Raw genomic sequence first — 209,073 nt, forward strand, 5'->3', positions numbered from 1 at the left:
ATAGGTAAGGATTGCAGGATAATGAATGTGCTGTATCGTTTAAGACCGGAATCGGCGATGAAATTAATTCGAAAGGTGATGGCAGCCAACAGTCATTGACGGTAAAAAGGAGAAAACCAATCATGCGAAAAATTTGTGTAATAACGGGTGGAGGCAGCGGTATGGGGTTCGCTGCTGCAAAGATAATGGGAAAAAATTATTATATTATCATCTGCGGGAGAAATACAGAGAAGCTGGAAGCTGCAGTAAATAAATTGAAAGCGGAAGGAATACAGGCGGAAGCATATTCCTGTGATGTCTCTGATCTGGCCAGTGTAGAGAAGCTGGCTTCTTATTCGAAAGCCAAGGGTACTGTGGCAGCAGTGATTCACGCAGCCGGTATGTCACCTCATATGGGAGATGCAAAAACTATTATGGAGGTAAATGCGCTTGGTACCATTTATATTAATAATGCTTTTTACAAGGTGATGGAAGAGGGATGCTGTTTGATTGATGTGTCATCTATGTCTGCATATTTAACTCCCAAAATGGTAATGCCGGTGGGAATATATAAGTACAGCCGGAACGACCCGGAAAAATTTATGAGAAAAATGATGCGTCGCATCAGGTTCTATCCTGAAAAATATCAATCCGGTATCGCATATGGAATTTCAAAAAACTTTGTTATCTGGTATGCAAAGCAGGATGCCGCCAGATTCGGAAAGATCGGAGCCAGAGTACTTTCGGTGTCACCCGGCAATTTTGACACGCCTATGGGAGAAATTGAAAAGGAAGAAGCCTCGGCTTACGTAAAATACTGTGCTGTTAAAAGAGTTGGAAGAGTGGAAGAAATAGCAGGTCTGTTTGCATACTGTGTCAGCGAAAGTGCCGGTTATCTGACTGGAGTGGATATTTTATGCGACGGAGGTTTGGTAGCATCGGGTATCAATGTGCTGCAAAAAAAAGTTGTGTAATTGAACGAAGGATCCCTGTAGATAAAACAGGACCATATAAAAATTAATTTTTAAGGAGCAGAAAATGAAAAAAAAAGTACTATTACCTGGAGTGATCGCAGTGATATTGTTTACGGTGATATTGGTTCGGATTAATGGAATGAAAGTTCCCGTCAAGGCAGATACTCTGCCTGTTGTGGAAACCGTTAATCCGGAAGTTGGCACAATTGAGTTGTACACCAGTCTGATTGGAACCATAGAACCTGAGACTGTTGTCAGAATATCCCCTGAAGCATCAGGAACAGTTACGCAGGTAGCCGCAAAGGCTGGTGATATGGTGCAGCAGGGACAGCTTCTGTGCGTAATTGACACTAATAAAGTACAGAATGCAAAGAATACCATGGACAATGCACAAGTTACTTATAAAGAAGCACATGATACCCTGGGGCGTATGTCAGTGCTTTATCAAAGCGGTGCTGTCTCGGAGCAGGATTATCAGGGATATGTAAATTCAGCAAAAAAGTCGGAGATTGCATACAAACAGGCGAAGGAGGAGTACGAAAACCAGGTCTCTTACAGTAATGTCAAGTCTCCCATCAGCGGAAAGATAGAAAGCTGCAGTATTGAGCAGTTTGATAAGGTGTCCACCAGCGATCAGATCTTTGTCATATCCGGAGAGGGAAATAAAATCATCTCTACAAGCCTGACAGAGAAATTGAAACGCCAGGTAAAGCCTGGTGATCCGGTTACTGTTGAGGAAGACGGAAACAATCTGCAGGGAACTATTTCTGAAATAAGCGGGATGGCAGATGATAAGACCGGTTTGTTTAAGATTAAGATACAGCTAGCCGACGCAAACGATTTATCTACCGGAACCAGTGTCAAGCTGTCTTTGTGCTCTGAGAGGGCAGACCAGGTCATTACAGTACCCGTAGATTCTGTTTACTATGAGAACAGTAAACCATATGTGTATACGTATGAAAACGGTACAGTACATAAAATTTTTATTGAAGCTGGTATCTACGATTCAAGCCGCCTGGAGGTAAAGGAAGGAATACAGAAAAATATGGATGTCATTACCACCTGGAGCCCTGAGCTTTATGAAGGAGCAAAAGCATCGGTAATGAATTCAGGAGAAGAAATAAAAGGAGAATCCAAGGCATGAATCAATTAACAAAAATCGTCTTAAGACGGCCGGTTACCGTTATCATGTGTCTTCTATGTCTGGTGGTATTTGGTGTTTCTTCTGTAATCAATTCCAGGCAGGAACTGACTCCGGAGATGAGCATGCCCATGCTTATGGTCGTGACCGCATACCCCGGAGCTCAGCCAAAGGATGTAGATGAATTAATCAGTAAAAAGATTGAAGATGCAGTTGGTTCACTCGGCGGTATAAAAAAAGTAACGTCTAAATCCTCTGAAAACCGTTCTACAGTAACAATACAGTATGAATATGGCACAGATTTAGATAAGTCCTATAATGATTTGAAAAAGAAAATAGACGAAGTTTCTTCAGAACTGCCGGGTGAGGCCAAAACGCCGGTTGTAATGGAACTGGATACCGGATCTTCCGCTGATATAAAATTAGTTGTTACCGGGGCAGAGACGACAAATCAGTATGACTATGTGAAGCAGGAGATTGTACCGGAATTTGAAAAGCTGTCCAATGCAGCCGAAGTATCCATAGCGGGAGGCAGCGAGGATTATATTAAAGTAGAACTGAATCCAGAAAAAATGCAGCAGTATAAGATATCCATGTCCTCCATCGCGAATGATATTTCCGCATCGGATGTAAAGATGCCTGGCGGTACAATCGAAGTGGGCAGAAAAAAAGCCGCCATATCATCACGGCTGAAGTTTGATACAGAAGATTCCCTGCAGAATGTACCGCTTACGGTGCCGGGCAATAATATTGTTTATCTTGGAGATATAGCAGATATTTATACAACAAGTGAAAAAGAAGGAAGCGTAGCCCATTATAATGGGAAGAATACCGTTTCCCTATCTGTCAGCAAGCAGCAGAGTTCCACTGCAGCAGAGCTTTCAAAAGAAGTAAATCAGGCAATTAAGACACTTGAGGCAACAAAACCTGATCTGGATATTCAGATAGTTAATGACAGCTCCAAAGATATTTTGGCTTCTCTGGAATCCATTGCAGAAACCGTTATTCTTGCTATCCTGATCTCCATGGCGGTTATCTGGCTTTTCTTTGGGGATTTAAAAGCTTCCTTAATCGTTGGAAGCTCCATACCTGTTTCGATTCTGACCGCACTTATTTTAATGAAATTTATGGATTTTTCATTAAATATGCTCACACTGGCAGCACTGTCCATGGGAGTCGGTATGATGGTGGATAATTCAATTGTGGTAATGGAAAGCTGTTTCCGTGTGACATCACAGGAAAAGAAGGATTTCATTGATTATTTTCAGGACGCCTTAAAAGGAACCGGAATTGTGGCAGCTTCCGTTTTTGGCTCCACACTGACTACCTGTGTGGTATTCCTTCCCCTGGCTTTTTTGAACGGTATGGCAGGACAGATGTTTATGCCTCTGGGATTTACCATTGTATTCTGCATGGGAGCTTCCCTGATATCAGCCATTACGGTGGTACCCTTATGCTATCTGATGTATAAGCCGGAAGAGACCCCGGCACCCTTATCAGCCCCGATTAGCAAGCTTCAGAATCTGTATAGAAACGTGATGCGTCATATCCTTCCTAAGAAGAAAACGGTCATGGCAGTCTCGGTCCTTCTCCTACTGGTATCTTTTCTTATGGCCGGACAGCTTAAAGTAAGCCTGATCACTGCCGATGACCAGGGGCAGATTGCTGTTACAGTGGATATGGCTCCCGGACTAAAGACAAAAGATGCGGATGAATTGCTGAAAAAAGTAGAAGATTCCTTTTCCGATTATCAGGAGATGGAGTCCTATGTAACCAGTTATGGAGGAAGTGGTGTAAGCGCAGGAAACTCTGCATCAATCATTGTTTATTTGAAAGAAAACAGAAAAACACCCACGAAACAGGCGGTGGATATTTTTAAAGAAAAGCTTGGCAGGCTGACGGATTGTAAGATTACGGTAAAAGAAAATTCCTATGCAAGCATGATGAGTTCAGAAGATTCTTATGAGCTGGTCCTGAGAAGTACAGACTACGATCAGTTGAAAAACTCATCCCAGCAGATTGTATCAAAATTAATGGAAAGGCCTGAACTTACCCGTATCCACTCGTCTCTTGAAAATGCGGCACCTGTTGTGGAGGTAGGGGTCGATTCGGTAAAGGCAAAGGCAAAAGGGATCAGTCCTTCCTCAATCGGCCACAGTATATACCAGGCTATTAATGGAGTGACTGCAAAAACCATAGAAGTAAATGGAGATGATGTGGATGTAAAAGTCCAGTATCCGGATGATGAATTTAAGTCAGTGGATCAGATCCGGAATATGACACTGTCTCTTTCAAACGGAGGGTTTGCCGCTGTTAATGATGTTGCAGAAATAAGCTTTCAGGACAGTCCGGCAAGTATTACAAGAGAAAATAAGGAATATGTAGTATCCATAACCGGGGATTATACGTCATCAGCGGATAAAAATACAAAATCCGTAATCAACAGGGAGATTGTAACACCAAATTTAAATTCTTTCGTAAGCTTAGGATCCAGTGCAATGGATGATCAGACGACAGAGGAACTTACTTCTCTTCTGTATGCAATTATGCTGGCAGTATTTCTGGTATTTGTGGTAATGGCTGCTCAGTTTGAATCACCAAGATTTTCTTTTATGGTTATGACAACCATTCCATTCAGCCTGATAGGGGCTTTTGGCCTGATGTTTTTTGCAGGCTGCGAATTAAGTATGGTTGCCATGCTTGGATTTTTAATGTTAATCGGAACAGTAGTAAACAGCGGTATTCTTTATGTGGATACGGTCAACCAGTATAGAGCAGAAATGTCTCCAGAAGAGGCGATGATTGAAGCTGGAGCGACCAGACTCCGGCCAATATTAATGACAACCTTAACCACTGTACTTTCTATGATCCCAATGGCGCTTGCATTAGGACATTCCGGTGAAATGATGCAGGGACTTGCAGTTGTCAATATTGGAGGATTGACGGCTTCCACAGTTTTAAGTCTTCTTATGCTTCCGGTATACTATAATCTTATGAGCAAAAAAGAGAGAAAAAAAGTTTCAAAGACAGGAAAGGAATAAAAAATGAGAAATATAAAGCGGATTGCCGCATTCAGCCTTGCTGCTGTGCTCTCTTTTTCCGGCCAGGCGTTAAACGTCTGGGCCGGCAGCCCGGAGTTTGCCAGGACACAGGAGGAGTGGATGAAGCTTAGGGATAATGTGGTGGAATATGAGGAACTGGCTGATCTGATCCATGAATACAATGTAACTGTTCAAAAAAACCAGCTGGATTTAAATGATAAGAAGAAAGATGATCTGATTACCAGTGACCAGTATGCCCAGTATTACAGGGATGCAGCAAATGATGCAAGAAGTGCCATATCAGGAGATGATCCGGTCACTGATGCAAAAAGTGCAGTGAGCGCTGCAAAGGCGGATAAAGCGGCGGATGATAATACGGAAGATCTGGAGGTATACAGACTCACCTATGATCAGACTGAGGCAAATTTGGCAGCGCAGGCTCAGACCTTAATGATTACCTATTTTCAACAGAAGAATCAACTGGAAAGCTCTCAATTACAATTAGAGCGTTCTGAGGCAGATTATCAGACAATACAGGCAAAGCAAAGCGCGGGTATGGTAACCCAGGCTGATATACTTGCAGCTCAGGAAACCATACAAAGCACCAGTGTCGAGATTGAGAAGCTTCGTGCATCGGTGGAAGAAACAAGACAAAAGCTCTGCGTAATGCTGGGATGGAATTACAATGATTCTCCTGAAATCCGGGAGCTGCCGGCAGCAGACTCAGGACACATTCAATCATTGAACCCGGAGGCAGATAAGGAAAAAGCTCTGATGAATAATTATACTTTAAATATAAATAAGAGAAAGCTGGAAAATGCCAGTGCAGATATTACAAAGGAGACGTTAAAAAGAACCATATTAAGCAATGAGCAAAACATCAGCACAGCGCTTGTAAAGGCTTATCAGGCAGTTATGCAGGCAAATGCCGCCTATGAACAGGCAGTTGCGGAAGCTAATCTGGAAAGTAAAAACATGGATATCATGAAACAAAAATACCAGCTTGGCATGGTTAGCCCTCTGGTGTATCAAAAGCAGGAGAATGCATGCAAAACAAAAAGTATTGCGGTAAAGTCCGCACAGCTTACTCTTTTCTCCTCTGTCCAGACCTATGATAATACAGTGAATGGTCTTGCTTCTACAGGAGGATGAGATGAAAAAGAAAGCTATTTTATCTTTCTGTATGGCAGCAGGACTTGCGGTTTCTTTCGTCATTCCTGTTTACGGTTCAACCGGACCCGGTCAGAAGGAGAATCCCATTCCAAATGGAATAACAAAAGAGCAGTGGGATAAATTAAATGATCAGACAATTGAATTTGATGAACTATCGGATCTGGTACGTTATTTTAATCCGGGTATTCAAAATACAACAGATACTATTTATGACTCTCTGGATAATCAGCGATATATACAAAATGAAATGAAACGTTACATTATGGATTTAAATGATGAAGCGGATGAATTAAAAGATTCGGGTGCGGCAAACACTGCCAATGGAATGGAACAGTATATGATTCTGAGCCAGACGGTAAAGAGTATGAAAGCGTCGGCAGAAAAAATGGGAAGATCACTGGATTATATGGACCGGTCCAATTCCTCGGTTCAATCAAACATTACACAGGCAGTAAAATCAAATACATATTATGCGAATCAGGTTATGATCAGTTATAACAATACACTGGCGAACCGAAATACACTGATAAAGGCAGCAGAATTAAGCAATGCTGCACTGGAAACTCAGAAAATAAGCGTAAAGCAGGGTATTTCAACAGAAACAGATGTATTGTCTGCTCAAAAGGAGGTTCAGTCAGCTCAAAATTCGCTTCTAAAGCTTGATCAAACCATTGACAGTTTGCGTAATTCCCTTTGTCTTATGACCGGATATTCTAAGGATAAAACTCCTTTAATTGGTAATCTTCCAGCCATCGATCCCGGTGCAATTTCTGCCATCAGCTTAGAAGCTGATACTGCAAAGGCGATAGGAAATAATTACAATCTATTATCAGAACGGCATACAGACTCCAATCACTCCACAACCGGAATAAATAACAAGAAAGCCCGTGTTTCGGAGGGAGAACAAAACGTCGCAATTACGATGCAGTCCTATTATCAGGCGCTGCTGCAGGAAAAAAATGCGTATGAGGCTGCCTGTACCTCTTTTGAAAAGGCAGTATTGGAAAAAGAAAAAGCAGATCGTTCCTATCAGATTGGAATTTTAAGTAAAATCGGTTATATACAAGCCCAGTTATCATATTTGAAAGCAGAAAGTGCAAAACTAAATGCCTATGGGTCTCTTTATCAGGCCTATGATACCTACCAGTGGGCGGTGAATGGAGTCATTATGAAATAAAGCATAAGAACGGAACGAGGACATTGAATCGATAATGTCCTCGTTTCTTTATTACATTTAGCCAGTGGGGGAAGATATCTGTTCAGCATTGAAACGCTATTTTATGCAGTTAATGGAAGGGGGAATACTTTGGGGATAATGGAAGACATTTTCCGGATCGTATTTGGCCTTGACTTCAGTCAGTCTTTTGAAATTCCTTCCATAATAGGCTTTAGACCAGTTTCTTAAGGACAGGTCAGGAGTATTGACATATACCCCTTTGGTAAAGGGTTCCATATCCTTGCGGAAATCCTTCACCCAACGAATTCCCGGGGCTGCCCCCTCCGGTTTATTCCAGGTAGAGTAGAAAGAGATATTTGAGAGTGCCTTACGGTAAAAATATGCCGTGGCGTCATTTGGAATTTCAGCGACTGCTCCGCCCAGTCCGTGAAAAAACACAGAGGCAGAATAGGTGGGAGGCTCGTTTATATAACGTTCAATAATATCGATTGCTTCATCAGGCAGCAGTTCGTAGAGGAAAGGCCCTACGCTTTTAAATGGTTCCGGTGAGTCTGGCTGAGTGGAGGCGATTTTAGCAGCGGCTTCCACCCAGGGGATCTCCTCAATAAACACCGCTTGAGGAGATCCGGCCTCAAGCAGAGGATTCAAAAGTGATTGAAGCGCTGTTCGTGATCCGAGAAAAATTCCCTGCATCATAAGCAGAGTATTATCTCCCGATGCAATGGTAAGCAGCGGGGTAAGCCGTTTGTCTGAACAGGGAAGCGTATATTTCTGCCAAATCTTAAGAACTGGTCTTAAGTCAGAAAGCGGCCAGGTGATTTGTGCATATGCTACAGTGTCAATTCTGTGAGTACGGAAACGAAACGAGGTACAGGCTCCAAAATTGCCCCCTCCGCCTCCTCTCAGTGCCCAGAACAGATCCGGATTTTCATCTGCACTGGCATGAAGCAGACAGCCGTCGGCATTTACTATTTCCGCTTCCAACAAGTTATCAATAATTAGCCCCCAGGGACGCGACAGACTGCTTTGACCTCCGCCCTGTGTAAATCCTGCTATTCCTGTAGTCGGACAGAGACCTGGCGGGACGACAAGGCCCTGTTCACCCAGCAGAATTGCCAGTTCATAATCCCTGAGGCCTGTCTGAACCGTAGCAGTACCGCATTTCTTATCAATCTCTGCCTGTTTCATTTCACTGACATCAATGACAAGACCAGCATTAATGACTGATAAACCTTCGTAATTATGCCGGCCGGAGCGCAGCCGTATGGGGATATCCTGACAGCGGGCCCATTTTATTGCATTGCTTACATCTTTTGCTTCCTGCGCAAAAACAATAATAAGCGGATATTTACTAAAAAAGGTGTTAAATACCTGTCGTGCAGATTCATACTGAGGATCTTCCGGCAAAACCACCCGCCCAGTCAGTCTGGGACATTTTTCAATATACATGTTACCACCTTCCTCTTAGTTTGCTGTTTTACTTTTTATTATATGAATGAAATCCATTCGATGTCAGCCTGTCTGTATGCGCCTGCTTTGTATTTTTCAGATTGAATGAAAAAAAGTTGTAAATACAACGTATTTGTTATAATTCCTATGATATGATTTCATAGGAAAAACATTTTTTTTATAACAAATTACAAATTGACAGATCTGGAGAAAAAATGAATACATCAGCAGAATCAGAGTCTAATGAATATAATCATGTCCTGTTGTTTTCCGGAATCAGCAATCAGGAACTGCTGCCCATGTTAAACTGTCTTGGAAGCTACAAAAAAAGCTACAAAAGCGGCGAGATCATTATTCTGACAGAAGATGCGGTAAAAAGTCTGGGCATCATTCTGAGCGGTTCCGTAAAAATGATTAAGGAAGACATATGGGGAAATAAAACTCTTCTGGCAGTCATGGAAGAGGGGGGGCTGTTTGGGGAGATCTTTACCTGCAGCCATGCCCAGACAGCAACGGTAACCTTTATCGCCGGGAGGGAAGCAAAAATTTTGTTTCTTCCCTTTGAAAAATTATGGAGCTCCTGCACCATTTCCTGCGCCTGTCATCATAAGCTGACTGGAAATCTGATTTCCCTTCTTGCGGATAAGAATGTCCAGCTGATTGAAAAGCTTGAGGTAACCACAAAGAAAACACTCCGCGAGAAGATCAGCTGTTTTCTTTCCATAGAGGCGCAAAAGAATAACAGTAAGTATTTTACTGTGAATATGGGAAGAATGGAGCTTTCTGAGTTTCTTTGTGTAAACAGAAGTGCACTGACAAGGGAGCTGAAATCCATGAGGTCGGAAGGGCTGATTGATTTTGACAGGAATACATTTAAAATAATAAAAAATAAAAAAAATTAAAATAGATGTTGTTGTGTTGTAATAACAACCGACATAAATGAGGTTCGATGATATTCTTAATGAGCAACAGGGCAATAGCACATTGTTGAAAAGCGCACAAACTCCCAAATGGGGTGTGTATAAATTTACTTTAGGAGGTAAGGAATATGAGCATGTTTTGCTATCAGTGTCAGGAGACAGCAAAGAACACAGGATGTACAGTGAAAGGCGTATGCGGTAAGACGGAAGAGGTTGCCAAGCTGCAGGATCTGCTTATCTATGCAGTAAAAGGAATTTCTGAGGTGGTGGTTAAGACAGGAACCAGTGCAGCTGAGATCGCAGAAATTAATCATGAAGTAGTAAAAAGCCTGTTTATCACCATCACAAATGCCAACTTTGATGCAGCGGCAATTGAAGCACAGATTTTAAAGGTACTTGGCTTAAGAGATGAGCTTGCAGCAAAAAAAGGTTACACAGGTAATCACGATGCAGCCGTTTTCCATGTGACTACAAGAGAAGCGATGCTTGATAAGGCAGCTACAGTAGGCGTTCTTGCCACAGAGAATGAGGATGTTCGTTCCTTAAGAGAGCTGATTATCTATGGTATTAAAGGTATGGCTGCTTACGTAGAGCATGCAATGAATCTTGGCAAAGAAAACACCGACATTTATGGATTTATGTATAAAGGGCTGGCAGCAACTCTTGATAACACCCTTTCTGCAGATGATCTGGTGGCTTTAACATTACAGACAGGAGAAGTTGGCGTAACAGCCATGGCACTTCTTGATGAAGCCAATACTTCCCGTTATGGTAATCCGGAAATCACTTCCGTTAATATTGGTGTCAGAAAGAATCCGGCCATCTTAATTTCCGGTCATGATTTAGCAGATATGGAACAGCTTTTAGAGCAGACTGCCGGAACAGGGGTAGATGTTTATACCCACGGCGAGATGCTTCCTGCCCATTACTATCCTGCATTCAAGAAGTATGATCATTTTGCAGGAAACTACGGAAATGCATGGTGGAAACAGTTAGAAGAGTTTGAGTCCTTCCATGGTCCGGTTCTCTTTACAACCAACTGTATCGTTCCTCCAAGAACACCGGAGGCAGCAGCTAAAATCTTCACAACCGGCGCTACCGGCTTCCCAGGATGCACACATATTGAAGCAGATGAAAATGGAAAGAAAGATTTCTCAGCAATCATCGAGCTTGCAAAGACGCTTCCAAGTCCGGAAGAAATTGAAACTGGTTCTATCATAGGCGGATTCGCGCATAATCAGGTATTTGCACTGGCTGACCAGGTGGTTGATGCTGTAAAATCCGGCGCCATTAAGAAATTCTTTGTAATGGCAGGCTGTGACGGCAGAGCGAAATCAAGAAACTACTATACAGAGTTCGCAGAGAAGCTTCCAAAGGATACGGTAATCCTGACAGCAGGCTGTGCAAAATATAAATACAACAAGCTGAATCTGGGCGATATCGGCGGTATTCCGAGAGTCCTTGATGCAGGTCAGTGTAACGATTCCTATTCCCTTGCAGTTATTGCAATGAAGTTAAAGGAAATCTTCGGACTGGCTGATATCAATGAGCTTCCAATCGCTTATAACATTGCCTGGTATGAGCAGAAAGCGGTTATCGTGCTTCTTGCACTCCTTCATCTTGGCGTAAAGAACATTCACTTAGGACCGACATTACCAGGATTTTTATCTCCTAATGTTGCAAAGGTGCTTGTAGATACCTTCGGTATTGCAGGAATCGGAGAAGTGGATGATGATATCGAATTATTTATGAATGCATAATTAAAAATATTAAAAAAAGTCCATCGGATCTGTTGTTTGAAACAGCAGTCTGATGGACTTTTTTTATTTACATATAGTACAGTTTTGGCCGTTATCCATATTTTGACAGCACTATCAAAGTTAACAACATAAGACGGCAGTTGGAAATTCATTCATAGAACGGTTATCTAATGCATTTTGCCGAATAAAGTATTTTGCTGTAAAAAGTGCACAAAATGAATGGCATATTTTTATGAAATTTCACATCTTGAATAAAATCCGAATGTAAAGTAATATATGTATAAATTAAATTAATTAATTAATTGCTTTTACATTTTTCAGAGGTGAAATATGAAAGAAATAAGTATGGAATTGATAGACGGTTCCTCATGGCTTACGCCTGAGGAAATTACAGGCAAAATGGAGGAATACGCCTCTTACCTTGATGAAGTAAAGTACGGGGAAGAGCAGTATGAAGAAAACCTTGGCTGGCTGGATGTAGAAGAGTGGGCAGGTGAAAAGTGGATCACTTACTATCAGAAATTAGCAGCGGATGTACGGAAGAATGCAGATGTGTTCGTAGTGATCGGTATCGGCGGATCGAATCAGGCGGCGCGTGCGGTGGTGGATGCCATTGGGGAAACGGGGCCGGTCACAATTGTATGGGCGGGAAACAGTATTTCTGCAGACAGTATCCGTAATGTCCTGCAGGAATTAAAAGGAAAAAGTGTTTACATAAATTTAATCGCTAAAAATTTCGAAACGCTGGAACCTGGCATCGGATTTCGCGCTCTTCGCAGTTTTATGAAAAAAGAATATGGGGAAGAATATGCAAAGCGCGTGATCTGTACCGGAACGGAAGGAAGTCATCTGGAAAAGCTTTGCAAGATGAACGGATTTTACTTTTTGCCGTTTCCTGTTAATATCGGAGGACGATTTACGGCCCTTTCCCCGGTAGGACTGTTCCCTATGGCTGTGGCTGGAATTGATATTGGAGCAATTGCCGCAGGCGCACAGTGCATGCGCCAGAGGCTGCTTAAGGAAAGTGCTTCTGAGAGTATGGCTCTGAAATATGCGGTTATAAGAAACCTGCTGTATCAGAAGGGATTTGGCATGGAGATGCTTTCTTATTTCGAGCCGCGTTACTTCCGCTTCGCAAAGTGGTGGATGCAGCTGTTTGGCGAGAGCGAAGGAAAAGACAACAAAGGGTTATATCCTTTATTTGGAAATTTTTCTGAGGATCTGCATTCGATTGGCCAGTTTTTACAGGATGGATCCAATATTATTTTTGAGACCTTTTTAGATATTCAGAATACGGGTGCATCTTATGTTTTACACAATGATAATGTGGACGATCTCTTTGATTATTTAGACGGCAAGGATTTCGATGAAATAAACCGGGCAGCATTTGAGGCGACAATAACAGCACACAGTAAAAAGTTTCCCTGTGTGAAAATAAGTGTTCCTGCTGTTGATGAGGAGACGTTTGGCCAGCTGTTTTATTTCTTTGAGTTTGTCTGCTATTTATCTGCAAAGATACTGGGCGTTAACCCGTTTGACCAGCCAGGAGTGGAAGCGTATAAACAGCACATGTTTCAGGCTCTGGGAAAGAACAGACAACGGACTCAGGCAAACAGTTATGGGGCAGCTGTCGGTGACAGAAGTGCCGGAGGTATCTCTTTTTAATATCAGGTGCATGAAACACACTTGAAATAATAAGGCATCAGAGAAGGAGGAATTTTTTATGAAAAAAGGTTTTAAGAAGATTTGCTCGTTAGCCCTTGCTGTGGTAATGACAGCTTCTACACTGGCAGGCTGCGGCGGTTCTAAGTCAGAAACATCTGAAAGCAGCGCAGGCAGCAGTGCAGCATCTGAAAGTACAACAGCAGGCAGCGGTGATACTCAGGCAGCAGCAACAGGCGGCGATGGTGTATTGGATATTGGTTACGCATCACTGGTGGAAAGCTTAACCCCATTCCGTGGTAATACTTTAAGAAATGCCCCATTTATGACCCAGTTATATGAATCCCTGGCAGTTGTAAATGAGATCCGGGAAATGGAACCACTGGTAGCAAAATCATGGAAAACAGACGATGACGGGTTTACCTATAATATTGAAATCTGGGACAGAGTAAGCGATTCTGCAGGAAATAAAATTGATGCATCTGATATTGTGTGGTTTATGCAGGAATCCATGAAACGGGCATTAAAGCCTGTATTTGCAAAGGTTGAAAGTGTGGAACAGACTGGCGACTATACATTAACAGTTAAGATGAAATCCAATATCGTCGGTACCTTTGAATCTCTTTTAAGAGATACATACGCCATATCCAAAAAGGCTTTTGAAGCCAGCCCTGATGAATTTGGCGCATCACTGGTTTCCACGTCACCTTACATGATCACAGAATATACGGCAAATTCAATCCTGACGTTTGAAAAGAGAAGCGACTACTGGCAGGATGAAGCCAACATGCCAAAATGTGTACGTCCAAATGTTAAGAAACTGAGCTATCACTGTATTACAGAATCTTCCCAGATGGCAATCGCTCTGGAAACCGGTATTGTGGATATGGTAATTGCCTTAGATCCGTCTTCTGCCAAACAGTTCGTTGATAACAAAGATTATACGGTTGAACTGGCAGATGGTTCTCAGGGATATCAGATCTTCTTCTCTGGTGCAGATAACAGTGAGGTTGCAAACAATGTGAAACTTCGTCAGGCAATCTGCTATAGTATTGATGAAAATGGTATGATTACAGGCCTTCTTCAGGGTTACGGTACTCCGATGTACGATGTTTGTCCGCCTATGTTTAATGGATTTAATCAGAAGTGGCTGGAAGAAGATTACTACAATTATAATATTGAAAAGGCGAAACAGCTGGTTGCTGAATCCGGTTATAATGGTGAAACTATTACCATTCTTGGAACCAGCAATACATTAACACAGAGAATGGCGCAGATGCTGCAGAGCTATATGATGGCAATCGGCATCAAGGTTGAATTAAAACTTGTTGATATGGCTTTATATACTTCTATCCGTCTTGATGGTACACAGTATGACATTGTAATTAATACAATCGGCGGAACTTTCTTAAGTGACCACTGGTCAATCCGGTATGATCCGGCTGCTTATAAGACTGGAGACGCAACAAGCCGTCATGACAATACTCTGGCAGAACTTTTATATAAGGCCTGGACACCAAGCGGTTATACAGAAGAGAACATTGATGCAGTTCATAAGTATTTAAAAGATAATGCCATTGCTTATGGAATGTTTAATCCGCAGACAATTTGTGTCATTAGAAAAGACGCAGGTCTGGAAAAAGAAGTGCTTGAGTACCAGGGGTATATTGCTCCGGCATCCAGTAGCTTCACTAATTATTAAAAATATCAGAAGCAGAACAGTTTTATACTAATTCTAAGCTGGGGTGCGCAGGAAACGTGAGGGCTGCGCACCAGTCAGCTTCAATGGAGAATAATATATGTTAAAATATGTATTGAAACGATTAATCTGGATGATACCGATTGTTCTGGGAGTTGCAATTCTTGTTTTCATTATGATGACCTTTTGCCCAGGAAAGCCGGAGCAGATTATCCTTGGTCCCTCGGCGACGGAGACAGAGCTTGCAGCAAAACGTCTGGAACTGGGACTGGATGATCCGCTTGTGCTTCGTCTCGGCCGGTATATGAGTGATGTTTTTATCCATTTTGACCTGGGAAAATCCTGGCTGACTAATGTGGATATAATCAGTTCTATTAAGGAACGTCTTCCCAGAACATTGATGCTGACCGTTACTACCTTATTAATATCCGTTGGTATTGGAATTCCATTGGGTGTAATAGCCGCAATTAAGCAGAATAAATGGCAGGATTCCATGTGTATGGTGCTCGCCCTGGTCGGTGTGGCAATTCCTAATTTCTGGCTTGCTTTGCTGTTGGTTATACAGTTTTCCGTAAAACTCAACTGGTTACCTGCTTTGGGAATCGGAACAGGACTTGCCGGAATTAAATATTACATTCTGCCAGCTATTTCCGGAAGCACCGGAGGTCTTGCAAGCTGTGCGAGACAAACCCGGTCTGCCATGTTAGATGTAATCCGTGCCGATTATATTACAACTGCCCGTTCAAAAGGTGTGCCGGAACGGGACGTAATCATGAAACATGCCTTAAAAAACAGTTTAATTCCTATTATAACTGTTATGGGAACGATGTTTGGCCATTTTCTTGGAGGCGCGATGATCATTGAAACTATTTTCGCAATTCCAGGTATGGGCACCTATATTATTGGTGCTGTAAACAGCCGTGATTATCCCATCGTGCAGGGCGGCTCCATTTTCCTTGCAATTACATTCAGCTTCTGCATGCTTATTGTAGATTTACTTTATGCTCTGGTAGATCCGCGAATTAAAGCGCAGTATGCATCAGGCAGGAAGAAAAGGAAGGTGAAAGCAAATGCCTAAGACAACCGGACATGCTAAAAAACAGGGCGGATTTGCAACTGTTATGAAGCAGATGAGCAAGAATAAAGCGGCAATGCTTGGACTTGCAATCCTTTCAACTGAAATTATCCTGGCAATCCTGGCACCTTATATAATCCCTTATGATTATTCCTTTATGGACATGGCATATATGTTTGCCAAACCATCACCTTCCCATCTGTTTGGATGTGATGATATGGGAAGAGATATATTCAGCCGTGTGCTTTATGGTGCCAGATATTCCATCTCCATCGGTATCGTAGCTGTTACCATCGGTTCCGCTATTGGCTGTACCATTGGTGCAATCGCCGGTTTTTTCGGTGGGCAGGTGGACAATCTCATCATGCGTTTATTAGATATTATTCAGGCAATTCCCGGAATGCTTTTAATGATCGTTATTTCTGCCGTACTGGGGCCTGGTTATTTTAATACAATTGTCGCATTATCCATTGGAAGTATTTCCGGTATGGCAAGAATGCTGCGTGCCCAGATGCTTAAGGAGAGGGAAAACGAGTACATTGAGGCAGCCCAGTCCATTAACTGCAGTAAATTCCGTATCATTACAAGCCATCTGATTCCCAACTGTATTTCCCCCATGATTGTATCTGCTACAATGGGAGTGGCGCAGACCATAACGGTTGCGGCTGGTTTAAGCTTTATCGGTCTTGGTGTTCAGCCACCGATTCCTGAATGGGGTGCTATGTTATCAGCAGCCCGCCAGTTTATTCGTGAGGCTCCACATCTGGTTTATTTCCCTGGGCTTGCGATTGCGGTGACGGTACTTGCATTGAATTTATTGGGAGACGGCTTAAGAGATGCTCTGGATCCCAAATTGAAGAATTAAGGAAGGAGGAACAGCTGTGCATCAGAAAGAAATTAATACAGAAATGCCGTTCCTTTCGATAAAGGACTTAAAGGTGGAATACAAGTCGGATGGACAGATTGTACATGCCGTAAATGACGTAAGCCTTCAGCTGGAGCGAGGAAAAACCCTGGGGCTGGTTGGTGAGACCGGTGCGGGTAAAACCACCATAGCAAAATCTATCCTTAGGATTTTACCTGATGTGGGCAGTCATATTGCCAATGGTGAGATTTACCTGGAAGGGGAAAATCTTTTGAAGCTGTCGGAAACCGACATGAGAAAGATCCGGGGCAACAAGGTTTCCATGATTTTTCAGGATCCTATGACAGCGTTAAACCCTGTCCTGCGTGTGGGCGATCAGATCGCCGAGGTAGTGAGCCTGCACAGTGATAACAACAATCGTGCAGAACATGAAAAAAGAGCAAAGGAGATGCTTGAAATAGTCGGTATCCCTGCAGAACGTTATTATGCATACCCCCATCAGTTCTCCGGCGGTATGAAGCAGAGAGTTGTCATTGCCATTGCTCTGGCATGCAATCCCGACCTTCTGCTGGCAGATGAACCCACAACCGCCCTTGATGTGACCATACAGGCACAGGTTCTTGATTTAATTGCAGAGTTAAGAAACAAATATAATACAGCCATGCTGTTAATTACCCACGATATGGGTGTTGTTGCACAGGTGTGTGATAAAGTGGCAGTTATCTATGCAGGCAGCATTATTGAGTACGGAACGAAGCAGCAGATTTTTAAACATCCCTCCCATCCATATACCATCGGTTTGTTTGGGGCAATCCCTGATATGAATGAGGATGAAGAGTGGCTGCACCCAATTGACGGACTGCCGCCGGATCCAACCAACCTGCCTCAGGGCTGCTCGTTTGCTCCGCGGTGCAAATATGCAACGGATGCGTGCCGGAAGGAACCAATCAGCATGTACAAAACTCAGGATGGACACGACTGCCGCTGCTGCCGTATCGAAGCCGTTATGAAGGGGGAGGATTAAATGAATCCGGTTATTGAAGTAAAGAATTTAAAAAAATATTTTACAACCCCCCGCGGCATGCTTCATGCTGTTGATGACGTCACATTTACCATTGAAAAAGGGCGTACTCTGGGCGTTGTAGGAGAATCAGGCTGCGGGAAATCCACCCTTGGAAGAACGATAATTCATCTCCATGAGAGTACAGATGGACAGATTTTATTAAATGGACAGGATGTCACAAACTTAAAGGGTAAAAATTTACGGCAGGCCCGTGAAAAAATGCAGATTATTTTCCAGGATCCATACTCCTCTCTTGATCCCCGTAAAACCATAGACAGTACGATTCGGGAACCCTTAATCGTATCAAGGCGTTTTACAAAAAACCAGATTGATCAGAAGACACAGGAATTGATGGATCTGGTTGGTATAGATGAGCGGTTGAGAAAAGCATATCCCCATGAACTTGACGGCGGTCGCAGACAGAGAGTGGGCATTGCCCGTGCTCTGGCATTAGAGCCTGAGTTTGTGGTATGCGACGAGCCGGTATCTGCTCTTGATGTATCAATTCAGGCACAGGTACTCAACCTTCTAAAGAAGCTACAGAAGGAAAAGGGACTGACCTATATGTTTGTGACTCACGACATGTCTGTGGTCCGTCACATTTCCGACGATATTTGTGTTATGTACTTAGGACAGGTTGTTGAAAAATGCTCCTCTAAGGAGCTGTTTCAGAATCCGCTTCATCCTTATACAAGAGCATTGCTTTCCGCAATCCCTTCCACAGATATTGATAAACCGAATAAGCGTGAGATTTTGCGCGGTGAAATTACATCGCCGGTCAATCCAAAACCAGGATGCCGCTTTGCGGCCCGCTGTCCCTATGCGAAAGAGGAGTGCTTAAAACAGCAGAAGCAGGCGGAGGTATCCCCTGGACATTTCGTGACATGCTGCCGTCTGCACGAAATTAATTCCTCGTATAATTAACGAAGAAGACTCCAAAAACGCTAATGATGAATCAGTGTTTTTGGAGTCTTTATAGCAGGATCAGAGATGAATGTCACCTGCATTATAGGTCTGTATCTTATTGCTGAAACGCATTTGAATTTCATCCAGGCGCTGTTTTGAGTAGGTAAGAAAAATCATGTTCTTCGGCGGCCAGTTAAGCATCAAATCAAACCGTTCTTCGTCTGTGAAAGCAGTTTTTGAAAGGTAGATATAGAGTGCTCCTGTATTTTTGGCATCTTTTCTGGTAAACAGCTTCGTTCCTGCAACACCCACTTCCCCAATTTCATCCCAGGTGAAGGTTTGAAGCGTTTTCCAGGGCAGAAAGCAGCGGACACCTGTCTGGTCCACTGAGACTGAGGCACCATAGGTGAGCATTGGTTTTATAAAGACAAGACCGACCAGGAAAAAAGCAGCGGCTGACCCAAATCGATGAAGGATTATCAGACTGATAACAATGATGAGAGAAAAAAGGATAGTGGCGATGCTGACTGCCGCCTTAAAGGTATCAACAAGGTATGTTTTTTTCATGTAGTAATATTCCTCTCTTTAAATTAAACAATTTAAATAATTAATATTATTATAACCAGATAACTGCATTGTGTCAAATTATAAAGATATAAACTGCACATTCTTTTAATCCGGACTCAGATTCTGGATATAAGAATAAAATTATAAATATAATTGGAGGTATTTGATATGGAATTATACAAGGACCCACATCAGCCGATCGGGGCAAGAGTGGAGGATTTGCTTTCCAGAATGACTCTTGAAGAGAAAGTTGCCCAGTTATGCGGTGATTTACCGGCTTCCTTTATTGAAGACGGGAAAGTAAATACAAATCTGTTAAAAGAAAAATTCCCTGATGGCCATGGACGTTTCACCCAGTATTCCATTGTGGGTCTGGTGAGTCCGGAGCAGATCGCCAGAATCAGTAATCAGGTACAGCGTTATTTTGTTGAAGAAACCAGACTTGGAATTCCTGTTGCATTGCAGGCAGAGAATCTTTGCGGTTATCCTGCAGCAGGCGGTACACTTTTCCCGGCAATGATTAACATGGGGTGTACCTGGGAGCCGGAGCTTGCACAGAAGATGAGTGAGATTATCGGTCAGGAAAGCCGCAGTGTGGGAATCACCTCTGCCATGAGCCCGGTAATCGATGTGGCTCAGGATCCCAGGTGGGGAAGAACCTATGAGACCTTTGGTGAAGATCCCTATCTGATCAGTCAGTTTGGCATTCACTACGTAAAGGGAATGCAGGAGCAGGGCGTCAGCTGTATAGCAAAGCATTTCTTAGGGTATTCCTCAACACAGGGCGGTTTAAATACATCCGCATGCCGTATGGGGAAACGGGAGCTTTATGAAATATTCGCAACGCCTTTTGAAGCAGCGGACAAGATGGCGGGCCTGGATGCCATGATGGCGAATTACGGAGAGATTGATGGACTTCCGGTGATTGTTAACAAGGACATTATTGAAAATCTGCTGCGTAAAACCATGGGCTTTGACGGCGTTTTAACGTCCGACGGTGCAGCTGTACTAAAGACCTGGCAATTCTTCAAGGTTGCAAAAACCTATGAAGAAGCTGGATATCTGGCGAAAAAGGCAGGTACTGACACTGAGATTCCGGTAGGAGCCGCCTTCCGCCAGCTGCCGAAGTACGTACGTTCCGGAGAACTGAGTGAAGAGTGCATCGATGCTTCTGTGCGCCGTATACTGACTGTAAAATTCAAACATGGCCTGTTTGAGAATCCTTATTGTGAGGAAGAGAAGGTTATGATGGCTTTGGGCAATGCTTCAAAAAATAAATTAAGTGAAGAAATTGCAGCAAAATCAATGGTTCTTTTAAAGAATGACGGTGTGCTTCCCCTGAAAAAAGGAACAAAGATAGCGTTGATTGGCCCCCATGCGGATTCCCTGAGATATCCGGTGAGCGGTTACACCTACCCGGCATACGTAGAAATGATGAAGGCCGGTGCCGGCGGTCAGGCAACTGGTTTTAACGGCCTGGCTGATGAGCAGGAAAAAGCCCAGAGCAGTGAAAAGAAATACAAAGGGCCATTTGCCGTTATGTTTGATATGTTCTCAAAGGAAGAAAAGGATTCCATGAATGATATGGAATCAGCTCTGAGGAGAACGGGAACCCGCAGTCTGAAAGAGGTTCTATCAGAGCGTTTCTCCGTATCCTATGCACAGGGCTGCAGCATTACAGGAGAAGAGACAGATGGCTTTGACAAAGCAGTGGCAGCTGCAGAACAATCAGATGTGATCGTAATGGCATGCGGCGGCAACTGCGGCTGGGTCAATGTAACCGGAGGAGAGGGCAAGGACCGCCAGTTCCTTGATTTACCAGGCGTTCAGCAGGAGCTGCTGGAAGCAGTAGCAGCGACAGGAAAACCAGTTGTTCTCGTACTTTATGGGCCGGGCGTATTTGCCGTTAACTGGGCTCAGGAAAACTGCGGAGCGATTTTGCAGGCATTTATGCCGGGACCATTTGCCGGAAAGGTTATTTCTGATGTGTTAGACGGAACATTAAATCCCGGAGGAAAGATGACAATGACTGTGCCGAGAACAACCGGGCAGATTCCCATCTATTACAATCACCGCATCGGATCCGGTTATAACAGCGGAGGAGATATCACTGCTTCCTCCATCTTCTCAGGGGGATATGTGGATGGTCCTGCTGATCCGCTGTACTGTTTTGGTCATGGTCTCAGCTATACCACATTTGAGCTTTCCGATATGGAAGTATCGGCCGCTGAAATTCCCACCGACGGAAAACTGGAAATCAGCTGTAAAGTAAAAAATACCGGTGATGCAGCTGGTGATGAGGTAGTACAGCTGTATACCAGTTTCTCTGAGGCACATGTTACACGTCCAGGCAAACAGCTTACCGGGTTCCTGCGTGTGTCTCTGAAACCAGGTGAGGAAAAAGAGGTGGTATTCTGTCTGGATATGGCACAACTGGGGTATTACAACGAAGGTATGGAATTTGTGGTTGAACCGGGAACGCTGCACCTCATGGCGGGCACAAGCTCCGCAGATCTTCCGTTAAACAGCAGTGTGACGCTGACTGGAAAACCGGCAGATGTAGCGGGTAGACGTTCTTATGTATGCCATGCCAGAGTGCATTAGTATACTTTTGCTGCTTTGCGAGAAAGGAATAAAAACGAATGGAGAAAAGACCACATATTATTATCTTTAATCCGGATGAAATGCGTTCGGACAGCCTTGCTCATCTGGGGCAGAATAGGGCCGCCCAAACTCCGTTCTTAGATGAATTTGCCCGATCGGAAGCCGTATCGTTTCGAAATGCCTTCTGCCAGAATACGGTATGCGTTCCCAGCCGCTGCAGCTTTTTTACAGGTCTCTACCCCCATGTCAACGGACATCGTACCATGCAGCATTTGCTGCGGGGTCATGAACCGAGCCTGTTTTCCGAATTGAAGGCTGCAGGTTATTATGTTTGGATGAACACCCGGAATGATCTGATTGCAGGACAGATACCCGGTCTTATGGAAGAACATGCAACGGAGATCTATTATGGGGAGGAATGTCGTAAGCCGCCGGGGCCGGAAAAGAAAGATTTCAGAGGGCAGATGGGAGATAAGAACTATTACTCTCATTATGAAGGCAGGTTGCTGACAGATGAGAACGGAATCCATTATTCTGATGATGACGGAGTCGTGGATGCAGCGATTGACCGGATATTTCATCGGGTGAATGACCAGCCGCTTTGTATGTTTCTTGGCTTAATGTATCCGCATACACCCTATGCAGTGGAGGAACCCTATTTTTCAGCGATTGACCGAAGCATGCTGCCAAAACGTGCTGCCGCCGGAAAAGATAAGCCAGAGATGGAGTTAGCCTTAAAAAATCTGATGGCTATGGATTCTTATACGGAGAAGGACTGGGACGAGCTGCGCGCCTGTTACTTAGGGATGTGCATGAAGGTGGATGAACAGTTCAGACGCTTATGTGATGCGCTGAAAGAAGCGGGAATCTATGACGATTGCGCGATCTTTTTCTTAAGCGATCACGGTGATTATACCGGTGACTTTGATTTGCCGGAAAAATCCCAGAATACGTTTGAAGATTGCCTGACCAGGGTTCCTCTGCTTATAAAACCGCCCATGGGAGAGCCTGTTGATGCGGGAATTTCTGATTCTCTGGTAGAACTGGTGGATTTTTATGCCACTGTGATGGATTATGCAAAAGTCCCCCCCAGCCATGATCATTTTGGAAAGGTCTTAAAACCTGTTCTCGGGGACCGGAGCAGACAGCTGCGTGAATATGTCTTTTGCGAGGGCGGCAGAATGCCGTGGGAGACACAGGCTGATGAGTATCATCCGGCAGCCGGCAGTTCCGGTGTGATTCCAAAAACAAGCATGTACTGGCCCAGGCAGACAGCCCAGCTTAATGCAGATGCCCACTGTAAAGGGACTATGATACGGGATCATTTTTATAAATATATTCACAGATCAAACGGAAAACATGAGTTTTATGATCTGCGGTCTGATCCTCTGGAGGAAAATAATGTCTATGGGGACCATAAGTATGAAGAGAAAACAATTGATTTAAGATTGCGCCTTCTGGACTGGTATCAGCAGACCTGCGATATTGTCCCAAGGGATTGTGACAGACGCATGAGCGATCGGATGATGTGGGCCAAGATAAAACAGGATTGTCCGCCGAACCTGGAGGAACAGGCCTTCGAAATGATCCGGGATGGAAAGGGCATGGCATATATCAAAGCCCAATTGGCAGTAATGCAGACGGAGGAATAAGATTAAAAATGCGGTTCCCATCATTTTTCCTGAATAGAAAGATGATGGAAACCGCATTTTTTTGATGTGGAAATTAATTGCCGCTATTCAATGAATGTTTTTAAATCATTTTGAACTGCTACGGCTGCTGCACCCACAGCCCCGCTGAATTCATCAGGCTCAACAAAGATATAATTGGTATCCATATTTGTAGCAGTATATAAGTTTTGCGCAATCACATCCATAAGCTGGTCTTTATTCTTCTGGTTCTGGAAAATATGACCATCAATCAGGATACACTGGGGTCTTACAAAATTGTCAATATTGGCGATGCCGATCCCCATATGGAAAATCGCATCCTTCAGGATCGCATTCACACTTGGATCACCTTCTGCCTGTGCATTCAGTATTTCATATATTGTGGGAGAAGCGGTGCTGCTGCATAATCCTCTGAGTATTTCTGCCTTACCTTTCCTTAGTTCGTTCACACAATTGGAGATGATTGCACGTTCACTGGAAAATGCTTCAAGGCATCCATGGTTTCCGCAGTTACAGAGAGGTCCCTTGGAATCGATGATCATATGTCCCACCTCTCCCTGTCCGATAATGGATTCATGAAAGCGGAGATGAGTATACATCAAAGGACAGGCGATACCTGTTGATACGAAAAAATAAGCGAAGGATGGATACTGGTCCATAAGCTCATGGCTGAATAAATAGGAACCATAGGCTCTTGCGCAGGCATTATTTTCTATTGAAACAGGCCCGTCGTAGTTAAGAAGCCTGGCTACATCATTTTTCACATTTTTATTCTCCCAGTCATATCCCGGGTGAACGGTCAGAATACCCTCGCTGCGGTCTACCAGTCCAGGCAGACACAGACCGATACCTGCTATTTTAGCTTTTGCCATTTTGCTGGAACGAAGGAGCTTTTTCACCAGCTCACAGGTTTCGGTTATTGTTTCATCATAGTCACTGTAGGGGGTATCATCTGATATGGATTTGATGATATTACCGCGGTAATCTGTGATGCAGGCACGGCGGAGTGCACCGCGCATCTCGATACCGATAAAATAGCCGCAATCGTCTGAAATATCAATTAAAGATGCCTTACGGCCAAGTGTCTTACCGGAAGCCTTCGTATTTTCCACTTCTTTTATCAGACCTTTGGATAGAAGAAAATTCACAGTGGTGGTGATTGTCGGGAGTGTGAGAGACAGTTTTTCTGATATTTCAATTCTGGAAATCGGGCCATCGTGATAAATCATCTGGCGAATCGCGGACTGGTTTGTGACCTTAACTCTTGATAGATTATTTCCATTGGCAATCTGCATGTTGTTTTGTTCCTTTCTGTATATGTATCATAGATTGATTTATTATTTTAAATGAGGATATCTTGGTATGATATGTTTCTGTGTTGCCAGGTCAACCTCGTTTAGGTCGTCGATCACCTGCTGGGGGTGAAAGAAGCGGATAAAATCATCAATCATTTCCGTCCCTTTAAGAGCAAGAGCATCCCGCTCGGCAACGGAGCGGCAGCCTTCCCCGCCGCCATGATCTGAAAACTCTTCATAGAAGAATCCCGCATTGCCAGGTGAAGTAGCCAGGGAGTTCAGCCTTTGAACTGCAGATTTCAGGGGATTGTCCGAAGAAACTGAAAACGGATCTTCCTTTTGCACCACTTCCGGGTCAACGTAAAGATAATCCAGCTGGTTCATCTGCTTATAAGCACCGTATATAAGCTCTTTTAAAGGAATTCCTTTTACCTGCCACCCGTTATCTTTTGCAATATGTATCGCCTGCAGCAGACTTATATGAACAAATGGGACCTTTTTATCATGAAATGCATCCATAATAAAGCTGTTGATTGTTAAATAGGCAGGACCATGACCGGAAACATAAATCTGCTTGCGAAATCCCTGTTTTAACAGGCTGTCAGATAGTTGTCTCAAATAAGAGGCTCCTTCTGCGATGCTCATGTATACAGTGCCCCGTCCAGTCCGTGTCGCACCTGGATAGAAGAACGGAAGACCGGTTAATGACAGACTGTCGGTGGCTTCAGCCATTTTTTCAGCAATCGCTTCCACATAAACCGTTTCACAATCAAGTGGTAAATCACCATGAAGTTCCACAGTTCCCACAGGGATGAAAATAACATCTCTGCCGCGGTTTAAATATTCCTCAACTTCAATATTTCTCATTTTATTTAAAATATGTGTTTTCATATTTCCTCCCGGGCTGTTTGGCAATAATTAAATTAATTAATAGTCATAATAACAGAATAATTATGAAAATACAAGTTTTAGAAAATATTTGTTTACGGTAGATATTGAAATTATTACTTACTGATGATATAATAAATTAAATTAATTAAAAAATAGAACGGAAGGGATAATTGATGTTATGAAGGACGTTTTGCTCTACATGTCGGATCAGCATTCCTATAATCTGCAGGGGTATGCCGGAAACAAAATAGTAAGAACTCCCAATTTAGATCTCATTGCCAGGGAAGGGACTGCGATGACAAATGCATATACGGCATGTCCGCTGTGTGTACCGGCCCGCGCATCCATGATTTCAGGACAGCTTCCCAGCAACAATGGTGTTTTATTTAATTTTAACTCGATTAACTCTGACTGCGCTACGTTTCTTCACAGTCTGACTGCATCCGGTTATGAGACGGTTCTTTGCGGCCGCATGCATTTTGTCGGACCGGATCAGCGTCATGGTTATGCAAAGCGTATCGCAAAGGAGCGAACTCCTGTATACCACAATCATGTCCCAAAAGCGAAAGGGGAGATGGAAAACAAATCGAAGGTAACAGGGTTTGATGAGAACAGCTCCCTTTACTATATCGGCGGTGGCGATTCTCCGGTTCTGGCTTATGACCGTTATGTGGTAGAAGAAGCACTGGAATATTTAGGGCAGGAACATGAAAGACCGCAGTTCATCACAGTAGGTACGTATGGACCCCATTTCCCGTATGTCGCTCCAGAGGAACTTTATGAGTATTACTATGACAAAGTCAGCCTGGAGGATGTTTCAGAAACCTATCAGGGGCACCCGGCTCTTGACGGTAAGTTTCAGGAGGCAGATCCGGAGGTGGCCAGAGCGGCACGTGCGGCCTATTACGGACTGGTGGAGCAGCAGGACCGGCATATTGGAACGGTATATCAGGCATTTAAAGAATATTTAAAACGTACGGGGCATGAGGGAGTATTTATCTATGTATCCGATCATGGTGACATGAATGGCACACATGGTTATTACGGCAAGCAGGTGTTTTATGAACCGTCTGCCCACATTCCATTCTTAATTCAGGGACATGGGATTCCAGCCGGACGAACGATTGACAGTCCTGCCAGCCTTTTAGATATAGGCCCGACTGTCTGTGGTCTGACTGGAGCGGAGGTTTTAGAAGGGGATGGAAAAGATATTTCTGAACAGATTCTGGAAAGCAGCCAGGATGAAGACAGAATGGTGGTCAGTGAGCTATATAGCTATCTGAGTAATGGAGAGACAACCCTGGGAAGGCTGGTCCGTTTTAAACAGTGGAAGTATTTTACTTATTCCGGCTTCCCAGAGGATGATGTGCTATATGATCTGGAACACGATTCCAATGAAGAGAATAACGTAATCACCCGATTTCCTGAGATTGCAGAAAAGCTCAGGCAGAAGGCCAATTCCTATAAGAGCTATGATGAGGTAATGGAGCATGAAAACTGGGTGATGAAGCAGCTTCGCATCCTGATGAAGTGTGATTACGATAACCCGGATGAAAGATGGATTCCATCCGGCCTTAAGGAACTTGATCATCCAGTTAAAAGCAAAAAACCATTTCAGCCGACACCCTGGGCAACACAGATGAGAAAACGGCTGAATGAGATATAGTCACAAAAAAGGGAGGAAATTACAATGAGAGTAAAACAGATTAAAGATGTCGACGCTTTTTTTAAGGCGCTGGCAACCTGTCAGGGCAGAGTGGAGCTGATTACAGATGATAAGGATGTACTTAATTTAGCTTCCAAGCTGACGCAGTTTATAGGTCTTACCAGAGTATTCAGCAATCCTGAAATAGAATCCTATGAAATCGTCTGCTACAACGGAGAGGACTATCAGAAAATTAAAGAATATTTAGTACCGGCAGATCAGATATAAGAATAATTAAATTCAGATGAACATTCGAAAGGGGAAAAAACTATGCCAATCATACCACTAAGACCTCTCTTGGAGGCAACCGAAAAATATCAGTTTGCGCAGGGTGCATTCAATGTAAATGCAGTATCCCAGATCAAAGCAGCAATTGAGGTTCATGAAATGTTAAGAAGTCCCGTCATATTACAGGGGGCAGATTTAGCCAATGGTTTTATGGGCGGAAGAACCGATTTTTTAAACTCAACCATTGAGGATAAACGCATTGGTGCAAAGAATATCGGAGCTGCCGTTCATAAATACGGCGCATATTCTCCGGTTCCGATTGTACTGCATTTAGACCACGGAAAAGATTTTGACTCAGTAAAAGCGGCGATCGACGGTGGTTATACTTCGGTTATGATTGATGGTTCGTCCCTTCCATTTGATGAAAATGTGGAATTGACCCGTGAGGTTGTAAAATACGCGCATGAACGCGGTGTATCGGTTGAAGGAGAGCTGGGGGTTCTGGCCGGAGTGGAAGATCATGTATTTTCCGATGCATCTACTTACACCAATCCGATGAAGGCAATTGAATTTTTCAAAAAAACGGAGGCTGACTGTCTGGCTATTTCTTACGGAACCATGCATGGAGCTGTAAAAGGAAAGAATGTAAAGCTTCGGAAAGAAATCGTGATTGCCATCAAAGAATGCTTAAGACATGAAAAAATATTTGGAGTATTGGTATCCCACGGCTCCTCAACCGTTCCCAAATATATCGTAGATCAAATCAATGCCCTTGGCGGAGAGATCACCAATGCAGACGGAATTTCACTAAACGAAATTAAACAGGCAATTGCATGCGGAATCGGCAAAATCAATGTTGATACAGATTTACGTCTGGCAGTAACAAGAAATTTACGGGAATATTTCTATCATCATCCGGATAAGAAAAGCAGTCCTTCCGTTGGTAAAATATATGATCTGCTGGAAGAAAAGAAATCAGCATTTGATCCAAGAGTTTTCCTGACACCCATCATGGATACAGTGATGAAGGGGATTGAAACGGATGACGACATTCGATCACTGGGAGAGAGCATCGAACAGGGCGTAAAGGAAGTTGTGGGAACCCTGATTGTCGAATTCGGTTCTGCAGGCAGAGCATCTTTGGTTGAGCAGCTGACAACCGATGATATGATCAGAAAATATAAAAAGTAATTGGAAAGGAATACCATGAAGCATATTTTTTTGAATCTAAAACGATTTGATATTCCAAGGGAATACAGCGGAGTAAACAGTATTGCCAGGCCAGGTGAATGGGGATCCTATATCGTTAATGAAGTGCAGGAAGAATTAAAACAGTATAACAAAGATGAAGTGGAATTTGTGATGTATATGCCGGAAGCACATATTATCACTGCTGTAAACGAAAGAAAAGAAGATTCCAACCTTAAAATCGGCTGTCAGAGCGTGTTTCGTGAGGATACCGCACCAGGTGGAAACTTTGGCGCTTTTACGGCGCAGAGAACCGGTAATTCCATGAAAGCAATCGGCTGTGACAGCACAATGATCGGTCATTTTGAAGAAAGAAAGGACAAGTCAGGCATTTTGTCCGAAGCCGGAGTGAATGACTCTGATGCAGTTAACCGGATTTTAAACGGGGAGATCAAGGCAGCAATAAAGGCAGGACTGGACGTGCTTTACTGCATCGGTGAGACGGCAGACCAGCAGGAAAACTGGAGGGAAGTTCTTAAAAGACAGCTGACCATTGGATTAGATGGAGTGGATATCAGCAAAGTGGCAGTCGCCTATGAGCCTGTATGGGCCATCGGACCTGGTAAAACACCGCCTGACAGAGAATATATCAGAAAAATAGCATGCTTTATCAAAGAGGTGAAAAACGGGATTGCAGTAACCTACGGCGGAGGACTCAAAACGGACAATGCCGCCATGCTGGCCTCCATACCTGAAATTGACGGCGGGCTTATCGCACTGACAAGATTTTCGGGAGAGATCGGTTTTTACCCGGAGGAATATCTTGAGATTATACGTACATATTTAGGATAGATGAAAATTCGTTATGAAAGAGAGGAACCTGAATGAAATTACAGTTTGAATATGGACATGGTTTTGTAAATGCCGAATTGCCGGACAGCACAGATGTATTTATACCAGGAGAAACAGTGGCGGATCCGCCTTATATACCGGAGGACCAGCTTGAGGCAAAGACTCTTGAATCCATCCGCAATCCCATTGGAATGGAGCCGTTAACGAAGCTGGCTAAAAAGGGATCGAAAGTAACAATTATATTCCCTGACAGAGTAAAGGGCGGAGAACAGGCCACTGCTCACCGCAAGATTTCAATAAAATTAATTCTTCAGGAATTGTACAGTGTCGGAGTAGAAAAGAAAGACATTCTTTTAATCTGTTCCAATGGTCTGCACAGAAAAAACACCAAAGAAGAGATTTATAATATTCTTGGAAAGGAATTATTCCATGAATTCTGGTTCACCCATCAGATTATCAACCACGACAGTGAAGATTATGATCATCTGGTTGACTTGGGCGTTACAGACCGGGGCGATCCGGTCATCATGAATAAATACGTGTATGAAAGCGATTTGGCGATCCTGATCGGGCATACCCAGGGAAATCCTTACGGCGGTTATTCCGGCGGCTATAAGCATTGTTCTACCGGTATTACCCATTGGAAATCCATTGGTTCCCATCATGTTCCTGAGGTTATGCACAGGGATGATTTTGTTCCTGTCAGCGGAAAATCATTAATGAGATCCAAGTTTGATGAGATCGGCGAGCATATGGAAAAATGTATGGGCAAGAAGTTCTTTTGCTGTGATGCAGTGCTTGATACCTACTCAAGGCAGATTGAAATTAACAGCGGTTACGCAAAAGAGATGCAGCCGGTTTCCTGGAAAACAGCGGATAAAAGAACCTATGTGCCGTTTGCTGAAAAGAAATATGATGTAATGATTTTTGGTATGCCCCAGTTCTTCCATTATGGAGATGGTATGGGAACGAATCCGATCATGCTGATGCAGGCTCTTTCTGCCCAGGTGATCCGTCATAAGAGAGTCATGAGTGACAAGTGTGTCATTATCTGTGCATCAACCTGCAATGGCTATTTCCATGATGAATTATGGCCTTATACCAGAGAAATGTATGAGATGTTCCAGACAGATCATATGAATACACTCCCTGACATGAACCGCCTTGGGGAATATTTTGCCACTAATGAGGAGTATATCAGAAAATACCGCTATACTAACGCATTTCACCCGTTCCATGGCTTTTCCATGATTTCCTGCGGACATCTGGCAGAGAAAAACACATCAGCCATTTACATTGTTGGCGCAGAGCAGCCAGGCTATGCCAGAGGAATGGGATTAAAGACAAGGGCAACGATTGAGGAAGCACTTGCTGATGCAAAACTCAAATATGTGGGAGCGAATCCAAATATTCTGGCTCTGCCAAAAACATTTAAAACAGCAGCCGTTCATCTTATGATGAAGGATGAAATATACACCGGAGACAATATGTTTCATCATCACTAACAGATTAAAACTTGGAATAAGGATTGGTGGATTAATGCAGCGTAGTAAATGGGATACGATTGAAGAAGAGATTTTAGAAACGTATATACGGAATCTTAGCGGAGAAATTGTTCTTGGAATAGATGGATTTATTGATCAGGTGTGGCAGGTGGTTGAAACAAGAACACCGGATAATAACTGCATTCTGATTGAAAAGATGCAGGAGTTTGGAAATCTGATTGTCAGCCGCAGGGAAGGCGGTATGGCAAATGAGCTGATTAAAAAGAGGCGAAGCTACGGAGGATTTACTGCCAATACCGGAAATGCTCTGGGAAATATGGATTTGTCAACGACCCTGATTGGAATGTATGGTAAAGAAGAAGTTGATAAGATATTTCATGATCTGAAAGAGAAGTGTAATTTAATATCCGTTGGAGATCCTGTAGTCAGTACAATTCTTGAATTTACTGACGGAAAAATCATGATGCCAAATTTAGACGAACTGCTGAATTTTACATGGAATGATTTCCTCAGCATACTCGGACATGATCAATTACAAAAGATATTATTAAACGCTGATATTGTATCATTAGGGTACTGGTCCAATATGCCTGATTTTGACACGTTTATCACGAAACTTGATGAGAATTATTTTCATACAGACAGGCCGAAACGGTTGTTCTTTGATTTTGCCAATATTAAGAAACGAAGTGTGGAGGCAATCAACGGCACCTTCCGGGTTTTAGAGAGAGTAAATGATAAAATTCCTGTAAGTCTCAGCTTAAATGAACATGAAGCTGTTATATTGTTCTCTTATTATGACCGGAAATTTTCTGATGACTGTGAAGAGGTGGCAAGGGACACGGAATATATCAGAAACATCATAGGGCTTGATGAGCTGATTATACACACGCCCCAATATGCGGTCTTATCTTCCAAAACAGAGGGAGTGGAGTTATTAGAGCAGGATTACTGTGTAGCACCCGTGATAACCACGGGGGCCGGTGATACATTTAACGGCGGATACATTGCCGCCTGCCTTGGTAATCTGAGCGCGGTGGAACGTCTTGCCATAGCAAATGCAGCCACCAGATTCTATATAAGCAACAGTCATACGCCGGACAGGCAGGAGCTGATTTCAGAGATAAAACGGATAAAAGAAGTTTTAAGCTGAACTTTTTGAAACAGAAAGGAGGGTAACAGGTATGGATAACATATTATATCTGGATTGCAGTTTTGGAATCAGCGGGGATATGTTTGTCGCTTCCCTGCTGGATTTGGGAGCTGACCGGGAGGTTATGCAAAAAGCGCTAGACAGTCTTCTGGTTCATGGGTTCGAAGTAAAAGTAAGCAGAGTGGAAAAATCAGGACATAATGCCTGTGATTTTTGTGTTGTTTTAGATGAAAAGCATGAAAACCATGATCATGACATGCAGTATCTTCACGGCAGAGCAGAAGACCATTCCCATAAGGAAGCCGCCCATCATGACCATGAGTGCAGGGGAATTATTGAAATAAATGAAATTATTGAAAAAGCCGATATGACACCGGGTGCAAGAGCACTGGCTGGAAAGATATTTTCAATTCTGGCAGAAGCGGAAGCAAAGGCCCATCAGGTTCCGGTAGAAAAGGTACATTTTCATGAGGTAGGAGCAGTTGATTCCATAGCGGACATTGTTGCGGCGGCGGTCTGCTTTGACAATCTGGGAATCAGCAGAACGATTATTCCTCAGATTTGTGATGGAACGGGCACCATCCGCTGCCGCCACGGACTGCTGCCTGTTCCGGTGCCGGCGGTGAAAAATATCGATCTGGCACACAATCTGAATCTCCATATAACAGACGTGGAAGGGGAATTAGTTACTCCGACAGGAGCCGCGATTGCCGCTGCAATCCGTACCGATGAACAGCTGCCCGATCATTTTACCATAAGAAGGACCGGTTTGGGAGCGGGAAAGAGAACTTACAAATGTCCGGGCATACTCAGAGCTGTCTTTATAACAGAAGATGAAACAGCGTTCATCAGCCAGTTACCAGTTTAAGAAAAATTCATTAAAATAAAATGGAGTCGGTGGAAAATTATGAAGCTGCATGAATACATATTGTTTGGACTGATTGGTTTAAGTGCTTCCACAGCAGGGGCGGTCTGCGGAATAGGAGGCGGGGTGATTATAAAGCCGCTTTTAGATGCGTTTGGTTTGCTGAGTGTGGAAGCCATAAGCTTTCTGTCCGGATGTACAGTGCTTGCCATGGCCTGCTTTTCTGTGATAAAATCAATTTCAAGCGGAGATTCTTCTGTTGATAAAACAATTGGTACGCCTTTGGCAGTCGGTGCAGCAGCAGGAGGTGTGGCAGGAAAAATATTGTTTCAAATGGTTGCTGGTAGTTTTAGTGACCGGGACCGGGTGGGGTCCGTACAGGCAGTCTGTCTTTTGCTTATTACAATGGGAACATTAATTTATACAATAAAGAAAGACAGTATTAAAACTCATCAAATCAGAAATAAGGGATTTTGTATCATCATCGGATTTGTTCTGGGTATTTTCTCTTCCTTTCTTGGGATCGGAGGAGGACCCATTAACCTGGTGGTACTGTTTTATTTCTTTTCCATGGATACGAAAACAGCTGCCCAGAATTCCCTGTACATTATACTGTTTTCCCAGGCAGCCAGTCTTGTCAATTCCATCGCAGCAGGTCAGATACCGGAATTCAGTTTCCTGCTCCTTGCTGTTATGGTGTTCAGCGGAATTGCAGGAGGAGCAATTGGAAGGAAGGTCTGCAAGAGACTCAGTGAGATTACAGTGAATAAACTTTTTATTATTTTGATGGCAGAAATTATGATGATCTGCTGTTATAATATCTATCAGTTATCTTAAATGGCAAGGAGGAAACGGTTGTATGCCGCCAGTGAATTTACTGATAAAACCAGCTTCCGGACTGTGCAATATGGAATGCGACTACTGCTTTTATTGTGATGAGACAGAAAAGAGAAAGCAGGCCTCTTATGGATTTATGTCAAAGGAGACCCTGGCCAATGTGATACGTAAGGCACTTTCTTATGGAGAGCAGAGTGTTGGGATTGCATTCCAGGGAGGAGAACCGACTCTTTGCGGAATTGATTTTTTTGAAGAGGCAGTCCGGTGTGTAAAACAGTACAACGTGAATAATTTAAAAATTGAATATGCACTTCAGACCAATGGATATGCAATTACTGATGAATGGTGTGAATTCTTTAAAAAAAACCACTTTCTTGTAGGCTTATCCGTCGACGGAATGGAAGAGACTCATGATAAGTACAGGCACAGCAAAAGTGGAGAAGGAACATACCAGAAGGTTCTCCAGGCAGCCAGGCTTATGAAGAAAAGCGGTGTGGATTTTAATATACTCACAGTGGTAAACAGGGAAACAGCAGAAAATATCGTACCCATTTACAAGGAATACAAGAGAAATGGCTGGGAATATTTACAGTTCATTGCCTGTCTGGACCCCCTTGGGGAAACCCGCGGGCAAAGGGAATATTCCCTTACTCCAAAGGCGTACGGGGAGTTCTTAATCAAGCTTTTTCACCTGTGGTATAAAGACTGGAAACGGGGAAAACAGCCTTATATCAGACAGTTTGAAAACTATATCGGCATTATGCTTAAGTATGAACCAGAATCCTGTGAACAGAGAGGAGTATGTGGGATCCAGTATGTAGTGGAGGCGGACGGAGGAGTCTACCCCTGTGATTTTTATGTTCTGGATGAATTTAAGCTGGGAAATCTAAACCAGGATACAATGGCGAAAATCCAGGAACGCAGATCAGAGATTGGCTTTATTGAGCGGTCTCAGAATCATTCCGAAGACTGTAAACAGTGCCGCTGGTTCTCTCTCTGCCGCGGCGGATGCTACCGCTGCAGGGAAGGCGTGAAGGATAATTATTTCTGTGAAAGTTACCGGATGCTGTTTGAAAGCTGCTTTGAGCAGATGGAGGAAATAAGCCGGTTTCTATATACAACCCGGTATTAAGTGTATTGCATCCATCCGGATGTTGCGTGTGCAACATCCCGGGTGGACTTTTTTTGTTATTATAGAAAAGTAAGAGCTGACTTACTAAAATGATAATAAACTATATGGAGGCATACATGAAAAAGGTAAATGTAAATTATGAAAAGCTATATTATGGATTTCCTGTTATTCTTGTAAGTTATTATGATACAGACGGAACTCCAAACGTGACAACTGTGTCTTCATCCTACACCTTAAAGGACATGATGGCACTGGGCTTTTCATCAAAGGGACATGCCATAAAGCGAATTAAAGAAGTATCGGATTTTGTGGTGAACCTTGCAGACAGCAGTATGGCGGAGGCAGTGAATTTCTGCGGCAGCAAAACAGGAGCGGAGTGCAAAAAATTTGACAGCATTGGTCTCACACCAATCTCCTCCAAGGTAATTCATGCCCCAGTCATTGAAGAGTGCCCCATTTCTATCGAATGCAGCCTGACTGATGTGATTGAAAGCGGGAATTATATAGGAATTACAAATATACTGGCGAAAATCAGGGGGCGACTTGTGGCGGAAGAATATTTAAACATTACCGGAAGGCTTCATGTATCCGCATTTGATAATATTTTGTATATCGGAGACGGAGACAGCCGCGGATTCCGTAATATGAAATAAATTTTTAAGTATATCTGCGGTTAATAATTTTGTCTGCATATTTTCCTGATGACTACAGAAACTAATGTCACACAGGAGGTAAGACTATGGCAAAAGCAGGAATGAGAAGACCGAGTCCTTATGATCCCAAAAATCATGGAACGGAAAATCACGAAAAAATGCATCATCCAAAGAATGAACAGGCCAGGGTTCCCGAGATTCAGGGAGCTGCAAAAAACAGCAGTGAAAAGGCAGGTCCTATCAATGCTCCAAACTGGGCAAGAGACGATTACAAAACGGGAAATAAGAATGAAGACTGATGAGGAATATATTGCTGATCAGATCAGTCACAGTTTTAAAATCACAGCCGCCGTATGGCGGCTGTGATTTTATATACATAAAGTGTGTATTTTGTCTGTTTCAAAACGGTGTTTAATTAAATTGAAATATATGTTATACTAATGCTGAACAAGCAGGATATGAGGTGAATAATTATGAATTTACAACAACGCAACATGATTACAAGTGAAGAAATATATGAAGATTTATGCTCTAAAATAGAAAATCTGGATTATATGCCAGGGGAGGCTATCAGCGAGAATGAACTCTGCGAGCGTTATGATACTTCAAGGCATATGATACGAGGTGCTTTTGCCATGTTAAGGCAGAGACGTTTATTAGAAGTATATCCGCAAAGAGGGAGCTTTGTAAGCCTGATCGATAAAAAATATATATCTGATATTATTTACATGCGGGAATCAATTGAACAGGAAGCGCTTCAACTTGTAATAGAATCAGGGAATGTAGATGAAACATGTGATAAAATGAGTGCTAACCTGGAACTTCAAAAGAATAATAGAAAGGACAAATACCCGAATGAAGATTTTTTCCGTCTTGACAGAGAGTTTCACACTTATTATCTGGAAGCGGCGGGTCATGGGGATATTATGGATATGATGTCCGATTCTTATATTCATTTTAGAAGATGGCGTAATCTGGAACTTCGTTCCATGCTGAGAATGGATGAGCTGATTGAACAGCACGAAAATATAATTGTGAATTTAAGGAATAAAGACCGGCTTGCAGTGAGAAAGAGCCTTCATGAACATATTGATACGATCAGGCTGTTTAACTCTGTAATTGAGAAAACAAAAAACGAATATTTCTATAAAAGGTAAAATATTCAGGATAAATGCCCGCAGCACAGTCACTTTAATACTTGAAAAAGCAGTATTAAAGTGGTAATATAAAAATAAACTTGTAGACAAGAATACAAGTACTGCGATTGGGGGTGATTATACAGATGAAGATTCATTTGCAGGGGAATGTTGCAACCGAAGCGGTTATAGAGATGGAAGAATCAAAAAGTAATTATGTATTCAGGGGGAGTGCTGTTTGCTGTAAAGATTTAGATATGTTATCCGAAGTAATAAAAAACATTGGGAGCAGCAATAATAAAGTGATAGTTCTTAGAAAACGGGATAATAAGAATTTAGAGAATTATTTAAATAAATACTCACAAATATCACATACTTTTGCCCCGGATCATGTCTATCATATTATTTCTAATGTAAAATTACCAGAAAGGGAAAACGTTCATTCCATCTACATCAAGACTCCTGAATTCAGTTTTGAGGAACGGTTGTTTCTGATTGAAGATGGGGATAACTTTTTACTGGATATTCCTGAACATGTATTATATCTGTATATTGCGGATATAGAAATAATACATAGAAAATATGAACTCATGAAGATTAACAATATTTTACAGAAATGATGAGGACAATATGATATTATCGAAGAATATGGAGCGATTGGTTGCAGGAAGTTCAACCATAAGAAGGTTATTTGAAGAGGGAATTGAGCTGTCTAAAAAGGTCGGAAGTGAGAATGTATATGATTTCAGTCTGGGTAATCCGGCATCCCCGGTTCCTGATGAAGTGAAGCAGTCCATCTATAGAATTCTGGAGAACTGCGATTCCAACTATGTACATGGATACATGAAGAATGCAGGATACGATGATGTGAGACAAAAGGTTGCGGCATTTATGAATAAAAAATACGGCGCAGCCTTTGAAAAAGATGATATCATTATGACGGTGGGAGCTGCCGGCGGAATCAACTGCATTCTGCGCTCCCTGCTGGAGGAAGGCGATGAAGTGATGTGCTTTGCTCCATATTTTGGGGAATACCGAAGCTATGTTGCGAACTATGCCGGGGAATTAACGGTTGTACCGGCTGATTACAGCAGTTTCCAGCCAAATCTCAGAGAATTCAAAAAATATGTGAATCCCAGGACAAAAGCGATTATATTGAATAATCCGAATAATCCTTCCGGAATCGTATATAAACAGGAGGTTTTCGAGGAACTGCAGCGGTTACTGGAAGAGGCGGAACGAGAAATTGGGCACCCGATCTATGTAATATCGGATGAACCTTACAGAGAGCTCGTTTATGATGGCTGTGAACTTGCTTATGCACCCGATTTTATTAAAAACTGTATCGTAGTTTATTCCTTCAGCAAATCTTTGTCTCTGTCCGGAGAACGAATCGGTTATATGGCTGTGAGCAGGCAGATTGATTATTACGATGAACTCATTAATGCCCTGATTGTAGCCAATCGCTGTATCGGTTACATCAATGCACCATCTCTGTTTCAGCTTGTGGTGGCGGATTGTCTCGAAGTAAAAACAGATGTGTCTTTCTATGACCGCAATCGTATGCTTTTATACCAGTCACTTACAGATATGGGATTTGAATGTGTGAGACCCCAGGGGGCGTTTTATTTATTAGTGAAGTCTCCTGTGGAAGATGAACAGGTTTTTGTAAAACAGGCCAAAGAATATCATATTATTATGGTGCCTGCATCAACGTTTGGCTGCCCTGGCTATGTAAGGCTTGCATATTGTGTTTCCTTTGATATGATAAAGCGTTCCATTCCCGCTTTTGAAAAGCTTGCAGGAGATTATTTCAGTGTATAAATGGATGTGACTTATGGGCAGGAGGTACTCAATGGATGGACTTTTTACAATTGGTGAAGTCTCTAAACTGTTTCATATCGATGTACGTCTTCTACGCCATTATGATAAGATCTCCCTGCTGAAACCGGAATACAATGATAAAAACACCGGGTATCGGTATTATTCAACGAGGCAGTTTGAATGTCTCAATACGATTCGTTATCTGCGCTCGCTGAATATACCATTGGCTAAAATACGAGAGTTCTTTGAGAACCGGGACGATAAAAAGATGCTGGAGATTCTTTCAGAACAGGGAGATCTAGTCAGAAAAGAGCGTGAAAATCTGGACCGGATAGAACGAAAGATTCAAAGCAGAATCCTCCAGATCAAAGATGTTTCCCAGACTCAGTATGATATCATAGAAGAACGGAAGTTTGAAAAAAGGAAGATAGCCGCTTTGAAAAAGGAAATTTCGGTCTCGGAAGACTTAGAGCATCCGATCCGGGAACTTGAACTGGTGAATGGTCTCAATTCAATTATGTTTCTGGGAAAAGTCGGAGTTTCCATAGCCAGAGAGAACTTAATGAAATCAGATTTTGAAAGCTTCTCTTCTATATTTGTTCTCATTGAACCGGATGATGAATGCGGTGAATGCTCCTCCGTCATCGGGGAGGGGGACTATCTCGTTGAACGGTTCCATGGGATTCACAAAGACTCCCAGCCTGTATATGGGCATTTATTTGATTATATGAAAGAAAAGGGGTACGAACTTGCCGGGGATTCTCTGGAATTTGCGTTAATTGATTCCGGAATTACCTTAGATTCGACAAAATTCACCACAGAAATACAAATTCCTTATAAAAAATGTTGACCCTCCAATTATTGGAGGGTTTATTATTTACTGGTTAAGGGCTGACGGTACATAAGAAAGGAATGAAGAGAGTTATGATTGGGACGTTTGTTAATACAGCTGCAATATTAACCGGCAGTATTATCGGTACCTGTATACAAAAAGGAATCGGCGAAAAGTATCAGGATGCGTTATACAATGCAATGGGCCTTGCTGCCTGCGGTCTGGGCCTGAATGCTGTTGTACAGAATATGCCCAAGAGTGATTTTCCTGTACTTTTTATAGTCAGTCTTGCATTAGGGAGTCTCATAGGGTCCAGGTTTGATTTAATGAAGCGATTTGATGAAATTACCGCACGCTTTTCGAAAGGGAATTTAGGACAGGGGCTTTCCACCGCAATTCTTTTGTTCTGCATTGGAACTTTATCCATTCTGGGACCTATGGAAAGCGCCCTTCATGGAGATAATACCTATCTGTTTACCAATGCAACTCTGGATTTTGTCACCTCACTGGTTCTTGCATCTGCCTATGGTATTGGCATTGCCTTTGCTGCCATTGTCCTGTTTTTTTGGCAGGGAAGCATTTATATGCTTTCTTCATACCTTGCCGGTTTTCTTACAGAAAATTTACTGGTAGAGATATCTCTGGTAGGGGGCTTTTTAATTTTTAGTTCAGGTCTTTCCATTTTGAAAATTAAGGACTGCAAAACTTTGAACATGCTGCCTTCGTTAGGAGTACCGGTTTTGTGGTTTTTAATAAAAAGATTTTTTTAACAATGAGTTTTTGGAGGGGCAGAAAGGAGATGATCCAACACAAGAGAGGGTATCACAGCAGATTTATCACACAATAATATTTACACGAAGGAGTTGTAATATGGAAAAAGGAGCTATTTGGTTTAAACGAAGTATTATTTATTTAATTGGTCTTTTTACGATGGCGTTTGGGGTATCAGTATCCAAGATGTCGGATCTGGGCGTCTCCCCCGTAAATTCCATACCCAGTGTACTCAGTGAGATTCTTAATATTGATATGGGAATCTGCACCACAGGAGTATTTACTATGTTTATAATACTTCAGATTTTAATTTTACGAAGAGATTTTAAAAAGTTCTATCTGCTTCAGATTTTCTGTTCTGTCATATTCGGCGTTTTTGTCAGTGTGACCAACAGACTGGCAGCTGCGGTCCTGCCGGTATGCACAAATTATGGAATGAGGCTTGTATATGTGGCAGTCAGCATGGTATTGATCGCACTGGGTATTTTGCTTTATCTGGAGGCGGATATCTTATCCCTTCCTGGCGAAGGTGTCATGAAAGCAATCAGCCACAAAACCGGCATACATATTTCCACTTCCAAACTGTTTTTTGACTGGTCGGTAGTAATAATTGCCGCAGCTTTATCATTTGCCTTTATGGGTGAATTCATTGGTGTAAGAGAGGGTACTATTTTTGCGGCATTCGGTGTGGGAATATGCTTAAAGTTTATGAATAAACATTTACAGAAGCCATTACGTGGATTTCTGGTGCCGGTTGCGGAAGAATTTTAGGAGGAACGTTGATTAATACTTTAGTTGCAATTTTTGATTTAACAACTCAAATACATGTACATGTTGCATAATGGTTTTCGAAAATACTCCTGGGGAATCTTGACATAGTGCTTAAAATGTGTTATTATTCAAACAGTTATTAGTCGTTTTTTGTCGATAACTTTTTTTAAAGCCTTACATGTCGACAAGGCGACAAGTAGAACAATCTGATACTTGGCTGTAAGGAGAAGAAGATGGAATTTATAGATAAAGTCCTGAAAGAAGGGAAAAAGAATTTTGTCTTTCTGGGTGAGGCAGGCTGTGGAAAGAGCGAAATCTCAATAAATTTTGCAAAAGTTCTGTCTGAGAGCGGAAATAAAACCGTACATTTTTTTGATATGGATATGACAAAGCCTCTGTTCCGTTCCAGAGATCTGTGCAGCTGTATGGAGGATCAGGGAATTAAGGTGCATTTTGAAGAGCAGTTCATGGATGCACCGACTCTGGTTGGAGGCGTAAGTAATATACTTCGGGATGAGAATTCTTATGTAGTCCTCGATGTTGGGGGTGACCATATCGGTGCCAGGGCAATCGGCGGGTTCATGTCAAGACTGGACCGGAAGAATACCGTTATCTATTACGTTTTGAATGCATTCCGGCCATGGTCATATGATATCGAACATATAGACAGAATACTGGGAGAGATTTTGCAGGTTTCCCATATTCGGGTGAACGAACTGCATCTGGTTAACAATCCCAATTTCGGACACACAACAAATGCGGCCGAGGTACTGGAAGGCTGTAAGCGCATGGCGGATATGGTGACTTTATATATGCCGATGGATTTTGCCTGCGTAAAGGAGGATTTATATGAGGAGGTAAAGGCAAAGGCTGATATTGAGATTTTGCCGCTTCACCTCTACCTTACTTACCCTTGGGTCACCGGAGAGGATTTCCGTGAATTGGGTAATATCAAATAATATTAATCTTAGGTTAATATACAAAAACAAGAGGAGGGTTTTGCTATGGCAGAAATTAAAGTGGTAGCTGAACGGTGCAAAAGTTGCGGATACTGCATTAAATTTTGTCCAAAGAATGTGTTGGCATTAGGGCAAAAAGTAAATTCTAAGGGTTATGAATATGTGGAAGCAGTTCATATGCAGGATTGCATTGCATGCTGCATGTGTGGTCGTATCTGTCCGGATGGAGCAATTGAAATATACAAATAGGAGGAGAAGGCAATGTCTAGAGTATTTATGAAAGGCTGTGAAGCAATTGCGGAGGCGGCTGTGAGAGCGGGCTGCCGTTTTTTTGCCGGCTATCCAATTACACCGCAAAATGAAATTCCGGAATATTTCGCAAGAAGAATGCCGGAGGTTTCAGGTACTTTTGTTCAGGGAGAGTCAGAGGTAGCATCAATCAGCATGGTATATGGTGCGGCTTCCGCAGGTGCGAGGGCGATGACCTCTTCCTCCAGCCCAGGTATCGCTTTAAAGAGTGAGGGAATCTCTTATTGCGCAGCAGCCAGAATCCCAATGGTATACTCAAACATTTCCAGAGGGGGTCCGGGTGTAGGGTCAATACAGCCGGCACAGATGGATTATTTACAGGCAACCAAGGCCTCAGGAAACGGCGGCTTTGAGATGATGGTATTTGCTCCTGCTTCTGTTCAGGAAGCAGTTGATATGACATATAAAGCATTTGATTATGCGGACCGTGACAGAAATCCGGTGCTTATTCTGGCTGATGGTGTAATAGGAACCATGATGGAACCTGTTGTTCTTCCTGATATGAAAACAGAGGAAGAAATTGCTGAAATAAAAAAAGCGAAAAAAGTCTGGTCATGCACGGGGCACAAACTTGACTATAAAAACCGCGCATGGATTGAGCCGGGACACTGGCTTACCAGTGATATGCAGCGTGCCAACGAAGAGGCAGAGAAGCTTTATGAATCATGGAAAGCAGATGTTATGGTAGAAGAGTATGAGACAGAGGATGCGCAGGTGGTAATTACTGCTTATGGAATTTCAGCCCGCATCGCGAAATCAGCTGTTAACATTCTTCGTAAAGAAGGAATTAAGGTAGGATTGATCCGCCCCATTACCCTTCACCCGTTCCCCTATGATTCCTTTGATAGATTGGACTACAAAAAGGTGAAAGCAGTTCTTGATGTTGAAATGTCCATTCCTGCACAGTTTGTTCAGGACGTTGAGATTGCAGTCAAGGACCGGTGCCCGATTCATACCTGCCTGTGTTCAGGCGGAAATATCATGAGCCGGGAATCAATTATCGAGTCAGTCAGAAAGATTTATTCATAGGAGGGATGAACATGGAACAGATATATGCAAGAACAAAAACAATCCAGGAAGATAAAGTTTCCGGCTTTTGTCCCGGCTGTATGCACGGAACGGTCATGAAGCTGATCGGTGAGGTTCTGGAAGAAATGGATCTGGTGGATAAAGCAGTTTGCACACTTGGTATCGGCTGCTGTGGTTTGCAGATGGATTACATTGCTTACGATAACATTACATCTCCCCATGGCCGTGCATGCGCAGTTGCCACAGGCATTAAGAGAAGCAATCCGGACAGCCTGGTATTTACCTATCAGGGGGATGGAGACTTTGCTTCCATCGGTCTGGCTGAATCCGTATCGGCAGCAAACCGCGGGGAGAATATCAGTGTAATTTTCATCAATAACGGTATTTACGGTATGACAGGCGGACAGATGGCACCTACCACACTGGTTGGTATGAAGGCATCCACTGCACCAAACGGACGTGATCCGAAAGAACATGGATATCCGATGCATATGTGCGAGGTGCTTAATGAACTGACAGCACCTGTTTATTTAGAGAGAACCAGCTGCAATACCCCGGGTAATGTAGTAAAGACAAAAAAAGCAATTCGAAAAGCGTTCCAGAACCAATTAGACGGCAAGGGCTTTTCCATGGTGGAAGTCGTTACAAGCTGTCCGACCAACTGGGGAATGGATGCATTAAAGGCTCTTGATTACATAGAGGAAAATATGCTTCCGGAATTTCCTCTTGGCGTGATTCGGGATCGATAAGGGGGAGAAGGAAATGGAGACAAATTTATGCGTTGCAGGCTTCGGCGGTCAGGGAGTTATGACACTTGGGAAATTTCTGGCTACGGCAACCTGCGATTCGACTGACAAAAACGTTACATTTTTCCCGTCCTACGGAGCAGAGCAAAGAGGAGGAACTGCCAATTGCTTCGTTGTTATTTCCGATGAAGCCGTGGGTGCACCTCTTGGAGATGTGATGGATGATCTGATTGTAATGAACGGTCCATCTTTAAACCGTTTTATTAAAACTTTGAAAACCGGAGGAACCTTATTTATCAACAGTTCTATTGTTTCAGAGGAAACCGGGCGCACAGATATTAAGGTTGTAAAGGCGCCTGTGACAGAGATGGCACTGGAGATGGGCAATTCCAAGGTTTTAAATATTATCATGTTAGGTGTTTATATTGGGTTTACAGGTGTTGTATCACCTGAAGTGGTATGGGATACAATCGAGCATAAGCTTGGTAAAAAACCAAAGCTGCTGCCTTTAAACAAAGAGGCATTTGAGAAGGGCCTTGAGATGGGCAGAAGCCAGAGATAAGAAATCTCTAAGGAGGACAGAATGGTATTTCATAATTTTGATGAGTTGATTGATAAGGTAAAGGGGGCACCCACCCGCAAGCGTATGGCGGTAGCTGTGGCCGGAGATGAACACACACTGGAGGCTGTACTCCATGCGAGAAAAGAAGGGATTATAGTTCCCGTACTGGTTGGGGATAAACCGGTTATTATGGATGTCCTGAAAAATCTTGGAGAGAATGTACCGGAAGAAGATATCTACCATATTGCCGATGAAAGAGAAGCGTGTGAAAAGGCAGTTTCCCTGGTGAGAGAGGGAAAGGCCGACTTTCTCATGAAAGGTAAGGTAGATACAGGCGTTATTTTAAAAGCAGTTGTGAACAAGGAAAACGGACTTGGAAAAGAAGGAGGCATCATGTCTCACTTCACCATGTTCGACATTCCAGGTTATCATAAGATTTTACTTCCGGTAGACGGTGGAATGGTTACTTATCCCACATTGGAACAGAAAAAAGGGATTATCGAAAACACGGTGGAAACCCTTCGTTCCATGGGCTATGATTGTCCGAAAGTGGGTGTACTGGCATGTATCGAAAAGGTTAATCCCAAGATGCCTGAGACCATAGAAGCAAGAGAACTTCAGGATATGAATGAAAGAGGTGAGATCAAAAACTGTATTGTGGAAGGTCCGATTTCCTATGACTGCGCGGTGGATCAGGAGATTGCCAGGTTCAAAGGACTGGACAGTAAAATTGCGGGAGATGTGGATGTACTGGTTGCGCCAAACATTCATGCAGGCAATATTATGGGTAAGATGCTTGCGTGTACCTGTAAAGCCAGACTGGCAGGGTTTATAGTAGGGGCAAAGTGTCCAATCGTATTAACTTCCAGGGGATCTTCAGCAGAAGAAAAATACTTATCAATTGTAGTTTCAGCAGCGGCAGCAAACTAGAAGGAGGGCATAATGGCGGAGAAAATATTAGTAATAAATCCTGGCTCTACGTCTACTAAAATAGCGGTATACGATGGAAATGATGAGGTGTGGGTAGAAAGCATCAATCACAGTCTGGAAGAAATTAAGGTTTTTCCAACTGTATTTGACCAGCTGGATATGCGAAAGGATTTAATTCTGAAATGTATGGAAAAGCATGGAGATGCATTAGATACGTTTCAGGCAATTGTTTCAAGAGGCGGATGCATGCCTCCGGTAAGCTCCGGCGCTTATGAAGTCAATGATTACATGGTAGACTGCCTTCACTATCGTCCGGTCGACCAGCATGCATCAAACGTAGGCGCTGCCATAGCTCTTATATTTGCCCGTGAAATCGGCGTTAAGGCATATACTTATGATGCGCTGACCGTAGATGAAATGCTCCCCATTAATACAATTACAGGTTTAAAAGGAATCCGCAGACCAGCGAGAGGCCATAATTTAAACACAAGAGCAGCGGCTTTAAAGCTTTGCAAAGACAAAGAAATCAGTTATCCTGATACAAATATCATTGTAGCTCATTTAGGAGGCGGAATCACAATTAACCTTCACAGCGGCGGAAAAATGATTGATATGATCATGGATGAAGAAGGTCCTTTCTCTCCGGAACGTGCCGGTGGAATGCCTGTATATTCCATTGTAAACATGGCATACAGCGGAATGTATACAAAGGAAGAACTGATGAAGCAGCTGCAGAGAAAAGGGGGCATGGTTTCCTACTTCGGAACTTCCGATATGCGGGAGGTGGAAGCAATGGCAGAGGAAGGGAACCAGGAAGCGAGAATGATGTTTGCTGCAATGGCATTGGCAGTTGCCAAAAATATTGCAAAAATTGCTCCATCGGTAAATGGAAAAATTGATTATATCATCCTGACCGGAGGACTGGCTTATTCCAAAATGTTCACAGATCTGGTAAAAGAGCGGATTAGTTTCCTTGGGACAGTTGAATTAATACCCGGAGAGAATGAAATGAAGTCTCTTGCGCAGGGGGTTGTAAGAGTCATGCGGGGAGAAGAACAGGCGAAGGTTTTGATGCCTGACTAATAAATACTTAAATTAGGAGAAAAAGTATGAAAACGGAAAATGAAAGTAAAGCTCTAAGAAAAGTTTTAGCTGTTTCTTTGTTGCTGGTAGTTCTGACTGTCTTATTGTGGGGGATCCAGTCAAATTGGGGAGCTGTTAAAATCAGCCGCTTTAACATTCAGGGCGATAATGGAACAAAGATCAGCGGTATTTCCTATGTGCCTAAAAATGCATCAAATGAAAAACCGCTTCCAACAGTTGTTATTTTTCATGGTCGTTCCAATCATGCTCACAGCAATGATACCTGGAGCATGGAACTTGCAAGACGCGGATACGTTGTATTCAGCCCGGACCTTTCCGGAGGCGGGGAATCTGATGTAAACAGCCGTGAAGAGCAGGGGGCCAGCGTTTTACAGTATGTAGGTAATCTTCCGTTTGTTGATAAGGCAAACTTAAATATTGTAGGCTATTCTGCAGGCTGTGCAACTACGCTGTATTCCCAGCAGAAGCATCCGGAACTTGTTAACGGCGTGGTAACCGTATTCGGTCCGTTTATGGTTCAGATGACCACTAAAAATCAGCCGGTTGATCTGGATTGCAATTACGGTATGATCAAGGCAAAAGCAGATCAGTATGATTATAACTTTATTGGCGATCCGGCAGCAAATGAAAAATACATAACAACTGCCTTCGGATTACCGGAGAATGTACAGTACAATAAGACTTATGATTATGGAAACGGCAACGTTTTCCGTTACGATATGGTAAATGATGCCCTTCATCAGACCGGTAATATCAGCGGACAGACAATTACCTATATCATTGAAGATATTGAACTGTTCTCAGAAGCTCCGATCAAACTGGCTTCTACCGATCTGGTATGGCTGCCTCAGCAGGCAGTAAGCCTTGCCTGTGCAATCTGTGTCATTTTATTTATTGCATTTATGGCTAATTTATTAATGTATAATCCATTCTTTGCAGTAATGAAAGCTCCTTTACCACAGAACAAAGGCTTGAGAGGCAAGAAGCTTGGAATGAGAATCTTCATGGATATTGCCATTCCAACCGTTTTATTCGTTCCGGTTTCTGCATATGTAATGATGTGGACTGCAAAAAGCAAAATATTTACCTCAACGAACTTAAACGGAATTATGGGCTGGTTAGTCATTCTCGGCATGATCTCCGTTGTAACTTTGTTCTTTAACGTTCAGAAAGCGAAAAAAGAAGGAAGAAAGATTCCGTTTTGCGATCTGGCACTAGGAGCAGAAGGGGAAGAAAAATTTGTCTGGACCCGTGTAATTAGATCTTTTATTATGGGATCTCTTGTTGTAGGGATTGTTTTAATCTGGCTTGCAGCAATTGAAGGCTTTGCCGGAGTAACTTATCAGTTCTGGAATATTGCTACAATGCTTCGTGTAAACCATATGAGGTTTGTTCGTGCAATTCCATATATTTGTATCATCTTCTTTGCAATGATCACCGGCGGTATGGGCATGCTTGTGACAAGACGTCTTCCGGAAACAGGAAACGAAAAGAGAGATATGTTTGTTGCTGTTTTAGTAAATCTGCTGATATCTGCTGCCTGCCTGGCAATCCTGCTGACACTTCAGTATGGCGGAAGTTTGATTATCGGAACCGGTCAGACGATTATTCCTCAGATGGATCTTTACGGAACAGGAAAGAATACCTCTGTAGGTGCATTGGATTTCGCATTTGGATACTGCTTTATGATGGGAACAATGAATGCGGTTATTACCTATCTGTATCGTAAGAGCGGAACAATCTGGCCAGGTCTTGCAATGTGCTGTATGTTTGCAGGCTTTATCACAACAGCAAGCTTTACGCTGGTTCGGTAATTTCATTATGGATAAAAGCATTCAAAAGGAGCATGTGCTCTTTGGATGCTTTTATTCAGTTTCAAAAGTATGTTAAAAATTTAATTTGTCGACAAGTCGACCAGGAGGATATTCATGGGATATATAATTGGTGAGGAAGCACAGGATCTTCTTCGGGATGTAAGGGAATTTTGTGAGAAAGAAGTAAAAGAACAGATCAAAGAGTATGATGTTTCGGGAGAATGGCCTCGTCCGATCTATGAACAGGCGCAGGAAATGCAGCTGCACATGATGGATGTTCCGGAAGAATACGGCGGTCTTGGGCTGGATCATATTACTCAGGCAGCTCTGGTAGAACAGATGGCGTGGGCAGACGCAGGCTTTGCGGTAACCATGAATGGAAATGGTCTGGCATTAAAACCGGTTCTGATTTCCGGTAATGAAGAGCAAAAGAAGAAATGCTGTGAAATTATTGTCAATGGTGGCTATGGGGCGTTTGCACTTACAGAACCTGATGCCGGCTGCGATGCATCAAATGGAAAAACCACTGCAGTGAGGGAAGGCGATGAGTACGTTCTTAACGGACGGAAATGTTTTATCACCAATGCAAGTGTTGCTGATTTCTTTGTTGTCACTGCTATGACAGATAAAACAAGAGGAACAAAGGGAATGTCCGCATTTCTGGTATATAAGGGGACTCCCGGACTCAGCGTGGGCAACCATGAAAACAAAATGGGTGTACGTACATCGACCACAAGTGACCTTGTGCTTGATGAGGTGAGAATTCCGGCTGAAAATCTTCTGGGAGAAGAAGGTACCGGATTTGTTACAGCAATGAAGACTCTGGATCTTGCCCGTATCTGGTGTGCTGTGATTGGAGTGGGAGTTGCAAAACGGTGTATCGATGAAGCGGCTGCTTACGCTCGCCAGCGTGTTCAGTTCGGGGCCCCCATTGGTAAAAATCAGGCAATCCAGTTTAAAATGGCTGATATGGAAATCCGTACGGAAGCTTCCCGGCAGTTAATTGTACATGCATTGACGCTGGCTGACAAAGGCCTGCCATTCAGTAAGGAATCAGCAGAAGCAAAATGCTTTGCAGGAGATTCTGTTATGCAGACATCGATTGATGCGGTCCAGATCCTGGGAGGTTACGGTTACAGCCGCGAATATCCAGTTGAAAAACTCATGCGTGATGCCAAGATATTCCAGATTTTTGAGGGAACCAATGAGATCCAGCGTATGGTAGTAGGCAGGTCGGTAATCGGCAAGATTTGAGAAAGGGGTAACTAATAATGAATATCTTAGTATGTGTAAAACAGGTTCCTGATGATTTTGCAAAGGTTCATTTAGGAGAGAATGGAAAACCTGCATTGGATGGGATTGATAAGGTTGTGAATGCATTCGATACCTATGCTGTGGAAATGGCAGTACGTCTCTGTGAAAATCATGGAGGCAGGGTCGTGGTTGCAACGATCGGAGCAGAAGAAGAGGTCCGCCCCAGCATGGTGCAGATGATTGCTGTCGGCGCAAATCAGGCTTATATTTATGCTCCCTCCACTGCTGATGCGGATGAGAGTGCAGTTGCCGCAGGGCTTGCTGAGCTGGTGAAAAAAACAGAAGAAACCGTAGGCGAAAGCTTTGACCTCATTATGTGCGGAAAGGAATCCACGGATGAGATCAGTTCCCAGGTAGGTGCTATGCTGGCGGAGAAACTGAATCTTTCATTTGTCTCAAGCGTAATTGATGTAAAACCAGCCGAAGCAGGTCTTTGTGTCAGGCAGGAAACAGAAGAAGGCTCTGCCAGCTATGAAGTATTCTGTCCCGCTGTAGTAACCGTGGCAAAACCGGAATATGATCCCCGTTACCCCAATCTGAAAAGCAAGATGGCTGCCAGAAAAGCAGTTATTCCATATTTTACAGATACCCTGTCCCCAGTGCAGCCCGCAGTAAGATGTATTAGCTACTCAGAGCCTGCAAAGCGTGAGGCCGGTGTAAAGATACAGGAAAAAAATGCCGTGGATGCAGTTGCCAGAGCTATTGCGCTGATGGCTGATGATAAAGTGCTGTAAGGAGGCAGAAAAGATGAAAACGCTGGTTTATATTGAAATAAAGAATAACAAACCTTTAAATGGCTTTCTGGAACTCATTCATGAAGCGATGGACTTAGGAGAAGGAACGGCTGTTCTGATCGGCAATGACTGTGAAGACAGCGCAAAAGAAGTCAGCCGTTATGGAATTCCGGTATTGGTACTTGATACGGAGGCGGTATGCCAGGATACCGTTTTAGCAGCACTTGTTTCGGCTGCAGCCGATACTCAGAGTGAGCTGATTCTGATGAGTGCCACACAGACCGGAAAGGATTTAGCACCCCGCCTTGCAGCCCGTTTAGACACCGGCTGTATCACAGATGTGGTGGGAATCAGGAAAGACGGAGAAAGCCTGATTTTCACACGTCCGGCATACGGCGGAACTGTTTTAGAGGATATGCAGTTTGCAGAAGGGAAAAAGGCGGTCGCTACCGTGAGGGGCGGAAGCTTTACAAAAGCAGAGGCGGCACAGGCAGGTGATATAACTGTAAAATCAATTGAAATTCCAGCGGATGCAGTAAAAGCAAAACTGGTGGAGACCGCAGTAGAAATTACAGAGCTTGTGAATCTGGAAGGTGCTGAGGTTATTGTAGCAGGCGGAAGAGGATGCGGTGATGCGCAAACCTTCGGGCTCGTGGAAGAACTGGCAAAGTTATTAGGAGGAGTAGTAGGTGCCTCCAGACCTGCAATCGAAGAGGGATGGGTATCAAGAGCACACCAGATCGGACAGTCCGGAAAAATTGTTTCTCCTAAATTATATATTGCATGCGGTATTTCCGGCGCGATGCAGCATGTATCCGGCATGATTGGCTCTGATTATATCGTTGCGATTAACAAAGACGAGGATGCTCCTATCTTTGATGCAGCCGATATCAGCATTGTAGGAAGATGCGAGGAGATTCTGCCTCTGATGATAGAAGAGATCCGCGCACGAAAAGCTTAATAATAGTTTGAGGGAGGTCAAATGATGGAATACAAGAAACCAACAGCTGAAATGATAGAACAGCTGAAAGCAATCATGCCGGGGCGGGTATTTACCGGCGATGATATGAATAGTGATTATTCTCATGATGAAATGGCATTCTACGGGAAATACCAGCCGGATGTGGCAGTTGAGGCGATAAGTACGGAAGAAGTATCGGCAGTCTGCAGACTCTGTTACGAGAATGATGTACCATTTGTACCCAGAGGAGCGGGTTCCGGTCTGTGCGCCGGCTGTGTTCCCATCGCGGGAGGTGTGGTAATCGGAACACAGAAGATGAATAAAATTCTGGGATACGATCTGGAAAACTTCATTATCCGTGTTCAGGCAGGTGCATTTATAAACGACATTGCGGAAGACTGCCAAAAGCATGGAATGCTGTATCCGCCTGATCCCGGTGAAAAGTTTGCGACAGTAGGGGGAAACGTCTCCACCAATGCAGGGGGCATGCGTGCCTGCAAATACGGAACAACCAGAGATTATGTACGTGCGATGACAGTGGTTATGCCAAATGGTGAAATCATGCGTATGGGTGCGGAAGTAAGCAAAAACTGTTCCGGCTACAGTCTGATTAACCTGCTGTGCGGAGCAGAGGGCACACTGGGCATCATCACAGAACTGAGCATGAAAATCATTCCGCAGCCGAAAGTAACGGTCAGCCTGTTAGCGCCTTTTGTGGACCTTGATACCTGTATTTCCTGCGTATCAAAGCTAAAGATGGCAAATTTAAATCCTCAGGCTCTGGAATTTTTAACCAGAGATAATGTTCAGGCGATTGAGACATTTCTTGGGAAGACCGTATACCCGGCAGTCTGTGACGGGGAAACAGCAGGTGCTTATCTTCTGGTTTCCTTTGACGGTTACAGCCAGGAGGAGCTTGATTCCACTCTTGAGATAGCAGCAGAGGTATTCTCTGAAAATGGTGCACTGGATGTCATAATCTATGATACACCTGACGGACTTCGCAATGCATGGCTGGTTCGCGGATCCTGTTTAGAAGCCCTTCTGGCAGATTTTAAGCTGATGGATGAGTGCGATGTAGTTGTACCTATTTCCCATATTGCGGACCTGGTGAATTATGCAACCGGTCTTCAGGAGAAAGTGGGGCTGGTAGTTCGCACAGCGGGGCACGCAGGTGACGGTAATGTTCATATTAATGTATGCTCCAATGATTTAGAAGAGGAAGAATTTATAAAGCGTGTAGACCTGTTCATGGATCTTGTGTATGCAAAGGGCATTGAACTGGGTGGGCTGATAAGCGGTGAACATGGGATAGGCAGCGCAAAAGTAAAATACTTAGAAAAGAATCTGGGTGCAGAACAGCTGCAGCTTATGAAAGGAATTAAAATGGCGTTTGATCCCAAAATGCTGCTAAATCCTGGAAAAGTCTGCTACTCTTTATAAGATAAAATTTTTAGATAATACAGTATTTTTGAAAAATGAAATGGGCTGGTGTTTTGCAATTATTAATTTGGCAAAACATCAGCCCTTACAATTAATAATGATAAACATTCTCACAACAAACGTTAATAAAATAACAAGAATCTAAGGGGCAATAGAATAAACATAATACAATATAAGGACATACAATTAGAAAACAATCAATAATGATATAAAATAAAAATATAATAATGAAAATATATCGTAATTATAAAATATATATCTATTATTACATGTTATATTCAGAATGGATTTTGATCAGTTTTATCGTAATTATTTACCAAAACATTTATTATTTTTTTAACAATATTTGCATCAAATACTTGAAAAATTTGTCGATAAGTGGTATTCTTTAGGTAAGTTGTCGACAAGATAACAAGAATACAAGAAGCAAGCCAGAAAGGACTGGAACCTATGATATATACATTAGGAATTGATATTGGCTCAACAACTTCAAAGGGAATGATATTAAAAAATGGTTCAGATGAAATAGCGTCCTCCATCGTTTTGGCAGGAACCGGAACTGCCGGTCCTAAGATGCTTATGGAACAGCTTTATGAGCAGTCCGGATTAAAATCAGAGGATATTGCCTTTACAATAGTCACCGGCTACGGAAGAAAGACCTTTCAGGAGGCAGATGATCAGTTAAGTGAATTAACCTGCCATTCCAAAGGGGTTTCATTTTTGTTTCCCCAGGCAAGGACTGTGATTGATATCGGAGGCCAGGATGCCAAAGTTCTGGCTTTGAATGATCAGGGTAAGATGACTAATTTTATTATGAATGACAAATGTGCAGCTGGTACAGGAAGGTTTCTGGATGTAATGGCTCAGATCCTTCAGTTAAAAATAGGAGATCTGGAAAAAGAGGCTGAAAAGGCTGATAATCCGGCTAAAATATCAAGCACTTGTACAGTGTTTGCGGAATCAGAGGTGATATCGCAGCTTGCTATGGGAGTAGACATGCCGAATCTCGTAGCAGGTATTTGCCAGTCAGTGGCCAGCCGGGTCGCAGGGCTTGCAAAACGAATTGGGATTCACGAACAAGTATGCATGAGCGGGGGCGTCGCACAGAATGGAGGTGTAAGAAAGGCGCTGCAGAATGAACTGGGAGTTCCGATTTTGTATTCGGAACAGGCACAGCTCATGGGGGCTTTAGGAGCAGCTCTCTATGCATACGAGAGAGTCATGAATAAATAAACAAAATGGAGGTTTCTTATGAGTCAAGAAGTCAAAAAGGAAAGACCGGCACCTGATCCGAATTCAGCGAAATATAAACTGAATGCGATTGCCATGAAGGCTTATGCGGATGCCCAGGCAGCTAAGGACAGAGGCGAATTGATCGGCTGGTGTTCCAGTAACTTTCCGGTGGAGATACCGGAGACCCTTGGAATTGCAGTCTGTTATCCTGAGAACCAGGCAGCAGCGATTGCAGCCAGAGGAGCAGGAGCCAGGATGTGTGAAATCAGTGAGGCAGATGGATATTCAAACGATATCTGCGCTTATGCACGTATCAGCCTTGCTTATGCCAAGATCAAGGATGCACCAGAGCAAAATATGCCTCAGCCGGATTTTATGCTGTGTTGCAATAATATCTGCAACTGCATGATCAAGTGGTATGAGAACCTGGCAAAAGAGCTGAATATCCCCATGATTATGATTGATATTCCTTTTAATCCTGACTATGAGGTGTCTGATGCAGAAGTAGAATACATTAAGGCTCAATTTTGGGATGCCATCCATCAGCTGGAAGAAATTACCGGAAAGAAATGGAGCGATGAAAAGTATAAAGAGGTTATGGAGTATTCAGGCCGTACCAGCAGAGCATGGCTGGCAGCAACTTCCTGTGCAAAATACACTCCGTCACCTTTTAACGGATTTGATCTCTTAAATCATATGGCTGTCATGGTTACGGCACGCGGCAAGGCAGAAGCGGCAGATGCGATGGAAACGCTTCTAAAGGAATATGAAGAGAATCACGCAACAGGAAAATCAACATTCCGGGAAGAGGAAAAACACAGAATCATGTTTGAAGGTATTGCATGCTGGCCCTGGCTGCGGGCAACCTCTACAGGCTTAAAGAGCCGTGGGATCAATATGGTTACAACCATATATGCAGATGCATTCGGCTTTATCTATAAGGATTTTGATGATATGTGCCGTGCTTATGCCAAGGTACCCAATGCAATTAATCTGGAACTTGCAAGAGATAAGCGTGTTAAGCTGTGCAAGGAGAACCATGTAGAAGGTCTTCTGGTACATACCAACCGTTCCTGTAAGCTTTGGAGTGGCTTCATGTACGAAATGAGCCGTCAGATCGGAGAAACCTGCAATATTCCGGTGGCGAGCTTTGATGGCGACCAGGCTGATCCGAGAAACTTCTCAGAGGCTCAGTACGATACCAGAGTACAGGGGTTAACCGAGATTATGGAAGCGAATAAGGGGGTTTAAGCATGAAGAGCGTAACAGAAATTTTAGAACAGTTAAAAGCAATTGCTGAAAATCCGAGAGCACAGAAAGATGCACTGATTGCTTCCGGGAAAAAGGTGGTTCTGACCGCCCCTGTGTATACTCCGGAAGAACTGGTGCATTCCTTAGGCATGGTTCCCATGGGGGCATGGGGTGGCGATATTGAGTTGAGAGAAGCAAAACGGTATTTTCCGGCATTCATCTGCTCCATTGTACAGTCTTTGGTGGAGCTGGGAATCAAAGGGGTATACGATGGAGTGAGCGCTGTTATTATTCCAAGCTTATGCGACAGCTTAAAAGTTGTTGGTGAGAACTGGAAGTATGCAATTCCCAATATTCCATTCCTTCCTATGACATATCCTCAGAACCGAAAACCGGAATATGGAAAAGAGTTTACCAAAAAGGGATATGAGAGAATGATTGAAGAGCTTGAAAAAATATCAGGTGAAACCTTCGATGATGAAAAACTTGCCAAGTCAATCCGTATTTACAATGAGCATAATACCCTGATGAGAGAACTCTCAGAGGTACTGGCAGAGCATCCGGAAGTGACTGCTGCGCAGCGCAGCGCAGTATTTAAAAGTGCTTTCTTTATGTTAAAAGAAGAGCACAGCAAAGTGATTCGCGAATTGCTGGAAGCATTAAAAGAGCAGAAACCAGGAGAAGCGAAGATCAAAATCATGACAACAGGTATTCTGGCAGATAGTCCGTCTCTTCTTAACATCATTGACAGCAACGGTCTTCAGATTGTTGCTGATGATGTAGCAGCAGAGAGCCGTCAGTACCGTACAGATGCTTTGGAGGATATCACTGCTTTGGACAGTCTTTCTGGAAAGTTCTGTGCAATGGATCACTGCTCTGTGCTGTATGATGTGGAGAAGAAAAGAATTGACCTGATTGTAGAAACTGCAAAGAGCCATGAAGCTAAGGGGGTGCTTGTGGTTCTCACAAAATTCTGCGATCCGGAAGAATTTGATTATCCGTTACTTAAAAAAGCTTGTGACGCAGCAGGACTTCCGATTATTCTGATCGAGGTAGACCGGCAGATGGAAAACTATGAGCAGGCTGGAACAATGATTGAAACATTTAAAGATATGCTGGGAAAAAACTCATAAGACTGGGGGACTTTTAAAATGGAGAAGAAAGTCAATAAATTATCGATAGCAATGGGGATTACATTTGTATGGTTTACAACACAGTTCGGCGGAGGTTTTGCTTCAGGAGCTCAGCTGAAAAGCTATTTTATCAGATATGGGATCATGTGCCTCATTACGTGTGTGGGAGCGCAGGCGATCTGTGCGGTTTACAATGGTTACATTGCATATTACGCAAAAAAACATGATGTTTATGATTACAGCAGCTTTAACAAAAAGTTTTACGGAAAATATTCCGCTATTTTTTCCAATTTATTTGAATTAGTTTATATCTTCGTGCTTTTAGTAGTACCTGCAGTTGCCTTTTCCACAGGAGGAACAACGCTGTCAAAGATGATTGGAGTACCCTATTTTGCCTGTACGGTTGTGATTGGTATTTTCATTTTTATTGTAGCTATTTATGGTACAGCCATGGTACGTAAGGTTGCAACAGCTCTGTCGATTCTCATTGTAGTTGGACTTTTGCTTGTATTTATTCCTAATATTATTGTTCAGTGGGATTCAGTCGTATCAGGAATCGGATATCTGGCAGATCAGAAGGCGCCAGTGGGGCCCGCAATCTGGAGCATGATCGTATATGCTGCATTCCAGATCGCTTCTTCCCCTGCCATTCATTCTCAGCATGCGGAAGCATTGGATAAGCCAAAGGACGCAGTTTATACCTATGTTGTTGGTTTCATCGTAAACAGTCTTATGATTTTTTTATCTACATTAGGACTTCTTGCAATCGTACAGACTACGGAATACGCCAAAGCTTCCCTGCCTGTTATTGTACTGGTAGAAAACGGCGTAGGAGGCGCTTTACTGACACCAATTATTTCTATATTGATCATTTTAGGTTCTGTATCCACTGCAGTAAACATGGTAGCTGCCGGAACGGTGCGTGTCTGCAATATGCTTGACAAGAATTTTGATCCGGATGGAAAACCAACCTCAAAAGTTATTATTACAACCCTTATTTTATGTCTGGTTGGTCTTGGCGTTGCACAGTTCGGACTGCTTCCGCTGGTTAATAAGGGATATGGTATCCTTGCATACCTCACATTCCCGGTTATTATAATTCCTTACATTATTCATATGATTCATACAAAGTTTGATACAAAAAGTGACAATTAAAGGAGACAAAAAATGAGTGAAATGAGTCGCCCGTTAGAAGGCGTAAAAGTTTTGGAACTGGCAACTTTTATCGCAGGACCCTGCTGTGCAAGGTATCTGGCAGATTTAGGTGCTGAGGTTATTAAAGTGGAGGCTCCAAACGGTGATCCGCTTCGATTCACCGCTGTCAATGAAGGCCGTCCGTTCGGTGACCAGGAGGATACCAGCTTTTGCCTGGAGAATGCAGGTAAAAAGTGTGTAACTCTGGATACAAAATCTCAGGCAGGCCGTGATGTACTGGAAAAACTGCTTGCTGACTGCGATATCTTTATTACCAACTGGCGTCAGCCTGCTTTAAAGAGAAGCGGACTTGATTATGAGACCTTAAAAGTGAAATATCCGAAGATGGTAATGGGCTATGTCAGCGGCTACGGAGAGAAAGGCCCTGATAAGGATCTTCCTGGATTCGATTTCACCGCATTTTTTGCAAGAGGCGGCGTCATGGGTACCATGTATGATGTGGACTCGTCACCAATGCTGCCAATTGCAGGATTCGGTGATCACCAGGTCGGTATGTACCTTGCAAGCGGCGTGCTGGCAGCACTTTACCGTGCACGGGAGACGGGAAAAGGGGATCAGGTAACGGTAAGCCTGTTCCACACTGCTCTCTGGGATATCGCTCTGTTCCTTCAGTGCAACCAGTATGGTGATCCTTCCACACAGTATCCGGTGAGCCGTAAAAAGATCGCCAATCCGTTAAATGTAGCTCATAAAACAAAAGATGGATATTGGGTACAGTTTGCAATGCCAAGATACGATTTCTACTATCCTACCTTTATGAAGGCACTTGGCCGGGAGGATTTAATCGGAGATACCAGATTTTTCCCACAGACTGCACTTCAGGATCACTTAGTAGAATTCTATGAGATGCTTCATGATGAGGTTCTGAAAAGAAGCCTGTCTGAAGTTGAGGTTATGATGAAAGAAGCTGATTTACCATATGCGGTGTGCCAGACCTGGAATCAGATTCTTGTAGATGAGCAGGCATGGGCATCAGATGCTCTGGCAAAAGTGACATTCCCCAATGGGGCGGAGCGTACCATGGTACGAACTCCCGTTATTTTCTCTGAAACCAGTCTTTCTTCCTATGAAAGGGCTTCCTTCTTAGGAGAAGATACGGAAGCTGTGCTTGCGCAATTAGGATATAGTAAAGAACAGGTCAGTGCTATGATTGCAGCAGGCGAGGCAACCGGATGCAAGAGGATTGGCTAAAATCTTCCTAAGTAAAGTGGTGGGTAGAAATGATATTGAGCCGTAAGACAATAGGGATGTGCCTGGCTGAAAGAGCCAGGCATACGCCTGATGAAATTTCGATAATATACGAAAATGTTTCCTATACCTGGAATGAACTTGACAAAATCAGTGACTATATGGCTTATCGTATGCATAAAATTGGCATCACCAAAGGGACTCATGTGGGGATATGGAGTGTAAATAATCCCAATTGGATCATTATTTTTCTGTCATTACAGAAATTAGGAGCGCTTCCTGTTCTGATTAATACCTGCTACAGGGAAAAAGAATTGACAGAGGTTCTTCAGTATGCTCATGTAGAGTATCTCTATTATGGTGACGTTTATAAAGATATCCATTACTCAGAAATCGTTGATACCATTAAAGAAGATCATGTCTGTAATATTAAAAAATGGCTGTTTATGGGAAAAGACAAGGCGGGTTCATGGTTGAATTTCAATAGTTTTGTCAGCAGCGAGAAAACAAAAAAGGCTTATGGGATAACCAAAAGCCTGCAAAATAAGGTTAAATCTGACAGCATTGCCTGTATGCTGTTCACATCAGGAACGACATCCCGGTCCAAGGGCGTCCTGTTGACCCATGATAATATAGTGAATTCTGCTTTGGCAACCATCCGGCATATGCAATGGACAAACGATGACAGAATGTGCGTAACGGTACCGATGTTTCACTGTTTCGGTGTTACTTCCAGTCTTCTGACCACGATATTACTGGGAAGTACGATGTGTATCCTTCCCTATTATAAGACAGTTGATGTATTAAACTGCATTCAGAAAAATCAATGTACCATTATTAACGGGGTACCATCCATGTTTCTTGCAATGCTGCGAAATGAGCATTTCAAAGAATATGATTTAAGCAGTTTAAAATCAGGAATCATAGCCGGTTCCCCTATTCCTCCAGAAGACTATCTGACAATATGCTCGCAAATCCCAGGCCTTATGCTCCTTCCTTCTTATGGTCAGACAGAGACATCGCCTGCGGTGACTTTTTCGCTGTCCAGTGACCCGGTGGAAAAACGGGCATTGAGTGTAGGCAAGGCGATAGAAGGCATTGAAATTCAGATTGTAGACAACGAGAAAAAAAGTCTTCTGCCTGCGGGAGAGACAGGGGAAATCATGGTAAGAGGTTATAATGTAATGCACGGCTATTACAATATGCCTGCTGAGACAAAGCAGACTCTTACTGACGCCGGATGGCTTCACACTGGAGATATGGGCTTCCTTGATGCAGAAGGTTACTTACACATAAAAGGAAGAAAAAAAGAAATTATTATCAGGGCAGGCGAAAATATATCGCCCTGTGAGATTGAGGATTATATAAAAAAAATCCCCTGGATCGATCAGGCAGTTGTGATAGGGGTGCCTGCAGAAGTGATACAGGAAGAGATAGTGGCGTGCCTTGTATTAAAAAAAGGGGAAACGCTTCACGAGGAATATATAAGGCAGTATCTGGCCAGCAGAATTGCACATTATAAAATTCCGGTTAAATTTTTGGAATTTGAGGAGTTTCCTATAAATTCCAGTGGAAAAATAAAACTGGCTGAAATCAAAAGCAGTGCTATTATGCAGTTGAATCAGTCTGACAAATAGGAGTAGGAGGAGAAATCCATGTTTTTTACGGAACAACACGAGCTGATCAGAAAATTAGCCAGGGAATTCGCAGAAAAAGAATTGACAAAAGAGCTTCAGGAAGAGGTTGAGGAAAGCGGAGTGTTCCCCAAAGAAGTACTGGATAAGATGGCAAAAGCAGGTTTCTTCGGAATCAAGATTCCGAAAGAATTAGGCGGACAGGGAGCTGATGCCAGATCTTATGTGCTTGTAATGGAAGAGATTTCAAGAGTAAGTGCGGTTGCAAGTCTTTATGTATCTTCCCCCAACTCACTGTCCGGAGGACCGCTTCTTTTATCCGGTACAGATGAGCAGAAAGAAAAGTATCTCCGCCCTGTTGTTACCGGTGAGAAGATTCTTGCATTTGGTCTCACGGAACCAGGAGCAGGTTCCGATGCAGGCGGTATGACGACGACTGCAGTTGAGGACGGAGATTACTATATTTTAAATGGTCGTAAGACATTTATTACCATGGCGCCTCTTTCCGATTTTGCGGTTATATATGCGAAAACGGATATGTCAAAAGGAAGCAAGGGTATCACTGCATTTATCGTAGATATGAAGCAGGAGGGCGTATCCTGCGGAAAACCGGAAAACAAGATGGGACTTCACGGCTGTGCCACCAGTGATATTATACTGGAGCAGGTAAAGGTACATAAAAGCAATGTTCTTGGTGAAATCAACAAAGGCTTTATCAATGCGATGAAGACTCTGGATACAGGACGTATGGGTGTTGCAGCTCAGTCCATCGGAGTTGCACAGGCATGTCTTGATGAGGCTATTAAATATGCAAAAGAAAGAAAGCAGTTTGGAAGAAGAATCGGTGATTTCCAGGCGATCGGCTTCATGATTGCAGACATGGCCACAAAGCTTGAAGCAGCAAAGCAGCTGGTTTATAAAACTGCATATTTAATGGATACCAGACAGGATGCATCAATGAATGCGTCTATGGCAAAGTACTATGCAGCAGAGGTCTGCAATGAAATAGCAGCAAAGGCAGTGCAGATCCATGGCGGTTACGGATACATCAGTGATTACAAGATTGAACGGTTATACAGAGACTGTCGTGTATTTACAATTTATGAAGGAACTTCACAGGTTCAGCAAATGGTAATTGCGGGCAAGCTGCTGAAAAAGTAGGAGAGGGGAAAAGTTAAAATGAAGATTTTGGTTTGTGTAAAACAGGTACCGGACACCAATGAGGTGAAAATTGATCCGGTAAAGGGAACCCTGATCCGGGATGGTGTTCCAAGCATCTTAAACCCAGATGATGCCAATGCCCTGGAAGCAGCACTTCAGATAAAGGACCAGAATAAAGACGTGACAGTAGCGGTACTGACGATGGGACCGCCTCAGGCTTCCTATATGTTAAGAGAGTGTCTGGCTATGGGAGCGGATGAGGCATATCTTTTAAGCGACCGTGCATTTGGCGGAGCGGATACGTGTGCAACTTCCACTACCATCGCTGCAGGCATTCATAAGGTTGGAAATGTTGATGTGGTATTTGCAGGACGTCAGGCAATAGACGGTGATACGGCGCAGGTTGGACCCCAGGTAGCGGAGAGACTTGGAATACCGGTGGTTACTTACGTTGAGGATATTGAGTTGAGAGACGGCAAGGTCACTGTACACAGGCAGATGGAAGACGGCTACGAGGTGATTGAAGTCCAGACACCATGTCTCTTAACTTGTGTGAAAGAGTTAAATGAACCCAGATATATGAGCATTGGTAAAATTGTAGATGCATATAAAAAAGAAATTCCGGTTTGGAATCACCTGGATGTAGAACTGGATCCAAAGGACTGCGGCCTTAACGCTTCTCCGACTCAGGTATTCCGTTCCTTTACTCCCCCTGCAAAAGGCAAGGGTGAGATGCTTTCTGGCTCAATCGATGAAATGAGCAGCAAACTGGTTGACAAATTAAAAGAGAAACATTATCTGTAAGGGAAGGGTCGGTGTATAGATATGGCTGTTAATGTTATAAAAGAAAAATGCAAAGGCTGTTCCATCTGCGTGAAGAACTGTCCGTTTGATGCCATTACCATGGAAGGCAAGCTGGCAGTAATCGGTACTGCCTGTACGGGCTGCGGTGTCTGTGTAGAGAAATGTCCGTTTATGGCAATCGAAAAGACGGAAGAAATAAAAGAAGTGAAAGATTTAAGTGCCTACAAAGGGGTATGGGTCTTTGCAGAGCAGCGTCAGGGTGAAATTATGCCTGTAGCAATTGAACTTTTAGGCGAAGGAAAGAAACTGGCTGCAGAGATTGGCACTGAGTTATGCGCGGTGCTTTGCGGAAACGGAGTGGCTGGGCTTGTGAGTGAATTATTTGAGTATGGTGCAGACAAGGTGTATCTCGCAGAGGCACCGGAACTGGAACATTACACCACTGACGGCTACGGCAAGGTGATTACTGAAGCAATCAATGAGTACAAGCCTGAAATCGTGCTTCTTGGAGCTACCCACATCGGCCGTGATCTGGGCCCGATTCTTGCAGTGAAAGCAAATACAGGACTGACAGCTGACTGCACCAGGCTGGAGATTGATCCGGAGGATAAAAAAATCAGACAGACGCGCCCTGCTTTCGGTGGAAATCTGATGGCTACCATTGTATGTCCGAATCACAGACCTCAGATGTCTACAGTAAGACCGGGGGTTATGGCAAAGGCAGAGCGTATACCGGGAAGAACTGGAAAAGTAGTGGAATTGAAGACTGAATTTTTAAATGGGGATATTCGTACAAAGGTGCTTGATGTAGTCAGAAGTGTAAAAGAAATGATTGCAATCTCAGATGCGGAAATCATCGTATCCGGCGGTATGGGTTTAGGAAAAGCAGAAGGTTTTGAACTTTTAAAGCAGCTTGCAGACAAGCTTGGCGGTGTAGTTGCAGGTTCCAGGGCTGCGGTAGATGCAGGCTGGATTGACCACGCCTATCAGGTTGGACAGACAGGAACCACTGTAAAGCCTAAGATCTATATCGCATGCGGAATATCTGGAGCGATCCAGCATGTAGCTGGTATGCAGGGTTCTGAACAGATCATTGCGATTAATACCAATGAAAATGCACCTATATTTGAAGTGGCGGATTATGGGATTGTCGGCGATCTCTATAAAGTGATACCATCAATCATTCAATCTCTGGATTGACAGAGAATGGAATCGTAATACAAAGAAGAGGGAGTGTTCTGTTAAATAAGAGCATTCCTTCTTTTTTTCCCTGGAAGCCGGAATACCTTATTTGAATTGTACTGACTTTTTTCAGGGGATTTTTCTATTTGCCTTGCTTAATTGCTCCAATTGCGGTATCTATTATATAGAGATGGATTTATAATCCTGATAATCATAACAAAATAGGAGAATGACATGGCAGAGTTTATTCAGAAACTTGAAAAATGGGATACCTGGGAAATTACCTGTCCCGGTTACACGGATAAAAATCCGTTTGTTGATTATAAGATCCAGGGAACCTTCACCGGCGCTCATGAATGCAAAACAGTGGATGGGTTTTATGACGGAGACGGGAACTATGTGGTTCGGTTTATGCCTTCCTTTGAAGGAAGCTATGAATTTTTGATCTTCGGAAGCTTTTCTGAGAAGACCTGGGAAGGAACCTTTGAAGTACTTCCGGCTTCCGGCAACAATCATGGACCTGTCCGTGTTGCAAATACATATCATTTTGCTTATGAGGACGGAGTTCCTTATTATTCCATTGGAACGACCTGCTATGTATGGGAGCTGCAATCGGAAGAATTGCAGAAACAGACACTTGAGACTCTTAAGAAGAGCGCATTTAACAAAATTCGTTTCTGTATTTTACCGAAACATTATGATTACAATTTAAATGAACCGATATCTTATCCATACATAGGGGCACCCTGCGACAGCACAAAATTAACCAGTGATAATTTTCAGCTGTTTAATGGAAGAGCGGAGGGAAACCAGTGGGATTATTACCGCTTTAACCCGGAACATTTCCGGCATATTGAAGAATGTATCAGACAGTTGAGAGAATTGTCCATCGAAGCGGATTTGATCGTTATGCATCCTTACGACAGGTGGGGATTCAGTCTTATGAGCAGGGAACAGGACGAATTGTACTGGAACTATGTGATTGCCAGATTTGCTGCATACAGGAATGTCTGGTGGTCACTTGCCAATGAATATGACCTTATGCCTCAGAAATCGGTGGAGGACTGGGAAAATTTTGCAGGAATCATCTGCAGAAATGACAAATACAGTCATCTGAGATCCATTCATAACTGCATGTCTTTTTATGATTATTCCAGACCGTGGGTCACCCACTGCAGTATACAGAGACAGGATATCTATAAAACGGCTGAATACGTGGATGAATGGAGAGAAAGGTATAAAAAGCCGGTAGTACTGGACGAAATAGCCTATGAAGGAAACATTCAGCATGGCTGGGGAAATATTAGCGGTAAGGAATTGGTGCGCAGATTCTGGGAAGCCAGCTTAAGAGGGGGATATGCCGGTCATGGAGAGACTTATATGAACCCGGATGGGATACTGTGGTGGTCCCACGGCGGCGTTTTACATGGAGAAAGCCCTGACAGGCTGAAATTTCTGTATCGGATATTATCGGAAACGCCGGGCTATGGTCTGATGCCGTTAAAACAGGCCTGGGACGAGGTATGCGCAACCGCTGAAGGTGTTGGCTCCATGATACTGAAAATTAAAAGCTATTATCTATACTACTATGGATTTAACAGACCTTCCTTCCGGGAATTTAACTTTGATGATACAACGGAATTTGATGTGGAAGTTATTGATACATGGGATATGGAAATTCAGGACATGGGAGTATTTAAGGGGAAATTTAAAGTGGAACTGCCGGGGAAGGAATATATGGCGGTCCGCTTCAGGAAGCATCAGGCATAGAGATAGGGGTTTCCATTATGCTGAAAGAAATTAATAGAAAAATATGAATGTTTATTCAAGAAAAAGAGGTCTGACGGTGTTCAGACTTCTTTTTTATTGAGATATACTGGTGGTTAAGGTGATGTAGTAAAACAAATAAAAGAAATAAAGTTATACATTATCTGACAAAATATTTAGTTAAATTTTAGAAAGAAAACTGAATATTATAAGATAAATGATAATACTCTGAAAATATCTTATGCCATAAAATAGTATAATTCTGAGATTTTTTATTCACTTCTTTTCAGTTATTAACATTTAAAAATATATAATCAAATACAATGTGTCTATTGTCATATACTTAATTTTATATAATTATTCATTAATGCGGTTTGCAAATTTCGGTATTTATACATATTGAATCAACGAAAAAAAATATTCATTAATTATTTTTTTACAAATGCACAAGAAACTCATTTTTTTATAATAATAAACAAATCGTTTTTAAAGTGATTATTTTTATAGTTTCCTCACATGAGGGCAACGTTTTTGTAAATAAAAATTTTGTCGAAAGGTGCGATAAAAAAGAGTTTAATATTTAAAAAGATTGCAGTAGGATAAGCTATAAAATAAATATATTGTTAGAAAATAACAGATATCATACAAAAATGACTAAAAACAAAAATAAACAAATATTAAATGGAAAAACGAGGAAAAAATCAAAAATATAAAATGAATCGATAAATTTATTGATTTAGGAGGTGAACTCATTGCTAAACATTGCATTATTTGATGATGGTACAAAAATAGTAGATTTTATTGAAAAAGTTACTTTGGAATTTTTTAATGGAGAATTTATTCCGTTAAATATTATCCGTTTCAAGAATGCAAACAATTTACTTTATGATATTGCTGACGGTTATAAGTTTGACTTGTTTTTACTAGAGGCAGTATTACCTGATATGAGCGGGGAAGAACTGATTAAGAAAGTCAGAAAAACGAATCCAAACGGTTATTTTGTATTTATTACTTCCCAGCTTAATTATGCCATTGATGGTTATGGATTAAAGCTGTTTCGATTTATACCTAAGGATGAAGTCAGCAGAAAGCTTATATCAGTACTAAGGGATTTCAAGTATGAAGTATCTTTGAAAGATAGAAATAGTTATATAATCACCACGAATATTCGCCTGGAAAAGCTGCCCTATAAAAATATTTATTATATCTATAAAGAGAAGAAATATTCCATATTTGTTACCACAGAAGGCAAAAGTAAAGAAAGGAAGGGAATTGCTGAAGTATATAATTCTTTAAATAGAGATGAATTTTTTTTCATTGATAAGGGGTATATTGTGCATGCTTTTTATGTAAGTAAGCTAATAAAGAATAATCTATATTTATTAAATGGAATAGTATTGACAGTTAGCAGAACTCATATTAAGGAGATTAGAAAAAAATTAATACAGTATTGGAAAAATAATTACAGAAAGGAGAATCATTATGAACAATGTGTTTGAAAAATGTACTACTTGCGGATATGTTCATGATAGTAAAAAACTAAAACGTGAACTGTTTATTTGTAACAATTGTGGTTCTTATAGTAAGATGCCGTTTCGGGATAGAATAGACTTAATAGTAGATTCCAACTCGTTTAAGGAGACTAATGGCAATTTGGCTTTTCATGATCCGTTGCACTTCCCAGGATATGAAGAAAAATACAGGAAAGCAAAATCAGTTACAGAATTAAATGAAGCAGTAGTGACAGGCTGTGCAAAGATTAGTGGAGAAGATGTGATGTTAGGAGTTATGGACTCAAGATTTATGATGGGAAGTATGGGTGTGATTGTCGGATATAAAATTTCCAGTTTATTTAAAGAAGCATTAAGTAAAAGACTGCCCGTAATCATTTTTGCTGCATCAGGCGGAGCAAGAATGCAAGAAGGCCTTTTTGCGTTAATGCAGATGGCCCGTACTGCTTCGGCGGTACAGGAATTTAATGAAGCAGGAGGTTATTACATAAGTGTGCTGACGAATCCTACAACCGGAGGTGTGAGTGCCAGTTTTGCTTTCTTGGGAGATACTATTCTGGCAGAACCGAATGCTTTAGTAGGTTTTGCAGGTCAGCGGGTAATCAAGCAAACAATAAGAGAGCAATTACCAGAAGGATTTCAAACCTCGGAATATCTATTAAAAAATGGATTTATTGATGCCATAATAAAAAGAGCTGATTTACGGGAAAAATTGGCATGGCTCTTGAAATTTCATAAAGGTTCTTCACTGAATAATAGTAACTAAAGGTAATTATTTGTTGAACTGGAGGCAATATATGAAAAAATTAGATGAAGATGAAAAATCGTTATTACAGAAAAGAATATGTAACGTAAGCACAACCTGGAGAAATATTCAGGCCATTAGAAATGAAAAAAGATTTAAGAGTTTAGATCTGGTAAAAAATATCTTTACGGATTTTTTCGAACTACATGGGGACCGCTATTTTGGTGATGATAAATCAATAGTTGGAGGAATCACCTATCTTAATGATATTCCTGTCACATTAATTTGCCAGTATAAAGGGAAAGGTTTGCCGGATAGTCAGGACAGACAGTTTGGAATGCCTTTGCCTGAAGGATATAGAAAAGCGCTGCGGCTTATGGAGCAGGCTGAAAAATTCAACCGTCCTATTATTTGTTTCATTGATACACCAGGGGCTTATCCTGGAGTTAATGCCGAGGCAAGAGGCCAGGCAGAAGCAATCGCTAGAAATTTAAAAGAAATGTTTTCATTGACAGTACCAATTATATCACTGGTCGTAAGCGAAGGCGGAAGCGGAGGCGCGCTCGCATTGGGGGTAGCTAATAAAGTATACATGTTAGAAAAGGCAATATATTCGGTGGTATCACCAGAAGGGTGCGCAAGTATTTTGTGGAAGGATTCTCAAAAAGCAGAGTTGGCATCGGAATATTTGAAACTTACTGCAGACGAGATTTATAATGCCGGTATTGTGGATGGCATTATCAGTGAAAAAGGGTCATTTATAGAGTTATGCGGGAGGATTGCAGAAACTTTTTATAAGGATATCCTTCAAATGCGGTGCAGATCCCGGGAACAACTGAAAAATGATAGGAAAATCAAATTTATAAATATTGGAATGTTGAATGATAAGTTGGATACGGCAGATATGGTTTGAAGAAAGTATTTCATTTCTGAAATAAAATAATTATAAGAAAAAAGAGAGGTCTAAATATGGATGAAAATAAAATATTAACTATTTTAAACATTTTTGAAAGTTCTACTCTTTGCTATTTTAAATATTCCATGGATGGCAATGAAATCATATTTAGCAAAGAAAGTGATAATACGTTTGCAATCAATTCCTTTAATATGGAAAATTCAAAGCAGCATGCTACAGTAAAAGGGGTACATGAAGAAAATGAAAAACCATCTGTTAGGATACAGGAAAAAGAAAATGTGAAAGCAGAAAATGTTGATGCAGATAACAATAAGATTTCTGTAAAATCAAATTTTGTAGGTATGTTTACGTTGTCTGATAATTTAAAAAAAGCAAATGCAAGTGTTAAAAAAGGTGATGTTTTAGGAAATATAGAAGCTATGAAAATCTATAATGATATTATTTCTCCGGCAGATGGTGATATAGAACAAATACTTGTCGAAGATGGCAGTTTGGTTGAATGTGAACAGGAACTGATGATTATTAGGGTGAACTCAATATGAAAAAATTTGAAAAGGTTTTAGTAGCAAATCGCGGAGAAATTGCACAAAGGATTATTAAGGCTTTAAAAGAACTGGGGATAAAAACAATTGCGGTTTATTCAAATGTAGATAAAGATGCACCATATGTACGGCTGGCGGATAATAGAGTTTGTTTGGGGGATGCGAAGGATTCCTATTTGAATACATATAAACTGATATCGGCTGCAACGGCATATAAAGTGGATGCGATCCATCCTGGAATAGGTTTTATGGCTGAGTCCGGAGAATTTGCTGAACTTTGTAACCAGTGTAATATTGTATTTATCGGGCCGGGGTATGATTTGATTAATGCTATGGGGAATAAAAGCAGGGCAAAGCAAATTGCCAGGGAATGCCATATTCCCATAATCGAAGGGAGCGAGGAGCCGGTAGCGGATATTGAAGAGTGTGAAGAATTTGGTGAAAAGGCTGGTTATCCGATTTTACTCAAAGCCACTTATGGAGGCGGAGGAAAAGGAATAAGGATTGTAAATAGAAAGGAAGAACTAAGTGATTGCTATGAGTTATGTGTGAAGGAGGCCAAAACAGCTTTTAATAATGGAGAATTGCTGGTAGAGAAGGCGGTCCAAAATTTCAAACATTTTGAAGTCCAGATTTTAGGCGATACACAAGGAAATATCATTCATCTGGGTGACAGAGAATGTACGATCCAGCGGTCCAATCAGAAAGTTATTGAGGAGGCGAGATGCCAAAATATCAGTGAAGATTTACGCCAGAGAATATATGATGATGCATTGAAGATTGCGAAGTATATCCATTATGTGGGACCTGGGACTGTGGAGTTTTTGGTTCAGAATAATGAAAAATATTATTTTATGGAAATAAATACCAGACTTCAGGTTGAGCATACTATTACAGAGTTAATAACTGGAATTGATATAGTAAAAGAGCAAATTAAAATTTTTGAGGGTTGTAAATTAGAACTAAGTCAACGTGATATAAAGTTTGACGGATATGCATTACAATGCAGAATTCTTGCAGAAAATATGACTCAAGGAGGTTTCCCGTCTTTAGGTAAAATTACAAAATGGAATATGCCGGGGGGATTGGATGTAAGAGTGGATAATGGTTATGGCTGCGGTAATAAAGTAACCCCTTATTATGATTCTCTGATTGCAAAAATATCCTGCCGGGCTTCCAATAAAGAGCAAGCAGTAAAAAAAATGCTGGTAAGTCTTGAAGAAACTGAAATAGAAGGAATAAAAACAAATGTAGAATTTCTTAAGTACATACTTAAAAAAGATGAATTTTTAAGTGGTGATTATACAGAAAAATTCATGGGTAAGGCTGTGGACAGGTACAATAAGGAGTATAAATATTAATCTATGTTTCGGCTAGTTAATATTTAAATGGAATACAAACTGATAGAAAAGGGTTCTGTGTATTGAAAACCAATGGACAGGAGGCTTCATGGCGAAGCTATGTCTTTTCAACCAAAAAAACGAAATATGCAAAAGGAGGTGAACTTTATGAACTATTGTGGAAAATGTTATGATGATAAAAAGCATTATGCTTTTTTTGTTAATTTAACCACTATCCCAAGTTCAGGAGTGGGTGATTTATTTCAATATTTAAGCCCTGAAGAGTTGGAATATATCAATACGATCAAAAGTAAAAAGAGGTTGGAAAGTTTTATAAATGGACGTATTTCTTTAAAAATAGCGAGTTCACTGTTTTGCATGGATCGTAAGCTGAAAGATATATCTGTCAGTAACGGTATTTTAGGCCAGCCGGTCATAACAGTAAAAGGCCGGAGCAACATTTCAGGAAGTATATCACATTGTGATAGCTGTGCCGCATCTATTGTATTTGACGAAGAGTTAGTATTTGGAATTGATATAGAAGATAAAAATAGAGATATTAGTAATATTTTGATTCATTTTGCAGAGCAATCTGAAATAGAAGCTGTTAAAAAACTGGATTGTTCAGAAACTCTGGGCTGCCTGATCCTTTGGACTTCCAAGGAATCCTTGTCTAAATGCTTAAAAACCGGTTTTACTATCCCATTGGAAATTTTCAGAATAAAGTCAATTGAGAAAACCAAAGATTGTTACAGAGTATTATATGCAAATTTCAATCAATTTGAAACAAGAGTATATGTATTGGAAAATAATATATGTTCACTAACGTATCCTAAGAAACTGATTGTATCCTTGAATATGGATGCCAGTAAAACAAATCTATAATTAAGAAAGAAGGAAAATTTTATGATAGCTTATGTATTTCCAGGACAGGGGGCGCAATACAAGGGTATGGGAAAAGATTTGTTTGATGAATTCCCGGACATTGTAGAGAAAGCTGATAATATATTAGGATATTCTATTCGGGAATTATGTTTAGAGGATCCCTGCTCAAAATTGGGATTGACCGAATATACTCAGCCGGCAATATATATAGTTAATGTTTTGTCATACTTAAAAAAGATTCATGATGCTGGAATAAGGCCCGATTATGTTGCCGGGCATAGCTTGGGTGAATATAATGCTCTTTTTGCAGCAGGCGCTTTTGACTTTGAAACCGGGTTAAAATTAGTGAAAAAAAGAGGAGAATTGATGGGACATGCCTCCGGAGGCGGGATGGCAGCAGTTATAGGTTTAGATGAAAAACAGCTTAAAGATTTATTAGCCGCTAATAATTTGAACAGCATAGATATTGCCAATTATAATAGTCCGACACAAATTGTAATCTCCGGACCGAAAGAAAGTATTGTACAGGCAAAAGAAGTATTTGAACATGATCCTGATGTGAAATACTTTACCATACTAAATGTCAGCGGTGCGTTCCATTCAAGGTATATGGAGGAAGCAGGAAATCAATTCAAACAATTCCTGGAAGAGTTCGTTTTTGATAACATAAACATTCCTGTTATTTCAAATGTATATGCAAGACCTTATACAAATGCAGATATTAAGGATATTTTGGTCAAGCAGATTTCCAATTCTGTGCGTTGGACAGACAGCATTCGTTTTTTATTGGGGAAAGGAGAGGTTCAATTTGAGGAGATTGGAATTGGAAGAACGTTGACCGGTTTAATACGCCATATAGCAGCGGAAACAGAACCCCTGATAATGGAAGAAAAGTTTACAAAATATTCTTTAGGCAGTGAGGAATTTAAGAACAAATATAACTTGAAATATCCATATATTGCAGGTGCAATGTATAGAGGCGTTGCATCAAAAGAACTTGTAATCAGTATGGGAAGAGCCGGCATGATGGGCTTTTTGGGAACAGGAGGAATAAGTCTGGATGATATTGAAACTGATATTCAATGCATTCAAAAAGAACTTCCCAATGGGCAGCCATATGGATTGAATTTTTTATATAACCCAAACAACCCTGCAAAAGAAGAAGATACTATTAACTTGTATTTGAAATACGGAATTAAGGTAATAGAGGCATCGGCTTTTATGGGAATTACCTCTTCATTGGTCAGATATAAAGCGAAGGGATTGAGAAAGAATCCTGATGGAAAGATTATTACTGACAATCGAATTATTGCAAAACTGTCCAGGCCGGAAGTTGCGGAGGCCTTTATGAGTCCCGCTCCAATTAGGATAATTGTTAAATTACTAGAAGAGTCCAAGATAACGGAAAGCGAAGCAGAAATGCTGAAATGCATACCAGTTGCAGACGATGTTTGTGTTGAAGCGGACTCGGGCGGACATACGGACTGCGGCGTAGCCTATACCCTGATGCCTGCGATTATTAAACTTCGTAACGATCTATCAGAAAAATACGGATACATAAGAAAGATCTGCATCGGAGCGGCAGGAGGAATCGGAACTCCGGAAGCTGCTGCTGCTGCTTTTATTTTAGGAGCTGATTTTATTGTAACCGGGTCCATTAACCAATGTACAGTTGAAGCAGGTACAAGCAGTCAGGTAAAGGATCTGCTGCAAAAAATGAATGTACAGGATACGGATTATGCCCCGGCAGGAGATATGTTTGAGTTTGGTGCCCGTGTTCAAGTGTTAAAAAAAGGCTTGTTTTTTCCAGCAAGAGCAAATAAATTATTTGATCTTTACAAACAGTATGATTCGATTGACGAAATTGATAATAAAACAAAAACCCAATTGCAGGAAAAATATTTCAAACGCAGCTTCGATAGAATTTATGAGGAAGTAAAATCTTTTTATTCTAAAAGCGAAATTGAGAAAGCAGAATCAAATTCAAAATATAAGATGGCCTTAATATTTAAATGGTATTTCCACTATAGTACGGAATGCGCCTTATCAGGCAGTTCAGAATCAGTAGTTGATTATCAGGTGCATTGCGGACCGTCATTGGGGGCTTTTAATCAATGGATTAAGGGTACAGAATATGAACCATGGTCCAACCGGCATGTGGCTGAAATTGGTCTGATGATATTAGATAATGCTGCATCATACTTAAATAATAGATTTCATGAATTGACGTTGAATAAATAAGACCAGGAGGATGAATATGAGTAAGCAGATGATATTTGAAATGATGAAAGAAAGTATCAGTATTATATTGCCGGACATTGAACCGGATCAGCTGTCAATAGATGACAGCCTTAAAGAAATTGGGGCTAATTCTGTGGACAGAATGGATATTATTATTGATATGATGGAAAAATTAGATATAAAAATACCGCTTATTGAATTCGGTGAATTGAAGAACATGGGGGAAATAGTGGATCTGTTGTTTTCTAAGAAGGGATTTTGAAAAAACAAATGGGAAAGAATATAGTAAATACGTATGTTACAGGGATGGGAATTATAACATCTGCAGGTGATTCAGTACAGAATTTCGAAAGAGCTTTAAAAAACGGAACAAGCAATATAGGGTATTCCCAAAATAAATCCGTTAATCATTCACATGTCATTTGTGGGGAAGTTCATGAGGATTCCGTACATAATCGATTAGATAAATATATGAATGCCGCATATATACCAGAAAGGAGCAAGAAGTCAGCAAGGAGTTTGATTTACAAATCATCTTATCAAGTACAGGCGGCATTAGCAACTGTATTTGAAGCATTTTGTCAGGCGGATTTATTTGACAGTCCAATTGCAGGCGAGCGAATGAGCATTATTGTATCTGGAAATAACCTGACGAATTCGTTACAGCAAAAAAATTATGATAAATCAAGAATAAATCCCGAATATCTTTCGCCTCAATTAGCACTGCAGTTTATGGATACATATCATATTGGTGTAATTAGTGAGGTGTTCGGAATTAAGGGGGAAGGATTTACGACAGGAGGAGCTTCAGCAAGTGGCAATGTCGCCATTATTAAGGCCAAACAACTAATTGATTCAGGACTGGCCGACCTATGTATTGTAGTTGGCTCACTGGCGGATTTAACAGATATGGAACTTCAGACCTTTTATAATATCGGTGCGTTGGGAGGGAAAAAATACATCAATGAACCAGAGCAGGCTTGCCGGCCTTTTGATGAAAATCATGAAGGGTTTATCTATGGACAGGGAGCCGGCTGTTTAATATTAGAGAATGAAAAATCTGTAAATGCCAGAGGCTGCAGACCGGTTGCTGAAATCCTGGGCGGGGTCATGCAATTAGATGGCAATCATTCCAGCAATCCAAATGAGGTGGGAGAAATACAGGTGATTCAGAGGGTCCTTTATGAAACCGGAACAGATTTTGGGGAAATCAACTATATCAACGCTCACGGCACTTCCTCACCGTTAGGGGATGAGACAGAACTGAATGCAATCAGAAAAGTTTTTAAAGAACATGCCTGTGATATTTGGATTAATTCAACAAAAGGAATTACTGGGCACTGTCTATATTCTGCCGGAATAATAGAAGCAATTGCTTCTATTATTCAAATGGAGGCGGGGTTCGTCCATCCGAATATAAACTTAGATAACCCCATTGACGGGAATTTAAAATTAGCGGGAAAATCCATGATTCCGGTGGAAATCAAGATGGCATTGAGTAATTCATTTGGTTTTGGCGGTATTAATACAAGCGTTTTACTAAAAAATGTAAAATATAGTTTATAAATAAAAAGGCTGAATCAATGGCCTTTTTATTTTCTGCGCGATTGATATTAAGGAGTAGATCTATGATTGAGAAGCAGGCCGATAATAAAAAAAATATAGCAGGTGGTATAGCGGTAATCGGAATGGCGTGCCATTTTCCGCAGGCAGATAATTACAGAGAATTTTGGGATAATTTAATCCGTGGCATGGACTGTATTTCCGAGGTTAATAAACAAAGATGGGATATTGAACGTTACTATTCGCCGGATCAGTGTGAAAATAAAAGCATAAGCAAATGGTGCGGCCGGGTGGAGAGGATGGAATATTTCGATAATCAATTTTTTAGAATATCACCCAGGGAAGCTATGGTAATGGATCCTAATCAAAGACAATTACTCGAAGCTTCCTGGCAGTGCATAGAGGATGCCGGTGTTGGATTGAAGCGGTTACAGGAAGGAAGAACGGCCGTTTATACGAATGTATCTCAAAATGATTATGGACACAGGGCCTATGCTGATTCCAATGAAATTGACAGTTATTCAAATTTGGGAAACGCAGCAAGTATTTCTGCCAATAGAATATCCTATTGTTTTGGTCTTAAAGGACCCAGTATGTCAATCGATGCAGCGTGCGCATCTTCCTTGGTGGCTTTGGATACAGGGTACCGGGCATTAATAAATGGTGAATGTGACTTCGCCTTAGTTGGCAGTGCGAATTTTATCCTGCATCATGGCAGGTATATTTCTTATTCTAAGGCCAGGCTGCTGAGCCCCGATGGAAAATGCAAAACTTTCGATGCGACGGCAAATGGTTTCGTTCCCGGTGAAGGGGTCGGTGTTCTGCTTTTACAGCGGCTTCCGGATGCGCTTAATCAAAAGAATCATATCCATGCAGTTATGAAAGCGTCAAGAGTCTGCCAAATCGGGGGAAGTATTTCGATTACCGCGCCCAAAATGAGTGAGCAGAGGGATATGATATTATCTGCTTATGACCATTGCGGTTTTTCACCAGAAACGGTTAGTTATATTGAAGCACACGGAACGGGAACTGCTTTGGGAGATCCGATTGAAGTGGAGGCATTGAGTCAGGCATTCCGGGTATATACAAGTAAAAGGCAATTTTGTAAGATTGGTTCAGTTAAGACCAATATTGGGCATCTTGAGGGAACCTCTGGAATGGCAGGTGTAATAAAGACAGTATTAATGATGAAGGCGCGTAAAATACCGAAGACTCTGAATATACATCAGATTAATCCAATTATAAATTTCAGTGATTCTCCGTTTGAAGTGGCAGCGGAATGTACAGATTGGAAACCGGTTAACGATGAAGGACCATTGCGTGCAGGCGTCAGTTCCTATGGTTTTGGCGGTGCAGGCGGTCATATTTTGATGGAAGAATACTTAGAAGAGAGAAAAGAGAACCGCTCCTGCCAGTATTATGTATTTACGCTGTCCGCAAAATCCCAGAATAGTCTGCATGCGTTGCTTGAGAAATGGAAGGAATTTACAGGAACACCAGAATTTGATCAGTTAAACATACAAGATATATGCGGGACCACTGCATTGAGCCGTTCTGATTTTGAATACAGAGTGGGGCTAAAGATAAAGGATAAGGATGATTTGATTAATAAATTGGGCGTTGCTGCCAGCGGTGCTTTGCCGCATAGCTTTCGTAGTTTGATCTTACAGATCGGGACACTTAAGCTATGCGGTTTTTTAGAAGTCAAAGATTTGTATCAGACACAAACTGAATTTCGGTTCATAGTGAATGATTTTGAAAAGCTGGTCAGTACGCAGGAATGGGAAGGACTATTTGAAGATATTTGGCAAGAGAAACATAGAGAACTCTATTCCTTTATGATTATCTATTCATTTATAAAAACATTAGAAACAGTTGGAGTAAGATTTTCAACTGCTATTTGTGCCGGGGAAGGTACATTGCCCATGTTAGCATATACAGAGGTGATAAAAAAAGAAGATGTTGTAAAATTTTTACTGGGAAAAAAGACATTTGATGAGTTCGTATTATTAAGACCGGGTATTGATCTCTATGATAGTTACAGGAGAGAGAAAATAAAACCAAATAAATTGGAAGTGTCATTTCTTAAAAGGATAAGAGACAATATCAAAGTGGATATAAACAGTATTCAAAAATTCATCTTAAAGGCTAAAAAAGTATACAGATATATTTATACATATAAAAAGTTAGTTGAGGAATGGAGAGCGTCAGTTTCCAAAACGGATTTTGATAAGATAGAGTCGGTTCTTATTGAAAATGAGCCGATGAACCAATCAAGAGAAGTATATTTGATTTTATTTATTTTAATTAGTTCCATGCGCCGGTTAAATCATAAATGGGATTTAAAAAGTGATGTTATTGAGAGCAGTGAAGAGTTCAATGTACTATTGAAGCTGTATGAAAATGGAATAATTACGCGGGAAAATGTTGTAAGTCTGATTACCGCTGATGAGGACTGCCTGCTCGAGGAGGCAGCAAAAGAAATTAGTAATAGGGAAACAACAGCTGTTATAGGCCGCATAGAAAAAATGGAGGAAATAGAGAATAAGGAAGAGTGGATAATGGGCCTTAAGGCTTCAGAACCGGAGTATATAGGATCTGATGATGAGGCACTTATTCATATCGGTCCAAATTACAATGACAGCCGGTTGGCAATTAATTTAAAGAATATGTTTACCAATATTTTATTACATATTTGGAATAGCGGATTTGATGTTGCCATAAAGAGCCTATATGAAGAAAGTAGTTTTTATAAAGTACCTCTTCCTGTGTATGAATTCGATGAAAAACCATTTTTGATACAGAATCAGCCTGTGCAGCATAAGATTCCCATGGTGCCGGAAAGAAAATTTTTAATAGAAGATGTGATTATCCGCGATCACGTGATAATTAATAAAAATTTAATACCAGGTGCTTCCTTCCTGCAGTTTTCCATAAATCAGATGAACGATTATTATGGTCTGGCTGTGAATACATTAAGGCATGTAGTATTTTTGAGGCCATGTATCGTAGAAAATGAAAAAGAGCTGATAGTAAAGATGGAAGACAGTAATTTTACAGTGAATTCATCAAATGAAGTCCTGTGCAAAGGTCAATGTTACACGGAAGAAAATGTTTCCGATCCATCCATAGATTTCAGTAATATTGAGAGCTATCCGTCCATGAATTCCGAAAAAATGTATGATTTTTTGTACAATATGGGATATAAGTATGGGGAAAGCCTGAAGGTTATTCATAAAATCTGGAAGATCAATCAGGGGTATATCTTCCAGATTGATGAAGTGATTTCTGAAAAAAATGAGAAAATCGGTGCTGCATTGCTGGATGGCGTGTTTCAATCCGTATTGGGTACGGGGTTTTTTGAGGGGGAAATAGAAAACACAGGGAAAATATACATACCATTTAAAATAAAAGAACTTAAATTCCTTGGAAGTTTACGCGGCAGTTGTTATGTAACCATAAACAAAAATAATGTAAGACGGGTTAATGGAGATCTTTTTGCCTCCTTGGATGTTTATGATAATAATGGCAGGCATATACTTTGGTTAAAAGACATTTGCCTGAAAGAATGCCCGGATAATTTCCTTTTAAGTAAGAGTAGAGATTCAAATACAGGAGACCGGCTTATAAATTATGAACTGACCTGGCTGGAACAAAGAGGAAAAATTGAGGCAAAGGTGAGCCGTGAGAGAATCGCTGTGGCATTTATTCCGGAAGCGGATGAGGGACGTATATACAGTGTTCTGCATGAGAGGTATGAAGAAATATTCTTTGTAATAATGGGAAAAGAATTTTCAAGAAAAGAAAATAAATTCATAATAAATCCGGAAGAGGAAAGGGATTTTTTAACTATGCTTGATAGTTTTAAAAATCCGGAGAAGGAATATGATTTATTTTATTTATGGGATTCGGGGAATGATTCTGATACGTCTGTTTCAATAAGAAAAATGATTCAATTCGATATACATAGTATATTTAATTTGTGTAAAGCTTCCTTATTGAAAAGAATAGGAAAAAAGCTGAATATATTGGTGGCTGCTACAGGGAGTAAAATAGTAGAAGAAACTGATGAAGGCAAAAGGTTTTTATATGGAGGCTTAGAAGCGCTGGCAAGGACCATAAGACAGGAAAATCCTAAAATCAATCTGTCTGTCATTGACTTTGAGTCACTTGCGAATGAGGAAAAGGCAAGGATCCTGATGGAAGACCGATCGTTCCTTGAAGGCGAACCATGTACCGCTTATAGAAAAGGAAAACGTTATGTTCATGGCATTGAACGCCAGGCTGGAAGAGGAAATGCTTTAAAGAAGATAGAATTGGCTGATGGAGATACCTATCTCATTATTGGAGGACTGGGAGGCGTAGGCTATTTGATTGTTGATGCTTTAAGTAAAATATCACAATTTAATTTAGTGATACTCGGCAGTTCTTCAATTGATAGAAGCAAGCAGGAAAAAATAGAAAAACTAAGCAGGAACAAAGCTATAATAAAATATTATCAGTGCAATATTATTCAGGAAGAGGAATTAGCTGAAACAATACGTAATATTAAACAGCAGTTTGGGGTAATCCATGGGGTTATCCACTGCGGCGGGAAGAACGATGATAAATTATTAATGAGCAAAGACTGGTCAGCATTTACAGAGGTAATGAATCCTAAGATATTGGGAACCTGTCATTTAAATGAGCTGACTAGAAAGGAACCTTTGAAATTCTTTGTGTCCTTTTCCTCTATCGTATCAATTATTGGAAATATCGGACAATCTGATTATGCCTATGGAAATGGTGTTTTGGATACGTTTATGGATTACCGGAAGAGAAATGCATACCCAGGTATAAGTATAGGTATCAACTGGACAATCTGGGACAATTTGGGAATGGGAAAAAATAAATCTGCAATCAGGAATTTTGAGAAAAAAACGGGACTTATTTTTCCAGCGGCCGGGGTGAATGCTTTTATAGATATTTTATGCAATGGAATTGGACCGACCATTGTCATTTCAGATGATAAAAAGTTTGAAAGTTACCTTATTCAAAATCAATTACTGCATGTTGGCAATGGAAGTGGCTGTCAGAAGGAGGTTATATGTTAATGAAAGGAACAAGCACCCAAAGAATTGATAATGATATAACATTTAAATTGCTTGATATACTCGCAGAACTGCTGAACATTAAAAAGGAAGATTTGGAAGAGAATACAAACATTAGAGAATTTGGCCTTGACTCGGTCGCACTTAATGAATTTGCGGAGGTGATTAATAGGACGTTTGATATTGAAATTGATTCTACATTATTATTTGAATATTCTACAATCAAGGAAATTGGAAATTATTTAACAAAAGAATATGCCGGAAGCATGGATGATCAAATCTCTTCTGCCGATAAAGAGTCAATGGACAGGCAGGAGACCGGCTTAGAAGAAATGTTGATTTCTATACTATCCGGTCTGCTGAACATCTCATCTGAAGAAATAGACGAATTAACTGATTTGAGGGATTTCGGACTGGATTCCGTGGCTTTAAATGATTTTGCAGAATTGATAAATCTTAAATCAGGTACAGCAATTGACGCTGCGTTACTTTTTGAGTATACAAATGTAAAAGAGATAGCAGCATATTTAAGGCAAGATATGTACATTGCACCAGATGTAGAAGAAGAGAGTACAGAAAAGACTAAAACAGATGTTTTGGGGCCGGTAAAAAGCCTGGAAGAATTATTTCCTGCTGTTCCGGTAAAAGAACCTTCTCCGGAACCGGGACAAAGTTACAGTTCCAAAGACATAGCAATTATTGGAATCAGCGGACGTATGCCGCAATCTGATGATCTGAATGAGTTTTGGAGACATATCGAAAATAATGATGATCTTATCACAGATATTCCAAAGGATAGATGGGATTGGAGAGAATACAAGGCCAATAATCATAGAGGAGGTTTTCTGAAAAATATTAGAAGGTTTGATGCCGGTTTTTTTAATATTTCACCCAGAGAGGCGGAAATGATGGACCCTCAGCAAAGACTTTTACTGGAAGAGGTCTGGCATTTATTTGAAGATGCCGGCTATAAAGCTTCTGATTTATCAGGAAGCAGGACCGGTGTTTTTATCGGAGCCGGAAACGATGATTATAATGAATTAATTGCGAAAAGTAATTTGAATATTGACAGTTATGCAGCTACGGGTACCTATCTGTCAATATTATCAAATAGAATTTCCTATATTTTTAATTTATTTGGACCGAGCATGACGATTGATACCGCCTGTTCCAGTTCCCTGTTTGCAGTACATCAGGCAGTGATGTCACTTAATCAGGATGAATGTGAGATGGCCATTGCCGGCGGTGTAAATATAATTTGTGACCCGCGTCCATATTTGTCGTTTAGTCATGCCGGAATGCTTTCAGGAGATGGCAGGTGTAAAACGTTTGACTCGGATGCTGATGGTTATGTAAGGGCAGAAGGCGTTGGCGTTATTTTACTGAAACCGTTTAAAAAGGCTGTTGAAGAGGGGAGACATATTTATGGAGTTATTAAAGGTTCCGCCATTAATCATAATGGAATGACAAATTCTTTAACTGCACCAAGTCCAAATGCGCAGGCAGATGTAATCATGCGGGCTATGAAAAAAGGTGACATGAAACCTGGTACCATATCCTATATAGAAGCCCACGGGACAGGCACCAGTTTAGGAGATCCGATTGAAATAAACGGATTAAAAAAGGCATTTAAAGAGCTGGCTGATTCACAGGGGACCGTCTTGAATCATACATATTGCGGAATCAGTTCCGTCAAAACAAATATGGGACATTCAGAGCTTGCATCTGGTATGGCCGGAATCTTCAAAGTTTTATTGGCAATGAAGCATAAGGTTATTCCGGGTGTTATCAACTATCATAAAACCAATGATTTGATTCATCTGGAAGACAGCCCATTTTATATTGTGGATACAAATAAGGAGTGGGTCCCGTTGAAAGATAATGAGGGAAATGCTATACCGAGAAGGGCGGGAATAAATTCTTTCGGGTTCGGTGGTGCGAATGCCCATGTTGTCATTGAGGAATATATAAATCATGAATATTTGAAAGAACCAAAAGCCGGGAACTATCTGTTCGTACTGTCTGCCAGAGATGAAGAACGGCTTAAGGTATATGCAAGACAAATGCTTGAATATATAAAAGATAAAAAGCTCGATGCCGATCAGCTTACGAATATGGCGTATACGCTGCAGACGGGAAGAGAGGCCATGAGGCAAAGACTTGCTGTTTCAGCTGATTCAGCAGAAGATCTGATTGAAAAAATAAGCATGTTTTTGTCCGGAGAAGAAAATAAAGACATTTTTCATGGTGATACGAAAACGAATAAAAGGATCATTTCTGTTTTACAGAATGATAAAGAATTTGAAGATGTAATTGATCTTTGGAGCAAACAGAAGAAAGTTGAAAAGATTTTAAATTTCTGGGTAATGGGGCTGAACATTAATTGGAATAATTTTTATAAACAAATATCTGCGCCTCATATAATCAGTCTTCCGGTCTACCCGTTCAGCGAAAGTTCTTATTGGCTTCCAAAGGAGGAGAAAACGAGTGAAAAATTACCGGTTGCTGGGGCCTTCCATCCATTACTGCATAAGAATATCTCTAATTTTAAAACCCAAAAATTCCAAACGGTTTTTAGTGGAGAAGAGTTTTTCTTAACAGCGCATGTTATTCATGGACAGAAGATATTGCCTGGTGTTGCTTATCTTGAGATGGCTCTGGCAGCATTTAAATACTCGTCAGATGATGAATCTGATGGGATATTGGCTATGCGGGATATTGTATGGCTAAAGCCAATTTATGTTAATTCAAAATCAGAAGAGGCAGTAATCTCTTTAACCCCGGATGATGAAGAAAATGTACGGTATCAGATTTATAGCGGAGATCATATCTGCTGTGAAGGAGATATTTCTTATAAAAAGGATTTGGAAGTGCATGGAATCGACATTGAAAACATGCTGACACATAATCTCATAAAGTCAATTACAAAAGAAGAGTGTTATTCAGAGTATAAGAAAAAAGGATATCATTATGGTAAGGAACAGCAGGGGATCGAATGCTTATATATCACAGAGCAGGAGGTAATCGCAAAACTTAGTCTTCCAAAATCCGTAGAACAAACCAGGGACGAATATATTTTACATCCGAGTTTATTGGATTCGGCAATACAGGCAACCATCGGTTTTCTGATGGATGAAGAGAAAATGGGCAATAAAACTTATGTTCCTTTTAACTTAGGAGAACTGTTGCTTTTTGATGATAAGCCGGAAGTGGAGTGGGCAGTACTGCGGGATCGGTCTGAACCCGATAATCATGGCGGAATAAAAAGGTTTGATATAGAGTTATGTGATTCTGAGGGAAATATCTGTGTTCAAATGCAGGGATTGGTATTAAGAGAATACAGCCATTCCGGCGCATCAATCTTTACTGCGGATTGGAGCGTAAAGAAGCCGGTTCCCGGGGAAATTATAAAATTCAATCAGTACACAGGCGTTTTTTGTAACATTCCAGAAGAAACCAGAGATAAAGTGAGAGATAAAATAGATAGAACCTATGATTTTACTACATATTATACATTCGAAAGTAAAGAAGATGAGATTGTTGATAAATATGAAGAATATACGGATTCACTCATTGAGAATTTAAAACAGATTTTACTGGATAACAGGGACAGAAGCAATATGATACAAATTTTTGTACCAGCCAATGAAATTGGTGAACTATTTGCCGGTTTCAGCGGCCTGCTCAAATCGGTTGAACTTGAAAACCCGAGATTAAAGGGACAGATCATCTTTTTGGACTTTAATAAAGTTACTGATGAGGTAATTGATAGTATAGTATCAGATAGCAAAAACCCGGCTGATAAAGAAATAAGGTATGATTTTGAACAACGGCGGGTTAAGTCATGGGGAGAAATCAGGTTACCTTCTAAAGCTGTAATCCCATGGAAGGATCATGGTATTTATTTGATTTCCGGAGGAAGCGGAAAACTGGGATTGCTGTTTGCAGACGAAATAGCTAAGAAAGTAAAAAATCCTGTACTGATTCTTGTTGGGCGAAAACAGAGCAATGATGAAATCCGGGGGAAAGTGAAGCAGCTTAATAAATTAGGAGCAGAAGCCCACTATAAGCAGACAGATGTTACTGATCAGGATGAGGTCCATAAGCTAATGAAAGAACTAATGAAATCTTATGGAAGCCTTGATGGTGTTCTGCATTGTGCGGGACTTATTAACGATAATCTATTGTATAACAAGACCAGCAATGAAATACAGAAAGTTCTGGAACCTAAAATCAGAGGATTAGTAAATCTGGATCATTCAACTTCCGATGTGAAGTTGGATTTCTTTATTTTATATTCATCAATAGCAGGGGCTTTGGGAAATATCGGACAGTCAGATTATGCAGCCGCAAATGCATTTATGGATGTGTATTCAAAGTATAGGAATACGTTAGTCAGAGAAGGAAAACGGTTCGGAAGAACAATTTCAATTAACTGGCCCTTATGGAAAGATGGGGGAATGCATATGAATGGTGAAGCCCAAAAAGATTTCTATAAAAAAACCGGCATAGACAGTCTGGCAGCGTCTGATGGCATCAATGCACTATATTCTATTTACGGTCTTGAATGTAATCAGGCAATGGCTGTTTCCGGAAACATAGAAAAAATTAAACAGTTTCTTAATATTACTGCGGAAAACACAGTTGAAGAATGCCGGGACGATGAAAGAATCGAGCCGGAAGATATGGTAGTTACGGATATTTTAGAGGGAAATATGTCAGAAGAAGAATTTCTGGATTTTTTAGAAAGGAGTAACTGAATATGAGTAAAGAATATCTAAAAGAATTATATCAGATGATAAAAGATAAAAAAATCTCTCCTGCTGAAGCGGCTGCTAAAATGAGGCGGATTAAAGCGAAAGGGAATCCGGAAGGAGGTTCTCTTGAGGAAAAGGCAACATTTTATTTGAAGAATTTATTATCAAGTGAACTGAAAGTACCAGTCAATCATATTGATGCGGAAATTCCCATGGAGGAATATGGCATCGATTCTGTCATGATCATGCAGATGACCTCTAAATTGGAGGAGGTTTTTGGACCTCTTTCAAAGACATTGTTTTTTGAATATCAAACAATTAAAGACCTCACAGGTTACTTTTTGAAAGAATATTCACAGGATCTCATAAACTTATTGGAAATATCCGGGACAAATGTAAAGAAAAGTACTTCTAAAAATGATATCATTCAGTTTCTTAAAAGTCTTCTTTCTTCTGAACTGAAGGTAGAAGCAAATAAGATTGACGAAGATGTACTTATGGAAGAATATGGAATTGATTCAGTTATGGTAATGCAAATGACTTCAAAATTGGAAGAAGGATTTGGAACATTATCAAAAACATTATTCTTCGAATATAAGACCATCAACGAATTAGCGGAGTATTTCATGAAGGAACATTCTCAGAAATTAGCTGAGTTATTAGGACCGGAAGCTGACGAAGAGGCTGTTGTGAAAAGATCTTCTGATACAGCTGAGAAGCCTGTTTTAAAAGTGCCCGCAGAACGGGTGCAGCCTGATAAAAAAAGCCGCGTGCTTAAAGAAAAGAATAATATCCGGAAAACTGATTCTTTTAGGAGTGAAACCTGTGAGATAGCCGTTATTGGCCTGGCTGGAAAATATCCGAAAGCAGACAGCATTTATGAGTATTGGGAAAACCTGCAAAACGGAGTGGATTGTATAACAGAAATTCCAAAAGAACGTTGGGATTATTCCGGATACTATGATAGTGATAGAAACAAAACGGGTAAGATCAACTCAAAATGGGGCGGATTTATCAATGATATTTATGCTTTTGACCCCTTGTTTTTTCACATTTCACCGAAGGAAGCTGAAATCATGGAGCCTCAGGAAAGACTATTCCTTGAATGTGCGTATGCAGCGTTCGAGGATGCCGGATACACAAGGGAAACTTATGATAACAGGAACAGAACCGGTATAGAAAATAATATTGGAGTATTCGTTGGGGCGTTGTTTGAAGAATACCAATTATATGGAGCGGAGGAACAGATTAAGGGAAATATGATTGCTTTAAACGGCAACCTGTCATCCATTGCAAATAGGGTATCCTATCATCTGAATCTGCATGGACCCAGTTTAGCTGTGGATACATTATGCTCATCTTCACTCACTGCCGTTCACCTGGCTTGCCAGAGCATTCAAAGAGGTGAGTGTGAGATGGCAATCGCAGGTGGAGTAAATGTTTCTGTACATCCAAATAAGTATTTGCTTTTAAGTCAAAATAATTTTCTTTCCGGGAATGGGCGCTGTAATAGTTTTGGAGAGGGAGGAGATGGTTATGTACCAGGTGAAGGCGTGGGCGCAATTTTGTTAAAGCCATTAGACAGAGCTGTTGCAGATCATGATCATATATATGCATTGGTTAAAAGTTCTGCCATTAATCATGGCGGAAAAACCAATGGATATACGGTACCAAATCCTGTTTTCCAGGCAGAGGTAATCCGGGAGGCGTATAAAAAAGCTGATATAAATCCCAGGACCATAGGGTATATTGAAGCACATGGAACAGGAACCACCCTGGGTGATCCTATAGAAATTCATGGACTCCAAAAAGTTTTTGGTGAGTATACGGAGGATAAGCAATTTTGTAAAATTGGTTCAGTTAAGTCAAATATAGGACATTGTGAAAGCGCGGCAGGAATTGCAGGCATTACCAAAATATTGCTTCAAATGCAATATGGTAAATTAGTTCCCTCTCTGCATTCAAAAACTTTAAATTCAAATATAAATTTTCAGGATACTGCTTTTCGTGTGCAGCAGGAGCTGGAACCCTGGAACCGTCCGGTTATCGGTATTGATGGTAAGAAGGAGGAATATCCGCGGAGGGCGGGCATCTCTTCGTTTGGAGCAGGCGGTTCAAATGCACATATTGTTTTAGAAGAGTATAGAAAGCCGGGGTTTAATTCTGAGATAAAATTATCAAAACAAATTTTTGTCCTTTCAGCTAAGGATACAGAGAGATTAAAAGCAAACGCCGCCAGATATCTGACATTTATAGACCATATTAGTGATACGGACAGAGACAGCGTTCTTTTTTTTCATGATATGGCATATACCATGCAAGTTGGCAGAGAGCCAATGGAGGAAAGAGCTGCTTTCGTGGCCGCAGATCTGACTGAATTCACTCAGAAATTAGCGGATTTTATTGAAGGAAAAGAGTATATTCCGGGAGTGTATACCGGAAATGCGATGTCAATAAAGAGCAAAGAGGTTTTCCAGGGAACTGCCGGTCAGGAATTTACCAAAATGCTGATTGTATCAAAGGAATATACGAAAGTGGCTGAGTTATGGGCGATGGGGGTAAGAATTGATTGGACCTTACTGTATGAACTTTCCGAAAGCTGTTATCCATCGCGTATTTCTCTTCCTACTTATCTTTTTGATAACAAGGAATATTTTGCAGTCAAGTCAGAAGGATCTCATGGAAAACCGGAGAAATATGAAAAAGAAGAGAAAAAAGAAGAGAATTTCCTATATACTGCAGTATGGGAACAGGAAGACAGTACGGAACCAATCTGTTATAAGGAGGAATCTAAAGGAAAGACCTTATGCTTTTATAGCAGTGAATCGAGAGAAGTTACCGATGGATTCCTTCCATTTCTTCCAGGTAAAAATGTTATCCGGGTTGAATTAGGCAGTACATGGAAGCGGCTGCCGGCGGGGGCATACATGGTTGATTGTACAGCCATTGATACCTTCGGTCCATTGCTTGAAGATGTAAAACAAATTGATGTTATTTACTATTTCGCTGGAATTCAGAGAACGAAATTTGATACGGAAGATATGGAATTATTTGAAACAGTTCAAAATCGTGGTGTCCATTGTCTCTTCAAACTTATGAAGGCCCTTGGTATGAATGGTTACGAGTATAGAAAAATCATTTTCAAGCTTATAACGAATAATACATATAGGATTTTACCGGAAGATGAGTGCTCTCCATATTCAGCGGCAGCCTATGGTCTGGCCAGATGCGCTGATAAGGAGTTTCCTGACTGGCATATCAGCGGTATAGACATTCACTTGACAGGAAGAGATACCGGGGATGGTTTAAAAGAAGAATTTGACTTTATCCTGAATGAGAAGGAATCAATCAGTCATTCGGATGTGGCAATAAGAAATGGCAGACGCTATGTGAAAAAAATCTATCCTCTTGATTTAGAGAAAGAAGGTTTTGAGCAGTTTAAGGAAGGAGGTACATATTTTATCGTCGGAGGTGCCGGCGGTATTGGTTTTCAGCTTTCCCTGTATCTGGCAGAAAAAGTACATGGAAATATTATTTTAGCCGGGCGCAGACAGCTGAATCCTGAAATTGAAGAAAAAATAAATAAAATCGAAGAAAGAGGAGGAAAAGGACTCTATATTCAGGCAGATGTAACGGATTATAAGAGCATAAGGAAAGCAGTTGAAAAAGCGAAAGAACGTTTTGGGCAGCTAAATGGAATTATTCATTCGGCATTGGTATTGCAGGACCAGCTGATTATTAATATGGATGAACAAAAATTTAAAATGGCAGTTGAACCGAAATCCATCGGATGCGTTGCCTTGCATAATGCTGTAAAGAATGAAAATGTGGATTTTATCCTGTACTTTTCCTCCGCGGAAAGCTTTGCCGGAAGTGCCGGACAAGGCAATTATGCCGCCGGGTGTGCTTTTTCTGATGCATTTGCACAATATGAAAGTAATTGTGGATATCCTTCAAAGATAATAAATTGGGGTTACTGGGGAGAGGTAGGTGTGGCGGCCAATGATGAATATAGGAAACGGTTCGCTGCCGCAGGAATTTATCCGATTAGAACTGCCGAAGGTATTGGCGCAATTGAAAAGATTCTAGCCGCTGATCATGTTCAGGTATTAGCAATGAAGGTAACGCCCGAGGTTTTGGCCAGTATGGGAGCAGGCGTCACCCAGGCAGAAAATGCAGAGGATTTAGCAGAATCCGTTATACTGGACAGCATAGCAGAGGTACTTAAAATTGATAAAACAGAATTGGATATGGATGTACCCTATAATGAGTACGGAGTTGATTCAATTTTAGCCGGTCAGATTATATATAAAATCAATAATTCTCTGGGAGTTGAGTTGAGTTCTACTGCTTTATTCAATTATCCAACAGCATTGAGGCTTAAAGAGTTTATAGTAAGTGAATATAAAAATCTGATTCAGGAAAGGACCCGTCAGAGAATGCCAGAATCAGGCAAGGCACAATTGCCAGAGAAGGAGGCAGGCTATGAAGGGAAAAGAATAGATATAAAAGCAGACAGTAATCAAATGGATATAGCGATCGTAGGAATTTCAGGCAGATTCCCGGGAGCTGAAAATCTGGATGAATACTGGGAAAATTTATCAAATGGGATTGACTCTGTTAAAGAGATTGACAGATGGGAAAATGATGACTATTTCAGTACAGATGAGGATGCAATAAATAAAAGTTATATAAATGTATCAGGTTTGCTGGATGATGTGGAAACATTTGATCCGCTGTTTTTCAATATATCTCCGCGGGAAGCAGAAGTAATGGATCCAAAGCAGAGGGTTTTCCTGGAAGAGGCATGGAAAGCTTTGGAGGATGCCGGATTTTCAGACAGGGAACTCAATGAATGCAAATGCGGTGTGTTTGCCGGAAGTTCTGAAGGTGATTATATGCGTCTGATTGACCAGTGTGAAACTGAAAAGAGCAATTATGTACTCACCGGTAATTTGCTGCCGATTCTTTCAGCACGAATATCCTATTTACTGAATTTAAGGGGCCCGAGTATTGTTGTCTCGACAGCGTGTTCTTCCTCATTGGTAGCGGTCCATCAGGCATGTTTAAGCATACTTGCAGGAGATTCAGATATTGCATTGGCAGGAGGGGTAAATGTATTCTCCACACCGGATTGGCATGTCCTTGGCAGCAGCATGGGCATGTTCTCGCATACGGGAAGATGCAGGCCGTTCGATGATAAAGCTGATGGATTCATACCGGCAGAGGGTGTCGGTGTTGCCGTATTAAAGAAATTAGATAAGGCAATAGAGGATGGAGACCATATTTACGGTGTTATTGCTGCATCGGGACTCAATCAGGATGGGAAGAGCAATGGAATAACTGCCCCTAATGGCCAATCACAAGTAGATTTAGTGACAGATGTATATAATAAGTATCATATAAATCCGGAAGATATCAGTTATATAGAGGCACACGGCACAGGAACAAGGCTTGGCGACCCCATTGAGATAGAGGCCCTTAGCCAGACATACAGGAAATTTACTGATAAAAAACAATTCTGTCCAATAGGATCTGTGAAGGCAAATATCGGACATGCATTGGAAGCCGCAGGGATAGCTGGCATTATCAAGGTTTTGCTCTGTATGAAACATGGAAAACTCGTCCCTGACATCAATTTTGATACGGAAAATACGTTGATTCCATTTAAAAACAGTCCGGTTTTTGTTAATACCGAATATAAGGACTGGAATACTCTTCATGGGAAACCCCGTATGGCAGCCATAAGTTCTTTTGGTATCAGCGGAACAAATGCGCATCTTGTATTGAAAGAATATGAAGCAGAACAGGAGGAGTACGAATCAAAAGAGCCGAAATTCATTGCTTTTTCCGCCAAAACAAAAGAAAATCTGTATATGAAAATTGCTGATATGCTCCATTGGCTGAAAGAAAATAGGGGGCAGAACTCATTAGATAATATCGCGTATACATTACTGGCCGGAAGGAGCCATTTTTCGTACAGGGTGGCATATATTATCGATTCTCCCCAACAGTTAATCGATGAAATGGAACAGACAATGAATCATATACCGGCGGCAGACGCCATTGTTGGAGAGTATGTGAGCAATGCATTTAAACCTGACAGAGCTGTCGTGGATAAGGCAGAGAAAATAATGGATGAGTTAAACGAAGGAAATGGATCTGTTGATGATTTCAGGGAGAAATTAAAGTACCTTGGAGTCCTGTATACGGAAGGCTATGATCTTATGTGGAAAAGAATGTTCCATTCTTCAAGATACAGGAAACTGTCATTACCCACATATCCTTTCACAAAAGAGAGATATTGGGTAGATGATGGAAAAAATAACAGCACGTTTGCCAGAACCAGTGTTTCGGAAGGACATGCTTATAGTATGCAGAACAGATCTACATTAACGGAACAAAGGTATAGCACTGTTTTTGATGTAAAGCAGCCTTTTGTAAGGGATCATATTGTAAATAATGAAATGGTACTGCCTGGTGCCGTATATATTGAAATGGCCCGTGCTGCTGTCGGGATGGCCGCGGAGCAGGAGATCAATTTGATAGAGGATATCGTATGGGAAAAGCCAATTGTTGTTCATGGAGATAAAGAGGTAAATCTGACACTAAAAAGTGTTGACAATAAGGTGGCTTTTGAAGTTTATACGGCTGACTCTGCTGAAAGATATGTCCACGCACAGGGGACCGCGAGTCATGCTGAACAGAACGAACTTGCTTTTGAATACGCAAAAGCCTTGGACATTGAGAAGGTAAAGGCAAGATGCTGTGACATAAAAGAGAGTAACTGGTGCTATCGGATTTTTAAATCCATGGGACTGGATTATGGAAATCAATTTCAGGTCATCCAGGAATTATATAGCAATGCAGGAGAAGCATTGGCTTATTTAACTATTCCTGCAGCAAAAGATACTGATTCCGCAAAATATGTATTACACCCATCAATCCTGGATGGGGCATTTCAAATGGTTCTTGGTCTGACCGGAGAGGAAGCCTTAAATTCTCAAAAGGCATATGTGCCGTTTTTTATTGAAAAAATTATAATTTTGAAACCATTAGAAAATACCTGCCTGGCCTATGCCACAAAAAGACAGAAAAAGGGAAACACCAATACGCTCTGTTTTTCCATTCAAATTACAGATTTAGATGGGAACTTGCTGGTTATCATCGATGGATATAATCTCAGAGTCTATCAAAAGCAGGAAGATGAAATGCTGGAAATGCTCAAAATGTTAGAAAGCGGTGAAATAATGGCAGACGAAGCCGAACGATTTATGGAGGTTATTTATGATTGATAAGAAATATAAGAGGTCCGAAATATTGAAGTTAATTGAAGAAAAAAAACTGACAGCAAAAGAAGGAATGAAGCTTCTCAGAGAAGCTCATTTAAGAGCAGGGGGTACTGATACCAAAGTATGGGTGAGCAGATGGAAAGAGCATGCAAGAAGTTCCGATCCCCGTCAGAGTGGCGGCCGGAAAATAGTACTGTTTGGGAAAAATGAGGATATAAGAGAGAAACTTGTCACAAAATTAAACTGCCAAACAGCGGATATTACCTTAGTCATAGCTGCAAATGGATTTGAGAAATGTGAAGAAAACATATTTCATATAGCTCCTTCTAATAAAGAAGATTATGATACGTTATTTCAGAACTTAATAGAACAGGACAGGGTCCCGGATGAGATCGTACACGTTTGGTCTTTTGATAATTTCAGCGAGGATGTTAAAACCGTAAAAGAACAGATAGAACAAAGTTTCTATTCGATGCTTTTTATTGCTCAGTCTATTCTGCAGTTAAAAATAAAAAAAGAAATGATATTCCGTTACTTTTTTGCAGATCCATCCGGGAACAATCCGGTTTATGCTGCGGTAAGCGGTGCGGCCAAAACCATGCATTCAGAAAATAACAATTGGAAATGCAGTGTTATTGGTATTGAGCAACCGGCAGCTCATACAGATGATGCTGAAATCGCAGATATTCTTTCAGCCGAAATAAACTCTGACTGTCATAATGATGAAATACGATATAGAAATGGAATTCGGTTTATTAAAGAATATGCAAAAACCCAAAAGCCGGATTCGAATTTGTCACCTGTTATCAAGAAGAATGGAAATTATTTAATTACAGGAGGAGCAGGAGGCCTGGGGAGTCATCTGGCTGAATATCTGGCTGAAAAATACAATGCCAGGCTTATTTTAACTGGGCGCAGGGATTTGGACAGTACGATTGAAGCGCTGGTTGAGAAGTTAAAAAGGAAAGGTTCTGATTCATTTTATTTTAAAAGTGATTTAACGAATGCCGGACAAGTAGAAGAACTAATACGGTCAGTACACAGCAAATACGGAAAAATAGATGGTATTTTTCATTGTGCAGGAATCGTACATGATGCGATGATGCTGAATAAAACTCCCAATATGATCGAAGAAGTTATTGGACCCAAAATTTATGGGTCTATTTATTTGCATAAAATGCTGGAAAAAGAATCTCCCGATTTCTTCGCGTTTTTTTCAGCATTGGCTTCCGTTCTTGGAAATGTAGGCCAGATTGATTATGCATATGGGAATGCATTCCTGGATAATTTTGTTGATTATGTAACTGGCCGTGAATCAAATACTAAATTTTTGTCGATTGACTGGCCTTTCTGGGAAAACGGCGGTATGCAGATAGAAGCTGACAAAATAGATTGGCTTCGTGATACTTATGGGATGCTTCCTTTAAAAACAGAAGAGGGCATGGAACTTTTAGACAATGTAATACGTTCTCCTATGTATCATGTAATTGCTGCAAACGTAATGAAGGAGAAAGAGGAATTATTTATCAAAAAACTGACGGATCCGGAACCCGCAGAAAAAGCGGCTGACAGTGACAGGAATGTCCGTCCGGCAGAGAGTATGGCTGCAGCAATAGAGAGTTACCTAAGGATTGTTATTGCTGAGGAATTGAAATTAAAGCCGGATTCGATTTTATTATCTGAGCCATGGGAAAAGTATGGAATGAATTCTGTATCAATTGTTAAGATTACTAATCAAATGGAAAAGAAATTTGGGACACTTTCCAAAACGCTGTTTTTTGAGTACCAGACTTTGAAGGAGCTGGTGGACTATTTTGTTGAAAATCATTCGGATTTCGTTAATTCTAAATTAATGAGTAAAGCGGATAATGCTGGTGAAAGGGGGACCGTGCTTCCGAAATATGAGAAGTCTGCAGAGGATTACGAACGACATGGGGATATTGCAGTTATCGGAATCAGTGGCAGGTATCCTATGGCACATAATCTCCGTGAATATTGGGAAAACCTGAAAAATGGGAAGGATTGTATTTCAGAGATACCGGCAGAAAGATGGGACTATCATAAGTTTTACAGTGAAAACAAGCAGGAAAAGGGAAAAAGTTATAGTAAATGGGGTGGCTTTTTAGATGACTATGATAAATTTGACCCTTTATTTTTTGGAATAACACCGCGCGATGCCGAATTAATGGATCCGCAAGAGCGGCTGTTCCTGGAAGAAACCTGGCATGCCATGGAAGATGCGGGATATTCCATGAGTAAACTGAAGAATTATGAAGTGGGCGTCTACGCCGGTGCCATGTACGGGCATTATCAAATTTTCGGAGCAGAAGAAACATTGCAGGGGACCCCTTTGGCTTTAAGTTCTTCGTATTCATCAATAGCCAATAGAGTATCTTACTTACTTGATTTACGGGGACCAAGCATTGCTATAGATACCATGTGTTCTTCATCCCTTACCACAGTTCACCTGGCTTGTGAAAGCATAAAAAATGGTGAGTGCCAAATGGCATTCGCCGGGGGCGTGAACTTAACCATACATCCAACAAAATATATGTATTTATGTGCAAATAATTTTGCGTCTTCCGATGGAAGATGCAGAAGTTTCGGTGATGGCGGCGATGGTTATGTGCCCAGTGAAGGTGTTGGGGTAGTATTATTGAAATCGATGGAACAGGCAGAACGCGATGGGGATCATATTTATGCTGTTATCAGAGGAACGGCTATCAATCATGGCGGCCGTGCCAACGGTTATACGGTTCCAAATCCAAACAGTCAGACAGAATTGATCAGAAAAGCATTAAAAAAGGCAGCGGTGAATCCGAAAGAGATCAGTTATGTAGAAGCACATGGGACAGGAACTTCACTGGGTGATCCTATAGAAATAGCGGGTCTGACCAAGGCATACCGTCCATACACCACGGACACTCAATATTGTTCTATTGGCTCCGTAAAGTCAAATATAGGCCATGCAGAATCGGCAGCAGGGATTGCAGCATTGACTAAGGTTATTCTGCAGATGCGTTATAAAACGCTGGTCCCATCTATACATAATGATATCCTTAACACAAATATTGATTTTAAAAACAGCCCGTTCTTTGTACAAAAAAACCTGACAGACTGGAATCCGCCCATCCTGAACGTTGACGGAACAGCCAGACAGGGGAAAAGGATTGCTGCTGTCAGTGCTTTTGGTGCGGGAGGTTCTAATGCACACTTAATAATAGAAGAATATGCCGGTCAAAAGGGGGAAAAGGATATTCTGAATCATGAGCCGCAGATAATTGTACTTTCCGCACGGAATAAAGAGCAGTTAAGGAAATATGTAAGGTTATATTTGGATTTTATAAAAGAAATTGATCCGGTCAGCGGTATTTCTTTCAATGAATTTGCATATACGCTCCAAACCGGAAGAGAATCTAAGGACTGCCGGATTGGTCTGGCGGCGCGGAATATCTCAGACGTATACAAGGCATTCGAAGCTTTTTATGAAGATATGGAGGGCTGCACAGGTGTCTTCAAAAGTTGGAAAATCAGCGGGGAGAATCTGCCGGAACCGGAAGAAGCTATCCCGAAACTGGCTGAAAGGAATGAATACGAACCGTTGGTTAAAATATGGGTTTCAGGCAAAGACATTGATTGGAACATTCTTTATCCGGACGGACATCCCAAACGTATGTCTTTGCCTTCCTATCCATTTGAGGAAAAGCGATACTGGTATAACAGTTATCAGAATGAGTCCAGAGTCTCAGATAACGGGAATGCCATCCATGAATATGATGGTGATGAGGTCACTCTGCAGATCATCGATGATTCTGTGGCACTGGTCACAATGCATGATGAAAAGAACAAAAACATGTTTTCCGAGAAGCTGGTATTAGGCCTCATGGCAAAATTTGAGGAAATACGTAACAATTTGAATGTAAAGGCTGTTGTGGTTACTGGTTATGATCATATTTTCAGTATGGGAGGGACTCAGGAACAGCTGTTGGAAATCGCTGACCGTAAAAGAAGTTTCACTGATGTTCCATTTTTGTACCGTGGTCTTTTAGAATTTCCTTTACCTGTGATTTCAGCCATTCAGGGTCATGCTTCAGGCGGCGGATTATTATTTGGTTTGTTTGGTGATGTGGTAATTATGTCCGAAGAAGGAATCTATAGTGCAGTATTTACAAAATACGGTTTCACGCCGGGCATGGGAGCGACTTATATTTTAAAAGAGAGATTCGGCGTTAATTTATCAACAGAAATGATGTTTACGGCGAAATCTTATTCAGGCAGAGAGCTCCGGGAGAAGGGAGCCGGAGTCACGGTTGTGAAGGCCGGTGAGGTTTTGGCTGAGGCAGTAAAAATTGCACGTCTGATTGCTGATAAACCGCTGATAACTTTGCAGACGTTAAAGAAGGAATCAGCAGGAAAGAAACTGAAGGAATTACCGGCTTATATAGAGCGTGAAAGCGTTATGCATGAGAAAACCTTTGGAAAGCCGGAAGTTAAAGAACGAATAAACAAATATTTTCTGAATACCAGAAGCTTTCATGAAGTCAGTGCTAAAGAAAGCATTCAGGGGCATTTTGCCGGGACCCCCCCGGAAATGGATTTAAGCGCCATGCTGGAGGCATTAGAGAAGGGAAACATTACACCGGAAGAAGCTGCGAATATAAAAAATCTTTCTAAGGAGGTATAGCCGATGGCTGAAAAGGAACTCACACAGACAGAAATATTCGAAATGCTGTACAAACATGAAATTACCAAAGAAAAAGCAATGGAACTTTTAAACAGGCACGATGAGGATCAAAATCCAAATCCGGTACAGGAGGGATTCAATGAGGTACGGAACCGGATTTGTAAGATTGTTGCTGACAATCTCCATATAGATGCTCTGGAGCTTATTGAAGATATTAGTTTTAAAGAGCTGGGAGTTGATTCCATAAATGGTATAGAAATCATCCGGGATATAAACCGCAATTACAGACTTAACCTGGATGCTGTCGTTATTTATGATTATCCCAATATAACCAGGCTAAGTGAACTGGTTTTCAGCGAAATACAAAAAATCAGCAAAATAAGCCTGGATGCAGGACTCCATCCACATGTAAAAAGTGATTCGGAAATGCATCCTGACGTACAGAAAATGGGCGCGGCAGGGAACCAGAAAAATGAAATAGTTGAAAAAATATCAGAGATTATATCATCAAATCTGCATCTCCCTAAGGAAGAATTGAATTATGATATCAGTTTTAAAGAATTAGGTGTAGATTCTATTAATGGAATCGAAATCATGAGGGATGTCAATCAGGTATATGGACTTGCTCTTGATGCCGTCACCATTTACGATTATTCAACGATTGAAGCTCTGGCAGAGTATGTTGGACAGGAAAAGGGAAAATCGGTCAGCGCCAATAATAAAATTATGAATGAAGATATTCTGCAGCAGGCACCACAAGAAGAAATGACCGGCAGCGGCAAAATAAAGCTGGGGAAACCAAGGGAAGCCGTTGAACCAAGGGAATTTTCTTCCGGCGGTAAGGTTGCATTAAAGAAAATTGAAGCTTCTTATAAGGATGAAAATGAAAACAGCAGGAACGAGAATTCCGGTAATAATGGGCTGAATATTCAGGAGGGAATTGCAATCGTTGGAATGTCGGGACGTTTTCCGGGCGCAAAAGATATAGAAGAACTCTGGAGTAATTTAGAAAATGGTGTTGACAGCGTGACTGAAATACCAAAGACCAGGTGGGATCTCAGTAAATTTTATGATTCTAACCCTAAAACACCAGGAAAAACCTACAGCAGGGTGGGAGGGTTCCTGGATAATATTGAGACATTTGACCCTTTGTTTTTTAATATATCTCCGAACGAGGCCATTTATATGGACCCGCAGCAAAGGATTTTTTTAGAAGAGGCATGGAAAGCCCTCGAGGATGCCGGCTGTGCCGACAGTTCTCTTTCAGGCAGTAAATGCGGAGTTTTTGTGGGAGCCTCACAAGGCGATTATATGAGCACATTAGCGGAAAACGGCTGTAATACTTATGGGGAAGCATTTACCGGAATGGCAACTTCCATATTGGCAGCAAGAATCTCCTACTTTTTAAACCTGACAGGGCCCAGTATAACTATTGATACTGCATGCTCCAGCTCTCTTGTAGCACTGCATTTAGCCTGTGAAAGCATTCATAATGGGGAAAGTGATATGGCAATAGCAGGCGGCATTAAATTAATGCTTACGCCGGACCTGCATATTTCGACCAGTAAACTTGAGATGCTGTCCAAAAGTGACAAATGCAGGCCGTTTGATCAAAAAGCAGATGGCACGGTTATGAGTGAAGGCGTTGGGGCAATTGTAATGATGTCCTTAAAAAAGGCACTCAGTGAAGATCATACGATATATGGCATAATAAAGGGGTCCTGCATAAATCAGGATGGCAGGACCAACGGAATAACTGCACCCAGTATGCAGTCACAGACGAGATTAGAAATAGATACGTACAACAAAGCGAATATATCTCCAAGGGATATAAGTTTCGTAGAGGCACATGGTACGGGAACAAAGTTAGGTGATCCGATTGAAGTTAAGGCTTTAAGTTCCTCTTTCGGCGAATTTACAGATGATAAGCAGTTTTGTGCAATCGGCTCCATTAAATCCAACATTGGCCATTCCACAAGTGCCGCAGGCATTATCAGTGTAATCAAGGTATTGCTGGCCATGAAATATCACAAAATTCCGGCCACATTACATTTTGATACCCAAAATGAGCATCTTGATTTTTCCAGCACGCCATTTTATGTTAATACAAGTACGATAGACTGGATTCCGGAAAGAGGTGTTCCCCGAACGGCAGCCGTAAGTGCCTTTGGATTCAGCGGGACAAATGCACATGTTGTATTGCAGGAATATCCAGACATCCGGAAAACAAGGCAGAAGTCAAAACTTCCGTATTATCTGATAACGTTATCGGCAAAGACAAAGGAAGCCTATGAACAACGTATCAGGGACCTTGACAGATGGCTGGAACTCAACGATGATCATTCAATTGATGATGTCGCTTATACATTACATGCAGGAAGAAGCAGTTTCCGCATCAGGGGTGCCTTAGTAGTTGAAGGAATGGAGGAATTGAAAAGACGCATCAGGGAAATCGCGGATACCGGCAGTACGGAAGATTATGTGGCCGAATATAACTTGACAAAATCTGTTGAAAGTTCTGCAGCATCTAAAAGGCTGGAGGGACTTTTCCGTGAAATAGAACAAGCAGAGGATATCCAATCGTATAAGTCCGGGTTAATGGAAATAGCCAGAGCTTACGTAAATTTGGAAATCACGGACTGTAAAAAAGTTTTTGGAGAAAATGCGTACCATATGATTTCTTTGCCAGCTTACCCATTTACGCAAGAAGTTTTCTGGGTAGAAAAATCCAATACGTCTATTGAAACAAAGGGGGGGAAAGAAATTAAGGGAATACACCCTTTGCTGGATAAGAATATATCTACTTTTGAGAGGGTTGCCTTTGAAAAGAGCTTTATTGGGAACGAATTTTTCCTTGAGGACCATATCGTAAAGGATACGAAGGTCTTGCCGGCAGTAGCCTATCTTGAAATGGTAAGAGCCGCTGCCGATCTCGCCATGCCGGGCTGCAGGGTTGCTTCAATCAGCAATAACTATTGGCTGAATGCCATCAGGGTTTTTGAATCAGGAAAAACCGTAAAGCTCTCGTTAATACCTGATCCGGAAAAAAGCAATAGGATCGCTTATGAGGTTACAAGCCAGGAAGCGGACAATAATGAAGTTCTCCATGGAAAAGGAGAGATAGAAGTAGTACCAGAAGTGCATGTAATGAAAAAGGAAATTCTGGATTTAGAAAAAATTAAGGACAGATGTGATAAATCAATTTCGGGAGATGAGTGCTATCAATTATTTTGGACGAGCGGTTTGAAACTTGGCAGAAGTTTTCAGTCTATAAAAAACCTGGTTTATAATGATCATGAGGGGTTAGCGGTTCTTAAGCTGCCGGAGCATTTAATAGAAGGTTTCAATAAATTTAAACTGCATCCAACGCTGTTAGATGGAGCTCTGGAAGCTGTGGTTGGTATGATAAATGCCAAAGCTGATACAAAAGGTGTGAGATTACCTTATTATATTGGAAAAGTAGAAATTATAGATGCCCTTACAGAGGATTGTTTCTCCTATGTTCAATACACCGGTACAAAGAAGAACGGACTGAACGAATCGGATTGTTATGATGTATATATATTAAACTTAAAAGGAGAAGTTCTGGCAAAAGTCACGGACTTTTCGTTATGGGAAATTGGTACCATGAATCATGCTGCGAATTCAAAAAAATACCCGGTTATGTATTTTAAAAAGAACTGGGAAGTTCGGAATTTGGAAGCTGCCAATTGCAAGTTAAGTAACATTCTGCTATTTGATAATGATGACATCCTGGCACAGCAGCTGCGGTTGAATAGTGATCGGGTAAACCTGATCCTTCCGGGTGAAAGCTTTCTTGAAATCAATGATAAATATTATGTAAATCCAACTTCGAAACAGGATTTTGAACTGCTCATAAGGACATTGGATTTAAAAAATGAATTGCCATCCAATATCCTGTATATGTGGGCAAAAGATATGGATAGTCAGGAGTTATTGGTTCCTGATCCGTTAGATATCAGCATTATGCCTCTATTATATCTTTATCAGGCAATGGAGCATAGAAGATACGATCATATACATATGATTTATGCATTCTTAGGAGATGGGAAAAGTTATTCTCCATATGGAGCAGCATTCGATGGCTTTTCAAAATCCTTAATGTTCGAAAACTCAAAATATAAATGTAAAACCCTTCATTTCAGCCGGCAGTATAATATAACGCAAATAGGTGCAATGCTGATGAACGAATTACAGGATGACAATTCCAGGGAAACTGAAATCATGTACCTGCCGGAAGGCCGCTATGTCAGAGCTGTCAATAAGTTTTCACCTGTAACGAGGCATGATGACTTTTTATTACGGCAGAATGGTGTATATATTATTACCGGCGGTTTTGGAAAACTGGGTATGATCTTTGCCAGATATTTAGCCGGGCACTATAAAGCGAAATTGTGTTTGACAAGCAGAACAACATTAAACCGGGACAGAGAAATGGCTGTAAGGGAACTGGAAGCACTGGGCGGACAGGTCCTCTTTTTTAAAGGAGATGTTTCTGACTATGACGATGCGCAGAAGCTTGTGAACACGGTTAAATTGCATTTCGGGAGTATTCACGGCATCTTGCATACCGCAGGTATGATAAATGATGCTTTTTTGATCAATAAGTCAAAAGAAGCTATGGAGGATGTCATGAGTCCCAAAATAAGGGGGACAATAAATCTGGATTTGTCGACAAAAGATGAAGAACTGGATTTTATTGTATTGTTCTCATCTACATCTGCTGTCACCGGAAATATAGGTCAGTCTGACTATGCATATGCCAATAGTTATATGGATCATTATGCTCAGACAAGAAAAATTCTTGGTCTTAAAAACATGCGGCACGGGAAAATGCTTTCGATTAACTGGCCAGTATGGGAAGAGGGGGGAATGAACATCGATAAAGGTACGGAAACTCTTTTCAAATCATTTGGTGTTGAAAAAATGGAGTCTGAGGCTGGGATCGATGCATTTCTTATAGGACTTCATTCAGACGAGGTTCAGATTGCAGTTATACAGGGAGATCCGGAAAAGGTGGAGGAGTTCCTGAATGTAAATGGAAGCGGTGAACAGCTTAAGCCTGCTTTAAAGTCCGCAGAACTGCCCAAAAGAGATTATATGGATTCCATCTGTAAAGATATTAAAAAGGCTGTAAGCGATATTCTCAGAATAAAAGAGAAGGACATATTTTTACATAAAGAAATGAGTGAGTATGGCTTCAATTCATTGACGTTTACGGAATTAACAAATCGAATGAATGATTTATATAGGATACGTATAAATCCAAGCATTTTCTTCGAATATCCGACGTTGAGTTCCTTTGCCGCTTATCTGGCTGAAGAACACTGCCAGAACATCCAAGAAACTTATGGAAGGGATGAAGAAAATGACGTTGAAGAGACATCTGCCAGTTCTGAGACGAGTGAACCTGTTAAAGAAGAAAAGCTGGTCAGCGGAACCCGGGAGCCCATTGCAATCATAGGAATAAGCGGTATCATGCCGCAGTCAGAGGATCTGCTTACTTTTTGGGAAAATTTGAAGGAGGCCAAAAATTTAATAACAGAAGTCCCGGCAGAACGATGGGATATAAAGAATCTTCCGGATAATATTTCGAAATGGGGAGGATTTATGAAGGAGATAGATAAATTTGACCCCTTATTCTTCGGGATATCACCTCTGGAAGCTGAATTAATGGATCCGCAGCAAAGAATTTTTATGCAGACCGTATGGTCGGCTATAGAAGATGCCGGTTATAAGCCAGCCGATCTATCAGATACGAAAACGGCAGTTTTTGTCGGAGTCTCGACAACCGATTATAGAGATGTTCTTCAAGGGAATGAAATAGAAGCCCTCACTTCGACCGGTAACTCGCACTGTATTCTGGCAAACAGAATATCCTATTTATTAAATTTACACGGTCCCAGTGAACCAATCGATACGGCCTGTTCCTCCTCATTAGTAGCCATTCATAGAGGAATGGAAGCTATCTATAATGGAGATTGTGATACGGCCATAGTAGGAGGGGTTAATGTTTTAGCCAGCCCTACATTGCATATATCATTCAGCAAAGCAGGGATGCTGTCGCCGGATGGAGTCTGCAGAACATTTGATGAGGGCGCCAATGGCTATGTCAGAGGGGAAGGCGCCGGTGCAATCTGGTTAAAGCCACTTAGCAGAGCGAAAAAGGATGGAGATCCTATTTATGCCCTGATAAAAGGTACGGCTGTGAATCATGGCGGCCGGGCAGCTTCTCTGACAGCGCCTAACCCAACTGCTCAGGCAAAGTTAATGGTGGAATCTTTTGACAAAGCGGGTTTCAGTCCGGAAACAATCACTTATATAGAAGCACATGGGACAGGTACTCAATTGGGCGATCCTATTGAAATAAACGGATTGAAGAAAGCGTTTGCAGAGATGTACCATAGAACTGGAACAGCAGCTAAAGATGCATATTGCGGCATTGGCTCAGTAAAACCTAATATTGGGCATTTGGAAACTGCAGCAGGGATAGCAAGCGTCTTAAAGGTAGTGTTGGCGCTGAAGCACAAGACATTGCCGGGACTGGCCAACTTTAACAGAATGAATCCTTACATTCAGCTTGAGAAGACCCCATTTTATCTGGTAGAAAAGACTCAGGTGTGGAAAGCTCAGGTTGATGATGCAGGGAATGAGATGCCCCGGCGTGCAGGTATCAGTTCCTTTGGCTTCGGCGGTATGAATGCACATGTAGCGATTGAAGAATATAAAGAAGAAATTAATTGGAATACAAAATCAAATGATCCTCAAATTATCATTTTGTCGGCAAAGTCAAAAAATCAATTAACAGATTATGCCGGACGGATGCTGACATATTTACAAAGTGAATATCCGGATAAAGAAGAAAAAGAATTTCCTTTGCAAAGCATTGCTTTTACGCTGCAAACAGGACGGGAAGAGATGGAGGAAAGACTTGCCTTCGTGGCGGCAACGCATACAGAATTAATCAGCAAGCTGAAAGGATTCGTATGTAATGAAGAAAGGGATACATACGGTATTCATCAAAATACAGTAAAGAGCATCCGGACCGGAGCTGTCAGTGATGCTGTGGATCAGGAAATACTCACGGTTCTTATTGAAAAAGGAGATATGAATAAGATCGCAAGCCTTTGGATTGAGGGATTTACAATTGATTGGAGCCTCTTACATTCGAAAGAGGTGAGAAAAAGAATCCCGCTTCCGGCATATCCGTTTGAGAAGCGGCGTATCTGGAAGGCGGGCGCAGGAATCCGTGATGAAAATTATTTCTACTTGCCCAGGTGGGAAAAACAGGATTCAAACCCAGAAATTTTGGGATATGACTATGTTAAAAAACATGTACTTATAGTCGTTCCGGAAAAATATGATTTCTTATGTGAATATATCAATGATAAATTCCGGGAAAGTATGATATACCAAATCATTTTGGGCAATAGAAATGAAAATTACGGACAGTATAGACGGCTTATCGATGTGAAGGATGAAAGAGCCATTGCACATTGTATTGATAAAATTGAAGAGCTGGATTACCTGTTCTATTTCGGCGGAATGTTCGATGAGAAGGAAAATTGCCTGGATTCTGAAACCTTAGATGATATGCAGGAGTATGGGATATACTCACTCTTCAGGCTGGTGAAAGCTCTTGCAGAAAAAGGCTTTGATGACAGAAAACTGTGCATGAAGGTCATGACCAATAATACCTGCAGACTTTTTGACGAGGATATAACACCATATGCTGGCAGCGTCTTGGGATTTCTTAAGTCGATGGCTAAGGAATTCCCCTATTGGAGCGTGAGTTGTATTGATGTTGATAAGAAAGAATTCGTGAGTGATGAAAAACATTTTATGGAACTTTTCATGGATGAGCCTCTGTCCAAAACAGGGGAAGAGACTTTGATAAGAAAAGGGGACAGATACAGACTCAAGCTGGAACCTGTTGCTTTAAGCAAAAGCCTTAAGACTTCGTTCAGATGGAAAGGAGTCTATATGATTGTCGGCGGAGCAGGCGGAATTGGCTTGGAATTATGCCGATATCTGGCAAAAGAAGCCAAGGGGAGGATAATTTTAATCGGAAGATCCGACTTGACTTCTGATAAACAGAAAAAGATATCGGAAATAGAAGAAATGGGGGCAGAGATCCTTTATATCAAGGCAGATGTAACGAATAAAAATGATATGGACAGGGCCGTAAAAGAGGCGAAGCAAAGATTTGGAAAGATCCATGGAGTGATCCATTCCGCTATAGTAATGAGAGATATGGCGATAAAAAATATGAGTGAAGATGATTTAAAAGCTTCTTTAGCGCCTAAAGTACAAGGGAGCCTTGTCCTTTATAATGCCATAAGAGAAGAAGAATTAGATTTCATGATGTTTTTTTCTTCCATTCAAAGTTTTGTAGGAAACGCGGGGCAGGCCAATTATGCAGCAGCATGTGCATTTAAGGATTCATTCGCATTATATTTGAACTCAGCAGGCAAAATACCAATTAAAATAATTCATTGGGGATATTGGGGGTCTGTTGGAGTTGCTTCCTCTGATAAACATAATAAGCTCATGGAAAAAGCGGGTTTACTGTCAATTGAGCCTGAAGAGGGGATGGATACAATCGAACGGGTTCTCTCCTCTGATAATTATAATCAGATAGTCATGCTCAAGGCAACTGATAAATTAATTGAACAATCTGATATCATAATGAAAAAGCATGATACAAACAACAGTGTGGGTTCAGGTAATCAGAGCAATATCAAACATGTGAAGGTTGATGTGAAAAGCAAAGTGGCCGATAGTCAGGATTGTGGCGAATTAATAGGTTCCATACAGGAGGTTCTAAAAGAGTGTGTTGCCGGTGCCTTAAAAATGGAGGAAAAAGAACTGGATTTTAACGAACAATTTTCTGAATATGGAGTAGATTCTATTACGGCTGTCAATTTACTGAAGGTTATTAACAATACTTTTGGTATTACACTGAAAAGCACAATCCTGTTTGACTACAGCAATATACATGATTTGAGTGATTATCTTTGTAAAAATTACCGGAGAGAGTGCGGGGAGGCATTAAAGAAAGACCAGGGAGATATACAGGAAAAGGCTGATTTATCTGTCTTAGAACGCCTGGCAGATGGATCTATAGATGTTGACGAAGTAATGAGGAGATTTACTGACTAATTTATGGAGGTGGCATATGACGCATACAGATTTTGAAGCAGAAGTAAAAAGAATATTATTTCAAATTAAAGAGAAACGTATAACCCCAGAAAAGGGAAAAGAAATGATTGAAACAGCGAAACAATCCTTAGAGCATCAAGATGCAGTCAATTGCCAGACGCCGGAACATAAGAGTTCCGGCGTTACTGATTATGCAAAGGATAAAGAGAGAAATCTTCAAAAAAATATTGTGGGAGATATAGCTGTCATAGGCATGTCGGGCCGCTTTCCGGGAGCAGATAATTTGGATGAATTCTGGGAAAATTTATCAAACGGCGTCAGTTCAATTACCGAGGTGCCGAAGGAACGGTGGGATATTAGTCAATACTATGATCCGGATGAGGATAAAATGGACAAGACCAACTCTAAATGGGGTGGCTTTATAAAAGATATAGATAAGTTTGACCCTGCTTTTTTCAACATATCGGGAATGGAAGCGGAGGTTATGGACCCACAGCAGAGGGTTTTCTTGGAAGAATGCTGGAAAGCCCTGGAGGATGCAGGGTACGCAAATGATTATATAATGGGGACAAAATGTGGGGTATTTGTTGGTGCGGCACCAAGAGATTATCTAAGCATAGTTAGTGAAAATACTGATATTACGGCGCAGGCCTTTTGGGGGAATACAGGGTCTATACTGGCTTCAAGAATTTCCTATTTTTTGAATTTGAAAGGCCCTGCTATTACAATTGAAACCGCTTGCTCTTCTTCATTAGTTTCCATACATTTGGCCTGTCAAAGTATAAGAGCAGGGGAGTGTGATCTGGCAATTGCAGGCGGTATCTGGATATGCACAACTCCACATTACTATATATATACAAGTAATGCCGGAATGCTTTCACCGGAAGGAAAATGCAAGACATTTGATAATGAGGCGGATGGAATTGTGAATGGTGAGTGCGCCGGCAGCATTATATTAAAAGATCTGAATCAGGCGGTCAGAGATGGAGACAGTATTTATGGGGTGATCAAGGGTTCCTGCATCAATCAGGATGGAAAAACCAACGGAATAACAGCACCGAGTTCCATATCGCAGAGCAGATTGGAATTAGATGTTTATGAAAAATATAATATTAACCCAGAGACAATTACCTTTGTGGAGGCTCATGGAACCGGGACCAGGCTTGGCGATCCTATTGAGGTAGATGCGCTGAAGACTGCATTTCAAAAATATACAAATAAACGGCAATTCTGTGCATTGGGTTCTGTAAAAACCAATATTGGCCATGCTTCCATAGCAGCCGGTATTGCCAGTGTGATAAAAGTTTTATTAGCGCTAAAAAATAAAAAAATTCCGCCATCTTTGAATTTTATAAAGGAAAATGAGCAGTTGGATTTGAAAGATAGTCCGTTTTATGTAAATACGGAATTAAAAGACTGGTTTGAAAAAGACCGTAATTTAAGAGCTGCGGTCAGTTCGTTCGGTTTTTCAGGTACCAATGCCCATTTAGTGATAGAAGAGTATAAAAATAATGAACAGAGATCTGGGCCTCCCAGTTATTATTTAGCTCCATTTTCAGGCAGAACTAAGGATGAGCTTTTAAAAAGAATGGAGGATTTTCTGGTTTGGTCTAAGAAAAATGCCAGCCTTGAAGAGATGAGGAATATTTGCTATTCATTGTCCAACTGCCGTAAGCATTTCAATTTTAGAAAGGCTTTTGTGGTTAGTGAGCAGGAAGAACTCAATAAGAAAATAGGTGATTTTCTAAATAATGAAATTGCTGACAGTGATGAGGAGGAACGTGTTCACGAAGCCGATATAGGAGAACTATATGATAAATTAAAAAAGTATAGCGAAAAATCAGAAATGCAAGAGAACTTACTTATGCAATTAAAATTATTTTATGAATCAGGCAGATTCATATCCTGGGAGAATGTATATAGTAACAACGAATGCAAAAAAGTACATTTGCCGGTATATCCATTAAAGAGGGATCAATATTGGGTGAAGCATAATCCCAGGTATTCAACGATTCATTTAAAGGACCAGGGAAATCCCCTGGTTCATGATAATAAGTCTGGTTTAAATGGAATAAGATATATAACCTATATAGATAAAGTCTTTCATGATTCAAATAGCGTGAGCAGGTGGAACGGACATACCTATTTCCTATGGTCTAATTTTATTGAAATGTTTTTTGAATCCGGAAAGTCCGCAGCGGAGAAAGAAATAACAGGTATTATGGATATGGTGTGCACGAGTCCGGAAGAATTTCCTGAAAATGAGCAAATGCTTGAGACTTCTATATATTCTTTAGAAGGCGAATGTTATGCGGAAATCTGCGGGTACGCTGACCAGAATCAAGTTGTTTATGCGCAGGGAAGGCTTTTATTTGAGAAGGAAGAATTTATCGGTCTGCCGTCAATAAATGATATAGAAAGTTTCAGGATAGAATGCCGGGAATCATTGCCTTTTGATCTATTGAATAACAGACTGGCAGATGAATTTAATATTATATATGGACAGGACTTTTTCGGCATTATGAAATTGGCTATATCAGATGATAGGACAATGGCTCTGGTTGATTTGGCTGCCGGTAAACAAGATTTTGGCTATACAATAAATCCCGGATTGGTTGAAATGGCGTTTAAATTATCGCTTTCACTGATAAAGGACAGCTGCTCAAGACATTACTATTTTGCCGGATTTAAGAGTCTGGTTATTTATGGCGCTATGAAAGCTGAGTGCAGTATTTATATCAAACTCTTGGAGTGTAAAGAAGAAAATACCAAAAGCGAATGGCGTTATGATGTGCTGTTTGCTGATGCAGACGGCGGCGTGGTTTCGGTTATTCACGACTATAAAGTAAAAGGATACTGACCGCTGTTTAAGAAAGGAGTCCTATTATGAAGGAAGTACTAGAAGGTATGGAACGCCGAATGTCCGGTGATCTGCCTGCAAAATATTCTTTGACTTATTTTAAAGAGGAATGGATAGAATCTTCAAAGGAGGATAAAAAAGATATCAATTCCGCAGAATCCGTGATTATTTTTGAAATGCCGGATTACCCTTTGGACTTTTATAATACAGATCTTGATGAAAATAAAGTTATTTCTGTTATCAAAGGGGATTGCTATAAACAAGTAAGCAGCAGGCAGTATGAAGTAAATCCCCATAATTATGAGGATTATTTGAGACTGTTTAATGAAATTATCAGGGAAGGAGTTCAAATAGGCAGTATCGTTTATCTTTGGTTTCTCGATGATGCTGAACTTAAAAATTTTAATTCCACCAAAGCTCTGAAGCGGGAGCTTTCCAGTCCAGATGTTTTTAAAGAAAATATGATGGAAGTGACAGACTTATTTTATTTTACAAAAGCGCTCATTACAACGCATATAAAGGGACTTCGGAAACTTCTGTTATTTTCGCTGAAACAGGATCAATATGATAACCCTTTTATAGATATGATTGTCCCTTATGGAAAATCCCTGAAACTGCTCTTACCGGATTTAAACAGCTCATTCGTCCATATAAATAAAATCAGTCAGGTAACAGAGTCCATTTTAACCGAATTGGTCCGCACCAATTCGGAAGCAGAGATTTACTATAAAGAAAATGGCCGTTTTATAATATCCTATAAAATGGTTAAATTGATTGACAAAAAAGGAACGGGTATAAAGGATAGAAGCACATGTCTGATTACTGGCGGAGCGGGGAAGCTGGGGATGATTTTTGCCAATTATCTGTATGATAAATATTCCGCAAATATCGTTCTGATCGGACATTCTGAACTTAATGGTTCGAAAAGAACAGAGGTTGATAACCTCATTAAGAAAGGCTGCAATGTTTTCTATCAAATAGCAGATGTGACGGATATAGAACAGATGAGGGCTGCAATCAGGAATGCTGATGAAAGATTCGGGGGAATTCATACAGTTATTCACGCAGCGGGAATCGTGAGTGAGAAAAACATTGCTGTAAAGTCCTTAAACGAATTTATCAAAATTATTTCTGTTAAGGCATTGGGCGCTTTTGTATTAGATGAAGTTACTAAAAATGAGCCTATACAAAATTTTATATTATTTTCTTCAATTTCATCAATTATAGGAGATTTTGGACAATGTGATTATGCTATAGGAAATAGATTTTTGGACTGTTTTAAAGATATAAGGAAAAATCTCTGCGAGAAGGAACTTAGACAGGGGAGAACTCTTGTAATCAATTGGCCCTTATGGAAAAGCGGCGGGATGAATCAGGATAAAGAAGCGGAGCATCTTTATCTGCACACATCGGGACTTGATTATCTCAGTACTTCGGATGGGATTAAAATTTTTGAATCCATGATTCATTCAGACTTAGAACAGGGAATTGTTTTATACGGAGATGAGCTGAAAGTAAAAAAAATTTTACAGGCAGACATGCCAATTTGTTACGAAAACAGGTATGAACAAGGCGGATTAGTAGAAATAAAAGAAGAGGAAGGAGGGACGGAATTGGATGGGAAGCTGATTATTCTGGCTGCTGATATTTTAAAAAATGATGTAAAAGAGCTGGATGTCAATACGAATTTTGGGGATATGGGGTTTGATTCTATTTCTTTAAAAAGTTATGCTAAGGCGGTATCGGAAAAATTTAATATTGAAATTACCCCCACTGTTTTTTTTGCAGCCAGTACGGCAAAAAAACTTGCTGATTACATAGAAAAAGAATTTCAGCTGGGTGATCAGAAACAAACTCAGACGGCAAAGCTCCAAAAGAACGAAGGAATAAAAAAATTTAGCGGAAAGTTAGAACCTTTCTGCCGTCTGCACCCCGAATTAGCTGAGCAGAATAAAGTCATGAACGGTAAATGTGAGGATGTGGCAATAATAGGTGCGGAAGGTCTGTTCCCGCAGTCTGATAACCTGACTGAGTATTGGGAGAATCTAGAAGGCGAAAAGGATCTGATAACGGAGGTCCCACGGGATAGGTGGGATTGGAGGATTTATTATAGCACTGACCGGTCGGCTCCAAATAAGACGGTATCAAAATGCGGCGGATTTATTAATCATGTTGATATGTTTGATGCAAAATTTTTTAATATATCACGCTTGGAGGCAGAGTTAATGGATCCGCAGCATCGTCTTTTGCTTCAGGAAGTGTGGAAAGTAATAGAGGATGCGGGATATAAGGCGTCAATGCTGTCAGGCAAAAATGTAGGGGTATTTATCGGAACGCAGTTCAATGATTACCAGGAATTGCTTCATGAATGCGGTGAAATTAAGCCGCAGTTAGTAACCGGAAATTCACAGGCTCTTTTAGCAAACAGGATTTCCTATTATATGAACTTTATGGGACCAAGTGAAACAATTGATACAGCCTGTTCCTCCAGCCTGGTTGCTGTTCATCATGCCATTCAGTCTATACAGCGTGGTGAGAGTGAACTTGCTGTGGCCGGAGGCGTAAGCCTTATGTTATCTCCTAAGACTTTTATAAGTGCCAGCAAACTGGGCGTGCTTTCTCCTGATAATCATTGTAAAACATTTGATGAAGGAGCAAATGGATATGTAAGAGGCGAAGGAGTCGGAGTAGTATTATTGAAGCCTTTAAACCAGGCAATAAAAGATAAGGATCATATATATGCAGTTATCAGGGGGAGTGCTGAAAATCACGGGGGCAGGGCCAGCTCATTGACTGCTCCGAATTCAACAGCCCAGGCAGCTCTTTTGACACGTGCCTATAGAGAGGCGTGTGTAGATATTAATACAATAACCTACATAGAAGCTCACGGCACCGGAACAGAATTAGGAGACCCGGTAGAAATCGAAGGTTTAAAGAAGGCCTTTGACAACTTGATGACGGATTCTGACAAAAAAACGGGCACTATGCCGTTTTGCGGTATTGGCTCTGTAAAGACAAACATCGGTCATTTGGAACCGGCGGCAGGAATTGCCGGCATATTAAAAGTCATACTTGCAATGAAATATAAAAAGCTGCCGGCAAGTATTCTTTTAAATAAAATAAATCCATATATTAAGCTTGATAACAGCCCCTTTTATATTGTGGAAAAAACAAGAGAATGGGGTAATCTGAAGGACGATGAAGGAAATCTGATACCGAGAAGGGCGGGAATAAGCTCTTTTGGTTTCGGAGGTACAAATGCTCACGTGATACTCGAAGAATTTGAAGAGACTCAGGAAGATGTTTCTGCAGGGAGTTCACAAATTGTTATTCTTTCTGCTAAGGACATGGAGCGTTTGACAGAATATGCCACAGACCTGTATGAGTATTTATTAAAGGAGGATGAGAGCGAATGCCGCCTGAGTGATATTGCATTTACCTTACAGAATGGCAGGGAATCAATGGACCAACGGGCGGCTATGGTAGTGAGAGATGCAAAAGACCTCCTGATTTCTTTAAAAGGATTCTTAAATGGGGACAGCCTGCCAAATGTGGTATGCAGTAACAGGAAAGAAAACCAGACTACAGCAGCCATACTCGGAGGTGATGAGGATGTAAAGGATTTAATTAGTAACTGGTATAAAAAAGGAAAACTTTTAAAAATCGCCAGGCTTTGGTCTGTTGGATATGATGTGGATTGGAAGGTTTTGAACCAGGGAGATAATCGGCACCGCGTATCCCTCCCTACCTATCCATTTAAAAAGGAACGCTATTGGCTGCCTTTTAATTCAAAAGAAAAATTCGATAATTTTGACAAGAAAAGCAGTTTGATCGATTCTTTTGATTATCAGTCTTATTTAGATGAGGGAGTTATTTTCTATAAAGAACTCAGTTCTAAGGAAAACATAATCAGTGATCATGTGATAGATGATAAAAAAATTTTTCCTGGTGTCGGATATATAGAAATGGCATACCAGGCTGCCATGCAGGTATTAAAAAATAAAAGGCTTGTATTTGAACGTGTATTTTGGCTGCATCCTCTCATCGTGGATGGGGAAAAACAAAAGATATACCTGGTTCTTAGAAGAACAGATAATAAATTGGTGTTTGAGATAAAAAACTCACATGAGGCAGCTTCCACGATATATGCCAAAGGAGAGCTGGCAGAAGCTTCTGATAATTCAATACAGGATGAATGCATTCCGATTGATGAGATCTTAAACCGCTGTAATGAAAAGCTGAATAGTGCAGAAATATATCAGCAATATGAAAAAAGCGGTATTCGATATGGAGAGTTTTTTAAAGGCATAACAAAAGTATACAGAAATAGTGAAGAGGCAATCGGAAGTATTAAATTACCATCTGGTGAAGGATTGGATCATTATACACTTCATCCCTCCTTATTGGACAGCGCTTTACAGACCATAAGCTGTATCAGTAAAGAAAACGGAAAAATATATTTACCTTATGTGTTAGGAAAGCTGGAAATAGTAAGGCCTTTAAAAACAGAAATGTATGCATATGTGAAACCGGATGGCAAAAATAGTTATAAAATCCTTGTTACTGATGAGTATGGTAATGTATGCTTTAAGTTTTCTGATTACACATTCAGAGAGAGCAAGAGGCAGCCTGGTCATATGTTTTACGGGCAGACGTGGAAAAAGGTGCCTGTTAAAGAGCAGGACCAGGTCCTGAATCATGACAGCAATGGAACTGCTTTCATAATCTATAATAACAGCAGTAAAAAAATAGCAGAAAAAATATCTCTTAAATATTCTGATTCCATAAATGTAAAGATTGGAAAACAAAATATCAGAGTATCGGGCAATCAGTGGGAGGCCAAGGCAGATGATCAAGATGCTTTGGCTAAAATTATATCACAAATCGGTGAGATAGATACAATTTATTATTTAAGTGGTATTCAATTTTGTAATGTCGATTCCGATGACTATAAATCCATTAGGGAAATTCAGGAAGAGGGTGTAATTACCTTATTCAGGCTGATTAAGGCATTGGACGATAAACATTTCATTACAAAGATAAAAGAACTGAAAATTATTATTAATAATACGCAGAGAGTGGAAACTGAAAATGTGATTCTGCCTAATTCCGCAAGTATAAGCGGATTTGTAAAAACCTTGGCCAAGGAATATGTCAATTTAAAAATCACTCTGCTTGATTTGGATTTGATGCAAACCGAAGATAAGGATCTGGAAACTGCAATAGCGCCTGTTTTTTATGAGCCGCATAACAATGCCGGTGAATTGATCGTCTATAGGGAAGACAGAAGATATGAAAAGATCATAGAAACGGTAGATCTTCCGAAACCTGGAAATAGCGCGTTTAAACAGGAGGGAGTATATATCATCATCGGAGGGCTGGGGGGAATCGGTGCTTTATTAAGCAGATATCTGGCCGCTTCCTTTCATGCGAAGATGTTCCTTGTAGGAAGAAGTGAGCTGGATGAAAAAAGGAAACTGTTATTAGAAGAGATCGAAAAAGTGGGGGGTATGGTCTCTTATTACCGGGCAGATATAAATGATTATAATCAAATGGAGAAAGCCGTTAAGGAGGCGAAACGGATTTATGGAAATCAGATTAATGCTGTTTTTCATTCGGCAATTGTTCCATTAGACAGATCCATTCATAACATGAGTGAAACAGAATTCCGGTCAGCATCAGATCTGAAAATTTATGGAAGCCTGGTTTTGCATTCACTTTTTAAAAATGATAAGTTGGATTTTATGGCATTCTTTTCCTCGACATCTTCTCAAGCAGGTATGCCTGGTCAGAGTAACTATGTAAGTGGACTGAATTTTATGGATAATTATGCAGAATACATAGAAGCTAAGGTTTCCTATCCGGTAAAAGTGATTAACTGGGGGTATTGGGGTATCGGTTCAAGTGAAAAAGAAGAATTTAGAAAGAAAATGCAGGCGCAAGGGATATATGCAATCAGTGCAGACGAAGGTATGGAAGCATTGGAGCGGATTTTAGGTAATGAAAAACGTCAGACAATGGTCCTGAAAGCGGGTCCCAAGGTACTGAATCAACTGGGAATAAAGGATAAAGAAGCTCTGGAAACAGATTCGAACTACAATGCAGACCATCTGGATGTATTTGAGAAAACAGGGGATAGCGTGGAAGAAGGCGTGGACAATTTTATAAAAGAGATGCTGTCCAACATATTAAAATGCCCCGCCGATACAATAGATAATACAACTGAGTTTGAGGAATTTGGAATTGATTCGATATTGGGATTTCAGATTCTGGCAGAGTTAGAAAAAACGTTTCCCGGCTTACCGGCCACTTTATTTCTTGATTATACAAATGTAAAACAGCTGACTCGTTATTTCATGGACAATTATGCGGAACAGGTAAATGAAATGTTTGGTGTAAAGAACGTGGCAGACCAGAATCATGACGAGATCTGTGAGGAAAAAGAATCTTTGGCTGCTGTAGAAAGACAAAAACTTGAAAACCAAATAAAGCATATTGTAGCGTCCGTTTTAAAGTGTGAAGCCGGTGATCTGGATAGTGATATTCGTTTTGATGAGTTTGGAATTGATTCGATCATTGGATTTCAGATCCTTGCTGAATTAGAAAAGCAGTTAGGCACTTTGCCGGCAACATTACTTTTTGACAATGGAACTTTGAATAATGTAGTAGATTACCTGCTGACAGTTCACAAAGAGCAGGTATCCTCATGGCTGAAAAGTATGAAAGGAAGATCGGATAATACGGATAATTCACGGGAAGTTAAGATTTCCGGCCATATAAATATGGCCGACAGGGAGATGCCGGTAGATTTAGAGTTGCCAATCAATTTGGAAAGCTTCCTTGTAGAAATTGGACCAGATACGAAGATGGAAGTAACCGTTAAGGGAGAGGGGGAACCTATACTATTCATACCTGGCTTAGCTGTAACCTCTCAGATAAGCATTTATCAGTTTGCAGAATTATCATCAAGATACAAAGTGATAGGCGTAAACTTACCTGGACATGGAAAAAGTGACGGAATTGAGGATTTATCGTTTAAAGGAATCAGCAGTGTTCTGATGAAGGTGATCTCAGAGCTGAATATTTGCGGACCGATCAATGTGATCGGCGGTTCGTACGGAGGCATCATAGCTCAGAATATTGCATTAGAATTTCCGCAAAAGGTTAAATCGCTTATCTTATTAGGAAGTATCACAACTACAAAATTTGATGGCGTGGCTCAGATTTTCTCTTTTACCGAAGCGATTTCAGAGGATTTTACCAAAGTTAAATTAAATGCCTCAACAAAAAGTGTAATTGAAAATATAGATTACTACTTTGAGATCTATAAGCATAGCCAAGAGACAAACCGGCCAATCCTCATGAGGTATCTTGAGATGATGAAAGTAAAAATGACGACTCGTGATGTGATTGATCAAATCCATGTACCTACTTTAATAATTGTTGGTAAATTGGATACAGTAGTAGACCCGGCAGAGTCTGCTTTGCTGCATACAAAAATAAAACATTCTAAGTTAATAGAAATTGCCGATGGGGGACACTTTATTAATTTGACACATCATGAGTTCGTTAATGAAGTTATTTACGAGTTCCTTAAAAGTGATCATTCTTATGAAAAGACGGAGGAGTGAAATTTGGTATTAGAGAAGATAAAAAGCAATTGGGACAGGCTTTGGGAAGATGGAACGATACACTATTTCCCGGAGTCTAATAAAGAACTTTTATTAACAGACGGTCTGTTTCCAATCAAAGTAAAATATGCTCCGGAAAGAGCAAACAGGATAGTAAATAAGAAGCCGCAGGCATTACCGCTGGGAACTGATATCTGGACGAGGAAAGATTGTCTTTATGAATTCAATAAGTTAGTCCTTTTGGCGAATAACCGGCCGGTATGTGAATACCACAGTATTTTATGTTCGAAATTATTTCATGCTCAAAATGAAATTCTATTTGAGGAAATCTGTGAAATCTCCCAGATCGTTGAACAATATGATCTCAGGGGATTCCTGAATCTGGTGGGTACAGCAGCAACACTAAATCATTTTCACGCTCAGATTATTACAGAACCATTTAATATGGAAGGTCTGAAAAAGAAAAAAGTGAATGATAACTGTGCAATCCTTGAAGAGTATCCTGGTGCGAATATTCTGATTACAGGGACTGCTGAAGAAAGATGTAATATTCTATTTGAAATCATTGGAAGAGCTGCCGGTTCTGCTCTTCCGAGTACAGAAAAAAAAGATGGAAGTTATGCAGATAGCCCGCTTTTCACGTTACTTTTTTGGAGTAGTTACATATTATTTATTCCGAGAAAAAGAGAATGGTCCTCAATCACCAGAGCCATGGTCGGAGGCTTGGAATTGAGCGGTTATTTTCTATTTGCTTCAGCCGACACGCCGGAGGATCCGTTTAAAGGGATCACACATGCGAAGATGATGGAGGTTATTCAAGATGTAACTTTCGGTCACAATGAAATGAAATTTTTATATAAATAAGGAGGAATTATTATGTTAAAGGTAGTAGTATTTTCAGGAGGAAGAGGATCAAATTCATTGGTAAAGGAATTGATTAAGGATGAAACAATTAAACTGTCATTAATTGTAAATGCATATGATGACGGGAAATCAACCGGACAGGTTCGTTCATTCTTCAACATGCTTGGACCATCTGACATTAGAAAAAATCAGGAAAATTTAATGACAGATAACTTTGCGGATTACAGCATTTGGTCCAGGGTATTTAAGTTCCGCTTTCCTAAAACGGTAAACCATGAACAGTGTATTACGATCTTAAACGATTTTATTATCGGAAAAAGTTCCAGGATAGGAGATGTTGAGATTAGTAATACTGTACTGGCTGATTTAATAAAAAAATTATTAAAACAGTTTTTGGTTTCATTAAGTGTTTATGAAAAAATATTGGGCAAAGAGTTTGATTTCACGGATTGCTCTCTGTCCAACTGTTTGTATGCCGGGGCTTATGAATTACTTGATAAGAGCTTTACAAAAACAATAGACTTGTTTAATATTCTTCTTCATGTCCATGGCGAAGTAATTCCCACAAATTTAGAAAATAAAAAATTGATGGGAATCAGGGAAAATGGAGAAATTTGTTATAATGAAGCAGAAATCGTAGAATTGCGTTCAAGTGTGCGTATTAAGGACATATATTTAGTTGATGAATATTTAGATAAGAATATTGTAGAAAGTAATTTTAAAACAATGGCTGAAAAAAATGATTATCTGGAACGTGTTCAAAGTTACGTACATGGGACAAATTCAGCGCTTACAGCAATTAAAGACGCTGATATTATTATTTATGCTCCGGGTACGCAGCATTCATCCCTGTTTCCCAGTTATATGACTCTTGGAATTCCGGAAGCAATTTTTTCCAATGTGAAGGCATTAAAGGTTTTCATTTGTAATATCGGTGAAGATTATGAGACACCGGGCTATACGGCAAGTGAATTTTTGACAAGTGCTTATAGATATATGACCAGAAATACGAAAATGAAGATGCCGATTTCAGAATTAATTGATGTTGCCCTTGTCAATACATCCCGTTCTAAAAAGAAGGAAGATATCCGGTATGTAGAAAATGACTTTCATGTATTGGAGAAATTGCCGGTAAATGTTATCTATGATAATTTTGAATCAGATGATTTAGGAAAGCATAATGCAGTTAAGGTTGTTGAAACCGTTAATAACATTTACTATGAAAAATTTTTAAGGAGCTTATCGAATGATTTTAAGGTGGGATAAAAAGCGGTATTTTATTTTTGATTTTGATGGGACTATAGCCGATACCAGTTTATTGCACGCAGAGGCTTTTAATGAAGTTTTTCGTACGTTAGGCATAAGCAATTTTCAATATGATGCTTATAAAGGAAGAAAGACCGTTGAAGTATTTAACGATTTTTTTAAAATGAACGGCTTGATATTTTCTGATGAGGAACTTGCAAATTTTGTCAGAAAAAAGCAAGAGACAGCCAGAAGGTTAATGAAATATGATTTAAAAGCCTTTGACGGAGCCGTTGAATTTATAAAATTATTAAAACAAAAGAATTACATACTGGCTATTGCAACTTCTTCATCTAAGAAAGGCGTAACGCTGGCGTTGGACAGACTGGGCATTTATCATACGTTTGATTATATTTTAACGGGGGATGATGTAGTAAATGCAAAGCCATCACCTGATATTTATTTAAAATCATTGAATGCTGCATCAATTTTACCACAAGAATCAGTGGTTGTGGAGGATTCTGCATCAGGAGCCATAGCAGCCGGAAATGCGCATATAGATGTAATTATCGTGAACAATAAAAGTCTTGAAAAAAGCTATTGCTGTACGGATTTTAACAGCTTAATATCAGAACTTGGGTGAGAGCGGCAGACAGGCAGTTTAAGGCCCCCGTTCATTAGCGGGGGCAGAAAAGGAGGAATGAAAAATATGGGGAAAATTTCAATTGTCGTTGTTGGAACACATGGGGAAGTACGCCCTTTAGTGGCGCTGGGAACTGCGTTAAGAGATGCCGGACATGATGTTTTGCTGTGTGCTCCCCCAAATGAAAAAGATTGGATTGCCCGTTATGGACTTGATTACCGGTCAACTGGGTGTGATATCAATGAACTGATCAGGGGACTGAATAAGTATATGGGACATCCGTTAAAACTGATTAAGGCATTTAAACGTACGCTAAATGGAATCATTGGCGGACAATTCCGGCTTTTGGATGAAATAAAGGATTCTGATCTCATTATTGGAAGCGGAGAACCTTATTCAATACCCTCAATTGCTGAAAAATATCATATACCATATGTATTTGTAAATCTGGTCACACAATTTATGCCTTCGTCGAAGTATCCTCCTACAGCCATTCCCTGGCAGAACATGCCGAAAGGCATCAATAGAATGTGTTGGTTTTTGATCAACAAACTGATGAATTATTCGCTGCTGGGAAAGCTGAATGAACAAAGGGCAATACTTGGGCTTTGTAAAATCAAGGACTTTTACAGGCATTTTCTAAGCAGCTTTGATCTATGTATTATTGCGGTAAATGATATACTGGATAAGTTACCAAAATATAAATTCAACTATATACAAACCGGATTATGGCATGTTCCGGAATTGGAAGATGAAGTTTTAGATCCGAAGCTTACAGAGTTTTTAGAAAGTGGTCCGGCACCGGTGTATATAGGATTTGGAAGTATGAGTGATCCTAATCCTGAAGAAACCAGCAGAATCATTGAGGAGACTGTTAATCGTTTAGGGTGCAGGGCTATTATCTCAAATGGCTGGGCAAATTTATGCAAAAACATAGACAGTAAAAATACATATATGATTGGTTTTGCACCCCATAAGGAACTTTTTCCCAAAGTGGCTGCAGTAGTCCATCATGGCGGAGCCGGTACTGTGTATACTGCAGCCTGGGCGGGAGTCCCACAGGTTATAGTTCCCCATATGCTGGACCATTATTATCAGGCTGCATTATTATATAGGAAGGAATTGATTCCTAAAGCAGTTGAGCGTTCTAAATTGACAAGTGAGAAGTTGTCTGAAGAGATAAAAAAAGCAATGACGAATGAAGATATCAGACAGAACAGTGAAAAAATAGGAATTGAATTGAGAAAAGTGGATAAAGACAGTCTAAAAAGAGCAGTAGAGGCCATTGAAGGTATATTAAAAAAATCTCATGTATGATCTGCAGGAGGTACAAATGGAATATAAAACAATCCGGGTGAATTGGGTCAGAAAAATTTGTTATATACAGTTATACAGGCCTGAAGATAATAATACAATCAGTTCTGAAATGATTGAAGAGATTCTCCAGGTGCTGCAGCAATGTGAGAAGGAAGCCAATATAATTGTTATAGAAGGAACTCCGGAGATATTTTGCTTTGGTGCAGATTTTAAAGAAGTCCTTTCGGGGGAGAGAGATGATAAATGTGCGGAAAAGCTTTATATGCTATGGAAGAAAATTGCTGCAGGGCCTTATATATCCATAGCACATGTCAAAGGAAAAGTTAACGCTGGGGGCATCGGCTTTGTAGCTGCATGTGATATTGCTATAGCAGATCATACGGCCACGTTTAGTTTGTCAGAACTGTTATTTGGCCTTTACCCCGCTTGTGTATTGCCGTTTTTAATAAGGAGAATCGGATATCAAAAAGCACACTATTTTACAATAATGACGCAGCCAGTTGATGTTAAGAAAGCGTATGAATGGGGAATAGTGGATGCATATGATGAAAGGGATGATGATTTGCTGAGAAGGCATCTGCTCAGGCTTGAACGGCTGCCGAAATCCGGAATATGTGATTATAAAACATATATCTGCCAGGTTAATAATAATTTCATTGAAGCAGAAGAAAATGCAACAAAAGCCAATCAGGCAATGTTTACTAAACAACAGAATATCCAGTGGATAAAACAGTTTGTTGAACTCGGAAAATTTCCATGGCAGTAGCATACGAGAAAAATAGTTGATTGAAAGGAAGTTTTATTATGAATGTTGGAATTGAAGCAATTAATTTTTTTGGCGGCAGCGCATATGTTGATGTTAAAGAATTGGCGGATTACAGGGGACTGGATGTTACCCGTTTCAATAATTTACTGATGAAGGAAAAATCGGTAGTCATGCCTTTTGAAGATCCGGTTACTTTTGGTATAAATGCTGCAAAGCCTATTATTGATTCTTTGACTGAGGAAGAAAAGAATAAAATTGAGTTAGTCATAACGTGTACAGAATCCGGCATTGATTTTGGAAAGTCAGTTAGTACATACATTCATGAATATTTAGGATTAAAACGTAATTGCAGGTTATTTGAAGTGAAAAATGCCTGCTATTCAGGAACCGCCGGTTTTCAAATGGCCGTGAATTTTATTTTATCCCAAACCTCTAAAGGCGCAAAGGCTTTGGTAATTGCAGCGGATATTGCACGGTTCATGGCTGTAGAAGGCGGAACAGCCTTAAGTAAGGACTCCTCATTTGCAGAGCCAAGCTCTGGTGCCGGTGCTGCAGCCATTTTGATAAGTGATAATCCTCGTGTTTTACAAATTGACGTCGGAGCAAATGGATATTATGGTTATGAGGTAATGGATACATGCCGGCCAATTCCGGATTATGAGGCCGGCAATGCGGATTTATCATTACTATCTTACCTGGATTGCTGTGAACAGGCCTTTTTGCAATATCAGGAAAGAGTAGAAGGCGTGGATTACCAGCATACATTTGACTATTTGGCGTATCATACACCATTTGGAGGCATGGTGAAAGGCGCTCATCGGACTATGATGAGGAAAATCCTTCATGCGGATGCAAAAACGATAGAGGAAGATTTTGAGAAGAGAGTTATGCCAGGCATGAGATATTGCCAAAGGGTGGGTAATGTGATGGGAGCAACGATATTTTTGGCACTGATCGGAGTGATTGATTATGGGGATTTCGCTATTCCAAAGCGTATCGGGTGTTTCTCCTATGGTTCGGGATGCTGTTCCGAATTTTACAGTGGTGTTGTTAACCGGCAGGGGCAGGAGGTATTGCATAGATATAGACTTGACAGGCAATTAGACTCACGCTATAAATTATCCATGAAGGAATATGAGACTTTATTGAAAAATAGTGATAAAGTGAAATTTGGAACCAGAAATGTTGAGGTGGATTACGATTTATTGCCAGGTGTATTAGGAACTGATAGAGGTATGGAGTTATTATATCTCAACCGTATTAATGAATTTCACCGGGAATATAAATGGATTAAATAGAAAGAAGGGCAGTTCATAAGGCGAACTCCGTTCGTCAGCACAGGGGGTGGTCAGCACCGTGAATTTCGGGCTGTCTTAAAACAAGAATCACGGTGCTGCCTCTCCTGAATCTATAGTACCTGCTTATCTAAGATATTGATCATGTTGGATAATCTTGTACTTTCATTTCCAAATGGTGTCAGACAGCTTAATGTGGTCAAATGTTTATCTGTTTGTTTAATTAAATTGGCAATTGTATCGACAGGGCTCAGATCGATGTAATAAAAGCCGGAACGAGTCAGAAAATCGGTGATAGCAGCAGCGGTGTTTATGGGATTTCTAAGGATATCCCAACAATAATACGCATCAAAAGTATTTCGTTCAATTTTTGAGTTTGATGAATAATAGGGAATTAGCGGTTTCTTAAAGTTTATATTTTTATATAAGCTTATTATTTTCTCCTTTGCCATATCTATTGCAAAAGAGTGAAATCCATATTCAATATCTAAACGAAGACATAAGATATCATTATCCTTTAACTTTTTTTCTAATCTCTCGATGGGCTCTATATATCCGGATACTATAAAATTTTGAGAATTATTAACAACCCCGATTGACAGATCCGGACTTACAATATAGTCATCTAGCTTATCGGGATAGTCCGCTATCAGAAGCATACCGCCTTTGGGGCAGCAGCTTTCTATAATTTTAGCCTGGGAAATAATGCAGTAAAGGCTTTCTTCAATGCCTAATACTCCGGCTATGGCCATGGCTGTGAATTCTCCAAGACTGCTTCCGAAAACATAATCCGGTTTAATTCCACGGGAAAGTAAGGTTTGAGCCAAGGCCATTTCTATAATATAGATTGAAGGATGAGTTATTAGTAAATTGGAGAAAGGAGTGCCTTTTTTACCATGGCTGATAATGTCAACGATGGAGATATGAAGTTCTTTTTCTGCAATTTTATCAAGGCGGTCGACCCATTTATGAAAAACTTCATTGCTATTATATAACTCCATACCCATCTGATAATACTGGGTACCCTGACCGGAAAATATGAATATATTTTTTTGTGCCATAAATAGTCTCCTGTTATTTATTTAAAATCAAATATTTTTTTGTTATCCAAGTTTAAAAGAAAATCAATAAATTTATTTTTATCATGTATCCAAAAGTAAATGTTATTATTTATTAAGTTATATAAAAACTGCCCGGGAGGCATACCGTAGCAATGACCTGGGTATATTTTTGTGTTTTCAGGAATATTTGTTTTTAGATATTGTATGCTTTCAAACATATTTCCGGCACGGGCTCTGTCCCGGCATAGGCCGCATCCTTCATAAAACAAAGTATCTCCTGTAAAAAGGTGGCCATTCAGGTAAAAACACATACTTCCCATTGTATGACCGGGTGTCAGAATGCATATCACATCAGCTGCTGCGATATGTAGTTTGTCAAGATGCCCGACCAATATTAAATTATTGACAGAAAAGCCGGTTTCTTCAGCCTCTGCTTTTGAAATATAAACTTTGATTTTTAACATATCAGCCAGTGGTTTAACAAGATTTGTATGATCTATATGGGAATGGGTTAATAATATCGCTTTTAAATTTAGATTTTCGTATTGTAATATTGCAATTATTTTATCCAGTTCCCAGGAGGGATCTATAATGAAACATTCTTTAGAAATCAGGTTGCTGACGATGTATGTATAGTTAATAAAGTAACGATAGGAACATCTGATTTTATATATTTTATAACTTGCTTCCATACGGTTGCCCTTCATTATTATTTATCTAAATAAAAGTTCATTTTTTATAACTTTACTATCATACGTTACAAGACACCTTATCGAGATATCTATATAGCATTTCCTGTTTAAAAAATTTATTCCAATTTTTGCCCTGCCTTTTCTGCGGTTTATTTTTTTTACAAATCCCTTAAAATTGACCAATGGACCATCTATTATCATAACCCGATTATTTTCTACAAAAACGTCGGATATTCCTATAAGTCCTCTATCATTAATAAGGCTTATAATTAAGCTGATTTCTTCTTGGCTTATTCTTTGAAAACAATCATCTGTACGCAAAAAGCGCATGATATTTTCCCCTCTGTTAGCCCGGATAATTTCGTAAATCTTTAATATCTGATTTGTACCTACCAAAACGTAACTTGGAAAAAGCGTCTTTACTACACAAGATTTTTCTCCTTTTTTATATTCTATGATTTCACGTTTGGGAACTAAGATTTCACATGTATTATCAGGAATAAAAAAGTTAAGGAGTGAAGTAATACCTTCACGTACGATTTCTTCAGTTCCAGTTTTGACAAATAATGCATACCAATTCATCTGTTTTCCTCCTCAATTAATGGTACAGTATCTTATGCAGTCCTGCAGAAAATCTGATACTATTTTTTAAATTATATCATGATGAAAGTCAGATTTTTTCTGAAGGCCATATTCGGTCGAATTCAGGACATTAATTGTATTTAAAAAAGCCTTTTGTTGAAATATAGAACCATTTTGTATAAATTCATGCCTCACTTCAATCATCGTGCTGCTCCGGCTTCAGATCACGAAAATATTCTTACGATGATTGACATGCAGGATTATACGTGATAGAATTAATCGTAATTAAATCAAGATTAATTATTGATAAAGGAAAGGATACTATTTGAAAAATTTACCAAATTTTCTTTCGATTCTTCGTATTGTACTATCTTTGGCATTATTGTTTGTAAATAATAACTGGTTTCTTTTTATAATAATATATTTGTTTTGCGGACTTTCCGATGTACTAGATGGCTATATTGCCAGACGGTATCAGCTCAAAACTTCTTTGGGAGCAAAATTAGACAGCCTGGCTGATTTTATTTTTTTAATCACCTCCATAACCCGCATGATAGGTTCATATGGGCTGATTATCCCAAATATCATACTCGTATGGGGACTTGTTACAGCGGTTATCAGACTGTTAAACTTTTGTATTACTAAGAGAAAATTCAATCAATTCGGAATGCTCCATACAGCCGGTAATAAATTGACCGGGATAATTATTTTTTTCATATGCCCATGGGCAATCATGATGGGTGATATACCGCCGCCGACTATTATTATCCCAATTTTATCCGCTCTCGAAGAAACATTTATTTTATTAAAAATGGATAATTACAATCCGAACATATACACCTTGCTCAGTTTATCAAGGCAATGTACAAACATAAAAGAAGGAGAATCGAAAGATGGATGAAAAAACAGCAGCAAAAGAAAAAATCCTGGAGGTTGTTGAGCATCTTTTAATGGAAAATAAAAACCTTACGAAAGTTACCAATCGTGAGATTGCATCACTAGCGGGAGTCAACAGCGCATTAATTAACTACTACTTCCAATCGAAAGAAAATCTGATACGATTGGCCGCAGATAAGTGTCTGGCCGATATCGGAGCCACTCTGTTATGTCAGAAAGATTCTTCGATTCCTTCAGAACGATTAAAAAATATGCTTAAGAAATTCTATAAATTTTGCTATCAGAATCCCTCACTTGCAGAAATTAAGATGACAACCGAGCTGAAACAGGGGAGTGTTTATACAAGTCAAATGTTGCTGCCAACTTTTCGGGAATACTTTGGAGAAAAGAAAACTGATATGACATTAAAACTATTGACTTTCCAACTGTTATTTCCCCTGCAGGTATTTTTCCTGAACAAAGAACAATTTACTACCTATTTCGGCTTTGATTTCAATGATTACAGAATGTGGGATACCGTAATTGATCAACTTGTAGACAATATTTTCGGAAAGGAATGATAATAGATATGACCAAAAAAAAACATACCCTTGGGTTTAAACTTGTAATGATAGCTTTCATTATTCTGGGTATTACGGCATTATCAGTTGGCGGATGGCTTTTTTCAGTCATGAGTGGATTAAATCGGGAACATCCGTCGGATGAAGTGATCTTTGGAGAGGGCAGTAAGCAGGCACTTATCATTTACCAGCCCTCAAATAATGAAACAACAACGAATGTAACAATGGAATTGGCGAAACAATTAGCGGATCAGGGTTATCGAGTAACAATCAATTACCCGTCAAAAGAGCTTACTTATGATTTAAACGGCTTTGATCTGATCGCTTTTGGTACACCTGTGTATATGAGCAGAATTTCTTTTCAGTTAGAAAGCTATGTTACCAATCAGTCCATTGAAAATAAATCAATCCTGTTATTCACTACAGGTATGAATTTAGATCAATGGGATGAACTAAAACAAATGGCGGCCTGGTTTGGTAATAGTAATCAAGTAGATGCCATCAAGGTCGGGAAAGCAGAGCCGGATCTCATGAAATGGTTTCTTGAACAAAGCCGGCAAAATTGGGATAAATATAAAAACACCGGTTATATTGCCTTTCATGACGCCAAGGATTCAGGAATAGATGCAATTACAGGTGCCACTATGAAATAAGGAGGATTTAATATGAAAATTTTAATAACCTATGCTTCAAAATCCGGTGCAGCCAGGGAGTGTTCTTTGCTTTTACAAAAAGAACTTTCGGGGAGCACAGTTTTTGATCTTAACCATGGAATTCCGGCGCTGGATGATTATGACATGATTGTAATTGGCTCCGGTGTACGAATGGGGAAGCTTTACAAACCTGTGAAGAATTTTATTCGGGAGAACCAGGAGGTGTTATTGAAAAAGCAGACTGTATATTTTCTATGTAATGCCTACCCTGATACGATTCAAAAAACAATTAAGTCTAACTTTGCACCTGAACTTATCGACTCGGCAATTTGCATAGAGTCCTTTGGCGGTTATACGCCTTTCTCACCGCCAAAAGGTGATCCTACAACAGGGCTTGACGTTGAAAATATTAAAAAAGTAGCTGGTAAAATAAGAGGATTTTAACTGTAAAGTGAAACTGCCGGGGAAGGAATATATGGCAGTCCGTATCAGTAAGCATCAGGCATAGAGACGGCAGGGAAAGAAATATTGTCTGGAGTGGGATTATACTGGACCATAGCCGGGCAATATGGTATACTGAACCCGAAATTTGATTTTAAGAATAAAGGACAGCAGGAGGAGATTGACCAATGGCAACTCTTAAAGATGTGGCCGAACGGGCAGAAGTTACGGTCACCACTGTCTCGAGAGTCATTAATAACCGGGGCTATATCAGTGAGCAGACCAGAAAAAAGGTTTACGATGTCATGAAGGAGCTGAATTATCAGCCCAATGAACTGGCACGGTCTCTCTCCATGCAGAGAACCAATACCATCGGGATCATCGTCCCCCACATTGTGCATCCGTACTTTGCCAAACTTATCAGCAACTTAGAAAATGCAGCCGCCAATAAAGGATACAAGATATTGCTGTGCAATTCAAAAGAAAAGAATGAAAAGGAACTGGAATACATCCAGATGTTTAAAAGCAACCGGGTATCCGGGATTGTACTCTGCAGCCGAAACGTTGATATTGAAGAGATGAAGAATTTAGATATACCTGTCATTACCATAGAACGTAACTTAGAAGCCGGAACGGTGGGAATCCAGTGCGATAATTACCAGGGAGGCTGTCTGGCTACGGAGCATTTAATATCCTGCGGCTGTAAGAATCTGCTTCACTTAAGCGGAATCAAGAATGAAAACATGCCTGCAGATGCGAGAGCGGAAGGATTTATAGCTGTATGTGAGAAATACGGAGTTCGCCACCGGGAAGTTATGGCGACCAGCACGATTTACAATACTCTGGATTATCATGAGCATATCAGAAAGGCCATTGAGGCTGATCCTGGAGCAGACGGCATATTTGCAAGCAGCGATTTAATTGCAGCCCAGACCATTCAGATCTGTGCGGAGATGAACATCTCCATACCGGGACAGATACGGCTGGTGGGGTTTGATGATGTGGATATTGCAAGACTGACTACGCCCACCATTACCACCATCAGACAGCCGGTTAAGGAGATGGCGGAATGGGCCATTGAATTTATACAGAGAAGTTTGGATCACGAAGCAGTTCCGGAACAGTTTAAGCTGCCGGTTACTCTGGTGAAAAGGAATTCGTCATAAATAAAAAAGACACTGGAAAGTGTCTTTTTTATTTTGGAAAAGAGTGGTAAAATATTATAAGCGATTGATCTATAGAAAATGTGCTTGAAATTTGAAAGTACAAATATATAATCTATAAAAATCATTATATAATTAGTAAAAATGCACAAAAAATAACATTAAAAATTTGTAGATAACACGAAAATATGTCAAGCGGTTGACATGCGGCGCAGAGAGGAATATACTCAGGGTACAGCATACGCAAAGACGCTTTCATGAGGCGGTATATTTTGCGGAAAATCAGAATATCAGGGAGGTATTGGAATGAAACGAAATCAGGTTCTTTCATTGGGACTGGCAGCTGTTATGGTGCTTTCTGCAGCTGGATGCAGCGGCGGGAACAAGACACTTGAGGGGGACAAAGGAAGTACGGCAGCACAAAGCACACAGGGCAGCAAGACAGAAGAGTCCAAAAGCACAGGAACTTCAACAGGGGGAGTTACCATCACCATCTTGAATACCAAGGCGGGTATGGAGAAGTTTTTTGAACCAGCATTTGAGGATTACAAGGAAAAGACCGGAGTGACAGTGGAGATGTCCTCGATCTCAGAGGGAGATTCTCCTTATGAGGCAATCCAGAAACGGTATGCAGCCGGAGATGCCCCTACACTGGCCATTATGGACTGCAACGATATTGTGGCTCTTGCAGAACAAAAAGCGCTCCCGTTAGATGGGGAAAAATGGGTGGCTGACGGCGGAGACAAATACGGCGTGAAAGTAGGCGGTAAGCTGTATGGCTTCCCATTCAGCCTGGAAGGAAGAGGACTTTTGTTTAACAGAACTGCCATTGAAAAGACACTGGGCAGGGATTTTGATGAAAAATCCATTAAGAATCTTGATGATTTTAAGGCAATCTGTGATGAACTGGTCGCTGCAGGCATGGAAAAACCGGTCTGCATATCCAAAGAGGACTGGTCACTGGGAGCTCATTACCTTGGACTTATGTATGAAGAACAGGATGGAACTGCCAAAGGGGCAGAAGATTTCATCGGTTCCTTAAAGGACGGATCCGGAAAGCTGATTGACAATGCAAGATTCAACAGTCTGTTTGACACCTTTGATGTGCTGATGAACTATAACATCAACGGCAAAGATCCCCTTGCAGCAGATTATGATACAGATAATGCCTATTTCGCAGAAGGAGACGTGGCATTCTGGTTTAACGGCAACTGGGTGTGGGAAGTTGTATCCGGATTTGCTGATTCCAGTTCCGAGTTTGGCATGCTTCCGGTTGTTCAGAACACAACGGATGATAAATTCAACACCCTGGTCAATGCAGTTGGTTCCAAACAGATCATGATTGATAAAAACGCAACTCCGGAACAGATCCAGGCTGCAAAGGACTTTTTAAACTGGCTGGTATATGATAAGACAGCCCAGGATATTGTGGCTAACCAGATTCTTGCAGTGCCATGCTTTAACACCTTTAACGCTTCTCCTGAAAATAAACTTGGGCAGGCATTAAAGGCATACGCTGATGCGGGACTGACATTTGACCAGTATAATGGTCTGCCGGGAGATCACTGGTCTGTATGCGGCGGCTTTGTACAGAAATATCTGGGAGGAAAAACAGACAGAGCCGGCCTCGCAGCTGATCTGGAAGGCTATTGGAAGTCTAAGAAATAGGAGACAGGAAAGGGACGCTTTTATGGAAAAAAATGCGATGTCCAATAAAATAAAATCATATATGATGTTTGCTGGTCCGGCGATGTTTTTCTTCTTTGCAGTCGTTATCATTCCATTTATCTATGGTGTTTATTTAACCTTTACCAACTGGGATGGAATTTCAGAGAAAAAGGAATTGATCGGAATCACCAACTACATAGCAGTATTTCAGGACAGGGGGTTCTGGTCTGCACTGCTGCTGACTTTGTCTTACGTGGCGATCAGTACCATCCTGGTACAGGTGATTGCGTTTCTGCTGGCATATTTACTGACCAGCGGACTGAAAGGACAGAACTTTTTCCGGGCTGGATTTTTTACACCAAACTTAATCGGCGGGATCGTTTTGGGATTTATCTGGAAGTTTGTGTTTTCCAAAGCATTTACAGCCTTTGGAGAGATGATTTCTGTACCGCTGTTTGAAAGTTCCTGGTTATCCGACCCTATAAAAGCGTTCTTTGCCTTAATCCTGGTTACCGTGTGGCAGTATTCCGGTTACATGATGCTGATTTACGTAGCAGGTTTTGTGGGGGTGCCCAAAGATTTAATGGAGGCTGCCAGCATTGACGGGTGTACCGATACCCAGCGGACGAGGCATATTGTGATACCGCTGATGGCACAGTCATTTTCCATCTGTACATTTTTAACACTGACCAGATGCTTTATGGTATATGATTTGAACGTATCCTTAACAGGTGGGGAACCATATGGAAGTACCATTATGGCAGCTCTTCATGTATATCAGAAAGCGTTTAAATCCAAACAGTACGGGTTAGGTCAGGCGGAGGCACTGGTGCTTTTTGCGGTAGTTGCAGTGGTGGCTGTCACCCAGTATTATTTAAGCAGGAAGAAGGAGGTGGAAGCGTGATGGCGAAAGGGAAAACTGTGGTAGGCGGAAGAAAAGCAGTTTTTATGAACCTTATGAAACTGGTTTTATTAACCGCGGTGCTGGTTTTATACATGATTCCATTTTTCTTAATCCTTGTGAATTCGTTTAAAAGGAAAATTACAATTATAAAGAATCCCCTTATGCTGGTAGATCCAAAAGGTTTTTCCTTTGATAACTACAGTTCGGCATTTCGGGAGATGAATTATTTAAGAGCATTTGGCAATTCACTGCTGATCACGTTTGTCAGTGTGGCGTTTATTGTCCTGTTTGCTTCCATGGCGGCTTATTTCTTTGCAAGAACCAGGAACTTCGCAGCGAAATTCAGTTTTTCACTGATTGTGGCAGCTATGGTCATTCCGTTTCAGACGATTATGATTCCCTTGATATCCATTTATGGGAATATGTTTGGAATGCTGAATATGAGGTCGACTCTGATCTTTATGAATATTGGATTTGGCATGGGTCTTGCGATTTTTATTTATTACGGTTTTATACGCTCAGGAGTTCCCATTTCCCTTGAGGAAGCGGCCATTATCGATGGGTGTACTCCGTATCAGCTGTTTTTTAAGATCGTGTTTCCGCTGCTGAAGCCCACAACCGCAACTTTGATTGTGCTTGATGTCTTATGGCTCTGGAACGATTATCTTCTCCCCAGCCTGATACTTGGAAAGAAGAAATTATATACGCTGCCTTTATCAACCTATACCTTTTATGGCACTTACTCCAGTGATTTGGGAAAAATCATGGCAGGGCTGGTGCTGACCATTCTGCCGGTAATTGTCATTTATTTAATATTGCAGAAGCAGATTATCAGCGGTGTTGTGGCTGGAGCAGTAAAGGCGTAGGAAACAGCCCTGTGATTCCATATCGGGTGGCACAGGGCTTTTTTTAACAGAGAAAAGGTAACAAGAGAGGGCTGCAGGTTGAAAAAGACAATCAGTATTACCGGGAGATATTTATGGATTCCCATCACTCCGGGAGCGAAAGATTCCATTGTATCTTTTTATTTTAAGGGTGAAAAGATGCAGGAAATGTGCATTGAAACAGGGGAGGAGGAGCCGCGTTTTTATGCATGGTTTGATGCAGCGGCTTATCAGGGTTCTGCGTTGACTTTAGAAGGTGATTACGGAGAGCGATGGTTTGATTATGTTGCGGTACGGGATGAAAAACCTTGTAATCCGGGGAAAAGCAGACCTCTTATTCATTATGCTCCGGCGTTTGGGTGGCTGAATGACCCCAATGGGCTGATTTATCACAATGGGGTCTATCACATTTATCATCAGCATAATCCCTATGGAGTGAGATGGGAGAACATGCATTGGGCACATACCAGTACTCCTGATTTCCTGTCTTATACACAGACTGAGGATGTTTTGTTTCCGGAAGAGGAAGGACCGGTTTTTTCCGGGACAGCTATCATGGATCAGAACAATTGTCTGGGGTTTGGGACCGATGCCATTGCTTATTTTTATACTTCTGCCGGCGGGCGCAGCCACTGGTCTAAGGATCACTGGTTCACCCAGAAGATGGCAGTGAGCACGGATCATGGAAAGACTCTTAAAAGGCGGGAGAAATTTGTTCTGCCTCATATCAAAGAGGAAAACAGAGATCCTAAGGTGTTTTATCACAGGGAAAGCAGCTCCTATATCATGGTACTTTACATTTCTGATGATACCTTTTATTTCTTCCGTTCCAAAGACTTGTATGAGTGGGAGAAAATACAGGAAATCACAGTACCTGGAATGTGGGAATGTCCGGATTTCTTTCCACTTGTCTGTGAGGAGGATGGAATAAAAAAATGGGTTCTATGGTCTGCAGACGGGTATTATTGTCTCGGTGAATTTGACGGGCAGTGTTTTCAGGCTGAGAAGAATAAAGAAGGAAAAGGGTTAGCCAGATATCAGCTTTATGACATAATGAAAGACAGCAGAAACAAGGTTGACCGAAACTTTGTGAGGCCATACGCGGCACAGACATTTCAGGAGACAGGAGACCGCATTTTGCAGCTTAACTGGATTACCAGCATAAAGAAAGACAGGAATTACGCCGGGATATTATCATTGCCCGGAGAACTTTCACTTACTGCATCTTCTCAAGGGTACCGGATCTGTATCAATCCTGCAAAGGAACTGGAAAAACTCAGAAGAGAGACGTTTGAGACAGTTCTTGAAACTGGAGAAGACCAGGTATCTGATCCATGTTCCGTCAGCCTTTATTCCGGTGAGGGGCAGGCGCTTGAGATGGAACTGGTATTCAGAGACGGCAGAAAGCCGGGTGATACAGGAGAGTCGTATATTAAGCTGTCTGTATTTGAGACTCTGTTTTTCGTTGATCTTAGCAATCGTGTATTAACAGCAGGACCCCATAGGATCTGGCTGCCGGAACAAAAAGAATATCATTTAAGGCTTTATGCGGATATGGATGTGTTTGAATTGTTTGTTTGTAAAGGCCTGACATACGCTGTTACAGATAATGACAGCGATGGTGTTTCTGGCTCTGCTGAGATTGAGTATTCCGGGATCAGGGGAAGCGTTCAGCTGCATGTGTTAAGGAAAATCAGGATAAGTGAATAGATAGGAGTTGGATGAATGGAACTGAATAATAAAATAATGTTAATTACATATGCGGACAGCCTGGGTAAGAATTTAAAGGAACTGGATACAGTGCTGCACACATATCTGAAAAATGAAGTAGGCGGCGTGCACATTCTTCCTTTTTTCCCTTCTTCTGCAGACAGAGGCTTTGCTCCTCTTTGCTATGATCAGGCAGATGCAGAATTCGGAACATTTGAAGATATAAAAAAGATCAGCAGGGACTATTACCTGATGTTCGATTTTATGGTCAATCATATTTCCAGAAGCTCTGTTTATTTTAAGGATTTTGAGGAAAAAAAGGAACTTTCCGCTTACAGAGACATGTTTATCCGATATAAAGACTTCTGGGATCAGGGTGAACCCACAAAAGAAGAGGTGGAATTAATCTATAAACGAAAACCCCGGGCCCCCTATACCGAGGTCCAGTTTAAAAATGGGGATGTGGAGAAGATATGGTGCACCTTTTGTGAGGAACAGATTGACCTGGATGTAAGGACTGAGACGACAAAGGAATTCATCCGGAAATCTTTAACCGGCATGTGTGAAAATGGGGCTTCCATCATTCGTCTGGATGCATTTGCCTATGCTGTGAAAAAGAAAAATACCAACTGTTTTTTTGTGGAACCGGATATCTGGGAGCTGCTCCACGATATTCAGGATGTTGTGTCCTCAAGGGGAGTGGATATTCTGCCTGAAATACATGAGCATTATACCATTCAGATGAAAATTGCAAAACAGGGATTCTGGATCTATGATTTTGCACTTCCGGTGCTTGTTTTAAATGCGCTTTATACGGGAAATGGGGTGTATTTAAAACGGTGGCTTGAGATGTCCCCGAAAAAGCAGTTCACCACGCTGGATACCCATGATGGAATCGGAATTGTGGATGCCAGGGATTTAATGCCCGATGAGGCGATTGAGGAGACGAAAGAAAAGATGTTTACCAAGGGAGCCAATGTAAAAAAGATATACAATACAGCGGCTTACAACAATCTGGATATTTATCAGGTGAACACTACTTATTATTCTGCACTTGGTGACAGGGATGATGCATATCTGCTGGCAAGAGCCATTCAGTTTTTTGCACCAGGAATTCCCCAGGTATATTATGTGGGCCTGCTTGCCGGATCCAATGATATTGAACTGATGGAAAAGACAAAAAATGGAAGAGACATTAATCGTCACTACTACAGCCTGGAAGAAATAGCAAAAGAGACAGATCGTCCAGTTGTGAAACGACTTTTTGAGTTGATGCGTTTTAGAAACACCCACCCGGCGTTTGCTTTGGAGGGAAATATGGAAGTGAAGCTTAAAAAGGATAATCAGCTGACTATCATCCGCACCTGGGGCACCTATTATGCTGCGCTTACAGCTGACTTAAAAAGTTTTGAATTTGACATCAGCCATAATTAAAAGATGATGCTGGTTCTGTGCGTTGACAAATGCCCTCCGCCTCAGTAAGATAAATACAGAATAAATAAGGAGGGCTCTCAACGGATGAATACCATAAACAATGTGATTGAAAAGATGATGGATTATTATAAAGGCGATCCAAAGAGGATTCAGCATTTTATTAAAGTATACCAGTTTGGTAAGCTGATTGGAGAAGAAGAGGGGCTTGATGCCAAGAAGCAGCGGATACTGGAGACAGCCTGCGTGGTTCATGATATCGGCATTAAGGCAAGCGAAGAAAAATATCACAGCAGCGCAGGCAATTACCAGGAGCTGGAGGGACCGCCCATTGCAAGAGATCTTCTTGTGTCTCTTGATTATTCTCCGGAAGAGACTGAGCGGATCTGCTGGCTGGTAGGTCACCATCATACATACAAAAATATAGAAGGGGAGGATTATCAGATTCTTGTAGAAGCTGATTTTCTTGTCAATGCATGGGAGGACGGGATGTCCCGGGAGGCAGTTGAGAATGTCAGGAAGAAGATATTTGCAACAGCAGCAGGAATCCGAATGTTTGAAACCATGTATATGTAAAGAACAGATGAGCATTGATGAAATTCTTAAAAATTGTATATGACAAATTAAGGATTGAATATACACGTTTTTATAATTTTATGTAATAATAGTGTTTAAACGGATGGAAATCTGCTGGGTGATATCATGAATGATGCTGTGACATAAAGTTTTGACACTATCAATTTAAAACAATAAATAGGGTTGTTGCATTATAGTAACGGGAAATAAGATGATAAGTGGCTGACTATAAAAAGAGCGTTAGGAAACAGTCATGAAATATATCTCCTTTACTTTATTTGCAGCATCCCTTTTTTATTTTATTTGCATCATACATAAAAATAATATTTCCCATAAGGAGACCTGTCATGAAACAAAATGGAAAAAGAACTTTTAAATTATTCAGAAAATCCAAGGCCCATACCATTTTGTATCAATTTATGGTGACGTATTTTATTGTGCTGTTTATCCCTTTATTAATCTGTAGCGGTTATTATATCAGAATGATTTCAGTAATTGGCAATGACGATATACAGTCGAGGAAAACAGAGCTAACACATGCTGCAGTTTTAGTGGATACTATGCTTGATGAAGTCTCCTATCTGGGAGACAGTCTTGCCTCTAATACAGGTGTTAATTCCTTTAAGAGAATTTCTGCCGCTTTTGATGGTCCCAATTCCTATCAGGTTTATGAGTTACACAAAATGCTTCCGGATCTATATGCCATTAATCAGTCTATATTTGACTATTTCATATTTTTTGATAAAAGTGAAACAGTAATAAATAAGCAGATCGCCTATACATACAAGGATTTCTATGATCTCTACCTGCATGAGGTAAGGTATGAAAGTTACGATGACTGGTACCGGCATATGAAAGAAGATAAAGTAATTTATGGATTGAGTCCAATGGAAGCTTATAAATACAAAACTAAACCCTCCATAAATATGATTGCATATACAAGGCCTATGATCTATGGGGATTATAACGGTAAAAGCAGGATTGAGATCATGTTTAAAGATACGGTATTAGAAACCTTAATGCCGGCACGGGCTGATAACAGTATCCAGTTTATAAAAGATTTTCACGGCAGGCTGCTTTACTATAAAGCTCAGGGTGAACCGGAAACCACAGCCCAGGAGGATGTGAGCAGAGCAGTTGACATGGTCATCACCCATAATGAGAATCCTGAGAATCAGACAGTAATCCTTAATAAAGAAAAATATCTGGTAATCCGGTATGCTTCAGACAAATCCGGTTTGGAATATTATATGCTGCAGCCAATGGTGGCAGTCAACAGCAGGAGTGTGTACAGTATGTTCATGCTGGCTGTTTTTGTTTTTACTGCGATAACGGTGGGAATCATATTAAGCTATTATATGTCCAAAAAAAGTGCCACTCCCATTAATGATATTATGAAAGAAGTTTCTCAAAGTACGGAACGGTTTAAAGGGCATCAGGCAGTTTTTTTAAGCTTAAAAGAGACTTTTAAACATCTGGTGAATACCAATACGGACATGATAAGAGTAATTGAAAGCCAGAAACCGTTTTTGAGGAATGCTTTTTTAAACCGGTTGTTATACGGCAATTTCACTACAAAAGAGGAGATTTCCATAATTGCCCGCAATATTGGACTGCTTCACACTGACAGGGTCTTTGGCATCCTTGTATTCCGCTTTAATGCGGATATAGATAAAATTGTAGAAGATGATCTGAAACTGATTAACTCCTGCATTCTTTCAATCATTGAAGTATTAAAAGAGATACTTCCAGACAGCCTCTATACGAATCTTGACGGTGATCAGGTAGTCCTGCTGATGAGTATCGATAAGAAACACAGAGAGTATTTTAAAGAAGAGACCGAACGAAAGATCAGGAAAATCAAGGAAGCCATGCCATCCAATGTATCGGAGCAGTTTTTTGTATATGGCGGCAATGAAGTGGAAAGTCTGACAGAACTTAAGGATTCCTATAATAATGCAGTGTATATGTTCCAGAATGAGAAGGGGCAGATTGATAATACCGTCATCTGGTATATTAATAATTTTGTGAATATTCCTTCCTATCCTCCTCAGGACTTTTCCCTAAAACTTATGCATTATGTAATGGCTGGGGATAGTGAGGGGCTCCATGATGCACTTGAGGAAATTATTAAAAAGTATTTTATAGAGAACAATCTGCCAGTTTACCTCCAGCATATGCTTTTGAATGAATTGCAGACAGCGTTATTCCGCATAATCCGCCGGATTGGGGCAGATGAATCGGAATACCGTACCTATTATAATAAATTAGAGGAAAACAGTAATGCAACACTGCTGAATCAGTTCACACTCACTCTGAACCTGTACCGGACGGTATGTAAAGGTGTCGGCGACAAAAAGAAGCTTAAGGATACTTCAGCAATTACAGCTTCCATTGCTTCCTATATTGATGTTAATTACGGTGACAAAAATCTTTCACTTACCAGTGTGGCTGATATATTCAGTATCAGTGAACCCTATTTATCCAGTATATTTAAGCAGTCCCTGGGAATTAACTTTTCTAATTACATGGAAGGGGTAAGAATTGAAAAGGCAAAGGAATTATTAGAAAAGACGAATTTGTCCATCGGTGAAATCTCCGATCATGTAGGCTACGGTTCGGCCAATTCTTTCTGTCGGGCTTTTAAAAGGGTAATGGGAACCAGTGCTTCCGAATACAGAAAAAAATAAGGACTGATAGGGAGTGCTGGTAAATGACGTAGAAGCCTTATAAACAGTGGATTCTTAAAATATGAATAGTGGGAAAAAAGTATTGTATATATATTTTTAGCCGGTGGTGTGCAATGATGAAAAAAAGAAAAGGAAGAGGTGAATGAATTGCTTAACCGTAATAAAGCTAATGTAAAAATTAAAAAGAAAGGAAGCTTTAAGAAATACTTCGCTGCCCACTGGCAATTATATCTTATGATCGCACTGCCTTTAAGTGTATTACTGATTTTTTCTTATGGTCCCATGTACGGTGTTATACTTGCTTTTAAAAATTATAAGGTAAGTCTGGGAATATGGGATAGTCCATGGGCTGATCATTATGGTTTTAATAATTTTATAAGATTTTTCAATAATTACAATTTTAAAGAATGTTTCCGCAATACCCTGGTGGTTTCCATTTATTCCATGGTGGTGAGCATACCCTGTTCCATATTGCTGGCACTTTCCTTAAATTATACTAAAAATATATTATTTAAGAAAGCAGCTCAGTTAATTACATATTGTCCCTATTTTATTTCTACAATCGTATTTGTAGGAATTATAAATATAATCATGGACAACAGAACCGGTGTAATCGGCAGCGTACTTTATAATCATTTTGGAATTAACGTACTGGGCAGTGCTGGATTGTTTCCTTCCCTCTATGTGTGGACCGGCGTCTGGCAGGGAATTGGTTTCGGCGCAATTATTTATATTGCTGCCCTGGCCGGTGTGGATATGGAACAGCATGAAGCAGCCATTATCGATGGAGCCACTCTTTTACAGAGAATTCGGTTTGTGGATATACCGGCAATTATACCTACGGTGGTTATTATGATGATCTTAAATATGGGAAGTCTCTTAAATGTGGGATATGAGAAAGTTCTTGCCATGCAGAACCAGAATAACCTGATTACTTCTGAGATTATTACGACCTATTCTTATAAGGTATCATTGGTTTCCACTTTTCCGGATTATCCATATTCTACTGCAATTGGATTGTTTCAGTCCCTGATTGGATTGTTTCTGATACTTGCCGCAAATAAAATCGCCAATAAAGTATCAGGCACTGGTTTTATGTAAAGGGGGGAATTATGAAGAGTAGAAGAATTACACAGGATAAGGTTGTTTATTTCGTCAATTATATATTGCTCACCCTGCTGTTAATAGTTGTGTTATATCCGATTATCTATATTATCAGCTGCTCTTTCAGCAGCGGTAATGCGCTGATGACGGGAAAGGTTAAACTCTTTCCAGTAGGATTTACCCTGGACAGCTATGAAACAGTATTTAAATATAAATCAATCTGGATCGGGTTTAAGAATTCACTTACTTATACGGTCTGCGGCGCTTTAATCAGTATAATCCTGACGTTGTTTGCGGCATATCCCTTATCCAGGGAGGATTTCAGGGGAAGAAAATTAGTGACAGGGCTCTTTTTGTTTACCATGATGTTTTCCGGCGGATTAATCCCAACCTTTATGTTAGTGAAGAACCTTAAGATGATCAATACTATGTGGGCGGTCATTCTGCCCGGTGCAGTCAGTGCCTATAACGTTATTGTTGCAAGAACATTCTTTAATCAGACGATTCCAAAAGAATTACTGGAAGCCTCAAAGATGGATGGCTGCTCTGATTTTAAATTCTTTTCCATGATAGTGATCCCTTTGTCTAAACCAATCATAGCGGTTCTTAGTCTTTGGGTAACGGTTTCCTTATGGAATTCTTATTTTAACCCTATGATTTATATTAATTCAGTGGATAAATATCCATTACAGCTGGTACTCAGAAAAATAATTCTGATGTCCCAGGTGGATCTGTCTTCCGCAAATGTGGATCCCATGATGGTAGCAAAAAACCGGAATTTAAGTGAAATGCTAAAGTATGGAACAATTATTATCAGCAGCCTTCCATTAATGATTGCCTATCCTTTCGTACAGAAATACTTTGTAAAGGGCGTTATGATCGGTTCTGTTAAAGGTTGAGTGAACCCTTTTTAACTTTATATATAAATAATGAGGAGAAAATACTATGAAAAAGAGAAGGTTTTTTAACAAACGCATCATATCAATCATAGCTTCAGCCGCTATGGTAGTATCCCTGTTAGGAGGCTGCCAGAAATCCGGCACGAAATCTTCCGATGCCAAAACAGACGATACGAAATCAACATCTTCTGAAGATGCGTTTAATTTCAAATCCGTTAAAGATGTGACTTTTCCATTAAAGCAAAAACTGGAATTAACTGTTTTTGTATATGCGACAGCTACAGGCGGCGGTACGTATCAGGATAACTATGTAACCGACTGGCTGGAGGAAAAAACCAATATTCATCTGAATTATGTATATGATTTAGATGGTGATGATGCAAAAACCAAATTAAATCTTGTTATGACAGATGCAGCCAGCCTTCCGGATATATTCCTGGCCACCAACTGGACAAAATCAGAAGTACAGTCTTATGGACAACAGGGGCTGATCATTCCCTTAAATGATTATCTAAAAGACGCACCCAACTGGAATGCCAATAATGAAAGAAGTCCTTCCAGAAAAGCGGATCTTACGATGACCGACGGAAACATCTATACATATGGTGATGAGAATGAAAGCTTCCATAATATGTTCCAGAACAGAATGTGGATCTATATGCCCTGGGTAGAAAAACTCAATGAAGGTAAGGTGCCTCAGACCACAGATGAACTGTATGATTACATGAAAAAAATTAAAACCCAGGATCCCAATGGCAACGGTGCAGCAGATGAAATACCTATGACCGGTTATATCGGCGGCTGGGCAACCGATCCGACTGTCTGGATGATTAATTCCTTTGTACAGTGTAACAATCCGTTAAGCAATACGAACCCTACGGTAGCAGCCGGTTTTGTCGTAAATAATGGAAAAATTGAGTATAACGTAATGAAAGACCAGTATAAAGATGCCCTTAAATATATGAATAAGCTATATAAAGAAGGTTTACTGGATAATCAGACATTTACTCAGGATAATACCCAGTTTGATTCTGCTTTAAATAATACTGACCATCTGGTTGGATTATATGCAGATGGCGGTGTGAATGCGGACGGAGATAATTTCTGGGCTAAAAAACCTGGTGACTGGCAAAACTGGGCATGCCTTGAGCCTGTTGCAGGACCTGATGGGGTCAGACTGGCGGCCAGAAGTATTGCTACTTATTTTGGTTCTTCTATAGGAAGCATTTCAGCAAATTGCAAATACCCTGTTATTGCAGCAGCATTATTTGATTTCATGGCATCAGAAGAAGCTTCCAATGTACAGGCATATGGACCAGAAGGTTTTGGCTGGGATTGGACAACAGAGGGAACTTCTTTGGGTGATGGTGTTCCCAAATATGAAACACATACAATTCCCGATGATTTTGACTGGGTAGGAAACGGATTTCCAAGAAATTATGCTCACAAGGCCTACACTGCCGATGCTATGGTAAGATCCAGCAACATTGATTACCGTTCTGCCTTAAAGATTGAGAATCCAGATCTGGATGTAGAGTATGTATTCCAGAAGGCAGCAGAAAAATATGAGAAATATTCACCGGATATTAACACCCTGATTCCAAACTTTGCATTCGAAGGGGATGATAGTCGGGCCATTTCGGAATATACACTGACCATTGGTGGATATGTAAATCAGGCTACGGTTCAGTTCATCACTGGAAATATGGATATAGACAAAGAGTGGGGCAATTATATCAGCAAATTAAAGGATATGGGAGTGGATGACTATATTGCACGTTATCAGAAATGCTATGATGCATATATGAAAACAGCAGGCAAGTAATAAGGACGTATATTAATCAGAGTGGGAGGTATTATTTGTGAAGAAACAGGCCTTTAATCCCTATCTTCCGTCATGGGAATATATACCTGACGGGGAACCTTATGTATTTGGAGACCGTATCTATGTATATGGATCCCATGACCGTTTCAGAGGCAATGCTTATTGCCTAAATGATTATGTATGCTGGTCGGCGCCGGTAGACGATCTGGGTGACTGGAGATATGAAGGTGTAATTTACCCAAAGGTCTCTGATCCACTTAATAAGGACGGCAGCATGTGTTTATATGCACCGGATGTTACGGTAGGTCCTGACGGACGTTATTATCTTTATTATGTTCTGGATAAAGTAAGCATCGTATCCGTTGCGGTATGTGAGGAACCAGCAGGGAGATATGAATTTTACGGTTATGTACATTATGCTGACGGTACACGTCTGGGAGAAAGAAAGGGTGACGAGCCCCAGTTTGATCCAGGGGTCCTTACAGAAAGGTGCACAACCTATTTATATACCGGATTCTGCGGCGTAGGTGACAGATCCAGAAGTGGTCCCATGGCTACGGTACTTGGACCTGATATGCTTACCATTGTGGAAGAACCTGTATTTATAGCCCCAAGCGAGCCCTTCAGTGAAGGAAGCTCCTTTATGGAACATGAATTTTTCGAGGCACCGTCTATGAGAAAAAGAGGAGATACCTATTATTTTATTTACTCCTCCATTGTTATGCATGAATTATGCTACGCAACCAGCAAATATCCCACAAAGGGTTTTGTATACGGCGGAGTCGTAAGCAGTAATTGTGATATGCACATTCATTCCTATAAACCAGCCAGGAAACCCATGTATTATGGGTCTAATAATCATGGAAGTATAGTTGAAATCAAAGACCAGTGGTATATATTTTACCACCGCCATACGGATGGAACAAATTTCAGCAGGCAAGGCTGTGCCGAACCCATTGAGTTCCGGGAAGATGGATCGATCATACAGCCAGAGATGACCTCCTGCGGATTGAATGGGGGTCCATTGGCTGGAAGGGGAGAATATCCTGCTTACTTAGCCTGCAATCTTTTCTGTAAGGACGAAGAAATTTATACTCCTCTCGGAGGCCTGTGGATGGACAGCCGGTTCCCCAAAATAACACAGGAGGGAAAAGACGGGGATGAGGAAGCAGGTTATATACAGAATATGTGTGATACGGCAACCGCCGGATTTAAATATTTTGACTGTCAGGGAGTGAAAAGTGTTATAATTAAAGTACGCGGATACTGCAGGGGGCAGTTTGAGATAAAAACCTCCTGGGATGGAACAGCACTTGCAAATATTCCGGTTGGTTATACCAATATATGGAAGGAATATACGGCGGACATTGCAATTCCGGATGGAATCTGGCCAATTTATATTACATATCGTGGAGAGGGCAGTGCGTCTTTACAATCGTTTACTTTAATTTAGTCTGGGGGAGATCCATATGAAGAATCGTTTACTATATGACAGACCGGTTCCGTACCAAAGATACAGTCCTGACAGTGAAGAAATCTGGAATGAAGCGGCGCCCATTGGCAATGGAAACATGGGAGCTATGGTTTTTGGCGGAGTTCAGACTGATAAATTACAGCTGAATGAGGACACCATCTGGTATGGGTACGGGGGCAGAAACCGTGTGAATCCGGAAGCGAAAGACAATTATCTTAAGATTCGCCGGTTATTGTCAGACGGCATGATTTCAGATGCTCAGAAACTTGCCAGTGATACGATGATGCCGATTCCTGACCAGCAGAGAAATTACAGTACCGCCGGTGAAATCTTTTTTGAGTTCCATGAGGAAAAAGGGGAATTTAAGAATTACATAAGATGCCTTGACTTAAATCAGGCAATTGTAACAATGGAGTATGAGACTGGCGGGGGGCAGTACCAAAGAGAATATTTTGCAAGTGCCGTACATCAGGTAATTGCCCTCCACCAGGAGAGTAAAGAGGAAGAGAAGGTAAATGGCTGCCTGACCTTAACATTTTTCCGCAGCAATGTAGAAAAAATTGAAAAGCTCTCCCAACACATCCTGTCCATGACTGTAAAGGAAGGTGCAGGGGGCTGCTGTTATTGCGTAATGGCGGCAATTAAGAATGAAGGCGGTATCGTGGAGATTCACAGAGACCAGATCCGGGTGAAAGAAGCAGATTCCTTTACGATCTATCTGTCAATCCGCAGTGATTTCTATAAAGAAGATCCGGCCGGCTGGTGCAGGGAAAAGCTGGAGTCTGTACTGAAACTGCCTTATGAGCTTGTAAAGTCCGAGCATATAAAGGAGTACCAAAGCTATTTTAATCGTGTTCAACTTACGTTAGGTCAGGATACTGTGAAAGCGGAACGGACGGTTCCTGCAAGATTAAAAGCCATGCAGCAGGGAAAACAGGATCTGGAGCTGATTGCAGATTATTACCAGTTTGGCAGATATTTGTTGATTTCAAGCAGCAGACCGGGGTCACAGCCGGCAAATTTACAGGGTATCTGGAACCGTAATGAGCATCCGGCCTGGGGCAGTAAATATACAATAAATATTAATACGGAAATGAATTACTGGCCGGCAGAAAGCTGCAATCTATCGGAATGCCACCTTCCGCTGTTCCAATTAATCCGCAGAATGCTTCCATCCGGTCAGAAGGTTGCAAGGGATATGTACGGTCTGTCCGGTTTTGTTGCCCACCATAACACAGATTTGTTTGGAGACTGCGCTCCCCAGGATTCAGTTATGCCGTCTACGATCTGGCCTATGGGAGCAGCCTGGCTTTGCATTCATATCTGGAATCATTATGAATATACTCTGGATCAGGAATTTCTGAGAGAGAATATGGATTTGATAAAGGAAGCCAGTCTTTTTATATCAGAGTACCTCTTTGAAAACCATCAGGGGAAACTGGTGACAGGACCTTCCATATCACCGGAAAACACCTATCTCCATCAAAGCGGTCAGGAGGGGCAGCTTTGTATCGGGCCATCCATGGATACCGAGATTATCAGGGACCTGTTTGAGGCTTGTATCAAAGGGGCAGAGATTACTGACTGCGAGGATGAACTGACAAAGAAGTTAAAAACAATTTTACTGCATCTGCCGGAGCTGTCTGTGGGCAAATACGGACAGTTAATGGAATGGGCGGAAGACTATGAGGAAATGGAACCTGGCCACCGTCATATCTCCCATCTATATGCGCTGTATCCGTCTGAGCAGATAACTTATAAAAAAACTCCGGAATTAATGGAGGCTGCAAGAGTGACCTTAGAAAGACGTCTTAAAAATGGAGGCGGTCATACCGGATGGTCAAGAGCCTGGATTATTACCATGTGGGCCAGACTCAGGGACGGTGAAAAAGCAGGAGAGAATATCAGGGATCTGCTGACAAAATCAACCTATCCCAATCTTTTTGACTGCCATCCTCCGTTTCAAATTGACGGAAATTTTGGCGGGACGGCAGGAATTACGGAAATGCTGCTGCAATGCATAAACGGTGAACTTACGTTTCTACCCGCACTGCCGAAAACCTGGGACTGCGGACATATAAGCGGACTAAAAGCCAAAGGTGCCTTAACAGTTTCCTTTACCTGGAAGGACGAACAGGTTATTTCCGGCAGTATTCTTGCAGAAAAAGGTGGAAGGTGCTGTTTTATAAAGCCTGACAGTATTACAAAGATCATTTCAGAGCAAAAGGTAAACATTTCTTATGAAGGGCAGAAGGTGGTCTGTTACGGTGAGGGCGTTTATGAAATACAGCTTTTAGTATAAAGCTGGCTTATTCTTATGATGCAGGAGAGATTGGCAATGGAATACTATGTAGAATTGAAACTAAGAAAAGATGCCCATAGCGGAGGGTTTTCCAATGGTTTGACCTTATGCGGAGGTGAATCCACAAGAGGACTTGAAAGAATTCTTAAAAAGGATGACACAATTGTTTATAAAAACAGTACCAGTCAGTATGTAACACTGGATATGGTTAAGAATAACGATACCGTTGAGGTCACCACTATATTTGAGAACAAAGGTACTGAAAGTACAACTTTAGAAATGCTCTCATCTTTTGCTCTTAAGGGAATAAAAGCGGATAAAATCCACAGACTGCAATCCTTTTGGAGTGCGGAAGGAAAACTCAGGACAGAAACAATTGAGGAACTGCACTTAGAACCCTCCTGGAACAGATGTGGTATGCGGGTTGAGAAGTTTGGCAATTTAGGATCTATGCCGGTGCGGAAGTATTTTCCTTTTATCGCGTTGGAAAACAGTGAAACCCATGAGTTTACGGCGGTTCAGTTATATACTCCATTCTCCTGGCAGATTGAGATCCTGTGCAAGGAGGATGAAACTCTGTCACTGGTCGGTGGTATTGCAGACAGGGACTTTGGACACTGGTTTAAGAATATTGCACCGGGGGAAACCTTTACTGCCCCCAAAGCGGTCATTGCCAGGGGAAGTTCTCTCTATGAGGTGTGTGATAAACTGGTGAAGGCACAAAAGCCTGAGGTATCAGAACTGGATCAGGATATGGGCATCATGTTTAATGAATATTGTACTACCTGGGGGAATCCAAACCTTGAAAACATCAGTAAAATCTGTAATAAGTTAAAGGACAAGGCGGTTAAGTATCTTGTAATTGATTCCGGCTGGTATGGTAAAAATGAGGGCTGGTGGGCCAGCATCGGGGACTGGGATGTCAATTATGAAAAGTTCCCGGACGGCTTAAAAAAAGCTGCGGATTATATCAGAGAATGCGGGATGATACCCGGTCTCTGGTTTGAACCAGAATCCGTGGGCAGACTGTCAAAACACTGGAACAATACGGAACATTTGCTGAAAAAAGATGGTGTAGTTCTTACTGTGGGCGATAAACGCTTTTGGGATATGTCCGATCCATGGGTTATGGAGTATTTAAATCATGCGGTTATAAAAACCCTGAAAGAATGCGGATTTGGCTATGTTAAAATTGATTATAACGATACCATCGGCATTGGCTGTGACGGGGCCGAAAGTCTTGGGGAAGGCTTAAGGCAGAGAGTCAGGGCAACCCAGGAATTTTTCAAAAAAATCAAAAGGGAGATACCGGATATTGTAATTGAAAACTGTTCCAGCGGAGGACACAGGCTGGAGCCATCCATGATGGAACTGGTATCCCAGGCAAGCTTTTCCGATGCCCATGAAACCACGGCCATACCGATTATTGCGGCAAATATGCATAGAGTAATAAAACCGTCCCAAAGTCAGATTTGGGCAGTTATGCGCAGCGGTGACAGCAATAACAGAATCTACTATTCCATTATCAGTACTTTTTTGGGAAGAATGTGCTTAAGTGGTGATATTTATGATCTGACCGGAGAACAGTGGGAAGTCATTGAGGCGGGAATGGAATTTTATAAAGAAGCAGCTGATATCATAAAATACGGAATAACAATAAAATATGAGAACAGTACGAAAAGCTATAATAATCCCCAGGGAGAGCAGCTTGTTATCCGGGAATTTTGCAATAAACAGTTAGTGATTGCCCATAGATTTGAGAATTCCAAAGAAATCAGCCTTGATTTCCTGCAGAATAAAAAAATTATAAAAGAATATGGGGTTATAGATGGTGATTTTACTGCCAAGGCCTGGCTGATAGGATAAATTCATTTAAGGGGTTGACAAACGTAAAAAATTGAACTAGTATAAAGACGAATATTCGGTAGGTGAGGCTACTACAGGGATACGGGCTGTTGCCGCAGAGTTGTGGAGACACAATGAGATGGTTTGAACAGGCTGCATCGAGATTAAGGTGCAGCATAACACAGTTACATTGCCCTGTAAAGCTAAAACTCATACGAAAATATAAGATAATGTAATTACATTCTCGTATATTCTTTCCGGATATACGGGAATTTTTTATTTTATGAGGAAAGGATGTGACTGTCTTGGATAGTGGTAATTATCACAGTTGTTTGAAAAGAATGATGGCAGTATATGAGTCCGGTGACAGGCATCCTTTGCCTGTTGCTTAGTTGTGCTGTTCAGCCGTTTATTGCCGCCATCGTTCTCAAAAACACAGTTTTTGGTGACGGTGGTTTTTTTGTGCCCATTTTTGGTAAATTCCATAGCGGGCTTTATGATAGATATTATAATTTTGAAGGTGAGGTGAGGAGAATGGATGCAGACGGAAGCAGCGGCGCGGCCCCCGGGAAGCGCAGCAGCAGGAGCGATTTGGATGGAGACATACACTTGTCTGCTCCAGACTCCTGAATCAGATACGCTTCTCATGACCGCCCATAATTTTGGAAATGACAAAATACAATTATGGAGGTAGAAACCATGAAGAAGATTTTTATGAACAGCAAAATAAAAGGAAGGATTTTAGCAGATCGTTCCCGGCACAATGAAACAAAACAAAGACTGACCCAGGCAGCAAATGGGAAAAAAGAGCAGGTACTGAATGCATTAGGCACCTTTGAGGACGGACTTACAGAAGAAATGGCGGAGAAATCAAGGGAAAGCTTTGGAAACAATGTAATTACGCATGGGAAGAAGGATTCTGTATGGAAAAGGATCTGGGCTGCATTTGTCAATCCGTTTACGTCAATTCTTTTCCTCCTGACAGTTGTCTCTGTATTTACAGATATTATTTATGCAGAACCTGGGAACAAAAGCTATACTACAGTTATTATTATAACTGCCATGGTTATGATATCCGGAATTCTGCGCTTTGTTCAGGAAACAAGAAGCGGCAATGCGGCAGCCAGACTTTCCCAGATGATTCACACAACCACCTGTGTGGAGCGAAAGGAAGCCGGAAGCCGGGAGATTCCCTTAGAGGATGTCGTTGTGGGGGATATAATCCATCTCTCAGCAGGAGATATGGTACCTGCGGATGTACGGATTCTCAGTTCCAGGGATTTATTTATCAGTCAGTCCGCACTGACCGGGGAAAGTGAACCGGTAGAGAAGCTGGCATGGAACGATTCTGACACAAATGTGCTCACTGAGATGACTGATCTGGCTTTTATGGGTACCAATGTCATCAGCGGAAGCGCAATAGCGGTTGCAGCTGCGGTTGGAAATGATACGGTGTTAGGAACGGTTGCGAAGGATCTGACGGTAAAACCGCCCATGACAGGTTTTGAGCGGGGAGTGAATTCTGTCTCTTGGGTACTGATCCGTTTTATGCTGATTATGGTGCCCGTTGTACTTTTTATCAATGGATTTACCAAAGGTGACTGGCTGGATGCAACGCTCTTTGCCATTTCCATAGCAGTAGGGCTCACCCCTGAGATGCTGCCCATGATTGTAACCACCTCTCTTGCACGGGGAGCAGTTGCCATGAGCAGAAAAAAGGTAATTATTAAAAACCTCAACGCAATACAGAATTTAGGTTCCATTGATATCCTTTGCACGGATAAAACTGGAACGCTTACTCAGGATAAGGTGGTTTTGGAATATCATCTTGATATCCACGGAAATGAAGATGACAGAGTTCTCCGCCATGCATTTTTAAACAGCTATTATCAGACAGGGCTTAAAAATCTCATTGATCTGGCAATCATTTCAAAGAACCGGGAGCTTGAACAGAGTCATCTTGAAACTGCATACACGAAGGTGGATGAGATCCCCTTTGATTTTAACCGCCGCCGCATGAGCGTAGTAGTATCCGATGCCAGCGGAAAGACCCAGATGATAACAAAGGGAGCCGTGGAAGAAATGCTCAAATGCTGCTCCTTTGCAGAATACAATGGAAATGTTGAGCCGCTTACAGAAGAGATACGGGAATTTATTTTATCCAAATCAAATGAGCTCAATGCAGATGGAATGCGAGTGATTGCCGTAGCCCATAAGACAAATCCCGCACCGGAAGGCCAGTTTTCTGTTTCGGATGAGACGGATATGGTACTGATCGGATACCTGGCTTTTTTAGATCCGCCTAAAGAGACAACCGCCCAGGCAGTTAAGGCACTTTCTGAGTATGGTGTAGACGTTAAAATACTGACCGGAGATAATGAAAAGGTAACCTGCTGTATCTGCAGACAGGTTGGGCTTCCGGTAAATGAGCTACTTCTGGGATCCGGGATTGATGAGCTTAATGACAGGGAGCTGGCAGAAAAAGCGGAGAGCATTACAGTATTTGCTAAATTGTCTCCATCCCAGAAAGCCAGAGTGGTGAGAGTTCTCAGAGACAACGGTCATATAGTAGGTTATATGGGGGATGGAATCAATGATGCTTCTGCCATGAAGGCTTCAGATGTGGGGATTTCGGTTGATACCGCGGTGGATATTGCAAAAGAGTCGGCAGATGTAATTCTTCTTGACAAGGATTTAATGGTGCTGGAATCGGGAATTATAGAAGGCAGGAAAACCTATGCCAATATGATAAAATATATTAAGATGACGGCATCCTCCAACTTTGGAAATATGTTTTCCGTACTGGCAGCCAGCGCATTCCTTCCCTTTCTTCCCATGGCATCGATTCATTTAATCTTATTGAATCTGATTTACGATATTTCCTGTACAGCCATTCCGTGGGATAATGTGGATAAGGAATATTTATTAAAGCCAAGAAAGTGGGACGCGTCTTCTGTTGGACGGTTCATGGTCTGGATTGGGCCTGCCAGCTCCGTTTTTGACATAACCACTTATTTACTGATGTATTTTATCATATGCCCGGCAGTGTGCGGAGGGCTGCTGTTTCATCAGATTTCAGATCCGGCAGTTCAGGCTCTCTATATCGCAACGTTTCAGGCCGGCTGGTTTATTGAATCCATGTGGAGCCAGACACTGGTCATCCATATGATCAGAACACCCAGGATACCATTTATTCAGAGCTGGGCTTCCAGACAGGTGGTATGTCTTACTTTTGCAGGGATTGCAGTTCTTACCATGATTCCGTTCACTCCAGCGGCGCAGGCGTTAAAGCTGGCAAGGCTGCCTGGTGTATATTTTGCATGGCTTGCACTGATTGTAGTCTGCTATATGGTGGTCGCAACTGTTTTAAAAACAATTTATATAAAACGTTACGGAGAATTACTGTAAAAAAATTAGAAAATAAACCGGATTATATGATATACTGGTCTAATCAAAGGCTTTCATGGGAGCCCGAATAAAGAAAGGAAGATCCAAATGAAAATTATTATGTATGGGACAGAAATCTGTTCGGAATGTGCAGCAGCAAAAGCCCAGCTGGGAAACCTTACTGCTGTTGAACTGGACTACAGAAGTATTACAGAAAATACTGCAACATTGAAAGAGTTTCTTCGCCATCGGGATCATGATGAGGTGTTTAAACCGATTATTGAAGAGGGTAAAATCGGAATCCCTCTGTTTATTCTGGAAGATGGGACTCAGACCTTTGATATGGCTGATTTTATGGATGAGATCAAGTCCCGGCCGGTACAAAATGCCTGCTCCATTGACGGCAAAGGGTGCTGATAAGCGGTTTTTCATACCCTGTATCAGGTAACAATTAAATCAGGAGGTAATTTATGAATACGTTTCAAACCATTACTTCAAAAGAATTCGATTACAATCCATTTCAGTTAATCGGGGATGAGTGGATGCTGATTACTGCTGAAAAAGACGGGAAGGCAAATACGATGACTGCTTCCTGGGGCGGACTGGGGATTTTGTGGGGCAGGAGTGTTGCCTATGCAGTGATCAGGAAGAGCCGTTTTACAAAAGAATTCGTAGATGGTGCAGACTGTTTTTCTCTCTCCTTTCTGGATCATAAGGCGTATGCAAAAGAACTGGGATATTTAGGAAGCGTATCGGGAAGAGACGAAGATAAGATAAAAAAGGCTGGGGTGACGGTGAACCATGAAGACGGTGTACCGTTTATTGATGAAGCTTCCAAAGTTTTAATCTGTGAGAAACTGTTTGTAACAGACATGAAGCCGGAGGATTTTGTAATTCCTGAAATCGACAGCAAATTTTATGCAGATAAAGATTATCACCATCTGTATATTGGAGGCATCACAAAGATACTGAGCAGATAAATGACTGGCGGGCATACATAGGATTCCGAAAATGACACATTATAAATAAAAAATGAAAGGAGCCTGTTTATGCCAAAAGACAGTCAACCAGATAATAAGGAAGCCAGAATGGAAAAATGCAATGGTCAGACGCCTATAACAAGAGAGAATCAGAATAAGAATAAAAATGCAAAGCGTAAGTCCATTAAGCATAATGATGTTTAGACGTTTAGCCCCGGAGATCACATCTCTGGGGCTTTCGCTTTGGTGTACGTCAAATTTATCACAAATATATATGTTAAGCATACATTATACCGTAGTTTAATCTTAAGAAACGTATAAGAGGTTTAAAAAGTGAAAGAGCTTAATTCCCAAAAAGTATTTGTGCAATATCGGGATACAATGGAACCATATGGGCCTGTTATGGGCAGATTTTATACTATTACACATTCAGATATAACCGCAGAACTATTTGCGTTTGTAGCCCCCGATTATGCGTATGATCAAATCACAAAAATGCGTGACGAGGTTAGAATTTCCTGGGAATTATATAAAGAAGGAATTGCTTTAATTGGCTCCGTGATTGTTGATGGTAATGGTATAACCGGAGATGCATCTGTACGAAATAAGATTTTCTATAACGAAATGCCTACAGCACTTCAGGCATTACGCCAGGCTGACAGATTTTTGTTTGACAAAGAACCCGATCTGGACAATACACCTGTATTTATTCAATTTATCTCAGACAATCCTGAATATAACAAAACATATGATTTTGGAGTTATTGGTATATATAAGTAAAAATCTGCTGTGATGTTTCGCCAACCGGGTAAAAAGCCTCAGAAATTATATTTCCGGGGCTTTCACTCTGTTTTACGAATGAAAGACATTGGATAAATAAAAACGATGTGGTATAGTAAAGTATATGTGATACAGGGTTACCCCTTATTCTGGATAGTAAAATAAGGGAGTGAAATGCGGAGGAAAAGTGATGGATAGAAAATTAACAATAATGTATTTTAGTCCGACTGATACAACTGAAAAAATTGTAAATGCTATAGCAAAAGGAATGGATATTAATTGTGTTCAGACAGTTAATCTGACGGATCCCCAGGCCCGCAGACAGAATTATGCTTTTAAGAGGGATGAGATCGTCCTTGTGGGGGTTCCCGTATATGGTGGAAGGATACCCGGTTTTTTGACGCCTGTATTTGAAAACATAAAGGGTGAGGATACGCAGGCAGTCTTTGTGGCAGTCTATGGAAACCGGGCTTTTGAAGATGCTCTTTTGGAATTAAAGAATACATTTGAAGAAAATGGTTTTGCGGGAATCGCAGCAGGAGCATTTATAGGGGAACACTCAAATACGAAGAAGGTCGCAGGTGGAAGACCGGATGTCCAGGATATTGAAACAGCAGAAAAATTCGGCAGAGAAATTGCCGAAAAAATGAAGGGAATAATAACCGGTAAAGTAACCGTCAAAGGAGATTTTCCGTATAAAGAAAGAAAAGCAGCCGTACCAATGGCACCTGATACATCTGAAAGCTGCATACAGTGTGGGATTTGTGCAAAATACTGTCCGATGGAAGCGATCAGTTTCAGTGATGCGAAAAAAACAGATCCAACGAAATGCATTCGCTGCAGCAGCTGTGTGAAACGCTGTCCCCAAAAAGCGAAATCGTTTCATCATGAAGCTTTTAATAAAATAACGGAATGGCTTGTAGAAAATTGCAGTCAAATCAGATGTGAGCCGGAATGGTTCATATAAATCAGCGGGCAAAATAAGATCAGCGGTGAAATATTCAAAAAAACGGAGGCGTCTATGTCAGATCATCCCATGGAACTTTTTCAAACAGATACCAGACACTGGTTTGAAGGTGCGCTCGGTACACCTACCCTGGTTCAGAAACAGGCCTGGCCTGAAATCGCATCGGGCAGACACACCCTTGTTTCAGCGCCTACCGGAACTGGTAAGACACTGACGGCCTTTTTGATATTTCTTGACAGGCTTTTGGAGGAAGCTTTAAGAGGACAGTTAAATCAGGAGCTGCAGCTGATTTATATTTCTCCGTTAAAATCTCTGGCTGGTGATATCAGGGAGAATCTCCGGCGGCCTATGGAAGGAATTGTGGAGGAGAGAAAAAAATCAGGGAATTTTAACGGACAGGAGCTGACCGTGGGAATCCGGACCGGTGATACCACACAAAAAGAGCGGAACCAGATGATTAAAAAGCCTCCCCATATTCTCATAACTACTCCGGAATCCTTATATCTGATGCTGACCAGTAAATCGGGACAGAAAATCTTAAGGACTGCAAAAGCGCTGATCATTGATGAGCTGCATGTGATGATTGATACCAAGAGGGGAGCCCATTTAATGCTTTCTGCGGCCAGACTGGACAGGCTCTGCAAAAAGCCTTTGCAGCGTATCGGGTTATCCGCTACCATTGAACCTCTTGATCTTGCGGCGAAGTACCTGGCGCCGGGGGAGGTTTCCATTGTTGCGCCCAAAATGAATAAGGAGATACGGATTGAAGTAAAAAGTCCTTTTTCAGACGGCAGCATCCAGGGGAAGGATTCAGTCTGGAAGGACATTGCAAAGACGGTATATTCTTATATAGGCGGATCAGGCAGTTCACTGGCATTTGTGGAAGGACGGGCATATGCAGAAAAGCTCGCCCATTTCATTAACGAATCAGGCGGAGATGGTTTTGCCCGCACCCATCATGGGAGCTTATCAAAGGAGCAGCGGTTTGAAGTGGAACAGGCACTTCGTAATGGCTTTTTAAAGCTTCTCTGTACCACCTCGTCCATGGAACTTGGCATTGATGTGGGGGAGATTGAACAGGTATTCCAGATCGGATGCCCGCGTTCTGTTTCCAGTACCATGCAGCGCCTGGGGCGGGCAGGGCACAATCCCGGCCGCGTCAGTGTCATGTATATGTTTCCCAGAGAGGCTGCGGAAGGATTGTTCTGCGGATTTACTGCAGAGGCAGCCAGAAACGGTAAAATTGAATACGCCAGCCCGCCCAGGCTATGCCTGGATGTTCTTGCACAGCATCTTGTTTCCATGGCGTGTACCCAGGAATATGGCGTGGAGGATGTGATGGATATTCTATCCGGAGCGTATCCGTTTTATGAGGTAACTGCAGAGGAGGTAAGAGATGTTCTTCGGATGCTGGCAGGTGACTATGAGCATGAAAGGGATATTCCGGTGAGACCCCGTATTATTTACGACAGGATTCATGACCGGGTGAGCGGGGATGCCTACAGCCGTATGCTGGCGGTCAGTGCCGGGGGAACCATACCCGACAGAGGTCTTTATACAGTCCGGTCGGAATCTGGAGTCAGACTGGGAGAGCTTGATGAAGAATTTGTCTTTGAAACAAGAATCGGGGACCGGTTTCTACTTGGAACATTTGCGTGGCAGATCGTCAATATAATGCGGGATACAGTGATTGTGTCTCCGGCAAGTCCTTCCGGCGCCAGGCTTCCTTTCTGGCATGGAGACATCAAGGGGCGCAGGATGAGAACAGGACTGGTGTTCGGAGAAATTTTGCGCAGATTCAATCAGGCCGGAAGCGGGAAAGCCATTTTGACAGAACTTAAAAAACTGGGATTAGATGAACAGACTTCGGAACGTGCTCTGGATTATCTGCTCAGCCAGCAAAAAAGCACGGGGATTCTTCCTGATGACAGAACCATTGTGGTGGAACACTTTATGGATGAAAACAGCAATCATCAGATGATGGTTCATTCTGTATTCGGACGCCAGGTCAACGAACCCCTGTCCCTTCTTATGACAGAAGCTGCAAAGCATCATGTGGAAACCACCATAAACTGTGTGGCAGATGACGATGGTATTTTGCTGTTTCCTTATGATGGAAAGCCGTTGCCGGATGGTCTTATTTATGAAATATCTCCTCAAAAGGCAGGTCAGATTGTGGCTGCCTTACTTCCGGAAACGCCCTTATTTAACATGAATTTTCATTACAATACTGCCAGGGCGCTGATGATGGGAGTGAGGAATCAGAAGCGGCAGCCTCTCTGGATACAGAGAATGAAAAGTGCCCAGATGCTTTCTTTTCTGGTAAAACAGGAAAACCATCCCATACTGAAGGAAACAAAACGGGAATGTCTGGAAGACTTCTGGGATTTAAAAGGATTGGAAACCATTTTATATGAAATACAATCGGGAAAAATTCAGATAAAGGAGATGTATTTAGAAACACCTTCCCCCATGTCATTGCCATTAAGGCGTCAGACAGAAGCTTCCATGATGTATGATTATTCTCCAACGCCTCAGAACATCCATGAGGCTGCAAAGGAGGCGCTTCATGAGGCAGCAGGAATCACGCCGGAACCGGAACATCTGGCCCGTGTTTCCCGGAGGCTGCATCTTCCGGAAGATGAAATACAGCTTCATACTCTTCTTATGATAGAGGGGGATTTAGAAGCAGGAGAACTTGAGATTCCCATTGAATGGCTGGAATCCCTGGCGTCGGGGGGAAGAGCGCTTTACGTAGAGCCTGGTTTATGGATTGCAGCAGAACATGAAAATGATTATGAGAATGCCCTGGTTAAGGGGCAGAAGAACGCTGGGAAACGAGTTGTCCAGAGACTTTTGAGATATCGGGGAGCAAAATCTCTGGAAGAAGTGGCAGAGCGGTATTTATGGACAGATGAGAAGACGCTTGGTATTTTATCTGCTTTGTGTGACCAGGGGAAGGTGATCCTTAAGGATGGCGTTTATTATCACTCTGAGCTTTATGACAGGGCGAGAAATGAAACGATAAAAAGCAGGAGGAAGCAGATTACTACGCTTCCCCCAGAACGGTATGCTGCCCTTATGGCAATGCGCCTGCGCATATCTGCATCTCCTTTCGAACAGCTGGAAGCAGCGGTATACGGGCTTTCGGATCAGCCCTTTCAGGCGCAATTGTGGGAGACTGTACTTTTACCTGCACGGGTTAACAACTATCGCCCGGAACTCATGGATTCTCTTTTGGCAGCAGGAAACGTGTTCTGGCAGCTGGGGGCGGGTTTCTGTCTTACCGTTCATCAGACTGCAGACATTGACTGGACTGCAGATTTATCAGAAGTCTGTGAACTGCTGGAAGGAGAGGAGAAAGCCGTGTACGGTGCCTTGTTAAAACACGGTGCAAGCTTCATGCAGAGACTGGAAGAAATCATGGGAAAGTCGCCTTATGAAGCTCTTTTTTCACTGGCAGAAAAGGGGCTTGTAAGCGCAGACAGTCTGATTCCGGTCAGGCAGCTTATGAGCAGGGATAAATTAAATAAGGGGACAGTACGCCAGCGGGTAAACGCAAGGACAAAGATTCTGTTAACCGGCAGATGGGAAGTCATCCGCCCGCTTAAGGACTTTACAGTTGAACAGATGCTTGACCGTAACTTTGATAAAGCAGTCATAGTCTGCAGGGAGACAATAAAAGGAATGACATGGAGTGCAGCACTGGAGACACTGCGGATCTGGGAATATACAGGCAGAGTGCGCAGGGGATATTTTATCGAAGGCCTGTCCGGTATTCAGTTTATCCGGGATAAAGACTATGCGGGGACCATGGTAAGCCTTTTAAGTCCCAGAGAAGAAGTGGTCTGGCTAAATGGAGCTGATCCGGCCCAGCTTTGGGGAAAAGTGCTGCATCATCAGGAAGGAAAAACATTTTTAAATGTACAGGGAACGGCGGTTGCTTTAAGAGCAGGAACCCCGGCAGCAGTTTTTGAACGCCAGGGCAGGGTTCTTCGGATATTTGATATGGATTGTGCCGGAGAGGTGCTTGCGGAGTTCGTCAGGGAATTTATGGCACACAGGATATTTCCTTCCCGTAACAGAATTGTCATAAAGGAATATTCAAAAGAAGCGGAAAGCCTTCTTCGTACTGCCGGATTTCGCCGTGAGCTTCAGGATTATGTACTGTACTGCCTTTAGAGACATGGAAATCATGAGGGGATCATAGAATTAAAATAATATGATATTGAGGGTTAAGAGTATGAATATATTAATTTCAATATGTGAAAGTTTTTTAATACCAGCTAAGGTAATGCTATATTCACTTTGCAGATTTCATCATGATGTCGATGTCTACTTATTATTTGGTTCTTTGAAAAAAGAAGAAATCAGGGATTTGGAACTTTTTCTGGTCAATAAGTGCAATGCAAGGCTTCATCCGGTCTGCGCCTTAGGATTCTTTACCAATGTACCCCTTTCCAGCCGCTATAATAAGCCGGAATTGTATTACAGACTGTTAGCGCCATATTTACTTCCGGCAGAACTTGACAGAGTGCTGTATCTGGATGCGGATATCATTATTAATGAATCGCTGGAAGAATTTTATAATCAGAGTTTTGAAGGCAGTTATGCAGCTGTCGTTAAGGACCGTTTTGATGATATAGATAAAGTCGTTTTACTTAAAACAAAACTCGGGTTAAAAAAAGAGGATGCATATTTTAATTCGGGAGTCATGCTGTTTAACCTGGGGCTGTTTCGGAAAATGATTAAACTGGAGGATATTATGGCTTTGATTGAAGAGAAGAGAGAAGTTCTGCTCTATTTTGATCAGGACATTTTAAATTGTCTTCTAAAGGAGCATAAGAAGCTTTGCGGTACTGAGTATAATACCCAGACTTATCCATTTGACCAATATAGTTTATCCGATATAAAAACATCAGCAGCAGTGATTCATTTTACAGGAGTTCCCAAACCGTGGGATCCGGATTATGACGGTACTCTGGATTATCTATACTGGAAAAATGCCCTGAATGCGGGATTTGTGGATGATTATCTGGACTACTGGGAGAAAAAATGCGGGCAGATTACATGATCTTTAGTTTCGGTCTGCCCGCTTAAATTCAGTTATTTTTCATATACTTTCCATTCAAGAATACCGGTTGAGCTGGTTCCCTTTGAATCCATTACGATGGAAACAGCCATTGTATTTACCGGTGTAAAGGTGGTTGTATTATATTGATTAATTTTTGTACCAAGACCTTTTGGATTCTGAACTTCCTGCCATGCACTGCCATCCCAGTAATAGATGTGGTAGGAAGCAGGTACATCAATTCCCTGGCCATCTTTAAACCAATAGAGATCACAGCCTGTTATGGTGTGGTTTTCATTAAATGTGTACTGAACCCATTGTGATCCGGTTTTCGGCCAGTTTCCGTAAACAGCGCCGCTTCGGTCGTTTGAGTCTGCAGGATCAATTCCATCATTCAGTGCGCTTATATTTTCCCAGTCGGATACGTAAGAAGCAGTGGCAGCAGCTTGTCCGGCTATATTTTTAAACTCTGGTTCCGGGTCCGGGTCAGGATCTGGATTTTGGCTGGAGGCAGACTGCACAAAGGTCATTTCAGTACCCGGATTGCTGATCTGTGATAATTCCAGACCGGATTCCCACTCATTCCACCACTTGGAATCCGGAGTCGTAGCGCTGGTAAATGAATCTCTGTATCCTGCCCGGAATAAATCGCCTCTGTTTCCTCCGTTCACATTTCGTTCCAGATCAAATTTTCCATCTGCCTGTTCAAGAGATACTAAGTAATGACTGCCGGAAGTCATTTCATTTTTGGAATTATTTCCTTTTTCATCCACGTGCCAGATGGCCAGTCCTGCATCCGGTACGTCAGCATATCTGCCGTTTCTTTGGATGTTTTCTATTAAAAAATATTCATTTGACTGACTGCCCGACCATTTATAAGTATAGGAATTTCCATTACCATCAGCAACTGCAGCAAATTTTGTTCCGGCACCATATTCGTTCATGCTCATGGGCAGATTCCAGCGGGATATAATATTTCTGCAGTATGGATCCGGCGGGACCGGATTCTTATCATTTAAAACTGTGCTCATTAAGCTGTATGCTCCTGTACCCTGTGAATCACCATCGTAATCATAAAGATCCGGATAACCGTAAATCATATGGCCGCTTTCATGGCATATTGTGTAGAGCGACATATCACTGCCTATGTTAGACATCTCATATTTTTGAATTTTGACACCGCTGATATAATCGGACTTGGGATACCAGGACTGATGGGGCCATAAGCCCTTTGCCCATCCGGCATCTGGCGTTCCTGCATAAAGGAGGTTAACGGCTTTTAAGTACCCTCTGGAATCAGTGGTAAGAGAGGACAGGTTAAATCCGGAAGACTTAAGCCATTGAAAAGTCTCCTCAGCAAGTTCATCTGATTTTGCATAGGAACCGGTTTGTTCATAAATGTCGTCGTAATAGGATTTGGGGTGCCTGGCTGTATAAAATCCTATTAATGTATTGGTATAAGTGACTTTTCCACCGGAAACATCATAATAATAATCTTTTATTGATCCATTGTTGTGAAAGCCTGTGTAACCTGTTTCGTTAAAGAAACGGTCTATTTCTGACTGTTCGATATCACTTTTTACATCTGGAAAATCAACTAAAACCGTCAGGCCCTTCACATCGCCGGAAACCTTTATTTTTGAATCCAGGAGACCTCTGCCCGATTCCGGAGCATTTTTTAAGTCAGTTCCATGGAGCCTTTTCCTGACTTCATCAACTTTATCTTCGATTGCTTCCTTTTTAATTTTTACATGCTTTTCCAGGTTATTTCTTCCCTGATCTTCGGATCCCCGGCTGTTATTTCCTTTATAGACGATTCCTGCAGATACATACTCTGTCTCGTCTTCATTTAATTTGGCATAACAGATCCAGCCGTTTTCATCACGGCAGAGGGTGTACCCCTCCGGAGTCTCTATCTGCTGGAAATATTCATCTCCTGTGGCATTAACTAAAACCTTACTGCCATCGGGCTGTACTAACTCAAACTGTTTGTTTACATAGGGAGCTGCTAAAACGCTGGAGCTCATAATTGTAAACATCGCTGCAACGGTAAATCCAGTCGCTAAATATTTAATTTTTCTTCGCATTCTTAATTCCTTTCGTTTTCATCTTTTGCTTTTCATACCCCTGTTACTTTTCATACTTCCTCAGTGAGTGTCAGTTGGTTATTGTAAATTCCGCAATGGAACCACCCCCCTGTAAAATTATTTACTTCACAAAAGCTTTATCGTATATAATTCTGAATTAATAACATATGTCAATAAATATTAAGAATTATTAATGATTCTTAATAATATGTCTATTAGTGAAAAAAGTCATTTAAATACCTGCTAATAATTAGAAAAAAATACAAAAAAAGATCAATATAACAAAAATAAAAATGAAAAAAACAGGCCGATTTACTATAAATCGGTCTGCACTCATATCATCTTCCATATAATTCCAGTTATTTATGCCCTGCTTATTTACACCTGTTTTCAAATCATGTATCATATTAATAAGTGTTGTTTACTGACCCTGGCTTAACAATAGATTGAACGTATGCCAGCATTTCCTGTTTTGACTGGATTGTTTCTGCGTGATCAACCATATGCTGCTGTTCTTTCTCCGGCAGGGAAAAGAAATAATTCATTGCCTGGAATTCTTCCAGTGCCAGTCCAAAACCTACAGGTAAATCAACGCCCTGAGTGTACTTTTTCATTGAGACCTCCTTGTATTTTATTGCATAAATTATTTGTTATTATAATATTTTTTTATCTAAGTATTCAGTAACCGGCAATAATCATAAAACAGATTCCTTTGAGGAACAGGAGGATCAATAATGTTATTTTTCGCTGTACTTTTTATTACGTTCGCTTTAATTTTTTATACGCTGGGAGTTTTCGGTGAAAAACTGCAAAAGACATTAAAACCCTGGCACCTTGCCGCTTTCTGGGCTGGATTTGCCTGCGATACAGGCGGAACTGCGTTAATGAGCCGGCTTGCTGTGGGGCAAAGCACCATAAGCTTTCACACAGTGACTGGATTAGCAGCGATTTTACTCATGCTGATACACGCAGTCTGGGCAACTGTAGTTTTAAAACGGAACAATCAGGAACTTATGGCCGGATTTCACAAATACAGCCTGATTGTGTGGCTGATCTGGCTGATTCCTTATTTTTCCGGCATGTTCACACGTATGGTCAGATAGCAGAAAAGGAGAGTTAAAATGATTCTTAGTGCGAGCCGCCGGACTGATATTCCGGCGTTTTATTCTGACTGGCTTCTAAATCGTTTAAGGGAAGGGTATGTGCTGGTTCCAAATCCAAGAAATCCTTATCGGTTAAGCCGTATACAGCTAAGCCCTGAAATCGTGGACTGCATCGTTTTCTGGACGAAGAATCCAAAAGAAATGATTTTGAAGCTTGACACCATATCCGCAATGGGATATGATTTTTATATACAGTTTACCCTCACCCCTTATGGAAGAGAGGTGGAAGAATATCTGCCGGATAAAAAAGAGCTGATCGCCACATTTCAGGAGCTTGGCACAAGGCTGGGTCCCAGACGTGTCGTCTGGCGCTATGATCCGGTTATTTTAACCAGTCAGATGGACGTGGCATATCATCTGAGATGTTTTGATAAGATGGCTGGCTTGCTGCAGGGCAGCACCAATAAATGTATTTTCAGTTTCCTTGATTTTTATGCCAGGCTGAAAGCTCCTCTACGGGAGTTTGGAGCCCTTCCCATACAGGAAGAGGAGATGCACCGGATCGGAGAAGGGTTCTCTCAGATTGCACAAAAGTACGGCATACAATTATCCGCCTGCTGTGAATCTGCTGATTTAAGCCGGTTTGGAATTACCCAGGCTTCCTGCATTGACGGAGATTTAATTGAAGAGCTCACCGGCTGCAGTCTTCGTAAACGAAGGGATACAGGGCAGCGTCCCGGCTGCAGCTGTATGGAAAGCGTGGATATTGGCAGTTATGACAGCTGCGTTCATGGCTGTAAGTACTGCTATGGAGTTTTTTCACTGGAACGGGCACGCAGAAACAAAGAGAGTCATGACCCCAAAGCACCTGTTTTGTTTGGAACCCCACCTGAAGATGCAATTATAACAGAAAGACCCGTAAAATCTCTAAAGGATGGACAGATGGATTTCTTTCACCTCATTTAGCAGCTGATTAACATACATGTCTGAACCTTTCTTTGTGCTGACAACCGTCTTAATTTTCCTGACATTAAATCATAAGACTACGAACATAAAACATATATTAAAAAAAGGCTGATTGACTGACAGACAAGCAGGAGATCAGCCTGATATCTGAGGGGTGACCTGAATTATTTTTGGAAAGGGGGATTCAGATTCTGATAGACAGAAAACGAATAGCCGGAAAAAAATTCAGAATGCTTTCATTGAGCAGCAAATTTACATTGTTGATACTTGGCGTCTTAATGGTGCCGATTGGAATTTTTCTTCTGCTGTTTTTTCATAATATGGAAGCATCCTTATACAAGGATGGACAAACACAGATGATCTACGAACTGGATAAAAGCTGTCAGAATGCGGAACAGATAGCAGTAAACTGTAAATTATCCGCTGAGATAATTGTAAATAATGAGTCCATCAATGACTTCTTAAATCAGATTGCTTCTGATAAAAAGTTCAGTTTTATGGACATTCTGGATTTTTATGGAAAAGAGATCAGCGGAGTGCAGAAGATTGTTAATAGCAATCCCTATATTTATAAACTCAGAATATTTGTGAATTCCAATTGTGTTAAGGAAATTATTCCTCTTCTCTACAAACAGGAGAGAATCGCAGATTTAAAATGGGGAAAGGATGGGGTGCCTCCAACAGGGACCTGGTGTTTTGATTATGTGGATACACTGGAACAGGAGGATGAACCAGGCAGCGTACCAAGAATTGCCTCTCTGATTACAAGACTGAATGATTACCGTTACGGCCGTTATGGAATTGTGGAGTCTGCGGTGACCATGGAGAATATGTTTCCTGATCTTTATCATTCAACAGAGTCGGACAGGACCTGTTTTGTGGACGAGGCAGGCACCATTTACAGCGGCCCGGAACTTTCCGCTCTTTGGGATAATCAAAAGGAAGAGATCATGGATTTTTTACATAATATTGAAGAATCAGATTCAGTTCAAAACGGTGCTGTCAGCAGAAAAACAACAATCGGAGGGGAAGAGGTTTTAGCCGGATGCGTAAAGATTCAATCCATTCATGGATACTTAATACGGATCGTTTCCACCAGGAATGATAAAATGGTTCTTCGTTCTTCCAAAATACAGTTTTTTATGCTATGGATCGTTATTGTCGTTGTACTGCTTCTGTTTTCCAACAAGCAGGTAACCCACATATTAAGGCAGTTTTATGAGATCTATGACACGGTTTATCAGGTTCAGCAGGGGGATTTAAAGGTAAGAGTCCAGAATATGAGCAAAGATGAGTTTGGAGTACTGGGAATTGAACTGAATACCATGCTGGACCGGATACAGAAGCTGATGGAAGAAACCCTGCACCGTGAACTGCTTGTAAAGGATTCACAGATTAAGGCATTGCAGAATCAGATCAATAACCATTTTATTTACAATGTACTGGAATCGATAAAAATGATGGCGGAAATAGATGAAAAATATGAGATCGCAGATACAGTAGCTTCCTTTGGCGAACTTTTGCGTTACAGCATGCGGTGGAAGTCAGGGTATGTAACTGTGGAAGCGGAAATTGATCAGATCAGGAATTACCTGGCTCTGGTAAACTTGTGGTATGACGATGAGATCCGTCTGAGTATGGAGATTCCACAGGAGATCCTGTTTCAGGAAATACCCAAGATGTCACTTCAGCCAATTGTTGAGAATTCAATTGGACATGGAATGCGGGAATTTGCGGAAGATACCTGTATCTATATGGAAGGAGAGATTGTTGAAGATGACTGTTACATCCGCATCACGGATCACGGGTGCGGGATGGGAGAGGCTGAACTGGAAAAACTGCGTAAACGGATGAATGGTGAAATAGAAGACACATCCGGGCAGGAAAACGGGATTGGATTAAAGAATGTCCATGACAGGCTGCAGATTGGTTTTGGTCCGGGTTATGGAATCACCATAGATTCCAGGGAGCGTCTTTATACCCGGGTTACAGTAAAAATTCCTTATCAGAAAAGAAAGCGGGGGGTTATATGAAAAATGTGCTGGTTGCAGAGGATTGTAAAATTATCAGAAAAGGAATATCTGCCATGATTTCACGGTGCCAGGTTCCGGTTGACCAGATTCTGGAATGTAAAAATGGTCTGGAGGCGTTGGAGATTATGGGAAATATACCCATTGATGTCCTGATTACTGACATTCGGATGCCGGAGATGGATGGAATCACACTGGTAAAAGAGCTTCAAAAAAACCATTACATACCCAGAATTGTAGCAGTCAGCGGTTATGATGATTTTTCCTGTGCCGTTGATTTACTAAGGTGCGGTGCCCGGGAATATCTTTTAAAGCCTGTCAAGCGGGAAGAACTGAATTCAATCATGGTGAAACTGGAGGATGAGATACAACAGGAACAGGCTGATAAACGGACAAAGAAGGCATTATGTTACAGCCAGTTAAGACGGATCCTGTTATCCGAGAATGTTACCGGGGAGGAGATGGAAGAGGCAGGGAGATTAAGCTGGTTTAATGAGGAAGAATTTTCAGTGGTGTGCGGAGGTAAAACACTGACAGACTTACAGAATACCCGGATATTCTCCTTTCCTGATCTGGAGGGATGCCATGTGGTACTGATGAGTGCAAAAGATGCCAAAGATCTTATTTTGAGCAGGGGAGATGACTGCAGCCTGGGAATCAGCGATACCTGTCATGGACTTTGGAATTTAAGACAAGCCTATGAGCAGGCGAAGCAGAGGAGAATCCATGCATTCTGTATGCAGAAAGAAGGAAGCAAAACCGGCAGCAGCTGTCTGATGCCACCCAATGAACTGGAGTGTTTCGTACAGCGGATTGGTACCCTGAGAATCAATAAAAATGAAGCCTTTCTTCTTGAAATTACAGACCGGGTAAAGGCAGGCGATATAGAAGGAGTGCAGTTTCAGGAGCTGATCTGCCAGATTATTACAAGAGTGAAAGAATTTTACGGCAGAATCCTGGCAGTGGAAGAGACAACGCCGGACAGACTCTGCCATATGCTTGAATTTGACAACATTGATGAATACTGCACGGAAATCAGACGCGTGTTTTCCTGTATCAATCAGAGGGCACTCAGTGAAAATGATGATTACAAAAACCGGATTAAGCTGGAACAGGCATTGGCCTATATCAATGAAAATTATCCGAGGAATATCAACATGGCGATGGTATCCAATCACGTCTCCATGAATTACACGGTATTTTCCATTGCTTTTAAGGAATATACAGGAGATAATTTTGTTTCTTATCTGCGAAAGATCCGTATGAATGAAGCTAAGAGACTGCTGTCGGAAACGGATTATAAGATCGGAGAGATCGGGCAGATGACAGGTTACGAAGACCCAAAGCATTTTATGAAAACATTTAAATGGGCCGCTGGCGTCACTCCCAGTGAATACCGTAAAAACTCCAGAGTGAGAGATGGGAAAACTGAAAATATCACACCAAAAACGAAAATAGTAACATTTTAATTAAGCCTTATTACACCTATAATAGAATTGTAGCAGATAAATGCCCCGGGACAAAGACCCGGGAGATCATTGGGTGGAGGTTTATTAATGAGAAAGAGACAGAGCAAGTGGACAGCGCTTCTGACTGCTGGCGCAATGACGATGACCCTTCTTTCCGGCTGCCAGAAAGCAGTGCCGACCGAAGGAACCGGACAGACAAGCAAGGCGGAGGAGACGACACAGACAGCTGCAGAGACAACGACTGCAGAAGAAAAGAAGGATACGGCAGATGCCGGTTCCACACCGAGGAAGGAAACCCTGTACTTTAACGGACAGCAGTGGGGAACGATCAATGACTGGAATCCGTTAAGTTCTAATTCAAACAATGCAATGGCTGTAACCCAGCAGGATAATGCCAGGGAGATTGTTTATGAGACGCTTTTCATGTATAACATGCTGGATGGAAAACTTTACGGACTTTTAGGAAAGGATTATTCCTGGAACGACGGACAGACAGAACTGACTATAACTTTAAACCCGGATGCCAGGTGGAGTGACAAGACTCCTGTTACAGCACAGGATGTGGCATACACCTTTGACTGTCATAAAAAATATGCGACTGCCCAGGGCAGTGATTACGCCAATTACATTGATTCCGTTGAAGCAAAAGATGATCATACTGTAATTTTTAAAGCGAAGTTAGATGAAAAAGGTCTTCCTGTGAACCCGTTAAAGGTTGTGGAATATGTTCCGAAGATCTATGTTCTTCAGAAAGCCTACCTTCAGAAGGTGGAGCAGCGCAATGGCGGCGATGCAGACAAAATCAAACAGGACCGTATGGACGATTTTGTTTCTTCCGGACCATATAAATCCTATTACAATGACGACCAGAAAGTTGTTTTTGTAAGAGATGATAATTACTGGGGAAAGGCTTTGTGGGGAAAGCTGCCTGCACCCAAATATATTACCCATGTAATCTATGAGAATAATTCCGCAGGGGATACTGCGTTTAAGTCTGGAGAGGTTGATGTTTCCCAGCAGTTTATAACCAATGTGCAGAAACTATGGGAAGAAGACGGTCTGCCCATCTCCACCTATATTGATGAGGCACCATACGGTGTCTGTGCCACCATGCCGACCGCTTTCTTTAATGTAGAGAAACCCGGCCTTGACCGGAAAGAAGTGAGAAAGGCCATTGCCATGGCAGTTGATTATGACCAGATCATCGCTTCCGCCATGTCCAATCAGTCCCCCAGCTTTAAAGATGTACCGCGCTCCATCATGAACCCCACTTCCGGGGAGCAGGCGCTGGTAAATCAGGATGCATTAAAGGATTATCAGTTTACAGGCAATGATGTGGAAGGAGCGAAGGCACTTTTAGACAAAGCCGGAATTGTGGATAAAGACGGAGACGGAATCCGCGAAATTGATGGAAAGAATCTTGCATTTAAAGCCGAATGCCCAGATGGCTGGACTGACTGGAATGCAGCTTTAGAGATCGTTGCAGCGGCAGGCAGCAAAATCGGAATCGGAATAGAGACTTATTTCCCGGATGCCAATACCTTCTATGATGATATGACAACCAGGAAGTTCGATATCTGCATGTGGAATCCGCCTGCAGCTTCCGTTGCAAACCCGTGGGGCAGAGCCATGGCTTTCATGTCCACCGATTATGCCGGCCTTAAGGTTAACTGGACCGGTAACTACGGCGGATATATTAACGAAGATGCCAACAATCTTTTAAAGAAGATTCCTTTAGAGACCAATAAGGACACACTGAAAGAATATTATACAGAACTGAGCAGAATTTACTTAGATGAGGTTCCTTCCTTCTCCCTGATGTACAGACCGATGCTGTTTCACGCAGTGAATGAAAGCGTATGGACCGGGTTCCCGCAGCTTGATGACGGAGATAATATACCGCCCACGGACTGTACCGATGGCTATGGAATTGCAGCGCTTTATAATCTGGTGAATGTAAACTGACAGGATATACAAAAGGGGTGAGACTTTGATGGGATATAAAAAATATTATACCAATAAAATCATCTGGTATCTGATAACTCTGGTAATCGCTGTTGTGCTGAATTTTGTTCTGCCCAGACTGATGCCAGGTGATCCGGTCTCAGCCATTGCGGCCAGAGCGGTAGACGGAATGACCGATTCTACCGCCATCCAGGCCGTATATGAGGACTATGCGGAGAAGTTCGGTGTGAACCTGCCGATGAGCACTCAGTTTCTTATTTTCATAAAGAATGCTTTAAGAGGGGATTTTGGGGTTTCTTTCAGCCAGTATCCCAGAACAGTGGGTAATATTATCGCCTCATCCGTATGGTGGACCGTCTGTCTCCAGCTTCCTGCAATTTTGCTTGGCTGGATTCTTGGAAATGTCCTTGGAGCGGTTTCTGCCTATAAAAAAGGTATCTTTGATAAAGGAATTCTTCCTGCATTTTTATTTATGAGTAACGTACCTGCTTTTGGCATGGCAACTGTTCTTCTTTATGTATTTTCCCTGAAGCTGGGTATTGCGCCTTCCAGCGGCGGCTATGGATTCGATTTGATTCCTGCAGCCAGCATCACTTTTTTCCGCTCTGTGCTGGCTCATTACCAGCTTCCCTTCTGGTCTGTTGTCCTCATAACCATAGGAGGTCAGGCGATTGGTATGCGTTCCATGTCAATCTATGAATTAAATGCAGATTATGTGAAATACAGCCGATTTATGGGAATCAAAGACCGGAAAATCGTCGGATATGTATTCCGTAATGCCATGCTTCCCCAGATCACAGGACTTGCCATGTCCATCGGCACCATGATCGGAGGGGCGCTGGTTGCAGAAATCATCTTCAGCTATCCGGGGCTTGGAACCACACTGCTGGCCGCTGTCAAAGGGAGAGATTACCCGTTGATATCCGCATGTACACTGATTATTACAATTATGGTTTTATTGGCTAATTTGTTTGTGGAGCTGATTTACGGAGTCATTGATCCCAGGATCAAGGCAGCACAGCAGGATTAGGAGGGCGATGATGAAAAACCAGATCAGACAGATTTTCCATTCCCCTAAATTTACGGTGGGATTTGTAATATTTGCGGCATTGCTCCTGTTGACGCTTTTTTATCCTTTGATTGTGACCGATGATCCTTTGGAGATGGTTGGACAGGGGAATTTCTTTAAGCCAGGGACTTATATTTCTGTTACAGAAGCGGTAAACACAGATCCATACACGTTAAATATGAATGCGTCATCCGGCAGGATGGAAAAAAATTTAAGTATGGAAGAACGTATGGCAATGGCGGACTGGCTGGAGCAGTTTGCAGGTCTGTCTCCGAAGGAGATGGATGTGACGGATGCAGACGGGCTTGTCTCACTGTGGAGGGATCATTATGATTCCGCCAGTGAGCAGAAAGGGCTTATTGCTGCCAGGAAAAAGTATTTCAGCCGCCTTGATAAAAAGATTACCGGACTGCTTGAGGACAGAGATGTTCTTCTGGCTGAAAAGAACGGGGAGACAGGAGAGTTGTCGGTTAAAAAGACCATCCCCTCCACCTCCTATGTGAATGTCTCAGATGTGGGAAGCAGACGGGTATTTATTCTGGGGACAGATAATTTCGGACGTGATGTTTTAACAGAACTGGTGGCAGCGATAAAAACTTCTTTAAAGATTGGATTTATTGCAGGACTCATTGCAACCACCATCGGGCTTTCCCTTGGTCTTATCGCTGGTTATTTAGGCGGATTTATAGATGATCTCATCCTGTTTATCACCAATTTATTTACTGTAATACCCAGCTTTATCCTTCTCATTCTCATTTCCTACAGTATCGGCAAGAATGCCAGAGGTGTGATGATGGTGGCGGTTATTATAGGGCTGACCTCCTGGACCTGGACTACCAGATCGGTCCGTTCCCAGGTAATTTCTCTTCGCAACAGGGATCATGTAAATCTGTCTAAGCTATCGGGGCACAGTCTGTTTCGGATTATTCTGACGGACATTCTTCCATATATCGCATCTTATGTTGTAATGGCTCTGATTTTACAGATCTCATCAGGGATTCTTGCGGAGGCCCAGCTGTCTATGATCGGGCTGGGGCCTGCCACAACGACTGTATCGACTCTTGGGCTTATGATGAACTGGGCGATGTCCTACAGCGCACATTTAAATGGGGACTGGTGGGCTTATTTTCCTGTCATTATCTCCATTGCACTGATTTCGTTTTCCTTAAATCTGATGAATACAGGCCTGGATCCGATATTTAATCCGCAGTTAAGAGAGTGAGGGGGATGAAAAAGTGGGAAAAACAATGCTGGAAGTGGATCATCTGAAAACAAAATATATAACAAGATTTGGAGAAAATGTCTTTGCAGTTGACGGAGTATCGATTAAAATAGAAGAAGGGAAATCTCTTGGAATCGCAGGGGAATCAGGCTGCGGAAAATCCACACTGGCACTGAGTCTGATGGGGTATTACTTTGCGCCCCTTCATTATCAGAGCGGAACCATAAAAGTGGATGGGGTGAATATAACGGGAATGAAGCCGGATGAGATACGCAGGAAAGTGCTTGGCAATGAAATCGCCTATATCCCTCAGGCGGCCATGAATGCCCTGAATCCAACTCAGAAGATTATCTCCTTTATCGAGGATGTCATACGGGCCCATGATCCCGTTGTAACGAAAAAAGATATCTATGACCTGGCAAGGGAGCGGTTTGAAATTCTGGGGCTTCCGGAAAGCGTCTTAAAAAAACACGCAGTGGAGCTCTCCGGAGGCATGCGGCAGAGGACAGTCATAGCCATATCCACCATTTTATCACCAAAAGTGCTGATTGCTGATGAACCTTCCTCAGCGCTTGATGTGACTTCTCAGAAGATGGTAATCAAGATGCTTAAAAATTTAATGGAGAAAGGATTCATTAAATCCATGATATTCATTACCCATGAGCTTCCCCTCCTTTACAATGTGACGGATGATATCATGGTGATGTATGCAGGGCAGATCGTGGAACATGGAACCGCCAGGGAGATGGTCTTTGATCCTCTTCATCCATACTCCAAAGGTCTGATGGGTTCGATTCTGGTACCGGAGAAGGGGGCAAGAGAGGCAAAGCTCGCCGCAATTCCGGGTACTCCGCCCAATTTAAAAAATCCGCCCAAAGGCTGCCGGTTTGCAGACCGCTGCAGTTATGCAAAGCCTGCCTGCATGCTTCACCAAATTGCAGAAAGCCATTTAGAGAACGGCCGTATGTTCCGCTGTTATCTGGAAGAAGAGGAATTGAGGGAGGTTTACCGGGATGAATAAAGGAAAGAAGTCAGAACAGAATGTCTCCTGTTTAAGCGGAACCGGTGTGACTAAGATTTTTGGTATGGGGAAGGAAAAAACAGTGGCTGTAGACCACGTGGATTTCCAGTTTCGCCAGGGGGAGATCGTATCCATTGTGGGAGAGAGCGGTTCCGGAAAAACAACCTTATCAAAGATGCTGCTTGGACTAATCAGTGTCACGGAAGGAGAGGTTTGCTTTCAGGGAAAGCCCCGGGATATAAAGGGCTATAGAAAGAAAAAAGAGTACTGGAAGGGGATCCAGGCCATCTTTCAGGATCCGTTTTCTTCATTTAATGTATTCTATAAAATTGATCAGGTGCTTTTGGACTGCATTAAAATGAGGGGCGGAGCCAGACTTCCCTATGAAAAAAAGGTGGAGATGATGACGGAGGCCTGCAGCTTTGTAAATCTGAAATTTGAGGAGCTGACCAACAAATATCCATTTGAGCTTTCCGGCGGTCAGATGCAGAGGCTGATGATTGCCAGAATCTTCCTTTTAAAGCCGGCGATTCTGCTGGCAGATGAGCCGACTTCCATGATTGATGCCTGTTCCAGGGCGACGATACTGGATATGCTGTTAAAACTGAGAGATGAGACCAATATGACCATTATTTTTATCACTCATGATATCGGGCTTGCCTTTTATATCTCTGATTCTATCTATATCATGGAGCATGGAAAATTCGTGGAATCAGGAACTGCGGAATCTGTGATTTTAAATCCCCAGGCAGCTTATACAAAAAGGCTCATCAATGATGTACCTAAAATTCATGAGGAGTGGGACTTATCGACGGTCTGATTCCGGACTGGAAGGAGAATGGATGAGAAAAAGGATAATAGACAAAACATTTGTAATGCGCATTGCATCCGAAGAAGCATGGTATCCGGCAGCAGTGCCGGGCAGCGTTTATGGAGATCTTCTGGCAAATGGGGTGATGGAAGATCCTTACTGGCGGGCCAATGAGTTAAAGGCGCTGGAACTGATGAAGGAAGATTTCGAATATATGGGCGTCTTTGATGCGGATGAGGCGATCCTGGAGCAGGAAAAAATCTATCTTCACTTTAACGGGCTTGACACTCTGGCTGATGTATATTTAAATGGTACCGGACTTGGCAGTGTAAATAACATGCACCGGGAATGGGAGTTTGAAGTAACCGATGTGATTAAACGGACAGGGAATGAGCTTCGGATCATGTTTCATTCTCCCACCAGATACATAGAGGAAGAATATCAAAAGGAAAAAATTGGTGGATCCGAAGATGCCATGCGGGGGTTTTCGAAGCTGAGAAAGGCACATTGCATGTTTGGCTGGGACTGGGGTCCCAGACTTCCTGATGCCGGTATCTGGAGAGAGATTATTTTGACCGGCGTAACCGGTGCCCGTTTTAACAGCGTTTCTGTTATGCAGCGCCATGAACAGGAAGGTGTTTATCTGGATTTTAAGGTTGTGGTGGACCGAATCAGTGATAACAGCCTGATTGACTGGAGGGAGCATGCCAGGGAGTTTGTGAAAGATGGCTATACTCTGTACGTATCGGTTACAGACCTGACAGATGAGAGCCGGACAGTACGTACCTTTGATGGAATGATAGAAGAGATTCTCATTGAAAACCCCAGACTCTGGTGGCCCAATGGATATGGGGAGCAAAACCTCTATTCCGTAATGGTTCAGCTTTTGAAAGATAATGAGGAGGTTGATTCCTGGGAAAAGAAGATAGGTCTTCGTACGCTTACGGTACGGAGAACAAGGGATAAGTTCGGTGAATCCTTTGCACATGAAGTCAATGGAATCAGCTTTTTTGCAATGGGGGCCGATTATATTCCTGAGGACTGTATTTTAGGCAGATGCAGCGAAAAAAGAACAAGAGAGTTGTTAAACCAGTGCAGAGAAGCTAATTTTAATGTAATCCGGGTCTGGGGAGGCGGTCATTATCCCTTTGATGCATTTTGGGATATCTGCGATGAGCTTGGGCTGGTGGTGTGGCAGGATTTCATGTTTGCCTGTGCGCATTATGATTTGACGGAAGAATTTGAGGAGAATGTCCGCAGGGAGTTAATTGATAATATCAGAAGAATCCGCAGTCACCCCAGTCTCGGTCTCTGGTGCGGCAATAATGAGATGGAGATGTTTACGGATACTGAGATCTGGGGGTGTACTCCCAGGCAGAAAGCCGATTATATTAAGCTATATGAATATATAATACCAAAGATCTTAAAGGAAGAGGATCCACAGACTTTTTACTGGCCGGCCAGTCCCTCTTCCGGAGGCAGCTTTGATAATCCCAATGATGAAAACCGTGGAGATGTCCATTATTGGGATGTGTGGCATGGGAATAAACCAATCACGGAGTATCGTAAATTCTATTTCCGGTATGTTTCAGAGTTTGGTTTTCAGTCATTTCCTTCTTTAAAGACAGTGGAGACATTTACGGAAAAAGAAGACAGAAATATTTTTTCCTATGTTATGGAAAAGCATCAGCGCAATTCCTCGGCAAATGGAAAAATCATGAATTACATGGAGCAGACCTTTCTTTATCCGGGGGATTTCGACACGCTTCTTTATGCTTCCCAGCTTCTGCAGGCAGAGGCAATCCGTTATGGGGTGGAGCACTTTAGAAGAAACCGTGGACGCTGTATGGGAGCGATTGTATGGCAGCTTAATGACTGCTGGCCGGTTGCATCATGGTCTTCCATCGATTACTGTGGAAGGTGGAAAGCGCTTCATTACTATGAAAAGCGATTTTTTGCACCTCTCATGATTTCCTGTGAGGAAGAGGGGATTCTAACCCAGGATACCAACCCCAATGCCCAGCCTTATGAGGTGATGAAGTCCATACGCCTTTGCGCGGCCAACGAGACCAGGAAGGATGAAAGGGTGACAGCCATATGGGAGCTGAGAAAGAATACCGGGGAAATAGTAAAAAGCGGCCAGGAGGAATGCATGATGCCAAAGCTTTCTTCCCTGTGGTTTGAAAAGGTTTCACTGCAGGAAGCAGACCTCTATGAGGATTATGTGAGTTTTAAGCTGGAACAGGAGAGGGAAATCCTGTCCCAGGGAACTGTTTTATTCTGTCCCCCAAAACACTACTGTTTTATTGATCCGCAGCTGACTGTTCGTTCAGACGGAGATTTCCTGATTGTAACAGCAAAGGCTTATGCCCGTTCTGTAGAGATCCGGAACAAGCAGGATGATCTGCTGCTTAGCGATAATTTCTTTGATATGAATCCCGGTGAAAGAAGAGTCAGGATTATAAAGGGAGTTCCGGAGGAGCTTACTGTGAGAAGCGTTTATAACATCCGATAACAATTAATCAGAATAGAAGGGGTAGATAAAAATGGAGATTGAAAAGATAATTGGGGAGCTGACATTGGAGGAGAAGGCAGGATTGTGTTCGGGAGCAGATTTCTGGCATACAAAGACAGTGGAACGCCTGAATATTCCTGCCTCTATGGTGAGTGACGGCCCTCACGGATTAAGAAAGCAGGACGAGAAAAGTGATCACCTTGGAGTTAATGACAGTATAAAAGCAGTCTGCTTTCCTACCGCATGTGCAACTGCCTCCTCCTTTGACCGGGAACTGCTCATAAGTCTTGGTAAGGCTTTGGGTGAAGAGTGTCAGGCGGAGAATATCAGTGTCATTCTGGGACCGGCTGTAAACATCAAGCGTTCGCCTTTGTGCGGCAGAAATTTTGAATATTTTTCAGAGGATCCATACCTTGCTGGCGAAATGGCAGGAAGCCATATAAAAGGAGTCCAGAGTAAACAGGTGGGAACCAGTTTAAAACATTTTCTTGCCAATAACCAGGAGCACAGGCGTATGACCTCTGATTCTGTCATAGATGAAAGAACACTGCGGGAGATATACCTGGCTGCCTTTGAAGGAGCTGTGAAATCTGCAAAGCCCTGGACGGTGATGTGTTCTTATAATAAAATAAACGGAACTTACGCATCGGAAAATAAACGCTATCTGACGGATATCTTGAGAGATGAATGGGGCTTTGACGGCTATGTTATGAGTGACTGGGGAGCTGTCAATGACCGCGTGGCAGGAGTCGAGGCAGGACTTGATTTAGAGATGCCCTCATCAGGCGGAATCAATGATACACTTTTGATAGAGGCAGTGAGAGCTGGACGGCTGAAAGAAGAAGTTCTTGACCAGGCAGTCACCAGAATTCTGACTATTACAGACCGCTTTTTAAAGAACCGGAAGCCAGAAACAATGTGGGATAAGGAAGTCCATCACGAACTTGCGAGAAAGATGGAGGGAGAGTGCGCAGTTCTCTTGAAAAATGAAGGAATCCTTCCAATTTCTGATTCCGATGAGGTGGCATTTATCGGCTATTTTGCTGCTCATCCAAGATATCAGGGAGGAGGCAGCTCTCACATTAACTCTACAAGAGTGGAGTCTGCTGTGGGGGCAGCCAAAGATAAGGGGGTAATTTATGCCCAGGGATATGAGATTGATGCAGATCAGGTCAACAAAGCCATGTTGGAGGAAGCTGTAGAAGCAGCAAAGAAAGTGAAAACAGCCGTAATTTTTGCCGGACTTCCCGATTCCTTTGAATCGGAAGGCTATGACAGAACCCATATGAGTATACCGGAATGCCAGAATGCCCTAATCGAGGCAGTGGCAGCAGTTCAGCCCAATACAGTGGTGGTGCTTCACAATGGTTCTCCAGTGGAGATGCCCTGGATTGACAAGGTAAAAGGAGTATTGGAAGCGTATTTAGGCGGTCAGGCGGTTGGCGGTGCAGTTGTTGACATTTTGTACGGTCATGTAAATCCAAGCGGAAAACTGGCTGAATCGTTTCCTCGTAAGCTGGAGGATAATCCGTCCTATCTTTATTACGGGGGAGAGAAAGATCGATCAGAATACCGGGAAGGAGTATTTGTAGGATACCGGTATTACGATAAAAAGAATATGGAAGTGCTGTTCCCGTTTGGCCATGGATTAAGTTATACGACTTTTGAATACAGCAATATGAAGGCAGATAAATCATCTGTGAAAGATGATGCTACTGTGACCATTTCACTTGATGTAACCAACACCGGTAAAGTAAAGGGCAAAGAGGTGGTGCAGATTTACGTGGAAGCGCTGGAAAGTCAGGTGATCCGCCCTGTGAGAGAGCTGCGTGAATTTGCAAAGATTGAATTGGAGCAGGGAGAAACAAAGACAGTTGCCTTTACTCTTGGTAAACGTGCTTTTTCCTACTATCATGTTGGATTGAAAGACTGGTTTGCAGAACCGGGGACATATCTGATACATGCAGGCTCCTCTTCCAGAGATCTTCGCCAAAAAATAAGCGTGAAGGTAGAATCTAAGGTGAAGGAACCGGTAGTTTACCATTTAAACAGCACTATAGGGGATATTTTGTCAGATCGGGATGCTGCAGAGATAATCAAACCTCTGATTGAACGCTATAAAAATGGAAGTGCAATAGGAAATTCTGACGGAGATGCCGCAAAATCTGCAATTACACAGCAGATGGACGATGCCATGTTCCGATATATGCCTCTCCGCCAGATCTTAAGCTTTGCTCCTGATGTCAGTTCTATAAAAGAACTGCAGGAATTGGTGGACCGGATTAATGATAAGTAATAGAGACATGAGCGTTGATTGTTCTGAGTGAACAATCAGCGCTTGCTTTTTTTCTTTGTAAGAATACGTTCTCACCTCCACGTTGAAACCTATATATTTAAATAGTGGGTTTTGAAGAAGGGTATACTTAATTTTTGTTTCCTTCATAAAAGCCATATTTATGAAATTTATACCAATTAAGAATCTCATGCTCGGATGCGATATTTAAGGCCATAAGAACCTCTCGTGCAAATTCTAAAGATGCAGCTCCGTTCGCAGTAATGATTCTTTCATCCCTTACTGCCGGCTCCACGATATAATTTTTTTCTCCTGTATAAGCATTTTTAGCCCACTGCTTTAAATTCTCGCAGTCATTGCTGGTATGTCTGACGTTATTTAATAGACCAATTGTGCCCAGGAATGCGGAAGCATCGCAAATAGCAGCTAAAATTCTGCCATCATGATAACACCTTTCTGCCAGCGGCCGGATCTGCTGAGCCAAATCATCCCTCCAGGAGGTTCCGCCGATGAGAATGAGAGCCTCATAATCTCTTGGCATATCATGTATATCATAATCGGGGATAACCCGGAATCCGCCAATTGATTCCACTGCCTTCTTTTCTAAAGATACTGTCTTGACAGCGTATTGATCCGTTCTAAATGTTCTGATTGCTGAAGATAAGTAAGCAGCTTCCCAATCCGCAAATTTTTCTAAAATTACAAATAATATATTCTTTTTCATAATATTCTCCTGTTCTTTTATTGCTCCCAGACTTAACGAGGTAAACGAATCTTATTACATCTGGTGCTCAATGGGCATCGCTGTTTGTTCTTTATAATTGATCACATAACCGTTCCCAGTCTCCATAGATAAAAAACTGGCATGATCAGGGGTGATTTTAATCAGCCTCATAGCCGGATCATTTTTATAACGGTCAAAATGATGGGGCAGCCCGTATTCAATATAACCTGTAATCTGTTTGGCAGAATTACTGCAGGGGTGTGAAAGCAATGTCCCGTTGCCTCTGATCTGAATGGCATCAATACTCAGGGCGACAGAGCTGTTTTTGCTTATCTGCTCATATTTGTTGGAATCAGCTTCTGTTACAAAGTAAAAGCATCCTTCATAAGTGAAAACATTAACGGTTCGGGCAGAGACACCTTCGTTATTTCTCGTTGCCAGAACCATAATTTTATCCTGTCCGATTTCTTTCTCTAAACCTTCCAGTGCTTTTTTCATTATTTTTTCCATGTTAGATCACTCCTTTTTTTCTAAAGTATAACATTCAATTGTTGACATCTGTATGTCAATGATTTAAGCTGATCTAAAAAACGGAAGTGATCGGATGAAAATAGACAGGCTTATTGCAATCATTATGATTCTCTTAGAGCGGGAGAAAGTAACTGCAAAATCTTTGGCAGAGATGTTTGAGGTATCCATGCGGACAATATACAGGGATTTAGATGTGATTAATCAGGCGGGAATTCCGGTCTTCGCCACCTCAGGACCGGGCGGCGGCATTGAAATCATGAAGGAATTTAAAGTAGAAAAACGGATATTCTCTGCAAACGATATTACAGCTCTTCTAATGGGATTAACCAGTATTAAAAATAATCTGCCGGGTGAAAGGACAATAGCGGCTCTTGCAAAAGTAAAAGGGATGATTCCAAAAGAGCAGCATAAGGAATGGGAATATCGGGCAAATCAAATGAAAATAGATGCTTTACCCTGGCTCAATGCAGGAAATCTATTTCATTCAGTAGAAATAATACAGGAAGCGTTAGACCAGCAAAGAATCCTCACATTCGACTATAAAAATGTCAGAAATGAAAAAAGCAGCAGAGAAGTAGAGCCCTATCGTCTTTTATGGAAGGGAGAAGCGTGGTATTTACAGGGATACTGTCTGTCACGCAGGGACTTTCGCACCTTTAAGCTGCTGAGAATGAGCAATCTTACAATATCGGTTCAGAGATTCGAAATCCGCGAGTTTCCGATAGAACGGTTGGATCATATTCAGTTTAATGAAAACTCTGCAGTCAGGGTAAAGCTTAAAATTCAGGAAGGAGTAAGAGATTTAATCATAGCTCGTTTTGGTGAAGACTGTCTGACACCGGAAGGTCCGGATCATTATATAGCCGAAGTACATATGCCTGTGGATGATCTGGCCTGTGGCTATCTGCTCAGCATGGGAACCAGATGCATATGCCTGGAGCCGGGGGAAATGCGGGAAAAGATGAGACAGCTTTCTTCAGAAATCTGTGGGTTTTATCAATCTTTGTAAGCTTCTATGCATAAGTTTTTCTGCATATAGATAGGATGTACTTTTTTGAAACTGCAAAAGGCACGTAGAACGAAAGGAGTGCATCCATGATTGTATCGTGGCTGACAACCAATGAGTGTAATTTAAAATGCAGGCATTGTTACCAGGATGCCGGAAGCAGAAAGGCGGAAGAACTGACAACTTTAGAAGCGGAAAAGATGATCGGAGAAATCGCAGAGGCAGGATTTAAAATCATGATTTTCAGTGGAGGAGAGCCACTGATGCGTCCGGATATTTATCATTTGGTATCCCATGCGGCAAAAGCCGGATTAAGGCCAGTCTTTGGAACCAATGGGACACTTTTGACAGAGGAAACAGCCAGAAAGTTAAAAGCCTGCGGTGCAGCAGCCATGGGAATCAGTGTGGACAGTTTAAATGAAGAAAAGCATAATGATTTCAGAGGCTGCCTGGACGCATTCCGGTTAACCATGGAGGGCATTGAAAACTGTAAGAAAGCAGGACTGCCGTTCCAGATCCATACCACAGTTCTGGACTGGAATCAGGCTGAAGTAAACGATATTATTGATTTCAGCGTAAATGCCGGGGCTATGGCAAATTACATATTTTTTCTAATCCCTGTGGGGAGAGGAAAATTTCTGGAAGACACATCATTACAGGTCATGGAATATGAGGATCTATTAAAAACCATTATGGAGAAGCAGAAAAAGGTCCCTATTGATATAAAACCCACCTGTGCTCCCCAGTTTGTCCGTGTGGCAAAGGAGCTGGGGATCAAGAGCCGTTTTAAAAAAGGCTGCCTTGCCGGTCTGTCTTACTGTGTAATAACTCCGGAGGGATTGGTCAGACCTTGTGCATATATGACAGAAATTGCGGGAAATGTCCGGGAGGAACCATTTAATAGAATCTGGTTCGGAAGCAGTGTGTTTGAAAAGCTGAGGAGCAGAGAGTATAAAGGTACCTGTAGTGAGTGTGTTTACAAGGAAGAGTGCGGTGGCTGCCGGGCAAGAGCAGGATATTACCACGACGGTGATTATATGGCGGAGGACAGTTACTGTGCTTTTGGAAAGAAGTGGAAGGAGGGGCTTCCTGCAAAATGAACTTCCATTTGTTGAAAATAGCGGTATTAATTATGACGGTCACTTTCTTCTTATCCGGGTGCAGAGGCCAGACTGCGGCTGTTGCTGAGAATAAGACAGAGAGCCAGACCGGGTATTATCAATTTACCGATGCTCTGGGACAGGAGATCCGGGTAAAGAATCCGCAGCGTGTTGTTGCACTCATGGGAAGCTTTGCGGATACCTGGCAAAAAGCAGGGGGAGAGCTTTGCGGAGTTACAGAAGATGCATTTGATGAAAGAGGTCTTGTACTTCCTGAGAACGTAGTCTCTGTTGGAATGTACAACAGCCCTAATCTGGAGACAATCATTGGTCTCAATCCCGATCTTGTCATTCTGTCGTCTGAGACAAAAGAGCACACAGCTCTAAAGGAAGCGTTAAAACAGGCAGGAATTACAGCAGCCTATTTTCATGTAACTTACTTCGAGGACTATCTTTCCATGCTGCGGATCTGTACGGATATGACTGGCAGAGAGGATTTATATAAGAAAAATGGACTGGATATAAAGCAGCAGATTGAAGCTGTTATAAAAAAGAACAGATCAGAAAGTTCTCCAAGAGTTCTTTTTCTTATCACTTATTCCGGCGGTGTTGTGGCAAAGAATTCTGAGTGTATGACAGGAAGAATGCTGAGGGACTTAGGCTGTACCAATCTGGCAGATGAAAACAAGAGCCTGTTAAAAGAATTTACCATGGAAGCCATAATAAAAGAAGATCCGGATTATATCTTTGTTGTTCCCATGGGCAATGACGAGGCCCAGGCAAATAAAAACTTAAAAGAAAGCATAGAGATGAATCCGGCATGGAATGGTTTGAAAGCGGTTCAGAGTCAGCATTATATCCTTCTTCCCAAAGAGAAATTTTTATATAAGCCCAATGAGAAATGGGGGGAGAGCTATGTTTACCTTTCTGAAATTCTTAGCGGCATCAGATAAAAAGGGCTGGCTGCTTCTGATGATTTCGTTTGTATTTCTTACTGTTTCTGTTTTACTGGGACTATTTTCCGGTGCCAGTTTTATTCCTCCGTCTGTGCTGCTTGAGGTTTTGTTCTCTGGCAGTACACAGGACCCGGTTTACCGTATTTTTATGACTGTTCGCCTTCCCAGGGTTCTGGGAGCGCTGCTTGCAGGAAGCGGTCTTGCCGTTTCCGGATCAATTCTTCAGACTGTGTTTCATAATCCGCTGGCGAGTCCCAATATTGTCGGCGTCAATGCAGGGGCGGGGCTGTTTGTACTGATCTGTTCCATTCTTTTCCCAGGTGCCCGCGACCTTGTCCCCTTTGCTGCATTTTTAGGCGCGTTGTTAGCCGCGGTTCTGATTCTGCTGATTGCAATGACCAGCCGGATGTCTCAGTTATTGCTGGTGCTGACAGGTTTTGTAATCAACAGCCTGTTTACAGCGGGAATGAATGCGGTACTGATTTTATTTCCGGATGCTTATGTAGGAGCCGGAAACTTTCTGGCAGGAACTCTTTCCGGGGTAACCACTTCTATGCTGATTTATCCTTCTTTTGGCATACTGGGAGGAATTTTGCTTTCCTTCTGCTGCGCAAAAGGACTAAATCATCTGGGACTTGGTGCAGAGCGTGCCGGTGCTTTAGGAATGAACGTGCCTGTTATAAGATTTCTGGTTATTGCCATCGCAGCAGCTTTGGCCGGTGCAGCAGTCAGCTTTGCTGGTCTTATTGGTTTTGTCGGTCTTATAATTCCTCATGGAGTGAAACTTTTAATTGGTACGGATAACCGTTTCGTATTGCCCGGCAGTGCGCTTCTTGGAGGAATGTTTGTTATATTGTGTGATCTTCTTGCACGAACTTTATTTGTTCCATATGAACTTCCGGTAGGAATCATTCTGTCATTCATGGGCTGTCCGTTTTTTCTCTATCTGATCCTGAAAAACAGAAACAGGAGGGATATGGAATGCTGAAAATGGAGGGGGTTTCCTATTCCTATCATAAAAACAGACCAATTATCGCAAATCTGGATTTAGATATACAGGTGGGGAAGATAACCACTATTGCCGGACCAAACGGATGCGGAAAGAGCACGGTCTTAAAGCTGGCATCCCGTCTGCTGAGGCCTCAGACTGGCAAAATCCTTATTAGTGAAAAAAATCTCTCTCATTTGAGTAAGAGAGCGGTGGCGAGAGAAGTATCCATGCTCTTTCAGAACAGCCAGATTCCGGATATGAGCGCTTTACATGCAGTGACGGCTGCAAGATATCCCTACCGGTCTTTTTTTACCGGATACACAAAAGCGGAGGAAGAGATGAGCGAATATGCCATGGAGCTGACTGGATGCAAAGAGTTACGGTGTAAACACATGGATGAGCTTTCGGGCGGCGAGCGGCAGAGAGTATTTCTTGCAATGATTTACAATCAGGATACTCCTCTGATTCTACTTGATGAACCGACTACCTATCTGGATATTCATGTAACCTACGAAATGATGGAACTGATTCGGAACCTGAATAAAAAGCAGAAAAAAACTGTGGTGATGGTACTTCATGATTTAAATCTGGCTCTTCAATATTCGGACTCCCTTGTTCTTATGAATCATGGCAGCATTTTTAACATCCATACGACAGGTGATAACCGTATTCTGGAAAGCATCAGAACCCTTTTCGGTGTGGAAGTCCGCAGTTTTACAGACAACCGGAATTCGTATTACTGCTTTGCCCAATCTACAGATACTGATACAATTATTTAGTTGATAAAAGCAAATATAATACTTGACAAAAGCAACTAATATGGTAAGATATAATTATCATTTTACAGCAGGAGGCAAAGCCATGCAGAGTTACTTGAAGAAATATGTAGGAATTATCCGTAGTTTTAACCGATATTACACAAATGTTCTCGGATTGCTTAACCAGCATTTTCTTGACAGTCCGTATTCTCTTTCCGAAGTGCGGATCCTGCACGAAATAGAAAAAACGGAACAATGTACCGCCAGTATGCTGGCAGACACTCTTTCCATGGATGTGGGGTACTTAAGCCGGATATTAAAAAAGTTTCAAAAATCCGGATTGATTGAGAAAAAACAGTCTGTAGAAGATAAACGCTCTCAATACCTTACTGTCACGCCATTAGGGAAGGAAAAACAGGACCAGTTTAATGACCGTTCCGACCATCAGATTGAAAAGCTGGTGGAGGCTCTCCCTGAGGAGGAGATTAAGATGCTGGCCAGGAACATGACTTCCATTGAAACCATATTGACCAAAGGGAAAAATATCAGACGGGGTGATATTATCATACGTGACGATGTAAGACCTGGAGATGCAGGCTATCTCACCTATTTACATGGCTGGATTTATAAAAAAGAATATGATTATTCAGTGGCATTTGAGGGATATGTGGCAGAATCCTTTTATCAGTTCCTGATTGAGTATAATCCGGAGAAAGACAGACTCTGGTGCGCAGAGCATGAGGGAGAGATCGTGGGCTGTATCGGTATTGTCGGTCATGGAGAGAGGGCACAGCTGCGGTGGTTTCTGCTGCATCCCAACTACCGGGGAATTGGACTTGGAAAAGATCTTTTTGAACAGGCCATGTCTTTTGCCAGGGAGAAAGGCTTTAAAAAGGTATACTTAGAGACCACCAATGATTTAACAAGGGCAATTGGGATTTATACGAAGGCGGGGTTTGTAAAGACAGCCCAAAAAGAGAACCGCGCATGGAGAGACGATTTAATTGGGCTGGAATATGAAATGGATATTTAATAAAGCAGAGCTACAGAAAACAGGATGTTTTCTGCAGCTCTTTTTTCTGATTAAACAGATAGAAAAAAGCAGGATAAGTCAGTATTCAACTGAAACAGATATTGAAATATATAGTTCTTTTAAAGTATAAATTAGTCAGGTTATGAAAGCAGAAAATCTAAAATCTGTCTAACTGAATAATTAGAAAGGGAAGTGAAAGGAATGATGAAAGAACAGGAAAGTTTATGGATCAGCCAGGCAATCATCCAGGTTATGGAGAAAATGGAGTGGGTCAGTGAGAAGTCAAAAAATAAAATTCCCTATACAACCATAAACGGTGTGCATGACGATCGGAGCCAAAGAGATGATTATGCAGATGATGATGGAATTAATTGGTGGTGTAATGGGTTCTGGGGTGGGATGATGTGGCAGATGTACCATAAAACAGGGGAAGGACGGTATATGGAAATCGCCCGCATTTCCGAGGAAAAACTGGATCAGTGCTTTGAAGATTATTATGGACTCCATCATGACGTTGGCTTTATGTATCTTCCTACTGCAGTGGCGGATTATCGCCTGACGGGTAATCCGGATTCCAGAAAAAGAGGGCTTCATGCGGCAAATCTGCTGGCAGGAAGGTTTAATCCTGCGGGCCGCTTTATCCGGGCCTGGAATGATATACCCGGAAGCAGGGATGATACAAGAGGCTGGGCGATTATTGACTGCCTTTTTAACATACCGCTTCTTTACTGGGCAAGTGAAGAGACGGATGATCCAAGATTTAAACAGATTGCTATGCTTCATGCGGATACGGTTATGCGGCATTTTATAAGGCCTGACGGGTCCGTTTGTCATATTGTGGAATTTGATCCTTTTACCGGAGAGCGGATCAGGGATTATGGCGGACAGGGCTATGAGGCAGGCTCTTCCTGGACCAGAGGTCAGGCCTGGGGGCTATATGGTTTTCTCATGAGTTACCGGCACACTGGGAAACCGGAGTATCTGGATACAGCAAAAAGGATTGCTCATTATTTTATGGCGGCTGTTCCTGATGACGCAATTGTGCCGGTGGATTTTCGCCAGCCAGAAAAACCGGCATGGTGTGATGATACAGCAGCGGCGATTGCGGCCTGCGGTTTGATAGAAATTGCCAGGCAGATGGGAGAGGCGGAGAAGGAAATGTACTTAAAGGCTGCCAGGAAGCTGTTATTTGCATTGTATGAAAATCATTGTGATTTCTCCAGGAAAAATGACTGCATTCTTCAAAAATGCACCGGCGCCTATCATAATGAAAATCATGAATTTCCGATTATTTATGGTGATTATTTCTTTATAGAAGCTTTATTAAAACTGGAAGATCAGGACTTTTTCCTATGGTGATGTATTTCTGTAATGTGAGCGGTACTGGCTGGGAGTCATGCTTTTGTATTTTTTAAACTGCCGCATGAAATGAAATTCATTGTCATATCCGCAGAATCCAGCCAGCGACTGAATGGACATTTCTGTTGTGCGAAGATAAAAGCATGCATTTTTTAAACGGGCAGAAATAACATCCTGCATACATGTAGTTTGGAAAAGCTCTTTATAAAGATGCTGAAAGTAAGATGGACTCATATGAACTGATTGTGCCATGGTTTCAACGGTCCACTTTCTATGGGGGGCATTTAAAATGGATACGCGGAGATCGTTCATCAAACCGAAATACTTATGTGATGCTGCTTTGTCTGGATTTTCCAGGATCTGGGAAGCAAGTGTGCAAAGCAGCGATCTCATAAGTGTATCAAGGATCTGATTTTTATAAGTATGAGAGGAGTGCTTCTCCATGACGATAAGCCGGCTGTAGTCTGACAGCTGTCCTGCATCAGAAAGATGGATGGGGGTCTGTAAAGGGATATTCAATTCATGTAAAAATGGGAGGTCTTTTTCTTCAACATCAAAATGGATCCAGTCATCATTATAATCCGAAGAATGGCAGCCGTAATGAACATAGGAGTTCTTGTCATAAAGTATAACCGTATTAGCAGAAATGTCCGTGTAAGTCTGACTGTATTCAAAGAAAGCACTGGATTTAATCACCAGCAGGGTATAATCGGAAGATCCTTCCGGACGCAGCATGTCAAAAGGTTTTTGGTGTCTGGATTCATAACCGCAATTCAGAATAGAAATCATGTACAGGCTCCTTTGTATGAAATAATTTTATTATACTCCCTTTTTTCAGGGGTTGGAAGCAGGAACAAAAAATTGATCAAAAGAAGAAAGGAGTATGTGGCTGGGATGTTTTATGCGGCCACGTAAAAAAGGATGGAACAGATTGCAAACGGAATCTGGAAACTGGTACTGGGAGAACCGGAGGATAAGACGCCGGTATCATTTCAAACAGTTCCAATGAAGAAAGAGTCGCTTAAGAATCTCCCGCTCCGTAATGTGGAGCCATTCATTTGCAGCAAAATTGATTTTCAGATAACTCAAAGGGGAACTGCAGTAACGCTCCCCATGGAAACTGAGGAAGATATCTATGGCTTTGGTCTTCAGCTAAAGAGCATGAATCATGCAGGAAGAAAACGAAAGATACGGGTTAATTCCGATCCGCCTGGAGATACAGGGGAAAGCCATGCGCCGGCCCCGTTTTATATTTCCTCATCCGGGTATGGCCTGTTTGCCGATACATTCCGCTATGCAGATTTTTATATGGGGACGAACTCTGCTAAGGGTGCCTCAGCTAATAAAACGGAAGTAAATCAAAAGCATGAAGAATTTTCAGAATCAGCACTTTATTCTTTAAAGCGGATAAAAGAAACACGTACCATTCGGATTGATATTCCGCATGTGAAAGGAATCACTCTGTATATTTTTGCCGGAGATCTTCTGGAGACTGTGCAGCGCTACAATCTTTTTTCCGGAGGAGGCTGCCTTCCGCCCTTGTGGGGGCTTGGGGTATGGTACCGTGCCTATGGAGGAAGTGATCAGGAGAAAATTCTGGAAATAGCCAATGAGCTTCGCAATGAGAACATACCTGTGGATGTACTGGGACTGGAACCGGGCTGGCAGTCCCACAGCTATTCCTGTACCTATTCCTGGTCATCGTTGTTTCCCAATCCTGATGTCATGATCAGTCAGCTGAAAAATACTGGATATAAGGTAAACTGCTGGGAACATGCCTTTGTATATCCGGCAGCAGAAATTTATGAGGAGCTTTTGCCATTAAGCGGTGATTACGAGGTATGGAATGGTCTGGTTCCGGATTTTTCCATGGAACAGACCCGTAAAGTTTTCGGCAGCTACCATGAGCGGGAGCTGATTGAGAAAGGAATCATGGGATTTAAACTTGATGAATGTGATAATTCTGATTATAATCCATCAAACTGGTCTTTTCCCGATGGCACCTGTTTCCCTTCAGGAATGGATGGGGAACAGATGCACAATGGAATTGGATTTCTTTATCAGGCTATGATTCTGGAACTGTTTCAGAAAAGGAATTTACGGACACTTTCCCAGACCAGATCTTCGGGAGCCTTAAGTGCCCCTCTTCCATTTGTTCTATACTCAGATCTTTATAATCATAAAGAGTTTATCAGAGGAATGGTGACATCCGGATTTTCGGGCATGCTCTGGTCTCCGGAGGTGCGAAGCTGTGAAAATCCCAGGGACCTTTTAAGGAGAGTGGAAACCGTGGTGTTTTCTGCTCAGGCACTTTTAAACTGCTGGCGGATTCCAAGTCCTCCATGGAAACAGGTGGATGTGGAGAAAAACTTAAATGGGGAAAAAATGGAGGGTTCTGAATTCTATACGGAGGTGTGTGTCAGGTATTTAAACCTGCGAATGAGTCTGCTTCCTTATCTGTACAGTGCATTTGTATTATACCAGAGAGAAGGGATTCCTCCGGTACGGGCTGTTGTTCTGGATTATCCATTGGATTCCCGTGCAGCGGTGCTTGATGACCAGTATCTGTTTGGTGAAGGTCTGATGGTATGCCCGCTTACGTTAGAGGATGAAACCAGCCGTAAGGTTTATTTGCCAGAAGGGAAATGGTATGATTTCTTTTCGGGAGAGATTTTTGAGGGGGGAATGGAATATCAAAGGAAAGCGGATTATGATCAGATTCCGGTTTTTGTAAAAGCCGGATCTTTAATTCCGCTGGCCGAACCTGTGGAGTGCGTGAAAGCGGATACCGTATTTAAAATCCATGTACGCACTTATGGAACCAGTGCGGCTTCATTTACGCTCTATGAAGGCGATTTTTTGACATTTACAGACGAACCAGACAGAAATTATGTGATCATCAGGAGCGATGAGAATGGAAGCTTGTCATGGAAACGAAATGGAAAAGGAAGTATTCGGTATGAATTTCAAGAAGGAGGAATCATATGAAAGTGAAGAATCCGATTCTCAGAGGATTTCACCCGGATCCTTCAATTATCCGGGTAAATGATGATTATTATATTGCAACTTCAACGTTTGAATGGTGGCCGGGTGTACGCCTTCACCATTCAAAGGATTTAATCCACTGGGAACTGATGCCCTATCCCCTGTCTGATCCGGACAGGCTGGATTTAAGAGGCGTGGGTCCTTCCCAGGGAATCTGGGCTCCCTGCCTTACCTGTGACAAAGGTATTTTTTATCTGGCTTATACGGTGGTAACTGCGTTTTACTGCAATATGTATGATACTGCCAATTTTCTGGTGACAGCACAAGACATCTGCGGACCCTGGTCAGAGCCGGTTCCATTAAACAATTTCGGATTCGATCCCTCCCTGTTTCATGATGATGACGGCAGAAAATATATGGTAAGTATGGTAACAGATCACCGGATACCAAAAAAATATAAGGGCAGGCTTGTTTTACAGGAATATGATCCCATAAAAAAGAAAATGTCAGGTGAAGTAAGAGAAATTTATCAGGCAGAAACCATATTTCTGGAAGGTCCCCACCTGTTGAAACACAATGGCTGGTATTATCTGTTCAGTGCGGATACCGGGACAGGGGAAGGGCACGGCCAGTCTATACTAAGGTCCCGGTCAGTCTGGGGTCCTTATGAGATGTATCACTGCCCTTATGGAGAAAGAGACTCTGATACTGAGGCATATTCGATTCTGTCAGCCCGCCATAATCCTGATTTTCCACTTCAGAAATGCGGTCATTGCGATCTGGTGGAGACAGAACAAGGAGATTGGTATGCGGTTCATCTTTGCGGCAGGGCATTAAAGAACCGAAACGCTCCTGATGCCCTGCGTTTTCCGGGAGACAGAAGATATCCTCTGGGCAGAGAGACCGCCATTCAAAAAATGGAATGGACCAAGGACGACTGGCTGGTTCTGGCCAATAAAACGATTCTTCCGGATGAAGAACTGGAAATAGAAGGAGCGGTATCATGGAATTATCCGGAAGGTCTGGTTCGGGATGAGTTTAACAGCCCGGTACTGGATTTAGAGTACCAGTCCTTGCGGGTTCCAATGGATGAAACCCATATCACTCTTACTGAGCGTCCTGGTTTCCTGCGCATGTATGGAAGGGAGGGATTGGCCTCCCGTTATCATCAGACTCTGATTGCCAGACGTTTGACTGAGTTTGATATTGAAGTATCAACTGCCCTGGAATTTGAACCTGACGGATTTAAGCAGATGGCAGGCCTGATTCTTTTGTATGACGATCAAAATTACTTTTATTTACATATAACCTTTGATGAAGATTTGGGAAAATGCATCAGTATTTTAACAGCAGAAAATAAAGATTACCGGTATCCGGTTGGATTTTTGCCGGTTGAAAAAAACAAGGTTATTTATTTAAAAGCAGAAATTCATAAAGACAGGCTTCAGTTCTACTGGGGATATAAAGAAGATGGGTGGTCTGCCATCGGACCTGTTTTTGACAGTTCCATTCTATCGGATGAAGCGTGTATGGAAGGATGGTTTACGGGAGCCATGGCTGGAATTTGCTGTCAGGATTTAACAGGTTTTCGAAAGTACGCAGATTTTGACTGGTTTGAATATAAAATCTGCAAGGATCTTTAAAAACCTCACTAACATCTTAAAAAATCATATTTTTCCATTGGCCTGATCCTGATATAGTAGGAGTGTAAGAAACAGGAATGGAAAATAAGGAGGAGTAAGCTATGAGAAAAAAATTGATTGCATCCCTGCTAAGTTCTTGTATGGTGGTGACTATGTTAGCTGGATGCAGCGGAAATGCTGCTTCCGATACAACGAAAGCCAATACCAGGGCCAATCAGAGCGAAGCTGTAACTGAGGCGGTTTCTTCGGCTGCAGAAGAGAAGAAATCAATTGTAACGGCACCAACTGAGCTGACATTTATTTTTGCAGACGGAGATGAGGGTGCGAAGGCGTCAATGAATGAGACGGTAAACCGGTTTAATAAAGCCTATCCGGATATCACTGTAAAAATTCAACCCGGAAACGGAGGCGCGTACAGTGAATTTTTAAAGACAAAAGAAAGTGTAGGGGAATTTCCGGATGTAATGGAGATGAGAGATACGCCTGTCTATGTGCGTGCCGGGATGCTGGAGCCTCTTCCCGATGATATCGTATCTTTGTTTAACAGCACGGTTCCTTTTGACGGCAAGACTTATACAGCCCCAATTGCAGGTGAAAATACCCAGGGAATTATCTATAATAAAAAGTATTTTGATGAAAACGGTTTTACGGAACCCGCAACTTATGAAGAGTTTCTGGAACTCTGCCAGAAAATCAAAGATAAGGGAGATATGTCCCCTCTTGTGATCGGAGGCCAGGATATCTGGCATATCGGTTTCTGGTTCTATAAAGCATATAATGATCAGGTATTAAGCCAGGATCCGGATTTTATTAAGCATTGCTATGAAGGTACTAAGAATTTTTCAGATCCTTCCATTGCTGCCTCATTTGAAGAACTCAAGAAAATTTTTCAGTATGGACAGGAAGGCTGGGTATCTACTCCGGACGCACAGATTACAACATTTCTGGTAAGTAATATGTCTGCCATGATGTATTCCGGAACTCATATGTTTTCTCAGATTAAGGCCGCTGATCCAAACTTTTTAGTGGGCTGGTTTCCGGTTCCAAGTCCTGATGGGAAGACCCGTCTGGTAGGCGGAGGCGGAGCAGGCGGACTTGCAATTTCTGCAGAGGCAGCAAAGGATCCCAATAAAAAAGCAGCTGCAGAAGAATTTATCCGTTTCTTCTTCCAACCGGAAAATTATAAGGTTTACTGTGATAAATTAAATGCGATTCCGTCAACAAAAGTGTTACCGGACTTAGATGCGGATCCTGTTATGATGGAAGTCATTGAGGCAACTGGTAAAGCGGATGATTTAAGTGTCATGTGGAATGGCCGCATCGGCGATAATGAACTTCCGCCTGATTTCAGAAATTTTATGTACAAAACAACCATCGAAGTGATTCAGGGCCAGCGAGACATTCCTTCTGCATGTGAAGAGCTGAATAAAACCTGGCAGGTGTCTATGCAGAGTTTTAATCCTGTAAAAAATTCGAAGTAATCACTATGAATCGGGCTGTTTCAAAAACGTAAATGTTTTTGGAACAGCCCTTTATAAAAAACATGATTTTGGGAAAGGAGATGAAATGAAGATGAAAAAAAATAAAAAATCAGGGATTGATCTTGTGACGGTGAGCTTTATTGCTCCTGCATTCATTTTTTTTACTCTGTTTATTATTGTACCGACCATTGCCAGTGTTTATTATAGTTTTACTTCATGGGATGGTTTAAACTCCGTTGTTCCATTTGTGGGAATATCTAATTACAAAGAAATTTTTACGAGTGCCCGTTTTGGAAACGCGTTAAAAAATACTATTATACTGACTGCCTTTATTTCAGTCCTTGAAAATGCCATGGCACTTATCCTGGCATTGATTGTGGACCATGTCAGATGGGGAAAAAATTTTTTCAGAAGTGCCTTTTATATTCCAGTGCTAATCAGTGGTATTGTTTCCGGTTTTATATGGAAGATTATGTATAATTATAATTTCGGAGCGGTCAATACCATATTAAAGGAAACCGGACTGGGGCATTTAACCAAAGACTGGCTGGGCAGTCCCAGTCTGGCATTGGTCATGGTAGGTGTAGTGCTGGTGTGGAAAGGGGCGGGGTATTATATGATTATCTATCTTGCCTCTCTGCAAAGTGTACCCACCGATGTGGTGGAGGCAGCTTCCATTGACGGAGCATCCCCGATCCAGCGTTTTCGAGCCATTACCCTTCCATTAATATCCGGGGCATTTACCATCAATTTTACTCTTTCCCTTATTAATGGCTTAAAGGTATTTGATCAGATCTCTGTAATGACAGACGGCGGTCCTGGTTTTACGACGGAGACAATTGTTTATCTTCTATATAAAGTTGGCTTTAATGAAGGCAGGCAGGGCTTTGGAACTGCGGTGGGTATTGTACTGTTGTTCCTGATTCTGATTTTAAATGGAATTCAGCAGTCAATTCTTAAAAAGAGGGAGGTGCAGCTGTAATGAGAGAAGCAAATATTCTGACAGTCAGAAAAAAGCTTAAACCGGCTCCTTTTATACTGCTGGCACTTACTGTGTTTTTAACCGCGGTTTTCCTTGCTCCTGTATTCTTTGCGGTCATTTCAGCATTTAAGAGCAACGGGGAAATCTTAAAAAATCCCATGTCTCTTCCGACCTCAATCTATTTAAAAAACTTTCAGGATCTTTTTGCTCAATCCGATTTTGTGACGGCAATTAAGCACAGTGTATTTTTGACAGTTGTATCAGAAATTTTAATTGTCTGTATTGTTCCCCTGGCAGCCTATGCAATGGAACGAAGGCAGACCAGAGTAACTAAGATCATTTATACCTATTTTCTTGCAGGGATGATGATACCCTTTCATCTTTATATGTTCCCTCTTTTTAAGGAGATGAAGCTGTTCGGTATATTCGGGACCCTGGCAGGCCCTGTTACCTGCTATATATCAGGGTCTGTTGCATTCGGCAGCCTTCTGTACTGCAGCTTTTTAAAAGGAGTTCCCTTAGAGATTGAAGAAGCGGCTGAAATTGACGGATGCAATCCCTTTCAGACCTTCTGGCAGGTTACCTTTCCTCTCCTTGGTCCCTGTACCGCGTCGATGGTCGTATTAAACGGTCTGGGAATCTGGAACGATTTTCTGATGCCTTATCTTGCACTTCCATCAGACCGGGCGAAGACGATTACCGTTGAAGTTTATTCCTTTGTGGGACAGTATTCAGCAAGATGGGACATTGTTTTTGCGGGAACAGTCTGCTCCATTGTCCCTGCACTTATTATATTTATACTTTTACAGAAATACTTTGTAAAAGGGATCACTGCAGGAGCTGCAAAGGGCTGATTGGTTTGTAAAATAAAAATTTCTGTGATAGACTGATAGCAGTATAACCAGCAGATCGAAGGTATGGGAATCCATGCCTTCGATTTTGATACTTGTACAGAATCAGAGGTGGGATAATGAAACGATTGGGTAAAAAACTGAATTTGTATCAGAAATTCAGCCTGGTAATTTTTCTGCTGGGACTGTTTCCTCTGCTTATTTTATCCACTGCCATGATGAACCGCATGTTCCGGGAATATGGGGAATCTCTACGAAATAATTATGAACAGGCTGCGGCTTATGTGAATGATTCCATAGGGGATATGTTTGATACTTATAACGGAATTGCGAAAATGCCATATTATTATAATTATTCCAGCGAAGGGCAGTTTGAATTCAATTATATGTCTTTTGACAATCTGCGTCAGATTATTTACGGAATAGGAGTAGAACCTGAAAAGGTGGAAGAGATCAGAAGAAATAATATGAGAATTTTTTTAAGCAATGTTCAGGCAGTGGATAACTCCATTACCGGGACTCATTTCATTGCCAGAGATTTAACCGGCAACATTCTTCCTTTTCACAAATCAAGAACCGGGCTGCAAAACCCAAAAGATGAGACTGTCTTTAATAAAAGAATGGGATTTGATACCCTGGATAAAAACAGCAAAAAATTTAAGCTCATTCCCACACACAGAAATGATTATTTTCCCATGCATAATGAATTGGTGTTTACAGTGGCCAGAAATTATTTTGACTTAACTGGAATGGTGGGAGATTACAACTATGTAGGAACACTGTTTCTTGATGTGGATGTTTCAAGGCTTGAGGAAGCGTTTCGCAATATCAGCTTAAATCCGGAAGACCGTGTGTATGTATGCGACAAGGATTATAACTGCTATTATAGCAGCGACAGAGATTTGATTGGTATGAATCTTTCCAGTGACAGCAGTATTTTCAAAGAAACGGATAAAGAATTTGTTATAGAAACAGATTATAATTCCTATGGAGTTAATGTAATTATTACTATGAACACAGATACGGTATACCAGAAACTGAGACAGATGCAGCATATGATGTATCTCTTTCTGGGAATTACTTTTGCAGCTCTGCTGTCGGGATCTATCTGGTTTTCTAAAAGACTGACAAAACCCATCTATCATATGATGGACCGGATGTCAGAGATTGAAACAGGTAACTTCAAAGTGGAACTCCCGGTTACTTCCGGAGATGAGATCGGTATCTTATCCCGCCGTTTTAATCAGATGTCTAAAGAACTGGAAAATTACATCAACCAGTCCTATGTTGCGCATATGAAGCAGGCAGAAGCGGAGATGACTGCTTTGAAATCTCAGATTTACCCTCATTTTCTTTACAATACCCTGGAGGTTATCCGTATGACAGCTTTGGAAAAAGACGATTATGTAGTTTCTGAGATGATCGAGGCGCTGTCAACACAGATCCGGTATATGATCGGTCCTATGCAGGATATGGTTTCACTGGAACAGGAGGTGGACATTATCCGCAAATACGTCTATCTTTTAAACTGCAGGATTATAGGAAAGGTAAAGCTGGCGGTAGATTTAAGCGGATTTGGAAAACAGAGAGTCCCTAAACTGATTTTACAGCCGATTGTGGAAAATGCATTTGTTCATGGAATTAAACCCAGAGACGGAAGCGGTAATGTTCTAATCAGTGCGGAGCAAAACGACCACCGCCTTGAAATATCCGTAATGGATAACGGAGTGGGGATGGATGAAGCTGCACTTATGAGGCTTCGTGAGCTTCTGGCCGGGAATGAGCCGGGGATTAAAAATGAGCATAACTGGCAAAGCATTGGTTTAAAGAATGTACATGACCGGATCCGGTATCTCTTTGGAGAAGGGTATGGAATTGAGGTGACCAGCACGCCGTCAGTTGGGACTATGGTAAGAATCATAATGCCATGGAAGAAAGGGGATGAAGAAGATGTTTCGAATGATTCTGGCAGATGACGAACCTGTAATCACAAAGGGAATTAAAAAGCTGGTAGACTGGAAAGGGCTTGGTATTGAGATAATGGGAGAGTATGAGGATGGAAAATCAGCCCTTGACGGAATTGTAAGAGAGCAGCCTGATCTGGCACTTCTTGATATTCACATGCCTAAAAAAAACGGAATAGATATTTTAAAAGAAGTAAAGCAGCTTGGAATAAATACCAGAATCATATTCATCAGCGGCTTCCAGGACTTCCAATATGCCAAGGACGCACTTACCTTTGGAGCGGTTGATTATCTCTTAAAGCCGATAATAAAGGATGAACTGGTAAACACAGTTGAAAAATGCCTGGTCAGTTTAAAACAAAATTTACGTTTGCCGGAGCAGGGGGAAAAAGAAGAAATGCAGATCAAATTTTCTTCTGCTTATTATAAAAAATTGCTGGAAGTGGAGGACTGCACTTATCTACCAGTTGTGGCAGAAATTATTTATGAGAAGGCTGTAAGTGTTCAGGAAAAGAAACTGATCCGGTTTTCTATCATTAGTTTTCTGGAGGATTTACTGGAGGAGAAAAATCAGGGAATTGTATTTGTTAAGAACCAGAACATCGTAATTGTTTTAAAGAATCCCGAACGTTGTAAGACAGAAGAGCTTTTATGGGAGATTATGGAAGAGGCAAAGCGGGTGATGACGTGCAGACTGGCATTTATAGAGGGTGAACCGGTAGATTCTATGGGAGATATTCCGGCTGCTTATGCACGTTGTCTTTCCATGGAGGGGTATTTCTATTTTGCCCGTCAGTTTCAGTTTCCGGTCTTTCGGTTGGGGATAGCTGTTTTTAAAAAGAAAGTATCCTTAGATGAGATCAGGGAGGGGAGAGAACAGCTTCTGGATACAATGATTGCACAGGACGAAAAGGGATTTTTAAAGGCGTGTGAGAATTTAAAGCGACTGGTTAGTATTGCATCGGATGGAAGAAAAGAGGATGCCTGTTTTCATTATGCCAGCACCATCCGTATTCTGGATGAACGGTTTGAAACCCTTGGCATTAAGGAACCTGGCCTGGAATTTAAAGAGATTCTGGCCCGGTCCAGAAAAACTGGCAGTTATGAGGAATTGACAGAGCAATTTTATCTTTATTTCTGCCAGTATAAAAACAAAATCAGAGATGCGGTGGCAAGGGGTGATAAAAAGGATATTATACGTGCCAGGGAATATATAGAGAAGCATTACATGGAAAATCTGACTCTTGAAGTTATGGCAGGTGAAATTCATATGAATTCGTATTATTTCAGCAGCTTTTTTAAAAAAAATTCTGGTGAAAATTTTAAAGATTATTTAAATAAAGTCCGGCTGAAGCACGGAGTATCCCTTTTGGTTTCCACTGACAAAAAGACGGCAGATATTGCTCAGGAAGTAGGGTTTCGTGATTACCGTTCCTTTACAGAGCTATTTCATCGTTTTTATGGGGAGACTCCTGCAGCATACCGGAAAAGGATCAGAGAGTAAACCAGGCTTATTTTGATACAGGAAACCTCGTTTCTCCAAAATATAATGATATGATAAAATCATACGTTAGATTTTGGCAAAGTGCAAGTTTCTTCCGTGAATTTATCAGTATAAACCTGAAATTTTAATAATACAATGTTATAAATGCAATGAAGAAGAGGTACTACAGAATGAATTATGATGGGATAATAATTGGCATAGGGACGTTTCTTATTATTGGACTGCTGCATCCGGTTGTGATTAAGGCAGAGTATTATTTTACTGCTAAAATATGGCCGCTGTTTCTGATATTTGGACTTCTGTGTCTGGCAATCTCTCTTGTGTCACCTTCTCCAACAGAACGGTCACTGTCTGCAGTGCTTGGATGTTCACTTTTATGGAGTATAAAAGAGATCTCTGAGCAGAAGAAGCGGGTGGAAAAGGGCTGGTTTCCTAAAAATCCAAAAAGAAAAATGTTCAAAGCTCCGGAAATTAGCGGTAATAATAAATAGAAGGATTTGAATCACTTAAAAGCTAGATAGGTGAACTAATAAGAGAGCAATGAAACAGAGGAGTTTTCGTAAAAGCGGCAGAAGCCTGATTTATTTCAAGGTCAGGCTTCTGCTTTTTAACGTCTCTTTTTTCCGGTATGGATAAACTCCTTTACACCATAACAGTCTCTGTACTGCTTTAACGTCATGCCTGTCACTTCCTTAAACTGCTTTCCCAAGTGACTTTGAGAAGAAAAACCCAGGTAGGCCGATATTTCGATATAATGATATTTGGAATAAATTAAAAGATTTTCAGCCAGCTTTATTTTTTCATTTCTGATGTAGTCTGTAATAGAAATCCCTTCCCATTTTTTAAACAAATCAGAAAGATAGTTGGGGTTCATCTGAAGTTCCCGGGCCATATCCCCTATATTGATTTTCTCGTGAAGATGGGAAAAGATATAATCCTTGCATTCCTCAATGCGGGAATTTTTTTCTCTGCTTTGGCTCCCTTTTAGCTGTTCCTTTACTTCCTGTACCAGTCTGGCATACTCATATTCTGCGCTGTTTTTGATATAGGTGAGGGTGGCGATATCATTGGATTCTTCTATTTTCATAATAAATATGTCGCTGAGGGAGAATGAAATTTCCGGGTTAACGCCTCCCCGTATGGCAGCCCGGCTTGCCAGTGTAATAACGACGATACACACATTTTTAAAGCTTCGCAGCCGGTCTTTTGCCAATATGCCCAGCTGCCCCGTATAATCCTCCGCCCAGCTTTGCTCCAGCTGTCGGATATCCCCGTTTTCAATGCTGGAGAATTCCCGTACCTCCTGGTCATAGGGGTTGTGCTTTTTTCTGTTTTCATGGTTTTCAAAGATAAGTTCTGAGAAATTCTTCTGTATCTGTTCCTGAGCTAAGGAATCCACGCAGTTTTGCTTAATGATATCACCGGCCGTGAGCATTTCTTCATGAAACAGGTTATAGATGAGGAGGATATCACGAAGAAAATCATCAAAATCGCAGATACTGAGACCCTCCATCCAATTGTAGTCAACATCAATATCATTAATCATATGATTGATCTTTACCTGTGAATGAAACCCCACAGGACCAATCACGTAAATAATGTCTTCAGCAGGAACTGCTGCGTATATGATATTCCCATTAACAGTAGTAAGGGATGGAACCGAACCCCCAGGAATCTCAAGTACGGCGTCTCTGACTTCTTCACTGGAAAAAGGAAGATCAAAAAAGTCTTTGCGTGCGCAAAAAGACTCCACCAATTTTTTATCCCTGGCATAGGATTTTACAAAAGTATGAAGATCGTAGGAAATATGTTTCATGAAATAATTCGTAATCATACAAATTCCTCCATCTGAGAAACGTGATAAAAAACTGTATATATTGATATAAGAACAGTATAACTTAATTTAAAATGAATTCAACTGAAAAATGATAAAAAAGGAGATTTATGATGAAAGTAAATGGCGTAAACCTGGGAAACTGGCTGGTGCTGGAAAAATGGATGAGCCCCGGATTGTTTGAAGGAACGGATGCAGAGGATGAATACTGGCTCCCACGCAGTCTAACAAAAGAAGTCTATGAAGCCAGAATTAAAATACATCGCAGTGAGTATATTTCCGAACGGGATTTTGTAACCATTAAATCCTGGGGCATGGATACTGTCCGTATTCCGGTTCCGTATTTTATCTTTGGTGACAGAGAGCCGTTTCTGGGTTGTATAAATGAACTTGACAAGGCATTTCACTGGGCTGAAAAATATGGTCTTCAGATTCTTATTGATTTACATACTGCGCCGGAAGGCCAGAACGGATTCGATAACGGAGGAATCAGCGGTGTATGCAAATGGGCGCAGTATCCACAGGAGGTGGAGTTCGTACTGACTGTTCTGGAACGTCTGGCGAAACGATACGGAACAAGAAGAGGGCTGTGGGGAATTGAGGTTCTTAATGAGCCGGCTACGGAAGCAATCTGGGAGTTAATGAACGTGCAGAAGAGATATCCTCCGAAAGATGAGGCAATGGGCAGCGGCAGCTGCGGAATTCCGTTTCCGTTTATCAGACAGTTTTACCGGGAGGCATATAAAAGAATCAGAGCCTGTATGCCGGAAGAAAAGTATGTGGTTTTCCACGATGCATTTGACTTATCAGGCTGGAAAGAATTCTTCGAAAAAGAAAAGTTTCAAAACATTGTTTTGGATACCCACCAGTATCTGATGATGGCAGAAATGATGGGGTGCGGTCAGAACTTAAATGAATACTTAGATTACATTCAGACCCATTTTGCAAAAGAGATAGAGGAAGCACAGGCATATGTCCCTGTGGTGTGCGGCGAATGGTGTCTCTTTAATTCCCTGGCTTGCGGCTGGGATACAAAAGGGGGGCAAACGGTACTAAACGGTTTAGACGGTTCTGTTAAGGAATTGAAATCTGCAGAAGAGAAAAAAGATATATATCAGGCCGTGGCTAAGGCTCAGCTGGATGCCTGGTATAAGGGATCAGGCCATTTTTACTGGAGCTATAAGCTATTAACGGATACAGTCAATACCAGCGGCTGGAGCGGCTGGGACAGCTGGGATTTGGGAAGATGTGTGGATTTTGGCTGGTTTCCTGTAGAAAAGTAAAATATAATTCAGAAAAGAGGAGAAGATATGAAACAGACAAATGGGAATGGAAGGCTTTCTTTCGTTGAGCGTTTTGGATACGGTATGGGCGATTACGCAGGAAATCTGGTATATTCTGCAATCAGCGCATTTTTGCTGGTTTACTATACCAATGTTGTAGGGGCAAGTCCGGCTGCGGCAGCAGGAATTATTGCTGTATCCAAGTTTTTTGATGGAATTTCAGATCTGGTTATGGGATACATTGTAGACCATACCAGCAGCAAGTGGGGAAAGGCCCGTCCGTGGCTTGCCAGACTGTGCGTGCCTCTTGCAGTCTGCACAGTGCTGATGTTTACAGTGCCTCAAAGTATGGAGGGAAAGGCTCAGCTGGTATACATGTTCCTGACTTACAATCTGGTTTCCACCATTTTCTATACAGGAATTAACATCCCGTATGCGACCATGCACGGCCTGATGACGACCAATCAGTATGAAAGAGGACTTCTGGGAAATTTCCGAAATCTTCTGGCAACTGCGGGTACGATGACCATTAATACAGTTGTCTTAAAAATGACCGGATATTTTGGGGGAGGCGACAAGTACAGCCAGAGAGGCTGGACTATTACCATGATCATTCTGATGATCGTATTTATTATTATCAATCTCTTTACATTTGCAGTATGCAAAGAGCGTGTGGTGGATGAAAAATCAGAAGGAAATAAAGAACTTAAAGTATCCTTTGCTAAGGGCATAAGAGGATTATTGGTGAATAAATACTGGATTCTGCTTGTAATTGCAATCTTTTCCCTATATTTTATGATGTCCTGTTTCTTCGGATCTGCGGTCTACTTTGCACAGTACCGATTGGGAGATGCCAACTATTTCACCCCAGTTTCCAACTTCCTGTCCATTTCTCAGATCATAACCTTATTTATTACGCCATTTCTAATGAAGAAGTTTACAAAGAAGCAGCTGATGCTTACAGGTCTTACGGTTGCAACACTGGGATTTGCTCTTACCGGAGTGTCCTATAACCTTACCTTTATCAGTGCCATGTCAGTGATCAAAGGAATCGGTTTTGGTTTATCCGGAGCGTGTATGTTCGGGCTTTTACAGGATGCCATTACATACGGGGAATGGTATAACGGATATGGCACTGCAGGCATGGGAAATGCGGCATCTTCCTTCTGTATGAAAGTTGGTTCCGGAATCGGAACAGCAGCACTTGGCTGGATACTGGCAGCAGGCGGTTTCCATGCAGACAAGGCAGTACAGAGTGCCTCATCTTTGACGGCAATTGATTGGGCATTTATCTGGATTCCGGCTCTTACCATGGGAATTGGAGTTGTCTGTCTTTTATTATTTGATCTGGATAAAAAATATGATAAGATACTTTCAGATTTGTCAACAGGAAAACACAGATTGGAGAACTGATGAAAGATAACACTGGATATCAAAGAAAAAGTCTATTGTTTGGAACTGCGTATTATCCCGAATATATGCCTTATGACAGGGTGGAAACAGACTTGTCCATGATGTGTGAGGCAGGGATGAACGTGGTCCGGATTGCGGAATCCACATGGAGTACTCTGGAGCCTTCCGATGGAATTTATGATTTCAGCTTCATTGACCGGGTCCTTGAAGAGGCTGGGAAGAGGGGGATGGAGGTAATAATCGGTACGCCCACATACGCCATTCCCAGCTGGCTGGAAAAAAAAGATAAGAATATAATGGTAAAGACGAAAGCCGGGCAGGCTGTCTATGGACGAAGGCAGATCATGGATCTTATGAATCCTGCCTACCGCTTTTACGGAGAACGGGTGATCCGCAGACTGTTAGAACATACCGCGGGGCATCCATGCGTCACCGGCTTTCAGATCGACAACGAAACAAAGCATTACGGTACCTCTTCAGAGCTGGTGCAAAAGTTGTTTGTAGAATATCTGCAGCAGAAATTTGTAACAACTGACCGGTTAAATGAAACCTTCGGTCTTGCCTACTGGAGTAATTCCATTCATGACTGGAGTGATTTTCCCGATATGAATGGCTGTATCAATGCAGGTCTCTCCTGTGAGTTTGAACGTTTTCAGAGAAGCCTGGCAGCTGAATTTCTCTTATGGCAGTCAGAAATAGTAAGGGAATATAAAAGAGAAGATCAGTTCATTACCCACAATTTTGATTTCCAGTGGAAGAAATTCGGTGCAGATATTGCCCAGGATGGATATTCCTATGGCGTTCAGCCGGATATCGACCACTACGAAGCCGCAAAAGCAGTGACGATAGCAGGTACCGATATTTATCATCACACGCAGGATCAGCTTACCGGAGCGGAGATCGCTTTTTGCGGAGATTCCATACGCTCTTTAAAAGAAAGAAACTATCTGGTACTGGAATGTCAGGCCCAGGCATTTAAATACTGGACACCTTATCCCGGACAGTTAAAGCTCCATGCTTACAGCCATCTGGCAAGCGGAGCAGACGGAATCATGTATTGGAACTGGCATTCCATTCACAATGGATACGAAACCTACTGGAAAGGACTTCTAAGCCATGATCTGTCAGTGAATCCGGCATATGAAGAAGCCTGTCAGATCGGAGACCAGTGGCAAAAGACGGGTAAGAATCTTCTGAATCTGAGAAAAGACAATAAGATTGCGCTGGTAGTTGACAATCAGTCTCTTCATGCACTGGAGTGGTTCCCCATAGACCGGGATTTAAGCTATAATGACGTAGTGAGATGGATGTATGACAGTCTCTATGAGTTAAATATGGAATGTGATGTAGTGGATATTAATGGTCTGGATCCGTTTAAATACCAGATAATTGTGACGCCTGCCCTGTACAGCATTACGGAAGATAAATTAAAGCAGTTAAAAGCATTTGTTTCAAACGGAGGAGTTTTGGTAAGTACCTTTAAATCCTTTGTTTCCAATGAATATTTAAGTGTTTATCCGGACACACAGCCTCATCTGCTTCATGAATGCTTCAAAGTTCATTATAATCAGTTTACAGATCCGGGAACTGCAAAAATCAAGGGGCTGCCGGTCCGGTATTTTGCCGAACTGCTTATAGCAGACGGTGCCAGAGCGCTTGCGTCCTATGAGCATAAATACTGGGGAAACTATGCGGGAATTACCCGGGCGGATTATGAAAAAGGCAGCACTTATTACATTGGCTGCTATACAGATAAGAAGATCGTGAAAGAGATTTTAACAATGGCTGCAAAGGATGCAGGTCTTACCGGCTGCATACCGGATGTCTGCTTCCCGGTGATCATCCGCAGCGGGGTCAATCAGGATAATAAAAAGCTTCATTATGTACTTCATTATTCAGAAGAGGAAACGGTCTTTGTCTGTCCGTATGACCGGGTAAATAACCTGTTGGACGGAATGAACTATAAGAAGGGAGACAGGATTCCCTTAAAAGACTGGGATACTGTCATATTGGAGGAAGAATGATGAGCGAACACGATAAAATGATAAAGAATCCCATTCTGCCTGGTTTTAATCCCGATCCATGCATTTGCAGAAAAGGTGATGATTATTATCTGGCAGTATCAACCTTTGAATGGTTTCCGGGAATTCCCATATATCATTCAAAGGATTTAAAAAACTGGGAATTGTACACCCATGTTCTGACAGACGATGAAACCGTTGATTTAAAGAAGCTTCCATCTGCAAAAGGAATCTGGGCTCCATGCCTCACATACTGCGAAAAAGAAGATATGTTTTATGTGATCTACGGAGTCATGAATTCCATGAACGCCCGGTATTTTGATGTAAATAATTATCTGATAACTGCCAGGGATATTAAAGGTCCCTGGAGTGAGCCGGTATATCTTCATTCTTCCGGTTTCGATGCCTCCATCCTCCATGATAACGGAAAAAAATATATCGTGTCACTGGAATGGGAGACCAGGGAAGGCTATGAAAAGCCGGGTGCAATCTGTATGGTGGAATACGATCCGGGAAAAAAGGAAATTATGGGTTATCCCAGACGCATCTGGAGCGGCGGAACGGACCGGGGCTGCATTGAAGCACCTCATTTATACAGACGCGGGGATTATTATTATATCATGTGTGCAGAAGGCGGAACCGGCTATAATCATTGCGTAACCATGGGAAGATCCAAAGAGATCTGGGGACCATATGCGGCAGATCCAAAGAATCCGATCGTAACCTCAGTTCCGGGGGATTCGAATGAGCGTCACGATCCGGACCATTTAAAACCCAGATATTATAATCCGGATTCCCTTCTTCAGAAATCCGGCCATGGCAGTATGGTGGACACCCAGAATGGGGAAACCTATCTGGTACATTTATGTGCCCGCCCCTTTGTACCGGAGCTGCGCTGCACCCTTGGAAGAGAAACGGCCATTCAGAAAATGATATGGACAGACGATCATTGGCTGCGTATGGCCAGCGGGGGGAATTTAGCAGAAGTTCTGGTTGAAGAAAGTAATCTGCCTGAGAGACCAGTAAAGCAGATCCCTGACTTTGATGATTTTAATGAAGAAGAGCTGGGACTGCAGTATTACGCGCCCAGAATTATGCCCCAGCGTTTTGCTGATTTAAAAGCCCGTCCCGGTTATGTACGGATTCGCGGTCAGGAATCACGGACTTCCTTAAATCAGGTGAGCATCCTTGCAAGAAAGCTGACCTCTGTCTATGTGACTGTGACCACAAAGATGGAATTTATTCCGGAGGTTCACCAGCACAGTGCCGGACTGATTTTATATTATGACAACATGAATTATATTAATTTGAGAAAATATTACAGCGAAACTCTGGGACAGAGTGCGCTTTCCATTATCCATCTGGAGAACGGGGAGAAAACCGAATTTTTAAATACCAGGATACCGGTAAGGGATGATCCTGTTTATCTGAGGCTTACTATTGAAGGCCGTCAGTCCTGGTTCTCCTGGTGTTTTGACGGAGTGAATTACCAGAAAATCGGACGGGTCTTTGACACCACCAGATTTTCTGATGAATACTGCAGGTACGGGGAATTTACCGGTACTATGGTTGGCATTACCTGTGCAGACAGAGTAAAGCACAGCCACTATGCAGATTTTGACTTTTTTGAATATTGTGCCGATGAGGACAGAGCAGTTAATTAGAAAGATGCCCCAATCATATATCCCAGTGCCGCTCCATATAGAATCGACAGGTAGCGGTTGGAAGTGATGGGGCAGGCTCCGCTTGGGCACCCAATTTTTTTATAGTAGAGATATCCGGCAAAGCCGCCTATTGCGGTGCCAATTATTTCACTCCAAATCATGGCAGGTTCCTCCTGTTTTTTTTAATCATAGCGTTTTTAGATTCTGATTTCAGTAATAATGTCACAGAAGATCTGGCAATTAAAAGGTAAAAACTGGATAAAACGAGTCAAAAAACAGAAAGAATATCTTAATTACACCTGATATACTCAGATTATACCGGATAAAAAAACGGAAAAATCATGAGGATATGAGAGGTGCTTATGAAAAAGAAGGTATTAAGACAGTTATCGATGAAAGAGAAGGTTTCTTACGGTCTGGGTGACTGCGGTGCCAATGTTGCTGTTGCGATGTGCTCCACCTTTTTAACTGCATATTATACAGATACGGTTGGCATTGCGGCGGCTGCTATCGGAACCATGATGCTGTTGACACGTATATTTGATGGAATAACAGATATTTTCATGGGAGTGATAGTGGACAGAACCAGCACCAGATGGGGAAAGGCCAGACCCTGGCTGCTCTGGACCGCGCCCTTCATGGCATTGGCCCTTATTTTGTTGTTTCATGTACCTGGTGATTTCAGCAGCGGAGGAAAACTGGTATATATCTATCTTACATACATTTTTCAAAGCTGCATTGTGTATACAGCAAATAATCTGCCGTATAATGCACTGCTGTCCCGTATGACACTGAATGTCAATGATCGTGCTTCTGCAGCCTCCATCCGCTTTGTAATGACTCAGATTACCACTCTCATCATTAATGCGGTAACGGCAGGGTTACTTGCTACTGTCGGATGGTTTGTTTTATCTTTCGTTTATGGTATTATAATAATGGTTTTACTGCTCATCTGCTTCTGGGGTGTAAAAGAGCACTTAGATGAAGACGCAGAAACCGGGCTGGTGAAGGTGGAGAGAGTACCGCTTCATTTGGCTCTTCCGGCTTTATTGAAAAACAGATATTTTTATATTCAGACTTTGCTCTTCCTTTTTTTATATATTGCAATTGTCAGTACTGGATCAACTACATTTTATTTTTGCAACATTGTACTTGGAAATATAGGGATGATTACACTGATCAGCATGGCAGCTACGATTCCGGCGATGATTGTAAATCTCATTATGCCAAAATTAGTTAAGCTTTATGGAAAATGGAAACTGATGATATCAGGTGCTGTCCTGATGATCATAGGCTATTTAATAATAGGAGCGGCAGCTTCCAATGTGACGGTTGTTTTGATCGGTGTGGCAGTGAAAGGCTTCGGCATGGGACCTATTATGTCTGGTCTTTTCGCGATGACAGCAGATGTAGTTGATTATGGGGAATGGAAGACTGGAATACGTTCTGAAGGACTTGTCAACAGCTGCACTTCCTTTGGCATGAAGGTTGGCATTGGCGTTGGAGCTGCTGTCTGTACATGGATTATCGCAATTGGAGGTTATGTTGGGACCGCAGCTGTCCAATCCGCTTCAGCAGTGAATATGATCCGATTTGGATTTGGCTATAATGGAGCGATTATTTCGGGCATTTGTCTGATTCTTTGTGTTATGATGAATATAGACCGGTATATTGTCCAGATACAAACGGATCTTGAGAATAAGCGTGAAAAAAATAGAAAAGCTGGTGAATGAAATGTCGGAAACAAGTGATTTAATACGTAAGATGTTCCGGGAAGGAGACTTAAAACGTGATGCGGGTCTGACAACGCCGGATTCCATTCAGAGATACGATGATATTGTGTATGGAACTGACGCAAAATGGCAGATCCTTGATGTGTACCGGCCGAAAGAGTTACATGGAAAGAAGCTTCCAGTCATTGTAAGTGTACATGGCGGCGGCTGGGTATATGGAGACAAGGAAATCTATCAGTTCTATTGTATGGACCTGGCAAGGCGCGGCTTTGCAGTGGTGAATTTTACTTATCGGCTGGCGCCGGAAAACAAATTTCCGGCTTCCATAGAAGATACGAATCAGGTATTTTCATGGGTTATAGAGAATGCTGAGACCTATGGTTTTAACAAAGAGCATATTTTTGCTGTGGGAGATTCTGCGGGAGCCCATATCCTCGGATTATATGCGGCGATTTGCACCAATCCTGACTATGCCCGTCAATATCCGTTTCAGACACCAGACGGTTTTGCACCGGAGGCGATTGCATTAAACTGCGGCGCATTTCATATGGAATATGAAAAAGAAAGCGATGATAAGACGAAGTCTCTGATCGGGGAATATCTTCCCATGGGAGGCACTGTTGAGGAGCTTGAGATGATAAGCGTGGAAAAATATGTAACCGCAGATTATCCCCCTGCGTTTCTTATGACATCAGTGGGAGATTTTTTGAAAAACCAGGCGCCCATTATGGCTGAGAAACTGGCAGAATGTAATGTACCGTTTATCTGCCGCTTTTTTGGCAGTGATAAAAACCGCCTTGGCCATGTTTTTCACTGCGATATAAAATCAGAGGATGCCCGTATATGCAATGATGAAGAATGCTTCTTTTTTAATGAATTTATTAAGAAGGATAATGAAAAAGAATGAGTGAACCAATCGCAAAGCATCAGTTGTTTGAATACGAAATAAACAAT

The 209,073-nt window shown here is 41.5% G+C and carries 149 protein-coding genes and 1 riboswitch; of the genes, 135 read left to right on the forward strand and 14 right to left on the reverse strand.

Annotation, left to right across the window (positions count from 1 at the left end):
• Positions 1-122 precede the first annotated feature (122 nt).
• From V7D18_RS21165 to V7D18_RS21185, 5 genes are all read left to right on the forward strand, one after another.
• The gene (locus tag V7D18_RS21165; protein WP_426157240.1) at positions 123-953 is read left to right on the forward strand and encodes an SDR family oxidoreductase; all 831 of its coding nucleotides are present in this window, start codon (positions 123-125) and stop codon (positions 951-953) included.
• Between the two features lie 64 nt (positions 954-1,017).
• On the forward strand, positions 1,018-2,097 hold the full coding sequence (locus V7D18_RS21170; protein ID WP_426157242.1) for an efflux RND transporter periplasmic adaptor subunit: 1,080 nt from the start codon (positions 1,018-1,020) through the stop codon (positions 2,095-2,097).
• On the forward strand, positions 2,094-5,135 hold the full coding sequence (locus tag V7D18_RS21175; protein ID WP_426157244.1) for an efflux RND transporter permease subunit: 3,042 nt from the start codon (positions 2,094-2,096) through the stop codon (positions 5,133-5,135). Before V7D18_RS21170 ends, V7D18_RS21175 begins: the two co-directional genes overlap by 4 nt.
• Positions 5,136-5,138: 3 nt before the next feature.
• Positions 5,139-6,287, forward strand: coding sequence for a TolC family protein (locus tag V7D18_RS21180; protein WP_426157246.1), 1,149 nt, complete (start codon positions 5,139-5,141; stop codon positions 6,285-6,287).
• A gap of 1 nt (position 6,288) precedes the next feature.
• On the forward strand, positions 6,289-7,485 hold the full coding sequence (locus V7D18_RS21185) for a TolC family protein (protein WP_426157248.1): 1,197 nt from the start codon (positions 6,289-6,291) through the stop codon (positions 7,483-7,485).
• Between the two features lie 96 nt (positions 7,486-7,581).
• On the opposite strand, the gene V7D18_RS21190 is transcribed toward V7D18_RS21185, so the two are convergent.
• A complete protein-coding gene (locus tag V7D18_RS21190; protein ID WP_426157250.1) occupies positions 7,582-8,934 on the reverse strand; it encodes an FAD-binding oxidoreductase in 1,353 nt (450 codons plus the stop codon).
• Positions 8,935-9,149: 215 nt separating this feature from the next.
• Here V7D18_RS21190 and V7D18_RS21195 point away from each other — a divergent pair, with 215 nt between their 5' ends.
• The 8 genes from V7D18_RS21195 to V7D18_RS21230 all read left to right on the forward strand — a co-directional run bounded on the left by V7D18_RS21195 (position 9,150) and on the right by V7D18_RS21230 (position 18,902).
• Positions 9,150-9,836 (forward strand): Crp/Fnr family transcriptional regulator, encoded by a 687-nt coding sequence (locus tag V7D18_RS21195; RefSeq protein WP_426157252.1) that lies wholly within the window; start codon positions 9,150-9,152, stop codon positions 9,834-9,836.
• A gap of 146 nt (positions 9,837-9,982) precedes the next feature.
• Positions 9,983-11,614, forward strand: coding sequence for a hydroxylamine reductase (hcp, locus tag V7D18_RS21200; RefSeq protein WP_426157253.1), 1,632 nt, complete (start codon positions 9,983-9,985; stop codon positions 11,612-11,614).
• 330 nt (positions 11,615-11,944) lie between these two features.
• A complete protein-coding gene (locus tag V7D18_RS21205) occupies positions 11,945-13,279 on the forward strand; it encodes a glucose-6-phosphate isomerase (RefSeq protein WP_426157255.1) in 1,335 nt (444 codons plus the stop codon).
• Positions 13,280-13,337: 58 nt separating this feature from the next.
• Positions 13,338-14,978, forward strand: a complete 1,641-nt coding sequence (locus tag V7D18_RS21210; protein WP_426157257.1) for an ABC transporter substrate-binding protein — start codon at positions 13,338-13,340, stop codon at positions 14,976-14,978.
• 97 nt (positions 14,979-15,075) lie between these two features.
• Positions 15,076-16,053: an ABC transporter permease gene (locus V7D18_RS21215; RefSeq protein ID WP_426157259.1), complete on the forward strand. Its 978-nt coding sequence runs from the start codon at positions 15,076-15,078 to the stop codon at positions 16,051-16,053.
• Positions 16,046-16,915: an ABC transporter permease gene (locus tag V7D18_RS21220; protein ID WP_426157261.1), complete on the forward strand. Its 870-nt coding sequence runs from the start codon at positions 16,046-16,048 to the stop codon at positions 16,913-16,915. The genes V7D18_RS21215 and V7D18_RS21220 overlap by 8 nt, the downstream gene beginning before the upstream one ends.
• A 16-nt stretch (positions 16,916-16,931) precedes the next feature.
• Positions 16,932-17,939 (forward strand): ABC transporter ATP-binding protein, encoded by a 1,008-nt coding sequence (locus V7D18_RS21225; RefSeq protein WP_426157263.1) that lies wholly within the window; start codon positions 16,932-16,934, stop codon positions 17,937-17,939.
• Positions 17,940-18,902, forward strand: a complete 963-nt coding sequence (locus V7D18_RS21230; protein WP_426157265.1) for an ABC transporter ATP-binding protein — start codon at positions 17,940-17,942, stop codon at positions 18,900-18,902.
• 60 nt (positions 18,903-18,962) lie between these two features.
• On the opposite strand, the gene V7D18_RS21235 is transcribed toward V7D18_RS21230, so the two are convergent.
• On the reverse strand, positions 18,963-19,451 hold the full coding sequence (locus tag V7D18_RS21235) for a hypothetical protein (RefSeq protein WP_426157267.1): 489 nt from the start codon (positions 19,449-19,451) through the stop codon (positions 18,963-18,965).
• Positions 19,452-19,619: 168 nt separating this feature from the next.
• Between V7D18_RS21235 and V7D18_RS21240 the strand changes: the two genes are divergently transcribed.
• Both V7D18_RS21240 and V7D18_RS21245 read left to right on the forward strand, forming a co-directional pair.
• Entirely contained in the window at positions 19,620-22,055 is a 2,436-nt protein-coding gene (locus tag V7D18_RS21240) for a glycoside hydrolase family 3 N-terminal domain-containing protein (protein WP_426157269.1), read from the forward strand.
• A gap of 38 nt (positions 22,056-22,093) precedes the next feature.
• Positions 22,094-23,707, forward strand: coding sequence for a sulfatase-like hydrolase/transferase (locus tag V7D18_RS21245; RefSeq protein WP_426157271.1), 1,614 nt, complete (start codon positions 22,094-22,096; stop codon positions 23,705-23,707).
• 83 nt (positions 23,708-23,790) lie between these two features.
• Here the strand turns inward: V7D18_RS21245 and V7D18_RS21250 are convergent, their stop codons facing one another.
• Together V7D18_RS21250 and V7D18_RS21255 are read right to left on the reverse strand one after the other, a co-directional pair.
• Positions 23,791-25,020 carry an ROK family transcriptional regulator gene (locus V7D18_RS21250; protein WP_426157273.1) on the reverse strand — a complete coding sequence of 410 codons (1,230 nt, stop codon included), beginning with the start codon at positions 25,018-25,020 and terminating at the stop codon, positions 23,791-23,793.
• A 42-nt stretch (positions 25,021-25,062) separates the two neighbouring features.
• Complete coding sequence (locus V7D18_RS21255; RefSeq protein WP_426157274.1) at positions 25,063-25,911, reverse strand: creatininase family protein; 849 nt, start codon at positions 25,909-25,911, stop codon at positions 25,063-25,065.
• Positions 25,912-26,089: 178 nt separating this feature from the next.
• On the opposite strand from V7D18_RS21255, the gene V7D18_RS21260 reads away from it, so the two are divergent.
• The 61 genes from V7D18_RS21260 to V7D18_RS21560 all read left to right on the forward strand — a co-directional run bounded on the left by V7D18_RS21260 (position 26,090) and on the right by V7D18_RS21560 (position 123,209).
• The gene (locus V7D18_RS21260; protein ID WP_426157276.1) at positions 26,090-27,577 is read left to right on the forward strand and encodes a sulfatase-like hydrolase/transferase; all 1,488 of its coding nucleotides are present in this window, start codon (positions 26,090-26,092) and stop codon (positions 27,575-27,577) included.
• Positions 27,578-27,601: 24 nt separating this feature from the next.
• Positions 27,602-27,844: a polya polymerase gene (locus tag V7D18_RS21265; RefSeq protein ID WP_426157278.1), complete on the forward strand. Its 243-nt coding sequence runs from the start codon at positions 27,602-27,604 to the stop codon at positions 27,842-27,844.
• Positions 27,845-27,886: 42 nt separating this feature from the next.
• A complete protein-coding gene (locus V7D18_RS21270; RefSeq protein WP_426157280.1) occupies positions 27,887-29,035 on the forward strand; it encodes a class II fructose-bisphosphate aldolase in 1,149 nt (382 codons plus the stop codon).
• 15 nt (positions 29,036-29,050) lie between these two features.
• A complete protein-coding gene (locus V7D18_RS21275; protein WP_426157282.1) occupies positions 29,051-29,884 on the forward strand; it encodes a triose-phosphate isomerase family protein in 834 nt (277 codons plus the stop codon).
• Between the two features lie 32 nt (positions 29,885-29,916).
• Positions 29,917-31,389 (forward strand): lactate racemase domain-containing protein, encoded by a 1,473-nt coding sequence (locus tag V7D18_RS21280; RefSeq protein ID WP_426157284.1) that lies wholly within the window; start codon positions 29,917-29,919, stop codon positions 31,387-31,389.
• A gap of 34 nt (positions 31,390-31,423) precedes the next feature.
• The gene (locus tag V7D18_RS21285; RefSeq protein ID WP_426157286.1) at positions 31,424-32,542 is read left to right on the forward strand and encodes a PfkB family carbohydrate kinase; all 1,119 of its coding nucleotides are present in this window, start codon (positions 31,424-31,426) and stop codon (positions 32,540-32,542) included.
• A gap of 31 nt (positions 32,543-32,573) precedes the next feature.
• Positions 32,574-33,410 carry a LarC family nickel insertion protein gene (locus V7D18_RS21290; RefSeq protein ID WP_426157288.1) on the forward strand — a complete coding sequence of 279 codons (837 nt, stop codon included), beginning with the start codon at positions 32,574-32,576 and terminating at the stop codon, positions 33,408-33,410.
• Positions 33,411-33,449: 39 nt separating this feature from the next.
• Positions 33,450-34,244, forward strand: a complete 795-nt coding sequence (locus V7D18_RS21295) for a sulfite exporter TauE/SafE family protein (protein ID WP_426157290.1) — start codon at positions 33,450-33,452, stop codon at positions 34,242-34,244.
• 22 nt (positions 34,245-34,266) lie between these two features.
• Complete coding sequence (locus V7D18_RS21300) at positions 34,267-35,376, forward strand: anaerobic sulfatase maturase (RefSeq protein ID WP_426157292.1); 1,110 nt, start codon at positions 34,267-34,269, stop codon at positions 35,374-35,376.
• A gap of 116 nt (positions 35,377-35,492) precedes the next feature.
• Positions 35,493-36,029 carry a flavin reductase family protein gene (locus tag V7D18_RS21305; protein ID WP_426157293.1) on the forward strand — a complete coding sequence of 179 codons (537 nt, stop codon included), beginning with the start codon at positions 35,493-35,495 and terminating at the stop codon, positions 36,027-36,029.
• 86 nt (positions 36,030-36,115) lie between these two features.
• The gene (locus tag V7D18_RS21310; RefSeq protein ID WP_426157295.1) at positions 36,116-36,328 is read left to right on the forward strand and encodes a hypothetical protein; all 213 of its coding nucleotides are present in this window, start codon (positions 36,116-36,118) and stop codon (positions 36,326-36,328) included.
• 174 nt (positions 36,329-36,502) lie between these two features.
• Positions 36,503-37,186: a GntR family transcriptional regulator gene (locus V7D18_RS21315; RefSeq protein ID WP_426157297.1), complete on the forward strand. Its 684-nt coding sequence runs from the start codon at positions 36,503-36,505 to the stop codon at positions 37,184-37,186.
• A 173-nt stretch (positions 37,187-37,359) separates the two neighbouring features.
• Positions 37,360-37,785 (forward strand): hypothetical protein, encoded by a 426-nt coding sequence (locus V7D18_RS21320; protein ID WP_426157299.1) that lies wholly within the window; start codon positions 37,360-37,362, stop codon positions 37,783-37,785.
• 10 nt (positions 37,786-37,795) lie between these two features.
• Positions 37,796-38,989 (forward strand): pyridoxal phosphate-dependent aminotransferase, encoded by a 1,194-nt coding sequence (locus tag V7D18_RS21325; RefSeq protein ID WP_426157301.1) that lies wholly within the window; start codon positions 37,796-37,798, stop codon positions 38,987-38,989.
• A 31-nt stretch (positions 38,990-39,020) separates the two neighbouring features.
• A complete protein-coding gene (locus tag V7D18_RS21330; RefSeq protein ID WP_426157303.1) occupies positions 39,021-39,839 on the forward strand; it encodes a MerR family transcriptional regulator in 819 nt (272 codons plus the stop codon).
• 74 nt (positions 39,840-39,913) lie between these two features.
• A complete protein-coding gene (locus V7D18_RS21335) occupies positions 39,914-40,591 on the forward strand; it encodes a DUF554 domain-containing protein (RefSeq protein ID WP_426157305.1) in 678 nt (225 codons plus the stop codon).
• 100 nt (positions 40,592-40,691) lie between these two features.
• Positions 40,692-41,363: a YczE/YyaS/YitT family protein gene (locus V7D18_RS21340; protein WP_426157307.1), complete on the forward strand. Its 672-nt coding sequence runs from the start codon at positions 40,692-40,694 to the stop codon at positions 41,361-41,363.
• A 233-nt stretch (positions 41,364-41,596) separates the two neighbouring features.
• A complete protein-coding gene (locus V7D18_RS21345; RefSeq protein WP_426157309.1) occupies positions 41,597-42,322 on the forward strand; it encodes a hypothetical protein in 726 nt (241 codons plus the stop codon).
• A 45-nt stretch (positions 42,323-42,367) separates the two neighbouring features.
• Entirely contained in the window at positions 42,368-42,571 is a 204-nt protein-coding gene (locus tag V7D18_RS21350) for a 4Fe-4S dicluster domain-containing protein (RefSeq protein WP_426157311.1), read from the forward strand.
• Between the two features lie 12 nt (positions 42,572-42,583).
• The gene (vorB, locus tag V7D18_RS21355; protein ID WP_426157313.1) at positions 42,584-43,660 is read left to right on the forward strand and encodes a 3-methyl-2-oxobutanoate dehydrogenase subunit VorB; all 1,077 of its coding nucleotides are present in this window, start codon (positions 42,584-42,586) and stop codon (positions 43,658-43,660) included.
• 11 nt (positions 43,661-43,671) lie between these two features.
• Entirely contained in the window at positions 43,672-44,409 is a 738-nt protein-coding gene (locus V7D18_RS21360) for a thiamine pyrophosphate-dependent enzyme (protein WP_426157315.1), read from the forward strand.
• A 13-nt stretch (positions 44,410-44,422) separates the two neighbouring features.
• A complete protein-coding gene (locus tag V7D18_RS21365) occupies positions 44,423-44,968 on the forward strand; it encodes a 2-oxoacid:acceptor oxidoreductase family protein (RefSeq protein ID WP_426157317.1) in 546 nt (181 codons plus the stop codon).
• Between the two features lie 21 nt (positions 44,969-44,989).
• Positions 44,990-45,898, forward strand: coding sequence for a phosphate acyltransferase (locus V7D18_RS21370; RefSeq protein WP_426157319.1), 909 nt, complete (start codon positions 44,990-44,992; stop codon positions 45,896-45,898).
• Positions 45,899-45,910: 12 nt separating this feature from the next.
• Positions 45,911-46,981 carry a butyrate kinase gene (gene buk, locus V7D18_RS21375; RefSeq protein ID WP_426157321.1) on the forward strand — a complete coding sequence of 357 codons (1,071 nt, stop codon included), beginning with the start codon at positions 45,911-45,913 and terminating at the stop codon, positions 46,979-46,981.
• A gap of 26 nt (positions 46,982-47,007) precedes the next feature.
• Positions 47,008-48,816, forward strand: a complete 1,809-nt coding sequence (locus tag V7D18_RS21380) for an alpha/beta hydrolase family protein (RefSeq protein ID WP_426157322.1) — start codon at positions 47,008-47,010, stop codon at positions 48,814-48,816.
• A 114-nt stretch (positions 48,817-48,930) separates the two neighbouring features.
• Positions 48,931-50,070, forward strand: coding sequence for an acyl-CoA dehydrogenase family protein (locus tag V7D18_RS21385; protein ID WP_426157324.1), 1,140 nt, complete (start codon positions 48,931-48,933; stop codon positions 50,068-50,070).
• 17 nt (positions 50,071-50,087) lie between these two features.
• Positions 50,088-50,864: an electron transfer flavoprotein subunit beta/FixA family protein gene (locus V7D18_RS21390; protein ID WP_426157326.1), complete on the forward strand. Its 777-nt coding sequence runs from the start codon at positions 50,088-50,090 to the stop codon at positions 50,862-50,864.
• Between the two features lie 13 nt (positions 50,865-50,877).
• Positions 50,878-51,825 (forward strand): electron transfer flavoprotein subunit alpha/FixB family protein, encoded by a 948-nt coding sequence (locus V7D18_RS21395; protein WP_426157328.1) that lies wholly within the window; start codon positions 50,878-50,880, stop codon positions 51,823-51,825.
• A gap of 21 nt (positions 51,826-51,846) precedes the next feature.
• Positions 51,847-53,268, forward strand: coding sequence for an FAD-binding oxidoreductase (locus tag V7D18_RS21400; protein WP_426157330.1), 1,422 nt, complete (start codon positions 51,847-51,849; stop codon positions 53,266-53,268).
• A gap of 453 nt (positions 53,269-53,721) precedes the next feature.
• Positions 53,722-54,501 carry an acyl-CoA dehydratase activase gene (locus V7D18_RS21405; protein ID WP_426157510.1) on the forward strand — a complete coding sequence of 260 codons (780 nt, stop codon included), beginning with the start codon at positions 53,722-53,724 and terminating at the stop codon, positions 54,499-54,501.
• 18 nt (positions 54,502-54,519) lie between these two features.
• Positions 54,520-55,752: a 2-hydroxyacyl-CoA dehydratase subunit D gene (locus tag V7D18_RS21410; RefSeq protein ID WP_426157332.1), complete on the forward strand. Its 1,233-nt coding sequence runs from the start codon at positions 54,520-54,522 to the stop codon at positions 55,750-55,752.
• A gap of 2 nt (positions 55,753-55,754) precedes the next feature.
• Positions 55,755-56,885 (forward strand): 2-hydroxyacyl-CoA dehydratase subunit D, encoded by a 1,131-nt coding sequence (locus tag V7D18_RS21415; RefSeq protein ID WP_426157334.1) that lies wholly within the window; start codon positions 55,755-55,757, stop codon positions 56,883-56,885.
• An 18-nt stretch (positions 56,886-56,903) separates the two neighbouring features.
• Positions 56,904-58,040 carry a YkvI family membrane protein gene (locus V7D18_RS21420; protein ID WP_426157336.1) on the forward strand — a complete coding sequence of 379 codons (1,137 nt, stop codon included), beginning with the start codon at positions 56,904-56,906 and terminating at the stop codon, positions 58,038-58,040.
• Positions 58,041-58,052: 12 nt separating this feature from the next.
• Positions 58,053-59,291: a CaiB/BaiF CoA transferase family protein gene (locus V7D18_RS21425; RefSeq protein ID WP_426157338.1), complete on the forward strand. Its 1,239-nt coding sequence runs from the start codon at positions 58,053-58,055 to the stop codon at positions 59,289-59,291.
• Positions 59,292-59,320: 29 nt separating this feature from the next.
• Positions 59,321-60,925: an AMP-binding protein gene (locus V7D18_RS21430; protein ID WP_426157340.1), complete on the forward strand. Its 1,605-nt coding sequence runs from the start codon at positions 59,321-59,323 to the stop codon at positions 60,923-60,925.
• Between the two features lie 18 nt (positions 60,926-60,943).
• On the forward strand, positions 60,944-62,083 hold the full coding sequence (locus tag V7D18_RS21435; protein ID WP_426157342.1) for an acyl-CoA dehydrogenase family protein: 1,140 nt from the start codon (positions 60,944-60,946) through the stop codon (positions 62,081-62,083).
• Positions 62,084-62,101: 18 nt separating this feature from the next.
• Complete coding sequence (gene etfB / locus V7D18_RS21440; RefSeq protein WP_426157344.1) at positions 62,102-62,887, forward strand: electron transfer flavoprotein subunit beta; 786 nt, start codon at positions 62,102-62,104, stop codon at positions 62,885-62,887.
• A gap of 21 nt (positions 62,888-62,908) precedes the next feature.
• Positions 62,909-64,087 carry an FAD-binding protein gene (locus tag V7D18_RS21445; protein WP_426157346.1) on the forward strand — a complete coding sequence of 393 codons (1,179 nt, stop codon included), beginning with the start codon at positions 62,909-62,911 and terminating at the stop codon, positions 64,085-64,087.
• A gap of 216 nt (positions 64,088-64,303) precedes the next feature.
• Positions 64,304-65,839: a DUF5605 domain-containing protein gene (locus V7D18_RS21450; protein ID WP_426157348.1), complete on the forward strand. Its 1,536-nt coding sequence runs from the start codon at positions 64,304-64,306 to the stop codon at positions 65,837-65,839.
• A gap of 749 nt (positions 65,840-66,588) precedes the next feature.
• Positions 66,589-67,335: a LytR/AlgR family response regulator transcription factor gene (locus V7D18_RS21455; RefSeq protein WP_426157350.1), complete on the forward strand. Its 747-nt coding sequence runs from the start codon at positions 66,589-66,591 to the stop codon at positions 67,333-67,335.
• Entirely contained in the window at positions 67,319-68,113 is a 795-nt protein-coding gene (accD, locus tag V7D18_RS21460; protein ID WP_426157352.1) for an acetyl-CoA carboxylase, carboxyltransferase subunit beta, read from the forward strand. Before V7D18_RS21455 ends, accD begins: the two co-directional genes overlap by 17 nt.
• Positions 68,114-68,144: 31 nt before the next feature.
• The gene (gene accA, locus V7D18_RS21465; protein WP_426157353.1) at positions 68,145-69,005 is read left to right on the forward strand and encodes an acetyl-CoA carboxylase carboxyl transferase subunit alpha; all 861 of its coding nucleotides are present in this window, start codon (positions 68,145-68,147) and stop codon (positions 69,003-69,005) included.
• Between the two features lie 56 nt (positions 69,006-69,061).
• Positions 69,062-69,550, forward strand: a complete 489-nt coding sequence (locus tag V7D18_RS21470) for an acetyl-CoA carboxylase biotin carboxyl carrier protein (RefSeq protein ID WP_426157355.1) — start codon at positions 69,062-69,064, stop codon at positions 69,548-69,550.
• Complete coding sequence (locus V7D18_RS21475) at positions 69,547-70,911, forward strand: acetyl-CoA carboxylase biotin carboxylase subunit (RefSeq protein WP_426157356.1); 1,365 nt, start codon at positions 69,547-69,549, stop codon at positions 70,909-70,911. Before V7D18_RS21470 ends, V7D18_RS21475 begins: the two co-directional genes overlap by 4 nt.
• Positions 70,912-71,058: 147 nt before the next feature.
• The gene (locus V7D18_RS21480; protein WP_426157358.1) at positions 71,059-71,775 is read left to right on the forward strand and encodes a 4'-phosphopantetheinyl transferase family protein; all 717 of its coding nucleotides are present in this window, start codon (positions 71,059-71,061) and stop codon (positions 71,773-71,775) included.
• A gap of 21 nt (positions 71,776-71,796) precedes the next feature.
• On the forward strand, positions 71,797-74,016 hold the full coding sequence (gene fabD / locus V7D18_RS21485) for an ACP S-malonyltransferase (protein WP_426157360.1): 2,220 nt from the start codon (positions 71,797-71,799) through the stop codon (positions 74,014-74,016).
• Between the two features lie 16 nt (positions 74,017-74,032).
• Positions 74,033-74,278, forward strand: coding sequence for an acyl carrier protein (locus V7D18_RS21490; RefSeq protein WP_426157362.1), 246 nt, complete (start codon positions 74,033-74,035; stop codon positions 74,276-74,278).
• Positions 74,275-75,582: a beta-ketoacyl synthase N-terminal-like domain-containing protein gene (locus tag V7D18_RS21495; protein WP_426157364.1), complete on the forward strand. Its 1,308-nt coding sequence runs from the start codon at positions 74,275-74,277 to the stop codon at positions 75,580-75,582. The genes V7D18_RS21490 and V7D18_RS21495 overlap by 4 nt, the downstream gene beginning before the upstream one ends.
• Before the next feature lie 62 nt (positions 75,583-75,644).
• Positions 75,645-80,672 carry an SDR family NAD(P)-dependent oxidoreductase gene (locus V7D18_RS21500; protein ID WP_426157366.1) on the forward strand — a complete coding sequence of 1,676 codons (5,028 nt, stop codon included), beginning with the start codon at positions 75,645-75,647 and terminating at the stop codon, positions 80,670-80,672.
• Positions 80,672-85,429, forward strand: coding sequence for an SDR family NAD(P)-dependent oxidoreductase (locus V7D18_RS21505; RefSeq protein ID WP_426157368.1), 4,758 nt, complete (start codon positions 80,672-80,674; stop codon positions 85,427-85,429). Before V7D18_RS21500 ends, V7D18_RS21505 begins: the two co-directional genes overlap by 1 nt.
• A 2-nt stretch (positions 85,430-85,431) precedes the next feature.
• Positions 85,432-92,721: an SDR family NAD(P)-dependent oxidoreductase gene (locus V7D18_RS21510; protein ID WP_426157370.1), complete on the forward strand. Its 7,290-nt coding sequence runs from the start codon at positions 85,432-85,434 to the stop codon at positions 92,719-92,721.
• The gene (locus V7D18_RS21515) at positions 92,714-97,402 is read left to right on the forward strand and encodes an SDR family NAD(P)-dependent oxidoreductase (RefSeq protein WP_426157372.1); all 4,689 of its coding nucleotides are present in this window, start codon (positions 92,714-92,716) and stop codon (positions 97,400-97,402) included. Before V7D18_RS21510 ends, V7D18_RS21515 begins: the two co-directional genes overlap by 8 nt.
• 3 nt (positions 97,403-97,405) lie before the next feature.
• Complete coding sequence (locus V7D18_RS21520) at positions 97,406-106,585, forward strand: SDR family NAD(P)-dependent oxidoreductase (protein ID WP_426157374.1); 9,180 nt, start codon at positions 97,406-97,408, stop codon at positions 106,583-106,585.
• Between the two features lie 16 nt (positions 106,586-106,601).
• Positions 106,602-109,445, forward strand: a complete 2,844-nt coding sequence (locus tag V7D18_RS21525) for a type I polyketide synthase (RefSeq protein WP_426157376.1) — start codon at positions 106,602-106,604, stop codon at positions 109,443-109,445.
• A 26-nt stretch (positions 109,446-109,471) separates the two neighbouring features.
• Positions 109,472-117,076, forward strand: a complete 7,605-nt coding sequence (locus V7D18_RS21530) for an alpha/beta fold hydrolase (protein WP_426157378.1) — start codon at positions 109,472-109,474, stop codon at positions 117,074-117,076.
• A gap of 3 nt (positions 117,077-117,079) precedes the next feature.
• Entirely contained in the window at positions 117,080-117,940 is an 861-nt protein-coding gene (locus tag V7D18_RS21535) for a hypothetical protein (protein ID WP_426157380.1), read from the forward strand.
• 12 nt (positions 117,941-117,952) lie between these two features.
• The gene (locus V7D18_RS21540) at positions 117,953-119,206 is read left to right on the forward strand and encodes a 2-phospho-L-lactate transferase CofD family protein (RefSeq protein WP_426157382.1); all 1,254 of its coding nucleotides are present in this window, start codon (positions 117,953-117,955) and stop codon (positions 119,204-119,206) included.
• On the forward strand, positions 119,187-119,828 hold the full coding sequence (locus V7D18_RS21545; RefSeq protein ID WP_426157384.1) for an HAD family hydrolase: 642 nt from the start codon (positions 119,187-119,189) through the stop codon (positions 119,826-119,828). Before V7D18_RS21540 ends, V7D18_RS21545 begins: the two co-directional genes overlap by 20 nt.
• A gap of 66 nt (positions 119,829-119,894) precedes the next feature.
• Complete coding sequence (locus V7D18_RS21550) at positions 119,895-121,145, forward strand: glycosyltransferase (protein ID WP_426157386.1); 1,251 nt, start codon at positions 119,895-119,897, stop codon at positions 121,143-121,145.
• A 16-nt stretch (positions 121,146-121,161) separates the two neighbouring features.
• Complete coding sequence (locus V7D18_RS21555; protein ID WP_426157388.1) at positions 121,162-121,911, forward strand: enoyl-CoA hydratase/isomerase; 750 nt, start codon at positions 121,162-121,164, stop codon at positions 121,909-121,911.
• 38 nt (positions 121,912-121,949) lie between these two features.
• Entirely contained in the window at positions 121,950-123,209 is a 1,260-nt protein-coding gene (locus V7D18_RS21560) for a hydroxymethylglutaryl-CoA synthase family protein (RefSeq protein ID WP_426157389.1), read from the forward strand.
• A gap of 110 nt (positions 123,210-123,319) precedes the next feature.
• Here V7D18_RS21560 and V7D18_RS21565 read toward each other — a convergent pair whose 3' ends face one another.
• Genes V7D18_RS21565 through loaP form a run of 3 tightly spaced genes read right to left on the reverse strand, consistent with a single transcriptional unit; the run spans position 123,320 to position 125,541 of the window.
• Positions 123,320-124,267: an acyltransferase domain-containing protein gene (locus V7D18_RS21565; protein ID WP_426157391.1), complete on the reverse strand. Its 948-nt coding sequence runs from the start codon at positions 124,265-124,267 to the stop codon at positions 123,320-123,322.
• Positions 124,268-124,284: 17 nt separating this feature from the next.
• A complete protein-coding gene (locus V7D18_RS21570; protein ID WP_426157393.1) occupies positions 124,285-124,959 on the reverse strand; it encodes an MBL fold metallo-hydrolase in 675 nt (224 codons plus the stop codon).
• A 21-nt stretch (positions 124,960-124,980) separates the two neighbouring features.
• Positions 124,981-125,541 carry an antiterminator LoaP gene (gene loaP / locus V7D18_RS21575; protein ID WP_426157394.1) on the reverse strand — a complete coding sequence of 187 codons (561 nt, stop codon included), beginning with the start codon at positions 125,539-125,541 and terminating at the stop codon, positions 124,981-124,983.
• Positions 125,542-125,866: 325 nt separating this feature from the next.
• On the opposite strand from loaP, the gene V7D18_RS21580 reads away from it, so the two are divergent.
• The 27 genes from V7D18_RS21580 to V7D18_RS21710 all read left to right on the forward strand — a co-directional run bounded on the left by V7D18_RS21580 (position 125,867) and on the right by V7D18_RS21710 (position 159,755).
• Positions 125,867-126,442, forward strand: a complete 576-nt coding sequence (locus V7D18_RS21580; RefSeq protein WP_426157396.1) for a CDP-alcohol phosphatidyltransferase family protein — start codon at positions 125,867-125,869, stop codon at positions 126,440-126,442.
• Positions 126,435-126,998 (forward strand): TetR/AcrR family transcriptional regulator, encoded by a 564-nt coding sequence (locus tag V7D18_RS21585; RefSeq protein ID WP_426157398.1) that lies wholly within the window; start codon positions 126,435-126,437, stop codon positions 126,996-126,998. Before V7D18_RS21580 ends, V7D18_RS21585 begins: the two co-directional genes overlap by 8 nt.
• Before the next feature lie 8 nt (positions 126,999-127,006).
• Positions 127,007-127,651 carry a flavodoxin family protein gene (locus V7D18_RS21590; RefSeq protein ID WP_426157399.1) on the forward strand — a complete coding sequence of 215 codons (645 nt, stop codon included), beginning with the start codon at positions 127,007-127,009 and terminating at the stop codon, positions 127,649-127,651.
• A 12-nt stretch (positions 127,652-127,663) separates the two neighbouring features.
• Complete coding sequence (locus V7D18_RS21595; protein WP_426157400.1) at positions 127,664-128,095, forward strand: flavodoxin domain-containing protein; 432 nt, start codon at positions 127,664-127,666, stop codon at positions 128,093-128,095.
• A 185-nt stretch (positions 128,096-128,280) separates the two neighbouring features.
• The gene (locus tag V7D18_RS21600; RefSeq protein WP_426157402.1) at positions 128,281-129,258 is read left to right on the forward strand and encodes a LacI family DNA-binding transcriptional regulator; all 978 of its coding nucleotides are present in this window, start codon (positions 128,281-128,283) and stop codon (positions 129,256-129,258) included.
• Positions 129,259-129,561: 303 nt separating this feature from the next.
• Positions 129,562-130,923: an ABC transporter substrate-binding protein gene (locus V7D18_RS21605; RefSeq protein WP_426157404.1), complete on the forward strand. Its 1,362-nt coding sequence runs from the start codon at positions 129,562-129,564 to the stop codon at positions 130,921-130,923.
• A gap of 22 nt (positions 130,924-130,945) precedes the next feature.
• Positions 130,946-131,827: a carbohydrate ABC transporter permease gene (locus V7D18_RS21610; RefSeq protein ID WP_426157406.1), complete on the forward strand. Its 882-nt coding sequence runs from the start codon at positions 130,946-130,948 to the stop codon at positions 131,825-131,827.
• Positions 131,827-132,693, forward strand: coding sequence for a carbohydrate ABC transporter permease (locus V7D18_RS21615; RefSeq protein ID WP_426157408.1), 867 nt, complete (start codon positions 131,827-131,829; stop codon positions 132,691-132,693). Before V7D18_RS21610 ends, V7D18_RS21615 begins: the two co-directional genes overlap by 1 nt.
• 78 nt (positions 132,694-132,771) lie before the next feature.
• On the forward strand, positions 132,772-134,421 hold the full coding sequence (locus tag V7D18_RS21620) for a glycoside hydrolase family 32 protein (protein WP_426157410.1): 1,650 nt from the start codon (positions 132,772-132,774) through the stop codon (positions 134,419-134,421).
• A 15-nt stretch (positions 134,422-134,436) separates the two neighbouring features.
• On the forward strand, positions 134,437-135,855 hold the full coding sequence (gene gtfA, locus V7D18_RS21625) for a sucrose phosphorylase (RefSeq protein ID WP_426157411.1): 1,419 nt from the start codon (positions 134,437-134,439) through the stop codon (positions 135,853-135,855).
• 84 nt (positions 135,856-135,939) lie between these two features.
• Complete coding sequence (locus V7D18_RS21630; RefSeq protein ID WP_426157413.1) at positions 135,940-136,428, forward strand: HD domain-containing protein; 489 nt, start codon at positions 135,940-135,942, stop codon at positions 136,426-136,428.
• A gap of 347 nt (positions 136,429-136,775) precedes the next feature.
• Positions 136,776-139,118 carry a helix-turn-helix transcriptional regulator gene (locus V7D18_RS21635; protein ID WP_426157415.1) on the forward strand — a complete coding sequence of 781 codons (2,343 nt, stop codon included), beginning with the start codon at positions 136,776-136,778 and terminating at the stop codon, positions 139,116-139,118.
• A gap of 147 nt (positions 139,119-139,265) precedes the next feature.
• The gene (locus V7D18_RS21640; protein ID WP_426157417.1) at positions 139,266-140,219 is read left to right on the forward strand and encodes an ABC transporter permease subunit; all 954 of its coding nucleotides are present in this window, start codon (positions 139,266-139,268) and stop codon (positions 140,217-140,219) included.
• An 11-nt stretch (positions 140,220-140,230) separates the two neighbouring features.
• Entirely contained in the window at positions 140,231-141,121 is an 891-nt protein-coding gene (locus V7D18_RS21645; protein WP_426157418.1) for a carbohydrate ABC transporter permease, read from the forward strand.
• A gap of 46 nt (positions 141,122-141,167) precedes the next feature.
• A complete protein-coding gene (locus V7D18_RS21650; protein ID WP_426157420.1) occupies positions 141,168-142,946 on the forward strand; it encodes a hypothetical protein in 1,779 nt (592 codons plus the stop codon).
• A gap of 37 nt (positions 142,947-142,983) precedes the next feature.
• Positions 142,984-144,399, forward strand: coding sequence for a family 43 glycosylhydrolase (locus V7D18_RS21655; protein ID WP_426157422.1), 1,416 nt, complete (start codon positions 142,984-142,986; stop codon positions 144,397-144,399).
• Between the two features lie 16 nt (positions 144,400-144,415).
• Positions 144,416-146,722 (forward strand): glycosyl hydrolase family 95 catalytic domain-containing protein, encoded by a 2,307-nt coding sequence (locus tag V7D18_RS21660; protein ID WP_426157424.1) that lies wholly within the window; start codon positions 144,416-144,418, stop codon positions 146,720-146,722.
• A gap of 36 nt (positions 146,723-146,758) precedes the next feature.
• A complete protein-coding gene (locus V7D18_RS21665) occupies positions 146,759-148,588 on the forward strand; it encodes a glycoside hydrolase family 36 protein (protein ID WP_426157426.1) in 1,830 nt (609 codons plus the stop codon).
• A 47-nt stretch (positions 148,589-148,635) separates the two neighbouring features.
• Positions 148,636-148,795, forward strand: a riboswitch (M-box (ykoK) riboswitch).
• Between the two features lie 310 nt (positions 148,796-149,105).
• Positions 149,106-149,261, forward strand: coding sequence for a hypothetical protein (locus V7D18_RS21670; RefSeq protein ID WP_426157427.1), 156 nt, complete (start codon positions 149,106-149,108; stop codon positions 149,259-149,261).
• 20 nt (positions 149,262-149,281) lie between these two features.
• Complete coding sequence (gene mgtA / locus V7D18_RS21675) at positions 149,282-151,975, forward strand: magnesium-translocating P-type ATPase (protein WP_426157512.1); 2,694 nt, start codon at positions 149,282-149,284, stop codon at positions 151,973-151,975.
• Between the two features lie 87 nt (positions 151,976-152,062).
• The gene (locus V7D18_RS21680) at positions 152,063-152,371 is read left to right on the forward strand and encodes a glutaredoxin-related protein (RefSeq protein WP_426157428.1); all 309 of its coding nucleotides are present in this window, start codon (positions 152,063-152,065) and stop codon (positions 152,369-152,371) included.
• A 53-nt stretch (positions 152,372-152,424) separates the two neighbouring features.
• Entirely contained in the window at positions 152,425-152,934 is a 510-nt protein-coding gene (locus V7D18_RS21685; protein ID WP_426157430.1) for a flavin reductase, read from the forward strand.
• Between the two features lie 69 nt (positions 152,935-153,003).
• On the forward strand, positions 153,004-153,138 hold the full coding sequence (locus V7D18_RS21690) for a hypothetical protein (protein WP_278321371.1): 135 nt from the start codon (positions 153,004-153,006) through the stop codon (positions 153,136-153,138).
• Positions 153,139-153,267: 129 nt separating this feature from the next.
• Positions 153,268-153,714, forward strand: a complete 447-nt coding sequence (locus tag V7D18_RS21695) for a staygreen family protein (RefSeq protein WP_426157432.1) — start codon at positions 153,268-153,270, stop codon at positions 153,712-153,714.
• 190 nt (positions 153,715-153,904) lie between these two features.
• Positions 153,905-154,681, forward strand: coding sequence for a 4Fe-4S binding protein (locus V7D18_RS21700; protein WP_426157434.1), 777 nt, complete (start codon positions 153,905-153,907; stop codon positions 154,679-154,681).
• 54 nt (positions 154,682-154,735) lie between these two features.
• Positions 154,736-158,863 carry a DEAD/DEAH box helicase gene (locus tag V7D18_RS21705; protein WP_426157436.1) on the forward strand — a complete coding sequence of 1,376 codons (4,128 nt, stop codon included), beginning with the start codon at positions 154,736-154,738 and terminating at the stop codon, positions 158,861-158,863.
• Positions 158,864-158,924: 61 nt separating this feature from the next.
• The gene (locus V7D18_RS21710) at positions 158,925-159,755 is read left to right on the forward strand and encodes a glycosyltransferase family 8 protein (protein WP_426157438.1); all 831 of its coding nucleotides are present in this window, start codon (positions 158,925-158,927) and stop codon (positions 159,753-159,755) included.
• A 32-nt stretch (positions 159,756-159,787) separates the two neighbouring features.
• On the opposite strand, the gene V7D18_RS21715 is transcribed toward V7D18_RS21710, so the two are convergent.
• Positions 159,788-161,839 (reverse strand): M6 family metalloprotease domain-containing protein, encoded by a 2,052-nt coding sequence (locus V7D18_RS21715; RefSeq protein WP_426157440.1) that lies wholly within the window; start codon positions 161,837-161,839, stop codon positions 159,788-159,790.
• 407 nt (positions 161,840-162,246) lie between these two features.
• Complete coding sequence (locus tag V7D18_RS21720) at positions 162,247-162,453, reverse strand: hypothetical protein (RefSeq protein ID WP_426157442.1); 207 nt, start codon at positions 162,451-162,453, stop codon at positions 162,247-162,249.
• A gap of 120 nt (positions 162,454-162,573) precedes the next feature.
• Here V7D18_RS21720 and V7D18_RS21725 point away from each other — a divergent pair, with 120 nt between their 5' ends.
• From V7D18_RS21725 to V7D18_RS21775, 11 genes are all read left to right on the forward strand, one after another.
• On the forward strand, positions 162,574-162,942 hold the full coding sequence (locus V7D18_RS21725) for an HsmA family protein (RefSeq protein ID WP_426157444.1): 369 nt from the start codon (positions 162,574-162,576) through the stop codon (positions 162,940-162,942).
• A gap of 18 nt (positions 162,943-162,960) precedes the next feature.
• The gene (locus tag V7D18_RS21730; RefSeq protein ID WP_426157446.1) at positions 162,961-163,908 is read left to right on the forward strand and encodes a DUF1848 domain-containing protein; all 948 of its coding nucleotides are present in this window, start codon (positions 162,961-162,963) and stop codon (positions 163,906-163,908) included.
• A 170-nt stretch (positions 163,909-164,078) separates the two neighbouring features.
• Entirely contained in the window at positions 164,079-165,941 is a 1,863-nt protein-coding gene (locus tag V7D18_RS21735) for a sensor histidine kinase (protein WP_426157447.1), read from the forward strand.
• Positions 165,938-167,407, forward strand: a complete 1,470-nt coding sequence (locus V7D18_RS21740) for a response regulator (RefSeq protein ID WP_426157449.1) — start codon at positions 165,938-165,940, stop codon at positions 167,405-167,407. The genes V7D18_RS21735 and V7D18_RS21740 overlap by 4 nt, the downstream gene beginning before the upstream one ends.
• 87 nt (positions 167,408-167,494) lie before the next feature.
• On the forward strand, positions 167,495-169,372 hold the full coding sequence (locus V7D18_RS21745; protein ID WP_426157451.1) for an ABC transporter substrate-binding protein: 1,878 nt from the start codon (positions 167,495-167,497) through the stop codon (positions 169,370-169,372).
• A 28-nt stretch (positions 169,373-169,400) separates the two neighbouring features.
• A complete protein-coding gene (locus V7D18_RS21750) occupies positions 169,401-170,402 on the forward strand; it encodes an ABC transporter permease (protein WP_426157453.1) in 1,002 nt (333 codons plus the stop codon).
• A gap of 7 nt (positions 170,403-170,409) precedes the next feature.
• Positions 170,410-171,663, forward strand: a complete 1,254-nt coding sequence (locus tag V7D18_RS21755; protein ID WP_426157455.1) for an ABC transporter permease — start codon at positions 170,410-170,412, stop codon at positions 171,661-171,663.
• A gap of 13 nt (positions 171,664-171,676) precedes the next feature.
• Positions 171,677-172,684 (forward strand): ABC transporter ATP-binding protein, encoded by a 1,008-nt coding sequence (locus V7D18_RS21760; RefSeq protein ID WP_426157457.1) that lies wholly within the window; start codon positions 171,677-171,679, stop codon positions 172,682-172,684.
• Positions 172,677-173,504, forward strand: coding sequence for an ABC transporter ATP-binding protein (locus tag V7D18_RS21765; RefSeq protein WP_426157459.1), 828 nt, complete (start codon positions 172,677-172,679; stop codon positions 173,502-173,504). Before V7D18_RS21760 ends, V7D18_RS21765 begins: the two co-directional genes overlap by 8 nt.
• A gap of 22 nt (positions 173,505-173,526) precedes the next feature.
• Positions 173,527-176,010 (forward strand): beta-mannosidase, encoded by a 2,484-nt coding sequence (locus tag V7D18_RS21770; RefSeq protein ID WP_426157460.1) that lies wholly within the window; start codon positions 173,527-173,529, stop codon positions 176,008-176,010.
• A gap of 31 nt (positions 176,011-176,041) precedes the next feature.
• Complete coding sequence (locus V7D18_RS21775; protein ID WP_426157462.1) at positions 176,042-178,306, forward strand: glycoside hydrolase family 3 C-terminal domain-containing protein; 2,265 nt, start codon at positions 176,042-176,044, stop codon at positions 178,304-178,306.
• Positions 178,307-178,433: 127 nt separating this feature from the next.
• On the opposite strand, the gene V7D18_RS21780 is transcribed toward V7D18_RS21775, so the two are convergent.
• Both V7D18_RS21780 and V7D18_RS21785 read right to left on the reverse strand, forming a co-directional pair.
• Complete coding sequence (locus V7D18_RS21780) at positions 178,434-179,027, reverse strand: DJ-1/PfpI family protein (RefSeq protein WP_426157464.1); 594 nt, start codon at positions 179,025-179,027, stop codon at positions 178,434-178,436.
• Between the two features lie 54 nt (positions 179,028-179,081).
• Positions 179,082-179,537, reverse strand: coding sequence for a pyridoxamine 5'-phosphate oxidase family protein (locus V7D18_RS21785; protein WP_426157466.1), 456 nt, complete (start codon positions 179,535-179,537; stop codon positions 179,082-179,084).
• Positions 179,538-179,631: 94 nt separating this feature from the next.
• On the opposite strand from V7D18_RS21785, the gene V7D18_RS21790 reads away from it, so the two are divergent.
• The 7 genes from V7D18_RS21790 to V7D18_RS21820 all read left to right on the forward strand — a co-directional run bounded on the left by V7D18_RS21790 (position 179,632) and on the right by V7D18_RS21820 (position 186,761).
• On the forward strand, positions 179,632-180,567 hold the full coding sequence (locus tag V7D18_RS21790; protein ID WP_426157467.1) for a helix-turn-helix transcriptional regulator: 936 nt from the start codon (positions 179,632-179,634) through the stop codon (positions 180,565-180,567).
• Between the two features lie 86 nt (positions 180,568-180,653).
• Positions 180,654-181,664 (forward strand): putative heme d1 biosynthesis radical SAM protein NirJ2, encoded by a 1,011-nt coding sequence (gene nirJ2, locus V7D18_RS21795; protein ID WP_426157469.1) that lies wholly within the window; start codon positions 180,654-180,656, stop codon positions 181,662-181,664.
• On the forward strand, positions 181,661-182,617 hold the full coding sequence (locus V7D18_RS21800) for an ABC transporter substrate-binding protein (protein WP_426157470.1): 957 nt from the start codon (positions 181,661-181,663) through the stop codon (positions 182,615-182,617). Before nirJ2 ends, V7D18_RS21800 begins: the two co-directional genes overlap by 4 nt.
• Entirely contained in the window at positions 182,580-183,608 is a 1,029-nt protein-coding gene (locus V7D18_RS21805; RefSeq protein ID WP_426157471.1) for a FecCD family ABC transporter permease, read from the forward strand. The genes V7D18_RS21800 and V7D18_RS21805 overlap by 38 nt, the downstream gene beginning before the upstream one ends.
• Positions 183,602-184,390, forward strand: a complete 789-nt coding sequence (locus V7D18_RS21810) for an ABC transporter ATP-binding protein (RefSeq protein ID WP_426157472.1) — start codon at positions 183,602-183,604, stop codon at positions 184,388-184,390. The genes V7D18_RS21805 and V7D18_RS21810 overlap by 7 nt, the downstream gene beginning before the upstream one ends.
• An 82-nt stretch (positions 184,391-184,472) precedes the next feature.
• A complete protein-coding gene (locus tag V7D18_RS21815; protein WP_426157474.1) occupies positions 184,473-185,402 on the forward strand; it encodes a bifunctional helix-turn-helix transcriptional regulator/GNAT family N-acetyltransferase in 930 nt (309 codons plus the stop codon).
• A gap of 201 nt (positions 185,403-185,603) precedes the next feature.
• Positions 185,604-186,761 carry a glycoside hydrolase family 88 protein gene (locus tag V7D18_RS21820; protein WP_426157476.1) on the forward strand — a complete coding sequence of 386 codons (1,158 nt, stop codon included), beginning with the start codon at positions 185,604-185,606 and terminating at the stop codon, positions 186,759-186,761.
• On the opposite strand, the gene V7D18_RS21825 is transcribed toward V7D18_RS21820, so the two are convergent.
• Complete coding sequence (locus tag V7D18_RS21825) at positions 186,753-187,550, reverse strand: helix-turn-helix transcriptional regulator (protein ID WP_426157478.1); 798 nt, start codon at positions 187,548-187,550, stop codon at positions 186,753-186,755. The genes V7D18_RS21820 and V7D18_RS21825 overlap by 9 nt on opposite strands.
• Before the next feature lie 132 nt (positions 187,551-187,682).
• Between V7D18_RS21825 and V7D18_RS21830 the strand changes: the two genes are divergently transcribed.
• The 8 genes from V7D18_RS21830 to V7D18_RS21865 all read left to right on the forward strand — a co-directional run bounded on the left by V7D18_RS21830 (position 187,683) and on the right by V7D18_RS21865 (position 198,662).
• Positions 187,683-189,749: a TIM-barrel domain-containing protein gene (locus tag V7D18_RS21830; protein WP_426157480.1), complete on the forward strand. Its 2,067-nt coding sequence runs from the start codon at positions 187,683-187,685 to the stop codon at positions 189,747-189,749.
• A complete protein-coding gene (locus tag V7D18_RS21835) occupies positions 189,746-191,389 on the forward strand; it encodes a family 43 glycosylhydrolase (protein ID WP_426157482.1) in 1,644 nt (547 codons plus the stop codon). Before V7D18_RS21830 ends, V7D18_RS21835 begins: the two co-directional genes overlap by 4 nt.
• Before the next feature lie 101 nt (positions 191,390-191,490).
• Positions 191,491-192,870: an ABC transporter substrate-binding protein gene (locus V7D18_RS21840; RefSeq protein ID WP_426157484.1), complete on the forward strand. Its 1,380-nt coding sequence runs from the start codon at positions 191,491-191,493 to the stop codon at positions 192,868-192,870.
• A gap of 91 nt (positions 192,871-192,961) precedes the next feature.
• Complete coding sequence (locus V7D18_RS21845) at positions 192,962-193,852, forward strand: carbohydrate ABC transporter permease (protein WP_426157486.1); 891 nt, start codon at positions 192,962-192,964, stop codon at positions 193,850-193,852.
• Positions 193,852-194,706, forward strand: coding sequence for a carbohydrate ABC transporter permease (locus tag V7D18_RS21850; protein ID WP_426157488.1), 855 nt, complete (start codon positions 193,852-193,854; stop codon positions 194,704-194,706). The genes V7D18_RS21845 and V7D18_RS21850 overlap by 1 nt, the downstream gene beginning before the upstream one ends.
• A 116-nt stretch (positions 194,707-194,822) precedes the next feature.
• A complete protein-coding gene (locus V7D18_RS21855) occupies positions 194,823-196,679 on the forward strand; it encodes a cache domain-containing sensor histidine kinase (protein WP_426157490.1) in 1,857 nt (618 codons plus the stop codon).
• Complete coding sequence (locus tag V7D18_RS21860) at positions 196,645-198,171, forward strand: response regulator transcription factor (RefSeq protein WP_426157492.1); 1,527 nt, start codon at positions 196,645-196,647, stop codon at positions 198,169-198,171. The genes V7D18_RS21855 and V7D18_RS21860 overlap by 35 nt, the downstream gene beginning before the upstream one ends.
• 170 nt (positions 198,172-198,341) lie before the next feature.
• On the forward strand, positions 198,342-198,662 hold the full coding sequence (locus tag V7D18_RS21865; protein WP_426157494.1) for a DUF4491 family protein: 321 nt from the start codon (positions 198,342-198,344) through the stop codon (positions 198,660-198,662).
• A gap of 116 nt (positions 198,663-198,778) precedes the next feature.
• Here the strand turns inward: V7D18_RS21865 and V7D18_RS21870 are convergent, their stop codons facing one another.
• Positions 198,779-200,005 (reverse strand): helix-turn-helix domain-containing protein, encoded by a 1,227-nt coding sequence (locus V7D18_RS21870; RefSeq protein ID WP_426157496.1) that lies wholly within the window; start codon positions 200,003-200,005, stop codon positions 198,779-198,781.
• 113 nt (positions 200,006-200,118) lie between these two features.
• Here V7D18_RS21870 and V7D18_RS21875 point away from each other — a divergent pair, with 113 nt between their 5' ends.
• The 4 genes from V7D18_RS21875 to V7D18_RS21890 are packed head-to-tail and all read left to right on the forward strand — an operon-like array spanning position 200,119 to position 206,386.
• Complete coding sequence (locus V7D18_RS21875; protein ID WP_426157514.1) at positions 200,119-201,288, forward strand: glycoside hydrolase family 5 protein; 1,170 nt, start codon at positions 200,119-200,121, stop codon at positions 201,286-201,288.
• 27 nt (positions 201,289-201,315) lie between these two features.
• On the forward strand, positions 201,316-202,701 hold the full coding sequence (locus V7D18_RS21880) for an MFS transporter (RefSeq protein WP_426157498.1): 1,386 nt from the start codon (positions 201,316-201,318) through the stop codon (positions 202,699-202,701).
• A complete protein-coding gene (locus tag V7D18_RS21885) occupies positions 202,701-204,725 on the forward strand; it encodes a beta-galactosidase (protein ID WP_426157500.1) in 2,025 nt (674 codons plus the stop codon). Before V7D18_RS21880 ends, V7D18_RS21885 begins: the two co-directional genes overlap by 1 nt.
• Complete coding sequence (locus V7D18_RS21890) at positions 204,722-206,386, forward strand: glycoside hydrolase family 43 protein (protein WP_426157502.1); 1,665 nt, start codon at positions 204,722-204,724, stop codon at positions 206,384-206,386. Before V7D18_RS21885 ends, V7D18_RS21890 begins: the two co-directional genes overlap by 4 nt.
• Here V7D18_RS21890 and V7D18_RS21895 read toward each other — a convergent pair.
• The gene (locus V7D18_RS21895; protein WP_426157504.1) at positions 206,383-206,547 is read right to left on the reverse strand and encodes a DUF6132 family protein; all 165 of its coding nucleotides are present in this window, start codon (positions 206,545-206,547) and stop codon (positions 206,383-206,385) included. The two genes, V7D18_RS21890 and V7D18_RS21895, sit on opposite strands and share 4 nt — an antisense overlap.
• Before the next feature lie 201 nt (positions 206,548-206,748).
• Here V7D18_RS21895 and V7D18_RS21900 point away from each other — a divergent pair, with 201 nt between their 5' ends.
• Positions 206,749-208,119, forward strand: a complete 1,371-nt coding sequence (locus V7D18_RS21900) for an MFS transporter (RefSeq protein WP_426157506.1) — start codon at positions 206,749-206,751, stop codon at positions 208,117-208,119.
• Complete coding sequence (locus V7D18_RS21905) at positions 208,091-209,026, forward strand: alpha/beta hydrolase (RefSeq protein WP_426157508.1); 936 nt, start codon at positions 208,091-208,093, stop codon at positions 209,024-209,026. The genes V7D18_RS21900 and V7D18_RS21905 overlap by 29 nt, the downstream gene beginning before the upstream one ends.
• Positions 209,027-209,073 lie beyond the last annotated feature (47 nt).

This window comes from Lacrimispora sp. 38-1 (assembly GCF_049890855.1).
GTDB lineage: Bacteria > Bacillota > Clostridia > Lachnospirales > Lachnospiraceae > Lacrimispora.

What these genes read in the sequence shown, in the direction of transcription:
- V7D18_RS21165 (WP_426157240.1), top strand. Translation starts at nt 123, where the DNA reads ATGCGAAAAATTTGTGTAATAACGGGTGGAGGCAGCGGTATGGGGTTC.
- V7D18_RS21170 (WP_426157242.1), top strand. Translation starts at nt 1,018, where the DNA reads ATGAAAAAAAAAGTACTATTACCTGGAGTGATCGCAGTGATATTGTTT.
- V7D18_RS21175 (WP_426157244.1), top strand. Translation starts at nt 2,094, where the DNA reads ATGAATCAATTAACAAAAATCGTCTTAAGACGGCCGGTTACCGTTATC.
- V7D18_RS21180 (WP_426157246.1), top strand. Translation starts at nt 5,139, where the DNA reads ATGAGAAATATAAAGCGGATTGCCGCATTCAGCCTTGCTGCTGTGCTC.
- V7D18_RS21185 (WP_426157248.1), top strand. Translation starts at nt 6,289, where the DNA reads ATGAAAAAGAAAGCTATTTTATCTTTCTGTATGGCAGCAGGACTTGCG.
- V7D18_RS21190 (WP_426157250.1), bottom strand. Translation starts at nt 8,934, where the DNA reads ATGTATATTGAAAAATGTCCCAGACTGACTGGGCGGGTGGTTTTGCCG.
- V7D18_RS21195 (WP_426157252.1), top strand. Translation starts at nt 9,150, where the DNA reads ATGAATACATCAGCAGAATCAGAGTCTAATGAATATAATCATGTCCTG.
- hcp (WP_426157253.1), top strand. Translation starts at nt 9,983, where the DNA reads ATGAGCATGTTTTGCTATCAGTGTCAGGAGACAGCAAAGAACACAGGA.
- V7D18_RS21205 (WP_426157255.1), top strand. Translation starts at nt 11,945, where the DNA reads ATGAAAGAAATAAGTATGGAATTGATAGACGGTTCCTCATGGCTTACG.
- V7D18_RS21210 (WP_426157257.1), top strand. Translation starts at nt 13,338, where the DNA reads ATGAAAAAAGGTTTTAAGAAGATTTGCTCGTTAGCCCTTGCTGTGGTA.
- V7D18_RS21215 (WP_426157259.1), top strand. Translation starts at nt 15,076, where the DNA reads ATGTTAAAATATGTATTGAAACGATTAATCTGGATGATACCGATTGTT.
- V7D18_RS21220 (WP_426157261.1), top strand. Translation starts at nt 16,046, where the DNA reads ATGCCTAAGACAACCGGACATGCTAAAAAACAGGGCGGATTTGCAACT.
- V7D18_RS21230 (WP_426157265.1), top strand. Translation starts at nt 17,940, where the DNA reads ATGAATCCGGTTATTGAAGTAAAGAATTTAAAAAAATATTTTACAACC.
- V7D18_RS21235 (WP_426157267.1), bottom strand. Translation starts at nt 19,451, where the DNA reads ATGAAAAAAACATACCTTGTTGATACCTTTAAGGCGGCAGTCAGCATC.
- V7D18_RS21240 (WP_426157269.1), top strand. Translation starts at nt 19,620, where the DNA reads ATGGAATTATACAAGGACCCACATCAGCCGATCGGGGCAAGAGTGGAG.
- V7D18_RS21245 (WP_426157271.1), top strand. Translation starts at nt 22,094, where the DNA reads ATGGAGAAAAGACCACATATTATTATCTTTAATCCGGATGAAATGCGT.
- V7D18_RS21250 (WP_426157273.1), bottom strand. Translation starts at nt 25,020, where the DNA reads ATGCAGATTGCCAATGGAAATAATCTATCAAGAGTTAAGGTCACAAAC.
- V7D18_RS21255 (WP_426157274.1), bottom strand. Translation starts at nt 25,911, where the DNA reads ATGAAAACACATATTTTAAATAAAATGAGAAATATTGAAGTTGAGGAA.
- V7D18_RS21260 (WP_426157276.1), top strand. Translation starts at nt 26,090, where the DNA reads ATGAAGGACGTTTTGCTCTACATGTCGGATCAGCATTCCTATAATCTG.
- V7D18_RS21265 (WP_426157278.1), top strand. Translation starts at nt 27,602, where the DNA reads ATGAGAGTAAAACAGATTAAAGATGTCGACGCTTTTTTTAAGGCGCTG.
- V7D18_RS21270 (WP_426157280.1), top strand. Translation starts at nt 27,887, where the DNA reads ATGCCAATCATACCACTAAGACCTCTCTTGGAGGCAACCGAAAAATAT.
- V7D18_RS21275 (WP_426157282.1), top strand. Translation starts at nt 29,051, where the DNA reads ATGAAGCATATTTTTTTGAATCTAAAACGATTTGATATTCCAAGGGAA.
- V7D18_RS21280 (WP_426157284.1), top strand. Translation starts at nt 29,917, where the DNA reads ATGAAATTACAGTTTGAATATGGACATGGTTTTGTAAATGCCGAATTG.
- V7D18_RS21285 (WP_426157286.1), top strand. Translation starts at nt 31,424, where the DNA reads ATGCAGCGTAGTAAATGGGATACGATTGAAGAAGAGATTTTAGAAACG.
- V7D18_RS21290 (WP_426157288.1), top strand. Translation starts at nt 32,574, where the DNA reads ATGGATAACATATTATATCTGGATTGCAGTTTTGGAATCAGCGGGGAT.
- V7D18_RS21295 (WP_426157290.1), top strand. Translation starts at nt 33,450, where the DNA reads ATGAAGCTGCATGAATACATATTGTTTGGACTGATTGGTTTAAGTGCT.
- V7D18_RS21300 (WP_426157292.1), top strand. Translation starts at nt 34,267, where the DNA reads ATGCCGCCAGTGAATTTACTGATAAAACCAGCTTCCGGACTGTGCAAT.
- V7D18_RS21305 (WP_426157293.1), top strand. Translation starts at nt 35,493, where the DNA reads ATGAAAAAGGTAAATGTAAATTATGAAAAGCTATATTATGGATTTCCT.
- V7D18_RS21310 (WP_426157295.1), top strand. Translation starts at nt 36,116, where the DNA reads ATGGCAAAAGCAGGAATGAGAAGACCGAGTCCTTATGATCCCAAAAAT.
- V7D18_RS21315 (WP_426157297.1), top strand. Translation starts at nt 36,503, where the DNA reads ATGAATTTACAACAACGCAACATGATTACAAGTGAAGAAATATATGAA.
- V7D18_RS21320 (WP_426157299.1), top strand. Translation starts at nt 37,360, where the DNA reads ATGGAAGAATCAAAAAGTAATTATGTATTCAGGGGGAGTGCTGTTTGC.
- V7D18_RS21325 (WP_426157301.1), top strand. Translation starts at nt 37,796, where the DNA reads ATGATATTATCGAAGAATATGGAGCGATTGGTTGCAGGAAGTTCAACC.
- V7D18_RS21330 (WP_426157303.1), top strand. Translation starts at nt 39,021, where the DNA reads ATGGATGGACTTTTTACAATTGGTGAAGTCTCTAAACTGTTTCATATC.
- V7D18_RS21335 (WP_426157305.1), top strand. Translation starts at nt 39,914, where the DNA reads ATGATTGGGACGTTTGTTAATACAGCTGCAATATTAACCGGCAGTATT.
- V7D18_RS21340 (WP_426157307.1), top strand. Translation starts at nt 40,692, where the DNA reads ATGGAAAAAGGAGCTATTTGGTTTAAACGAAGTATTATTTATTTAATT.
- V7D18_RS21345 (WP_426157309.1), top strand. Translation starts at nt 41,597, where the DNA reads ATGGAATTTATAGATAAAGTCCTGAAAGAAGGGAAAAAGAATTTTGTC.
- V7D18_RS21350 (WP_426157311.1), top strand. Translation starts at nt 42,368, where the DNA reads ATGGCAGAAATTAAAGTGGTAGCTGAACGGTGCAAAAGTTGCGGATAC.
- vorB (WP_426157313.1), top strand. Translation starts at nt 42,584, where the DNA reads ATGTCTAGAGTATTTATGAAAGGCTGTGAAGCAATTGCGGAGGCGGCT.
- V7D18_RS21360 (WP_426157315.1), top strand. Translation starts at nt 43,672, where the DNA reads ATGGAACAGATATATGCAAGAACAAAAACAATCCAGGAAGATAAAGTT.
- V7D18_RS21365 (WP_426157317.1), top strand. Translation starts at nt 44,423, where the DNA reads ATGGAGACAAATTTATGCGTTGCAGGCTTCGGCGGTCAGGGAGTTATG.
- V7D18_RS21370 (WP_426157319.1), top strand. Translation starts at nt 44,990, where the DNA reads ATGGTATTTCATAATTTTGATGAGTTGATTGATAAGGTAAAGGGGGCA.
- buk (WP_426157321.1), top strand. Translation starts at nt 45,911, where the DNA reads ATGGCGGAGAAAATATTAGTAATAAATCCTGGCTCTACGTCTACTAAA.
- V7D18_RS21380 (WP_426157322.1), top strand. Translation starts at nt 47,008, where the DNA reads ATGAAAACGGAAAATGAAAGTAAAGCTCTAAGAAAAGTTTTAGCTGTT.
- V7D18_RS21385 (WP_426157324.1), top strand. Translation starts at nt 48,931, where the DNA reads ATGGGATATATAATTGGTGAGGAAGCACAGGATCTTCTTCGGGATGTA.
- V7D18_RS21390 (WP_426157326.1), top strand. Translation starts at nt 50,088, where the DNA reads ATGAATATCTTAGTATGTGTAAAACAGGTTCCTGATGATTTTGCAAAG.
- V7D18_RS21395 (WP_426157328.1), top strand. Translation starts at nt 50,878, where the DNA reads ATGAAAACGCTGGTTTATATTGAAATAAAGAATAACAAACCTTTAAAT.
- V7D18_RS21400 (WP_426157330.1), top strand. Translation starts at nt 51,847, where the DNA reads ATGATGGAATACAAGAAACCAACAGCTGAAATGATAGAACAGCTGAAA.
- V7D18_RS21410 (WP_426157332.1), top strand. Translation starts at nt 54,520, where the DNA reads ATGAGTCAAGAAGTCAAAAAGGAAAGACCGGCACCTGATCCGAATTCA.
- V7D18_RS21415 (WP_426157334.1), top strand. Translation starts at nt 55,755, where the DNA reads ATGAAGAGCGTAACAGAAATTTTAGAACAGTTAAAAGCAATTGCTGAA.
- V7D18_RS21420 (WP_426157336.1), top strand. Translation starts at nt 56,904, where the DNA reads ATGGAGAAGAAAGTCAATAAATTATCGATAGCAATGGGGATTACATTT.
- V7D18_RS21425 (WP_426157338.1), top strand. Translation starts at nt 58,053, where the DNA reads ATGAGTGAAATGAGTCGCCCGTTAGAAGGCGTAAAAGTTTTGGAACTG.
- V7D18_RS21430 (WP_426157340.1), top strand. Translation starts at nt 59,321, where the DNA reads ATGATATTGAGCCGTAAGACAATAGGGATGTGCCTGGCTGAAAGAGCC.
- V7D18_RS21435 (WP_426157342.1), top strand. Translation starts at nt 60,944, where the DNA reads ATGTTTTTTACGGAACAACACGAGCTGATCAGAAAATTAGCCAGGGAA.
- etfB (WP_426157344.1), top strand. Translation starts at nt 62,102, where the DNA reads ATGAAGATTTTGGTTTGTGTAAAACAGGTACCGGACACCAATGAGGTG.
- V7D18_RS21445 (WP_426157346.1), top strand. Translation starts at nt 62,909, where the DNA reads ATGGCTGTTAATGTTATAAAAGAAAAATGCAAAGGCTGTTCCATCTGC.
- V7D18_RS21450 (WP_426157348.1), top strand. Translation starts at nt 64,304, where the DNA reads ATGGCAGAGTTTATTCAGAAACTTGAAAAATGGGATACCTGGGAAATT.
- accD (WP_426157352.1), top strand. Translation starts at nt 67,319, where the DNA reads ATGAACAATGTGTTTGAAAAATGTACTACTTGCGGATATGTTCATGAT.
- accA (WP_426157353.1), top strand. Translation starts at nt 68,145, where the DNA reads ATGAAAAAATTAGATGAAGATGAAAAATCGTTATTACAGAAAAGAATA.
- V7D18_RS21470 (WP_426157355.1), top strand. Translation starts at nt 69,062, where the DNA reads ATGGATGAAAATAAAATATTAACTATTTTAAACATTTTTGAAAGTTCT.
- V7D18_RS21475 (WP_426157356.1), top strand. Translation starts at nt 69,547, where the DNA reads ATGAAAAAATTTGAAAAGGTTTTAGTAGCAAATCGCGGAGAAATTGCA.
- V7D18_RS21480 (WP_426157358.1), top strand. Translation starts at nt 71,059, where the DNA reads ATGAACTATTGTGGAAAATGTTATGATGATAAAAAGCATTATGCTTTT.
- fabD (WP_426157360.1), top strand. Translation starts at nt 71,797, where the DNA reads ATGATAGCTTATGTATTTCCAGGACAGGGGGCGCAATACAAGGGTATG.
- V7D18_RS21490 (WP_426157362.1), top strand. Translation starts at nt 74,033, where the DNA reads ATGAGTAAGCAGATGATATTTGAAATGATGAAAGAAAGTATCAGTATT.
- V7D18_RS21500 (WP_426157366.1), top strand. Translation starts at nt 75,645, where the DNA reads ATGATTGAGAAGCAGGCCGATAATAAAAAAAATATAGCAGGTGGTATA.
- V7D18_RS21505 (WP_426157368.1), top strand. Translation starts at nt 80,672, where the DNA reads ATGAAAGGAACAAGCACCCAAAGAATTGATAATGATATAACATTTAAA.
- V7D18_RS21510 (WP_426157370.1), top strand. Translation starts at nt 85,432, where the DNA reads ATGAGTAAAGAATATCTAAAAGAATTATATCAGATGATAAAAGATAAA.
- V7D18_RS21515 (WP_426157372.1), top strand. Translation starts at nt 92,714, where the DNA reads ATGATTGATAAGAAATATAAGAGGTCCGAAATATTGAAGTTAATTGAA.
- V7D18_RS21520 (WP_426157374.1), top strand. Translation starts at nt 97,406, where the DNA reads ATGGCTGAAAAGGAACTCACACAGACAGAAATATTCGAAATGCTGTAC.
- V7D18_RS21525 (WP_426157376.1), top strand. Translation starts at nt 106,602, where the DNA reads ATGACGCATACAGATTTTGAAGCAGAAGTAAAAAGAATATTATTTCAA.
- V7D18_RS21530 (WP_426157378.1), top strand. Translation starts at nt 109,472, where the DNA reads ATGAAGGAAGTACTAGAAGGTATGGAACGCCGAATGTCCGGTGATCTG.
- V7D18_RS21540 (WP_426157382.1), top strand. Translation starts at nt 117,953, where the DNA reads ATGTTAAAGGTAGTAGTATTTTCAGGAGGAAGAGGATCAAATTCATTG.
- V7D18_RS21545 (WP_426157384.1), top strand. Translation starts at nt 119,187, where the DNA reads ATGATTTTAAGGTGGGATAAAAAGCGGTATTTTATTTTTGATTTTGAT.
- V7D18_RS21550 (WP_426157386.1), top strand. Translation starts at nt 119,895, where the DNA reads ATGGGGAAAATTTCAATTGTCGTTGTTGGAACACATGGGGAAGTACGC.
- V7D18_RS21555 (WP_426157388.1), top strand. Translation starts at nt 121,162, where the DNA reads ATGGAATATAAAACAATCCGGGTGAATTGGGTCAGAAAAATTTGTTAT.
- V7D18_RS21560 (WP_426157389.1), top strand. Translation starts at nt 121,950, where the DNA reads ATGAATGTTGGAATTGAAGCAATTAATTTTTTTGGCGGCAGCGCATAT.
- V7D18_RS21565 (WP_426157391.1), bottom strand. Translation starts at nt 124,267, where the DNA reads ATGGCACAAAAAAATATATTCATATTTTCCGGTCAGGGTACCCAGTAT.
- V7D18_RS21570 (WP_426157393.1), bottom strand. Translation starts at nt 124,959, where the DNA reads ATGGAAGCAAGTTATAAAATATATAAAATCAGATGTTCCTATCGTTAC.
- loaP (WP_426157394.1), bottom strand. Translation starts at nt 125,541, where the DNA reads ATGAATTGGTATGCATTATTTGTCAAAACTGGAACTGAAGAAATCGTA.
- V7D18_RS21585 (WP_426157398.1), top strand. Translation starts at nt 126,435, where the DNA reads ATGGATGAAAAAACAGCAGCAAAAGAAAAAATCCTGGAGGTTGTTGAG.
- V7D18_RS21590 (WP_426157399.1), top strand. Translation starts at nt 127,007, where the DNA reads ATGACCAAAAAAAAACATACCCTTGGGTTTAAACTTGTAATGATAGCT.
- V7D18_RS21595 (WP_426157400.1), top strand. Translation starts at nt 127,664, where the DNA reads ATGAAAATTTTAATAACCTATGCTTCAAAATCCGGTGCAGCCAGGGAG.
- V7D18_RS21600 (WP_426157402.1), top strand. Translation starts at nt 128,281, where the DNA reads ATGGCAACTCTTAAAGATGTGGCCGAACGGGCAGAAGTTACGGTCACC.
- V7D18_RS21605 (WP_426157404.1), top strand. Translation starts at nt 129,562, where the DNA reads ATGAAACGAAATCAGGTTCTTTCATTGGGACTGGCAGCTGTTATGGTG.
- V7D18_RS21610 (WP_426157406.1), top strand. Translation starts at nt 130,946, where the DNA reads ATGGAAAAAAATGCGATGTCCAATAAAATAAAATCATATATGATGTTT.
- V7D18_RS21615 (WP_426157408.1), top strand. Translation starts at nt 131,827, where the DNA reads ATGGCGAAAGGGAAAACTGTGGTAGGCGGAAGAAAAGCAGTTTTTATG.
- gtfA (WP_426157411.1), top strand. Translation starts at nt 134,437, where the DNA reads ATGGAACTGAATAATAAAATAATGTTAATTACATATGCGGACAGCCTG.
- V7D18_RS21630 (WP_426157413.1), top strand. Translation starts at nt 135,940, where the DNA reads ATGAATACCATAAACAATGTGATTGAAAAGATGATGGATTATTATAAA.
- V7D18_RS21635 (WP_426157415.1), top strand. Translation starts at nt 136,776, where the DNA reads ATGAAACAAAATGGAAAAAGAACTTTTAAATTATTCAGAAAATCCAAG.
- V7D18_RS21645 (WP_426157418.1), top strand. Translation starts at nt 140,231, where the DNA reads ATGAAGAGTAGAAGAATTACACAGGATAAGGTTGTTTATTTCGTCAAT.
- V7D18_RS21650 (WP_426157420.1), top strand. Translation starts at nt 141,168, where the DNA reads ATGAAAAAGAGAAGGTTTTTTAACAAACGCATCATATCAATCATAGCT.
- V7D18_RS21660 (WP_426157424.1), top strand. Translation starts at nt 144,416, where the DNA reads ATGAAGAATCGTTTACTATATGACAGACCGGTTCCGTACCAAAGATAC.
- V7D18_RS21665 (WP_426157426.1), top strand. Translation starts at nt 146,759, where the DNA reads ATGGAATACTATGTAGAATTGAAACTAAGAAAAGATGCCCATAGCGGA.
- V7D18_RS21670 (WP_426157427.1), top strand. Translation starts at nt 149,106, where the DNA reads ATGCAGACGGAAGCAGCGGCGCGGCCCCCGGGAAGCGCAGCAGCAGGA.
- mgtA (WP_426157512.1), top strand. Translation starts at nt 149,282, where the DNA reads ATGAACAGCAAAATAAAAGGAAGGATTTTAGCAGATCGTTCCCGGCAC.
- V7D18_RS21680 (WP_426157428.1), top strand. Translation starts at nt 152,063, where the DNA reads ATGAAAATTATTATGTATGGGACAGAAATCTGTTCGGAATGTGCAGCA.
- V7D18_RS21685 (WP_426157430.1), top strand. Translation starts at nt 152,425, where the DNA reads ATGAATACGTTTCAAACCATTACTTCAAAAGAATTCGATTACAATCCA.
- V7D18_RS21690 (WP_278321371.1), top strand. Translation starts at nt 153,004, where the DNA reads ATGCCAAAAGACAGTCAACCAGATAATAAGGAAGCCAGAATGGAAAAA.
- V7D18_RS21700 (WP_426157434.1), top strand. Translation starts at nt 153,905, where the DNA reads ATGGATAGAAAATTAACAATAATGTATTTTAGTCCGACTGATACAACT.
- V7D18_RS21705 (WP_426157436.1), top strand. Translation starts at nt 154,736, where the DNA reads ATGTCAGATCATCCCATGGAACTTTTTCAAACAGATACCAGACACTGG.
- V7D18_RS21710 (WP_426157438.1), top strand. Translation starts at nt 158,925, where the DNA reads ATGAATATATTAATTTCAATATGTGAAAGTTTTTTAATACCAGCTAAG.
- V7D18_RS21715 (WP_426157440.1), bottom strand. Translation starts at nt 161,839, where the DNA reads ATGCGAAGAAAAATTAAATATTTAGCGACTGGATTTACCGTTGCAGCG.
- V7D18_RS21720 (WP_426157442.1), bottom strand. Translation starts at nt 162,453, where the DNA reads ATGAAAAAGTACACTCAGGGCGTTGATTTACCTGTAGGTTTTGGACTG.
- V7D18_RS21725 (WP_426157444.1), top strand. Translation starts at nt 162,574, where the DNA reads ATGTTATTTTTCGCTGTACTTTTTATTACGTTCGCTTTAATTTTTTAT.
- V7D18_RS21730 (WP_426157446.1), top strand. Translation starts at nt 162,961, where the DNA reads ATGATTCTTAGTGCGAGCCGCCGGACTGATATTCCGGCGTTTTATTCT.
- V7D18_RS21740 (WP_426157449.1), top strand. Translation starts at nt 165,938, where the DNA reads ATGAAAAATGTGCTGGTTGCAGAGGATTGTAAAATTATCAGAAAAGGA.
- V7D18_RS21745 (WP_426157451.1), top strand. Translation starts at nt 167,495, where the DNA reads ATGAGAAAGAGACAGAGCAAGTGGACAGCGCTTCTGACTGCTGGCGCA.
- V7D18_RS21750 (WP_426157453.1), top strand. Translation starts at nt 169,401, where the DNA reads ATGGGATATAAAAAATATTATACCAATAAAATCATCTGGTATCTGATA.
- V7D18_RS21755 (WP_426157455.1), top strand. Translation starts at nt 170,410, where the DNA reads ATGATGAAAAACCAGATCAGACAGATTTTCCATTCCCCTAAATTTACG.
- V7D18_RS21765 (WP_426157459.1), top strand. Translation starts at nt 172,677, where the DNA reads ATGAATAAAGGAAAGAAGTCAGAACAGAATGTCTCCTGTTTAAGCGGA.
- V7D18_RS21770 (WP_426157460.1), top strand. Translation starts at nt 173,527, where the DNA reads ATGAGAAAAAGGATAATAGACAAAACATTTGTAATGCGCATTGCATCC.
- V7D18_RS21775 (WP_426157462.1), top strand. Translation starts at nt 176,042, where the DNA reads ATGGAGATTGAAAAGATAATTGGGGAGCTGACATTGGAGGAGAAGGCA.
- V7D18_RS21780 (WP_426157464.1), bottom strand. Translation starts at nt 179,027, where the DNA reads ATGAAAAAGAATATATTATTTGTAATTTTAGAAAAATTTGCGGATTGG.
- V7D18_RS21785 (WP_426157466.1), bottom strand. Translation starts at nt 179,537, where the DNA reads ATGGAAAAAATAATGAAAAAAGCACTGGAAGGTTTAGAGAAAGAAATC.
- V7D18_RS21790 (WP_426157467.1), top strand. Translation starts at nt 179,632, where the DNA reads ATGAAAATAGACAGGCTTATTGCAATCATTATGATTCTCTTAGAGCGG.
- nirJ2 (WP_426157469.1), top strand. Translation starts at nt 180,654, where the DNA reads ATGATTGTATCGTGGCTGACAACCAATGAGTGTAATTTAAAATGCAGG.
- V7D18_RS21800 (WP_426157470.1), top strand. Translation starts at nt 181,661, where the DNA reads ATGAACTTCCATTTGTTGAAAATAGCGGTATTAATTATGACGGTCACT.
- V7D18_RS21805 (WP_426157471.1), top strand. Translation starts at nt 182,580, where the DNA reads ATGTTTACCTTTCTGAAATTCTTAGCGGCATCAGATAAAAAGGGCTGG.
- V7D18_RS21810 (WP_426157472.1), top strand. Translation starts at nt 183,602, where the DNA reads ATGCTGAAAATGGAGGGGGTTTCCTATTCCTATCATAAAAACAGACCA.
- V7D18_RS21815 (WP_426157474.1), top strand. Translation starts at nt 184,473, where the DNA reads ATGCAGAGTTACTTGAAGAAATATGTAGGAATTATCCGTAGTTTTAAC.
- V7D18_RS21820 (WP_426157476.1), top strand. Translation starts at nt 185,604, where the DNA reads ATGATGAAAGAACAGGAAAGTTTATGGATCAGCCAGGCAATCATCCAG.
- V7D18_RS21825 (WP_426157478.1), bottom strand. Translation starts at nt 187,550, where the DNA reads ATGATTTCTATTCTGAATTGCGGTTATGAATCCAGACACCAAAAACCT.
- V7D18_RS21830 (WP_426157480.1), top strand. Translation starts at nt 187,683, where the DNA reads ATGGAACAGATTGCAAACGGAATCTGGAAACTGGTACTGGGAGAACCG.
- V7D18_RS21835 (WP_426157482.1), top strand. Translation starts at nt 189,746, where the DNA reads ATGAAAGTGAAGAATCCGATTCTCAGAGGATTTCACCCGGATCCTTCA.
- V7D18_RS21840 (WP_426157484.1), top strand. Translation starts at nt 191,491, where the DNA reads ATGAGAAAAAAATTGATTGCATCCCTGCTAAGTTCTTGTATGGTGGTG.
- V7D18_RS21845 (WP_426157486.1), top strand. Translation starts at nt 192,962, where the DNA reads ATGAAAAAAAATAAAAAATCAGGGATTGATCTTGTGACGGTGAGCTTT.
- V7D18_RS21850 (WP_426157488.1), top strand. Translation starts at nt 193,852, where the DNA reads ATGAGAGAAGCAAATATTCTGACAGTCAGAAAAAAGCTTAAACCGGCT.
- V7D18_RS21855 (WP_426157490.1), top strand. Translation starts at nt 194,823, where the DNA reads ATGAAACGATTGGGTAAAAAACTGAATTTGTATCAGAAATTCAGCCTG.
- V7D18_RS21860 (WP_426157492.1), top strand. Translation starts at nt 196,645, where the DNA reads ATGAAGAAGATGTTTCGAATGATTCTGGCAGATGACGAACCTGTAATC.
- V7D18_RS21865 (WP_426157494.1), top strand. Translation starts at nt 198,342, where the DNA reads ATGAATTATGATGGGATAATAATTGGCATAGGGACGTTTCTTATTATT.
- V7D18_RS21870 (WP_426157496.1), bottom strand. Translation starts at nt 200,005, where the DNA reads ATGATTACGAATTATTTCATGAAACATATTTCCTACGATCTTCATACT.
- V7D18_RS21875 (WP_426157514.1), top strand. Translation starts at nt 200,119, where the DNA reads ATGAAAGTAAATGGCGTAAACCTGGGAAACTGGCTGGTGCTGGAAAAA.
- V7D18_RS21880 (WP_426157498.1), top strand. Translation starts at nt 201,316, where the DNA reads ATGAAACAGACAAATGGGAATGGAAGGCTTTCTTTCGTTGAGCGTTTT.
- V7D18_RS21885 (WP_426157500.1), top strand. Translation starts at nt 202,701, where the DNA reads ATGAAAGATAACACTGGATATCAAAGAAAAAGTCTATTGTTTGGAACT.
- V7D18_RS21890 (WP_426157502.1), top strand. Translation starts at nt 204,722, where the DNA reads ATGATGAGCGAACACGATAAAATGATAAAGAATCCCATTCTGCCTGGT.
- V7D18_RS21895 (WP_426157504.1), bottom strand. Translation starts at nt 206,547, where the DNA reads ATGATTTGGAGTGAAATAATTGGCACCGCAATAGGCGGCTTTGCCGGA.
- V7D18_RS21900 (WP_426157506.1), top strand. Translation starts at nt 206,749, where the DNA reads ATGAAAAAGAAGGTATTAAGACAGTTATCGATGAAAGAGAAGGTTTCT.